This is a genomic window from Enterococcus sp. DIV1067f (assembly GCF_050543505.1).
Classification (GTDB): Bacteria; Bacillota; Bacilli; order Lactobacillales; family Enterococcaceae; genus Enterococcus_D; species Enterococcus_D entomosocium.
The window spans coordinates 230686-461371 of the sequence record NZ_CP172940.1 but is presented as its reverse complement, the minus strand read 5'-3'; the positions used below and the strand labels follow the sequence as shown (position 1 = coordinate 461371).

General features: G+C 44.2%; 218 protein-coding genes, 2 pseudogenes, 1 riboswitch and 2 other annotated features (1 of these 223 cut by a window edge). Of the genes and pseudogenes, 44 read left to right on the top strand and 176 right to left on the bottom strand.

Annotated features, from left to right (window positions below; all coding sequences use genetic code 11):
• The 8 genes from IGJ42_RS02175 to IGJ42_RS02140 form a co-directional block, all read right to left on the bottom strand.
• Positions 1-558 carry the 5' portion of an HAD family hydrolase gene (locus IGJ42_RS02175; protein WP_005232216.1) on the bottom strand. The gene continues 117 nt to the left of window position 1, outside the view, so the window shows 558 of its 675 coding nt (coding positions 1-558); the start codon lies at positions 556-558; its stop codon lies off the left edge, out of view.
• A 46-nt stretch (positions 559-604) separates the two neighbouring features.
• A complete protein-coding gene (proC, locus tag IGJ42_RS02170; protein ID WP_008376116.1) occupies positions 605-1405 on the bottom strand; it encodes a pyrroline-5-carboxylate reductase in 801 nt (266 codons plus the stop codon).
• Between the two features lie 61 nt (positions 1406-1466).
• Positions 1467-2168 carry a GntR family transcriptional regulator gene (locus tag IGJ42_RS02165; RefSeq protein ID WP_005232219.1) on the bottom strand — a complete coding sequence of 234 codons (702 nt, stop codon included), beginning with the start codon at positions 2166-2168 and terminating at the stop codon, positions 1467-1469.
• A 43-nt stretch (positions 2169-2211) separates the two neighbouring features.
• The gene (locus IGJ42_RS02160; RefSeq protein ID WP_429947009.1) at positions 2212-4650 is read right to left on the bottom strand and encodes a DNA translocase FtsK; all 2439 of its coding nucleotides are present in this window, start codon (positions 4648-4650) and stop codon (positions 2212-2214) included.
• Between the two features lie 163 nt (positions 4651-4813).
• Positions 4814-5617: an amino acid ABC transporter substrate-binding protein gene (locus IGJ42_RS02155; protein ID WP_005227273.1), complete on the bottom strand. Its 804-nt coding sequence runs from the start codon at positions 5615-5617 to the stop codon at positions 4814-4816.
• 13 nt (positions 5618-5630) lie between these two features.
• The gene (locus IGJ42_RS02150; protein WP_429947008.1) at positions 5631-6263 is read right to left on the bottom strand and encodes an amino acid ABC transporter ATP-binding protein; all 633 of its coding nucleotides are present in this window, start codon (positions 6261-6263) and stop codon (positions 5631-5633) included.
• Positions 6264-6275: 12 nt separating this feature from the next.
• Positions 6276-6920: an amino acid ABC transporter permease gene (locus IGJ42_RS02145; RefSeq protein ID WP_005232226.1), complete on the bottom strand. Its 645-nt coding sequence runs from the start codon at positions 6918-6920 to the stop codon at positions 6276-6278.
• 308 nt (positions 6921-7228) lie between these two features.
• Positions 7229-7463, bottom strand: a binding site (T-box leader).
• 126 nt (positions 7464-7589) lie between these two features.
• On the bottom strand, positions 7590-8744 hold the full coding sequence (locus IGJ42_RS02140; RefSeq protein WP_016619666.1) for a cobalamin-independent methionine synthase II family protein: 1155 nt from the start codon (positions 8742-8744) through the stop codon (positions 7590-7592).
• Positions 8745-8870: 126 nt separating this feature from the next.
• Here IGJ42_RS02140 and IGJ42_RS02135 point away from each other — a divergent pair, with 126 nt between their 5' ends.
• Entirely contained in the window at positions 8871-9791 is a 921-nt protein-coding gene (locus IGJ42_RS02135) for a LysR family transcriptional regulator (protein WP_005227268.1), read from the top strand.
• Positions 9792-9919: 128 nt separating this feature from the next.
• Here IGJ42_RS02135 and IGJ42_RS02130 read toward each other — a convergent pair whose 3' ends face one another.
• The 5 genes from IGJ42_RS02130 to IGJ42_RS02110 form a co-directional block, all read right to left on the bottom strand.
• A complete protein-coding gene (locus IGJ42_RS02130) occupies positions 9920-12286 on the bottom strand; it encodes a phosphoketolase family protein (protein ID WP_429947006.1) in 2367 nt (788 codons plus the stop codon).
• Positions 12287-12482: 196 nt separating this feature from the next.
• Positions 12483-13907, bottom strand: a complete 1425-nt coding sequence (gene araA / locus IGJ42_RS02125) for an L-arabinose isomerase (RefSeq protein ID WP_034878099.1) — start codon at positions 13905-13907, stop codon at positions 12483-12485.
• A gap of 19 nt (positions 13908-13926) precedes the next feature.
• On the bottom strand, positions 13927-14622 hold the full coding sequence (locus IGJ42_RS02120; protein WP_008376133.1) for an L-ribulose-5-phosphate 4-epimerase: 696 nt from the start codon (positions 14620-14622) through the stop codon (positions 13927-13929).
• A gap of 19 nt (positions 14623-14641) precedes the next feature.
• The gene (locus tag IGJ42_RS02115; RefSeq protein WP_429947005.1) at positions 14642-16237 is read right to left on the bottom strand and encodes a xylulokinase; all 1596 of its coding nucleotides are present in this window, start codon (positions 16235-16237) and stop codon (positions 14642-14644) included.
• Between the two features lie 4 nt (positions 16238-16241).
• A complete protein-coding gene (locus IGJ42_RS02110; RefSeq protein ID WP_429947004.1) occupies positions 16242-17348 on the bottom strand; it encodes a GntR family transcriptional regulator in 1107 nt (368 codons plus the stop codon).
• A 182-nt stretch (positions 17349-17530) separates the two neighbouring features.
• Here IGJ42_RS02110 and IGJ42_RS02105 point away from each other — a divergent pair, with 182 nt between their 5' ends.
• The 3 genes from IGJ42_RS02105 to IGJ42_RS02095 all read left to right on the top strand — a co-directional run bounded on the left by IGJ42_RS02105 (position 17531) and on the right by IGJ42_RS02095 (position 20603).
• Entirely contained in the window at positions 17531-18352 is an 822-nt protein-coding gene (locus IGJ42_RS02105; protein WP_430615880.1) for an SHOCT domain-containing protein, read from the top strand.
• Between the two features lie 329 nt (positions 18353-18681).
• Complete coding sequence (locus tag IGJ42_RS02100; RefSeq protein WP_430615879.1) at positions 18682-19386, top strand: helix-turn-helix domain-containing protein; 705 nt, start codon at positions 18682-18684, stop codon at positions 19384-19386.
• Between the two features lie 107 nt (positions 19387-19493).
• The gene (locus IGJ42_RS02095; protein WP_008376142.1) at positions 19494-20603 is read left to right on the top strand and encodes an ABC transporter ATP-binding protein; all 1110 of its coding nucleotides are present in this window, start codon (positions 19494-19496) and stop codon (positions 20601-20603) included.
• 129 nt (positions 20604-20732) lie between these two features.
• Here the strand turns inward: IGJ42_RS02095 and IGJ42_RS02090 are convergent, their stop codons facing one another.
• The 5 genes from IGJ42_RS02090 to chvE all read right to left on the bottom strand — a co-directional run bounded on the left by IGJ42_RS02090 (position 20733) and on the right by chvE (position 26796).
• Entirely contained in the window at positions 20733-22253 is a 1521-nt protein-coding gene (locus IGJ42_RS02090; RefSeq protein WP_430615878.1) for an alpha-L-fucosidase, read from the bottom strand.
• A gap of 220 nt (positions 22254-22473) precedes the next feature.
• On the bottom strand, positions 22474-22809 hold the full coding sequence (locus tag IGJ42_RS02085) for a PTS sugar transporter subunit IIB (RefSeq protein ID WP_008376144.1): 336 nt from the start codon (positions 22807-22809) through the stop codon (positions 22474-22476).
• A gap of 12 nt (positions 22810-22821) precedes the next feature.
• Positions 22822-24018, bottom strand: a complete 1197-nt coding sequence (gene mmsB / locus IGJ42_RS02080) for a multiple monosaccharide ABC transporter permease (RefSeq protein WP_005227258.1) — start codon at positions 24016-24018, stop codon at positions 22822-22824.
• A gap of 1 nt (position 24019) precedes the next feature.
• The gene (mmsA, locus tag IGJ42_RS02075) at positions 24020-25549 is read right to left on the bottom strand and encodes a multiple monosaccharide ABC transporter ATP-binding protein (protein ID WP_430615876.1); all 1530 of its coding nucleotides are present in this window, start codon (positions 25547-25549) and stop codon (positions 24020-24022) included.
• Between the two features lie 146 nt (positions 25550-25695).
• Positions 25696-26796 carry a multiple monosaccharide ABC transporter substrate-binding protein gene (gene chvE, locus IGJ42_RS02070; protein WP_086372573.1) on the bottom strand — a complete coding sequence of 367 codons (1101 nt, stop codon included), beginning with the start codon at positions 26794-26796 and terminating at the stop codon, positions 25696-25698.
• Between the two features lie 232 nt (positions 26797-27028).
• Here chvE and IGJ42_RS02065 point away from each other — a divergent pair, with 232 nt between their 5' ends.
• From IGJ42_RS02065 to IGJ42_RS02055, 3 genes and pseudogenes are all read left to right on the top strand, one after another.
• Positions 27029-28033 (top strand): ABC transporter substrate-binding protein, encoded by a 1005-nt coding sequence (locus tag IGJ42_RS02065; protein WP_194199303.1) that lies wholly within the window; start codon positions 27029-27031, stop codon positions 28031-28033.
• A gap of 10 nt (positions 28034-28043) precedes the next feature.
• Positions 28044-29492 (top strand): annotated as a pseudogene (locus IGJ42_RS02060) (sensor histidine kinase).
• Positions 29470-31023, top strand: coding sequence for a response regulator (locus IGJ42_RS02055; protein WP_005232247.1), 1554 nt, complete (start codon positions 29470-29472; stop codon positions 31021-31023). The pseudogene IGJ42_RS02060 and the gene IGJ42_RS02055 overlap by 23 nt, the downstream one beginning before the upstream one ends.
• A gap of 77 nt (positions 31024-31100) precedes the next feature.
• Here IGJ42_RS02055 and IGJ42_RS02050 read toward each other — a convergent pair whose 3' ends face one another.
• Both IGJ42_RS02050 and IGJ42_RS02045 read right to left on the bottom strand, forming a co-directional pair.
• On the bottom strand, positions 31101-33173 hold the full coding sequence (locus IGJ42_RS02050; RefSeq protein WP_005232250.1) for a DNA topoisomerase III: 2073 nt from the start codon (positions 33171-33173) through the stop codon (positions 31101-31103).
• Positions 33106-33483 (bottom strand): DUF1033 family protein, encoded by a 378-nt coding sequence (locus IGJ42_RS02045; protein ID WP_005227251.1) that lies wholly within the window; start codon positions 33481-33483, stop codon positions 33106-33108. Before IGJ42_RS02045 ends, IGJ42_RS02050 begins: the two co-directional genes overlap by 68 nt.
• Before the next feature lie 312 nt (positions 33484-33795).
• Between IGJ42_RS02045 and IGJ42_RS02040 the strand changes: the two genes are divergently transcribed.
• Positions 33796-34656 carry an AAA family ATPase gene (locus tag IGJ42_RS02040; protein WP_429947001.1) on the top strand — a complete coding sequence of 287 codons (861 nt, stop codon included), beginning with the start codon at positions 33796-33798 and terminating at the stop codon, positions 34654-34656.
• 496 nt (positions 34657-35152) lie between these two features.
• On the opposite strand, the gene IGJ42_RS02035 is transcribed toward IGJ42_RS02040, so the two are convergent.
• The 5 genes from IGJ42_RS02035 to IGJ42_RS02015 are packed head-to-tail and all read right to left on the bottom strand — an operon-like array spanning position 35153 to position 38412.
• On the bottom strand, positions 35153-35905 hold the full coding sequence (locus IGJ42_RS02035) for a class II aldolase/adducin family protein (protein ID WP_008376153.1): 753 nt from the start codon (positions 35903-35905) through the stop codon (positions 35153-35155).
• Positions 35906-35922: 17 nt separating this feature from the next.
• The gene (locus IGJ42_RS02030; protein ID WP_008376154.1) at positions 35923-36174 is read right to left on the bottom strand and encodes a hypothetical protein; all 252 of its coding nucleotides are present in this window, start codon (positions 36172-36174) and stop codon (positions 35923-35925) included.
• Positions 36175-36202: 28 nt separating this feature from the next.
• The gene (locus IGJ42_RS02025) at positions 36203-37594 is read right to left on the bottom strand and encodes a PTS galactitol transporter subunit IIC (RefSeq protein ID WP_087664823.1); all 1392 of its coding nucleotides are present in this window, start codon (positions 37592-37594) and stop codon (positions 36203-36205) included.
• 36 nt (positions 37595-37630) lie between these two features.
• Complete coding sequence (locus IGJ42_RS02020; protein ID WP_005227245.1) at positions 37631-37930, bottom strand: PTS sugar transporter subunit IIB; 300 nt, start codon at positions 37928-37930, stop codon at positions 37631-37633.
• A 20-nt stretch (positions 37931-37950) separates the two neighbouring features.
• Positions 37951-38412, bottom strand: a complete 462-nt coding sequence (locus IGJ42_RS02015) for a PTS sugar transporter subunit IIA (protein WP_087664821.1) — start codon at positions 38410-38412, stop codon at positions 37951-37953.
• A gap of 281 nt (positions 38413-38693) precedes the next feature.
• Between IGJ42_RS02015 and IGJ42_RS02010 the strand changes: the two genes are divergently transcribed.
• Positions 38694-39455, top strand: a complete 762-nt coding sequence (locus IGJ42_RS02010; protein ID WP_008376158.1) for a DeoR/GlpR family DNA-binding transcription regulator — start codon at positions 38694-38696, stop codon at positions 39453-39455.
• The gene (locus IGJ42_RS02005) at positions 39452-40408 is read left to right on the top strand and encodes a 1-phosphofructokinase family hexose kinase (protein WP_429947000.1); all 957 of its coding nucleotides are present in this window, start codon (positions 39452-39454) and stop codon (positions 40406-40408) included. Before IGJ42_RS02010 ends, IGJ42_RS02005 begins: the two co-directional genes overlap by 4 nt.
• A gap of 122 nt (positions 40409-40530) precedes the next feature.
• Here IGJ42_RS02005 and mnmA read toward each other — a convergent pair whose 3' ends face one another.
• Positions 40531-41649, bottom strand: coding sequence for a tRNA 2-thiouridine(34) synthase MnmA (gene mnmA, locus IGJ42_RS02000; protein ID WP_026008140.1), 1119 nt, complete (start codon positions 41647-41649; stop codon positions 40531-40533).
• A 368-nt stretch (positions 41650-42017) separates the two neighbouring features.
• Between mnmA and IGJ42_RS01995 the strand changes: the two genes are divergently transcribed.
• Positions 42018-42731 carry a C39 family peptidase gene (locus IGJ42_RS01995; RefSeq protein ID WP_061053675.1) on the top strand — a complete coding sequence of 238 codons (714 nt, stop codon included), beginning with the start codon at positions 42018-42020 and terminating at the stop codon, positions 42729-42731.
• Positions 42732-42817: 86 nt separating this feature from the next.
• Here the strand turns inward: IGJ42_RS01995 and IGJ42_RS01990 are convergent, their stop codons facing one another.
• The 21 genes from IGJ42_RS01990 to IGJ42_RS01890 all read right to left on the bottom strand — a co-directional run bounded on the left by IGJ42_RS01990 (position 42818) and on the right by IGJ42_RS01890 (position 65252).
• Entirely contained in the window at positions 42818-43336 is a 519-nt protein-coding gene (locus IGJ42_RS01990; protein ID WP_005232258.1) for an Asp23/Gls24 family envelope stress response protein, read from the bottom strand.
• Positions 43337-43392: 56 nt separating this feature from the next.
• A complete protein-coding gene (locus tag IGJ42_RS01985; RefSeq protein WP_005232259.1) occupies positions 43393-43587 on the bottom strand; it encodes a DUF2273 domain-containing protein in 195 nt (64 codons plus the stop codon).
• A gap of 11 nt (positions 43588-43598) precedes the next feature.
• On the bottom strand, positions 43599-44162 hold the full coding sequence (gene amaP, locus IGJ42_RS01980; RefSeq protein WP_005232260.1) for an alkaline shock response membrane anchor protein AmaP: 564 nt from the start codon (positions 44160-44162) through the stop codon (positions 43599-43601).
• A gap of 205 nt (positions 44163-44367) precedes the next feature.
• Positions 44368-44973 carry a metallophosphoesterase gene (locus IGJ42_RS01975; protein ID WP_087664819.1) on the bottom strand — a complete coding sequence of 202 codons (606 nt, stop codon included), beginning with the start codon at positions 44971-44973 and terminating at the stop codon, positions 44368-44370.
• A 42-nt stretch (positions 44974-45015) separates the two neighbouring features.
• Positions 45016-45861, bottom strand: a complete 846-nt coding sequence (locus tag IGJ42_RS01970; RefSeq protein WP_016611429.1) for an aldo/keto reductase — start codon at positions 45859-45861, stop codon at positions 45016-45018.
• 177 nt (positions 45862-46038) lie between these two features.
• Entirely contained in the window at positions 46039-46380 is a 342-nt protein-coding gene (locus IGJ42_RS01965; protein ID WP_005232263.1) for a DUF1831 domain-containing protein, read from the bottom strand.
• A 68-nt stretch (positions 46381-46448) separates the two neighbouring features.
• Positions 46449-47588: a cysteine desulfurase family protein gene (locus tag IGJ42_RS01960; RefSeq protein ID WP_087664818.1), complete on the bottom strand. Its 1140-nt coding sequence runs from the start codon at positions 47586-47588 to the stop codon at positions 46449-46451.
• 199 nt (positions 47589-47787) lie between these two features.
• The gene (gene manA, locus IGJ42_RS01955) at positions 47788-48741 is read right to left on the bottom strand and encodes a mannose-6-phosphate isomerase, class I (protein ID WP_176257035.1); all 954 of its coding nucleotides are present in this window, start codon (positions 48739-48741) and stop codon (positions 47788-47790) included.
• Between the two features lie 45 nt (positions 48742-48786).
• Complete coding sequence (locus IGJ42_RS01950; protein WP_429961623.1) at positions 48787-49803, bottom strand: serine hydrolase domain-containing protein; 1017 nt, start codon at positions 49801-49803, stop codon at positions 48787-48789.
• 198 nt (positions 49804-50001) lie between these two features.
• The gene (locus tag IGJ42_RS01945) at positions 50002-50823 is read right to left on the bottom strand and encodes a VOC family protein (protein ID WP_086372563.1); all 822 of its coding nucleotides are present in this window, start codon (positions 50821-50823) and stop codon (positions 50002-50004) included.
• 175 nt (positions 50824-50998) lie between these two features.
• Positions 50999-51760: an acetylglutamate kinase gene (gene argB, locus IGJ42_RS01940; protein ID WP_005232286.1), complete on the bottom strand. Its 762-nt coding sequence runs from the start codon at positions 51758-51760 to the stop codon at positions 50999-51001.
• 35 nt (positions 51761-51795) lie between these two features.
• Positions 51796-52986 carry a bifunctional glutamate N-acetyltransferase/amino-acid acetyltransferase ArgJ gene (argJ, locus tag IGJ42_RS01935; RefSeq protein WP_034878112.1) on the bottom strand — a complete coding sequence of 397 codons (1191 nt, stop codon included), beginning with the start codon at positions 52984-52986 and terminating at the stop codon, positions 51796-51798.
• A 78-nt stretch (positions 52987-53064) separates the two neighbouring features.
• Complete coding sequence (argC, locus tag IGJ42_RS01930) at positions 53065-54087, bottom strand: N-acetyl-gamma-glutamyl-phosphate reductase (protein ID WP_429946998.1); 1023 nt, start codon at positions 54085-54087, stop codon at positions 53065-53067.
• A gap of 146 nt (positions 54088-54233) precedes the next feature.
• Complete coding sequence (locus tag IGJ42_RS01925; protein WP_429946997.1) at positions 54234-55379, bottom strand: acetylornithine transaminase; 1146 nt, start codon at positions 55377-55379, stop codon at positions 54234-54236.
• 203 nt (positions 55380-55582) lie between these two features.
• Positions 55583-57463 (bottom strand): ABC transporter ATP-binding protein, encoded by a 1881-nt coding sequence (locus IGJ42_RS01920; protein WP_061053672.1) that lies wholly within the window; start codon positions 57461-57463, stop codon positions 55583-55585.
• On the bottom strand, positions 57460-59187 hold the full coding sequence (locus tag IGJ42_RS01915) for an ABC transporter ATP-binding protein (RefSeq protein WP_008376197.1): 1728 nt from the start codon (positions 59185-59187) through the stop codon (positions 57460-57462). Before IGJ42_RS01915 ends, IGJ42_RS01920 begins: the two co-directional genes overlap by 4 nt.
• The gene (locus IGJ42_RS01910; RefSeq protein WP_005232294.1) at positions 59180-59848 is read right to left on the bottom strand and encodes a TetR/AcrR family transcriptional regulator; all 669 of its coding nucleotides are present in this window, start codon (positions 59846-59848) and stop codon (positions 59180-59182) included. Before IGJ42_RS01910 ends, IGJ42_RS01915 begins: the two co-directional genes overlap by 8 nt.
• A gap of 266 nt (positions 59849-60114) precedes the next feature.
• Positions 60115-61146 (bottom strand): LPXTG cell wall anchor domain-containing protein, encoded by a 1032-nt coding sequence (locus IGJ42_RS01905; protein WP_101698787.1) that lies wholly within the window; start codon positions 61144-61146, stop codon positions 60115-60117.
• A gap of 128 nt (positions 61147-61274) precedes the next feature.
• A complete protein-coding gene (locus IGJ42_RS01900; protein ID WP_101698786.1) occupies positions 61275-63287 on the bottom strand; it encodes a glucose PTS transporter subunit IIA in 2013 nt (670 codons plus the stop codon).
• A complete protein-coding gene (gene murQ / locus IGJ42_RS01895; protein ID WP_008376205.1) occupies positions 63287-64195 on the bottom strand; it encodes an N-acetylmuramic acid 6-phosphate etherase in 909 nt (302 codons plus the stop codon). Before murQ ends, IGJ42_RS01900 begins: the two co-directional genes overlap by 1 nt.
• On the bottom strand, positions 64188-65252 hold the full coding sequence (locus tag IGJ42_RS01890) for a DUF871 domain-containing protein (protein WP_429946994.1): 1065 nt from the start codon (positions 65250-65252) through the stop codon (positions 64188-64190). The genes murQ and IGJ42_RS01890 overlap by 8 nt, the downstream gene beginning before the upstream one ends.
• A 246-nt stretch (positions 65253-65498) precedes the next feature.
• Here IGJ42_RS01890 and def point away from each other — a divergent pair, with 246 nt between their 5' ends.
• Positions 65499-66062 carry a peptide deformylase gene (def, locus tag IGJ42_RS01885; protein ID WP_008376209.1) on the top strand — a complete coding sequence of 188 codons (564 nt, stop codon included), beginning with the start codon at positions 65499-65501 and terminating at the stop codon, positions 66060-66062.
• A gap of 93 nt (positions 66063-66155) precedes the next feature.
• Here def and IGJ42_RS01880 read toward each other — a convergent pair whose 3' ends face one another.
• From IGJ42_RS01880 to IGJ42_RS01850, 7 genes are all read right to left on the bottom strand, one after another.
• Entirely contained in the window at positions 66156-67364 is a 1209-nt protein-coding gene (locus IGJ42_RS01880) for a M20 family metallopeptidase (RefSeq protein ID WP_005232314.1), read from the bottom strand.
• A gap of 61 nt (positions 67365-67425) precedes the next feature.
• Positions 67426-68265: a MetQ/NlpA family ABC transporter substrate-binding protein gene (locus IGJ42_RS01875; protein WP_008376213.1), complete on the bottom strand. Its 840-nt coding sequence runs from the start codon at positions 68263-68265 to the stop codon at positions 67426-67428.
• Positions 68266-68317: 52 nt separating this feature from the next.
• On the bottom strand, positions 68318-68998 hold the full coding sequence (locus IGJ42_RS01870; protein WP_005232318.1) for a methionine ABC transporter permease: 681 nt from the start codon (positions 68996-68998) through the stop codon (positions 68318-68320).
• A complete protein-coding gene (locus IGJ42_RS01865) occupies positions 68999-70075 on the bottom strand; it encodes a methionine ABC transporter ATP-binding protein (protein WP_008376218.1) in 1077 nt (358 codons plus the stop codon). It lies immediately after the preceding gene.
• A 361-nt stretch (positions 70076-70436) separates the two neighbouring features.
• Positions 70437-70675, bottom strand: a binding site (T-box leader).
• A 120-nt stretch (positions 70676-70795) separates the two neighbouring features.
• Positions 70796-71320, bottom strand: a complete 525-nt coding sequence (locus IGJ42_RS01860) for a transcription repressor NadR (protein WP_016611442.1) — start codon at positions 71318-71320, stop codon at positions 70796-70798.
• A complete protein-coding gene (locus IGJ42_RS01855; RefSeq protein WP_008376222.1) occupies positions 71317-72165 on the bottom strand; it encodes a chorismate mutase in 849 nt (282 codons plus the stop codon). The genes IGJ42_RS01860 and IGJ42_RS01855 overlap by 4 nt, the downstream gene beginning before the upstream one ends.
• Before the next feature lie 13 nt (positions 72166-72178).
• Positions 72179-72871 (bottom strand): NAD-dependent protein deacylase, encoded by a 693-nt coding sequence (locus tag IGJ42_RS01850; protein ID WP_005232325.1) that lies wholly within the window; start codon positions 72869-72871, stop codon positions 72179-72181.
• 157 nt (positions 72872-73028) lie between these two features.
• Between IGJ42_RS01850 and IGJ42_RS01845 the strand changes: the two genes are divergently transcribed.
• A complete protein-coding gene (locus IGJ42_RS01845; protein WP_005232327.1) occupies positions 73029-73697 on the top strand; it encodes a response regulator transcription factor in 669 nt (222 codons plus the stop codon).
• 14 nt (positions 73698-73711) lie between these two features.
• On the top strand, positions 73712-74617 hold the full coding sequence (locus IGJ42_RS01840; RefSeq protein WP_005232328.1) for a sensor histidine kinase: 906 nt from the start codon (positions 73712-73714) through the stop codon (positions 74615-74617).
• Positions 74618-74690: 73 nt separating this feature from the next.
• Here IGJ42_RS01840 and IGJ42_RS01835 read toward each other — a convergent pair whose 3' ends face one another.
• A complete protein-coding gene (locus IGJ42_RS01835) occupies positions 74691-75452 on the bottom strand; it encodes an ABC transporter permease (protein WP_429946993.1) in 762 nt (253 codons plus the stop codon).
• 1 nt (position 75453) lies between these two features.
• Positions 75454-76370 (bottom strand): annotated as a pseudogene (locus tag IGJ42_RS01830) (ABC transporter ATP-binding protein).
• 315 nt (positions 76371-76685) lie between these two features.
• Here IGJ42_RS01830 and IGJ42_RS01825 point away from each other — a divergent pair.
• From IGJ42_RS01825 to IGJ42_RS01795, 7 genes are all read left to right on the top strand, one after another.
• On the top strand, positions 76686-76988 hold the full coding sequence (locus tag IGJ42_RS01825) for a hypothetical protein (protein ID WP_429946992.1): 303 nt from the start codon (positions 76686-76688) through the stop codon (positions 76986-76988).
• 147 nt (positions 76989-77135) lie between these two features.
• Positions 77136-77309, top strand: a riboswitch (Lysine riboswitch).
• A 115-nt stretch (positions 77310-77424) separates the two neighbouring features.
• Positions 77425-79014, top strand: a complete 1590-nt coding sequence (locus IGJ42_RS01820) for an ABC transporter permease subunit (RefSeq protein WP_005232337.1) — start codon at positions 77425-77427, stop codon at positions 79012-79014.
• Positions 79015-79025: 11 nt separating this feature from the next.
• On the top strand, positions 79026-79760 hold the full coding sequence (locus IGJ42_RS01815; RefSeq protein WP_005227196.1) for an amino acid ABC transporter ATP-binding protein: 735 nt from the start codon (positions 79026-79028) through the stop codon (positions 79758-79760).
• A 204-nt stretch (positions 79761-79964) separates the two neighbouring features.
• Positions 79965-81317 carry a branched-chain amino acid transport system II carrier protein gene (gene brnQ, locus IGJ42_RS01810; RefSeq protein WP_429946990.1) on the top strand — a complete coding sequence of 451 codons (1353 nt, stop codon included), beginning with the start codon at positions 79965-79967 and terminating at the stop codon, positions 81315-81317.
• 118 nt (positions 81318-81435) lie between these two features.
• The gene (locus IGJ42_RS01805; protein WP_005232342.1) at positions 81436-82941 is read left to right on the top strand and encodes a helix-turn-helix domain-containing protein; all 1506 of its coding nucleotides are present in this window, start codon (positions 81436-81438) and stop codon (positions 82939-82941) included.
• A gap of 360 nt (positions 82942-83301) precedes the next feature.
• A complete protein-coding gene (locus IGJ42_RS01800; protein ID WP_005232344.1) occupies positions 83302-83661 on the top strand; it encodes an iron chaperone in 360 nt (119 codons plus the stop codon).
• Positions 83662-83842: 181 nt separating this feature from the next.
• Complete coding sequence (locus IGJ42_RS01795) at positions 83843-85138, top strand: ISL3 family transposase (protein ID WP_429946989.1); 1296 nt, start codon at positions 83843-83845, stop codon at positions 85136-85138.
• 108 nt (positions 85139-85246) lie between these two features.
• Here IGJ42_RS01795 and IGJ42_RS01790 read toward each other — a convergent pair whose 3' ends face one another.
• The 35 genes from IGJ42_RS01790 to IGJ42_RS01620 all read right to left on the bottom strand — a co-directional run bounded on the left by IGJ42_RS01790 (position 85247) and on the right by IGJ42_RS01620 (position 124921).
• Complete coding sequence (locus IGJ42_RS01790) at positions 85247-85600, bottom strand: hypothetical protein (RefSeq protein WP_005232346.1); 354 nt, start codon at positions 85598-85600, stop codon at positions 85247-85249.
• Positions 85601-85707: 107 nt separating this feature from the next.
• Positions 85708-86166 carry a low molecular weight protein-tyrosine-phosphatase gene (locus tag IGJ42_RS01785; protein ID WP_005232347.1) on the bottom strand — a complete coding sequence of 153 codons (459 nt, stop codon included), beginning with the start codon at positions 86164-86166 and terminating at the stop codon, positions 85708-85710.
• 3 nt (positions 86167-86169) lie between these two features.
• Complete coding sequence (locus IGJ42_RS01780; protein WP_005227190.1) at positions 86170-86739, bottom strand: TetR/AcrR family transcriptional regulator; 570 nt, start codon at positions 86737-86739, stop codon at positions 86170-86172.
• 208 nt (positions 86740-86947) lie between these two features.
• On the bottom strand, positions 86948-88408 hold the full coding sequence (locus tag IGJ42_RS01775; RefSeq protein ID WP_016619638.1) for a helix-turn-helix domain-containing protein: 1461 nt from the start codon (positions 88406-88408) through the stop codon (positions 86948-86950).
• Positions 88386-88877 carry a hypothetical protein gene (locus tag IGJ42_RS01770; protein ID WP_008376250.1) on the bottom strand — a complete coding sequence of 164 codons (492 nt, stop codon included), beginning with the start codon at positions 88875-88877 and terminating at the stop codon, positions 88386-88388. The genes IGJ42_RS01775 and IGJ42_RS01770 overlap by 23 nt, the downstream gene beginning before the upstream one ends.
• A gap of 44 nt (positions 88878-88921) precedes the next feature.
• Positions 88922-89722 carry a class A sortase gene (locus IGJ42_RS01765; RefSeq protein ID WP_008376252.1) on the bottom strand — a complete coding sequence of 267 codons (801 nt, stop codon included), beginning with the start codon at positions 89720-89722 and terminating at the stop codon, positions 88922-88924.
• A complete protein-coding gene (locus IGJ42_RS01760; RefSeq protein WP_008376254.1) occupies positions 89712-90794 on the bottom strand; it encodes a DUF916 and DUF3324 domain-containing protein in 1083 nt (360 codons plus the stop codon). The genes IGJ42_RS01765 and IGJ42_RS01760 overlap by 11 nt, the downstream gene beginning before the upstream one ends.
• 67 nt (positions 90795-90861) lie before the next feature.
• Entirely contained in the window at positions 90862-91602 is a 741-nt protein-coding gene (locus IGJ42_RS01755; protein WP_429946988.1) for a WxL domain-containing protein, read from the bottom strand.
• 11 nt (positions 91603-91613) lie between these two features.
• Positions 91614-92414 (bottom strand): WxL domain-containing protein, encoded by an 801-nt coding sequence (locus IGJ42_RS01750; RefSeq protein ID WP_005232359.1) that lies wholly within the window; start codon positions 92412-92414, stop codon positions 91614-91616.
• A 45-nt stretch (positions 92415-92459) separates the two neighbouring features.
• The gene (locus tag IGJ42_RS01745; RefSeq protein ID WP_429946987.1) at positions 92460-93173 is read right to left on the bottom strand and encodes a WxL domain-containing protein; all 714 of its coding nucleotides are present in this window, start codon (positions 93171-93173) and stop codon (positions 92460-92462) included.
• The gene (locus IGJ42_RS01740; protein WP_086316816.1) at positions 93106-93474 is read right to left on the bottom strand and encodes an LPXTG cell wall anchor domain-containing protein; all 369 of its coding nucleotides are present in this window, start codon (positions 93472-93474) and stop codon (positions 93106-93108) included. The genes IGJ42_RS01745 and IGJ42_RS01740 overlap by 68 nt, the downstream gene beginning before the upstream one ends.
• A gap of 14 nt (positions 93475-93488) precedes the next feature.
• Positions 93489-98396: a hypothetical protein gene (locus IGJ42_RS01735; RefSeq protein ID WP_430615873.1), complete on the bottom strand. Its 4908-nt coding sequence runs from the start codon at positions 98394-98396 to the stop codon at positions 93489-93491.
• Between the two features lie 636 nt (positions 98397-99032).
• Complete coding sequence (locus tag IGJ42_RS01730; protein ID WP_005227180.1) at positions 99033-99992, bottom strand: LacI family DNA-binding transcriptional regulator; 960 nt, start codon at positions 99990-99992, stop codon at positions 99033-99035.
• A gap of 13 nt (positions 99993-100005) precedes the next feature.
• The gene (locus tag IGJ42_RS01725; protein WP_429946984.1) at positions 100006-103296 is read right to left on the bottom strand and encodes a GH36-type glycosyl hydrolase domain-containing protein; all 3291 of its coding nucleotides are present in this window, start codon (positions 103294-103296) and stop codon (positions 100006-100008) included.
• A gap of 15 nt (positions 103297-103311) precedes the next feature.
• Entirely contained in the window at positions 103312-105462 is a 2151-nt protein-coding gene (locus tag IGJ42_RS01720) for a glycoside hydrolase family 3 N-terminal domain-containing protein (protein WP_086316814.1), read from the bottom strand.
• Positions 105463-105468: 6 nt separating this feature from the next.
• Positions 105469-106248: an endonuclease/exonuclease/phosphatase family protein gene (locus tag IGJ42_RS01715; protein WP_005232373.1), complete on the bottom strand. Its 780-nt coding sequence runs from the start codon at positions 106246-106248 to the stop codon at positions 105469-105471.
• On the bottom strand, positions 106245-107159 hold the full coding sequence (locus IGJ42_RS01710) for an acetylxylan esterase (RefSeq protein WP_429946983.1): 915 nt from the start codon (positions 107157-107159) through the stop codon (positions 106245-106247). The genes IGJ42_RS01715 and IGJ42_RS01710 overlap by 4 nt, the downstream gene beginning before the upstream one ends.
• Positions 107152-107754, bottom strand: coding sequence for a DUF624 domain-containing protein (locus IGJ42_RS01705; protein WP_005232377.1), 603 nt, complete (start codon positions 107752-107754; stop codon positions 107152-107154). Before IGJ42_RS01705 ends, IGJ42_RS01710 begins: the two co-directional genes overlap by 8 nt.
• 13 nt (positions 107755-107767) lie before the next feature.
• Positions 107768-107911 (bottom strand): hypothetical protein, encoded by a 144-nt coding sequence (locus IGJ42_RS01700; protein WP_016619626.1) that lies wholly within the window; start codon positions 107909-107911, stop codon positions 107768-107770.
• A 359-nt stretch (positions 107912-108270) separates the two neighbouring features.
• Positions 108271-109872: a sugar ABC transporter substrate-binding protein gene (locus IGJ42_RS01695; RefSeq protein ID WP_008376282.1), complete on the bottom strand. Its 1602-nt coding sequence runs from the start codon at positions 109870-109872 to the stop codon at positions 108271-108273.
• Positions 109873-109886: 14 nt separating this feature from the next.
• Entirely contained in the window at positions 109887-110768 is an 882-nt protein-coding gene (locus IGJ42_RS01690) for a carbohydrate ABC transporter permease (RefSeq protein ID WP_005227173.1), read from the bottom strand.
• 11 nt (positions 110769-110779) lie between these two features.
• Complete coding sequence (locus tag IGJ42_RS01685; RefSeq protein WP_005232388.1) at positions 110780-111691, bottom strand: ABC transporter permease; 912 nt, start codon at positions 111689-111691, stop codon at positions 110780-110782.
• 352 nt (positions 111692-112043) lie between these two features.
• Positions 112044-113045, bottom strand: coding sequence for a Holliday junction branch migration DNA helicase RuvB (gene ruvB, locus IGJ42_RS01680; RefSeq protein ID WP_005227171.1), 1002 nt, complete (start codon positions 113043-113045; stop codon positions 112044-112046).
• Positions 113046-113059: 14 nt separating this feature from the next.
• Entirely contained in the window at positions 113060-113650 is a 591-nt protein-coding gene (gene ruvA / locus IGJ42_RS01675) for a Holliday junction branch migration protein RuvA (RefSeq protein WP_005232405.1), read from the bottom strand.
• A 182-nt stretch (positions 113651-113832) separates the two neighbouring features.
• The gene (gene msrB / locus IGJ42_RS01670; protein ID WP_061053658.1) at positions 113833-114264 is read right to left on the bottom strand and encodes a peptide-methionine (R)-S-oxide reductase MsrB; all 432 of its coding nucleotides are present in this window, start codon (positions 114262-114264) and stop codon (positions 113833-113835) included.
• A gap of 88 nt (positions 114265-114352) precedes the next feature.
• The gene (locus tag IGJ42_RS01665; RefSeq protein WP_005232409.1) at positions 114353-114751 is read right to left on the bottom strand and encodes a GFA family protein; all 399 of its coding nucleotides are present in this window, start codon (positions 114749-114751) and stop codon (positions 114353-114355) included.
• A 2-nt stretch (positions 114752-114753) separates the two neighbouring features.
• Positions 114754-115314 (bottom strand): Maf family protein, encoded by a 561-nt coding sequence (locus tag IGJ42_RS01660; protein WP_429946982.1) that lies wholly within the window; start codon positions 115312-115314, stop codon positions 114754-114756.
• On the bottom strand, positions 115311-117419 hold the full coding sequence (gene mutL, locus IGJ42_RS01655) for a DNA mismatch repair endonuclease MutL (RefSeq protein ID WP_429946981.1): 2109 nt from the start codon (positions 117417-117419) through the stop codon (positions 115311-115313). The genes IGJ42_RS01660 and mutL overlap by 4 nt, the downstream gene beginning before the upstream one ends.
• Positions 117420-117434: 15 nt before the next feature.
• Entirely contained in the window at positions 117435-119987 is a 2553-nt protein-coding gene (mutS, locus tag IGJ42_RS01650; RefSeq protein ID WP_429946980.1) for a DNA mismatch repair protein MutS, read from the bottom strand.
• A complete protein-coding gene (locus tag IGJ42_RS01645) occupies positions 119971-120360 on the bottom strand; it encodes a YlbF family regulator (RefSeq protein ID WP_008376299.1) in 390 nt (129 codons plus the stop codon). Before IGJ42_RS01645 ends, mutS begins: the two co-directional genes overlap by 17 nt.
• A 7-nt stretch (positions 120361-120367) precedes the next feature.
• Complete coding sequence (locus IGJ42_RS01640; RefSeq protein WP_010748642.1) at positions 120368-121165, bottom strand: TIGR00282 family metallophosphoesterase; 798 nt, start codon at positions 121163-121165, stop codon at positions 120368-120370.
• Between the two features lie 149 nt (positions 121166-121314).
• Positions 121315-122550 carry a peptidase T gene (gene pepT, locus IGJ42_RS01635; protein ID WP_008376304.1) on the bottom strand — a complete coding sequence of 412 codons (1236 nt, stop codon included), beginning with the start codon at positions 122548-122550 and terminating at the stop codon, positions 121315-121317.
• Between the two features lie 37 nt (positions 122551-122587).
• Entirely contained in the window at positions 122588-123010 is a 423-nt protein-coding gene (locus IGJ42_RS01630) for a methylglyoxal synthase (RefSeq protein WP_008376307.1), read from the bottom strand.
• Between the two features lie 118 nt (positions 123011-123128).
• On the bottom strand, positions 123129-123905 hold the full coding sequence (locus IGJ42_RS01625) for a Cof-type HAD-IIB family hydrolase (RefSeq protein WP_005227160.1): 777 nt from the start codon (positions 123903-123905) through the stop codon (positions 123129-123131).
• A 218-nt stretch (positions 123906-124123) separates the two neighbouring features.
• Positions 124124-124921, bottom strand: a complete 798-nt coding sequence (locus IGJ42_RS01620; RefSeq protein ID WP_005227159.1) for a formate/nitrite transporter family protein — start codon at positions 124919-124921, stop codon at positions 124124-124126.
• Between the two features lie 367 nt (positions 124922-125288).
• Here IGJ42_RS01620 and rpsD point away from each other — a divergent pair, with 367 nt between their 5' ends.
• Together rpsD and IGJ42_RS01610 are read left to right on the top strand one after the other, a co-directional pair.
• Positions 125289-125900 (top strand): 30S ribosomal protein S4, encoded by a 612-nt coding sequence (gene rpsD / locus IGJ42_RS01615; RefSeq protein WP_005227158.1) that lies wholly within the window; start codon positions 125289-125291, stop codon positions 125898-125900.
• Between the two features lie 286 nt (positions 125901-126186).
• Positions 126187-127482 carry an ISL3 family transposase gene (locus tag IGJ42_RS01610; RefSeq protein ID WP_430615870.1) on the top strand — a complete coding sequence of 432 codons (1296 nt, stop codon included), beginning with the start codon at positions 126187-126189 and terminating at the stop codon, positions 127480-127482.
• 89 nt (positions 127483-127571) lie between these two features.
• Here the strand turns inward: IGJ42_RS01610 and spx are convergent, their stop codons facing one another.
• From spx to IGJ42_RS01590, 4 genes are all read right to left on the bottom strand, one after another.
• Entirely contained in the window at positions 127572-128021 is a 450-nt protein-coding gene (spx, locus tag IGJ42_RS01605; RefSeq protein WP_430615869.1) for a transcriptional regulator Spx, read from the bottom strand.
• A gap of 50 nt (positions 128022-128071) precedes the next feature.
• The gene (locus IGJ42_RS01600; RefSeq protein WP_005227156.1) at positions 128072-128473 is read right to left on the bottom strand and encodes an Asp23/Gls24 family envelope stress response protein; all 402 of its coding nucleotides are present in this window, start codon (positions 128471-128473) and stop codon (positions 128072-128074) included.
• Between the two features lie 286 nt (positions 128474-128759).
• Positions 128760-130205, bottom strand: a complete 1446-nt coding sequence (locus IGJ42_RS01595) for a peptidoglycan DD-metalloendopeptidase family protein (protein WP_430615868.1) — start codon at positions 130203-130205, stop codon at positions 128760-128762.
• A gap of 232 nt (positions 130206-130437) precedes the next feature.
• Positions 130438-131799 carry a citrate/2-methylcitrate synthase gene (locus tag IGJ42_RS01590; protein ID WP_016619617.1) on the bottom strand — a complete coding sequence of 454 codons (1362 nt, stop codon included), beginning with the start codon at positions 131797-131799 and terminating at the stop codon, positions 130438-130440.
• A gap of 235 nt (positions 131800-132034) precedes the next feature.
• Here IGJ42_RS01590 and acnA point away from each other — a divergent pair, with 235 nt between their 5' ends.
• The 4 genes from acnA to IGJ42_RS01570 all read left to right on the top strand — a co-directional run bounded on the left by acnA (position 132035) and on the right by IGJ42_RS01570 (position 137578).
• The gene (acnA, locus tag IGJ42_RS01585) at positions 132035-134731 is read left to right on the top strand and encodes an aconitate hydratase AcnA (RefSeq protein ID WP_429946977.1); all 2697 of its coding nucleotides are present in this window, start codon (positions 132035-132037) and stop codon (positions 134729-134731) included.
• Positions 134724-135974 (top strand): NADP-dependent isocitrate dehydrogenase, encoded by a 1251-nt coding sequence (gene icd / locus IGJ42_RS01580; RefSeq protein ID WP_429946976.1) that lies wholly within the window; start codon positions 134724-134726, stop codon positions 135972-135974. The genes acnA and icd overlap by 8 nt, the downstream gene beginning before the upstream one ends.
• A gap of 104 nt (positions 135975-136078) precedes the next feature.
• Positions 136079-136933, top strand: coding sequence for a helix-turn-helix domain-containing protein (locus IGJ42_RS01575; protein ID WP_429946975.1), 855 nt, complete (start codon positions 136079-136081; stop codon positions 136931-136933).
• Positions 136934-137038: 105 nt separating this feature from the next.
• Complete coding sequence (locus IGJ42_RS01570; RefSeq protein ID WP_061053646.1) at positions 137039-137578, top strand: biotin transporter BioY; 540 nt, start codon at positions 137039-137041, stop codon at positions 137576-137578.
• Between the two features lie 91 nt (positions 137579-137669).
• On the opposite strand, the gene IGJ42_RS01565 is transcribed toward IGJ42_RS01570, so the two are convergent.
• From IGJ42_RS01565 to IGJ42_RS01540, 6 genes are all read right to left on the bottom strand, one after another.
• Positions 137670-138236 (bottom strand): nucleotidyltransferase family protein, encoded by a 567-nt coding sequence (locus IGJ42_RS01565; RefSeq protein ID WP_086316800.1) that lies wholly within the window; start codon positions 138234-138236, stop codon positions 137670-137672.
• 30 nt (positions 138237-138266) lie between these two features.
• Positions 138267-139016: a 3-oxoacyl-ACP reductase gene (locus IGJ42_RS01560; protein ID WP_005232459.1), complete on the bottom strand. Its 750-nt coding sequence runs from the start codon at positions 139014-139016 to the stop codon at positions 138267-138269.
• Positions 139013-139234 (bottom strand): DUF2829 domain-containing protein, encoded by a 222-nt coding sequence (locus IGJ42_RS01555; RefSeq protein ID WP_005227147.1) that lies wholly within the window; start codon positions 139232-139234, stop codon positions 139013-139015. The genes IGJ42_RS01560 and IGJ42_RS01555 overlap by 4 nt, the downstream gene beginning before the upstream one ends.
• Before the next feature lie 85 nt (positions 139235-139319).
• Positions 139320-140213, bottom strand: a complete 894-nt coding sequence (locus tag IGJ42_RS01550; RefSeq protein WP_086316798.1) for a metallophosphoesterase — start codon at positions 140211-140213, stop codon at positions 139320-139322.
• Between the two features lies 1 nt (position 140214).
• Positions 140215-140592, bottom strand: a complete 378-nt coding sequence (locus IGJ42_RS01545) for an iron-sulfur cluster biosynthesis family protein (protein WP_429946974.1) — start codon at positions 140590-140592, stop codon at positions 140215-140217.
• Between the two features lie 15 nt (positions 140593-140607).
• A complete protein-coding gene (locus IGJ42_RS01540; protein ID WP_422705458.1) occupies positions 140608-141177 on the bottom strand; it encodes a GNAT family N-acetyltransferase in 570 nt (189 codons plus the stop codon).
• Between the two features lie 107 nt (positions 141178-141284).
• Between IGJ42_RS01540 and IGJ42_RS01535 the strand changes: the two genes are divergently transcribed.
• Both IGJ42_RS01535 and IGJ42_RS01530 read left to right on the top strand, forming a co-directional pair.
• Positions 141285-141737 carry a YueI family protein gene (locus IGJ42_RS01535; protein WP_429946973.1) on the top strand — a complete coding sequence of 151 codons (453 nt, stop codon included), beginning with the start codon at positions 141285-141287 and terminating at the stop codon, positions 141735-141737.
• A gap of 14 nt (positions 141738-141751) precedes the next feature.
• A complete protein-coding gene (locus IGJ42_RS01530; RefSeq protein WP_086316795.1) occupies positions 141752-142171 on the top strand; it encodes a hypothetical protein in 420 nt (139 codons plus the stop codon).
• Between the two features lie 70 nt (positions 142172-142241).
• Here the strand turns inward: IGJ42_RS01530 and gshAB are convergent, their stop codons facing one another.
• Positions 142242-144506, bottom strand: coding sequence for a bifunctional glutamate--cysteine ligase GshA/glutathione synthetase GshB (gshAB, locus tag IGJ42_RS01525; protein WP_086316794.1), 2265 nt, complete (start codon positions 144504-144506; stop codon positions 142242-142244).
• A 245-nt stretch (positions 144507-144751) separates the two neighbouring features.
• Here gshAB and IGJ42_RS01520 point away from each other — a divergent pair, with 245 nt between their 5' ends.
• Positions 144752-145120 carry a BlaI/MecI/CopY family transcriptional regulator gene (locus IGJ42_RS01520; protein ID WP_005227140.1) on the top strand — a complete coding sequence of 123 codons (369 nt, stop codon included), beginning with the start codon at positions 144752-144754 and terminating at the stop codon, positions 145118-145120.
• 282 nt (positions 145121-145402) lie between these two features.
• Here the strand turns inward: IGJ42_RS01520 and ftsY are convergent, their stop codons facing one another.
• The 14 genes from ftsY to IGJ42_RS01450 all read right to left on the bottom strand — a co-directional run bounded on the left by ftsY (position 145403) and on the right by IGJ42_RS01450 (position 163646).
• Positions 145403-146695, bottom strand: coding sequence for a signal recognition particle-docking protein FtsY (gene ftsY / locus IGJ42_RS01515; protein WP_086316792.1), 1293 nt, complete (start codon positions 146693-146695; stop codon positions 145403-145405).
• 1 nt (position 146696) lies between these two features.
• Positions 146697-147515, bottom strand: a complete 819-nt coding sequence (locus IGJ42_RS01510; RefSeq protein WP_016619609.1) for a Cof-type HAD-IIB family hydrolase — start codon at positions 147513-147515, stop codon at positions 146697-146699.
• 12 nt (positions 147516-147527) lie between these two features.
• On the bottom strand, positions 147528-151106 hold the full coding sequence (smc, locus tag IGJ42_RS01505; RefSeq protein ID WP_429946971.1) for a chromosome segregation protein SMC: 3579 nt from the start codon (positions 151104-151106) through the stop codon (positions 147528-147530).
• A gap of 15 nt (positions 151107-151121) precedes the next feature.
• A complete protein-coding gene (rnc, locus tag IGJ42_RS01500; protein ID WP_005227136.1) occupies positions 151122-151814 on the bottom strand; it encodes a ribonuclease III in 693 nt (230 codons plus the stop codon).
• 213 nt (positions 151815-152027) lie between these two features.
• Positions 152028-153812 carry an oligopeptide ABC transporter substrate-binding protein gene (locus IGJ42_RS01495; RefSeq protein WP_429946970.1) on the bottom strand — a complete coding sequence of 595 codons (1785 nt, stop codon included), beginning with the start codon at positions 153810-153812 and terminating at the stop codon, positions 152028-152030.
• A 16-nt stretch (positions 153813-153828) separates the two neighbouring features.
• On the bottom strand, positions 153829-154698 hold the full coding sequence (locus IGJ42_RS01490; RefSeq protein ID WP_153883525.1) for an ABC transporter permease: 870 nt from the start codon (positions 154696-154698) through the stop codon (positions 153829-153831).
• A gap of 63 nt (positions 154699-154761) precedes the next feature.
• Positions 154762-155718 carry an oligopeptide ABC transporter permease gene (gene opp4B / locus IGJ42_RS01485; protein ID WP_005227132.1) on the bottom strand — a complete coding sequence of 319 codons (957 nt, stop codon included), beginning with the start codon at positions 155716-155718 and terminating at the stop codon, positions 154762-154764.
• A complete protein-coding gene (locus IGJ42_RS01480; protein ID WP_005232492.1) occupies positions 155718-156662 on the bottom strand; it encodes an ABC transporter ATP-binding protein in 945 nt (314 codons plus the stop codon). The genes opp4B and IGJ42_RS01480 overlap by 1 nt, the downstream gene beginning before the upstream one ends.
• Positions 156663-157670 (bottom strand): ABC transporter ATP-binding protein, encoded by a 1008-nt coding sequence (locus IGJ42_RS01475; protein WP_005232494.1) that lies wholly within the window; start codon positions 157668-157670, stop codon positions 156663-156665.
• Positions 157671-157992: 322 nt separating this feature from the next.
• Entirely contained in the window at positions 157993-158235 is a 243-nt protein-coding gene (gene acpP, locus IGJ42_RS01470; protein WP_005227129.1) for an acyl carrier protein, read from the bottom strand.
• 110 nt (positions 158236-158345) lie between these two features.
• Complete coding sequence (plsX, locus tag IGJ42_RS01465; protein ID WP_430615866.1) at positions 158346-159365, bottom strand: phosphate acyltransferase PlsX; 1020 nt, start codon at positions 159363-159365, stop codon at positions 158346-158348.
• Between the two features lie 45 nt (positions 159366-159410).
• Entirely contained in the window at positions 159411-161477 is a 2067-nt protein-coding gene (recG, locus tag IGJ42_RS01460; protein WP_430615864.1) for an ATP-dependent DNA helicase RecG, read from the bottom strand.
• 77 nt (positions 161478-161554) lie between these two features.
• Positions 161555-163237: a DAK2 domain-containing protein gene (locus IGJ42_RS01455; protein WP_422705462.1), complete on the bottom strand. Its 1683-nt coding sequence runs from the start codon at positions 163235-163237 to the stop codon at positions 161555-161557.
• A gap of 46 nt (positions 163238-163283) precedes the next feature.
• Positions 163284-163646 (bottom strand): Asp23/Gls24 family envelope stress response protein, encoded by a 363-nt coding sequence (locus IGJ42_RS01450; protein ID WP_005227125.1) that lies wholly within the window; start codon positions 163644-163646, stop codon positions 163284-163286.
• Positions 163647-163912: 266 nt separating this feature from the next.
• Here IGJ42_RS01450 and rpmB point away from each other — a divergent pair, with 266 nt between their 5' ends.
• The gene (rpmB, locus tag IGJ42_RS01445; RefSeq protein WP_003128045.1) at positions 163913-164101 is read left to right on the top strand and encodes a 50S ribosomal protein L28; all 189 of its coding nucleotides are present in this window, start codon (positions 163913-163915) and stop codon (positions 164099-164101) included.
• Between the two features lie 162 nt (positions 164102-164263).
• Positions 164264-166912: a YfhO family protein gene (locus tag IGJ42_RS01440; protein ID WP_429946969.1), complete on the top strand. Its 2649-nt coding sequence runs from the start codon at positions 164264-164266 to the stop codon at positions 166910-166912.
• Between the two features lie 208 nt (positions 166913-167120).
• On the opposite strand, the gene IGJ42_RS01435 is transcribed toward IGJ42_RS01440, so the two are convergent.
• Positions 167121-168107, bottom strand: coding sequence for an Rgg/GadR/MutR family transcriptional regulator (locus tag IGJ42_RS01435; protein WP_034872077.1), 987 nt, complete (start codon positions 168105-168107; stop codon positions 167121-167123).
• A gap of 302 nt (positions 168108-168409) precedes the next feature.
• Between IGJ42_RS01435 and IGJ42_RS01430 the strand changes: the two genes are divergently transcribed.
• Positions 168410-169723 (top strand): MFS transporter, encoded by a 1314-nt coding sequence (locus tag IGJ42_RS01430; protein WP_429946968.1) that lies wholly within the window; start codon positions 168410-168412, stop codon positions 169721-169723.
• A gap of 57 nt (positions 169724-169780) precedes the next feature.
• Here the strand turns inward: IGJ42_RS01430 and truA are convergent, their stop codons facing one another.
• The 34 genes from truA to thiD form a co-directional block, all read right to left on the bottom strand.
• The gene (truA, locus tag IGJ42_RS01425) at positions 169781-170527 is read right to left on the bottom strand and encodes a tRNA pseudouridine(38-40) synthase TruA (RefSeq protein WP_244732896.1); all 747 of its coding nucleotides are present in this window, start codon (positions 170525-170527) and stop codon (positions 169781-169783) included.
• Between the two features lie 156 nt (positions 170528-170683).
• A complete protein-coding gene (locus tag IGJ42_RS01420) occupies positions 170684-171481 on the bottom strand; it encodes an energy-coupling factor transporter transmembrane component T family protein (RefSeq protein ID WP_005227113.1) in 798 nt (265 codons plus the stop codon).
• Entirely contained in the window at positions 171471-172337 is an 867-nt protein-coding gene (locus tag IGJ42_RS01415) for an energy-coupling factor ABC transporter ATP-binding protein (protein WP_008376364.1), read from the bottom strand. Before IGJ42_RS01415 ends, IGJ42_RS01420 begins: the two co-directional genes overlap by 11 nt.
• Positions 172313-173149: an energy-coupling factor ABC transporter ATP-binding protein gene (locus IGJ42_RS01410; protein ID WP_005227109.1), complete on the bottom strand. Its 837-nt coding sequence runs from the start codon at positions 173147-173149 to the stop codon at positions 172313-172315. Before IGJ42_RS01410 ends, IGJ42_RS01415 begins: the two co-directional genes overlap by 25 nt.
• 271 nt (positions 173150-173420) lie before the next feature.
• Positions 173421-173801 carry a 50S ribosomal protein L17 gene (gene rplQ / locus IGJ42_RS01405; protein ID WP_003128038.1) on the bottom strand — a complete coding sequence of 127 codons (381 nt, stop codon included), beginning with the start codon at positions 173799-173801 and terminating at the stop codon, positions 173421-173423.
• Positions 173802-173871: 70 nt separating this feature from the next.
• Positions 173872-174810, bottom strand: coding sequence for a DNA-directed RNA polymerase subunit alpha (locus IGJ42_RS01400; protein WP_008376367.1), 939 nt, complete (start codon positions 174808-174810; stop codon positions 173872-173874).
• Between the two features lie 79 nt (positions 174811-174889).
• Positions 174890-175279 (bottom strand): 30S ribosomal protein S11, encoded by a 390-nt coding sequence (gene rpsK, locus IGJ42_RS01395; protein ID WP_005227104.1) that lies wholly within the window; start codon positions 175277-175279, stop codon positions 174890-174892.
• Between the two features lie 27 nt (positions 175280-175306).
• Positions 175307-175672, bottom strand: coding sequence for a 30S ribosomal protein S13 (gene rpsM, locus IGJ42_RS01390; protein ID WP_005227102.1), 366 nt, complete (start codon positions 175670-175672; stop codon positions 175307-175309).
• A 17-nt stretch (positions 175673-175689) separates the two neighbouring features.
• A complete protein-coding gene (rpmJ, locus tag IGJ42_RS01385) occupies positions 175690-175806 on the bottom strand; it encodes a 50S ribosomal protein L36 (RefSeq protein ID WP_002288710.1) in 117 nt (38 codons plus the stop codon).
• 32 nt (positions 175807-175838) lie between these two features.
• Complete coding sequence (infA, locus tag IGJ42_RS01380; RefSeq protein ID WP_002288695.1) at positions 175839-176057, bottom strand: translation initiation factor IF-1; 219 nt, start codon at positions 176055-176057, stop codon at positions 175839-175841.
• A gap of 188 nt (positions 176058-176245) precedes the next feature.
• Entirely contained in the window at positions 176246-176890 is a 645-nt protein-coding gene (locus IGJ42_RS01375) for an adenylate kinase (protein WP_005227100.1), read from the bottom strand.
• 60 nt (positions 176891-176950) lie between these two features.
• Complete coding sequence (gene secY, locus IGJ42_RS01370; protein WP_005227099.1) at positions 176951-178246, bottom strand: preprotein translocase subunit SecY; 1296 nt, start codon at positions 178244-178246, stop codon at positions 176951-176953.
• Positions 178246-178686, bottom strand: coding sequence for a 50S ribosomal protein L15 (rplO, locus tag IGJ42_RS01365; RefSeq protein WP_003128016.1), 441 nt, complete (start codon positions 178684-178686; stop codon positions 178246-178248). The genes secY and rplO overlap by 1 nt, the downstream gene beginning before the upstream one ends.
• A 40-nt stretch (positions 178687-178726) precedes the next feature.
• Complete coding sequence (rpmD, locus tag IGJ42_RS01360; RefSeq protein WP_003128015.1) at positions 178727-178906, bottom strand: 50S ribosomal protein L30; 180 nt, start codon at positions 178904-178906, stop codon at positions 178727-178729.
• A gap of 13 nt (positions 178907-178919) precedes the next feature.
• A complete protein-coding gene (gene rpsE, locus IGJ42_RS01355) occupies positions 178920-179420 on the bottom strand; it encodes a 30S ribosomal protein S5 (protein WP_003128014.1) in 501 nt (166 codons plus the stop codon).
• A gap of 20 nt (positions 179421-179440) precedes the next feature.
• Complete coding sequence (gene rplR, locus IGJ42_RS01350; protein ID WP_005227097.1) at positions 179441-179797, bottom strand: 50S ribosomal protein L18; 357 nt, start codon at positions 179795-179797, stop codon at positions 179441-179443.
• 57 nt (positions 179798-179854) lie between these two features.
• Entirely contained in the window at positions 179855-180391 is a 537-nt protein-coding gene (rplF, locus tag IGJ42_RS01345) for a 50S ribosomal protein L6 (protein WP_005227095.1), read from the bottom strand.
• A gap of 31 nt (positions 180392-180422) precedes the next feature.
• Positions 180423-180821, bottom strand: a complete 399-nt coding sequence (rpsH, locus tag IGJ42_RS01340; RefSeq protein ID WP_005227093.1) for a 30S ribosomal protein S8 — start codon at positions 180819-180821, stop codon at positions 180423-180425.
• Positions 180822-180853: 32 nt separating this feature from the next.
• Positions 180854-181039: a type Z 30S ribosomal protein S14 gene (locus IGJ42_RS01335; RefSeq protein WP_003128010.1), complete on the bottom strand. Its 186-nt coding sequence runs from the start codon at positions 181037-181039 to the stop codon at positions 180854-180856.
• 18 nt (positions 181040-181057) lie between these two features.
• The gene (rplE, locus tag IGJ42_RS01330; protein ID WP_005227088.1) at positions 181058-181597 is read right to left on the bottom strand and encodes a 50S ribosomal protein L5; all 540 of its coding nucleotides are present in this window, start codon (positions 181595-181597) and stop codon (positions 181058-181060) included.
• Between the two features lie 27 nt (positions 181598-181624).
• The gene (gene rplX / locus IGJ42_RS01325) at positions 181625-181936 is read right to left on the bottom strand and encodes a 50S ribosomal protein L24 (RefSeq protein ID WP_005232526.1); all 312 of its coding nucleotides are present in this window, start codon (positions 181934-181936) and stop codon (positions 181625-181627) included.
• Positions 181937-181971: 35 nt separating this feature from the next.
• Complete coding sequence (rplN, locus tag IGJ42_RS01320; protein WP_003128006.1) at positions 181972-182340, bottom strand: 50S ribosomal protein L14; 369 nt, start codon at positions 182338-182340, stop codon at positions 181972-181974.
• Positions 182341-182400: 60 nt separating this feature from the next.
• Positions 182401-182667 (bottom strand): 30S ribosomal protein S17, encoded by a 267-nt coding sequence (rpsQ, locus tag IGJ42_RS01315; RefSeq protein WP_005232528.1) that lies wholly within the window; start codon positions 182665-182667, stop codon positions 182401-182403.
• A 24-nt stretch (positions 182668-182691) separates the two neighbouring features.
• Positions 182692-182880 (bottom strand): 50S ribosomal protein L29, encoded by a 189-nt coding sequence (gene rpmC, locus IGJ42_RS01310; RefSeq protein WP_005232529.1) that lies wholly within the window; start codon positions 182878-182880, stop codon positions 182692-182694.
• Positions 182870-183304, bottom strand: a complete 435-nt coding sequence (gene rplP / locus IGJ42_RS01305; protein WP_005226918.1) for a 50S ribosomal protein L16 — start codon at positions 183302-183304, stop codon at positions 182870-182872. Before rplP ends, rpmC begins: the two co-directional genes overlap by 11 nt.
• 2 nt (positions 183305-183306) lie before the next feature.
• Positions 183307-183963, bottom strand: a complete 657-nt coding sequence (gene rpsC, locus IGJ42_RS01300; protein WP_005226916.1) for a 30S ribosomal protein S3 — start codon at positions 183961-183963, stop codon at positions 183307-183309.
• A gap of 13 nt (positions 183964-183976) precedes the next feature.
• Positions 183977-184324, bottom strand: coding sequence for a 50S ribosomal protein L22 (rplV, locus tag IGJ42_RS01295; RefSeq protein ID WP_003127973.1), 348 nt, complete (start codon positions 184322-184324; stop codon positions 183977-183979).
• 23 nt (positions 184325-184347) lie between these two features.
• Positions 184348-184626, bottom strand: a complete 279-nt coding sequence (rpsS, locus tag IGJ42_RS01290; protein ID WP_005226914.1) for a 30S ribosomal protein S19 — start codon at positions 184624-184626, stop codon at positions 184348-184350.
• Between the two features lie 42 nt (positions 184627-184668).
• Complete coding sequence (gene rplB / locus IGJ42_RS01285) at positions 184669-185502, bottom strand: 50S ribosomal protein L2 (protein ID WP_005226912.1); 834 nt, start codon at positions 185500-185502, stop codon at positions 184669-184671.
• A gap of 39 nt (positions 185503-185541) precedes the next feature.
• Positions 185542-185835: a 50S ribosomal protein L23 gene (locus IGJ42_RS01280; RefSeq protein ID WP_005226911.1), complete on the bottom strand. Its 294-nt coding sequence runs from the start codon at positions 185833-185835 to the stop codon at positions 185542-185544.
• Positions 185835-186458, bottom strand: coding sequence for a 50S ribosomal protein L4 (gene rplD, locus IGJ42_RS01275; RefSeq protein ID WP_005226910.1), 624 nt, complete (start codon positions 186456-186458; stop codon positions 185835-185837). Before rplD ends, IGJ42_RS01280 begins: the two co-directional genes overlap by 1 nt.
• A 29-nt stretch (positions 186459-186487) precedes the next feature.
• Entirely contained in the window at positions 186488-187117 is a 630-nt protein-coding gene (gene rplC, locus IGJ42_RS01270) for a 50S ribosomal protein L3 (protein ID WP_003127967.1), read from the bottom strand.
• A 22-nt stretch (positions 187118-187139) separates the two neighbouring features.
• Positions 187140-187448, bottom strand: coding sequence for a 30S ribosomal protein S10 (rpsJ, locus tag IGJ42_RS01265; RefSeq protein WP_003127966.1), 309 nt, complete (start codon positions 187446-187448; stop codon positions 187140-187142).
• Positions 187449-187788: 340 nt separating this feature from the next.
• Positions 187789-188619, bottom strand: a complete 831-nt coding sequence (gene thiD, locus IGJ42_RS01260; protein WP_086372535.1) for a bifunctional hydroxymethylpyrimidine kinase/phosphomethylpyrimidine kinase — start codon at positions 188617-188619, stop codon at positions 187789-187791.
• A 108-nt stretch (positions 188620-188727) separates the two neighbouring features.
• Between thiD and IGJ42_RS01255 the strand changes: the two genes are divergently transcribed.
• Both IGJ42_RS01255 and IGJ42_RS01250 read left to right on the top strand, forming a co-directional pair.
• The gene (locus IGJ42_RS01255; protein ID WP_429961042.1) at positions 188728-190173 is read left to right on the top strand and encodes a PLP-dependent aminotransferase family protein; all 1446 of its coding nucleotides are present in this window, start codon (positions 188728-188730) and stop codon (positions 190171-190173) included.
• Positions 190157-190882 carry a nitroreductase family protein gene (locus tag IGJ42_RS01250; protein ID WP_061053631.1) on the top strand — a complete coding sequence of 242 codons (726 nt, stop codon included), beginning with the start codon at positions 190157-190159 and terminating at the stop codon, positions 190880-190882. The genes IGJ42_RS01255 and IGJ42_RS01250 overlap by 17 nt, the downstream gene beginning before the upstream one ends.
• Positions 190883-191015: 133 nt before the next feature.
• Here the strand turns inward: IGJ42_RS01250 and tuf are convergent, their stop codons facing one another.
• From tuf to rpsL, 4 genes are all read right to left on the bottom strand, one after another.
• Positions 191016-192203, bottom strand: a complete 1188-nt coding sequence (gene tuf / locus IGJ42_RS01245) for an elongation factor Tu (protein ID WP_005226902.1) — start codon at positions 192201-192203, stop codon at positions 191016-191018.
• Between the two features lie 148 nt (positions 192204-192351).
• The gene (gene fusA, locus IGJ42_RS01240; protein ID WP_005226900.1) at positions 192352-194436 is read right to left on the bottom strand and encodes an elongation factor G; all 2085 of its coding nucleotides are present in this window, start codon (positions 194434-194436) and stop codon (positions 192352-192354) included.
• 80 nt (positions 194437-194516) lie between these two features.
• Positions 194517-194987 carry a 30S ribosomal protein S7 gene (gene rpsG, locus IGJ42_RS01235; protein WP_003127957.1) on the bottom strand — a complete coding sequence of 157 codons (471 nt, stop codon included), beginning with the start codon at positions 194985-194987 and terminating at the stop codon, positions 194517-194519.
• Positions 194988-195057: 70 nt separating this feature from the next.
• On the bottom strand, positions 195058-195471 hold the full coding sequence (rpsL, locus tag IGJ42_RS01230; protein WP_003127956.1) for a 30S ribosomal protein S12: 414 nt from the start codon (positions 195469-195471) through the stop codon (positions 195058-195060).
• A gap of 304 nt (positions 195472-195775) precedes the next feature.
• On the opposite strand from rpsL, the gene rpiA reads away from it, so the two are divergent.
• From rpiA to IGJ42_RS01210, 4 genes are all read left to right on the top strand, one after another.
• On the top strand, positions 195776-196450 hold the full coding sequence (rpiA, locus tag IGJ42_RS01225; RefSeq protein ID WP_005226875.1) for a ribose-5-phosphate isomerase RpiA: 675 nt from the start codon (positions 195776-195778) through the stop codon (positions 196448-196450).
• Between the two features lie 151 nt (positions 196451-196601).
• The gene (locus IGJ42_RS01220; protein ID WP_005226873.1) at positions 196602-197183 is read left to right on the top strand and encodes a recombinase family protein; all 582 of its coding nucleotides are present in this window, start codon (positions 196602-196604) and stop codon (positions 197181-197183) included.
• Positions 197184-197377: 194 nt separating this feature from the next.
• Positions 197378-198064, top strand: coding sequence for a 2,3-diphosphoglycerate-dependent phosphoglycerate mutase (gpmA, locus tag IGJ42_RS01215; protein WP_005226871.1), 687 nt, complete (start codon positions 197378-197380; stop codon positions 198062-198064).
• A 101-nt stretch (positions 198065-198165) separates the two neighbouring features.
• Positions 198166-198813 (top strand): SGNH/GDSL hydrolase family protein, encoded by a 648-nt coding sequence (locus IGJ42_RS01210; protein WP_429946964.1) that lies wholly within the window; start codon positions 198166-198168, stop codon positions 198811-198813.
• Between the two features lie 52 nt (positions 198814-198865).
• Here the strand turns inward: IGJ42_RS01210 and IGJ42_RS01205 are convergent, their stop codons facing one another.
• The 13 genes from IGJ42_RS01205 to IGJ42_RS01145 all read right to left on the bottom strand — a co-directional run bounded on the left by IGJ42_RS01205 (position 198866) and on the right by IGJ42_RS01145 (position 212628).
• Positions 198866-200053, bottom strand: a complete 1188-nt coding sequence (locus IGJ42_RS01205) for an iron-containing alcohol dehydrogenase (protein WP_005232552.1) — start codon at positions 200051-200053, stop codon at positions 198866-198868.
• Between the two features lie 198 nt (positions 200054-200251).
• On the bottom strand, positions 200252-200956 hold the full coding sequence (gene deoD / locus IGJ42_RS01200; RefSeq protein WP_005226852.1) for a purine-nucleoside phosphorylase: 705 nt from the start codon (positions 200954-200956) through the stop codon (positions 200252-200254).
• A 25-nt stretch (positions 200957-200981) separates the two neighbouring features.
• Positions 200982-201800, bottom strand: a complete 819-nt coding sequence (locus IGJ42_RS01195) for a purine-nucleoside phosphorylase (protein ID WP_008376402.1) — start codon at positions 201798-201800, stop codon at positions 200982-200984.
• A 10-nt stretch (positions 201801-201810) separates the two neighbouring features.
• Positions 201811-202977 (bottom strand): phosphopentomutase, encoded by a 1167-nt coding sequence (gene deoB / locus IGJ42_RS01190; protein WP_429946963.1) that lies wholly within the window; start codon positions 202975-202977, stop codon positions 201811-201813.
• A gap of 194 nt (positions 202978-203171) precedes the next feature.
• Positions 203172-204125 (bottom strand): ABC transporter permease, encoded by a 954-nt coding sequence (locus IGJ42_RS01185; RefSeq protein WP_005232556.1) that lies wholly within the window; start codon positions 204123-204125, stop codon positions 203172-203174.
• The gene (locus IGJ42_RS01180; protein WP_429947046.1) at positions 204125-205276 is read right to left on the bottom strand and encodes an ABC transporter permease; all 1152 of its coding nucleotides are present in this window, start codon (positions 205274-205276) and stop codon (positions 204125-204127) included. Before IGJ42_RS01180 ends, IGJ42_RS01185 begins: the two co-directional genes overlap by 1 nt.
• The gene (locus IGJ42_RS01175; protein WP_005232559.1) at positions 205269-206879 is read right to left on the bottom strand and encodes an ABC transporter ATP-binding protein; all 1611 of its coding nucleotides are present in this window, start codon (positions 206877-206879) and stop codon (positions 205269-205271) included. The genes IGJ42_RS01180 and IGJ42_RS01175 overlap by 8 nt, the downstream gene beginning before the upstream one ends.
• Before the next feature lie 137 nt (positions 206880-207016).
• Entirely contained in the window at positions 207017-208135 is a 1119-nt protein-coding gene (locus tag IGJ42_RS01170) for a BMP family lipoprotein (RefSeq protein ID WP_015508805.1), read from the bottom strand.
• Between the two features lie 63 nt (positions 208136-208198).
• On the bottom strand, positions 208199-208597 hold the full coding sequence (locus IGJ42_RS01165) for a cytidine deaminase (protein ID WP_008376409.1): 399 nt from the start codon (positions 208595-208597) through the stop codon (positions 208199-208201).
• A gap of 54 nt (positions 208598-208651) precedes the next feature.
• Positions 208652-209314, bottom strand: a complete 663-nt coding sequence (gene deoC / locus IGJ42_RS01160) for a deoxyribose-phosphate aldolase (protein WP_429946962.1) — start codon at positions 209312-209314, stop codon at positions 208652-208654.
• Positions 209315-209327: 13 nt separating this feature from the next.
• Positions 209328-210629 (bottom strand): pyrimidine-nucleoside phosphorylase, encoded by a 1302-nt coding sequence (locus IGJ42_RS01155; RefSeq protein WP_429946960.1) that lies wholly within the window; start codon positions 210627-210629, stop codon positions 209328-209330.
• A gap of 123 nt (positions 210630-210752) precedes the next feature.
• Positions 210753-211772 carry a LacI family DNA-binding transcriptional regulator gene (locus IGJ42_RS01150; protein ID WP_005226832.1) on the bottom strand — a complete coding sequence of 340 codons (1020 nt, stop codon included), beginning with the start codon at positions 211770-211772 and terminating at the stop codon, positions 210753-210755.
• A gap of 250 nt (positions 211773-212022) precedes the next feature.
• A complete protein-coding gene (locus tag IGJ42_RS01145; RefSeq protein ID WP_016611508.1) occupies positions 212023-212628 on the bottom strand; it encodes a class I SAM-dependent methyltransferase in 606 nt (201 codons plus the stop codon).
• A gap of 337 nt (positions 212629-212965) precedes the next feature.
• Here IGJ42_RS01145 and coaA point away from each other — a divergent pair, with 337 nt between their 5' ends.
• The 4 genes from coaA to IGJ42_RS01125 all read left to right on the top strand — a co-directional run bounded on the left by coaA (position 212966) and on the right by IGJ42_RS01125 (position 217786).
• Entirely contained in the window at positions 212966-213889 is a 924-nt protein-coding gene (gene coaA, locus IGJ42_RS01140) for a type I pantothenate kinase (RefSeq protein ID WP_005226828.1), read from the top strand.
• Positions 213890-213969: 80 nt separating this feature from the next.
• On the top strand, positions 213970-215535 hold the full coding sequence (gene guaA, locus IGJ42_RS01135) for a glutamine-hydrolyzing GMP synthase (RefSeq protein WP_016619593.1): 1566 nt from the start codon (positions 213970-213972) through the stop codon (positions 215533-215535).
• A 334-nt stretch (positions 215536-215869) separates the two neighbouring features.
• Positions 215870-216745 carry a glycosyltransferase gene (locus IGJ42_RS01130; RefSeq protein ID WP_430615861.1) on the top strand — a complete coding sequence of 292 codons (876 nt, stop codon included), beginning with the start codon at positions 215870-215872 and terminating at the stop codon, positions 216743-216745.
• Between the two features lie 132 nt (positions 216746-216877).
• Positions 216878-217786 carry a matrixin family metalloprotease gene (locus tag IGJ42_RS01125; protein WP_429946953.1) on the top strand — a complete coding sequence of 303 codons (909 nt, stop codon included), beginning with the start codon at positions 216878-216880 and terminating at the stop codon, positions 217784-217786.
• Positions 217787-218044: 258 nt separating this feature from the next.
• On the opposite strand, the gene IGJ42_RS01120 is transcribed toward IGJ42_RS01125, so the two are convergent.
• The 4 genes from IGJ42_RS01120 to IGJ42_RS01105 form a co-directional block, all read right to left on the bottom strand.
• Positions 218045-221062 carry a polysaccharide lyase 8 family protein gene (locus IGJ42_RS01120; RefSeq protein WP_429946952.1) on the bottom strand — a complete coding sequence of 1006 codons (3018 nt, stop codon included), beginning with the start codon at positions 221060-221062 and terminating at the stop codon, positions 218045-218047.
• 204 nt (positions 221063-221266) lie between these two features.
• Positions 221267-222076, bottom strand: coding sequence for a PTS system mannose/fructose/sorbose family transporter subunit IID (locus IGJ42_RS01115; protein WP_005226799.1), 810 nt, complete (start codon positions 222074-222076; stop codon positions 221267-221269).
• Positions 222060-222848: a PTS mannose/fructose/sorbose/N-acetylgalactosamine transporter subunit IIC gene (locus IGJ42_RS01110; protein ID WP_005226797.1), complete on the bottom strand. Its 789-nt coding sequence runs from the start codon at positions 222846-222848 to the stop codon at positions 222060-222062. The genes IGJ42_RS01115 and IGJ42_RS01110 overlap by 17 nt, the downstream gene beginning before the upstream one ends.
• Before the next feature lie 140 nt (positions 222849-222988).
• Positions 222989-223951, bottom strand: a complete 963-nt coding sequence (locus tag IGJ42_RS01105; protein WP_176374310.1) for a PTS mannose/fructose/sorbose transporter subunit IIAB — start codon at positions 223949-223951, stop codon at positions 222989-222991.
• 190 nt (positions 223952-224141) lie between these two features.
• Here IGJ42_RS01105 and IGJ42_RS01100 point away from each other — a divergent pair, with 190 nt between their 5' ends.
• A complete protein-coding gene (locus IGJ42_RS01100; protein ID WP_008376433.1) occupies positions 224142-224849 on the top strand; it encodes a GntR family transcriptional regulator in 708 nt (235 codons plus the stop codon).
• A gap of 24 nt (positions 224850-224873) precedes the next feature.
• Here IGJ42_RS01100 and IGJ42_RS01095 read toward each other — a convergent pair whose 3' ends face one another.
• The 4 genes from IGJ42_RS01095 to IGJ42_RS01080 form a co-directional block, all read right to left on the bottom strand.
• Entirely contained in the window at positions 224874-226649 is a 1776-nt protein-coding gene (locus tag IGJ42_RS01095; RefSeq protein ID WP_429968985.1) for a glycoside hydrolase family 35 protein, read from the bottom strand.
• A gap of 13 nt (positions 226650-226662) precedes the next feature.
• On the bottom strand, positions 226663-227826 hold the full coding sequence (locus IGJ42_RS01090) for a glycoside hydrolase family 88 protein (protein ID WP_005232613.1): 1164 nt from the start codon (positions 227824-227826) through the stop codon (positions 226663-226665).
• Positions 227827-227975: 149 nt separating this feature from the next.
• Positions 227976-228803, bottom strand: coding sequence for a DUF7402 domain-containing protein (locus IGJ42_RS01085; protein ID WP_086316775.1), 828 nt, complete (start codon positions 228801-228803; stop codon positions 227976-227978).
• Positions 228778-230544, bottom strand: a complete 1767-nt coding sequence (locus tag IGJ42_RS01080) for a DUF2264 domain-containing protein (protein ID WP_086316774.1) — start codon at positions 230542-230544, stop codon at positions 228778-228780. Before IGJ42_RS01080 ends, IGJ42_RS01085 begins: the two co-directional genes overlap by 26 nt.
• Positions 230545-230686 lie beyond the last annotated feature (142 nt).

Genomic DNA, 230686 nt, shown 5'->3' with positions numbered 1-230686 from the left:
GGGAATCAGCACAACATCGATCTCCGCACGTGTCGCAGCTGTTGCTCCCACAAGAGAATCTTCCATGACTAATGCTTTTTCTGCTGCGACTTGCGCTTTTTCTAAAGTCAGCAAGTAAGGTGCGGGATCAGGTTTATGGGCGGAGACATCATCGCCAAAGGTCTGATAGTCAAAGGCCTGCAACAAATCGAAATGCGCCAACAATTCAGAGGCTCTTTTTTTCATCGTCGAGGTGGCTAGTGCCGTTTGGAAGCCTTTCTCCCTAGCCAATGCGATGGTTTCTTTCGCATAGGGTTTAGTTTTGAAGGTGCCATCAGTTATTTGCTGGGCAATATAGACTTCCCGTTCTGCTCGTAATTCCTGCACCCGCTGCTGACCGCCTACGAGGTCGGCTAATTTACTAGCCGTCTGTTGCCAACTTTGACCACGCCAACCAAAAATATCAGCGGCTGTAATCGGAAGCTGATACTTTTTAAATAGAGCCAACCACCCATCAAAATAGACTTTTTCAGTATCGACTAACAATCCATCAAAATCAAAAATCAAAAGTTCTTTCATAAACGCTCCTTCGTTTTGCTAAGATTTCCCCCTCACTCACTGGGTATCAAGACATTTCCCGACTTTTGTCAGCAGCTGCTTGCACTGCTTTGATGACAGCCGCACGAAAGCCATTTTCCTCTAAGGTTTTGACTGCTTGGATCGTTGTGCCCCCAGGCGAGCTGACACGATCCTTTAAGACACCTGGGTGTTCCTTCGTCTCTAGTACCATCTTCGCTGCGCCTAATACCGCTTGAGCAGCAAATTCATACGCCATCGGCCGCGGCATACCTTCTGCCACTGCTCCATCTGCCAAAGCTTCAATGAATAAATACGTGTAGGCTGGCGAAGAACCACTGACACCAATGACTGCATCGATCATGCTTTCTGGTACTTGCTCGGCTTTCCCAAGGCTTTCAAAAAGTTGTTTGACTTCGTTGGCTTCGGCTTCCGTTACTTGACCGTTGGGGCTGATAGAAGACATCCCTTCGCCGACAAGTGCGGGGGTATTTGGCATGACCCGCACGATTTTGTGCGCACCGATGATTTCTTCCATTTGCGCGATCGTCACACCCGCGGCAATAGATACTAGCAAATGTTCCTCAGTCAATCCTGCTTTTAAATCAGCAAGCAAGCGGGGAAAGACAAAAGGTTTGACTGCTAAGACGAAGATCTCTGCTTTTTCTGTGACATCCGCCAGCTTAGTTGTCCCAGTGATTCCGGTTTCTTTTTCTAATTGTGCCAAAGTCGGCTCGTAGCGATGGTTATAAACCAAGATCTCTGCTGGTTCATACAGCTTTGCTGCAATCAAGCCATTAATGATAGCTTTTGCCATGTTACCGGCTCCTAAAAAGGCGATTTTTCTCATGTATTTCACGCTCCACTTCTGATTTTGATACCACTTTTTGCTAAAAAAGCCTAATCAATGACTAGGCTTCAAATTCGATCATATACGGATGCAAGGCAGTGTTATAGATCCCTTCTGTATATTCTACCACTTCTCCTTGTAGATCATACGAATAACGGGTTCGTTTCAAGGCAGCGACCTCCGGCGTGATCATAAACTTCTGTTGCTCTTCAGTCAACGTCGTTGCCACAAACGCATCTTGAAAGCGATCGATGATCATTCGATGTTCATCCAACAGGCGATACAATGATTTTTCTTCAAAGACCTCGATGGAGGTTCCCTTTAGTTGCTTTGGCAAATGGTACTCATAGTAAATAAAAGGTTGGTGGTCAAAATAGTACATGCGACGTAAACGCATGACTTCTTTGCCCATCAAAGAATACGCAGGGTGTTCAGGCGCAAGTTCGACTAATTCATAGCTGAGGTTTTTCTTTGTGTATTCCTTGCCGGTCTTTTCAAGCAATTGGCTAAACGTCGTGCCTTTTGACAGCTTGTTGTAGGGGCGATTGCTTAAAACCGTCGTCCCACGTCCGCTGCGTTTTTCCACATACTCATCTGCCGCTAACAATTCGATGGCTTTGCGGACAGTGATCTTGCTGACATTGAAGGTAGCTTCCAATTCTGTTTCCGTCGGTAAAAATGAACCAATCGGGTAGCGACCCGACATGATGTCTTCTTTGAGCTTATCGGCAACATCACGGTAAAGAATGTGTTTGCGTTTCATTGCTATCTCGCCTTTCTCTCATTGGATTGGTCTGGTGTTCTCCTTATTCATCAAAGGTAGGAATGTCTTCTGGTTGCGGCTCGATCAAGACTTTCCGTGGCTTGCTGCCTTCAGAAGGGCCAACGACGCCTTGATCTTCTAATTCATCCACTAACCGAGCCGCTCGGTTATAGCCGATGCGAAAACGTCGCTGCAAGAGAGAAACGCTGGCGGTCTGCATTTCCACCACAAGGGCTTTGGCGTCTTCGAACAGCTCATCTTGCGGTTGTCCGCTGCTGCCGGCACTCGTTTCTTCCTCAGTGACCATCATTTTTTCTTCATAATTGGCTTCTTGCTGATCTGTCACGAATTCAACCACTCGTTCGACTTCTTGGTCGGAAATAAAGGCCCCTTGGACCCGAATCGGTTTGTTCTCACCCATCGGCAGATACAGCATGTCGCCGCGGCCCAGCAGTTTTTCGGCCCCGTTCCCATCAATGATGGTCCGAGAATCGACACCGCTGGAAACAGCAAACGCCATCCGTGATGGAACATTGGCTTTGATGATCCCTGTAATGACATCCACACTTGGTCGTTGCGTTGCTAAGATCATATGGATACCAGCTGCCCGCGCCATTTGTGCCAAACGAATGATGGCATCTTCGACTTCGTTGCTAGCAACCATCATCAAGTCAGCTAACTCATCAACGATCACCACAATGAATGGCAAGATCGGACGATTTTCGCCATCTTCTAAATTCTTATTGATTACTAAATCGTTGTAGCCAGTAATATTTCGGACCCCAGTTGCCGCAAATTTTTCGTAGCGTTCTTCCATTTCCTTGACCACTTTTTGCAACGCTTGCGCCGCTTTGCGAGGATTGGTCACAACGGGTGTCAAGAGATGGGGAATCCCATTGTAAACATTTAATTCAACCATTTTCGGGTCGATCATCATCAGTTTGACTTCATGGGGTTTTGCCCGCATCAAAATACTGGTGATGATGCCGTTGATGGCTACGGACTTCCCGCTCCCGGTCGATCCGGCAATCAAGAGATGGGGCATTTTCGTTAAGTCTGCCGTTTGGACACGGCCAGAAATATCGCGTCCTAAAGGTACTTCTAATAGTTTATCTGGATGATCTGGTTGGGCTTCGATCACTTCTCGGAATGAAACCATGCTGACTGCGCTGTTTGGAACTTCGATCCCAATCAATGATTTCCCTGGGATCGGCGCTTCCATCCGCACATCTTTGGCGGCCAAGGCTAAGGCGATATCATCGGTCAACCCGACGATTTTGCTGACTTTGACCCCTACTGCTGGTTGAACTTCGAATTTGGTTACTGCTGGTCCTAAGCTAGCTTTGACGACTTTTGCGTCAACACCGAAGCTTTGGAAGGTGGTTTCTAACACACCAATATTTTGTTCGATCTTTTTGTACTCGCTGCTTTGATCCGTTGAAGGGATCGAATCGAGTAATTGCGCTGAAGGCAATTCATAATCACGATTTTCAGCTTCTTCCGAAATCTCAAATTCCAATACTTCACCATCGTCATCGAGGATCTCCCCGTCTTCGTTGACCTTTTTGCTTGGTCCCGGTTTGTTTCCTGCTGGATGCGGTGCTTGAGCGGCCTCTGGTGCCGCCGCTTGCGGCAATTCTTGGAAGTGGTCGATGGGTACAAAGCTCAGCTGCTCTGGTTCAAAATCAGCTGGCGCTTGCATCTGCTGTTCTTTTGCTGATTTTTCGTCTTCTGTCATTGGTCGGACTTGATTCTTTTCTTTGATCTCCGCCATGACTGCTGCTCGCTCGGCTTCTTTTTTGGCTTCTTTCGCCGCTTGTTTCTCTGATGCTCGTTCCGCTTTGCGGGCTTCTCGTTCGGCTTGCTTTTCTGGAGAGCCTTCTAACAACCGCTGCAGCTTGTCACCAGCTACTTGCAGGTGCTCCACTAACTCGTGGCTGCTCATTTGGCTGAACAAGAACGCCCCGATCAGCATGAGTAAAACAGCGATGATGTAGCTGCCGATCTGGGAAACAAGAAAATAGGTCGCCCCATAAAGCATGGCGCCAATCATTCCGCCCCCGACATTTTGGGTCACTTGGCTGCGCCGGATATCGCCTAACAGCGTCATCCACGTCGTTTGGAAGATATTGGCTTGTTCTCCCACCACATTACTAAAGATTTGCGCATGGAGGATGATCAGTAAACCAAAATACACCAATACACAGCCGATCACTCGCCGAATGCTCTTAAACCGAGCATCGGTCGTTTTGATCGCTAACCAGACACCATAAGCAGCTAGGGCAACACTCAAAAATTGGTACGTGTTTCCGCCAACGATCCGAAACCCGTTGGCAATCAAGGTTCCTAAAAAACCTAAATGGAAAAAGCCAAATATCGAAAACAAGACAAAGAGCAGGCCGACGCCGACCAGCATTAATTTCTCTTGCTGTTTTTGTTGTTTTTTTGTTTTGCGTTTCTTTGCGCGTTTTTTTTGCGCCATTTCTATCCCTCTTTTCATCTTTCCCTATTATAACGAAAAAAGAAGGCGAACAAAAGTTTTCCTGTGAGAAATTTTGGTTAGGTGCTAGAATTTACGCGAAAATTTCTTAAATGATGAAAAAAACACCAGCTGCTAAGCAGCCAGTGCCTCTTGTTGACTTGTTTTAGTTTGGTGTGACGTCTTCGCCAAACCACTTTTCAGAGATTTCAGCAAAGGTACCATTGTCTTGCAATTCTTTCAAACCATCATTGATTTTATCTGCCATGGCTTGATCGTCTTTACGCACACCTACAGCAAAATCTTCTGCTTCAAAAGGGCTTTCGATTTCGTTGAAGTCATCGGTTTTGCCTGTTTGAGTCAAATAATATTCTGCGTAGACGCGGTCGATCAAAAGACCGTCGATCCGACCGTTTTCTAGATCGATAAAGGCTTCATTAAAACTGGCATACAAGGTTGCGTCATTGCCGTCTACAAGATCCTTCAAAACTTCCGGTTGGTTATTGAAGGTCTCATAACCAGAAGAACCTTCTTGGGCACCTAAGACTTTGCCCTCCATATCATCGAAGCTAGTAATGCCGCTGGCTTTTGCTGTGACCAAGACTTGTTTGTTTTCCATATAAGTATCTGTAAACAATACTTTTTCTTCACGAGCTGCGGTTTTGGTATACCCGTTCCAGATCATATCGATGGTGCCATTGCTTAGTTCGGTTTCTTTCATGGACCAATCGATTGGTTGAAATTTGACTTTGGTTCCTGTTAGATCCAAAATCGCTGTGGCTAAATCCACATCAAACCCAACGATGTTGCCTTGGTCGTCTTTAAAGCCCATCGGTACGAAGGTATCGTCTAGGCCGACGATCACTTCTTCTTTGTCAGCGGCACTGGTTGTGGTGTCATTGCTGCTGCCGCACGCCCCTAATAAAAATACACTTGCTGCTGCGATTCCCGTTAATAGTAATTTTTTCATTTTGTTCTCCCCCTTATTCTCCTGCTACTTTTAATAATTGATCGCCGATATTTTCGGCAAAAACCAAATCATGGGTCACCACGATCTGGGTCACTCCTTCTTTTTTCAGATCCAAGATCAGCTGTTCGACTTGCTGTCTCAAGCCTGGATCTAAGGCGCTGGTAGGCTCGTCATAGGCCAACACTTTGGGATTCATCGCCATCGCTCGTGCGATAGCCACCCGTTGCCGCTGCCCCCCAGACAATTGGAAGGGATATTGGGCTAATAGGTCACTTAACCCTAGTTTTTCTGCCAACTGTTCGGCTTTTGCTGTATACGCGGCTTTGTCTTGTTTTAGCACCATTTTTGGTGCCAAAGTGATGTTTTCATAAACCGACAAGTGGGGAAACAATTGGAAGTCTTGGAAGACGACACCGACGACTTGTTCTTGTTCTTTTGTGTCGGTGGGATCAAAGGCTTTGCCATCCAGTAAAAAGCTTCCAGAATCGATCGTTTCTAACCCAGCCAGTGTCCGAAGCAAGGTGGTTTTCCCGCCACCGGAAGGACCGACCACCGCTAAGATACTGCCGTCTTCGATCGTCAGGTCTAGCTGATCGATGACTTTTTTGGCGCCAAATGATTTTGATACTTGTTTTAGTTCTAACATATGTGGTTCCTCCTAACGGTAATAGTCCAGTTTGGTCTCGATTTGTTTTAACAATAACGTGAAGACGCCCGTCATCACCAAGTAAATCAAGCCGACCCCAACTAACGGAAGCAAGGTACTGTCTCGCTCCATGGCGATTTTTCCGATTCGCATCACGTCTGACAAGCCCAAGATGTAGACGAGGGATGTGTCTTTGACAAGATTGATGACTTCATTGCCGACAGATGGCAGGGTGATCTTGACAACTTGTGGGATGATGATTTTTTGGATCGTTTGGATTGGGGATAAACGCAAGACTTTCGCAGCTTCGTATTGTCCGGCTGGAATCGATTGGATCCCCCCACGGAAAATCTCAGCAAAATAAGCAGCGTAATTGATGATAAAGGCGATCAAGGCTGCTTCAAAGCGATCAAAGACGATCCCTAAAATCGGCAGACCGTAGAAAACAAAGATCAACTGCAGCAATAAAGGCGTTCCTCGCATCAACCAAACGTAGACTTGCACGATCAATTTCAAAATACGCAGGCGACTGGCTAAAACAAAGGCAAACAAGATGCCTAAGGGAATGGACCCGATTAAGGTCAGTGCGAACAATTTAACGGTGATTCCGGTTCCTGAAATTAGTTGGGGCATAACATTGACTAAATACTCAAACATGGTGACTTCCTCCTTGATAGGTTTCAATTTCGCTTGGCAGAAAAACAGCTTAGCGACGGCTTACTCCGACGCTTATGTGGCGCTGTGCGTTGGCTGGTGAGGGCAACTGGCAAGTTTCATTTTTCTAAAAAAGAAAAACAAAAAAAGCGCACACTGGCATTTGCCAGAGGACGCTAGATACGTGGTTCCACCTCAATTTGCCTTTCCTTCACAGGAAAAGGCCTCGTGCAGTCTTTGTGATCCTTCCACTTTCGGTTTTCGGTGAGCCGCAAAAAAAGAGAAAAAAAAACGTCCCCTAGCCATTACAGCTAAAGGACGTTATCAACGCGGTTCCACCTTTGTTTATCAGTGCTTCACAGCAACTGAACTCAGAAAGTCATCAATCAATGACTGCTGCTGTAACGGGCAAACCCGGTCTCTCCTACTTTTCTTTCGGAAAAACGACTCCAAGATGTGTTTCACAACCATGCGTTATCTCTTTGCACCAACCAGAGACTCTCTTCAAACAGCAAGCCTTGCTACTCTTCTTTTCGATGTCTGTTTCATTAAGTTGTGTCTTACTTTACTCGCTCTTAAAGAAAATGTCAAACATTTTTTCTGAAATTTTCGAAACTTTGTGGAATGCACCGATTTCGAGGGGAAGATTCAGGGTAAAGAACACGCAACTGCTTAACCGAAGTATGCTTCAGCTAAGGCTTGCCCTTGCTTGATTTTTGCCCATTGCTGCTCAGTCGAAAGCTCATTGCCGCAGTCACAAGAGGCAAAGCCGCATTGATGAGAAAGATAAAGCCGATCCTTAGGAATGATTTGACTAGCTTTGTCTAATAAGGCGATCACTCGCTCTTCATCGTCTAATGTGGCGGTTTTGCTGGATAATAAGCCTAAGACAACTTCCACTTCTGAACGATCTTTCAGCGCTTCTAAAGCCGAGATATCACCGGCACGGTCATCATCCCACTCTAGGAAAAAGCGGTCATAATGCTGATCACGTAAGAATTTTTCGGCGATCGCTTTGTAGGTACCACTGGCTGCCGCGCGGCTTTGGTAATTGCCGCGACAATTGTGGGTCCAGACTTTTAATCCTAATTCGTGGGCGTAATCAGCGACTTCGTTGTTGATCGCCACGAATTCATCGGCTAACGCTTCTAAGCCGTCATTGCCTTGGGTGAAGAAGCTCTTGTCATTGTCTTCAGCAAATAGTTCCCATAAACAATCATCGAACTGAACGATCTCACCACCGGCTTCTCGGTATTCCTGCAAGAATTCCTTGTAGGCGTTAAGCAGCCCTTCCCGCAAGGCTTCTTTCGTTGGATACACCTGACCTTCATCAACGAGGTCGTTAAAGACAGTCAGCTCGGTAAACGCGTGGGCAGCCCCCCAGACGGTGATTTTGACTGGCAGGTCGCCAGCTTGGCGTTTGGTTTCTTTAAACAATGTCAAGTAATGATGGTTTTTGCCAGATAATGGTTCTGTGATTCGGATGCCGATGTCTTTACGCGTCTCAAAATGTCCACCGTCCAAATCTTCAAAGGCATATCCATGATCGGAGATATAGCGCTCAACGCCTTTTAATCCCCAGAGAAAATCCAGATGCCACATCGAGCGACCATGTTCGCCATCTGTGATGACTGTAATGCCGTGTTCTTTTTGCGCTGCAATGATGTCAGCGATCGCTTTTGCTTCCGTTTCTTGGTAGCCAGGAAACGCATCATAAAACGGGTAGCGGATGTCCTCCCGATGCTCGATTTGATTTTTGTAGTCCAATAAATCTTGTGGTCGTAACAATGACCCCACAAGCTGAAATTTGTCTGTTGCCATATCCATTCCTCCTATACAAAGTTTTCAAAATTGTTAGATTTATTCTAGCAAACATCTTATACTATAGATAATACTTATAAACTTATATATTCCATAGGCAATACCTATAACACAAAAAGGAGGTTGCTTCCCATGCGTATCCAGCAGCTTGAATATTTGGAAAAAATCGTAGAGACCGGCTCTTTCAATGAAGCCGCCAAACAGCTTTTCATCAGTCAGCCATCCCTCTCCCAAGCCATGAAAGAGTTGGAAAAAGAGTATGATCTGCAGCTGTTTTACCGCAGTAAATTAGGGGTGACCTTGACCGATGATGGCCGTTCCTTTCTCAACTATGCTCGAAATGTTTTAGACCAAGTCAATCTCTTGGACGAACGCTTTCGCAAAGACAGCCATCGCAAGCATGTTTTCAGTGTTTCCGCACAACACTATGCCTTCGTCGTCCACGCCTTCGTGGAACTGGTCAAACAGTTAGGGGAAGATGAATTTCAATTCACCTTGCGGGAGACCCAGACACAAAATGTATTGGATGATATCCAGACGTTTAAGAGCGAATTGGGGGTCATTTATCTGAATGATTTCAACACGACGGTCCTCACCCGTTTGATCCACGAAAAAGACCTGCAATTCATTCCTTTATTTGAAGCCAAACCCCACGTCTTCATCGGCCGAGAAAATCCACTGACTCAGAAAAAAAGCATCACATTAGCTGATTTGGAACCTTATACCTATTTGTCGTACGAACAAGGGGAAACCAATTCCTTCTACTTTTCTGAAGAGATCTTAAGCACTTTACAACGCAAAAAACACATTCGCATCAGCGATCGTGCCACGATTTTCAATTTGATGGTGGGTCTCAACGGCTATACCATCAGCTCTGGGATCATCAGCAGTGAGCTGAATGATGAAAAAATCGTTGCGATTCCTTTGGAAGTCGATGATGCGATGACACTAGGTTACCTCAAACACAAGAAAATGGAACTGAGTGAGATGGCTTTGGACTATCTCGCCTTGTTGAAACAGCATATCAAAAATTACGGTTTCGACGTCTTTTAAAAAAACGATCCGCAGACAGTCGGTCGGGCTTCCTTGGTAAGGCGTCCCGACCCTGTTGCGGATCGTTTTGTACTGTTTGTTCTTCTTCTGTTCTTAAATTATCTTTCGCTGATGTAGTGGAGAAAAAATCAACGCAATGGTTTCCATTCCCACTCTTCGACTTCGGCGATATCATAGCCGTTTTCTCGAATAAAGTCATGGTGATACGCAACGGTGTCTGCCATTTTTTTGGCAAAGTCCGTTGCTTTTTCTCCATAGACCCATTCGGCGGCGTCTTTGGCTAAGTGGAAGCGATCCAATTCAGAAAGGATCCGCATATCAAACGGTGTCGTGATGTCGCCATTTTCTCGGTACCCATGAATATGAAGCTGTTGGTTGCGACGGCCAAAGAAGATGTCGCGAATCAGTCCTTCATACCCGTGGAAAGCAAACACGATCGGTTTGTCTTTCGTAAAGTAGGCTTCGAATGCTTCATCGCTCAACCCACGAGGATCGACTTCTGGACGACGCAATTTCAATAGATCGACCACATTGATGAAGCGGACTTTCAACTCTGGGAAGGCTTCAATCAGCAAGGAAACAGCAGCTAATGCTTCCAAATTCGGTTCCGTCCCGGCAGCTGCGATCACAATGTCCGGTTCTTGTCCTTCATCCGTCGATGCCCAGTCGATGATTTTCAAGCCATCTTTGACAAGCACTTTCGCTTCATCCGCCGAATAAAACTGCGGACGTGGGTGTTTCGAAGAGACCACTAGATTGATCTTTTCTTCAGAAGCGAGTGTTTCAGCCATGACAGCCATCAAGCTATTGGCATCGGCTGGCAAGTAGACCCGCACAAAGTCGGCTTTTTTCTCTGCAATATGGGTCATGATCCCTGGATCTTGGTGGGTGTACCCATTATGGTCTTGTTGGAAGACCGTTGATGAAGCGATCAAATTCAATGAGGGGTACGGGTTGCGCCAGTCCAGATCATGGGCTTTTCGTAACCATTTGAAGTGCTGCGTGATCATAGAATCAACGACTCTTAGGAACGACTCGTAGCTGGCAAAGAAGCCATGACGCCCCGTCAGCACATAGCCTTCCAAGAAGCCTTCTGCTTGATGTTCTGATAATTGTGAATCAATCACACGGCCCACTGAAGACAGCCACTCATCATAATCAGGATGTTTTGGCTCCAACCATTGGCGGTCCGTGACTTCGAACACATGGTTCAACCGATTGGATTTGGCTTCATCTGGGCCAAAAATGCGGAAGTTGTCAGGATTTTCTTTGATGATGTCACGGGCAAATTTCCCAAAGACCATCATATCTTGGGCAGTCGTTTCCCCTGGTGTCTCAATCGCAATGGCATGTGCTTGCCAATCTGGCAAGCGTAGCGGTTGCGGATCGATCCCCCCGTTGGTGATTGGGTTGACAGCCATCCGTTGCTCCCCTTTTGGCGCCAATTCTTGAATCTCAGCGTTGATGCGGCCGTTTTCGTCAAAAAGCTCTTCTGGACGATAAGACTGCAGCCAATCCGTCAAAGCATCCACGTGTTCCATATGTTTCGCATTGACAGGGATCGGCACTTGGTGGGCACGGAAGCCCCCTTCAATCGGCTCGCCATCCCAGACTTTCGGTCCAGTCCACCCTTTTGGTGTGCGAACGATTAAAACAGGCCAATGAGGCATAGCGGCTTCTTCCGCAGAACCTTTGCGGGCTTCTGCTTGGATCGCGTGGATCTGTTCGATGGCTTGATCCATCTTCTGTGCCAATTGCGGATGAACCGCTTCTGGATCGTCCCCTTCTACGAAATAAGGGGTCCAACCCATGCCTTCAAAATATTTCGTGAGATCTTGGTCGCTTTTACGAGCCAAAATCGTTGGATTGGCAATTTTGGCGCCATTCAAATGCAAGATAGGCAAAATTGCGCCATCATTGACTGGGTTGATAAAGGTATTTGAAAACCAGCTGCCCGCTAACGGTCCGGTTTCGGCTTCACCATCACCGACCACTACTGCTGCAATGACATCGGGATTGTCTAAAATAGCTCCGGTAGCGTGGGCGATGGAATAGCCTAGCTCGCCGCCTTCATGGATCGAACCTGGCGTTTCAGGTGCCGCATGAGAAGCGATCCCACCTGGGAAAGAGAAAGTTTTGAATAAATGTTTCATCCCTGCTTCGTCTTGGGTGGCTTTTGGATAGATCTCGCTGTAGCTGCCGTCTAAATAAGCATTCGCAACCATGACTTGTCCGCCATGGCCCGGTCCTTCGATATAAAACATGTTTAAGTCGTACTTATTGATGACGCGATTGAGATGGGTGTAAATAAAATTTTGTCCGGCGATCGTTCCCCAGTGACCAATTGGATTCACTTTCAAGTCTTTTTCTTCGATGGGGCGGCGCAATAAGGGATTGTCTTTCAAATAGATCTGACCAACGGAAAGGTAGTTGGCTGCTCGCCACCAAGCGTTCATTTTCTGATAATACTCTGGTGTATCGTAGGTTGTCTTCATTGTGCTCCTCCTTTTAGTCCATTGTTCCACTCTTACATAAAAGTCTATGCCCCCTATATTTAAAAGTCAATTTTGCTGATTGCTGGTGCTTTCAAGGGTTTGCTTGCCCGCACTTTACAGCCAGAAGGCAAGAAAGCTTAAGAAAAACGCAAAGAAACCGCCGGCATAGCCAACGGTTCCTTTTGTGATTGTGTACTTATTTGATCGTTACGTATTCTAATCCTACAAGTTTCGCCCATGTTTCGATCTGATCAGAATTTAAGACAAGTGAGACAACGGTGTGATGGCCACCGCCTGTTTCGATCCACTGTTTGACGCCATCGTGGAAGTTTGGTTTTGGCGTCCACATTACTCGTGCAACCGGTAGTTTTGGTGCTTCTTCAGTTGGCTCAAAGGCATCGACTTCATTGATCAATAATTTGTAGTGAGTGCCAAAGTCGGCCATCGAAACCACGACACCTTCGCCGCCTTGGCCGTCAAAGACGAGCCGGGCTGGGTCTTCACGATCCCCCATCGACAATGGCGAAACCACGATTTTTGGTTTGCTGGCTGCTAATACCGGATCGACTTCCATCATGTGGGATTGCAAGATGGCTTCTTTTCCTGGTGTCAGCTCATAGGTGTAGTCTTCCATAAAGCCAGTCGCTTTATTGTGAGCCATGATTTTCATCAAGCGGTCAATAGCGGCTGTTTTCCAGTCCCCTTCACCGGCAAACCCATAGCCTTCTGCCATCAAGCGTTGTACAGCTAAACCAGGCAACTGCTGCATACCATACAAGTCTTCAAAGTTCGTGGTGAATGCCGTATAGCCGCCTGCCTCAAGGAAGCGGCGCAGACCGATTTCTTGTTTGGCTTGTGCTTTGACATGACGTGCCCACTCTTCTTTGTCGTAATCGCCATAATCGAAATCATACAGCTGGCTGTATTCTTCAAAGAGTGCATCGATTTCTTCGTCAGTCACCGCATCGACAACTTGTACCAAATCGCCGATCCCAAAATAATCAACGGTCCAACCAAATTGGATCTGTGCTTCGACTTTGTCGCCTTCCGTCACCCCAACGTTACGCATGTTGTCGCCAAAACGAGCGACTTTAATTTGGAAGCTTTCATTGTAGCCGACTGCCACGTCCATCCAAGCAGCAATTTCTTTTTGGATGGCTTCATTTTTCCAATAACCGACAACGATTTTGTTTTGCTTTTTCAAACGGGCATTGATAAATCCGTATTCTCGGTCACCATGAGCCGCTTGGTTCAAGTTCATAAAGTCCATATCGATGGTTTCCCATGGAATTTGTTCATTGTATTGAGTGGCAAGGTGCAGCAATGGTTTTTGTAATAATTTCGTGCCGCGAATCCACATTTTTGCTGGTGAGAAGGTGTGCATCCAGGTGATCACCCCAGCGACTTCATCCCGATAGTTGACTTCTTTCATGATTTTCGTAATCGTATCGGCAGTAACAGCGAGTTCTTGTAAAACGACTGGATAAGGCAGCTTTGAGCTGTCATTTAAGCTTTTGACCATTTCTTCTGCATGGTCCCGTACTTCTTGTAATGCTTCTTCTCCATATAAGTGCTGTGATCCTACGACGAACCAAAATTCTTTTTTCCCGATTTCTAACATTCTACTTGCTCCTTTTTCGTTATTTTTGCCCGTAATAGGCATTTTCTCCATGTTTGCGTAAATAATGTTTGTCTAAGACCCGCTGCGGCAATTCGGGTGCGTAACTGTTGAGCTGGCGCGTGATAAAATTCATCTTAGCGACTTCTTCTAAGACCACTGCGTTCATCACCGCCGCATCCGCCGTTTTGCCCCAGGTAAACGGTCCATGACCGTGAAGCAAGACACCAGGAATTTCTTCTGGCGTGATGCCGCGTTCCTTAAAGGTTTCGACGATCACCTGTCCTGTTTGTGCTTCATAGCCTTCATCGATCTCGGCTTGCGTCAAAAAGCGGGCACAGGGGACTGCTCCATAAAACGTATCGGCATGGGTCGTGCCCATCGCTGGCAGATCGAGTCCTGCCTGAGCCCAGCTCGTCGCCCAAGTAGAATGGGTATGGACGATCCCACCAATTTCTGGAAATGCTTTGTATAAAACGGCATGCGTCGGCGTATCGGAGGAAGGATTTTTTGCTCCTTCCACTACGTTGCCCTCAAAATCACAAACCACCATATCACTGGCTTGCATGGTTTCATAGTCAACACCGCTAGGTTTGATGACAAACAACTGCTGTTGGCGATCCACAGCTGACACATTGCCCCAGGTGTATTTGATCAATCCTTGCTTCGGCAATGCCAAATTGGCTTGAAAGACTTCTTCTTTTAATCCTTCTAACACAAAATTCCCTTCTTTCTTTTTAAATCAACGCATCGATTGCCGCTTGCTCGATCGGCAACCCTGCTTGGTAACGTTGGGTAAAGACGGTGAATCCCTGAATGTCCGCTTCCGTTGGGACTAACGTCACGCCGTGATCATTTTTAAACACTTGATCTGCTAAAAATGCGGCCAAGGATTGTTCTGGCTTGTGGCGGCGTAGGTATGCTGCTAAAAGGGCGATCCCCCAGGCGCCGCCTTCACCAGCCGTTTCCAGGACCGTAACTGGCGCTTCCATGACAGCTGCCAAGACACGCTGGGCAACTTCTGGCGTCTTGAAGATCCCACCGTGACCAACGATTCGATCGAGGGCAACGTCTTCGGCTTCCAGAATCTTCATCCCGATCTTCATCGCACCAAAGGCACTAAACAGATGTAAGCGCATGAAATTTGCTAAAGTAAAAGAACTCTCTGGCGATCGGACGAAAAGCGGTCGTCCTTCAGGGATCTTGGTGATATTTTCACCAGAATAATAGCCATAAGAGAGCATCCCACCACAGTCTGAATCCCCTTTCAATGCTTCGTTGAACAAGGTCGCAAACAATTCTTCCGTGGAGAGTTTCATTCCAGCTGCGTCGGCAAATTCGCGGAAAAGTTTGACCCAGGCATTGATCTCCGAGGTACAGTTATTCGTATGGACCATCCCCACCAAATCACCAGAAGGCGTCGTGACCAAATCGATCTCTGGATACACTTGCGTTAAGGGTTCTTCTAAAACGATCATGGCAAAAGCCGACGTCCCGGCTGAAACATTCCCGCTTCGCTGTGCCACACTATTCGTGGCAACCATGCCAGTGCCCGCATCGCCTTCTGGCGGACATAACGGGATGCCGGCTTGCAAGGTACCGGTTGGGTCGAGTTTTTTTGCGCCTTCTGCCGTCAATGTGCCGGCTGGTTCGCCTGCTGTCAACACTTGTGGCAAAAGGTCTTTGATCTGCCAAGGATACCCCTGAATGCTGATTTGCGCATCAAATTGCTGCAGCATATTCGCATCATAGTTTTTTGTCGTACTATCGATTGGGAACATCCCAGATGCATCACCGATTCCGATAACTTTTTCTCCTGTCAGCTGCCAATGGACATAGCCGGCTAAGGTAGTGAAAAAAGCGACCTCTGGTACGTGAGCTTCTTGATTCAAAATCGCTTGATACAAGTGCGCGATACTCCAACGCTGCGGGATGTTGTATTGGAACAATGCCGTCAAAGTTTTTTCTGCTTCTTCCGTGATCGCATTGCGCCATGTCCGAAAAGGGACCAACAGCGTGCCTTGCTGATCAAAGGCCATATAGCCGTGCATCATTGCAGAAAAACCGATACTGCCGATCGTCGTCAAAGGTACCTCGAATTGCTGCTGGATATTGTGCGCCAACTCTTGGTAGCTGGCTTGCAGTCCTTGCCAAATCGCTTCTAGCGAGTAGGTCCAAATCCCTTGCTCCAATTGATTTTCCCATTCAAAGCTGCCAGAAGCGATCGTCTGAAACCGCTCATCGATCAAGACAGCTTTGATCCGTGTCGAGCCTAGCTCGATCCCAAGAGACGTGCGCCCGTCAATAATTGCTTGCCTTACTTGTTGCGTCATCTTCTTACTCTCCTTTTTGGTTATTGACTGAACCGCGAACGATCAGCTCTGGTTCAAAATAAAAGTGTTGTGCTTCTGTTGCCTTACCTGTAGTGATCCATTGTGCTGCCAATTCCCCCATCGCTTCTTTCGGGTGAGTCAGTGTGGTGATCGTCGGTGTGGACAAGGTGCTAAGGGGCGAGTCATCGTTTCCTACGATCGAAAAATCAGTAGGAACGTTCTTCCCAGCAGCCGTCAATGCTTGAATCAAACGATGCGCGATCTCATCGTTGTAACAAACGATGCCTGTGACTTGATTATCGGCAGCCGTCAAGCGCTGGATCGCTTGTTCAATAACGGCTTCTTTCGTCTCCGTCGTATACGTCAAGACGTCTTCTGCTGCAAACGTCCGCTTGGCTTGGGTCAACGCTTTGACAAACCCTTTCATCCGATATTTCCCTTGTAAGTCATCGATTTTCGTGATCATCATCAACTGCTGATGCTGTTGTTCTAATAGATAATTGGTTGCTAAAAAAACAGAACGTGTATCGTTGACACAAATATGCGGCAAGTCTAGTTCTTCGTAATAGGCATTGATCATGACGAGAGGAATCCCAGCTTCTTGGAGTGCGACATAATAGGCAAGATTCGGGTTGTACTGGCTGCTCTTAGTTGGTTCAACGATCAACCCGTCTACCCCTTGATCCATCATTTGCTGCAAGCACGCTCTTTCTTGCTCATGGTCATTGTTGGTTGAGCCTAAAAGCAGTGAGTAGCCTTGCTCCCGCAATGTCTGCTCCACGCCACGCATGATCGATGGGAAAATATAATCAGACAAATAGGTCATGATGATCCCAATCGTTTTGCGGTTTTTACGATTGACAGTCTCAGGTTTTGAAACGTAGGTACCTGAGCCCCGTTCTTTTCTTAAATAACCTTCATTGACCAAAACAGCGATCGCTTGGCGCACCGTGTGGCGGCTATAATGAAATTCTTCCTGTAAGGTTGCTTCTGAAGGGATCGCATCGCCTTCTTGATAGGTGCCTAAGCGGATCTTTTCTCTTAAGATATCCGCTAGTTGTTCGTACTTATTCGCCATTTTCATCCCATCTTTCAAAAGTTGTCCGTACATCTAAGATACCAAGAAACCGCTTCCTTGTCAATTGCTGCTAGGGATTTTTTTCTAAAAAACCATAACGAAAAGAAGGAAAACGACAAAATACCCTTATTTTCATCAGAATAAAACGAATAAAAACGCTATTTGTTGTATAATTGAATAAAATATTACTTATTACGTTTAAGGAGGTAAGTATTTTGACGAGAACACCTAATGAAACCTACGAGGAACCCATTATTCTGTATTCAAAAAAATATCGAGAGAATCGCAGACATGATGCCAGCTGTCGTTGGTTCATTACGAAAAAAGGCGTCTGGATAAACAACACCCATCCAAAAATCCCGGATGAAAAGATTCCCATGGCAAAAATTGCCGATGTGGAATTACATATAGGCAAAGGTCTCTTAGTGGACTACCTCCGACTGCAGGTACCAGGTAATTCTCATCTGCTTTATTTCACCAATCGAATCGATGCCCAAAAAGCCTATGAATTTTTAACGGATCATTTGGCAGCACTTGGCGGACAATCAGCCAAAAGTTACGTGGATGAAGAGGCTGGTAAAATCAAATTACTGTCTTATCATTATCGTGATGCTTGGATCATCGCAGAAGATACCCTCACGATCATCGACTACAAAAAGAAAGAAAAGCAGGTTTTGCAGATTCCCCAGATCACCAGTGTCAGTCTGAAAGAAGTTGCCGAATCTGGTCTTTGGAAAGGCAATGGCTTCTTGGAACTGTATATTGGCGGCGGGGCAATCAGAGAAACCCATTCTCGCAGAAGGACGGAACCAAACCACTCCCTTTGCTTTGCCGAAAAAGACCTGCTGATTGCTCGGATCATACAGCGCTATCTCACTAACTTCCCCCGTGAGCATGCAATACTGCCCCCGCGACCAACTGTAACCCCGACGGAACAGGTCATTGCTGATCTTCGCGAACTGAAAATGTTGGTCGATGAAGGAATTTTGACTGAAGAAGAATTTGCCTTAAAGAAAAAACAACTGTTAGGATTATAGAAGCCATCGCTTCGGGAAAAAAGCAATCCTCCTGCCATGCAAAGGCAGAGATTTCGGTGAAGGGCTGTGCTTTTTTCTGGGAAAATTTTGAACGTTTTTTTTAGAACATGCTATACTAAATGAAGAATACGTAGAGTATCTCAAAGGAGGTCTTTCTCATTTTTTCTTTTAATGACATCAAAGCGCGTTTCCCCCAGGCAACGCTGCATGACAAAGTATCCACAACGAAGGACATCGAATCCATCGCTTTCGGCAAAAAATATATTTGGCTGCCAACTGACCAATTAAGTGACAGTGAAAAACTGCTGATCCAACTGGGAAACGGCTCTTTGCAACCAGAAATCGATAACCGAAACCATCCATGGTATCCGATTTTATTTGAACATCAGCCCGTTCAAGACCAAACGTGGGTCCGAATGCTGCAAGTTCATTTCACCCGAACCATTGACTCCTTGCAATCCGAATGGCTCGCAGAGATCCAGCAAATGCTCCCTAGCGTGGTGGATCTTTTTTTCCTCACCGAAGACCATGCGGTGATCGTAGAAAAACAAGACGACACTAATTTACCCATCGAAGATCTCGACGGCTTATTCGTGGCTTTGGATATGGATTTCGACTGCTATTCCCAGCTGTTCGTTGGCCCCTTCCATCACCCACGCCACGACTTCACTACCTTATGGACGAGTGAATCTACCCTGTTTAAAAATGAGTTAAAAACGAAAACTACCAGTAAAAGTATGGATCTGCCCAAAGTGGTCTTTTCTCTTTTTCGCAATGGCTTTTCCGAGTATATTTCCTTGTTTCGTACCTTATATCTAGATTGGTTTGAAGAAGAGACCGAAACGATCATTCAATCCCTGTGGCGCAATCAAGGCAATGCAAGCTCCACAGCCAAAGAACTGTTCATGCATCGGAATTCTCTCCTATATAAGATCGATAAGTTTCAAACACTGACGCGCTTAAATTTAAAAAATATGGATGATCTGCTGCTTTGCTATTTACTGATCGACCAATTCACCCATCAGAGCAATTAAACAACCTGCACAAGAAAACGTTTTTTTCTTGTGCAGGTTTCCGTTGCGCATTCGAAGCGTTTTCATTTATGCTATTCATGTAAACTAAATGGAAAGAGGTAATCCCAATGGTAGAAATGGCCTTAAAAAATATCCACAAAAAATATGACAATAATGATGCGTATTCGGTAACTGATTTTAATTTAGATATCGCGGATCGCGAATTTATTGTTTTCGTTGGACCTTCTGGTTGCGGAAAATCAACAACCCTTCGAATGATCGCTGGTTTAGAAGATATTTCTGAAGGCGAATTGAGCATCGGTGGAAAAGTAATGAACGATGTAGCACCAAAAGACCGCGACATCGCGATGGTTTTCCAGAACTACGCATTGTATCCCCATATGACTGTTTTCAACAACATGGCATTTGGTTTGAAATTGCGTAAATACGACAAAGAAGAAATCAAAAAACGCGTAGAAAATGCCGCTGAGATCTTAGGTTTGACAGAATACTTAGATCGTAAACCTGCTGCCCTTTCAGGTGGTCAGCGTCAACGGGTTGCCTTAGGCCGTGCCATCGTTCGTGATGCCAAAGTCTTCTTGATGGATGAGCCATTGTCAAACTTAGATGCGAAATTGCGGGTTGCCATGCGTGCGGAAATCGCAAAATTACACCAACGTTTAGAAACAACGACGATCTATGTAACCCATGACCAAACAGAAGCGATGACCATGGCTGACCGGATCGTTATCATGAAAGATGGTTTCATTCAACAAATCGGTTCACCAAAAGAAGTCTACAATACACCGAAAAACATTTTCGTTGCCGGCTTTATCGGTTCACCAGCAATGAACTTCTTCAATGTTACGTTGAATAACGGTATGATCTCTGATGGTCAAAGTTTGAATTTACGTATTCCTGAAGGCAAGAATAAGATTCTTGTTGAAAAAGGCTACGAAGGCAAACAATTAGTCTTTGGTATTCGTCCAGAAGATATCCACAGTGAACAAATCGCATTGGAAGCTTCTCCTGAAGCAACTGTACGTGCTGAAGTGGTCGTATCTGAACTATTAGGTGCAGAAACAATGCTTTATACACGTGTAGGTGCGACTGAATTTATCTCGAAAGTTGATGCCCGCGACTTCCACCGTCCAGGTGAAACAGTTGATTTAGCTTTCAACATCAACAAAGCGCATTTCTTCGACAAAGATTCAGAAAATGTCATCACACTTCCTTAATTTGTAGTTACCATGCACTGTTCTCGGATTTGCCCCCTAGGCAGTCGCATTTAACTAATATCCACTTTTATTCCTTATTTGTATCCCTCAAAAACAGACAGTCAGCCGACTGTCTGTTTTTGGGTTACTTTATTCTTCCTGAGGCACATAGCGCGCGGCCATGGTTTGAATGATCGGTGTTTGCCGAACTTGAGTAAAAACGATTTTGACAGCAGACACGCCGACCGCTTCAAAGCTGATGATTTTTTGATAGCCGATCGTCACTATTTCGGTCAGTAACTGTGGTCCTGCTACAGTTTGCAGAAAAATTTTTGCTTTTTCTACCCGTTGCCAATATTGAATCGCTTCCTTCAATACAAGTGAATTGATGACGACCGGTTCTGCAAAATGTAGGGTCAGCCATGGCCGTTTGTCTTCCAAGTCCGGTTTCCAATACTGGCCAAACGCTTGAGATAGTTGGAGCTTATCCATTCTGCTGGACACACTGGTTGAATAACTCGCAAACGTGCCGTTCCTTTCAGTCGTCACCTCTTTCAATTGTTTAATCGAGTGACCTAATTGCTGCAATGCCTTTTGATCCGTTGGATGGATCATACCATCCGGCATCGGCGGCACATTAAGTAGAAAAGAACTATTGCCCCCAACGATCTGCTTGTAAAAAGACCAGAGCTCAGCGCCGCTTTTTACTTGTTGGTCTTCTGATGGATGATAAAACCAGCCGGGGCGAATCGATAAGTTGACCTCAGCAGGGTACCAAGCCAATTCGGCAGCTTCTTTAATGCCGTACTTTTTCAGCGCTTGTTGGCTTCCTAAATCCATTTCCATACTGGAAATCGATTGCCGAAACGCTGTGCTATCGGCTTTTTGCGAATGACTCGCTGTTTTTTCAGCATCCTTTAATGCTGCTGGCACCACACTCCATTCTTGAAGTCTGGTTTGCCCCGCTTCGTTTCCTACCCAACGGACATCCGGTCCGCAAACCGCAATCACTGCATTGGGTTGCAGCTCTCGAATCACTTGATAATACCGTTCCCAATCATAGTTTTGGCGTTTTCCATTGGGTCCTTCACCATTGGCCCCATCTAACCATATTTCGAATATATCACCATAATTGGTTAAAAGTTCTGTCAACTGCGCCGTATAAAAATCATCATAGGCTTGCCCCATTCCATAACAAGCTTCATGCTGATCCCAAGGCGATAAATAAATGCCGAATTTCAGGTCTGCTTGACGGCAAGCATCAGAAAGTTCTTTCACTAAATCACCTTGACCATTGCGCCAGGGCGTTGAAGCGACTGTGTAAGCAGTGTGCTGGCTTGGCCATAAGCAAAAGCCGTCATGGTGTTTACAGGTCAAAATGATTCCCTGCATACCGCTTTGCTTCATTGCAGAAACCCATTGATGACAGTCTAGCTTTTGCGGGTCAAATACCGTTGGCGACTCATTGCCGAGCCCCCATTCACGATTGGTCATCGTATTGAGACCAAAGTGGATAAAGCCATAAAATTCCAGCTGCTGCCACTGCAGTTGTCGTTTACTGGGGCGAATCTGGGTAAGTTCAGCTGGTTCGATAATCTGTTCCTCCATTCTATGAGTTGTTTGCTGCTTTAAAGAAACAGATACAAGATCGATTCTTGACTGTTTCCTCATTGGAAAAGATCCGCCGCCTTTACTGTACTTCCGTCATCTGTCCACTCACTGGCAAACAAAGCTCAAGAACTGACCGAAGCAGCATTCAATCGACGGTTCTTCCCTATCAGGTGATCAAACTACTTTACGATAAAAAGAGTAGTGCTTGCTTGGGGGATTCGCAAGGCACTACTCTAAACAACATATTCAAACGCTAAAAGACACATCTTTTTACGCGAGCCTAGCGATCGTTTTGTAAAAGGGTCAGGCTGTCTGTAAGGACAGCTTCGCCATCTAACAGCTCGTAATCTGTTTCTTTGATTAATTTATATGGCACCGCTTTGACCATGAGAAAGTCTTTTAATCGATTGACTTCGTACTTCGACTGCGGACCGATCAACAAAGCATCGACTGTTTGCTGCTGCAGGATCTGTTCAGCAATGATGGCTGGTGCCGAATAGATATGCACAGCTAGCCCTTTTTCATCTGCGGCCCGCTGCATGTTTTTCACTAAGAGACCCGTAGTGATGCCGGCGGTACAAATCAATAAAATCGTCTTTTGTGCTTGGTCCTCCATAAACAGGCCCTCCTACGAAATTTTCTTTTTCTTATTGTAGATATCCAGCACGACAGCCAGCAGCAAAATCAACCCTTTGATGGCTTGCTGCCAATCGACACCGACCCCTAAGATCGACATCCCATTGTTTAAGACACCCATCACGAGACCACCAACGATCGCCCCCATCACAGTACCAATACCGCCTGAGGTAGAAGCACCGCCGAAATACACTGCGGCCATTGCATCTAATTCCATTGACGTTCCCGCTTGCGGTGTGGCTGCATTCAACCGAGCCGCTAAAACCAAGCCCGCCAAAGCTGCCATCATCCCCATGTTCACGAAGACCCAGAAGGTGATTTTCTTCGTCTTGATTCCCGAAAGTTCGGCTGCTTTTTTGTTGCCGCCGGTTGCATAGATTTGCCGACCAGCGACGGTTTTGTTAGTCAAAAATCCATAGGCAGCCACGATCACCCCTAAGACGATCAAAATGATCGGATACCCTTGATAAGAGGCAAAGATGTAGGTAGCACCGAGAAAAACAACCGCAGTAAAGACGGCTTTAAAGGCAAAGGCTGCCATTGATTCCACTTCAAAAAGATTTTTTTTGCGGCGCTCACGGGTCCGCCATTGGCCTAAAATCAGGATGCCCGTGATCACTACACCTAAAATCATGGAAAGTAAATGGATCTGACCGCCTGCAATATCTGGCAAATAGCCGGTGGAAATTTGTTGGAATGCCTTGGGAAACGGTGCCAATGATTGACCGCCTAAGACGACTTGGGTCAATCCTCGAAACATTAGTAAACCAGACAAGGTCACGATAAATGCTGGGATACCGACATACGCGACCCAGAAGCCTTGCCAGGCACCGATCACTGCGCCCATCAGTAAGCAAAGAGGCACTGCCAACCAAGGACTGATGCCGTTATTGACCATCAAGACGCCTGCAATCGCACCGACAAACGCCATCACGGAGCCTACGGATAGATCGACATGTCCTAACAAGACGACCAAAAGCATACCGGCTGCTAAAACGAGAATATGACTGTTTTGCAACACGAGGTTGGTGATATTCAGCGGCCGCCAGAAAATTCCGTCGGTCATGAGCTGAAAGGCCACCAATAATACTGCTAAGATAATGATCATACTGTATTTGCTAAAGATTTCCAGTGCCTTTTCTTTCAGCGAATGGCTGCGTTCTTTTTTTAATTTATTGGTTGTTTCCATCTCAAACCCCACTCTCTTCTAGTGTCATTAGATTCATCAATCGTTCTTGGTCTGCCTCTTCCCGTAACACTTCGCCCGTGAAGCGGCCTTCGTTCATCGTGTAGATCCGGTCGCACATGCCTAATAGTTCTGGTAACTCCGAGGAGATGATACAGATGGCTTTGCCAGCTGCTGCCATCTCTTCGATGATCGTATAGATTTCGTACTTCGCCCCGACATCGATCCCGCGGGTCGGTTCATCTAAAAATAAGATATCTGGTGTGGTCATCAGCCACTTTGCCAAAACGACTTTTTGCTGATTCCCACCACTCAAACTGCCAACGTTTTGATAGATTGAATTGGTTTTCGTCCGCTTTTTTTTGCGAAATTCTTCTGCCATCGTGACTTCTTTTTCTTTATCGATGACCCCTTGGCGGCTGATTTTGGCAAGACTAGCGATGGTGGTGTTCTCGCGAATATCCATCAGCAGATTCAAGCCCAACGCTTTTCTGTCTTCCGACACATAGGCTAACCCATTTTTGATGGCGGTTGGCACGTTTTTGACAGAAATCGGTTGGCCGTCTTTATAGACTTCCCCCGAAATCGAACTGCCATAGGAATGACCGAAGACACTCATGGCAAACTCTGTCCGTCCCGCACCCATCAAACCGGCGATGCCGATGATCTCTCCTTTGCGGATCATCAAGTTCAAATTTTCATTCACCACACGGGTATGGTCGATTGGATGATGGACCGTCCAATTTTTGACTTCAAAAAACGGTTCACCAATAGCGGGTTTCCGCTCTGGGTAACGATTGGTCAAATCTCGCCCAACCATACCGCGAATGATACGCTCTTCAGAGATTTCGGCCCCGCTCAGCGTCTCGATCGTTTGCCCGTCTCGTAAAATCGTGATGCGATCCGCCACATTGACGATTTCATTCAGCTTGTGGGAGATAATGATCGAGGTGATCCCTTGGTTGCGAAACTCTTTGATCAGCTCTAACAGATTGGCACTTTCTTCTTCATTCAACGCCGCGGTTGGTTCATCTAAAATCAACAATCGGACGGATTTTGAAAATGCTTTGGCAATTTCCACCAGCTGTTGATGCCCGACACCGATTTGTGAAACCAGCGTATTCGGGTCTAATTTCAAGCCAACGATCTTTAAGAGGTTATCTGTTTTCTTTTCGGTCAGATCCCAATCAATAATGCCGTGTTTGGCTTGTTCATTTCCTAGAAAGATATTTTCTTTGATCGACAGGTAAGGACTTAAGGCTAACTCTTGATGAATAATAACAATTCCTTTGTCCTCACTGTCCCGCAAATCTTTGAACTTGCATAACTCCCCTTCATAATAGATCTCTCCATCATAGCTGCCGTAAGGATAGAGTCCGCTTAAGACATTCATCAGCGTGGACTTGCCAGCGCCATTTTCTCCACACAGTGCGTGGATCTCTCCTCGCTCGATCGAGAGGTTGACGTTATCAAGGGCGCGAACCCCTGAAAACTCTTTGACGATGCCTTTCATCATCAAAATATTATCTGCCATGTTCTTTCACCCTTTTCCTTTTTATGTAAAAGTGATGCGCTCCCTTTGTAAGAAAAGCGGAAAGAACGAATACTGGGGATGATTCGTTCTTCCCTGCTGCTTTAGGGGAAACTAGCATCTTTTCTCGCTGGATCTGCACTCCTTGCTTAAATGCCCAGCTCTTCTTCTGTATAGTAATCGGTATCGATCAATTCTTCTTTGTAGTTGTCGCTATCCACAGAAACAGGATTTGACAAGTAGGTTGGTACGACTTTGACGCCATTATCATAGGTTTCAGTATCGTTGACCGGCACTTCCTCGCCATTGGTGATGGCTTCGATCATTTCGATCGTGTTTTTCGCTAACACCCGTGTATCTTTAAAAATCGTTTGGGTTTGTTCGCCCGCGATGATTGATTTCACTCCTGCCACCGTCGCATCTTGACCGGTGATCACAGGCAGTGGTTTATCAGAGGAACCATAGCCCACACCTTTAAGCGATGAGATGATTCCTAGGCTGATTGGATCATAAGGTGAAAGAACAGCATCCAATGTTTGATCCGTATAGTTGGCACTCAACAAATTGTCCATCCGAGCTTGCGCGGTTGAACCATCCCAACGCAAGGTAGCGATTTGGTTGAAGTTGGTTTGACCGGAAGGAACGACTAGCTGTCCGCTGTCAAAGTATTGTTGGAAAACCGAAAGGACCCCATTATAATTGATCAGTGCATTGTTATCATCTGGAGAACCGCCGAATAATTCAATGTTAAATGGTCCTTCACCATCTTTGAGGCCTAATTTGTCTTCAATATAAGACGCTTGCAGCACGCCGACTCCAAAATTATCAAAGGTGGCATAATAATCGACGTATTCCGAGTTCATCAGTAAACGGTCATAGGCGATGACTGTGATGTCTTCGTTATGGGCTTTTTCCAACACGTCCGTCAGTGCCGAACCATCGATCGAGGCGATCACTAAAGTATCAACGCCTTTGGTGATCATGTTCTCAATTTGTGCCACTTGGTTTTCTACTTTGTCTTCTCCATATTGCAGGTCAGTTTTATAGCCAAGCTTCTCTAATTCCTCTACCATATTGTTGCCATCTGCGATCCATCGTTCTGCCGATTTGGTCGGCATCGCGATCCCAACAAATCCTTTGTCTCCGTCACCGTTTGCCCCGCTATCTGATCCATTCCCACAAGCTGCTAACAATCCACCAACCAATAAGGTGGATGCTAGGACGACCAATTTACCAAAAGTACCTTTCATTGTGATCCCTCCATGTCTTTTTCTTACATATTCAGTATAGCTAGTTAAGGAATCGCTTACATTTAGATTTTTTCGAGGTTTCTTGGATTTCTTGAGAAAAAACGGCCCAGTTACCCCCTTTTCTCTTCGGAATCTTGGATTTTTTAAGATTCCCTTGGTTTTTATTTGATTTGATATTTTGTGTAAAGCGCTTCCGTATTTTTTAGTAGAATAGACCATAGAGGTGAAAAAAATGAGGAATATAAAAATTGGGTTGTTCGTCTGTTTGTTTCTAGCTTGCTTGGCTGGTTGCCAAGCAAACAAAGAAACAACCACTGAAACAGCGGAAGAAAGTATTGTGATCGGTTTTTCCCAGTCGGGAACGGAAAGCAGCTGGCGTAAACGCCATACGGAATCGATCCGCACTGAATTAGAGAAGGAAGGCTATGAAGTCCTTTATCGTAACGGTTATATGAATCAAGAGCGACAGATCCAAGATATCCGTAATTTTATCGTGTATCAAGTCGATGCCATCGTCTTTACCCCCATTCAGGAAAACAATTGGGAACCGATTTTGGAAGAAGCGGCCCAAGCTGGGATTCCCGTTTTCGTGGTAGATCGACATGTCAATGTCAGCGATCCCTCTTTATTTTTGACCCATATCGGGCCAAGCTTCAAAGCCGAGGGCAATCGTGCAGGTCTCTACGTTAGTAATTATTATAAAGAGCATGAGAACAAAACAGTCAATGTTTTAGAATTGACGGGACTGGATGCTACGTCCCCGACGTATTTGCGCTCAGAAGGGTTCCGAGAAACCATCAAGCGTGATTATGCCCATAACAATGTGACGATCCAAGTCGTAGACGAATTAAACGGCGATTTCATCCGCCGTAAAGGCAAAGAAGTCATCGAACAATACATCGAAGCAGGCAAAATGGAACAGATTGATGTCTTGTTCAGCCACAATGATGAGATGACGTTGGGTGCCCTAGAAGCCTTAGAAAAAACCGATATTGAGCCGGGGAAGGATTTAGTGATCGTATCGATCGATGCTCAAAAAGAAATGATCGATAAATTGAAGCAAGGAGTGGTCAATTGTGTCGTTGAGTGCAACCCAGATGCCGGGGTGTTCGTCAAAAATGCCATCTCTCGCTACTTGGCTCGCGGCGCCGATGCCATTCCTCGTGAAATCTATGTCCATGAAACAGTTTTTTCCAGTGACATGGATTTCGATCAGATTCCACCGAGAAATTATTGAGGAGATGAAGATGAAAACAAAAAGTATCAAGGGCATCTTTCAACAGACGAATAAACTGATGATCCTCGTCGCCTTTATTCCCCTCGTACTAAGCAGTGTGTTTTACTCGCGGCAGATTTTCATTTAGCAAAATACCATCAACAATATTGAAGAAGCCAATCAACTATCGGAAAAAGTCGATGCCATTGTCTTGGAGGAGATGTGGGACTTAGTCTTTGGCCAAAAAACCGTCGAACAAGTCCAAGAAACCAATGTAATTGAGGAATTGAGAAGCGACCTGCAACACATCCAAGAAAATACCAGCACTGCGAAAGAGCTCAATATTTTAGCGGTCGCCTTTCGGACGCTCGATTCTTTAGAAACCTATCAGCAACAGTTGATCGACAATATTCTCAAGGATGAGCCGGTGGAAAAAAACCAATACGTCATGATCCAAGTGGATTCGGTGATCGATTTGCTATCCGATATTTTGCAGCAATTCGTCGGGGTAGAGATCAGCTTAGCCAGCCAAACCAATCACGAACTAGTCCAATCGGTATTGTTACTGATCCTTTTTCAAGTCGTGTTGCTTTTGATCATCTTTGCGATCATCAATAAAAACCGGCGCTTTGTTCGGGACAATCTGCAAGACCCATTGGATCGGTTATTAGATCTTTCCAACGAACTATCCCAAGGACATTTGAGCTACCGAGCAGAACTGCCAGAAACCCCAGAACTGCGGACCTTGACGAGTAGCTTGAATCGAATGGCAGATGACTTGACCCGGCTCTTGGAAGAAAATGCCTTGAAGCAGTATCACTTAGCCCAAAGTGAGGTGCGGGTCTTACAAGCCCAGATTACCCCACATTTCATCTATAATAGTTTAGATGCGATCGTTTCTTTGATTGAAGCTGCCCGTTACGAGCAAGCAACGGAAATGACCTATGCGTTATCAGATTTTTTCCGTATCTCCTTAAGCAAAGGGCAAGACTGGATTCCTTTGGAAAAAGAATTGCGGCATGTGGGCGATTACTTGAAGATTTTGCAGATTCGCTATGGTAGGATGCTGTCTTACACCATCGAAGATCAAACCGTCAGTCCAGAACTGCAGGTTTTGAAAATGGTCCTGCAGCCCCTAGTTGAAAACGCCGTTTATCATGGCACCAAGTTTGTCCGTCGCGTCGGCATGATTCGAATTACAGTGTCAGAATTGCCTCACCAGATTCAAATGACCATCAGTGACAACGGCATTGGGATCGACCCTGACCGTTTGGAGGAGATTCGTCGTAACCTTAAAGAAACCACTGATCCCGCCTCTGAGAGCGGCTATGGCCTATATAACGTCTATCGCCGTCTCCAGCTGAACTACGGCAGCGAAGCGCAACTGACGATCCACAGTCAATACCAAGAAGGCACCACGATTAACGTCACAGTACCAAAAAGGGAGGAACCCAACCATGTACAAAGTGTTCATAGTTGAAGATGAACATCTGATTCGCGATAGTTTACGCCACCAAATCATGACTCTCGCCAAACAATACCCGATCGTTTATAGCGATGAAGCCGCCGATGGCGAATTGGCGCTAGCTTCGATCCTTGATCTGCGTCCGGATATTATTATCAGCGATATCAAAATGCCGTTTATGGATGGCTTGGTCTTTGCGAAAGAAGCCAAAAAATTATTGCCGCAAGTTCGCATTATTTTTGTTAGCGGCTTTGATGATTTTGACTATGCAAAAACGGCACTGCAGCTGCAAGCAGACGATTACTTACTCAAGCCCATCAAAAACGAAGAATTAGAACAAGCCATCAAAACCGTCGTTCAACACTTAGATGAACAACAAACCACCCATCAGCAATTATCCAAAGAAGACGATTTATTCGAAATGGAAATCAAAAAAAATCACTTTCTGAATCATCTCTTTAAACAAAAGATCACGATCTCAGAAGCTTTTTTGCAAGCAGAAGAACTGGGACGGCGCTTTTCAGGCAAACAGTTTTGTGTGCTGTTAGCAAAAACCCCCTTCAATCAAAGTTTTTCTGACTACACTCGCTTTAGCCAGCAGCTGACCAAAGCCTATGAGCAAGATGATGCCGTCTTGTTCTCCAGTGTCTCTAGCCGCTTCATCAAGTTTTTACTTTTTGACCATGACCGAGAACAAGTTTTAGAAAAAGCCTATCAGATCGCTCAAAGCCTCGTTCATGGTTCTGGGGAAGAAGTGGCAGTGGCGATCGGACCTATAGCAGATCGTTTCTCGGGCATCCCTCTTTCTTATCAGAAAGCTCGTGACATGCTAAAAACCTATGGCAGCATCCGCAAGGAAAAAATCATCAGCTATGAAGATGACATTCGGGAAGGGGAACTGTCCCCCACCAATCCTTTCAAAACCGATCTTGCTTCAAGACTGGCAAATGCTGGGAAACAGACGATCCCTGAGCTGACCGATGAATTGATGGCGCCTCAAGGGACCGTTGAGCGAACGCAAATGTACCGTTTGTTCGTCTTGGTCGAATTGCTGGCATTATTGAAGAAAAAAGACAGTCATTCGCTGCCCCAGATCGTTCAGCACGCCCATGACTTAGACTATCTAGCGGCATTGACCCATGAGCCAGAGAACTATCAAACGACTCTGGCAGAACTGTTGCCGCTATTGACCAAACAACCCATCAATCCTGCAATGGCGAAATATCAAAGCGTCATCAATCAAGCCAAAGCCTTTATCAGTGAGCACTTTTCTGATCCCAATATTTCCTTAAATGTAGTTGCTGAAAAAGTTCATTTGAGTCCGGCGCACTTCAGCACCATCTTCTCGCAAGCCACTGATTCTACGTTTATCGAATACTTGACCGAGCAACGATTGACCTTAGCTAAGGAACTGCTGTTAACGACAAATCTACGGCTATCTGAGATCGCCTTTGATGTTGGCTATAATGACCCAAATTATTTTTCCTTTTTGTTCAAGAAGAAAGAAAGTATCTCACCGAAAGAATACCGTCAAAAAAATGCCTAGTTGAATGAATGGATACAAAAAAAGAGTGAGGGACAGCAAAATCGTCCTCACTCTTTTTTATTTTCTACCTCATTCAGTTATTTCTTCTCCATAGCAGCTTTTAAAGCAGCTGCTAATGGGCTTTCTTGCGGTTCTTCTTGATTGATTTTATTCATCAAGCGGCGTTCTTCGTGTTTCGACAGCTTTTTGCTGCGCTCTTTTTTATCCGCCATTTTTTCGGTGGTCCCATCGAATTTACAGCGGAAATAGGCGCCATTTTTGCCCTCAATGATCTCCATCTTTCGGTGACATTGCGGGCAACGTCGGTTTGAAACTTTCGGGTCTTTCCGACGACGGTACTTGCAGGTGCCACTAGAACAAACATAGATCTTGCCATCACGGGTATTTTTCTCCCGCAATGGTTCGCCGCATTCTGGACACCGTTTTTGGGTCAATGAGAAATCTTGGTACTTGCTTTCGCTTTGCTTGATTTCTTTGACCAGTTGTTTGGTGTCTGCTTCGATTTGTGCGAGGAAGGTTTGGGCAGAATAGGTGCCTTTCGCAATGGCTTCCAGTTCCTTCTCCCATTTTTCCGTCAACTCTGGTGTCACCAAGGAAGGATTGACTAAGACTAACAACTGCTTGCCTTTTGGCGATACTTGCAAGCCGCTTGGGGTCCGCTCCATCAGCTCAGATTTGATCAGCTTTTCAATGATCTCCGCACGGGTTGCCGGCGTACCGAGACTATGTTTTTCCATTTTACCTAAAAGAGTTCCTTCATTCAACGGTTTCGGTGGTGTGGTCAACTCTTTCTGGATGGTGAACTCAGGCTTGACGGTACTGCCTTTTTGCCAAGCTATGTCACTGGTTTCTTCTTCAGAAGTCGTTTTCCATCCCGCTTCTAACACGGTATTGCGGTTGAATACAAAGGTTTCTGAACCAAAGGTCACGGTCACTTTCTGCTGCTGCTTTTTATGGGGTTTCGCAAAGAGCATTAAGAAACGACTAACGATCATTTGATAGATCCGTTGTTCATCGGTAGTTAATTTTTCATAACGTGCCCGCTGTTCCGTTGGCAATAGGGCATGGTGATCGGTAACTTTTTTATCATTGAAGACAGCTTGCTGCACCACTTGTCCGCCATTTTTCAAGTATCCTTTGACTTCTGGGGCAAAATCCGCAACTGCCTGCAGGCGTTCCTTCATGGTTGCCTTCATATCATTAGTCAAATACTTGGAATCCGTCCTTGGGTAAGTGACGATTTTATGGGTTTCATACAAGCTTTGAACAAGCGACAAGGTCTTCTTGGCTGAAAATCCATAACGCTGATTGGCTTCTCGTTGGATCTCGGTCAAATCGTAGGGCAATGGTGCACTTTCTGTTTTGACCTTTTCTTCGATCGCTGTCACGCGACCATTTTGTTGACTCATTTGCTTGACCAATGCTTCGGCGTCGCTGCGTTCTTTTAGTTGATAGGGATTTTTTTGCTGCAGGCGGGCCTTGGCATCGCCTACGTTTAGGGTAATCACATGATAGGTTTGCGGACGGAAACTCTCTATTTGCATTTCCTGACTGCGCACCAAAGCTAAGGTAGGGGTTTGGACCCGACCCGCACTAAGATTGTCTTGATATTTGACCGTCAATGCCCGCGTGACATTCAACCCTACCAGCCAGTCGGCTTTTGCCCGCGCAAGGGCGGAGTAGTAAAGATTGTCGTAGTGCTTGGCTGACTGCAATTTTGCAAAGCCTTCTTTGATGGCTTTAGGGGTTTGCGAAGAAATCCACAAACGTTTGACTGGTTTGTCAAAACGAACCCACTCCAAAATCCAGCGAGCGACTAGCTCCCCTTCTCTTCCCGCATCGGTAGCGATCACGACTTCCCCGACATCTTTTCTTTGAGCCAATTGTTTGATGGCTTTTAGTTGATGACCGGTTTTTGGCAACGGCTTGATCCCGATGGACTTAGGGATCATCGGTAACGTTTCCATCTGCCATGATGCCCACTCTTTGTTTAAATCTTCAGGCATTTTCAAGCCCAATAAATGACCAAGGGCCCAAGTAACGATCGCCTTGGGTCCTTCGTAATAATTTTTATGTTTTTGCTCACAGCCCAAAACTTTGCTGAGGTCTTTGGCAACGCTTGGCTTTTCCGCTAGAATTAGTTGTTTCATAAAAATCTTTCCTGCTTTCGTCGACGACTTGCTGATATTCTTTGAGCAATGCCAGTCCAATATATTGTTGGAGGTAATCGTCGCATTCTTCGCACCAGCGTTCGTCTTCTTCATTCCAAAAAGCCGTCATAAAGTTTGATTTTGCATTTATGTACGAATACTCTTCTCTGATTTCTTGCCATTTTTGTTCATAAAATGACTGCGCCTCGCTGAAAGTTGCAAATGTGAACGCCTCTTGAATATCTGACTGCCATCCCTCAAAAAACCACCACGGTTCATTGTCCCCATACATGACTACTACTTGATACATTCCATTGCTCCTTTCACGATTCCTTCCCCATATTAGTCACTTTTACTTAAACTTGCAAGGAATAAGTTTCAGCATTTAAACATCGCTTAAAGAATTCATTAAACCTTCGTTTTTTTGTACGTTTTATCGGTTGCTTAAGATTACATCATTTCTATGCCCTTATAGTCTAGCACAGAAGTTTCCTGTTGTGAATATAACAGGAAAAGATTAAAAAAATATCAAACAAGATTTATTTTAACCTCGCAAAAAAAAATTTATCTGTGATGGATATGCTACAATAATGGCAACCATGAAACTGCCAGGAGGTGCCCCATGTATCTCGAACAAATCACTTTTCCCGATCAAGAAACCGAGTTTGATTTTTTCCTTTCTATCCAACGGACTGTCTATGATTCTTACTACCCTTTTCAGATTCTCAGTGCCCGCCGTTTTCAGCAGATCGATTTTGAACCAATCACGATTTTATATGGCGGCAATGGTTCTGGCAAAACCACTGCATTGAACGTGATTGCCGAAAAGATCCACGCGCAGCGCTTTGCTGCGTATAATCGGTCGAATTTTTTCGAGGACTATCTATCCTACTGTTCTGCTCGTAGCAACGACGAACCGCAAGAAAAAGTGCTATTGACCAGCGATGACGTCTTTGACTTCATGCTTGATATTCGAAACTTAAATCAAGGGATCGATCATCGCCGAGAAGAAGTGTTTCAAGAATACTACCAAGCAAAGTATGCGGACTTTCGTTTCACAGGTTTTGACGATTACCATGAATTGAAGAAAATCAATCTCGCACGATCCAACACACAGTCCAAATTCACCCGCAAGCACTTGATCGACAACGTCCGAGAATATTCCAATGGTGAAAGTGCCTTTCGCTTCTTTCAAGAAAAAATTCGTCCCAACAGTCTTTACTTATTAGATGAACCAGAAAATTCCCTTTCTGCTGATCGCCAGCTGGAACTAGTGCAGTTACTGGAAGATTTTGTCCGCTATGAACAGTGCCAATTCATTATTGCTACCCATAGTCCTTTCGTTTTATCTTTAAAGGAAGCCAAAATCTATGATTTGGATCAAACACCTGTCGATGTTCGGAAGTGGACGCAGTTAGCTAGTGTCCAGCAGTATTACCGCTTTTTTCAAGCACATCAAGCCGAGTTTGATGATCGATCATGACCAAAGCAAACCATTTTCCGTCAAAGATTTCTTTTGGCATTTTTTTCCGCTACACTCACACAAAGACCAAAATCAAATTGATCAGAGCAATATAGAAGGCGACAACTCCCGCAATTTTGCCTCACTTGACTTCTGCTTGGTTATACTGATCGGAATGCTCCGCAATCTGAGCGGACAAAAAGTAGAACTTTTTAAAACAATCAAATACCCTACTAAACCAAATAGTACGGCTAAGGCAAGTTCGTTGATTTGGCTTGAAATGACCTGATTCTGATGAAGCATTACCACCCCTACGGCACTAACGTCCCCTCATTTCATGAGGTTGGCTCTTGTACGATTCATGCCCCTCCCCCTTTCTTTTAAAAATGCCAATGCATCAAAAACATTAATTTTCTGACTAAATTATAGCATATTTTGAATAAAAAAATAAAATCCAAGAACTCGTAAACGAATGTTCTTGGATTTTTATCAATCGAAAAAGATGATTACTTGCTGGCTAATCACCACCAGCAAAAATTTCTTCTTTATTATAAATCGGTGCATGTTTTTTCAAGTCTTCAAGTGTTCCTACTTGTCTCCCTTTGGAGTAAAAACCATCTAACAAGCCTAAAGATTGAAAAATCGTTTGCTTATAGGCAATTTCCGCATTCCATTCCGTGGTATCTAGTATTTGCAAAGCTTTATGGATTGCTTCGATGCCAGATGCTCCTGGCGCACTGATCAGTACCCCATGACTGTTGAGGAGCAACATATTCGGTAAGGCGAGTTGTTCTTTTTTCATGTAATCAGAAACTAATTCTGCTAATTCTGGTGAGCAATTAGGTTCAAAGTCTAGTACAGGAATATAGCCAATTTTTTGGGTCGCTTCTGTTAAGTTAGGCATATCCAATCCGGCGGTTGCCCAAAACATCGAGTGAGGAGAATGGGCATGTAAGACTGCTTTTATCGCTGGATTCGTATCATAAACCGCTTCGTGTAAGTTGATTTCTCGTGTCAGCTGACCAACCCCATCAATCACTGTTCTCGTATGAGGCTCAACGACTAAAATCTGGGCTGGTGAGACCTCTCCTAAATAGGCTTCTGACATCATAGTTGGTGTCATAATAATGTATTCTTTTCCAGTTTCATCGGTTGTTTTAAAAGAAAAATTACCGCCTGCAACATTTGTATTCTTCCGGGTAAAAATCAATTTTACGATTCGTGCTAAATCTTCCCGTTCTCTTTCAAAAATCATCCGTCCATCTGACATATTCAAGACCACCTTTTTTATTTTTCAAACGTTTTGTTGCGTAAGATTGTTTGTACAGCTTCCCTTACTTTAGCTGCTTCTTCCTCTTTTTTCTTTTTTCGTTCATCGTATTCTTTAAAAAGTACTGGACTGCCATATTTGTATACACAGACTGCTAGACCAATCGCTACGACATTAAATAGGTACTGTTGTGTCACCAAAGCTAAGAGATAGCAGCCAATTGCTAGAAAAAGAAGCAATTGCCATTTTATTTTTTCGCTCTTTCCCATTCCTGTCGTCCTTTCCTTTTTGAAAATATTAGCCATTCGTCGCACGTACTTGCGTCGATGGGGTCCCTTGTTCTTCATATCTTTGACTTGGTACCTTTACCTTATTCATATATTTATACAACCAGACAAACATTGCGATAAACACAACGGAACCGACGATACCCAAGATATTTCCTTTAAACGCTTCTGCAAATAAAATTCGAAATTCCGGTCCTTCGATCGAAGACCAAGTGATTTGCTGCCCTTTTTGTATTCCTTCTACTGCGCCGGTTCGATCTGCTAAGCCCGTTAGGATCGGCGTCAAATACGTAGCTGCATATAGATAGATTGGCATCGAAATAACCCCCATGATCAGCATACGAACCAAGTTTCCGCCGGTGAGCAATAATCCACCTACTGCGATCGAATAGTTAATGATTCCTGCTAAAGGCAACACAGCATTTCCCGGCAAGATGATAGCATAGCCAATAAAGACAGGTACCAACAAGATAGCAGTGACCCAAATCTCAGAGCGACCAGCTAATACGGGCCAATCTAACCCAATGTAAACTTCCCGATCTTTAAAGCGTTTTTTCATCATTTCCGACATTGCATCAGCCAGTGGTGAAAGAGACTGCATAAACATTTTTGAGATCATTGGGAACAAAGCCATTGCAGTCGCGATTTGAATAGCTAAGTTCAATGAGCCTGACACGCCATAAGCTGCAGCTAATCCCAAGCCCAAACCAATGAGAAAGCCCATCACCGAATTTTCAGAGAAGATACCGATTTTCTTTTTTAAGGCTTTGGTATCGGCCCGTCGATTAAAGAAAGGAATTTTATCCATAATCACATTGATCGGTAATAAAAGCACTGCTGAAATATTCATCAAGTGGGTCACTGTTACTAAAGGAATACCAGTCAAATCCTCAATGTGGCGTTGGAACATATCCCCCATTTTAAGTTCCAAGATAACCTGTACGATGGCGGTGATAAACCCAGCAAGTAAACTTCCACTGATAAAGTAGACCAGATAGGCAGTCAGCGCTTTGCCCCATACATTCCACATATCGACATTCAACGTCTTGGTCCAGTTCAAAATCAACATGACAAAATTCACGCTAAGAACGACGGCAAAGAAAACAAATGCATAGGACCATGACCAGGTGATACTTGCCGCTCCTGTCCACCCTAAATCTAGCGCAGGCAAGTTCAAGCCAGTATTTTTTGCCAATGCTTCGGAAGCTGGACTAACTGCATTTGACATAAAGCCAATGACCATAGACATCCCAGTAAAAGCAATACCTAACGTGATTGCAGACATAAAGGCTTTTTTGAATTTCATCCCTGCAACCAAGCCTAGGATTAAAATGATTAGCGGCACAAAAATAGCGGAACCTAAACCTAAGATATAATTGATAATGTCTTGAAATACTTGCATTTTTTTCACTTCTTTCTTTTGATAGGATGTTTTGTACTAGCCAATCAATTCTTTGATTTCTTCATAAATCGTATCCATACCCATACCGGTAAGAAACGGAATCCCAGCAAAAACGTGTACACCTAGCTCAGCGGCTTTTTCCAATACTTCATCATCTGGCTGAGCAACATACACATAAATTCCTGTCGACGGCAATTCATTTTGGATCGACTTGTAATCAACTGCTTCAACGGGGAAATCGATTCCGTCATCTTCAAGCATTCCAGCAATTTTACTTGCGATCGTTTGACTTGTTGCAACCCCACTTCCACATGCTACGATCAATCTTCTTTTCATCTTAAATTCCTCCAAAAATTTTATTTTGTATACTGTGTAACTAGCTGATAAATTGCCTGCACTTCTTGTGTTTCAATGAATGCCTTTACAAATCCTTCATCCATAAATAATGCCATTAACGATTGCAGTAAGCCGACTTGCTCTTTTGGTTCTTTGATTCCTAGAAAAAAGAGATCCTTGACCTGCATTTCTTGACTGTCGCCCATTTGCTTCATCTTCACCTCGTTTTTCATACGCACGATCGCAATAAAAGGCTTTTCGACATACGCTGGTTCTGAATGAGGCAAGCCAATATTCAAATACTGTGTAATCAGTCCAGTTGGAAAAGCTTGTTCTCTTGCTAGTAATCCTTCTACATACTGTTCATTCACAAAACCTTGTTGCTGTAATCGTTTTGCTATTTCTTCAAATAGTTCTTTCAACTCCTCTCCTTCCACATCGAGAAAAATTAGCCTTTCATCAAACATGCTCGTATAGCCCACCTATTCTTCCTCCTTGTTCAACTCAAATGATAAATATTGTTAAAGTTTGTTACAATATGTTTTACAATGTAAATATACAATAGTTAATTTTTCTTGTCAACGCTTTCTTTTGGTATTTTTTTCAAACTGATTCCTTTCACCAATACACGAAACTATCAAACTTTAACAAAGATGAACATTTTCCCTTGCTTTTTCCAAAAGTAAATGCTATTAATTAATGTATAAAGAACATCGATAAAAAAGAAACTTAAAAAAATCGTTAATCAACCAGAGGTGAAACTATGTTAAAGAAAGAACGGCAAGAAAAAATTCTAGCGCTAGTGAATCAGCACGATTACTTATCCATTGCAGAAATAGCCAAAACATTAGACGTTTCCGATATGACCATTCGTAGAGATATTACAGAGTTAGCGAATCAATCTTTATTGGTAAAAATCTATGGTGGCGCCCAAAAACTCGAAAAAATCGAACACGAGCTTTCTACTCAAGAAAAAATCGATACGAACGTTGCCGAAAAGAAATTCATCGGAAAAGTAATGAACAGTATCATATCAGACAACGATACTATCTATATCGGTGCGGGAACTACGATGCTCCACGCTTTACCTGAACTAAAAAAAGCAAACTTATTCGTGATCACAAATAGTTTACTTGCTTTTAATTATTTGATTTACAACACAGACTATCGTGTCTTATTGACCGGTGGAGAATTTTCCCGCACGACGGAAGAATTTTATGGGGAAACAGCAGAGAAGAGTTTTGAAAATTTAAATATCGATATCGCTTTTGCTGCTACAAATGGGATCTTTGAAAATAATATCACCACTGCAAATCTTGTTGAAGGTTCGATTCAACGAGTCGCATTCAAACATTCCCGCAAAAAATGCATCGTTGCAGATAGTTCCAAGTTTAATCGCTCTGACGTTTATACCTTCTACTCGCTTTCAGATATCGACTATTTGATCACTGATGATAAACTTTCTGAGACTACTTTTGACTATTATCGTTCCTTTACAGAGATCCTCAAGGAGGAACAAAAATGATTTTAACCATCACAATGAACCCTTCCATGGACTACAACTATCTTGTTCCTTCGCTAAAATTGGATCAAGTAAATCGGGTAGATAACCCACATACATCAATTGGAGGAAAAGGCATCAATGCTGGCAGAGTCATCGCACAATCTGGGGAAGCCGTTTTATTGACAGGTATTTTAGGTGGACCTGTAGGCAAAACGATCCTTGATTCTTTACTAGCTGAAGAACGTTATGTATTGGATTTCCTCACCATCGACGGCAATTCTCGCAATGCGATCACGATCATGCATGACGGTAACACTCATACTGAGCTAGTAGAAAAAGGACTTTATCTGTCGGAGGAAAACGAACAACTTTTTTACCAACACCTTGCAGCAATAATTAAACAACACCCCATCACGGTCGTCTGTATTTCTGGATCAGTAAATTCTGATAATGGACACTTTCACGATCAGTTGCTTCAATTCATCCGTCAATCATTAGGTGAACAAGTCCCGATCCTCATGGATATAGCTGGGGAACAACTAAAAAATTGTTTGACTCAAACGAATGCTCGTCCGAATTTTATTAAACCAAATCAACAGGAATTAGAAGAACTAATGGGTCAAAAATTGCATTCATCGCAAGACATTTTCTCTGTCTTAGAGAGCACTCTTTTCGAAGGGATCGACACCGTCATGGTTTCTCAAGGCGGCGATGGGGCAATCGTTAAACACCAGTCGACTTTTTTTAAGATCGAGATCCCTAAAATCGCCATCGTTAATACGACTGGCTGTGGCGATTCAACCGTTGGTGGTATGGCTGTTGCAATGAATAAACAGTATCCAATAGAACAAGCATTGACCTATTCTATGGCTTGTGGCATGTCTAATGCGCTTTCGAAAACAAACGGTACGATCGATCCTGCACAAGTCGCTGCATTTAGCGAACAGATCCACCTTTTCAAGATCAAAGAATAATCGGCTACCTATTTTTGGTTCTCTTGATTACGCAAAACATTCGTTGGTACAAATAAAAAAAGCCCTAGCTAAGTGCAACTGATTGGTTCAGTGTTCTTAGCTAGGGCAGATTGTGTTAGTGGTTAAACATATTGTAATTCTTTGGCTTCTTTGTAGGCTGCATCGATCAAACCGCCGCCCAAGCATTCCATCCCGTCATAAAAAACGACTGCTTGTCCAGGAGTGATGGCGCGTACTGGTTCGTCAAAAATCACTTCTGCTCGATCTCCATCTAATAGACGCACCGTTACCGGTACATCTTGTTGACGGTAGCGGAATTTTGCTGTGCATGAAAATTCCGTGCCGCGGTCTTGTTCTGTAGTAAAGTGGATTTGGCTTGCTTCCAAGCGATCTGCATACAAAGCGGGGTGATGGAATCCTTGTCCCACATACAAAGTGTTGGTCGCTAAGTCTTTTCCTACGACAAACCATGGTTCTTGAGTGGCACCGCCGCCGCCAATGCCTAAGCCTTGACGTTGTCCGATGGTGTAGTACATCAAGCCATCGTGTTGTCCTTTGACTTCGCCATCTAATGTAACCATATTGCCTTTTTTCGCTGGCAAGTAATTACTCAAAAATTGTTTGAAATTCTTTTCTCCGATAAAGCAGACACCCGTGGAATCTTTTTTCTTGGCTGTTGCTAGACCTGCCCGTTCAGCGATCGCTCGTACTTCTGATTTTTCCATGCCGCCTAGTGGGAACATGGTTTTGCTCAATTGTTCTTGTGACAATTGGCTTAAGAAATACGTTTGATCTTTGTTGTTATCCACGCCTCGCAACATATGAGTTACGCCGTTTTCATCAACGGTCACTTGCGCATAATGGCCAGTTGCTACATAGTCGGCACCAAGATCCATCGCATAATCCAAAAAGGCTTTGAACTTGATTTCCTTGTTACACATGACATCTGGATTTGGCGTCCGTCCGGCACGGTATTCTGCAAGAAAATATTCAAATACACGGTCCCAATATTCTTTTTCGAAATTCACTGAATAATAAGGAATCCCGATTTGCGCAGCCACTTTGGCTACGTCTTTGTAGTCTTCTGTTGCGGTACAAACACCGTTTTCATCGGTATCATCCCAATTTTTCATAAAGATCCCGACAACATCATACCCTTGTTCTTTCAGCAAAAGTGCTGTTACTGACGAGTCTACCCCGCCACTCATTCCAACCACCACACGGGTGTTTTCGTTAGACATGATCGTTTCACCATCATTTCAATTATAGATTCTGAAATCATCTACGATTTGAAGGTCGCAACTTTTCAGTAATTTGCATTATACAACAAAACACAAAAAACTTCACTGTTTGCTGTCTTTTCTTAAAAATTCCTTTTTTAGAAAAGACATCTGGAGAGAAGTTGCTGTTCGTTATTCCACCCACTCAGCCAAATAGAGGAAGCGCTGCTTTTGTGTCTGTCATCGACAGCTGTCCAAACAGTAACAACTTACTTTTCAAATGGTGGTTGTCATAAAATCGTATGAAATTCTTCAGGAAATGCAGAAATGCTCTTATTAGAAAAAGACTATACTTCTCTTAGATACTACTTTACGAGGAGGGGCATTTCATGCGATCGCACACAAGGATATCGAAAACGAGGAGAAACGATGGGAAGAAAGAAAAGAGCCTTGCACTGCTGCTTTTTCTCATCGGTGGTGTTTTTGTCATTCATTACGTGATTGATCAGGTCAGGGATGCTGCGTTTGATCAGACAGCGCTTGTCTCAAAACAGTTCACTCGCCAAGCCAATCAAGCGATTCAACAAGCGATGGCAGATACGCAGCAACTGCCGTTGATTGTACAAACCGATCAACGCTGGGGCAATAACACGTATGGATATGGAGAAGAGCAAAATACGTTTGCGGCAAACGGGTGCGCTATTGCTTCTTTAGCCATGATCGATTCTTTTTGGACGGATCGTCCGCCGAATCCTGACAAACTATTGGAGTGGGCTGGCGATCAATTTTATCTTCCCAAACAAGGAACGAGTTGGCAAATCTTTCCTCAGTTTGCCGAAGCTTTTGGTTACCAATTTGCCGATTTAGGGGATTCATTTGAGGCTGCCTATGAGAAAATGACACAAGGCATCCCCGTTGTGGTCTCGGTTCAAGCAGGAACCTTTACGACATCCGGACATATTATGGTATTGGCTTTGAACAAAGAAGGAACGATTCAAGTATTCGATCCTAATGATTCCCCCGAAAAAGCCCATTATGAGAAAAGCTATCCTAACGATGTCTTTCAAGCAGAAGGAATCCATTATTGGAGCTTTTGGCTTTGATGTTCTGATCGGCTGAAGCTGCAAAAATACACCTTTTGTGGGACAAAAAAAGACTAGCCGCAGCTAGTCTTTTGCTTATCTTGCTATTATTGAACGCGTGGTTCGTTGTTTTCTTGAATACGCGTCGTTGTCCGGTTGAAGGCACCTTTGGCTTTACGTGTTTGTTTTGACGCAAAGTCGCCAGTTGTTTCTGCCGCACTGCTTACTTTGTCTTGAACTGTTTCAGAGTCTTTTTCGAATTGTTCACGTGTTTTGACATCTGCTACATTCACGTTTACTTCGATGACTTCTAAATTCGTCATTTTGTTGACTTGTGTTGAAACAACCTCTTTGATTTGGTCGTAGATCGTGGTCATGTCGCTGCCATATTCTGCAACGATATCAAGATCGACTGCCACTTGTTTTTTCCCAACTTCAACATTGATCCCTGAAGTCACATCATCGGTGTTGACTAATTTACCTGCAATATTTGAGAAGAAACCGCCATCGACTGTTAAGAGTCCGTCTACAGATTCTAATGCAATGCCTACGATTTTTTGAATCACTTTATCTTCGTAAGTTAATTCTCCTTTAACACCTGTTGTTGGTTTTGTTTGGTTTTCCATCGTACATTCCTCCTACTATAATCTTGATATAAATTAAACTAATAATGTTACCAAAGTTAACGGCGCGGTCTTTGAAATTGTTCAAAGAATCCGACTTCTTTGAGATAAAATCCCAGATACGTACCTAGTGCCGTAAATAGCACCAGCAGTATGGTTTTCAAAAAGCCGATCGTTAGAAACAGGATCGCTAGGATCAAACCGAAACCTGCAAAGATAAGCGGGATCTTATAGTGGTAGAACCATTCACTCATACCTGTTCCTCCTAAACTACACGCGGTTGGTCATGGGCTGCTGGCGTTTCTTGCGTATCTTTTAAAACAACTTCCGTTTGGATATTGCTTTCGATACCGAAAAGCTGCTGCAGACTGCTGCTGATCTCACCAACCAAAGCTTCTTGTTTTTGCGGGATGGCTGCTGTTTGTTTCATTTCTCCATCGATTTTTACCGCTACTTTATTCTTGACGATTTTGATTTTTACCGATGGCTGATGGATGAAATCTGCTTGTTTCACCCGCTCGAGCACAAAATGCTCTAACGCCTTCTTCTGAATCACTAAATCGCCTGTCTTATGGGGAATGATCAAGCGGTCTGAGCGTTTTGGATAAAACAAAACGACAAAGAGTGCGATCACTGTAAAAATAGCAAAGCCAACAGATAACCAAAAGAGCAGCATACTCATGGAAGATCCGACCCAAGGATATTCATCCAAAGGAATCAAGTAAACAGGCAATGAAGCCGCTTGCTGATTGGCGATGATCCCAAAATAAAAGACAAGTAAGAGTAAAAGTAATCCGATGATAAAAATCACTTTAGAAATCTTACGCATTGGCAACCTCCTTTACTGCTTTCTACTTAAAGCATACACATTTCTTAAATATCCATCAAATAATAACTCTTGGAATCGATTATTTTTTACATATAAAGTTTATTTTTATCAAAAAAATTTCCTTAATCAAAGCTTGCTGTCAAAGTCATCACAAAAAAAGCAAGCCGTCCGACGTTGTCTTGACGCTTGCTTTTCTTGTTATCTGTTAACGAGCTAGCTTGGCAAGTTCTTGTTGTTTTGCATGATACAGCACCGCCAGTTCATTTTCGGAAACTGGTCGACCGAAGGGACGCGGCTGCGGCAGAAACGCCAATTCCGGCGCATCGACTCCTACGTTGAGATTCTCAGCGATTGGAACACTGTGATGATGGATATGCCCATGCAGATTGCGGCTGTTTTTGGTGATCCCCAGCAGCATAGGATAATGGGTCAATATAAATTGCTGGTGAGCAAACTTCAGCAAAACACCAACATCTTCAAACGCATACTTTTGGGCTCCCAAACAACCAGGATCATGCTTGCGCAAGTACGCAAAGAAAGCCCGGGTATCATGATTGCCTTTGATAAAAACGATTTTGCCCTGCAGCTGTGCTAACAGCGCAGCAATTTCTGGAAAGCCTGCTTCATAAGCAGGGTGCATCGCGACATCCCCTAAATGATAAACGACATCTTTATCCGCAACCACCTCATTCCAGCTAGCGATCATCGTTTCATGCATTTGCGTCACTGTCTCAAAGGGGCGTGGGGCAAAGTCATTGTCCCCGAGCAAGGCTGCATGAAAATAATGGGTATCAGACGTAAAAAATTTCATAGTCGCTCCTTACTTTACTGCTTTTTTCTGTGATTAGGGTCTTCAAATCATCGCTAGCGGCTGCTTTTTCGTTGGCTCCGGAAAGCGTGCATCGATTGTCGCCAATTCGCTTTTGGAAAAAACGATTTTGGCAGCTTCAATGTTCTGCAGCATATGCAGCGAGTCACTGGTTTGTGGGATCGCTAAGACGTGGGGTTGTCGGAGGGTCCATGCCAAAAGCAGCTGAAAAATCGTGCAGCCTTTGGCTTCTGCTAGCTCTTTCAAGACTTCATCATTTTTAAAGTGGTGCCCTAACCGATCGCCTTGAGCAATTGGTGAGTAGGCAATCACCGGAATCTCCGTCTCTGCCTGCCAAGGCAAAAGATCGTATTCGATCCCGCGGGCGCCTAAATTATAGAGTACTTGGTTGGCGGCACATTGATCGCCGTTTTCTAACCGCAACAGCTCCTCCATATCTGCCACGTCAAAATTAGAGACGCCCCATGCGCGAATTTTTCCAGAGTCTTTGGCAGCTTCTAGTGCGTCAACTGTTTCTGCTAACGGTACATCCCCTCGCCAGTGTAACAGATACAGATCAAGATAGTCGGTGCCTAAACGCGCTAAGCTGCGGTCTAAAGCTTTTGGCAATTCATCGGTGGAGGCATTCCAGGGATAGACTTTTGAAATCAAATAAAGATCTGCTCGTGTAAAGGGCTGGATCGCCTTGCCAACTAGCGTTTCTGCGTTTCCCTCGCCGTACATTTCTGCGGTATCGATGACAGCCGCTCCGGCTTTGATGCCCGCTTGCAGCGCATCGATCTCGGCTTTTTCCTTAGCTGGGTCATCCCCCATATGCCAAGTCCCCATTCCAACGGCTAACACGGATTGCTTGTTTAAGGTTCGTTTCATCTGGATTCCTTCTTTCTCGTCTCAACGTATCCACTTTCTGAGAACGGCTTAGGTTTGTTTTCTTTAGTATAAAAAGAAACCGGCAAAGATACAAAAGAAGTGTATCAATCCCTTGCCTGCTTGGCGGAGTGACACACTTCTTGCCCTTTGAACGGTATAGCTGCTTTTGACAAAAGCTTACGCTTTGACAAACAACCCGCGGCTGATAAAACCATCCATTAAAAAGTAAAATTTTTCTTGCAGCATTTTGTGCTGTTCATCTTTGAAAATATTGACTGCTTTTAATCCATTGGCTGTCGTGATGGACATCTTGAAGGTTTGCAGATCTTTTGCAACAGTGATTTTTAATTTAAAGCCTTCTTTGCTTTGGGGTGTTGCTTCAAGGCCACGAATCAATTGGAAGTTGCCGCCGTTCGTTTCTGTAAAGCCATTATCCCGCAACGTATATTTTTTTGCTTCAGGAGCAATGCGGTATTGGGTTGCTGCGCCTAAAACGGTTGCTGTTGTTTCAAATGCCATGTTCTTCACCTCTTTAACATCATTTCTTTCATTATAAATAGTTTTCAGCGAGATTGCTAGCTGTTCTCCTACTTTTTCGTTGCTAAGACAGTTTCTGCTAATAGCTGAGCAAATGCTTCGATTTCCGCCAATGTGTTGCCATAGCCAAAGCTGACTCTGACCGATTCCCGGATAGCTGGATGCTCTTTGCCCACCATCGCTTCTAGCACATGGGAGGGTTCCACATTGCCCGCCGTACAAGCGCTGCCTGTCGAGATGGCGGCCCCTTTTAAGTCCAATTTCATCAGTAACAAGTCACTGCTGACCCCTGGGAAACGCAGATTCAAAATATGCGGCAATTTGTGTGCTGGGTCACCATTCAACTGAACATCGATGCCTTGTGCTGCTAAGGTCTCCATCAGTACATCGGCAAACGTTTGATATTGTTCTGCCGCTGCTTGCTGTGCTTCGGGGGTATGCAAAGAAGCTGCTTTGGCCATCCCCGTGATGGCTGCCAAGTTTTCCGTCCCTGCTCGCCGTTTTTCTTCTTGTTCGCCACCATGGAGTAGCGAAGGTAGCGACAAGCCATCTCGTTTATACAAAAAACCGATCCCTTTTGGTCCATTGATTTTGTGAGCGGAAATGCTTAAGAGATCAATGCTATTTTCATTGATTTCAAGCGGGATCTTGCCATAAGCTTGCACGGCATCGGTATGAAAAACGGCGGGATGCTCCCGTAAAAGGGCGCCAATTTCTGCAATCGGTAGCAAATTGCCCGTTTCATTGTTTGCCGTCATTATGGATACTAAAATCGTATCGGGACGTAAGGCAGCCTCAACTTCACTGACGGCCAATTGCCCCTTTTGATCTACGGGCAAATAGGTCACCTCAAAGCCTGAGCCTTCTAAATAGCGCATACTCTCAATGACCGCCGGATGTTCGATCTGGGTCGTAATGATATGTTTGCCTTGTGCTTGTTTGCTAAGGGCTGTACCGATGATCGCTGTATTATCGCTTTCGGTACCTCCACTGTTAAAAATGATCTCATGTTCCTTGACCCCTAGCTGCTGAGCGATCGCTTGACGAGCCAATTCTAATTGGGTGTGGGCGTCTCGACCATAATGATGAATGCTTGATGGATTGCCAAAAAATGTCTGCATCGTTTCACTCATCACTTTGATCACTTCTGGGTGCAGCGGTGTCGTTGCTGCATGATCTAAGTAAACCATTCTTTTCACCTATCCTTCATTACTGCCATTATAACAAATCTTCCTCAGACGTCTATCGTGAGTGTCCATACGAAAAAACCTGTCAGTCAAAAGCGGAAAAATCGCCAATGATGACAGGCAGCTGAACGCGTTCAGCCTTACGAAAAATCAGGAACGTGTGCTGTTTTGCTTGTGCGAATCACGTCACTTACTGATCGTTTTATTTTTTTCCAGGTTCAGAGGCAATGACAGTCAATTCACCAACCAATTCCCATTTCTTGATCGGGTTTGGCAAAATGCAGCTCGTGCCCATTTTTAGTTCATAGGAATGACCGTCGATCATCAACTGCCCATACCCATCGATCACAGTCATCAAGGTATAATCGGCCTTTTGTGCCAACGATAATTTTCCACGTACTTCCCATTCATACACATTGAAAAATGGCGTTTCAAGATAGGTAACGACTGCTGATTGTCCTTGTTTGACTTCACGGATCGATAATTCTGGCGTCCGTGCAGGAATCGTCGTCACATCGATTGATTGTTGGATATGCAGCTCCCGTGTTTGTCCTTGATCATCAGTACGATCATAGTCGTACACCCGATAAGTCGTATCCGAGCTTTGTTGGGTTTCTAAGATCATGATCCCTTTCCCAATGGCGTGGATCGTTCCACTTGGCACATAGAAGAAATCCCCTTTTTTCACAGGGACTTTTGTTAACAAATCATCCCAACGACCCGCTTCGATCATTTCCGCAAGTTCTTCTTTGGTTTGTGCGTGGTGGCCATAAATGATTTCCGCACCTGGTTCGGCATCAATAATGTACCAGCATTCCGTTTTCCCTAATTCCCCTTCATGGGCTAGCCCATACGTGTCATCAGGATGGACCTGAACGGATAGATCATCTTCCGCGTCTAGAATTTTAATTAATAATGGAAAGACTGGTTCGTCTGAATGTCCAAACAGTTCTTGATGGTCTTGCCAAAGATCCGCCAATGTTTTGCCTTTAAACGGACCATTTTCAATGACGCTCACCCCATGAGGATGCGCACTGATCGCCCAATCTTCACCGATTTTGTCACTCGGTAAATCAAAACCAAAAACAGAATGCAGGCGACTGCCGCCCCAAATTTTTTCTTGAAAAACAGGTTTCATAAACAATGGTTCCATAATTGTTCCCCTCTCTAGTTGTTCGTGCATATTATAGCATGAATCCGCTTATTCGGCAGATTCTTTTAAGTAACATTGCAGGATTTCGTCACGATGACCCAAGTAGCTTTCTCGATGATCCACTGGATGGACCCGATTCGATAAGAAAATAAACGCTTTTTTGTTAGGGATATCTACTGCGAGAAACGTGCCTGTATAGCCTGTATGAAATAATTGGTACGACGCACCCAATAAGTCCCAGCCATAGGTGCGGGGCTTTGTGCTTTCAGGCGTCTGTCTCTGAGCCAGCGCCTGCATGACTTTTTCTGAGAAAAACGGCGCCCCTTGCTGCTGACCATTTGCCAGTAACAGTTGAACGAACAGCGTCAAATCATCCACGGTAGAAAACAACCCGGCGTTGCCGGCATGGTTTCCCAGCACTCGTGCTTTTGGGTCATGGGTGATTCCTCTAAGGATACTGCCGTCTGGCTGCTGCTGGGTAGGCACGATCAATGGCAGCTGTGAAGGAGGAAAAGGCGGAAAGCCGCTGTTCTTCATGCCTAAAGGCGTCAAGACTTCTTCTTGAAAAATCTCGGTCACTGATTTTTGATACAGCTCCTCCAATAAAAAGCCCAGCAAAATCGTACCAGTATCCGTATAGTTGACCGTTTGACCGATCGTATCACTGCTTTCAAGCTGCAAATACGCCTTGCGCAAAGCAGCAGCACCCAACTGGTCTCGATGAGGAATCCACGTGTTGATGGCTGCCGTATGCGTCAGCAAGTGCTTGATCGTTACCCGATCGTCTTTAAACGCTGGCAACCAACGAGTAAGCGGTGCCTCCATCTCGATTTTCCCTTGATCCCACAATTTTAACAGGACGGTGGTTGTACAAATGACTTTCGTCAATGAGGCTAAATCAAACAAATGATCTTTCGTCATGGGTTCGGTTTTCGGAAGAAGCGCTGCCTGTCCGAATACCTGTGTCTCTTGGGTTTCACCGGCGATAAAACGCAGCACCGCTCCTGGGAAAACGGTCGGCATTTTTTCTTGAATGAGCTGTACTGTTTCTGGGTACATTGTCATCATTCCATACTCGCTCCTTTCAGGCTTGTCTTGCTTCTAACTTTAGCACTTTTTAGCAGCAAACAAAACTCGTTATGCCCTTTTTTTCTCCAGCTATTCGCCTCGATCAGCTAATCGATTCGCTTGCTTGGTTTCTTAGACATCAAAAAACATCGACCACTCAAAAGAGTTTCCGATGTTTTTCTTATCTATTTGGATTTATTTTTTTACGATAAACCACCATTCGATACCGATCGCATCGTAGGTCGTCAACAATTGCCGTTTTTTGTCGATGAAAAACTCTTGCTTCTTCTCAGACAAGTGTTTTTCTAATGTATCGATATCTTCTTGACTGATGGAGATTTTCAAGAAGTCTAAGCCAAGCACCTCATGGGTCGGTAAATCGATCGTACCACCTTGTGCTTCCGTCAAGCCAACTTGGAAGTCACCATCATTGAGGATAAATTCCTTCGTTTCGGCTTCTTTTGTTTTCAACCCTAAGCTTTCTTCTAAGAAAAGCTGCTCTTTGGCTAGATTACTGACGTTTAAATACAGCTTGCCAAAATGAGCTTCTTTTGATAAGCCAGCCGCTTTTGCAGGTGCCGCTTTGATCAATTCTGCTTCGTCTTTTGGTACCGCAGTTCCTGCGGGTGCTGTAAATAAGACTTCGATTTTGTTTCCTTCTGGATCCGCTATAATAAAGCCTAATTGATTCGCTTCATAACGAGCTTCTTCGAAAGCAATCGCTTTTTGTTGGGCATTGCTCGCGATAGTTGCCGCTTCTTCTAGCGAGGATACGGCTAAAACGATGCGCTGCATCTTTTTGATCTCACCGAAATGGTCGTTGGCACGCGGGCTTTCTTCCAACCATAAAACTTCTCTATCTAATCCTTTTAGACCAAAGATGGCCAACTCATTTTCTTCTCTTTTCAGCTCAAAGCCAAGTACATCGCGATAAAAGGCAATCGCTTGATCGCGGTCTTTTACCCGAATTGCAACAGTCAGCAACTTCGTACTGCTCCCCAATAAGAAATCTGTCATTGTTTCTCCCCCTACTTACATATGTACTCATTGTACTGATAAAACGAAATTCTAGCAAATGAAATCCCTATCTCTTTTATTCTTTTTTTAGAGAAAATAAGAAGAAACGCACAGAAAAGTCAGAATTTTGCATTTTTATGAGTAGAGAGGAGGCGCTTGGGTGTCGCTAATGGCTTCAACTACAGCCAGCTGCTGCTGGACTTGCCGCGAGGATCTGGGTTCCTAAACGATCGATCCGATCGGTGATACAAACGGCAGCTACCCCTGCTTTTAAGGCTTTCTGAGCACTTTTTAGTTTTGGCAGCATGCCGCCCGTGACTACTTCTTCGGTGATCAAGCGGGGGATCTCTTCAAAAGAAACAGCGGATAACCACTTGCTTTCTTGCTTGATCCCAGGGACATCCGTCAGCAAATACAGTTTTTCGGCTTGTAAGCTGGCTGCGACCTGACAAGCCACTTCATCCGCGTTGATGTTCAACCATTGCCCCTCTGGCGTAATTCCTAGTGGGGCCAAGATCGGGACATGTTTTTTCTCTGTCAAGAGCTGCAAGAAGGCGGCGTTGATTCGCTGAACTTTCCCTACTTGCCCTAATTTCTCCTCATCGATAACTTCTCCTTGGATCAGCTGATCACAGCCAGCATTCAGTCCCACGGCATGGAAGCCAGCTTGCTGGAAAGCAGTCGTAATCAGCGGTTGAACTTGTCCCAAAAGGACCATTCTAGTCACTTCAAGCGTCTGGGGATCGGTCACCCGCAAGCCGTCTTTGATTTTGACTGTCAACGCCATTTTCTCCATCATTTCTGAGATGTAGTGACCACCGCCATGGACGATGACCACTTTTTTGCCCGCAGCTTGCCAATCTGCTATCGTCTCAAAGAATGACGGGGTTAAATTTTCTGAGGCGACACCGCCGATTTTTACTACGATCGTTTCCATCTACTCGCTCCTTTTTGTCTAGTACCTGATTTGTTTCAGGTATGATATAGTGCGTTGATTTTCACATAGTCATACGTCAGATCACAGCCCCAAGCGGTGCCAACACCTGCCCCTTCTTTCAGCTCAACAGCGACTTTGACTTCATTTTCCGCCAACTGTTCTTGCATGATGGTTTCGTCAAAAGCTACCGGCGTCCCTTGGACAAAGACGGGAATGTCGGCTAATGCGATCGATACCGTTGCTGGATCGATGGGTTGCCCACTATAACCCACTGCACATAAGATACGCCCCCAGTTTGGGTCTTTGCCAAAGAGGGCTGTTTTGACCAGCGGCGAACCGACGATGGTTTTGCTGATCATGCGGGCTGCTTCATCGGTCACAGCTCCACTCGTGTGAGCTTCGATCAATTTGCTGGCGCCTTCTCCGTCCTTCGCAATTGCTTTGGCTAAGGCGGTCAGAACTGCTTTAAGCATCCCTTTAAACTCATGGTAAGCTGGCGTATCGGCTTCGATCGTTGGATTTTTGGCTAACCCGTTGGCTAAAACTAACACCATATCATTGGTAGATGTATCGCCATCGACCGTGATTTGATTGAAAGTAACGTCGGTTAATTCTTTCAGCAGTGCTTGCAAGAGTGCTGGAGCGATCGCCGCATCTGTCGTAACAAAGGCCAGCATCGTGGCCATATTGGGATGGATCATACCAGACCCTTTGGCACAGCCCGCAACAGTCACCGTTTTGTCAGCGATTGTTGATTGGATGACACTGCTTTTTTCAGTCAGATCCGTCGTCAAAATCGCTCTTTGGAATTGGTGGGCATCCCCTTGCCTGTTTAGTTGCTGAATCCCTGCAGTGATTTTTTCCATCGGTAAGCTCTTGCCAATGATTCCGGTGGAGGCTACCGCAAAGGCTTCGGGACTCGTATGCAGCTGGTCTGCTGCCAATTCTGCCATCTCTTGTGCATCTTTTAAACCTTGCTCCCCGGTACAAGCATTGGCATTGCCCGCATTGACGATCACGCCTTGCAAGGTGCCTGCTTGCATTTTTTCCTTTGTAACGAGAATGGGTGCCGCTTGTACTTGATTGGTGGTAAAGACTGCCGCAGCACTGGCTGGCACTTCAGAGACGATCCAACCAAGATCGACTTTCTCTTTCTTCAGACCGCAATGCAGACCGTCGGCAAAAAAACCTTTTGGGGTTGCGATCGTTCCTTCGATTTCTTTCATTTTCTTTCCTCCTACTGCCACCTTTTTGCGGATTGTCCACTGGCTGACACGAGTATCCTCACGTGTCTGTTGGCTATTTTATGGGTATAACGGAGCTTGCATAAGACCGGTCGTTTCTGGTATCCCTGCCCATCGATTGAAGTTTTGGATCGCTTGGCCAGCAGCCCCTTTGCCTAAATTATCGATCACTGCGACAACGGTCAACACTTGGGTCAGCGGATTGAAACATAGGCCAATGTCACAAAAATTCGTTCCCGTCACTTGCCGCAGCTCGGGCAGCTTTCCTAACGGTTGCACTCGGACAAACGGATGGTCTTGATACGTTTTTACGTACTGCTCATAAATGTCCTCTTGCGAAATCGCGGCTTTGGTAGGGGCATAAAGCGTCATAAAGATCCCTCTTTTGACAGGCAGTAAGCTGGTAGAAAATTGGATCGGCGGCATTGCCTGATCCCATTGTTGAAACTGTTGCATGATCTCGGGAATATGCTGATGCTGATTTGGCTTATACATCGTCATGTTATCCGCAGCGGTTGCAAAGTGACTGCTGTCAGTCAATTTCTTTCCAGCACCCGATAAGCCCGACTTGCCATCAAAAATCAACGTGCCGCTGAATAGTTTTTGCTGAACCAACGGCGCAGCCGCTAAAATGGCAGCAGTCGCATAACAGCCTGGATTGGCGATCAAATTGCCAGAAGTCGTTGCAAACTCAGGCAGCGAATAGGTCGCTTGTGCCAACAACTCGGCAGGTGCAGCTTCTTGGTGATACCATTTTTGATAGCTATCCCGATCCTTCAATCGCAGATCACCAGAAAGGTCAATCACTGGAAAGTCATTTGCGACAAAAGTCGCTGCGAGTTCTTTGCTGATTCCAGCAGGAGTCGCAAAAAACACGAGTTGATTTTCCTTTTGGATTTTTTCTGCATCAAAAGGTTCGATCAACCGCTCTGTCAGTCCAATTAAATGAGGATACAAAACTGATGAATTTTCATGCATAGAATGACTATGCAAGGTGCCCACCTCCAATTGGGGATGCTGCTGGATCAAACGAATCAATTCAATTCCGGTATACCCTGTTACACCAACGATTGCTGCCTTCAAACACGTCACTCCTCAAAAGAATTTACTTAAGATTATAAGAAACTCCCATCGCTCTGTCAATGATTATTTATAAAACTATTCAAAATAAACTCGCTGTTATTCGGTTTTTATAAGAAAAAATGCCCAAAAAATCTATTTTTATACAATTATGCTAAGATCGCTTGTAAAATCGCCAAGGCTGCTTGCGTTTCCTCTTGCGAGATCGTTAAGGGTGGCAGCAAGCGCAAAACCTTGGTACCCGCCTTTAATGCGAGGAGGCCTTGGTTCCGCAGTTGAGTCAACACGGATTGCAAGCTTTCCGAATCTGCTAATTCGATACCAATCATCAATCCTTTCCCACGAATCGCATGCACCTTAGATAGTCCTTGCAATCCGTCGAAAAACTGCTGCTGACGCAATTGAACATTGACTTGAATGTCCTCTTCTTGCAACACACTGCAGACGGCACTAGCAGCGGCCATCGCTAATTTATTGCCACCAAAGGTCGAACCGTGACTACCGGGTCCAAAAGCCGTTTGCAAATGACTTTTGCCTAGCATTGCTCCGACAGGGATCCCGTTACCAAGCCCTTTTGCTACGGTAAAAAGATCAGGTTCAATGCCATATCCTTCAAAAGCAAACAGTGTTCCTGTCCGTCCCATCCCGGTTTGGATCTCATCCACCACCAGCAGTGCTCCCTGCTCCTGACAAAGGGCTGCCACCCCTTGGACCCACGCCACCTCGGCAGGGATCACGCCGCCTTCGCCTTGGATCAATTCTAAAAACACGGCTGCCGTCTGCTCATCTAAAACGGCTTGCAATGCCTCAAGGTCATTAAACGGTACATAAACCATCTCTGGTACCAGCGGACCAAACCCATCGTGAATACTGCTTTGCCCAGTCAAAGACATCGCGCCAAAGGTCCGACCGTGGAAAGATTGTTCAAAACTGATGACTTTGCTACGGCCAGTCGCTTTGCGAGCCAGCTTTAAAGCAGCTTCGTTCGCCTCAGCGCCACTATTGCAAAAATAAGCCAGATACGGCTCGTCTGAGGCGCTCGTTTGATTTTGGGTCAGCTTTTGGGCAACTTCTTCTTGCAGCTGGCTGTCATACAAATTCGGCACATGCCAAATTTGCTCTGCTTGGGTCATCAACGCGGCTTGCACTTTGGGATGCCCATAACCGAGATTAACGACCCCGATGCCGCTTGTTAAATCTAAATATTGGTTGCCTTGCGAATCTACGACATAGCTGCCGTTGCCTTGCTGGATATCGATGGGTAAACGACTGTAATTAGGAAAAAGATGGCTCATTGATTTCACTCCTTGTCTTGGATCATTCGAAATTATGTATTAATATACATTTTTATCTAGATAATTGCAATAAATATTTAAAATAAAGCCATATAAATTCATAAAAAAAGAAAGCAGTGACAATCACTGCTTTCTTTCAGTCAACCTTTGGCGGTCTGTTTATCATCATTTGGGGAAGAATTTCTTTCATTACAAACAGTGGATCACGCCACTTCTTCTGAAAATTGACTGTTATAAAGGTCTGCATAGAAACCGTTTTGCGCCATCAATTCCTCATGGTTTCCAGTCTCAACAATAGATCCGTGATTCATCACGATGATATTGTCAGCATCACGAATCGTAGAGAGACGGTGAGCAACCACAAAGCTGGTCCGATTTTCTAACAAACGCCCCATTGCTTTCTGGATCAAGATCTCAGTCCGCGTATCGACACTAGAAGTTGCTTCATCCAAAATCAAGACGTCCGGATCCGCTAAGAAGGCGCGGGCGATCGTGATCAGCTGACGTTGACCTTGGGAGATGTTGCTGGCTTCTTCATTCAAGACCGTATCATAGCCTTCTGGCAATTTGCGAACAAAATCATCCACATGGGCAGCCTTCGCCGCAGCAATCACTTGTTCTTTGGTCGCTTTTTCATTTCCATAATGAATGTTGTCATAGATGGAGCCGGTAAACAACCACGTATCTTGCAGCACCATCGAGATATTACTACGCAATTCATCACGAGTCAAGTCTCGGGTATCTCTGCCATCATAACGAATGCTACCGCCAGAAACATCATAAAAACGTTCCAAGAGATTGATCAGCGTGGTTTTCCCAGCGCCGGTTGGTCCTACGATAGCCACCATCTCACCAGCTTTGACATCCAGATTAAAATCGGTCATCAATAATTTGTCTGGGGCATAACCAAATTGAACATGATCGAAACGAACTTTGTATTCACTGTCTTCCACTGGTAAACCAGAAGGCTCATCATTCATTTCTTCTTCATCCAAGACTTCAAAGACCCGTTCGGCAGATGCAACGGTTGATTGGATGGTGTTTAGCAAACTAGCGATTTGAGTGATCGGTTGAGAGAATTGATTGGTGTATTGCAAGAATGCTTGCACATCCCCTAACGTCATGTTCCCATTCGCTACCTTGATTCCACCAAGGACAGCCACGAAGACATAGCCTAAGTTTTTAATGAAGTTCATCAAGGGCATAATGATCGCTGAAATAAATTGGGCTTTCCAACCAGCAGAATACAGACGGTCATTTTCTTCTTCAAAAACGACTTGATCGGCAGCCTCATGGTTGAAGGTTTTGACTACTGTATGACCGCCGTAAGTTTCTTCGACTTGGTCATTGAGCAATCCTAAACTTTTTTGTTGGGCCGCAAAGAATTTTTGCGATTTTGGTGCGACGATCATCACGACGATCAAGCTTAAAGGAACCGTTGCTAAAGCAATCAAAGTCAGTTGCCAACTGATCGTCAGCATCATCCACAAAACCCCGATAAAGGTCACGACACTCGTAATAAATTGGGTCAAGTTTTGTTGCAGGGTACTTGCGATATTATCCATATCATTGATTGCCCGTGACATGATATCCCCATTTGAGTGAGTATCATAGTAAGAGATCGGCAAGCGGTTCATTTTTTCATCTAAGTCTCGACGCAGCTCATAAACCGTTCGTTGAGAGACACGGGTCATAATAAACTGTTGTAGAAAGTTGAAGACGGCTGAAATCACATACATGCCGATCGCGATCAAAATGATTTGACCAACTTTCTCAAAATCGATAGGAAATTCTGTCACCTGTTGGCCGGCTTGCATCTGCTGCGTACCGATCATGACCCCTTTAAAAATTTCAGTGGTCGCTTCCCCTAAAATTTTCGGTGTTTGGATTTGGAAGATCACGGCTGCGATCGCTAAAACGAAGACGGCAATGATAGCGATGGAGCGTTTCGACATGTACCCGAAAAGCCGTTTGACCGTCCCCCAAAAGTTTTTTGGTTTTGGTCCTTTGGCACCGATGTTACGGCCCGGGCCGCCACCCATTGGTCCGCCACGGTGTTGTGTTGTTGTTTTCTTTTCACTCATGCAAGATCCTCCTCTCTCAATTGTGAAGAAACGATTTCTTGATAGGTTTCATTGTCTGCCATTAATGATTCATGGGTCCCTTTCCCTACGAGTTGTCCTTCATCTAATACTAAGATCGTATCGGCATCCATGACTGTGCTGACCCGTTGGGCAACCACGACCATGATGCTGTCTTGCATGTCGCGTTTCAGCGCTGCTCGTAAGTTTGCATCGGTTTTGAAGTCCAATGCGGAGAAGGAATCATCAAAGACATAGACATCTGCTTGTTTCACTAACGCACGAGCAATCGCTAAACGTTGACGTTGTCCACCAGAGAAGTTGCCGCCGCCTTGTTCTACACGGCTATCTAAGCCATCTGCCAGTTCGGAGACAAAATCTTTGGCTTGGGCGATCTCTAATGCTTGCCAGATTTCTTCGTCTGTCGCATCAGGTTTTCCGTATTTCATATTTTCACGAATGGTACCGGAAAACAGTACCGCTTTTTGCGGAACAAAGCCCACGACTTCTCGTAGATTGTGCTGGGTGATTTCTGCAATATTGACCCCATTGATTTTGATTGCACCAGACTCCACATCGTACAAACGAGGCAAGAGATTGACTAGTGTCGTTTTCCCTGAGCCCGTCCCACCGATGATGGCAACAAAATCACCAGATTTTGCTTGGAAGTCGATATCTTCCAACGCCAATTTCTCAGCGCCTTGGTAGCGATACGCCACATGGTCAAAAGTCAAGGTTGCTTGATCCCCTTGTAAGCTCAATGTCGCTGGTGTTTTTGGATCGAGAATTTCATCTTCTTCATTTAAGACTTCGTTGATCCGGTCAGCTGATGCTTGGGCTCTTGGCACCATCACGAAGATCATGGACAGCATCATAAAGCTGATCAAAATTTGCATCGCATAAGTCATAAACGCAATCAGGTTCCCGACTTCTAAGGTCATTTCGGCAATATAATGACCACCAAACCATGTGATGGCAATGTTCGTTCCACTCATGATCAACGTCATCAAAGGCATCATCAAGGCCACGATGGTATTTACTTTGATCGCGGTGTGGGTGTAATCTTTGTTGGCTTGATCAAAGCGATTCGCTTCATAATCCGTCTTGTCAAATGCCCGAATAACGCGGACCCCCGTCAAGCCTTCACGAAAGACTAAGTTCAAACGGTCAGTTTTCTTTTGCATACTTTTGAATAAAGGAACGGCAAAATACATAATACCGCCAACTAATACTAGCATGATAGGAATAACGACTAAAAAGATTCGTGTTAATTGGGCATCTTTTTGATAGGCCAAGAAGCTCGCCCCAATCAGTGTGATCGGTGCATTGATCATCATACGTAAAAACATTTGCGTCACCATTTGAATTTGGTTGACGTCGTTAGTGGTTCGTGTGATCAATGATGCGGTCCCAAATTTATCGAAAGAACGAGAAGAAAAATTCTCAACTTTTTGGTAAATGTCCGAACGTAGTTTTTGTCCTAATTTTTGTGATTCTCTTGTTGCGAAATACGTATTTCCTAAAGCGGCGATGATACTGATCAATGAAAAGCCGATCATGTAAAAGCCGGTTTTCCAAATGTAATCAATGTCCCCTGTCGCCACCCCATTGTTGATAATATTGGAAGTCAATGTCGGTAGATACAAATCAGAAACGACTTGGATCACCATAAACACCACTGCCATGATTATGGAAATGACGGATACGCGTTTTATCAGCTTAATCATAGGTTTCCCCTCTTTCTTTTTTTGCGCCCTCTCTTAACCAGCGGACTTTACTGTTGAAATCAGCGATCGCTTCGGCAGGATCATAGTCTGGATCAAATGCTGATTGGCGATAGGCTTCGGCAATCGTCGAAAAGACGGTATGCATCAGCAGCTGGATCAGCATTTTCAACTCATGGTCGTCTTTGACTTTCAATAAATCTTTGTCGACCTCTGACAAAAAGATGGCTTGCTGCTTCTGCCGATCGGCTTTGTGTTCTTGATGCATCTTGTGCTGCATCTCTGGCACGACTTTATGGAAGGAACGATAATCCATACTCATAAATAAATTGCGGTAAAAGTTTGCGTTTTTGCCTTTGAAAACCTCGGCGATCATCCGTGAAAAGTACCATTCGAACCCCGCAAACAGATCCCCGTTTTCATGTTGGATCGATTTCAGCAGATCTCGCTGACTATTTTTTTTCAACGTATGGAAATAATAGTAATAAAGATCTTCTTTGTTTTCGAAGTATTGGTAAAAACTCCCGCGAGGAATCTCGGCATCTTTGATGATGTTGGCGATCGAGGCGTCTTTCAGCGGCAGTCTTGAGAATTCTTTTTTCGCCGCATTTAAGATGCGCTTTTGTTTTTCTGGCGGCAAGTGAAAAAATGTATCGGTCGGCATCACAAGCAACTCCTTTCTAATTTAAAATAAATCACAGCTCTCGATATGACACGTTGTCATATGACACTGTGTCATTATACACCCCTCACCAGAGAATGCAAGAATTTAAATTTGACTTTTTTATGAAGGAATCGATTCTGGTCTTTTTATAAAGGGCGTTATTTGAAAAGAAATAACCAATGAAATTTCTGAAAACAAAAAACCTTCGTTTCCCTGATGGAAAACGAAGGTTGCTATTTTTTCATTCTGCCGATTATAAATAACGATCATTTTTTCTTTCGGCGCCATAAAATCAAGAAAACGATCAGCAGCAGGATAACACCGGCGATCAGTAAGGTATAGCTTGGCGCTTCATTGGTTTTAGGTAATGTTTTTTCACCATCGGCAGTAGCGTTGGCCTCTTTCGAAGAAGTCGTTGTCGCTGTTTCTTGAGCAGTCGTCGATGTTGCCGTCGCTTCTTCAGTCGTACTCGTTTGCGTGCCTGTAGGCAGATACATGGAATCATTTGCCGCTTGAATGATATAAGAGATCCTTCCTGGGACAAAGGCACCTGGATCGACTTGCATCTCTTGTTCCATCTGATTCAAATTGGTCAAAATTGAAATCATCCATTCTTTGGAAACGGCTTGATTCAAATGTAAAAAGACTCCGTCTGCTGGATAGACGACCCGTAAATATTCCTGCAACTGATCCACGACAGGAATCAAGTCAGCAAAACTGGCGTAGCTATTCGCATCAAAAGCCAGTTGCGGCTCAATGGCTTCCCAGGATAACGTCTGATCGACAAACAAGGCGCCGATGATTTTTGCCAAGTAAGCAATATCAAAGCCCATCGCATCACTAGAATAACGTATCGCTAGGCGATTGCCATTGGTCAATTCTTCATCTGTCAACTGGTCCAACTGTTCTTGGGTAAATGCGGTCACACTGCCTTCAGTGATCCCTTGGGTTAAGGCGCTACGCAGCGAACTAGGTTCATCGGCTAACGTGTTGATCTCATTGACGTTTTGCGTCCCTGTCTCTGCTTGGATCGAGGCAATAACGGCTTCGGAATCGACTGGCTCTTGATTCTCGTCAGCTGTAGTTTCTGAAGTAGCGGATTGATCCGTTTCTTGGTTTTCATCTGTACTTTCTTGGGCAGAATTTTGAATCTGCTCACTGTCTGTTTGCCCTTCTGATGAAAGCGTCTCGCTAACGGCAACCGGATTGTCACTTCCACTCGTAGCCGTTTCATCTGCATGAACCATCATTGGTGAAAATGCCAGCGTCATTAGTCCGAACCAAATTATTTTTTTCATCGTCATTGCCTCCTCGTATGGGATTTCTCCCTTTGTAACGAAACTGTAACATAAAGGCCTCGTTTCCGCAATCAATTTAGTAACTTCTTAAAAAAAACCTCCATCTTTATCAGATAGAGGTTTTATCATTATTTTATCGTTGCCACGTGCATCACTGCTTGACCTGCGTTTGTTTCCGCGATCGGTAACAGTTCAACGTTGGCTGCTTGGTCCATATTGGTGATAATAACGAGCATCTCAGAGGCTTTGCCTTTGGCTGTCAGCTGCGCCAAATCGACTTGGGCAACTTGGGTGGCTGGTGTCACCGCTTGGCCTTCCTCCACCAGGATCTCAAAAGGTGCTCCTTGCAATTCGACGGTGTCGACACCCATGTGCAGCAGAATCTCTAGCCCGCTAGCAGTCTTGATCCCCAATGCATGTTTCGTTGGGAAAATCGTCGTGACGGTTCCTGCTGCTGGTGCAAAGATCGCCCCATTGTCTGGCAAGACGAAATACCCGTCGCCCATCATTTTTTGCGAAAATACCGGATCACTTGACGCGCTGATCGATTTTGTCGTACCTGTTGCTACTGCGTATAAGGGTGTATCGATCGTTGTTGCTGATGAATTTGCTGCCGTTTCCTTTGCAGCCGTTTCACTCGTTTCTTTTGGTTGCGGTTGCACAGTGACGGTTGCAGCTGGTTTTGCCTCCTCTGCCTCAATCCCTTTGACTGCTTCTAAGCGATCTTTAGGAATCCCAAAGAAGTAGGTGACAACGAAGCCGCCAGCATAGCCTGCTAACAAGCCGAAAATATAGCCCATCCAACGGCCGTTGGCAATCAATGGAATCAAAGCTAGCCCTGATGGTCCAATCGCCGTTGCGCCGATATTTGTCAAAGCGCCAATGACCGCACCACCGATCCCACCACCAATACAAGCAGTGATAAATGGTCGACCTAATGGCAATGTCACTCCGTAGATCAATGGTTCGCCGATACCTAAGATCCCAACTGGCAATGCACCTTTGATCATTTCAGAAAGCTCTTTGTCTTTACGTAGTCGTACCCATAAGGCGAAAGCTGCTCCGACTTGACCGGCACCAGCCATGGCTAAAATCGGTAATAATTGCGTGCTGCCTGTTGCTTCGATCATTTGGATGTGGATCGGGGTCAAAATTTGATGCAAACCAAACATGACCATTGGTAGGAAGGCCGCCCCTAAGACAAACCCAGAAAACGCACCGCCCACATTCAAGACCCAAGTGATTGAACCGACTAAGCTGTCAGAGATCAGACCTGCCAATGGCATGATCAAGAAAATCTCCGTCAAACCGATGATCAACAAACACAACGTCGGGGTCACGATAATATCGATCGCTTCAGGAATCACTCGATGCAGCACTGCCTCTAATTTCGCCAAAAGCCATACAGCGAAGATCACACCGATGATCCCTCCTTGGTTGGCAGCTAAAGCTTCGCCGGTGAACAAGTTTTGGATCGGGGCTTCTGGGTTCATACCGGTCAGCAAGATGATCGAACCGATCACTCCACCAAGGGTTGGATTGGCTTTAAAGACCTGCGCAGCATTGACCCCAGTAAAGATTGCTAAATAGGTGAACATCCCATTTCTTAGGACGTTTAAAATCATGACATAATAATTCCAAGTGTCTCCATCTAAATTTCCAGCAGTGATCATGTTGGTCAGAACGGAGGCGATCCCTGCAACGAGTCCTGCACCAACGAAGGCTGGAATCATTGGAACAAAGATATTTGAAATGTCTTTCAGCAGCGACTTCAATGGTGATGATTTTTGTTTGGCTTTTTGGGCTGCTTTCATCTCTGCCGTTTTTTCTGATAACGCCTCTTTGCCTGATTTTTGCTGCGGGATCTCTTGCCCTAAATCAACACCGGCTTTTGCCACCATTGCGTTGGCTACTTTGTTGACTTTCCCTGGTCCGATAATGACTTGCAGCTGCTCGTCATTGACGACACCCATCACGCCGGGAATCTCTTTTAACCCTTGTTGATCGACCTTGTCGTGGTCGCGGACGGTCATTCGTACGCGAGTCATACAGTGATTGACTGTTTCTACGTTGTCCATTCCGCCGGCTTCTTGAAAAATCTTCTCCGCTAACTCTTCTACCGTCAGTGTTTCTTTTGCCATTACTTTTCTCCTCCTAACGCCGTTTTGACAAACCCTTGTGCCGTGGCAAGTTTTGCTTGTGCTTCGTCTTTCGTGCTATCCGTCAACAGCATCACGATCGCCAATTTGACATTCTGATCTGCTTCTTCAAATGCTGCAGCGGCTGTTTCATAATCAGCTTCAGTTGCCTGCATGATGATCCGTTTTGAGCGTTCCACCAATTTTTCGTTAGTCGCTTTCACGTCGACCATCAAATTATTGTAGACTTTACCGATCCCTACCATCGATAACGTCGAGATCATATTCAAAATCAATTTTTGGGCAGTTCCTGATTTCAAACGAGTCGAACCCGTCAGAAACTCTGGGCCACAATCGACTTCAATTGGAAAGCTGGCATGTTGAGAGATCTCCGCATCTTTGTTACAAGCGATCGTAGCCGTTGTGGCACCAAGCTCATTGGCGTAATCAAGAGCCCCAATCACGTAAGGCGTTCTACCACTGGCAGCGATCCCGATCACCATGTCATTTGGGTTCAACTTCAGATCGACAAGGTCTTGTTTCCCTAGCGTTAAGGAGTCTTCTGCTCCTTCGACAGCGACCGTCATCGCTTCTTCACCACCGGCGATCAGACCAACCACCATCTCAGGTGATACCCCAAAGGTTGGGACACATTCGGCCGCATCCAAGACGCCTAATCGACCACTTGTCCCAGCGCCAAGATAAATCAAGCGTCCGCCTTTTTTAAAAGCAGCGATAGTTTGTTCAATCACTTTTTCAATACTAGGAATTTCTTTTTCCACTGCATAGGCAACTTTTTGATCTTCTTGGTTCATTTTTTGGCACGCTTCTAAAATCGTCATTTCATCTAAATTGCTCGTTTCGCTATTGCGTCGTTCAGTCGTTAATTTGTCTAAATTGATTTTATTCATTGGAATCATCTCTTTCTAATTTAAATCGCATCCCTGCTTTGATTTGTTGGATCAAAGGCAGATCGGCTGGTATCACCTGAGCGGCGAGGTTGACTTTGGGGTCTGCAGGCAATGGTCGTTTGCACACTTGAATCTCTCCCATATAACGCAAGTACTCTTGGTTATCGATCGTCACAGCACCCATTGGCCGCTCTTGACTAAGTTCAGGTTTGACTTCTGGAATGGCATTGAAACGGGCATCGGCGCTACGCAAGACATCTCGAGCTTCATCGTAACGATTCTGGTGATCCCCTAGTACGTGTTCAAAGTAAGTAGAACCAAGATCTTTGACCCGCAAAACGATCCGCGCTTCTTGCAGATACGTCGCAAACTGCTGCGTACTTTTTGCAGAAACCATGCCATCGCCAATGTAAACAGCATCAACTGAGCCAGTAGCCAACAAGTCGATTGCTGCGGCAAAAGGCGACCAGTTGCGGTGTCTTTCCAGTGTGGGTAATCCTTGAAATAACGGTCCGCGTTTCTTGGCATCTCCTGGAACAAAGGCTTGGACGAAAAAGCCTTGTGCTTTCAACCAGCGGTTCTTCTCCTGAAACCAGTCAGCATCTAGTCCTGTTTCTGGCCGGGGGTAATAATTGTGCCAAGCTTCCAAACGAGTAAAATCGGCTCCATACGCCTGCAGCTCTCGAATGTCTTTTTCCGTTAATGTACTGGCATTCAAACTGATGGTCATTTCTTTTGAAAAAGCAGCGATTTGTTGATTGTCGATGGCATAGTCCATTCGTAAACCAGTGACACCGATCTCCCTTAGTTCCCCCAGATTGTCGATGGAAAAGCCCGCTTCTGCTAAGGCGTTTCCAGAAATATCTACCATTAAAGACAGCTGATGGTCTTTTGCGAAACCTCCCAAGTCCGTCAGACGCTGCCGATAGGTACTGCGATCGTCTTCTGGTATGTGCATGGAGGTGAAAATCCCTTTAAAGCCTGATGCCATCGCAGTCATCTGCTCAAGTTCTGCTGCCGTCAAGTCTTCGTTCATAAATACAGAAAAGCCGAACATCTCTTTGCCTCCTTGGCGAGTCACTTTCGTGATACCGTTTTCTATAAAAGCATTATAACTGATTCTCTTCCTGTTCGCAACTATATTTCATAATTAAATCTTATATATAGAAATATCGTTTCATTTAATAAGAAAGCTTTACCCTTTAAACTTTCTTATGCCCTTCTTTCTGCACTTGTGGTACACTTTATTAGGAACGAAACTTGCTTTCGTCATTTTTACATAGTAGGAGGAATCACATCATCAATGATTACAATGGATGATATTATTCGCGAAGGCAATCCAACCTTGCGTGAAGTAGCAAAAGAAGTACCTTTTCCTTTGAGCGAAGAAGATATCGCACTAGGAAAAGAAATGATGACCTTTTTAGAAAACAGCCAAGACCCAGTCAAGGCAGAAGAACTCGAATTAAGAGGTGGTGTTGGTCTAGCAGCTCCTCAATTAGATATTTCAAAACGAATCACAGCGGTCCTCGTCCCTAGCAGCGACCCAGAAAAAGCAGAACCTGATTTTAAAGATGTTCTTTACAATCCTAAAATTCTAAGTCATTCCGTGCAAGAAGCTTGTTTGGGTGAAGGCGAGGGCTGCCTGTCCGTGGACCGTGAAGTCCCTGGCTACGTGGTACGCCATGCCCGGATCACGATCAGCTATTACGACATCAACGGCAAAAAGAAAAAAGTTCGTTTAAAGAACTATCCTGCGATCGTCGTTCAGCATGAGATCGATCATTTGAACGGGGTCATGTTCTACGATCATATCAATCAACAAAATCCTTTTTCATTGAAAGAAGGCATTTTAGTCATCGACTAACTAAAAAGTCTCTACCGACATTTTGCGGCAGAGACTTTTTTTTCTTCTATATTATTGAGTATCCTCTGGATATCTTCCTTCAAGGTTTTGGCGTTAATTGCCTTTTGCTAGGCTTTCTTGATGATCGGCTTTGATTTTTTCTAATAACGCCGGTTGTTCAAAAAGATCTAACGCGGTCAGCGCTAAAAGTTCAGCCGCGATAGCGATCGACTGCAAGCCTTTTTCACTCTTGGCAGCGGCTTTGAATTCTTCCGAATGACCCGCAATGTAGTCATCTGAAATCGAAACGGTGGGTTGGATCGTCGGGATCACTTGACTGACATTGCCGACATCAGAAGAACCAAGACTTGTTTTGGCTTCCGTATCGATCTCATCGGCAGGTACGCCCGCTTCTTGGGCATGGGCAAAGAAGATCTCATCAAAACTTGGTGTCACGATCACATCGTCGACGGAGTTTTGGAACAAACCGAATTCATAGGTCGCTCCCGTGGCTAAAGCGGCTCCTTTGACGATGTTTTCGACTTTCTCGTAGACATCGTTCAAGGTCGCTCGATTGGCTGCTCGTAAATAAAAACGACCGGCTGCATATTCTGGCACGACATTGGCTGCCACGCCACCATCGGTGATCACACCATGAATATTGACGTCTTTTGGTAAGTGCAGACGCAATCCATTGATCCCGTTAAAGACTTGTAGCAATGCTTCTAACGCGTTGATGCCTTTTTCTGGTGCAGCTGCCGCATGGGAAGCTCGACCATAGAACTTGATATCCACTGGATCATTGGCTAATGACGCTGTCGTTTTGCCATAGCGATGGGCTGGATGGACACAAAGAGCGGCATCGACATCATTGAAGAACCCTTCACGGACAAAACTGCCTTTAGCGGAACCATTTTCCCCACCTTCTTCTCCTGGCGTCCCATAGACTCGAATCTCCCCGCCTAGCTCATCGATGAAAGGTTGCAGGGCACTGGCTGCTAAGACGGAATAAGTCCCGAAGAGATTGTGCCCACAAGCATGACCGATCCCTGGTAACGCATCGTACTCAGCTAAAAAGGCAATCGTTGGGCCCGGTTTTCCACTGACATAGCGGGCATCAAAGCCGGTACGATGTCCTGCGACATCCTTTTTAACAGCAAAGCCTTCTTTTTCTAATTGGGCGATCAGGGCATCGGCTGAGTAAAACTCATAGTTGCTGACTTCTGGGTGATTATGGATATCTAATGCCAAGGCTTGATAAGCGGCTAAACGCTCTTGGATAAATGGTTTAATCGTTGCTTTTGTAATAGTTGCTGTTGTCATAATCAAATCTCTCCTTTTCTTACATGGTTTTTTTCAGTGTTTTTATCAAATTACATAGCACTTATTTTGCTCCAAAGGTTTCCCAAGCAGGAACACTTGATCCTTTTGACGTTTCCTCGATGACTTTTTTCGTATCCTCTGTTTGGTAAGCAGCAACCACTTTTTGGTAAACTTCATTGTCTTCATCTTCTTTACGGGCGGCAATGATGTTGACGTAAGGACGGGCCGTTTCATCAACAGGCTCTAAAAAGATTGCATCTTCGGTAGGCACAAATCCTGCATCTACCGCCATGCCGCTATTGATAACAGAAACATCGACATCGGAAAGTGCCCGGGCTGTTTGCGCTGCATCAAGTTCCGAAATTTCTAAATTCAAACGGTTTTCAGTAATATCCGCGACCGTTGGTGTTTGTCCGGCTGCTTCATCCACTTTGATCAATCCAGCTGATTGTAACAAGAGCAATGCCCGACCACCATTGGTCACATCATTCGGGATCGCAACTTTAGCTCCTTCAGCCAAGTCGTTGACATCCGTCACTTTGTCGGAATAAATGCCTAATGGCGCGTTGACTGTATTGCCGATCGATACGAGATCGGTACCAAATTCTTTATTATAATTGTCCAAGAAAAATTGGTGTTGGAATGAATTGAGGTCAATGGAACCATCAGCTAATGCTGCGTTGGGTTGATTGTAATCAGAGAATTGGACATATTCTAAATTGATGCCTTCGTCTTTTAAACGATCTTTGACATCATCCCAGACATCGGTGTCCGCGCCAATCACTCCTAATTTCACAGTGACTTCTTCTTGATCAGTGGCTGCGGCACTGCCATTGTTTCCGCATCCGGTAATAAATAATAATGCTGCCCCTAAAACGATTGATTGTACGATTTTTTTCATTTTTTCTTCCTCCATAGACTTGCTTGTTTTTTTATTTGTACGTAAGTGGTGGTCAGTGTGATACTCGTTTAATGAGTAGGTTGCTGACAAATTGACTGATAAAAACGAATACTAAGATGATCAAGGTCGCCATGATCGTGACATCGGTCTGGAATCGGTTGTACCCGCGGGTGATGGCTAAGTTACCTAAACCGCCAGCGCCAACTGCTCCTGCCATGGCGGTCAATCCGATCACATTGATCACGGTCAATGCAGAGACCCGAATGATTCCCGCCACGCCTTCTGGCAAATAGACCCGAAAAATGATGCCGAAAGGACTGGTGCCCATCGCTTCGGCTGCTTCCACGACACCGGGGTCAACTTCTAGCAAGGCAATCTCGATCTGCCGAGCAAAGAAAGGAATGATCCCAGCAATCAGAGGAACCAATGCTGCTGTTTCGCCGATCGTCGTTCCCACAAGAAATCGGGTAAAGGTTCCTAGCAACGTCAATAAGATAATAAAAGGGATCGAGCGGACCACATTGATGACCTTATCGAGAAATTCAAAGAGTGGTCGATTTTCTAAAATTCCACTCGGTCGAGTCACTACCAGGACGATCCCTAACAAGATGCCTAAGATGCCCGCGATCAAGGAGGTCCAAAAAACCATATACAAGGTTTGGATCGTTGCTGCGACAAATTCATCTTGGATCGCAACAACATTGGGAAAATATCTTTCTAATAAGGCAGCCATCTAAAATCCTCCTTTAATCACATTGTTTAATGGTTCTGCATGATTTTCTTTTAAAATATTGGTGTACACTCCTTGAGACTTCAAATATTCTAAGGCATGTTTGCGCTGTTGGTACTCTCCGGATAAGCTAACGACCAAGCTGCCGATCGGCACTTCTTGCAAGATCTCCACGTTACCGTAAAGAATATTGGTGGTCACTTTGTAGCGACTGTACAATTGGGCGATCAGTGGCTCATTGGTTTGATCCCCCACGTAGGACAGCTCCACCAGCCATTCATTCGGTGCCAAGGAAGAAAACTTCGAACTGCCGAGGATCGTTTCTAAGGCTTGGTCGATGTGCGTCGCCGTTCGGATGAAATCTTTGGTCAATGGTTTTTCTGGTTGGCTAAAAATCTGAACGCTCGAACCTTGCTCAATAACTTCACCGTCTTCCATCACTGCCACTTTGTTGCAGATTTCTTTGACAACTTGCATTTCATGGGTAATGATCACGATGGTCAAACCGAGAGTCCGATTTAATTTTTTCAACAAAGCCAATATCTGTAAGGTCGTTTTCGGATCAAGGGCGCTAGTTGCCTCATCGCACAGCAAGATCTCTGGATCATTTGCCAAAGCTCTGGCAATGGCGACCCGCTGCTTTTGCCCTCCAGATAGTTGGCTAGGAAACGCTTGGGCTTTTTCTTCCAATCCAACAAGCGCCAGCAGCTCGGTTACTTTTTGATGACGTTCCTGTTTGGACCGTCCCCCATATTTCAAGGAAAAATCCACGTTATCAAAAACATTGCGGCTGTCCATCAAGTTGAAGTGCTGAAAGATCATTCCGATCGTTTTCCGTTTTTCTCGCAGGTCTTTCGCAGAAAGTGTGGTCAGCTCCGTGCCGTTGACGACGACGCTGCCGCTGCTTGGGCGCTGCAATAAGTTGATCACACGGACGAGTGTACTTTTCCCGGCGCCTGAGTAACCCACGATGCCGTACACGTCCCCTTTGTCGATCTCGATCGATACGTTTTTGACCGCTTGGATCGCGGGTTTCTTTGATTGATTGAATGTTACTGATATATCTTTTAATGAAATCATCGTTTTCCCCCTAGTTCTTGTCTTTTTCAATAAAAAAAAGGCATCCTCAAACAAGTCACCTGTGACTTGTTTGAGGACGCCTTTTTGCGTGTTACCACCTCAGTTTAAGCTGTACTCGCATACAGCTCCTTTTCGAGTACGATCATACTCTAGCCAGATAACGGTCGCTACCGTCGTCGCCTTGCAAACTACTGCTCGGAACGAATCACTCCTTGGCCATTTTCTAAAAGTCGTTTGATGCTTCTTTTCAGCTACCGAAGCTCTCTGTTGAAAAAACGTGCTTTTGTACTTACCAATTCTTCGTGTGTGGTGCTATTTGATTTTTGTGTATAAAAAAAGTCCTTTTACCAGCGTTTGCTAGTAAAAGGACGAATACTCGTGTTACCACCTTTTGTTTAGAAGGTTTCCCTTCCCTCAACCCAACGTCTAGCCGTGCTAGAGATTGGTGCACTTTGTAACGGTAGTGCGCATCCGTGATTGCCTACTTATCGACAATCAATCCTCCAAGGCCATTTTTCATCGCTTCTGACTTGACTCTTTCCACCAACCAGAGTCTCTCTTTAAAGTATCCGCGGTTACTTTCCTTCTCAACAGATTCATTATTCTTGTTGAGTTGTACTTTACTGGAAAATGAACGTCTTGTCAACAAAAAATCACAATTTTTTCATCTAAGTGTTCCCCAAGACTGCCGATAGCGTCCTTGCCAGAATGGTTTACGCCTCAATTTTGATAGAGCATGCCTTTTTCTGCTAACTGTTGTTTGGCTTTTTCCAGAGCCGCAGGATCGGTGTAACGCAACGTATGCAAGTGTACCCCATTGGTTAAATCTGAGAGCAAGCGGGCTTCTGCATGTTTGGTTTTGTTGATGAAATCAGTCACGTCTTGGTCTGTTTGAATCTGCAAATTGCCAGTGATCTCTCCATAGATTTCATGTTCAACGATGACATCGACCACTTCCACGCCACAAGCGACAAAAATCCGCAATTCTTCTTCGGTTTGTTCAGGCCGATGCTGCACCGCTAGCTTGCTGACATGCCCCGCCTCATTCAACAGTGCTTGCAGTCGATAGCCGCGAGCAGTGGCCGCGATCGCTTCACCGGCTGCTCGCAGCAAGGCAATGTCCCCAACGATGATTTGGCGACTGACTCCTAGTGATTCTGCCAGTTTGCTGGCACTGATCGCTTTGTCCGCTTGCTTCAATGCCGCTAAAATCGTTTCTCGACGTGTTGCTCCATCCATACTCATTCCTCCAATTGATTCTCTTGATAGGTTTTTGAGTGTTTCATAATTGATTGAAACATGGCTAAAATCGTTTCCTCATAGGCTTGATTTGAAATCGCCTGCCGAATATTTTCCAGCACTTTCTCTTCACGATTTTCATCTAAAACCGGCAACTGACTACTTTTCTTCAATTGCACGATTTCATTAACTGTACTCATGCGTTTTTCTAAAAGATGCGTGAGCTGCCAATCAATGTCATCGATTGCCGCTCGCTGAACAGCCAAAGGATCTTGCTGGTTGTTTTCTTCTTCCAAGTCGATCGTCTTGATGACCCGTGCCGGATTTCCCGCCAGCACAACATTGTCTGGGAATGATTTTGTGACCACACTGCCAGCCCCCACCACGACATTGTTACCTAAGCGCACCCCCGGCAAAATCGTGGCCGCGCCACCGATCCACGCGTTATCGCCAATCACGATCGGTGCCCCTAATTCTAAGCCGCTATTTCGTTTGACCGGATGCAATGGATGAGTCGCCGTAAACAACCGAACATTGGGTGCCAGCATACAGTTGTCACCAAAGGTAATTGGACAAACATCTAATAGCACACAGTCGTAGTTAGCATAGAAGTTTTTGCCGACAGAAATATTGTAGCCATAATCAAAGCGGACATTCGGTTCGATATAGATTCGACCAGTCACAGAGCCGAAAGTTTCTTTTAGTAACTGCTCTTTGATTTTTGTATCAGTTTCTTGGTTGATCAGGTTCATTTGTTCACGGGCATATTTCCGGTCTGCCACCAATTCTGGATCTGGGGAAAAGTACAATTCGCCAGCAATCATTTTCTCTTTTTCGGTACGTTGTGTCATATCATAAACTCCTTCATTCAATTTTCTGGAAAAACGTTTCGGCTGCTGCGGTCAACATGCCATATTCATTCGGGATCGCCAATGGTTCCTTATTGATGACCAACACCTGCTGGCTGTAATCGACTAGCCCTGCAAAAGGATAGACTTGCAGCGAAGTCCCCACGACCACCGTCAGGTCGGCTTGAGCAACGGCTTGAATGGCTCCCTCAATGGTTTCATCCGTAAATCCTTCCCCATAAAGCACGATCGCCGGCCGAATCTGACCGTCACATCCTGCATGGTGCCAATCCTGCAAATACGCTTGCCAAGGTACCGGATTACCGCATTTTCGGCAATAACAGTTGTACAAGGAGCCGTGAAAATCGATTCTTTGGTGACTCCCCGCTTTTTCATGCAGTCCATCGATGTTTTGTGAAACGACCCAAACTGTTTTTTTCGTTTGCAGCGCAGCCATTTTTTGATGAATGATGTTCGGCTGGGCCTGAGGATGGTAGAGGTGCTTGACGAACTGATAAAATGTTTCCGGTTCGTTTTCTAAACAGTCATGGCTTAACAAATACTCTGGCTGGGCCAGTCCTTGATAGACCCCTTTTAAGGAACGGTAATCAGGAATGCCCGATGGGGTTGAAACACCGGCACCCGTCAAAAAGGTCACGGATGATGCGGCGGTGACCGTTGCGATTGCTTGCTCAATAGATACCTTCATCGTTCTAACTTCCTTTATGGCTTTTCTCTTATTCTAACCGAAAAAGAACCGTTTTTGCGAAAAATCAGCCATTTTCTTTTTTAAAAGCAACTAATGCTTTTTCTTGCGGAATTGCTTATAATAAATGCAATAAATACAAGAAGAATGGGAAAACCAAATGAAAATTTTGATTATCGAAGACAACAATGAGATCAGCGAAATGTTGGCTACTATTTTAGCAGCTGACTATACCGTCCAGCAAGCCTATTCAGGCACGGAAGGTCTGCTGCTTTTTCAGCAAGATGCTTTCGACTTGATTTTGCTAGATCGAATGCTCCCCGGTAAAGATGGGACACAAGTCTTGCAAGAGATTCGCCAAACCTCCACGGTCCCCGTCATTATCTTGACTGCCTTAGATGAACCAGCCGATGTTTCCACCCTTTTGCTGGCGGGGGCCAATGATTACTTGACCAAACCCTTCAATGTCGAAGAATTAAAGGCACGTATCATTGTTCAATTGCGAACAAATAAACAACCCCCTCCAGTTGCCAGCAGCCACTCGTATAAAAACATTCAACTGTTGCCTGACTCGTTTCAGCTGCAACGAGGAGAGGCAACGGTTCAGTTAAAGAAAAAGGAGTTTGAGATTTTTTCCCTGCTCTTAGCGAACCCCAAAAAAGTTTATACCAAAGAAATGCTCTATGAAGCTGTTTGGCAAGAACCTTACTACGGTGAAGAAAACACGATCAATGTCCATATCAGCCATTTACGCAGCAAAATCAAAACACTCGATCCAGATGAAGCGTATATCGATACTGTCTGGGGCATCGGCGTCAAGCTAGCTTAAAAAGGAGGAACCTCATGCATATACTTCAGTTTTTCGCCGCTCTGATCGTTGTGTTATTGTTTGGCTATTGGTTTTTCTTACTATATGATCTAAAAAAGTACCACCAGCAATTAACAAGAATCAGCGAAATCGAAACAAATCAAGAGATCCATTTACAGACCCGCGTCCCCGCTTTAAAAGCGATCGCCTTGTTAAACAATCAGATACTTAGAAAAAATAAGCAGCAACACTATCAAATGCTGCAAGAAAACCAGCAGTTGGAACAAGCCATTCAAAATATCTCTCACGACTTACGCACACCTTTGACGGTCGCCAGCGGCTACACACAACTGCTGCAAGCCGATGCGACCCTCACCCCGCAACAACTACAGCTGCTGGATAAAGTCAGCAGCAACCTAGAAAAAGTCGAAAATCATCTGGAACAGTTGTTGACCTATCAGCGTCTCAAAGACAATCAGCTCGCTTTGACTTTGGAAGAATTCAATCTTTCTCGTTTATTGGAAGAAGAACTGCTCCAGCTTTATCCTTCTTTTGAGGAAAACCATTTATCACTGACGGTTGCGATCCAACCCAACATCATGATCATTTCAGATAAAAAAAGCTGGCAACGAATTTTCCAAAATGTCCTTGGTAACCTGCTGGAACATGGCAGTGAAACGGGGACGATCCGCTTGAATCAGCAAGGAGATCGCATCGTTTTCCAACAGGAAAATCAGCTGAGATCACCGATCCAGCACCCAGAAAAATTGACCCACCGCTTTTATACCGAAGACCTTTCACGGCATAAACAGCAAGCCGGACTTGGTCTGTATATCATCGCGGCATTGACTAATGCATTAGACGGCAAGATCCAATTGGATACAACCGAAGAGACGTTTCGTTTGACCCTTTTTTGGCAGCAGTCCGTTGAATCCCACTAACTCATGGCTATACACAAAAAACACCCAATCGCTCGACCTTCACTAGTCGATACGGTTGGGCGTTTTTCTGCTCTTACAATTCTTGTCTCTTAAACACCAGATGCGCAGCCAAGAGGCAAAGCAATAAACTGATCAGGCTCCCAAGAAAAATGGGTTGGACTGTTTCCCATGTTTGGAAAGTAGTCATGGTCACCATCTCTAAACCGCCTTGAAAGTCCAAGTATTCTAAAAACTTCCAGTTGGGTAAAGAGATTCGGGCAATCGCAAAGGCCATCGGAATAAAAATCGTCGCCAACACGCTGACCGCTGTATTTTTGGTCAAATACAAAACTAGCACTGCAAAAGAGGAAGTCGCTAATAAAATCAGTACAAAACTAACGAAATAATACAACAACTTTTCTATCTGTGAAAGGTCATTATAACCAATCCCCCCAATAACCGTTCCCGCTACAAAGCTCACCAAACAAATCGCGACGATCTGTAAGACCAGCACCAATGTATAAACCAAGAATTTCCCAAAAAGATAAGCGGGTTTGGAGACACCAACGGTAATGATATTCTTCATGGTCCCTTTCGTGTACTCACTGCCTAAGACCTGCATCACCAATGGCAAGGAGTAATACAGCAACATGGAAGACAAACTGGTCTGGATCGCCAGAAAGCCAGTCATTTCCGTAAGGCTGCCTGCTGTTTGCGTACTATCCCCAAGAGTGACCCCTACACTACCATTGGAAACAACGGATAAAATCACCAACAATAAAATAATTCCTTCTGTGATCCAAAAACTTTTACTTCTTGATAAACGATACAAATCGGCTCGAATAAAATTCAACATCTTAATTTCCCCCTTCACTTGTTACTAACTCTTTGAAATACGACTCTAGATTTTCCCCTTCAAAAGAAATCCGGTCGATAGCGATCCCTTCATAAACCAGCTGACGGACCAAGTCACGAATCAACACATTCTCTTGATAAATATGAATTTTGTGGTCACTGACGACTTTATATTCGGAAATCAGCTGACTCTCTAGCAAGCGGCTAGCTGTGGCTACATCATCCACTTCTAATTGAATAAACCGTTTCGCCATCAGATCGAATTCGTGTTTGGTCATCTCTTTGATCAGACGCCCCTCACTAATGACCCCAAAACGTGTAGCCACTAGGTACAGCTCTTCTAAAATATGGCTGGAGATCAAAATCGTCATGCCACGTTCTTGATTCAATCGTAAAAGCAGCTCCCGAAATTCAACGATCGCTACAGGATCCAAGCCATTGATCGGCTCATCTAAAATTAGAAAATCCGGCTGATTCAATAAAGCAATCGCTAAGCCCAGTTTTTGTTTCATCCCTAAAGAAAAATCACGGTATTTCTTGTGGCCAACATTGGTCAATCCGACAAACGCCAATGCTTTACTGACCGCCTCAGGTTCCACCACCCCGCTGATTTTGCAATAATAGTTCAAATTTTGTTCAGCGGTCAATTGGTCGTAAGCGACTGGGGTCTCAATCACATTACCGACCCGTTTCAGCATCTGAGTGTACGCTTTGCCGCCTTCAACATCAAACAACTGCAGACTGCCACTAGTTGGTTGGATCAACTAACGATCGCTTTTAATAGGGTCGTCTTCCCAGCACCATTTCTCCCCACCAATCCATAAATATCTCCCTTAGCGATCGTTAGATCGACATCATGTAGCGCCTGCTGTTTGCCGTAACGTTTGTTTAATCCTTTGATTTTAAGAACATTTTCCATTTTTACTTCCTCCTTGCTTGCTTCTGTGCTCATTCTAGCAAGCAGATCTAAATCAGCTATTAACTAATTATTAATTGATTCTTAACTCGTAGTTTTCTGCAAAAAACAGTTTATTTCTATTATACACAGCTGAAAATGAACCGATCTAGAAAAATCGTCTCTTTTCAGTAAACCCTCCAATAGCAAATGTAGCAGATGATCTTTTCATTACTGCTTTTGCTCTTTGTTTTTTGCCTCACAAAGAAAGAGATTCCTTCATGACAAGGAACAAAAAACGTGGTAAACTAGTCACGAATCAAAGTGAGGTGAAATACATTGGTAGCAGCTATTATTTATTGGGCAATGATCATTATCAGTTTCGGTTGGTTGGCAGTCAGCTTATATTTCTCTATCTTCTATTTAGCACGTAAAGAAAATGGCAATTTATGGGCATTCGGCTTTTTAAATGTCATCACAGCAATCATTCAAGCCAGCGTCCTTGTGGTTTACCGTACCTTCGGACAAGATTGGGGCGTTACACAATACTCAAGCCTCATCTATCTAGCACTTGGCTTATTGCTTGCTTTGACAGTCATCCAAGCTGTTTTAGGCCGTGAACCAAAAGCGAAAGTCGCTTAAGGGTTCCAATAGACACTCGTAAAAACGATCCGCTTTCTCTTTGATAAAAATAGGGAAATGGTCGTTTTTTTGTTAAAAAGAATTGACATTTGGGTGCTTTTCTTCTAAACTCTGAGAAGAATCAAATTAAATACGAGTACCCTTTAACATTTAGGTAGAGGTCGCGAGGTTCATTAATCCTGCTGAGTGAAGCAACACGTTTACAGCAGAGCTAGGGAACATCGCCGAAACAAGGTCGGTTTTGCTTGCATCGATTTTGTTGGGCCGCAAATGAACAATTTGCGGACTGTCTTAGCTTGTCTAAGTTGCGCTATGTTTTGTGAAAGGTTTGTCGACGATGACCTGTCAACAGCCGTTTTCCAATCATGGAGTACGGCTGTTTTTTTGCTTTTTCATCCTTACCTGCTTGTCCAACTCGTGAAAGGAAAGAGAAAAAATGAAAAAAAATAATTGGATCTGGGCAGTCTTCGCCCTCTGTCTAACCCTCATTCAGCTGCCCCTAACCGTGCAAGCGGATGACCAAACGCCTGCGGAACAATTCCGTGTCGGTATGGAGGCAGGCTATGCCCCATTTAACTGGACGCAAACGACGGACGCCAATGGTGCCGTGCCGATTTCTGGGGAAGAAGGCTCGGCGTTTGCCGGCGGTTACGATGTCCAGATCGCCAAACGAATCGCTGAAGGCTTAGGCAAAGAATTAGTGATCGTCAAAACCCAATGGGACGGTCTGCCGCCAGCTTTACAAGCGGGGACTATCGATGCTGTGATCGCTGGTATGTCACCAACTGCCGAACGTCGCGAGCAAATTGATTTTACCGATCCTTACTATGAATCAGATTTGGTGGTAGTGGTTCGTAAAGATGGCGAGTTCGCCGATGCCAAAAGCCTCGCTGATCTTTCGGGGGCAAAAATCACTGCCCAGCTGAATACTTTCCATTATACGGTCATAGATCAAATCCCTGAGGTCCAAAAAGAACAAGCCATGCGGGACTTCTCCTCCATGCGCGTTGCTTTAGCTTCGGGCATCATTGACGGCTACGTCAGCGAACGTCCAGAAGGCGTCACTGCCGTCGGGGCAAATCCTGATTTGAAGATGGTCGAGTTCGATGAAGGCGCCGGTTTTGAAACCAATCCAGAAGACGTCCAAGTAGCAGTCGGAATGCGCAAAGGCGATCCCGATGTTGAAAAAGTCAATGAGATTCTTGCAGGAATTTCTGAAGAAGAACGGGTTTCCCTGATGGATCAAGCAGTCTTAGATCAACCTGCAGATGCCAGCGGAGAAACGGCAGATCAAGGTCTGATCGCTGATTTTAAAAAAATCATTGATGATTACGGCATGCTCTTTTTACGAGGCGCTGGCTTGACCTTATTCATCGCGATCCTTTCAACGATCATCGGATTGATTATCGGTCTTTTAGTCGGTATCTTCCGGACATTGCCGCTTTCAGAAAATCCAGTAGGACGTTTCTTCCAACGCATCGTCAATGGTTTACTGACCATCTATATAGAAGTTTTCCGCGGCACCCCAATGATGGTTCAAGCAATGGTTATTTTCTACGGAACTGCTCTAGCCTTTGGTGTCTCCATGAATCGCACGCTGGCAGCCGTGCTGATCGTTTCTATCAATACGGGTGCCTACATGTCTGAAATCGTTCGTGGGGGGATTTTTGCTGTAGATGACGGCCAATTTGAAGCAGCTCAAGCCATCGGAATGACTCATTGGCAAACCATGATCAAAGTCGTGTTGCCGCAAGTAATGCGCAATATTTTACCAGCTACCGGAAATGAGATCATTATCAATATCAAAGATACTGCCGTCTTAAGTGTTATCAGTGTTGCAGACCTCTTCTTCCAAGGTACATCAGCCGCTGGAACGAACTTCCAATACTTCCAAACATTTGCGATCATCGGTGTGATCTACTTAGTCTTGACCATCAGTGCCACCCAGATCTTACGCTTTGTTGAACGCAAAATGGATGGTCCCAGTGCGTATGTCAAATTAGAAGACATCAACCCGAACGAATAAGGAGGAAGAACATGTCAGCAATCATTGAAATTGACCATTTAAAAAAGAGTTTTGGCGACAACGAAGTCTTAAAAGACATCAGTTTGTCTGTTAATAAAGGAGAAGTTGTCACGATCATCGGTTCTTCTGGTTCAGGAAAATCTACACTTCTTCGCTGCATCAACTTATTAGAAAAACCAACCAGTGGGCAAATCATCTACTTAGGTGAAAATGTGCTGGAAAAAGGCTATGACTTGCCGAAATACCGTACGCATCTAGGAATGGTTTTCCAATCCTTTAACCTATTCAACAATATGAATGTATTAGAAAACTGCGTGACGGGCCAAGTCACTGTTTTGAAACGTGATCGCAAAGAAGCAGAAGCGACTGCCAAAGAAAATCTGGAGCAAGTCGGTATGGCTCAATATGCCAATGCCAAGCCTTCCCAGCTTTCAGGTGGACAAAAACAACGGGTAGCCATTGCCCGTGCCTTATCGATGAATCCAGATGTCATGTTGTTTGATGAGCCGACTTCTGCGCTAGATCCAGAAATGGTCGGTGAAGTGTTGAAGACCATGAATACGTTAGCTCATACTGGCTTGACGATGGTGATCGTTACCCACGAAATGGGCTTTGCCAAAGAAGTGTCTGATCGGGTCATCTTTATGGATCAAGGTGTCATTGCCGAACAAGGGACGCCTGAAGATATCTTTATTCATCCAAAAGAGCAACGCACCAAAGAATTCCTTTCCCGTGTGTTGAATTAATTTTCTGTCTTGAAACACTTAGCGGTCTTCTTCCGAGCTTTTTCGTCCTTTTTCAGTAAGCTTGGAAGAATTCAATGCTAAGTGTTTTTTTATTGCAGGAGGAGTAATTGTCAGAATTTATCAAAAAATCACAAAAAACCATTGCTATTTGTTAGAAACTTTGTTATTTTTTTTAAAACTAAGGAATTATAGGAGCTTTCATTTATGGAAAAAAAGTTACAGTTTAAGGATTACATGTATGTTGGATCAATGCTTTTCGGTCTTTTCTTTGGTGCCGGAAATCTGATTTTCCCCGTTCACATGGGACAAGAAGCTGGCGCGAATGTCGGCTTAGCCAACCTTGGCTTTTTAGTTACAGGGATCGGCTTGCCATTTTTAGGGGTCATTGCTATTGGCGTTTCCCAAAGCAACGGTGTTTTTGAATTAGCTTCTCGGATCAATCGCCGCTATGCAATGATATTTACGATTTTGCTTTATTTAGTGATTGGGCCATTCTTTGCTCTGCCTCGTTTGGCTACTACTTCTTATGAGATCGGGATCGCTCCCCATGTTTCATCAGACATGCAAACTTGGTTATTGGCGTTGTTCTCTGCCCTATTTTTTGGAGCTGCCTGGTGGTTTTCACGCAAACCTAGCAAAATCTTAGATTATGTAGGGAAGTTTCTAAATCCCTTGTTTCTGGTCTTACTAGGAGTTTTGCTCTTTTTTGCCTTTTGGCAACCACTAGGAACCATCAGCGATGCGCCGATCTATCCTAGCTATCAAAGCGATGCTTTCTTTACTGGTTTCACAAACGGCTACAATACTCTCGATGCGCTGGCATCTTTAGCCTTCGGGATCATCATCGTCTCAACGATTCGCAATATGGGGGTTGAGAAACCTGCGACGGTCGCAAAAGACACGATCCTTTCCGGCTCTGTCAGCATCGTGTTGATGGGGATCATCTATACCTTACTTTCTTATATGGGAACCAAAAGTTTAGGCCAGTTTCCCATCAGCGAAAACGGTGGGATCGCTTTGGCACAAATCGCCAACCATTACCTTGGCACTGTCGGCAGTCTGCTATTGGCATTGATCGTCATCTCTGCCTGTTTAAAAACCGCCATTGGTTTGATCACGGCCTTTTCCGAAACCTTTGCTGGATTGTTTCCAAAGCAAAGCTACGGATTCTTTATCGCTTTGACAAGTATCTTACCAGCGATCTTCGCTAATGTCGGCTTGACCAATATCATCGAGTTTTCTATTCCAGTCTTGATGTTTATCTATCCACTGGCGATCACTTTGATTTTGTTGGCGATCATCAGTCCATTATTTAACCATCGTGCCAGTGTCTATCGAATGACGACATACTTCACGTTGATCGCTGCAATCATCGACGGCTTAAATGCGAGTCCTGCAGTGATTACCAACAACGCTTTCGTGCAAGGAATCTTGTCTTTTGCGTCAGATTATCTGCCCTTTTTCCAAATCGGGATGGGGTGGGTCGTACCAGCTGCGATCGGATTTTTGATCGGTTTGCTATGGTCGTGGTTCAAAAAAGACCCTGTTTCAGCCTAAATTAGTTAAAAAGATGAAAATAACCTACCTTTTTTTAAAGGGTAGGCTATTTTTTTGATTAAAAAGACTGACAGTTTCGTAAAAAAAAGATACAATAGAGCCACAAAGGAGGATACCTATGTTTTATGAAGAACTTATGATGGACCCGCAAACATTAATTAAATTTAAAATATTCCGGCGTATGCTGACTCTGCAAAACCCTAGCCACCCAATCGCACAATTGGCAAAGGAAATGGAGTTAAGCTACCAACAAGCTTTTATAGAGTTGACTGAGATCGACCAAGATCTAACTGAGTTAACTCCGGATCATATGTCGATACTCGGTCGTGGCGGTAAATTACAGCCTCAGAATATCGCGGTAACGATCGATGAATACCGCTTCTATTTATTGAATAAAAGCGTTCCGTTCTTATATGTTCTTTACATGCTGAATGAAGACAATCCTACGATCACGGATTTTTGTGCAAAATACGATGTCAGTCGTTCAACGGTGTCTCGCAAATTTGAACATCTAAAAAAACATTTGAAGCAATTTCAGCTTCGCTTTACGTACACTGAATCAAACTTAGTGGGCGATGAGCGTCTTGTGCGGCTCTCCCTATTCAATATCATTTGGTTAGGTACTCGTGGAATAGAATGGCCATTTGCGATCGCTGAGAGTGAGACAGAAAAAATGGTGGATCGATTCACGGAGTATTTCCCAATGACTCATTCTTATCTTGGCCGATTAGAGTTGAAGTATTTCGCCGCCTTGATTCTTTTACGAATCAAAAAAGGGAATTTTGCCAAATACGACAAGCGGTACAATTTCCTGATGAAAAATAATCCATATTTCGATTTTGAGCGTTTGACACAAGTCGTTGATCCTGAAGTTTCAATGACAGACAAACAATTAAAAGGCGAATCAGGGTTTATTTATTTGATGGCGCAAATCTTCCCATTCTACTTGAGTCCTGAAGAAGAAGCTTTGCAACAAACCTTGCAATTCTTTTCAAGCAAACAAAACCCAGTTTATCCGTTAGTCGCAGACTTGTTAGCAGAGATGAAAGCAACCTTCTTTGCTTCACAACCTGGCCTGTTAGACGAGCCATTGGTCGTGGGTAATTTAATCAATGTGACTTTCGGCAACTACGTTTTCCGTCAGCCGTTTCCAAATATCTATCGCTTGCTGACACCCTCGATCAATCGCGGGTCTGCTGAAGAGCAGCTGCAGCAAAAAATCGATGAATTCTTAACGAACTATCGCGAAGAATCAGCGGTGGACTATATCAATGATGAAAACCAAGAGCAGATGGCAACGATGTATACCCACGCCCTGCTGCCGTTTTATGATCAAATCCGTTATTCGAATCGTTTACGGGTAGGGGTTGCGTTAGAAGATAATTTCTTAGTCGTTCAAGGATTGAATCAATTCCTACATGACTTGACCTTCGTAGCAGCAGAACCTTATGATCTAAACCAGCAAGAAAATTATGATGTCATCGTTAGTTCCAATCAGTTGATGAAAAAACTCAAACCAGAAAAAATGAGTTATATTTGGGATTATGCGGCAGACGATCGGCAATACATTGATTTGTATCGTACGTTGAAAAACCGTTTTGATGAAAAGAACCTTTCTCTGTAACCAAACCGTTACGGTTTCTTAAGAACTTCCGAAAAGATTTGTCACAGAATATTCATATTTATCTCGTATACTCTATGTATACCAACAAACAACCCTAACTAACACTTTTTCATTTTTAACTCCTTCCCGTCGGCCACCCACCGACGGGTCTTTTTTTACTTATTTTCGCAGCCAGCAAACTTAAACACTTTCCAATCTTTTCTCCACAAAAAATTCATATTTGGACAGTATAGTATACATAACCCAACAAACAACCCTAACTAACACTTTTCATTTTTACTCCTTGCCTGTCAGCTACCCACTGACAGGCTCCTTTTTTTCTTACGGGGTTTGCCGTATACTAAAGGCAGGAGGTGGCCTATGACAACAGCCATTACGACAGTTGACCAATACATTGCAGCAGCTCCAGCAGAACGACAAGCGATTTTAAGAAAGGTCCGTCAAACCATCAAAGCCGTTTTACCTGAAGCGGTTGAAAAGATCAGTTATCAAATGCCTACTTATCATCAGGGAGAAAATATCGTACATTTTGCCTGCGCCAAACAGCATCTAGGCTTTTATCCCACGCCTTCTGCGATCACGGCCTTCCAAGAGGACTTACAACCATACAAGACCAGTAAAGGGGCGGTCCAGTTTTCTTTTGCACAGCCGATCCCTTACGAACTGATCGCTGTGATGACCGCTTGGCGACTCGCAGAAGTCAAAAACAAGCACGCGTAACTAGCAATTAAAAAACCGCTATGTCTAATGACGCAGCGGTTTTTTGGCTCTATAATTTATGGGACTGATGAATCAGAATTGATTCTTCAGTCCCATTTTCATTTTAGGTATTAAAAAACATATCGTTCTCTAGTATGATTAAATCACCACAAAATAAACAACTGAGAGGACGATATGCTATATGAATGATTCTATCAAAAAAATGCTGAGAATAATAGAGAAAGATTTGATGATTATAGAGGTCTCTTACGAGACCCTTCAGAAGAAAAAGACGTTGGTCGTCGATGCTGTTCTCTCGCCTACTCCTCGTGCTTGTAGAAGTTGTGGTTCTACTGTGGTAGATGGAAACGGGAAAACAATTATAGTGAAAAATGGGAAGAAGGAAACGATTGTCCGTTTTGAACAATACAATCAGATGCCTTTGGTTATGCGCCTAAAAAAGCAGCGCTATACCTGTAAAAACTGCCGAACCCATTGGACTGCTCAAAGTTATTTTGTCCAACCCAGACATTCAATCGCAAATCATGTTAGATATAAAATTGCTTCTTTACTGACTGAAAAAGTATCTTTATCTTTTATTGCGAAAAGCTGTCAGGTATCTTTGACCACCGTTATTCGTACATTGAAAGAGTTTAAAAGCTATTTACCAAAGCAATCTAAGAAGATTCTCCCCAGAGTATTGATGGTTGATGAATTTCGTTCGCATGCTTCCATAGAAGATAAAATGAGCTTTATTTGCGCAGATGGCGAAACAGGAAAATTAATAGATGTTTTGCCTACGCGTAAATTACCTCGATTAACAAGCTATTTCTTAGGTTGTACCAATCCAGAAGAAGTAGAATTCTTGGTGACAGACATGAACGCCGCCTACTTCCAGCTCACCAAACGTGTTCTGCCAAATGCGAAAGTAGTGATTGATCGGTTTCATATTGTCAAACACATGAATCAAGCGTTCAATGAGTTGCGTATCCGTGAAATGAATGAACTTCGTAAAGCCGGACAGAAAAGCCAGGCAGAAAAACTGAAAAAGAACTGGCGCTTTTTGCTAAAAAATCGTGCAAACATCAACCATTATGAATACAAAACATGGAAAAGTTTCCGAGCACCAAAATACCCATTTCTTACTGAAGCAATGATGATTGATCGATTGCTTGAGTTTTCTACGCCCCTGAAGGAGGCGTATCCCTTTTTTCATGAATTAGTTGAAGCCTTTCGAGACAAAGACCCTGACTTGTTTTTCTCCTTATTGACAGAACTTCCCAAAACGTTAGATGACAGCTTTCGGGAGAAGCTTCAAAACCTTCTGACCTATGAAGAAGGCATCACCAACGCAATGATCTATCCTTATTCCAATGGAAAAATAGAAGCGAAGAATACCCACATAAAGACAATGAAACGAGTATCCTACGGATTTAAATCATTCGAGAACATGAGAATTAGAATCTTTTTGATCAATCAATTAATCAAAGTAAGATAACAAAAAATCTGAGCCAGAATGTGGTTCATTCTGACCCAGATTTGATTTTACGCAACTCATCAGTCCTTATTGACAAAGAGCCGGTTTTTTTGCTATGCACAGGCTTGTTTACAAGCCGGGTTTTGTATTCAAGGTGCTAACTTTCAGCACATGATGCAGGGGAATAATCCGCAGCTGCTGACGGTCGCTTTGTAATTTCAAGACAACTTGTTCTTTTGCTACCGTTTTGCCGACGATCCAGCCGGTAACGGTTTCAAAACCACCCAATTTCTCTGTTTTTACTTGCAGCACGACCAGATGCTTGGCAGCGGCTGCCTCTTGCAGCGTTCGCCGGATTTCTTTGACTTTCTCAGACTGATTCTTCTTGTCAGCATCATCACTGAAAAAGGTATCCAGCAACGTTGTGGATGTCATCACAATGAGTTTGCCCAATTGTTTGATGGGCGATGGTTTCTTTTCCATTGGACATTCCTTTCTGCGCGTTGCAGCAGTTTCTAAAACCACACATACGTTCGCATTTCCATGGTTCTATTTTAGCAAATTTTTGATAAAATACAAGCGAACACGCCTTATTTTTCAGAAGAAATAACCTCTAGCCAATAAGGAATCCCCTCTTGCAGCAGTTGATAGGTCTCTTCGAAATCTCCTGTATAATAAGGATCTGGTACTTCCTCAGCCTCTTTGCCAGGAACAACACTCAAATACGAACGGATCTTTGCGGTCGTATCGGCAGGTGCTAGCGCTTGAAGTGTTTCAACATTGTTCGCATCCATGCCGATGATCCAATCAAATGTGGCAAAATCCGCTTCAGTGATCTGCCTTGAAATAAGACCGTCACTAGAGATCCCTGCTTGACGCAGTCTTTTTTTGGTTCCGGGATGAGCAGAATGTCCGACTTCCCATGAGCTGGTCGCTGCCGAATCGATCTGCCAATCCAACTTGTGTTTTGCTATTTCTGCTTTATAAATAGCTTCTGCCATGGGGGAACGGCAAATATTACCTAAACAAACAAATAAAACTTTCGTCATCGCTTACTGCTCCTCTTTTTCATAGATTTGGTGGCCAAAAAATTCCACATCCTTCGCCAAACGAAACAATTGCGTCGCAATCTCTAATGGGGTCTCTGGAAAGTCGTTGTGAATCCAATTTTCCAAAATGCCTCCGCAGCCGTAGGAAAAGAATCGGCTATAAAATAGAATGTCTTGTTTCGTCAATTGCTGCTCTTGATCGACCTCCAAGAACAAGCGCTGAAAAAGCGGTTCTGTGATCTGTAAAAAACCGTTCATTAAGATCTCGCGGTCATAAGCCAGTGATTTGCGGTAAAAGGCCGGCGCTTGTTTCATTGCTTTCAGCATGCGCAAGGCGGCTTCTTCCCAGTTATCAAGGGAGACATCTTCTGTCGTCAAAAAAATCAGGGCATCTTGCCGATAGATCCATTGGATCAAAGCTTTTTTATCAGGAAAATGGTAGTAAAACGTCTGCCGATTGACTTGCGCCTTTTCGGCGATCTCCTGTACGCTGATTTTATTCACTTCTTTGGTCTCACAAAGGGTGATCAATGTCTGGCCAATCACAGCCTTCGTTTGTTTCCCATCCATCATAGGGCACCTCTTTTTCTTCTCTTTCTATCATACCAAATTTTCTAGCAAAAAAAAATCCTATCAAATGGTCCTTTTTCACAGACCTTATCCGAACACTTCGTCAGGGCAATAGATCCCTGTGTGCTTTTTGCATATGGCAGATTTCTGCAAAAAACGCCTGCCTTCATTTGAGGCAGACGCTGCTTTTGATAGTTAAACGGCAGGATGCTCACTGTGCCATTTTGGTTTGAAATTGTTCTCTGCGAATCACGCTGATTTTTTCAGTAAAATTGGCCCAATCGATGGGTCTAGGTGGTGCTAGCCATAAAATATGGTCGATCCCCAACGCACCATAAAATGGCAGGTTTGAAAGAATCAGGTGCGTGTGATCATCTGGGTAACTCTGGAATTGCACATTCAAATCGAGAATTTTTTCAATATTCTTTTTGATCATCTGGTTGTAGGAATCACCAAATGAAAAATCAACACAGACATATAAAGGAACCAAAATCTCTTTTAATGGAATCGTAGAAACTAATAAAATAAGGTATCTAAAAAACAAAAACTCTTTATTGTTCCATAAGATCGGTCGATTACGACTTTCTTCCAGATAGTTGCGGCAAAAGGCAGCATATTCAGGATACGTCTCAAGAAAATACGTGACATCCATGTATTGGTACTCATAGCGAGAACTAAAAGAAAACGACAGGAGCTGGTAATGAATCGTAGTCGTTTCGGCATGAAGCAGTGCCAACGTGTCCGTGGCTAGCGAAAACTGCTGTTGGACTGCCTGAATAAACTGCTCGTTTAATTGTTGGATATAGGTTTGTTCTTGGTCGATGTAGCTATTGTTGTCGATCAACCAGCCTTCAACGATCAAGAAGCGCAAAATATCTCGTGCCTCACGTTCTAGGACTTCTTGATCGGTGATCGTCAAGATCTCTTGTAACCAGCGCTTCAATTCTTCAATAATCACTAAATGTTTGGGTAAGACTAAATCATTTTCCACATTGTTTTGCATGTAATGTCCTTTAGACATCCGCGCTAAAACAATGCCTAGATAATGTTTCTTGCGAATCCGCATGCGGGCAGACTGTTCTGGATTCAGCCAAGTACTTTCATTGAATCGATCAAACGTCTTTTCTTTGTCCAAGATACCTTTTGGGAAAGGGGAATGGTTCAAATAATATTCCTTCATAAAAAAGAGAAAAATAAACTCCCGAATCTCACTTTCTTCACCAACCAGCTGAAACTCTTTCGTCACTTCAATGTCGTATTCTTTCAAGATCAGTTTGAATTGTTTAAATTCTTTATAGACGGGATTATGACTTAGATAGTGATTGGTAGCAAATTCGTATAAAGAAGACAATTGCTCAAAAAAGCATTCTTTCAACATAGAAAATTTTAACGCTTGATCTAGATAATAGGTCAGTAGTGTGTCAGAAGTTGCCAGCCCGGAGGCATTCAATTTAATGACCGTCCCATCGGTCACGATCTCAAATTCCTCATTCAATCCTAGTTCATAAAAATCAAGATTCAATTCTTGAACGGTTTTGTTGATCAGAAATTCCGACATGGTCAATTGATCCATCAATGTTTCCTTCGTTTCAGAAAGAGCGACTGCGTTTTCCAAATATTGTAGCATCATCAATTTTCGTTTGTCCGCCTTATTCAAAAATGTCACAAACATGCGTTTTCAAGCCTCCGTTATTTTTTTGGCCATAAAGAACGTTTCCTGAAAATAAATAGCATAAGCTGGCAAGATACGAAGGTTTGTCATCCCCGTCACCATCCGTATTATTTCCCGGCAGTGCTAAATCGACAGCCAAACGATCCGACGCAAAAACATCTTCCAACATGACTCGTTGTGCTAAGTGCTTCTGTTTTTCCAAAAAACTGCTTTCTGGAAATGCGGATTGTTCCTGTTCTTTTTTCGGAACAGGTTCCGGTTCAGGAGCCGGTGATTCTTTGGATTCTTCCTTTTCTGCAGGCGGTTCATCTGCTTTCTCCGTAATTTCTTCTGGCGGATCCTTTGGGACGATTTCTTCTGAGGGGTCTAGCGGATTATAGATAGTCGCAAAAACAACTTGTTCTGTGACAAGATCGATCATTCCAATAATCATGCAGGCACCAATGACAAAACCAAATCTGCGTTTCATTTCTTCACCCTCCTTATCAACAGAGCTTCTTTTTGATGCTCTTTCTACGGCGCTGAACGTTTCAACAGTTTGTGAACGCCAAGCAGACATCCACTAATTATAAATAAAATAACAAATAAAAGAAACCAATTTTTTTTAGATTGTTGTCTCCATAACATTTCTTGTTTTTTAGCCATCACTCTCGCGCCTTGTGACGTACTGCCCATGGTCGCTGTGTTTTGCGACTGTCCGGCAGTTGCTTGCTCAACAGGAATCGCTGTCAGCACGTAGCGTTCTTCTGTTCGAGTAGGTGTGGGACAAGTAATCAATGTCAACTTTGGTGTCTGGTCATCTGTTAGAACCGACAAGTCGGATTCATCTACGACTTTTTTATCGATAATAATATACTGCTGGCGTTCCTCGAGGTAGGTTACGGACACTTCCATCCCCACCTGTGCTTCTAGCAATTGACCAAATAACAAACTTTGTCTACCGAGATGATGCCCTAAAACGACAAAATTGTTATTTTTTAACAAACGTTCCGGAAACATCACGACACCGCCTTTCAGCAGCTGCTGATTGGTTAGCCCCACCAATAGTGGCTGCTGGAACTCGATCGCTTCAATTGCAACAAAGCCGTACCCGGTGATCGTTGCCGACTGCGGAGCCAATACATCCCCTAGAGCCGGCATTTGAATCGTTTCTTCTTCTGGAATCGTTGTCGGCAGCTGGGTCGCTATCGTCAATTCGCTTGTGCGTAATTGCCAACTGACGATGCTTTCTTTTAAAAAAGGAAGTGCCAACAAGAGGATACCTGCGATGATCAAGCCATCGATCAAGTATTTCTCAAGGTGCTCACGCTTCATCCGTTTCATTTTTTTTCTTTCGTCGGTACCATAAAAGCAGCAGTAAGGCGAGCAGCAGCAACAGCCCGCCGATCAAGAAGTAAAGCCACGTGTAATCTGTTTCGATCGTCACATCTTTCTTATTAAGATCACGAGCGACATCTCCCGTCACTGTGAATTCTTTTTCGAAGCTCCATTTATAGAGATAGCTTTCTTCCTCGCCTTCTTCATTCTCCACTTTGTATTGTCCTTCATCGCTTTTCCCACCGTAGGCCACGGAAGTCAACACATAGGTCCCTGCTTCTAAACGTTGTCCTTCCAAGGAAATTGGGTACGAGAAGTTTGAATTAGGTGCCATTTGCATTCGTGAGGTATCTGAAGCATACAAGACGTCACTATCACCTTTCTTCCTCACTTCATTGATCAACCGCAAGGAATTTAAGTAAGCTGCTTCAGGATTTTGCAACGTAACATTGATGGTATTGCGGGCGTTGACTTGTCCCGGTCCAACATCCAGCAGTTTTAGATCCGGCGTGACTTCTGTTGTATTTTGACGGAGTAAAATCGCAACGACATAGGCATACTCATTCTTGATGGCTAACCCTTGGTCTTCTTCACTGTCAGCAGTATCGGTTTCCGCTGTCGTTTCTTTCAAGGTCAAACCACCGGCAATAACCCCTTCAAACGGTTCTGAGGGCATACTGATCTTTAAGGGTAAGGTGATTTGGGATTGTTTCGGGATCGTGATCTCTTCCTCCACTTCAATCAAATCAGCCATATCATAAGGCAAGGTTTCGTCCGCTTCGATGTCGTTTTCGCCATATTCCACGACCCCGTTTAGATTCGTGGTAGCTGAAGCGATCACTGGCGCGATGACGACCTCTTGATCGGTGTCATTGCGCAATTGGACTTCTACAGTTTGAACCGCTCCCGGCTCCATTTTTAAGTCAAAATAAGTCTTTTCTTTATCGATTTGATTCTCTGGAATCACTGGATTGACGGCAAAGTTAAATTCAGAAGCGGTTCCTATGGTTGGTACAAAAAAGAAAATACTTGCGAATAGGAGCGCCAAAAGCTGTTTGATTTTTTTCATGATGGATGTCCCTTCTTTCTATGTATTCTCCTTGAACCTCGAAAAGGTTCAAGGAGAAAGCTGGTACTTATGGGTTGGTTGGTGTGTCTGTTAGTAACCAAGTAAACGTGGTGTTGTATTGGCTGGCATATTTCGTCGTTGAGCCTGGAACTTCCAACTCAATGCTATCCATGGCTGCAGCTAAACTATCGCCCCAGCTCATTAAATAGGTCCCTGCCCCTTCGCCATCTTGGGCACTCATCACTAAGGATTGGGCACCGTTTGGATTCAATGTGATCGTTGCGCTCACATTTGATGGTTTTGGTGACAATGAAGGAGTTACTACAGTTCCCTTCGTCAAACGAATTTGTGCAGCAGTCAATTCTTGATCTTCCGCTGTTTTGAACTGACCATTTTGGCGAACATTCAATGTCCAACCGCTCTCTGTTCCCCGATTGTCTGTCACTTGGACAAAATTCGGTCCTTCTTGATTATCACCAACTGAATCCACATATTTTTGAGTTTCCGCATGGTAGATCTCTGTTTTTGAGGTGATTTTTTGTGTGCCAAAGTAAAGGCTTGAAGCAAAATCAATCGATAGCGGTCCGTTCGTTCCTGGATTTGGTCCATCTGGGTCCGTTGGATCCACTGGTTTGATCGGATTTTCTGGATCTGGATCCGTTGGGCTGATTGGATTAGTTGGATCCGTATTTGGTTCAAAGGTGATTTGTCCATTTGAGTTGTATTCTGCACTGTCCGCTGCTTGTGCCAGCACTGGTGCTACTAGGCTTAAGCCTAATACTGAGAGAAATGCTAGTGTTTTTTTCATGTCTATACTCCTTATCCTTCCGTTCCTGGTGTATCTGATAATACCCAAGTCAATGTAGTCGTGTAGCTAACGGCATCTTTTGGGGTGCTGCCTGGTACAGAAAGTGCGACTGCTTTGGTAATATCGGCTTGTACTTCTTGATCATCTTTGTCTATTTCAGTGATCGACTCAACACTTCCCCAAGCGTTGACCCATGTTCCAGCACCTGTTTGCTTTGCTGCAGTCATCACCACTGATTCAGCACCGGCTGCATCCAACGTGATCGTTGCTTCTGCCACGGGAGCTGTGACGCCAACCGCATTTGATTTAACGTCAGGACTTGTTAGGGTGATGACAGAACCTGTCAATTCTTTATTCAAGGTCGTCTCATTTTTAAATTGACCATTTTGCTTCACAGACAACCGCCAACCGGCATTACTACCGCGATTATCAGTTACTTGGACATAATTGGCAGTTTTTAATGTAGAAGCTGTGCCATCATCGTTCAAGTACCCTTGTGCTCGTGCATAATAGACTTCGTTTTTATTAGAGATTTTATTGACACCAAAATCTAAGCTAGAGGCATAATCGATCGATAATGGGCCATTCGTTCCAGGATTTGGTCCATCGGGATCGGTTGGATCCACAGGATTGACCGGGTTTTCTGGATCTGGATTTTCTGGATTGACTGGGTTCGTCGGATCAGTATTCGGAATAAAATCAACCGCCCCATTTGAGGTGTAAGAAGCCGCTTCGGCTGCTGAAACCTCGGTTGCTGCACTCGCTGCTGCCAAGACGGCAAGACTTACAAAGACCCATGCTGTTTTTTTCATTTCTATTTGACACTCCTTTATCTGTTTTACTGAAAATCAGTGATTTTAATTGCTTTCAGGGACATTCTTTAAATTCCAAGTCAATGTCGTCCGATACTCTTTGGCTAATTTTACAGAACTGCCTGGTACGTTTAATTTTACTGCCGTTGACCCTTCCGTTGCATCGTTCCCAAACTTGTAAATCCAAGTGCCCATTCCTTTTCCGACAGGTGCATTGACCAAGGTGATTTCACTACCGGGTACAAAGGTATGACTTGCAGTAACTGTTGGTGCATACTGCATATCGGTGACTGAAGTTGCTGCACCTGAGGCGATCGATAATGAAGCGCCGACTAGCTCTTCGTCATCAGCCGTTTTGAATTGTCCGTTTTGCACAACACTCAATGACCAACCTTCTTGCGTTCCTCGTTTATCTGTTACTTGCACATAGTTTGGTCCAGCAGCGCCAGCTGTGAACTCTTGCAGCTGTGCGTAATAATCTTTTGTTTCAGAAGTAATCAGTTGGTTGCCAAATTGAAAACTTGAAGCAAAATCAATCGATAATGGTCCAGCTGTTCCAGGATTTGGTCCATCTGGATCGGTTGGATCGACGGGATCCACTGGTTTTTCTGGATCGGTCGGATCAACTGGATTGGTTGGATTCGGGTCCGCTTCAAAAGTGATTGCTCCATTTGAAGTGTATTCAGCGGCATTAACGGTTGTTGGTAACAGAGCAGTGCTCATCAATAGAATGCCTGCCGTCAAGAAAAGTTTTTTCATTTTTTGTTCTCCTTTTGATTAAAATGATTCCTGCTGCCAACAAAACGACAAGACCACTGCTTTGATAGCTATTGAAGTGATCTGATCCTGTTGCCGGCAGAATATTGTTGCCTTTTTGATTAATTTGTTTATTCCCTGGCTGTTCTTTTACGGGCTCTTCTGGCTCCTCAACTGGTTCTTCATAGACGCCGAAAAAGGAAGTAATGCCATTGCTGTCATAAGCACCTGCTTCGGCTGCTGAAACGAGCTGAGGAAATATTAATAGACAGCCAGCAATAATACCGATCATGATTTTTTTCATTTGTTTTCCTGCCTTTATGGGTTGCCAGGTGCCGAAACCAGCTGCCAGCTCAAGGTTCCTTGATAGTCCCCAACTTTTTGCTGTTCGACTGGAACGGTAAGCTTGATTCCTTCATTCTGACTTTCGCCCCAGTGCTGATTCACGACGTATGTGCCATTTTCTGTCAATTCCGTTTCCTCGATAATCATTTCCCCACTGGTTATCATCTGTTCTTGACCGTTTGTCACAAAGCGGAAGACATCGGTTAATTGATCTGTCCCATCCGTTAATGGCTGTTGCTCTTTGACCGTCAAGCGCCATGGACTCCGTTCGGACCCTCTCGTATCTTTCACCGCTAGCTCGCCTGTGATCGTTGGCCAATAATCTTGTGTTTCTGTGGCAACTTTCTGCTGCCCAAAATCAAAGTCTGTTGGCACACTGCTTAAAATAAGCTCGCCGGCAACTGCGACATTGACGACTTTTTCTGCCCGTTGACTGCCTGCTTCATAATGGTAGGCCGTTGATACATTTTTCAACAGCTCATCTTCCGTTGCTTGCTGGATCGCGGCAAAAGCTTGCGGATCGACAGTCGGTGGTATATTTGCCCGATTATCTGCAAAAATCGTGGTTGCTTGGGTATAGTCTGCCAAAGCGGCTTCATCTGTCAGCGCCGTTGCTTCTGGTAAGGTCAAACGGACATCTTTTGCATAGACGGCAAATTGCCGATCAGCAGAAATGACACTTTCATTTTTGACCACCACCAGATTAACGGTGGTTTCCGCCTGATTCTGATCGTTTTCCCCTACTGAAAAAGTGATCGCTTGTTTGCGGTAGACCGCTGTTTCTAACGGTTCTTGAATCGCAGCTAAGACCTCATCTGTCAGCGTATCCTTAAAGAAAGGACGCCCGCTGGCTTCGAGATAAGTCACGGCTTGTTCTTTGCTCAGCGATTGTGCCTCTTGTTCTGTAATGATCACATTGCGGGCTTGGACTTCCGCCTTATTTGAGTAGCGGACACTGATATCGTAACTATACTCCCCATCAGGACTCGTCCAATCAACTGGTTCTGAATCTGGTTGTTCTGTCAACTGCTGATCCGTGCTATCCAGCTTGCTGGATTTGATTTGACCGGCATAGACCCATGAACCGGACGTTTGGGTTTCTGGTGTAAACGTCAATGTTGGCAATTCCGTTACCGTGTAGGGAATCAATAAACGCCCTTTTTGCACCTGTGTCCCCGCCTGCTCAGTTCCCCATGCTTGCAAGGTCAGCGGCGTATTGTTCTCTTTGACTGCCGTTACATTGTGACTAATGGCGCCAATCCCGTTAGCGACTCCCGGTGTTTCGACTTCGTAGTTAATGATCGAACCTGGTATCGCAATACCGTACCCGTTGGCTGCATTGGTCACATCGTTGTCCCCGATGAAGGTTTTCCCAGTCGCTTTTTCGATCCCGCTGAAGTTGATTGGCGTGATCGCTGCAGCATTAGCAGCAGTTGGATTTATAGTCAGTACTTGATAGGCACTAACCGCTCCAAACCACGTCCCTTGACTGTTGACTCGAGAACCTGCATCATTGGTCGTCGTTTTCAGCCACGTTAAATGATCTTTGTCCGTATCTGGTGTTGCGAAATCTGAAAGATTGATTCGCCCCGTTCCCGGCGGTGACTCAATCGTCCCTTTGTCTTCCACCGTTAACTTCGCGCCTGAAATCAAATTCGTTGCAGAAGAAATACCGATACCGGCATCCTTGGAAAGATGGATGTCACCGAACTGATGATAGGTCGTTGCGTGATTCGCAGCAGTGGCTGAACGGCCATTTTTGATGTCTCCCCCATTGGCCATTAGCTTGATGCCGTTTGTCACATTCAATTCGGTAAAGTTGACGATTCCCAGACCCGTCACAGCGATTGGATCAGTTTGATAAGAAGCTGTCCCATCGACATTTTCACCAAAGCTCATCTTCACTTGATTGCTGCTGTTGGCTACGATCGTGTTCGTAAAGTTGTCTGACGCATTTCCGCCTGAAATCCCATTGATACTTTTGGCTCCTTGAACCCGCATCTCGACATCTCTTAAAATTCGATTTGAAGAAATGTTTGAATAATTTGTTGTATACAAGTTACCGATACTTGATCCTTCAGCTTGTATATTAATATTGATTTTACCGCTTCTTGTGTTGGCGGCCGTTGAACCACCATCGCCATAGATCGTTGCACCATTCAGTGCATCTGACCCCGGCTTTGTGTATATGTTCAATGTAATCGTATTGGTACTATCAGTCCCAACGATGTTGGTACTGTTAAACGGATTTCCACCTGAGATATTCGTTCCTGAAGGAAGCTTAAATTCCCCTTCATAATCCCTTAGGTCGATTGTTAATTGTGCATCCCCTAGCAGCGAACCTGCATTCGTGATTCCCCCAGAAAAAGCACTTGGACCTGTCCGAGGTGTTCCAGAAAAATCTCCGCCGTAAATTCGATTATCAGAATTTCCATTGATCGTGTGTCCCGAAAAATATCCATATGATGCACCCATTGAGGCATTGATGATACCATCATGAACAGTGACTGAAACGTCCCCTGTAATTTTGGCATCCCCCCAACCGCCGCCACTAAGAAACCAGTCGACTTGACCGTAATTTACTTCAGCATGTGAATTACCGAATACACGTTTACCGGTATATCCTGCACCTTCCAAAGTATCAACGATCCCGCCATTCAAGATGTTTGCCGTGTTTCCCTCGATGATTCCTGAAAAACCACCACCATAGGTCCAACGAGCGACTACATTGTTTAAGACTGTTTTTGTATCCCCATAAATATAAAGGTTGGTTGCTTGCACACCATTGGTACCGCCTCCGCCTACGATATCAAACGTTCCGACACCATTTGCTCGTGAATTCAAGCTATTTGAATAGGCGATACCATCTTTATAAGATCGTCCCCCATAACTGTAGACGAATCCAGGTCCGCCGACCGTGCGAGAATCATTTAATACGCCGACTTCGACAGTTGTGCTGCCGTCAATAAAGCCACCATACCCAGCTGCCCGCGTATACGATAAGTTGTCTCCTCCATAGCTGACACAGCCTTCTAGGATTTTCGTCGTAATATCACCGTATACTTTAAAGCGAGCAGTGGTTTCAGCGTAAGCCCGGCGATCAGTTGGTGTCATCGCGTCATACACACTATCGGATCCAGTTTGCAGACTGGTAACACTTACGTCCATTCCTGCTCCGCCATCGACACGATTGAACGACCCTTGATTGTAGTCACCTGCTTTAATCGTATTTTCAATACTCCCAGTAATCGTTCCATTGGTTCGATTGGCACCAATAAAATAGGCTGCTCCTGTAGAATAGGCGCTAGTGTCTACTTGGTTCGTAATCGCTGTTTGCTCTCGTGTCTGTCCAATATTTCCTTCTCTGGAACCACCATAATAATTCAATCCTGTACCGGTCCAACCACCCACTCCTGTGAGAGTATTGTGGACTGTTCCACCAATGTTCCCGTATTGAACACCGCCATAATAGGTTCCTAAACGGAAATTGGTGTTCGTTGTTTGAAAGACTGTTGCGACATTACCGGTAACATTGGCTGTATTTGAAGTAGTGGTTCCGACACCGCCCCCATAATAATTGGTCAGTGTGCCATTTAGTCGATTGATCGTGACACTGGTATTCCCATCAATCGTACCGATATTGGCACCTCCTGCAATCGTACTGATGCCGCCCACCGTATTATTTACGACAACCGCTGTATTCCCAGTCAATGTACCACCGCTTTGATTCCCACCATAGATGTTCCAAGTTCCAGAGCCTGTCGCATTTACAGTGATCGTCGGATTTCCAGTAAGGTCGCCATTGTTGCTTCCTCCATAAATAGAAAGGCCATTGCCGGTGGAACCACCGTTCAAGGAAAGACTATGCCCATTCATGTACATTCTCGTCCCCGTATAGTTGAGGTTTCGAATCACTACATCAGAACCGAAGTAGATGTCCGTACCAAAAGGAACGGTTCGACTACCCGAAGTCAACGTTGTTGCATCTGTGATGGGATCATCACTATGCCCTGTGATGGGATCATCACTATGCCCTGTGATGATTAAGCGGCTTATTTTTCCTTGTAGTGCATAAAAAGTCATATTTGTATTATCCACTGTATCTGGAATCGTTTTTGAAGTCAGATTTGTTGGCAAAGACGGTAAAGCTGAGCCAGAGCCAACATACAAAGCAAATTCTTGGCCATTGCCGTTTTGATACATATCGAACAACGCTTGACGAATCCCTTCAGCACTATTGGTGTATTCTGCATATGCTGAATCATCTCCAGCTGGACTTGGTACAGCGATCACTTTCGTTTTATCGGCTTCTGCAATGATCTCTTTAATCGATTGTTCTGCCAACGAGATGTCCGCCGCTCTTGCCTTAACAGTCGGTTTAAAAACAGCAGTCAAGGTTTGATTCTCCGTGAGAATCAATTCGGTCAGCGCTTGACTTGTATAGACCGTACCGTCTAACGCCCATCCTTCAAAATTCCTATCATCTTCAAAAGCCGGCAGTTCACTTTCTTTTAATGCTTCCCCTTTATTTTTGCTGATCTGGATGCGAGTTTTTCCGGTAGCAAATACATGCTCCTTGTCTGTCAGAAAGGTCACCTGTACTTCTTCTACAGCTTCCGATGAAACTTCTGTTTCAGCTGAAGCTGTGTCAGTGGCTCCTGTAGACGAATCTGTCGAAGCAGGTTCGCTAGATGCTTGCACGTCAGTTTCGTTCGTCTCTTCCAGACTGTCGATCGATGAAACGACAGGGTCAGAAGAAGACATACTTTGTTCTTCACTTGTTTTTGTAACACTTTCGGCTTGTGCCACTACCATTGCATATGAAAAACACGGACCTGATGTTAGTAGAAAAACAAGTAAAGTTGTTAAAAACCGTTTCACTTTATCCCTCCTATCTTAAAAAAATAAACGTATCGCGCAGTGCACGCCCTGTGTTACAACTCTTAGTTTAGCGAGTTGACGAAAGAGAATTATAATTCTTTTTTTCTTCCATTCAAAATTATGATTATAATTGTTTTTTCATAATTCCAATTTTTGTAACTTCCACATCTTACAGCTATTAACTACTCATCAATTAAAAAAAAGCTCAAATTATCAAGATGAATTACCGACTCTTTTCAAAAAAATGCTTTTCTCTTTCATAAATCATACAAAAAACGAGGGATAAATCAACACCATAAATTAAATTAAGATGAGAAAAATAAATAGAAAGTTAAAATATTTGACAAAAACTAATGTTCCAAAGGTCTTTTATATAAGCCAAAAATAGTAAGTTAAAAGAACGCTTCCCGTCTTCTCTCCGTAGTTAATAATAATGTTATAATCAAAAAATGAATAAAAAACGTTATTTAAAAATTCCAGCACACATAAAATAACAAAATAAAAAATATTATTTTTTTTATAAATCACTGATTTAGATAAAAAAAGGAGTGTTATCGTTTGAAATAACGCAAAAAAAGCCTCAAACAGCGTACCTTGTTCGAGGCTTTTTCAACTATTTTTCCTTTAATTGATCAATTAAATAAATGATCCACCATCCACAAAAGTGGTATAAATATGCTCGTCCGCCACTGGTTCCCCTTGGATCGATTGTACGATTTTCTCAGCTGCCACCATGCCCCATCGATGTTTCGAATAGGAGATCGTCGCTAAGCGCGGCTGCACAAAAGCGCCTAATTCCGTGTTATCAAACCCGATGATGCGGATCTCTTTTCCGATGCGATAGTCGGTCTCGCGGACATATTTGTAGACACCGATCGCCATTTCATCATTGAAGGCAAAGATATCAATGGGAAACTGGGGATCATTTGCTAAGAGCTGTTTTGCCGCTCGATAACCAGAAGGTTCCGTGAAGTCACCAGGAATGACTTCATAAGGAATACCAAAGCGCGTCAATTCTTTCGTACTGGCTTCCAAGCGCTCCCGACTGTCGTAGCCTTTTTCTGGCCCTGCTAAGAGGAAGACTTTTTGGCTTTGTCCAGCGATCAAGCGATCGATCGCCAGCGCCGCCCCTCCTTTATTGTCTAACAAGACTTGATGGATATTTTCATGAGACAAGACACGGTCTAACACGACGATTTGATGTCCTCGTTGGGCGTATTGCTCGATTTCCTTTGCTGGAAACGTCCAATCCAAAATGATGGCACCGTCCACCATCCGCTCAGGAATAAACAAGTGTGATTTCTTGCCGCTGCAGACGATCATTTCATAGCCGAAAAGTTCCAACCCTTTCTTGATGCCATCTAGCAATTCCCCATAAAAACTTCCGGCATAATCGGCGAGATAAACACCGATGATGTTGGTTTGTCTGCGTTTCAGTGTGCGAGCAGCCATGTTCGGAACATAGTTCAATTCGTTTGCGATCGCTTGAATCCGCGCACGGGTTTCCTCGGTCACTTTTGGACTGCCATTCAATGCATACGAAACGGTGGATATGGAGACACCCGCTTTTTGGGCAATATCTTTGATTCCTACCATGGCTTCTCCTTTCTTAACGATAAATATCGATCGTATTGGTTTGGTTTTCGCTTAATTTGGCGCAAAGCGCTGCTTTCTTCAGGACAAACGCACCTTGGCGGTAGCGATTTTCCGCAAACTCAGTGGACATTTCTTCGCCGTTGATCAATATTTTCGGCGTACTTGACGAATGATAGACGATTTCGACCGGCCGATCATAGAGTCGATACGTCAGTGTCAATCCTGCTAATTCCGCTGGCAAGACGGGATCAAGTTCAACGTGATCAACAAAGGTCCGAATGCCTAACACATTGCTGATCAACTGATTCATATAGATCCCCGGTCCACTAGAATAGATGCGCCAGCCGCCTTTGACGCCGACTGTTGCCTCCTTAAGTTTACCAAAATTTTCTTGGGCTTCAACCCTTGTTTTGAAATCGCCATCAGAACTACTGAAATACGCATTTGCTTGACGGATTTCCGCATTTTCGACCCGTTGAGCGATTTGGATCGGATTGATGACCCCAAGTGCTTGCCAAGTCTCTTCTTCTCGACCTAATTTCGCCATGGCCTCTGTAAAGCGGATGTGGGCGTGAACGTACTGTAAACCGATTTCTCGTCCAAAATTGGCTGCTTGTTCTGCCCGCTTGAAGTTGGTGCTGACACCACCCGCATAAGTCGCTGGACGATTCATCAAGCGCACCCCATCTGGAAATTGCAAATGCTCCTTGATGATCGCCACATGATGATCGGCTTGTTCGGGAGATAACAGCTCGCCGATCATGCTTTGCTGCATCGGCAGCAAGCGGTATTGGATACCGGTTTTCTTGTCAGTCGGATGGACCATCAGTTCCACGTGCTCGCTATCTTCCATATAGACAAATCCTGGCAAAGTCCCATCAGCTAACATGTATTTTTCAAAGTCATGTTTGATTCCCGCAGACAGTTCCGTTAAATGTTTGGCATACTCTGGGTCAACTGACTGCAACTGGTTGGCTAATTTTTTCAATACTTCATAGGTCAAGGCAACGGTCCAGCTGCTGGCCATTTGTTTCTTCAACTTACTGTTATTTGGCTGCAAGGTGTCATCCCAATCGCCATCACCATAACAAGACAGGTACGTTCCTTCCAAAAAGTTCGCTTCGATATACGCCACTTCTTTTTTCAAATGATCAAACAAAGAAGCATTGGTTCTGGTTTTCAAGAAGGTTGTGCGATCCGTATAAGGCAGTTCTTTTTCCAAAATCGCAAAATCTTTGGTTTTTTCGAGATAGTCACTAACGACTTTCATTGGCCAGACAATCACATCTCCGTGGCTCTCATCAGCTTTTTGTTTCTCATAGCGATCAAACATAAACCATTGTGGCCAGTTGCCGTCATCTGCAAATTGATTTTCAAACAAATGCTCGATGATGGATGCCACCATCTCAGGACGATTAAGTGCTAAGAAATACTCAGTCGGTCCTTGGGAAACGTCTCGAGTCCCCCAAGCAGCACCACCGTACTGTTCAAGGCCATGAGGAGACAAGTAATGAACAAGCATATTATGGGTGTACCAACGTGCCAAGTGATTGAAGGATGCGACGTCCGCCTGCGAATGTTTCAATTCAAACTGATTCAACAAATCATCGACAAAGGCCGTATAGGCAGTGTCTTCTTGCTGGCGATCTAATGTTTCGGAAACAAAGGGTTCACCAGTCAGTGTGCCTTGGATCACGAAGGAAACCGTCGCCTGTTCTGCAAAGGTCAATACGGTCGTGCTATCGTCGGCTGCCACATTGAAAATCGTTTCATCGGTCAGTTCAAAAGGTTGAGCCGCATGGAGATAATACGTCAATTCTGGATAAGTTTCCGCAATCGGTGAATCCGCTGTTCCTTTGATGGTGAGCAATTGTTGATCTTGCGAAATGGTAGCAGTCGGTACAGCTTCATCGATCCCCATCACAAATTGATTAGTGATGGCCCAGGTGTAGGCACGACCTTGTTCACTAGTGATGGTCGTTGCAATCGTGCGTCCATTTGCTTTCGTGAAAGTCGTTACTTGAATGACATCATCTGCTGTTTTGTAGTACCACGTCGCCGAATTCAAGCCCATTTCAAAGACAGATGGCATCGTTAAAATCCGCCATTGATCGCCGTCTTTCAAATAGATCCGCTGACCGGAACGTTTGAAAAGATTCAATGAGTTGCGGCTATTGCTCAACAATTTGTTCATGTTCGTATTGCCTAATACGATTTGGGAGTTAAACATCCCCGTCATGTAAACGGTCGTGCTCAAAATGGGTTGATCGACGATCAGATCTTGTCCGCTCATCAAAATATGTCCATGGGAGCGTTCCATCTGTCCTTCCTTTTCCTTCAACACGACATGGTGATAGTCAGGGGTAAAAAAGGAATACAGCTGTTCGTCAACGATTTCCACTGCTTCTTGCTGAGGAAATCGCTCGTTGATTTCTTCTGTGGTAAATGTCAGCCCTGTGAGCGGTTGATCAAAGTTTTTTCGTGGCTGCGCCGTTGCTTGCAACGAGTCGAAGGACAAGGCTTGATACGTTTCTTTCAACGTTTCAAGTGCAAACTGCGGTTCATTGACTGCCGTCGCTTGATTGGCTTTGACCGCTGCGTAAAAAACGATTTCCGTCGGTGTCTCACTTACCGACAACCATTGCGTTTGCAGTGCCGTATAAGCAAATTCGTATTGATATACTTCATTGGCTAATGTTTCTTGGCTAAGTGCAGCTGGTTGATTCGTTGCTTTATAGCTGCGACCGAAAAATTGATAGCCATCCGTCGAGAAGCCTTTTAAGGCTTGGAAGCTGCCTTGTTCCACCAGTGGAAATTGACCATTTTGTGGTTGATTTTGACGCGAAGAAAGCACGATGTGATCCTTATCATGGCTAACATGATGGTCGATATATTGCGAAACATAGGCTTCATTGGATTGAACAGCCCCTTTGGCGGCATTGCCAAGATCTTGTCCGTAAACCAGTTCCGCTTCCCCAGAACCACTCAATTGAACCCGCCAGAACCAGCAATCTTGGGCCAATTGGAAATCAACTTGGTAATCGATGGACTGGTACGTCCCAGTCCAAGTCAGCTGTTTGTCTGAGTAAGCAAAGGCACTGTCAGCATTTGAGCCGATCAAGGGAATAAAGTGCCATCCCCCCGCCTCACGCAGTCGTAGATAGATTTGATTCAAACTACCATCTAGCGCATTTCCGTTCAACTGATTGATCATCACACCGTGACTTTGAATCTCATATAAATCACCGTTTGGTAAAAACGTCACGGTCGTATTTTCATTATTCATCACTATTTTTTTCGTCATAGAAACCTTCCTATCTTACCTAACTAATTGCAGGGTTGTTTGTTGGGTGTCTCGGCTGTTCCCACCAATCATGATGTGGAATTTCCCTGGATCACTGCTTGCTTGTTGGTTGCTGTGAACATAGCGCAGCAGTTCTTCCGTGATCTCAAATTGAACGGTGGCTGATTCGCCAGCTTCTAGCCAAATTTTCTTAAAGCCTTTCAGTTCTTTCACTGGGCGAACCACTTCACCGACTAAATCGCGAATGTAGCATTGGACCGTTTCCCAGACCGCTGCTGTTCCTTGGTTCGTAACAGTGATGGATGCCGTGACTGTTTGATCTTTGGTCATGGTCGGCTGATCCAACGTCACCGTAGAATACGCAACTGGGCTATAGCTCAAGCCGAAGCCAAATGGATATTTGGCATAATTGGAGACATCCAAATATTTTGAGACATATTTTTCATCCGGTGCACTTTCATATGGACGACCGGTATTGTCAACGTTGTAATACACAGGGACTTGTCCAACGGTTTCCGGGAATGACATACTCAAGCGGCCGCTTGGATTGTATTCTCCCCACAAGATCTGAGCAAGTGCGTTTCCGCCTTCGGTTCCAGGGAACCAAGCCTCGACGATCGCTTTGGCTGCATCAACCCCTTGCAAGTCAAGAGGACGACCGTTATAAAGGGTTACGATCAATTGCTCGTTGTATTCTTTCAAGGTTTCAACCAAGGACAATTGGGCTTGCGGCAAGCGAATGTCGCTGCGACTGGCAGCTTCACCGCTCATCCATTCTTGCTCTCCTAGCGCTAAGACAACTTTATCCGCTTCTTTCACTAATTCGATCGCTTCTTGGATCGCTGCTTCAGACGGCGCAAAATAATCAAAGGGCTCTTGACCGATCAACAGATCCGCACCCAAGGATTGAGCCCCCGCCACTAACGTCACCACTTCTTCTTGTTTCCCTTGCCAAGACCAAGCACCTAATAGATCACGGGAGTGAGCACCCGGGCCCACAATCGCCACTTTTTCGGTTTTCTGCAACGGCAGGACACCTTCATTTTTCAACAACACCATTGATTTCTTTGCGATATCTCTGGCGATCTCTCGGTGTTCTTGAGACAGAACAGTGGCTGCTTCAGCGGCTTCATCAGCACCGCGGTATGGATTTTCAAATAGACCTAGTTCATTTTTCAAGGTCAAGATTCTTAGCACGGCTTCATCGACTAAGGCTTCCTCAACAGTGCCTTCTGCGATCAGCTCTTTCAAGTTATCAGTGTAGCAAGTCGTCATCATCTCGATATCGACCCCAGCTTTGATGGCTAATTCAGCGGCGTGTTTTTCATCTTCCGCTGCGCCATGGGCGATCACTTCTTTGATTGCTGCCCAGTCAGAGATCACAACGCCTTCAAACCCGAATTCTTCTCGCAAAACATCGCGGAAAAGCCAGCGATTGGCTGTTGCTGGAATACCGTCCACCGTATTGAAGGAGGTCATCACCAGTTTGGCACCGGCATCAAGGGCCGCTTTATAGCCCGGTAAATAACTTTCTCGCAGTTGGCGTTCTGACATATTGACCGTGTTGTAATCGCGACCGCCGATAGCCGCACCGTAAGCCGCAAAATGTTTGACACACGCAGCCACGCGGTTGAAATCTGTTCGCAGATCATCCCCTTGATAGCCTTTGACAAAGGCTTCAGCGAAGCGACTGTTCAAGTAAGGATCTTCCCCCGTCGATTCCATGACACGGCCCCAACGTGGGTCTCTTACTAAGTCCACCATCGGTGAAAAGGTCACATGCAAGCCAGAAACAGCTGCTTCTTTGGCAGATACTTCCGCCATCTTCTCCGCTGCTGCCAAATCCCATGAACTACCTAATCCTAATGGAATCGGAAAAATCGTCCGAAAGCCGTGAATGATGTCCGCCATCAATATCGTTGGGATATTCAAGCGGTTATTTTCGATATACTCTTTTTGGACGCGGATCGCTTCTTTTGCACCAGAAACACCTAGCGTTGTTCCCGCATTGTTGATGTTCTCTTGTGTCAGTCCTAAGTCGCCCATTGGGCCGGTTTTCTCTTCTGCTTTATCTGAATAAAAAGCCGCTGCCAGTTGCAGCAACTGATCGATTTTTTCATCTAAGGTCATTTCTGAAAGTAGTTCGGTTAATTTCTGCTGTTCCATTTTTATTCATCCTTTGCTTTCTTCAAATTGGACTTCTGCTTCTAAAGGAAAATGATCGGAGGGAAAACGACGATCACAAGAATCCGTTAGACAGGCGGTTTTGACCACCGTGAAGCCTTTCGTATAGATATAATCAATTTCTTCTAGTTCTTGCCATGGTAACGTATAAATAAAATTTTGATAGGAGCCTTTTGGCCCGTGATGGGGCTTCTGTCCATGTTCTTTGGCATTTTGAAAATGTTGCTCTAAGTACCGATGCACCCGCTCGGTTGGCTCCGCATTCAAGTCGCCCATCAGCAATACAGGATAGCGTTCGATTTGATCTGCCAGCTGCTCAAAGATCACTTTCATCCCTTCAAAACGAGCCATTTCTGAAATATTATCTAAATGGGTCGTGATGACAAGAAACGGCGGATTCTTTTTTTCCTGTAAGACTGCCCAAACACATAAGCGTGAATACGCAGCTTCTGGATGAATACTTGGTTCAGTCGGTGTCAATGACAACCAAAACGAACCTGAAGCTAATAACTCGAAAGCCTCTTTTTGATAATACAGTCCAATGCCTTCGCCTAAGCCATCACCATCTCGTTCAGCCGTGACGGAAGCATACTGCGCTAACTTTGCTAAATCTGCAAATTGGCTGGGACGAGCTTCTTGGATCGCCAGAACATCCCAGTCGTAGTAATCGATCAAGGAGCAAACCGCCTCCGATCGATAGTGCCATTGCCATTCTTGGTCATAGTCGGTATCGACTCGTAGATTGTAGGTTGCTACTTTCATCTTCATTCATTTCCTTTGAGTAATTTTTTGATTTGCTGCATTTCACGACGGATTTGTTTCGCTTCGCCGCCGCCATGCCCTTTATTTAAGTAAATACGCAATTCTTTCGGTCCAGGAATCTTTTTATAGGAAACGAAGAAATCTTCCATGGGACAGATTGGATCAGCACTGCCGACCGATGTATAAACAGGACCAGTTATCTGATGAGCAAAATACTTCAAATCAAAATAACTCATGACTTGATAGATCGTTTCCCGCATTTCTGGAAATTGTTCGATATACTCTTGAATCACATGGTAACTTCCTGTTTTTTGTTCGATCCGATGGACAAGATTGGAGTGGCTTGGCACATCGGCAAACGTCGCAAAAATCGGGACGTTCGTTAATGCGTTGACCAATAAGGCGATGCCGCCGCCTTGTGAGCCGCCTCTTAAAATAATGCGCTGCGGATCGATTTCCGGTATCTGTTGAAGGACTTCTAGTGTGCGCAAACTATCTGCGACCAATCGCTTCATATAAAAATCTTCTTTTTTCAAGATGCCGCGTCCAAAAGGTGCTTCATGCTGCGTGGTTTCATAAGGAACTTGATCTTGCGTGCGTCCCCCTTGTCCACGATTGTCGATGACAAGACAGCCGCAGCCGATCAGTAACCAATGAGCGAATTGGAACGGTTCTTGCATATGATTCATATAGCCTAAAAAATCAATCACGATTGGACAATCTGCCGCTTGTTCTGGCAGCAGCAGATGCCCATAGATCGTTTCATTACCAAGACTTTGAAAAGAAATCGTAAAACAATCGATCCCTTTCAGCAAAGGCGCTTGTTTGGTTCTTTCAAAGGCTAGCGGAAGGGCGTCAAGTTCTTGTTGGACCGAAGCCCAAAAGCAGGATCGATCAATTGCGGTCGATTCAGTCATTTGTCTCTTCCCCCTTCGCTAATACTTTATTGAAAAACAACACCTGTACAAAGGCTGATCCTGAAATGCCTAAACAAACAAATAAGAATAGGTTTACTTTGCTGCACAATACAAAAACAATGATTGGGATCACCAGTAAAATGATCGCATTCGCCGTACTGCTAAGAACCGCATACGCCGTTTCTTTCGCTGTTTCTTGCAATGATTGCGCAAACAAGCTGTACAAGAGAACGAACACGACGAGATACAGCGCAGCCAAGCTGACGAGGATCACGGCTAAAACGCCAAAGTAAGGTGTAAGCATCATCAAGGAATAGATCAAACCGGCAAAGACTGCGACATACGCAATAACAAGACCTTCTAAGAAGAGACCACGTTTGAGGTTGCTTAAGAATGCTTGCTTGTATCGTTGCCAAATCGGGACATCTCGTTCCTTGTACAATTGATCGATCGTCTGATACAGCGCGATCAATGCTGGCCCTGCGAGAATCAGCGTCATTGCTGGAATCATAAAGAGAAAACTAACAATGATCATATCTGCTAGAAAAGCAAAGACCCGATAGTACCATCCTTCATAAGAAAATAGTCGATTCATTATGATCCTCCAATCAAAACTTGCTGATTTGTGCTGCGGGTGCTGCGTAAACCTGTTTCTTGCCTTCTTGTGATTTTGGGTCGTTTCTCAACGTACGGGTTTCTGGGTTGCAGGTCTCACTACGTGAGCCAATCGCAGTGATTCTTTGTACGGACACTACGCTCCCTGCAGTCGCCTAGTACTTTGAAACATCAAATTTTGCGCAAAGTGCGCGCAAAACCTGTGTTTCTTTGGTTGGTCACTACGCTCCTTACAGTCGCCTAGTACTTTTCATCATCTGCTCGTCTCCGCTTTCGCTTCGCCTACAGTTGCACTAAGTAAAACACACTAAGTGCAGCTTGCATGTCTCACTACGCGAGCCAATCGCAGTGCTTCTTTGTATGGACACTACGCTCCCTGCGGTCGCCTAGTACTTTTCATCATCTGCTCTGTCTCACTACGTGAGCCAATCGCAGTGATTCAAAGTAAAGGGAGAGGAAAGGTCTTTTTTTGGCTTCCTTTCCTCTCCTATGGGGGTTATTCTAGTCGTTCGCGGTTTTCGGCCATTTTTTCAGTTTTAATGTCTTTGATTGCGTCCCAGTTGTTTGAATCTAAGAAGCTTTCAAAGTCGGTTAGTGTGCTGTCAAATGTTCCTTCATCTTTTGAACGAATCAATGAGATGATCGTGCTGTTGATTTTGGTTTTGATGGCTGTGTTTGAACGTGCTTCTGCAGTTCCGGCATCTGGATCCGTATTTTCGATCACAAAGTGTGGATACAATTTGCCTTCGCCCCATTCTTGCATTTGAGTCAACGCATTTTCAGTTTTGACTTTCAGTGCATTGACACGGTCATTGTTAAAGTAGTTGAAGCGGCTGATACCATATTTTTTGTTGTAGCCTTCGTTGTCGGTTTGTTCCATTTCTTTGATTTCTGGCAAGTAATCGATTTTGCCTTCATCGTTGTATTCATACGTCACGCCTTCAACACCGAATTTTGTCAAAATTTGTCCTGGTTCATCGATCAAGTACGTGAAGAGTTGGGTTACTTTTGCTGGATCCGCCGCATCTTTTGTGATGTAGTTGATCAACCAGCCAGAGATTCCTGTTTGGTTCAAGGTTGCTTCACGACCAGAAGTGCTGGCAGGTCCGTCGATTGCGATGTACCGCGTGTCAGAGTTTTTCATGAATTCAGTGAAGTTCCCACCTTGTCCGCTCGTTCCTGCGACTAAGATCGTTGCATAGTCCCCTTGTTTTACTTTTTCATCATAGGTTGGACCGTCATCGGTAAAGCTGTCATCACTGATGTTGCCGTCACGATACACTTGATTAAAGGTTTTCAACCATGAGATATATTCTTCATCTAAGTTACGATCGTAGAAAGCACCATCTTCATCTTCTAACGGAACACCTAAGAAGTCTTGCAATTTATCTAAGAATGGTCCTGCTGTTTCGCCGATCGTTGTGAAGCCCATTGGTGTCAAATCAGGGAATTTCTCGCTGATTTCTTTCATGACTTTCACATAGTTTTCTGGAGTCGAAACATCTGGTTTGCCCAATGCTTCATAGACATCTTCACGGATCACAAAGTTATCGTTGACGGGAATATTGCCGCTTTCGTAGTCCGCTGCTGTGTTGGAATAGTTTGGATAGCCATAAGTTTTGCCATCATCTAAAGCAAACCATTTGAAGGTATCTTCGGTCACGACATTCATCAAATACGGATCGTATTGTTCCGCTAAATCGTTTAATGAGTATGCCCAGCTATCAGCTTTTGTGGCTGCTTGACTGGTTTTATCCATCAACGTCACGATATCAGGCATATCACCACTTGAAATCAAAGCATTTAATTTCGAATCATCACCTGAAATAAATTCAATATCAATGTTCAAATCTTTTTTGATTTGGGCTGTCGTCACATCTTCACCAAATGGCAAAGCTGTCCAGTCTGAATTGATGTACCATGTGATCTTGGTTGGTTCTTCTTTGGTATCGAGTTTCCATGCTGGTGTCTTTTCATCTAACTCATACCGATCTTTGATAGAAAAATCCGAACTGCTGGCATTGTCTGAGCTGCCGCCACATGCTGCTAAGCTAAGTAATGCTGATGCTGCCAATAAACCGCCTACTACTTTTTTCATGTCTATCCCTCTTTCTATTCTTTTACTGCACCGGCCATCATACCGCCGATAAAGTGTTTTTGAAGCAATGGATATATAATTAAAATTGGCACTGTCGTGATGACGATCGTAGCCAACTGAACCCCACGGGTCGTTGCTTGGACGATAAAGTCGGTACTACCGCTTTCAGTCATCGTACTCAAGTTGGATTGGACGATGATTTCATAAATCTTCATTTGCAGCGGATAGAGATACTCTTTTGTGATATACAGTTTTGTTGTCATAAAATCGTTCCATTGGCCAACCCCGTTGAACAAGATGATGGTTGCCAGTGCCGGTTTCGTTAATGGTAAGAAGATTTTATAAAAGATTTGGAATTCACTTGCACCGTCGATCTTCGCCGATTCTTCGAGTGAAGGCGGAATCTCACGGAAAAAGTTCATTAAAATCACGACATCATAATAGCTGAACAAAGCTGGAATAATGTAGACCCAGAAAGAATCCAGTAATCCTAGCGAGCGAATCAGCAAGTACGTTGGAATCATCCCACCACTGAAGTACATGGTGATGACCCCCATCGTTGTATAAATGTTGCGGCCAACCAAGCGTGATTTACTCAATCCGTAAGCCACGATCGCACAAAACAAGGTATGGGTCGCAGCCCCAAGAACCGTTTTTAACACTGAGATCAAGAAGGCACGGGGGATACTTGCGTCGGAAAAAACTTTCCGATAGTTTTCCCAGGTAAAGCCTTTGGGCCATAACACGAGGCCGTTGCCCGCTAATCCAGAACTAGAAGACACGGAGGAAACCAAGATATTCCAAATCGGTACAATGATCATTAACGAGAATAAAATCAAGATCACGGTATTGAAGAAGTAAAACCACGTGTTTTCTTTTGCTTTTCTTTTGATCATGTTTTTTCCTCCTATAAGATAACTGAATTGCCGTTGTTCAACTTGCGGGTCACTCGATCCGTGATCACCAATAAGATGACGGAAATGACCGCGATCCCCAAGCCGACAGCAGTTGCATAAGAGAAATCACCTTGCGTCAACCCCATTTTATAAACAAAGGAGTTGATAACTTCTGAACGGTTTTGGTTCTGTGAATTCATCAAAACTAATGTTTGATCTAGGTTTGACCCTAAGATACCGCTCACATTCAGAATCAAGTTTAAGGAGATGATCGGTGTCAGTAATGGCAATGTGATCGAACGAATCTGTCTTAGCTTGCTGGCACCATCGATTCGTGCGGCTTCATAAAACGTTGGATCGATCCGCGACATACCTGCCAAGTAAAGAATCGTTCCCCAGCCGACTTCTTTCCATAGATCAGAAAGGACCGCGATCCACCAATATTTGCTTGGATCCAATAGATGATTGACCCCTTTGTCCATCAATCCTACGGACATCAACACTTGGTTGATAAAGCCGTTCGTTGACAGCCAAGAGATCATCATCCCACCTAGCACGATCCATGAGAAAAAATGGGGAATGTATGAAACCGTTTGAATAAATTTCTTCAAGCGGCCATCTTGCATTTCAAAAATCATAATGGCTAACACAATCGGGATCGCAAAACCTAATCCTAATTTCAATAAGCTGATGGCTAACGTATTTCTAACTGCTTCCCAGAAAAAACTGTCATTCATAATGATACGGAAATTCTCTAACCCAACCCATGGTGCTGATGAAATCGTGTCAATCACCGTATAGTTTTTGAAAGCGATTATAATTCCGTAGATCGGAATATAATTAAATACGATCATAAATGCCACGCCGGGAAAAACCATCCAGTGAAGCTGCCGTTGACTATAAAACTTTTGCAGTTTACTCATACACAAAATCTCCTTCTTTCTATCCTCGCAACACTACGTATATCTCCACACTTCGGTGAAACGTTTCTACAAAAAGATTATATCCGCTGCCATTCGAAAATGCAAGCCTTTCCAATTATTTTTTTCAGGTTTTCTTTTTTCACAAATTTCGTTGAGTTCCTCACAAACATAAAAGCTATTATATCAACATTTTTATAAGAAATAATTTCTCCAAACACTTCCTTTTAATCAAATTTCACAAATGATGTATTTTTTCAACATCTATTGATCCTCAGGAATCATTAAAAAATAAAAAGAAACGTTTCACCAAAAGCGCAAAAAAGCAGCAATCATCGCTGATTGCTGCTTCCTTCTATTCACTTCTTTGGGGATAGCCAAAATGGTCATAGGCTAACGGTGTTGCGATCCGCCCACGCGAGGTGCGTTTCAAAAATCCTTTTTGGATCAAAAACGGTTCGTACATATCTTCCACTGTTTCGGTTTCTTCCCCGATATTGACAGCGATCGTACTTAATCCCACCGGGCCGCCTTGGTACAATTCGATCATCGTGCGGATCAATTTCTGATCGATATAATCCAAGCCAGCATGATCGACTGCCAAAAGCGCCAATGCCTGATCGGCAACGGTGCGATCGATCAACCCATCTGCTTGCACTTGCGCATAATCGCGAACTCGTTTAAGCAAACGGTTGGCGATCCGCGGGGTGCCTCGTGACCGACGGGCGATTTCGATCGCCCCTTCTTCCACGATATCCGTTTCAAAGATGGACGCAGTCCGCTGCACGATCTCTTTTAAATCATGGTCTTCATAATATTGCATATGAGAAATGATCCCGAAACGATCCCGTAGTGGCGCCGAGAGCATCCCCGCCCGCGTCGTTGCGCCGACTAAGGTAAATGGCGGGAGCGGAAAATGAACTGGGTGAGCCGTTGTCCCTTGCCCCACCATGATATCCACATAAAAATCTTCCATTGCCGAATAAAGCATTTCTTCGGCGACACGAGGCAAGCGATGGATCTCATCGATAAACAGAACATCCCCCGGCTGCAGCTCATTCAAGATCGCAATCAAATCCCCTGGTTTTTCGATCGCAGGACCGCTGGTCGTCTTGATTTGGACCTGCATCTCGTTGGCGATCACCATTGCCATCGTTGTTTTCCCTAAGCCTGGCGGACCATATAAGAGGACATGATCCAACGCTTCTTCTCGATTTTTCGCCGCTTGGATATAAATCGAAAGCTCCTGCTTGACTTTGTCTTGTCCGATATATTGGGCAAGGGTTTGCGGACGCAAGGATTTTTCGATGATCTCTTCTTGTTCTGTGCTTTCTGGCGAAACAATTCGTTCATCCATCGTCTACTTGCTCCTTACTTTTTCATCATCAATCGGAGAGCTTCCCGCAAGTACTCATCCGTCGATTTTGTCGTATTCGCCGCTAATTGTTTTTCGGCTTTCTTGACTTCTTTTTCGCTATAACCCAATGCTTTCAAGGCTTCCATTGCTTCATCTAAAGCAGTCGTTGCTACGCTTAGAGGAACGATCGCTTCTTCTCCAACCAGTTCAGCCACTTTGCCTTTCAAGTCTAGGATCATTTGCTGCGCCGTCTTTTTACCGACACCTGGGAACTTAGTCAAATAATTGACGTCCCCATTTTCGACTGCCGTGATCAACCCTGTATGGTCTTCATTGGCCATGATTGCTAACGCACTCTTGGGTCCAATACCTGAGACACTGATCAATTTTAAAAACAACTGCTTGCCTTCGATCGTGGCAAAGCCGTAGAGACTATGAGCATCTTCACGAATCACTTGGTGCAGATAGATTTTTACTTCTTGGTTTAACTTGCCGCTAAATGAATACGGATTGCCAAAAGCGATCTGATAGCCGATGCCATGGGTCTCAACGACGATATACGCCGGAAAGATATCCGTTACTTTCCCTATGATATATTCGTACATGTGCTTTCCTTTCTGTACATATGTTCCCTTTATTGTAGCACAGACGAGAGGGCAAAAAAAGGACTGTGAACGAAGGAAAAGGTTTAGCAGGAAACAAACGGAGGAAAAACCGTTGTTTCAGTCGCATTTTTTCAAACGAGACATGCTGCTGAATCTTTTTTTTCGCACACAGTTCCTAATACTTACTCAACGAGTGATTTGAATTCGCCATAGCCTTTTTCATCCATTTCTGCTAAAGGGATGAACTTCAATGCTGCCGAGTTGATACAATAGCGCAAACCGCCTTTGTCTTGAGGACCGTCTGAAAAAACATGTCCTAAATGAGAGTCAGCTTCTTTGCTGCGGACTTCTACCCGATGCATACCGTGAGAAAAATCGGCTTTTTCTTGAATATCTTGGCGACTGATCGGCTTCGAAAAGGAAGGCCAGCCACAACCGGCGTCATATTTATCAGTAGAAGCAAACAATGGTTCTCCGTTGACGATATCAACATAGATCCCTTTTTCATAAAAATCATCATACTCGCCAGTAAAGGGGCGTTCGGTTGCATTTTCTTGGGTCACCGCATATTCGATCGATGACAATTTTTCTTTTAATTCTTTTTTATCTGTCATTTTTTCACCTGCTTTTCCTCTAGACTCATCCTGTATGCTCTATCATGCCTTTTTTCTTAGCGAATGTAAAATGACTTGCTCAAATTGTTTAAGGGTTTTGCAGCTTTTGCCAACGAGTCGTTGGTTCCGCAAAATGGTAAAACTGCGGTTGGTCTTTTGTATAGATTTCTTCGGTTAAGACAGCTTCTGGCATGTTACCAAATAATCCAGCCGCAAAAAAATAGGTGTGTGCTTCTTTGAGGTAAAAGAACAGACTCGAGCCACATTGACTGCAAAATCCTCGTTGTGCCCACTTAGAAGAATCATAACGTCGCAGCCACTTCGCTCCTTGAAGAGCCATCTGGTTCTCAGAACATGGTGCAAGAGCAAACATCGGTCCGCCGTGAAATTTCTGGCAGAGACTACAATGACAAACCGTGATTTCTTTCGAAACTCCAGTCAAGTCAATCGTGACTTTGCCGCAAAGACAACTACCAGAAACATCCATCCTTATTCCTCCTCCATAAACTCTTGCAACAACTGATAGACCGTAGTGACAGGAAACCCTACAATTGTATAAAAATCGCCGTTTATCGATGAGACAAATACTTTGGCCGCCCCTTGGATCCCATAGGCGCCCGCTTTGTCTTGGTACTCATCTAAGGCAAGATACTTGTCGATCTCTTGATCGGTCAAGGAACGAAACACAACTTCCGCCGAAACCACTGCTTGGCGCAGCTGTTCGCCTTTTTGCAAAACGACGGCGGTATGCACCCAATGGGCACGTCCGCTCATTTTTCGCAACATCGAACGAGCATCTTCACGGTCGGCTGGCTTTCCTAAGATTTCTTCATCCACCACGACCGTGGTATCGCTCGCGATCACCAGATCTTCAGGATATGCTTGCGTAATAGCCGCCGCTTTTTCTGCTGCCATCCGTTGGACATAAGGGATCGCCGCTTCGTTTGGTCGGACCGACTCGTCGATATCCGCTGGTATGACCGCAAATTCCGGGACTAACTCCGCTAATAATTCTTTGCGTCGCGGCGACTGTGAAGCCAAAATAATCATTCCATGCCACTCCTTGCTCGATGAGGATCTTGAATCCGTTTGAACATCCGCTCCATGTCGCTGTTGGTGAAATGGATCAGCACCGGGCGACCATGGGGACAGTTGAAGGGATTCTCGCATTTCGCTAAATCTTGCAACAAGATCCGGGCTTGTGCTTCATTCAAATAATGATTGGCTTTGATGGATCGTTTGCAGCTCATCATGATCGCGGTTGCTTCACGAAACTTTTTGACACTGACACTTCCTGTCGTCAATAACATATCGATCATTTCGCGGATGATGGCTTCTTCTTCACCGCTAGGGTACCACGTCGGGTGCGCTCGGACGATGAAACTATTGGTCCCAAAAGATTCCAGATGGATCCCGACTTCTACCAGCTTGTCACTTTGTTCTTGTAATTGCAGTGCATCGCTGTTGGGATAATCCAAAACGATCGGCACTAACAACTCTTGCAGGTCATTGGTCACTTCGCCGATTTTTTCGCGGTAATACTCATATTTGATTCGTTCTTGTGCCGCATGCTGGTCGACGATATATAGCCCCGCCTCGCTTTGGGCAAACAAATAGGTCCCATGCATCTGCCCAAAATAATCCAGTTGGGGAAAACGCTCCTTCGCTGGTTCTTCTTCCAGCAACCGTTCGACCGTTTTCAGGTAGTTGCGGTCATCCCCATGTATTTCCGGGTGAAGAGTCGCTTGATTTTGCAGATCTTGCGCCGTAAGCTCTGGCGTCTCTTCCGAGAGAAAGGCTGGCGCTTCTAGCAGCGGCGCTTTTGTTTCCATCTGATCTTCCACAAATGGTTTTCGGACAGGCTTATTTGGCAGCGTCTCTTCCAAACTGCGAAAGGTTTCCTCGGTTTCTTCCAACAGGTTTTCGCTAGATTCCTGTGGCATTTCTGGAAGTTTTCCACCTTCCTCCACAGGTTTTTCCACAGAGTTATCCACAGTCTGTTGATAAGTACTGCCCTGAACCTCAAATTTCCCGGTTTCCCGATTATAAGACAACCCAGAAGTCGAATTTCCTGCTGACTCCAGTTCCAAGCCAAGCTGCTGGGCTTTTGGCTGATCGGCAACTTTTTTCTTAAACCGCAGATTGTCAGCCGCGTTAGGAATCAAATTGATTTCCCGCAGCGCCTCATTGATGGCTTTACTGATTAGTTTCGTTAGCTCTTCTTCTTTTGACAAACGAACTTCTTGCTTAGTCGGATGGACATTGACATCGACTAGCAAGGGGTCCATTTTGATTTCAAGGACAGCTAATGGAAAACGACCGACCATCAATTTTGACCCGTAACCGGCTACGATCGCTTTATTCAAAGCAAAGTTGCGAATATAACGACCATTGATGATCGTGGATAAATAGTTGCGGCTGGCTCGGGTGACTTCTGGCAGTGACACAAAGCCAGTGACTTTAAAGTCGAGGTCCTCAGTATCGATCGCAATCATTTTTTTGGCCGTTTCCACTCCGTAGATCCCGGCGATGGTTTGTTTTAACTGCCCACTTCCAGTGGTGCTCAACATCTTATTGCCTTCATGAACGAGGCGAAAAGCCACTTCTGGATGGCTCAGGGCGATCCGATTGACGATATCGCCGATGTTCGCAAGTTCCGTTTGCAGCGTCTTGACATATTTCAAACGTGCCGGTGTATTGTAAAAGAGGTTTTCGACAGTGATCTTGGTTCCTTGTCGCAAGTTGGCAGGCAGATGCTCTTCAACAGCGCCGCCTTTTAAGCGCACAAAGGAGCCTTGTTGGGCACCTTTGACTGCCGTTTCAATCGAGAGGATCGAAACCGAAGCGATACTAGGCAAAGCTTCCCCGCGAAACCCGAGGGTACGTATTCGAAACAAGTCATCTCGATTGTGGATTTTACTGGTGGCGTGGCGTTTAAAGGCAGTCAAGACATCCTCTTCTGCAATTCCTTCGCCATTATCGATGACTTGGATTTTACGCAAGCCTGCTTCTTCAATAAAAATATCGATTTGGGTACTGCCGGCATCCACGGCATTTTCAACTAATTCTTTGACGACAGAAGCCGGCCTCTCAACAACTTCTCCTGCCGCGATTTGGTTCGCCAGACGTTCGGATAGCTCTTGGATCTTTCCCATCTGCTGACCTTCTTTCTAAATTCGTTTTTGCAGCTCGTACAATGTATTCAGAGCATCCATCGGGGTCATTTCCAACAGATTCAATTTCTTCAATTGATCGATGACGCCGATTTCTTCCGTAGATACTTCACTAAACAACGACAACTGCTGACTTTCTTCGACGACTGGTTTTGGCTGTACCGTCGGTTCATGTTCTTCCAGCGCTTTTAGGATCGTCGCTGCGCGCTGTAAGAGTGCACTTGGCAGTCCAGCGATTTTGGCTACATGGATCCCATAGCTTTTATCTGCGGGTCCTTCCATCATCTTATGCAAGAAGACAACTTCGCCTTCTTTTTCAACGGCACCGACATGGACATTGCGTAAGTGTGCCAATTCCTCATCTAAAACCGTCAGCTCATGATAATGGGTGGAGAAAAGTGTTTTGGCATGAACTTCTTTGTGGATATATTCAATGATGGCTTGTGCCAATGCCATCCCATCATAGGTCGCAGTCCCACGCCCTAACTCATCAAACAAAATCAAGCTGTTAGGTGTTGCATGACGCAGCGCTTGGTTGGCTTCCATCATCTCTACCATAAACGTACTTTGACCGGCGATCAGGTCATCGCTGGCACCGATGCGAGTAAAGATCCGATCAAAAATCGGCATCTCTGCAGATTTTGCCGGTACGAAACAGCCGATCTGCGCCATAATGACTAGCAAGGCAAACTGCCGCATGTACGTACTTTTCCCAGACATATTTGGTCCTGTGATCAACAGGATCTCTGTTTCTTCATCCATCACGATACTATTTGGAATGTACTCTTGGTGACCAAGGACTTTTTCCACTACAGGATGACGGCCATCGATGATCGATACTGCTCGTTTTTTCGCTACTGTCGGCCGCACGTATTGGTAGCGTTCCGAAACCGTGGCGAAACTTTGTAAGACATCGACCGCACTGACGGCTTTGGCTAACTTTTGTAGACGTGTGATACTCTTTTTCACTTCTTCACGAACGTCAAGAAAGAGGCGATATTCCAAATCCACCGATTTTTCTTCGGCTTCTAAAATCAAAGTCTCCAGTTTTTTCAACTCGGGTGAAATAAAGCGTTCCGCATTGGCTAAGGTTTGCTTGCGCTCGTAGCGAGAGGTATCTAAATTCACTAGATTGGCTTTCGTGATCTCAATGTAATAGCCAAAGACGCGGTTGAACCCAACTTTCAGGTTTTTGACCCCCGTCGCTTGACGTTCGTTGGCTTCTAATTCCGCCAACCATTGCTTGCCATTACGCATCGCCGTACGGTATTCATCTAATTGTTGATGGAACCCGTCTTTGATGATGTTGCCTTCTGTGATCTGCAACGGGGCATCTTCATCGATCGCCGCTTCGATCAGTGCAACCAAATCATCTAAAGGCGTTAATTCCAGCAGCAAGTCATTCCACTCGCCACGGTTGATCCCCTGCAGCAATTGCGCGATCAAAGGCACTTGCTCCAAAGAAGATTTCAACTGCAGCAAATCGCGGCCATTGACATTTCCGAAGGCGACCCGTCCGACTAGGCGTTCCATGTCATAGACTTTCGTCAACGCTTCTTGCAGATCCGCTCGCTCAAAGAAACTGTCCAGTAACGATTGGACCATTTCTTGGCGGGCAGTGATTTTCTTTGGCTGGATCAAGGGACGATCCAACCATTGCTTTAACAAACGTCCCCCCATTGCGGTCTTTGTCTCGTCCAGCAACCACAAAAGAGTCCCTTGTTTTTTTCCGGTTCGAATCGACTGCGTCAATTCTAAGTTGAATTTGGAATAATGATCCATTTTCAAGGCATGATCCGGCTGATATTCCACGGCTTGCTGAATGTGGGCTAAACTGCGTTTTTGGGTAATCGCCAAATAACTTAGCAATTTCCCTGTGACTACTTTTTCTAACCCTTGGGAGAGAGGTTCCGTTAAAAATTGAAATTCGGCATTTTCTTCCAACGTTTCTTGCTTAGAAAACACGACATTCAAGCGATTGGTCAGCATCGTTTGCAATGATTCAGGAATCTCGCTGCACAAAACGACTTCTTTCGTTTGCAGAGCGGCGGCCTCATTGACGACGGCTTCTTCATCTTCCAATTGCGCTGCTTTTAATTCACCGGTACTTAGATCGACATAGGCAAAGCCAAAACGCTCCCCTTGCTGCAAAACAGCTGTTAAAAAGTTGTTTTCTTTGGCGGATAGGCCTTTACTGTCCATCACCGTTCCCGGCGTGATCAGTTGAACGACTTCGCGTTTGACCATTCCTTTGGTGGTTTTTGGGTCTTCCACTTGCTCACAAATCGCTACTTTGTAGCCTTGCTCGATCAAGGTGTCGATGTAATTGCTGGCGGCGTGGTAAGGCACCCCACACATAGGGATCGGTTCCTCCGCATTTTTGTTGCGGCTGGTTAACGTCAGTTCTAAAATTTGTGCTGCCTTGACAGCATCCTCATTAAATAATTCATAGAAATCTCCTAAACGATAGAATAAAAAAGCATCTTGGTACTGAGCCTTGATGCTTAAATACTGTTCCATCATCGGGGTATTTTTAGTTTTTTGAGGCATTGGTTTCATCCTCCTCGATGGCTTTATTCATTTTCTTTTGGATCTCCGTCGTGACATATTGCAGCAATTCATCTGCTTGCAGTAACGCTTGGCGATAAGCAACCACTAAGGGGTGCTGCTCGTATTCGTTTGTCAATGACGCATAACGCTGCTCCGCAGCTTTTTTTGCTTCGGGTTTCTCATAATGCTCAAATTGAACGATTTCTTTTTGCGCTTGCTTCAGCGCTTCTTCCAACTCCAGTAGCCCTTGGTTTTGCAAGGCTCGTACTTGAATTTCTTGAAATTCTTGAACGATCGGATGATTAGACAAAAGCTTTTGCAAAGCAGCCAACTCTTGGGCAACGTTTGATTCTTTGGTTAATTGCTCTTCCATGCTTCTCCTATTCTGTAAACGGGCGATCTTCACTGATTTGGATCGGACGGATCGATTTTGCTTTACCAGTGGCTTCATCAATCTCAAGCAAGCAAGCCGACAAAATACTGCGGCCTTTTTCAATCACTTCAAACCGTTGCGGCAACGCCGTCAAAAATTTTTCAATGACTGGTTCGCGTTTCATTCCCAAAATCCCATCATAAGGACCAGTCATGCCGACATCTGACAAATAAGCCGTTCCTTGGGGCAAAATCCGCGCATCGTTGGTCTGTACGTGGGTATGCGTGCCGACGACTGCCGAAACTCGGCCATCCAAATACCAGCCCATCGCTTGTTTTTCGCTAGTAGTCTCCCCATGAAAATCCACAAAGATAAACGGTGTACGTTTGCGGGCAATCGCAACCAATTCATCCATTTTGCGAAACGGATCATCAAGGTCGACCATGAACGAGCGAGCTTGCATGTTGATCACCGCCAACTCAATGGTGTTGACTTTCACAAACACCATGCCGACCCCCGGTGTTCCCTCTGGAAAATTGGCTGGACGAATCATTTTCTTCGCATCGCCAATAAATTCAAAAATGTCACGGTTGTCCCATGTATGATTGCCTAATGTCACGACATCGACACCATCTTGCAAAAATTTCTTATAAATTTTACCAGTGATCCCACGACCCGCCGCCGCATTCTCGCCGTTCGCGATCGTCACCTGTGGTCGATACGCCTTCTTTAATTTGGGAAGGTACTCCGTGATTGTTTCTCTTCCTAATGAACCAACTACATCTCCAATGAATAATACCCGCACACATTTTTCCTCTTCTCTTTTAGCTTCTTTTCTATTATAAGGGTTTTGGTCCAGAAAAAAAAGGTTCTTTCACTTGCTGTTCTTCCTTGCAGCAAAACAAAAAAACACGCTAGACTTTTTCGCTTTAGTCTAGCGTGTTGCCGCGTTCTCTAGGAAACGGTAGTGTCTTCTTTCCCGACATGTTCCACGATCGCCACGATCAAATCACGGGCTTTTTCCATCGCTTCCACGGTAATAAATTCATACTGGCCATGGAAGTTTTCACCGCCAACAAATAAGTTCGGTGTTGGAATGCCTTTATAGGTGATTTTCGAGCCATCGGTCCCGCCACGAAACGGCGCTTCGATCGGTGTCACACCAATCGCTTGCATCCCTGCTCGGGCAGCTTCGATACTGCGGGGATCTTTCTTGATCAAATCCCCCATATTGTAATATTGGTCATACAGCGTATAGGTGATGCGTTCTTGCCCATAGGCTGTGTTCAATTCGTCAATGATCCCCACGATGTTAGCTTTTCGCTGTTCAAAAAGCATATGATCGTGATCACGAATGATATAAGAAACTTCTGCTCGACCAATATGTCCCGTCAAATTGTGCAGTAGGTAAAAACCTTCATACCCGCGGGTGCGTTCAGGAACTTCCTCTGCTGGTAAGGCATCGTCGATTTGATGCGCGATTTTCAAGGCGTTGACCAAACGACCGTAAGCAGTTCCAGGATGCACACTCGTACCATCAATCGTTATATCAATACGAGCAGCATTAAAGGTTTCATATTCCATATGCCCCACACGACCACTGTCCATCGTGTAAGCAAATGCCACTGGAAAATCCGCCGCATCAAAGCGATCAGCGCCAGTCCCGATCTCTTCGTCAGGCCCAAAAGCGACCCAGACATCGCCACGTTTATGCGCATCCATCGTTTGTAAGATTCGCAGCGCGTCAATGATCTCTGCGATACCAGCTTTATCATCTGCACCCAGCAGGGTCGTTCCATCCGTTGTGATCAGCGTTTCGCCGACATAGTCTTTGAGATTAGGAAATTCAGCAGTTGTCATATAAATGGCTTTTTCTTTATTTAAACAAACATCCTTGCCATCGTAATTTTCATGGATCTGCGGCTGAATATTTTCAGCTTCGAAATCTGCCGTGTCTACATGGGCAATAAAGCCAATCGCCGTTTTTTCAGGATTACCAGGTAGACGTCCGATCACAAAACTATTCTTTTCATAGTAAGCAACATCCGCTACCCCCATCTCGATCAACTGATCTTTCAATAAAAGAGCCAACTCAACTTGTCCCGGCGTCGTTGGGATGGTCTGACTCGTCGCATCTGAGCGAGTATTCATTTTTGCATAGGTCAAAAAATCCTTTAAGATTGCTTTCAATTCTGCACGTCCTTTTTCTTCAATTCTTCTACTATCTTTATAACGACAAGGGACGATTGTCCGTTTCGTGGATCACTTGTCGAAAATCAGCAAAGCCAGCTGCTAACCCCCGCAACAAGATTTCTGCCGTTCCCATATTGGTAGCTAAAGGAATCTCGTACACGTCTGACAAGCGAATCAATGCCGTTACATCTGGTTCATGGGGTTGCGCGGCTAAAGGATCGCGCAAAAAGATCACCATGTCCAAGTCATCTTGCGAAATCATGGCGCCAATTTGCTGATCTCCTCCCAGCGGCCCTGATTTGTAGCGGTGGACAGGCAACTGGGTTGCTTCTTCGATCCTCTTCCCCGTAGTTCCTGTTGCGAAAAGTTCATGCTGCGCTAAAATTTCTCGATAGGCAGTCACTAATTTTACCATTACATCTTTTTTTCGATCATGAGCAATCAATGCGATTTTCATTTGCTGCATTCCCCCTTTTTTCTATTGTACCAATTTATTTTCTTTGCGACCGAGAAAAAACAAAAAAACATAGCACAGATGCCGTAAACCGACTGTGCTATGTCTAAAGGATTCCTTTTTAAATCAGTTGTAATTCTTTCAAGGCTAACCAGATGCCATCTTCATCATTGCTAGCGGTCACCATATCTGCGACTTGTTGGATCTCAGGGACCGCATTGCCCATTGCCACACCGACACCTGCGGCAGTCAGCATTTCACGATCATTTTGGCCATCACCAAAACAGATCACATCTTCTTGCGCTATCCCTAATTGTTCCGCGACGCACAGGATCGTTGCTGCTTTGGAGCCTTCTTTTGGAACGACATCCACACTGTTTTCATGCCAACGCACAAAACGCAGTTTGCTGTATTTCTCGTCAAAGAAATGCTCATACTCTTTTCCGTAAAAAGCCAATGCTTGATAGACTTCTTTTTCTTCGGGAAAATCCATGTCCAACTCAGGAAGTTGGGCACCAAAAGAATGCATCGCTGCTTCCATTTTAGCAATATCCAAAGAAGACGCTCGTTTCGCTGTATCCATCCCGACAAATGCCGTGTCGATCCCAAGCTCTTGGGCTTCTGCCACGAAAGCAGCCAATTGCGTTTCATCGAGTAAGTTTTTATACACCTGCTGATGCGAAAGAAAAGCAGCTGCGCCATTACATAAAATGTAATTATCAAAGGACAACGAACGAATAATATCTTGAGCGTGGAAACGACTGCGTCCAGTGGCAACGGTCACGAAATGGCCAGCATCTCGTAAAAGATCAAGGGCTTTTAGCGTACTGTCTAGTGGCTGTTTGTTCGAGTCAAGCAAGGTTCCATCAATATCAAAGGCAAAGAATTTCCGATTCATAAAAGGTTAAGGCTCGCTTTCTATTAAGAAGTAACTAAGATTTTGGTCTTGGTTGCGGTCATTTTTACAAAAAACAGCAAGAAAAACCGTACATACTTATTCTTAACATAAATAGGCGCTGATTTCAACGCTCCGTTAAGGGATGATGGCTTCTTCCTGGAGAAATGTTAGAGAAAAGAAAAAAAAGAAGCATCGCTGCTTCTTTTGGTAGGTTCTAATTAGTCGACATAGGTCGATTTTGAGTTGTTCAACCATGCATAGCCCAGCCCCATGACCAAGCCACCGCCGATATAGTTACCGATAAAGGCAAAAACTAAATTATGGATCACACTGCCGACAGTCATACCTGCCAAGTGTCCGCCTGAAGCCCAGAAAGCTAAGGTAAACGCTGGGAAGTTAGCAATAACGTGTTCGAATCCTAAGAAAGCAAAGATGAAGATGATGAAAATGATTGCTGCAACTTTTCCGGCATCGTCTTTCATTCGCATGCTTACTAGAACAGCTGTGTTTACAACGATATTGGCGAACATCGCTTCTACTAAAATTTGGATGGTCGATTTTTCTAATTTCGCAGTGATCGAGGTCAGCATAAAGTTGTCTGCGGTCAGCCCTTGAAAAGGACCTGTCAGTGCAACGATTGAGCCGAAGATCACCCCGCCGATCAAGTTGAACAAGACACACGTAAGCAAAATTTTCAATGCCAAAGGAATACTTAGACGTTTACGGTAAACCCCAACAGTCATATACAACATATTCGATGTTCCTAATTCTGCGTTCATATAAAGAATCATGACTAAAGACCAGCTAAACATAAATGCATACAAAATTTTTCCTAACCCGTGAACCATTGATTCACCTTTCATAGCGATCGCAAAAGCAATAGCTGTTCCGAGGGTCAAGAATAAACAAGCCATCATCGCACGTACAGCGTAACGCAAATAACTACTCTTGATCAAATCGATTTTCTTTTCTATGGATGAATCGATCTTCTCAAATAATGGGGATACTGGATTCATTTTTCTACTCCTTTTATGAAAAATTTTACTTCGTTATAATTTGCACAATACTTCCATATTCTAATGACGAAATGCTGATTTGTAAAGAGATATTTGAAAATATAAGTAATTAATGAAAAATTTCAAGCTTTGTTTTCATCAAATCCAAAGCCAGCTCCATCTTGACTTTTGCCCCTAGTTTGTCGTATACTATTCCTTGTGTAAAATAATGCAGCAGGAAAATAACAGCTCGTCACCAGTTCGTTGCCCCTCGGGTGCAATTGCGTAACCGCGGCTGCAAAGGTGAAGATTGAAGAACGAACTGCACGAATGTGAGTTTTTCAACGGATTATTTTACTCCAAACTATTTTATTGGAGGAACTAAATTATGTCTCGTTATACAGGACCATCATGGAAAATTTCTCGTCGTTTAGGAATTTCTTTATCAGAAACTGGAAAAGAATTGGCACGTCGCCCTTACGCTCCAGGACAACACGGACCAAACAGCCGTGGCAAAAAATCAGAATACGGCATGCAATTAACTGAAAAACAAAAATTGCGTCATATGTATGGCATGAACGAACGTCAATTCCGTACATTGTTTATCAAAGCAAGCAAAATCAAAGAAGGTAAACACGGTGTTAACTTCATGATCTTGCTAGAACAACGTTTAGATAACGTTGTTTACCGTCTAGGTTTAGCAACTACTCGTCGTCAAGCACGTCAATTAGTAAACCACGGTCACGTTTTAGTTGATGGCAAACGCGTTGATATCCCTTCATACCACGTTGAAGTTGGACAAGTCATCAGCGTTCGTGAAAAATCACAAAACATCTCAACAATCAAAGAAGCAGTTGAAGCAACAGCTGGCCGCGCGTCATTTGTAAGCTTTGATAGCGAAAAATTAGAAGGTTCATTAACTCGTTTACCTGAGCGTGATGAATTGTCTGCAGAAGTTGACGAAGCACTAGTCGTTGAATTCTACAACCAAAAACTTTAAGATTTCAACCGACACGATTCCTTTTTGGAATCGTGTTTTTTTGTGGAATCAACGGATTTACTGATCCTCTTAAGAAGACCCTTGAAAAAATACCAAAAAAACCGACAATGATACATCGCTGTATTCATTTGCCGGTTTTGTTCCTATTATGGCTCTATAATTTATGGGACTGATGAATCAGAATTGATTCTTCAGCCCCATTTTCATTTTAGGTATTAAAAAACATATCGTTCTCTAGTATGATTAAATCACCACAAAATAAACAACTGAGAGGACGATATGCTATATGAATGATTCTATCAAAAAAATGCTGAGAATAATAGAGAAAGATTTGATGATTACAGAGGTCTCTTACGAGACCCTTCAGAAGAAAAAGACGTTGGTCGTCGATGCTGTTCTCTCGCCTACTCCTCGTGCTTGTAGAAGTTGTGGTTCTACTGTGGTAGATGGAAGCGGGAAAGCAATTATAGTGAAAAATGGAAAAAAGGAAACGATTGTCCGTTTTGAACAATACAATCAGATGCCTTTGGTTATGCGCCTAAAAAAGCAACGCTATACCTGTAAAAACTGTCGCACCCATTGGACGGCTCAAAGTTATTTTGTCCAACCCAGACATTCAATCGCAAATCATGTTAGATATAAAATTGCTTCTTTACTGACTGAAAAAGTATCTTTATCTTTTATTGCGAAAAGCTGTCAGATATCTTTGACCACCGTTATTCGTACGTTGAAAGAGTTTAAAAGCTATTTGCCAAAGCAATCTAAGAAGATTCTCCCCAGAGTATTGATGGTTGATGAATTTCGTTCGCACGCTTCCATAGAAGATAAAATGAGCTTTATTTGTGCAGATGGCGAAACAGGAAAATTAATTGATGTTTTGCCTACGCGTAAATTACCCCGATTAACAAGCTATTTCTTAGGGTGTACCAATCCAGAAGAAGTAGAATTCTTGGTTACAGACATGAACGCTGCCTACTTCCAGCTCACCAAACGTGTTCTGCCAAATGCGAAAATAGTGATTGATCGGTTTCATATTGTCAAACACATGAATCAAGCGTTCAATGAGTTGCGTATCCGTGAAATGAATGAACTTCGTAAAGCAGGACAGAAAAGCCAGGCAGAAAAACTGAAAAAGAACTGGCGCTTTTTGCTAAAAAATCGTGCAAGCATCAACCATTATGAGTACAAAACATGGAAAAGTTTCCGAGCACCAAAATACCCATTTCTCACTGAAGCAATGATGATTGATCGATTGCTTGAGTTTTCTGCGCCCCTAAAGGAGGCGTATCCCTTTTTTCATGAATTAGTCGAAGCCTTTCGAGACAAAGACCCTGACTTATTTTTCTCCTTATTGGCAGAACTTCCTGAAACGTTAGATGACGGCTTTCGGGAGAAGCTTCAAAACCTTCTCACCTATGAAGAAGGTATCACCAACGCAATGATCTATCCTTATTCCAATGGAAAAATTGAAGCGAAGAATACCCACATAAAGACAATGAAACGAGTATCCTACGGATTTAAATCATTCGAGAACATGAGAATTAGAATCTTTTTGATCAATCAATTAATCAATGTAAGATAACAAAAAATCTGAGCCAGAATGTGGTTCATTCTGACCCAGATTTGATTTTACGCAACTCATCAGTCCTTATTGACAAAGAGCCCCTATTATTAGATAAAGTTCGCAACAAATTCGCCTTCTTCTTGCTTTTGGCGATAATTAAACATGAGCAGCTCTGTTTGGCGTCGTTTGAAAATGATCTTTCGTAAGTTTCGTGGCACGAATTTACGAATGTCTTCTTCATTGTACCCCACTTGGAGCTTGTTCTCATCTAAGATAATTGGCCGTTTCAATAAGTTCGGGTATTGTTCGATCAATGAAAGTAGCTCTTCTAGCTTCAACTCTTCTAAATCGATGTCTAACTTTTGGTACACTTTCGAACGAGTAGATATAATGTCTTCCGTTCCATTTTTTGTTAAAGAAAGAATCTCCATTAGTTCATCACTATTTAATGGATCGCTAAAAATGTTTCTCTCTTTAAATGGCAGTTCATTTTCGGTCAACCATGCACGGGCTTTACGACATGACGTACAGCTGGGTGTTGTATATAGTGATATCATTTGTTTATTCTTCCTTTCTCTTTGATGTACTTCGATTTTTTGCGTGGTGCTCAACCTTCGATTTGATCGATCGTTTCCTGTTTGACGATATCGGCGATTCGAATATTGATCTCTTTAACTTTTAAAGAAGTCAAGCGACTGATTTCTTCTAAAACCACTTCTTGGACTTGCGCAAAGAGTTTAGGGATATCTTTGCCGTAAGCCACGATTACTTCCAAATCAACTGCAACCTCTTCTTTGCCAACTTCCACATCGATGCCAGAAGCGACTTGCGGCTGTTCTTCAAGGTTTTCGGTCATATCTGAAAGAAATCTGCCATTTACACTAATCAAGCCATCAATTGACTGCAAAGCGACACCAACAATTGTTTCAATGACTTTTTCTTCAAAGGACAGTGGACTTGCTTGCGCTGCTTCATTAGACACATTCGTTGTTTGCTGATCGTCAGTCATTTTTCACACTCCTTGGTTAAATAAGAAAGGATACTAGAGACATCGCAAAGTCGCATACACGACCTTGTCTAAAGTGGACATTCCTCTTGGGAATTTTTTTCCCTACCTTTCTAGCATAAATTCTTTTTGTTTTTTTTACAAAGAAAAACACTTGTTTTCGGAATAAATTTATCGTGCAAGATAAAATGAATGCGCTAAAAAAATCTCGAAGCATAATTTTCTTGAAATGATTCGTTTTTCTTGACAAAAAAAAGAAAGCAGCTACACTGCTCTCTTTTATTCTTTGTTATTTTGACAAGGCATCTAATGGATCAATCAGTTGATGCCGGGTTAAACTAGGTGAAAGACTAACTTCAAAATGCAAGTGAGGACCTGTACTGTTCCCCGTACTTCCCATGGAAGCAATCACTTCGCCTTGTTCGACCGTTTGACCGACTTCCACTAAATTGCGATGATTGTGCGCATACAATGTCGTCAGCCCATCTTTGTGCTCGATAGCAACATAATTCCCCCATGAAGAATGATACTCTGAGCGGATCACCGTTCCTGAAAGACTAGCCATGATCGGCGTTCCTTGCGGGGCGGCGAAGTCCACTCCACGATGAAACCCATTGCCTCGTGGACCAAAGACAGAAGAGACAACTGGATTGCTGACAGGATAGATCATCTGTTCGCTGCCTGTCGGTAATTCTGGTTTCTCTTTGTCATAACTCGTCAGAGCATATGCTTCGATCAGCGCATTTAGCTTCTCATTGTATTGTGTATCTGATGCATAACGCCCGGTCAGATATTCCGTGGCATCTTCATAAGACTCCGTTTCTGATTTCCAAACACCTTTATAAAAATTCGGATTGTGGTCCAATCCTTCTTTCAACAATTTCGCATAATCTTTCAAAGAAGATTCGATACTGTCATATTGGCGAAACGTGGCATGAACTGTGTATAAATTACCGGAACCATCGTCTTCTTGCGTTTGGAAGGAAATCCCATTCCCTTCATAAAGTCCCTTAATACCAAATAGGTTATAAAAAGGCTCCTGGCTCAGACGACTTCTTCCGCTACCAGACTCTAAAATCGCTTGTGCAATCATGACCGATGCGTAAAGATCTTCTTCTTGTCCAACTTTACGAGCATCTTCTCCAATCTCCATAATAAAGTCCCACGTTTCTTTGACTGGAGTGACTTCAAATTTTGCTGGCTCATCTTCTTGCGGCGGCGTTACCGTCAACTCTGGTACGTTCGGTACTTCTTTGATGTCAGGCGAAGGCTGGCTTGGTGTTGATTCTGGCTCTGGATTTGGTGTTGTCTCTGGTTCTGGGTTTGGTGCTGGTTCTTCTGGTTCTGGCGCCGGCTCAGGTGTTGGTTCTGGCTCTGGATTCGGCTCTGGATTCGGCTCTGGATTCGGCTCTGGATCAGGATTTGGTACCGGTTCTTCTGGTGTTGGTTCTGGCGTCGGGGTTGGTTCCGGTTCTGGCAATGGTTCTGGTGTTGGCTGTTCAGGAACAGGTGTTGACTCTCCTGGAACTACTTCGCCGTTTTCTCCTGGTACCGTTGCGGCATCTTCAGGGACCAAGCCCATTGTTGGCCCGTTCACTCCCGGAACCGTTGACTCAGCTGTATTTTGACCAGCAGTAGACTCGCTCGTTAAAACAGCCGCAGCCGCTGATACTGGCAGCAATGTTGAAAATTGACTGGTAATAATGGCAATTGCCATCCATTTCTTTATTTTCATTCGTGAACTTTCCTCCTTTATTCCTCCCTCTATCATACAAAAAATGCAAGAAACTTTGTAATCAATTTTTGCATTCCTATATGAAAAAGGAGAAATACTTGATTTTTCTAACGAATGAATGATCCAAGCCATTCATTTGCTCTCTAGTAAAAATACGCAAAAACAGCTCAATACCATCTTTTCAAATGTCCAAAACAAAAACAGCAGCGAGCGTCCTCCCTGCTGTTTTGATCTATCTTGACTCTATATCGATATATTCGCGATCATTTGACACTTCTTTATAGGCGGGGCGCATGATTTTTTGTGCGTTGACCAGCTCTTCGATCCGATGGGCGGACCAACCAACGATCCGTGCAATAGCAAACATTGGTGTATACAGTTCTTCTGGTAGATCCAACATGTTATAAACAAACCCGCTGAAAAAGTCGATATTGGCACTGACTCCTTTGTAGATTTTGCGCTTTTCATTGATGACTTGAGGAGCAATGCGTTCGACCATCGTATACAATTGATATTCTTGCCAAGCTTCTGATCCTTTTTCTTGTGCCAGTTTGGCTACATAATTTTTAAAGATCGCCGCACGAGGGTCGTTGTCGCTGTAAACCGCGTGGCCCATGCCATAAATCAATCCTTTACGGTCAAATGCTTCTTTATCTAGGACTGCTTCCAAATAAGTGCGGATGGCCTGTTCATCGGTAATATCAGCAACGTTGCGCTTCAAATCTCCCATCATTTCCGTCACTTTGATATTGGCGCCACCGTGTTTAGGTCCTTTCAAAGAACCTAGCGCTGCAGCAATCGTTGAATAGGTATCCGTCCCACTGGAGGTAACGACTCGTGTCGTAAAGGTCGAATTATTCCCGCCGCCATGTTCCATATGCAAAACCAGTGCCATATCCAATGTTTGGGCTTCTTGGAAGCTATATTCTTTCGTTGGACGCAGCATAGTCAAAATCGTTTCAGCTGTACTCAACTCTTCGGTCGGGCGGTGGATGTACATGCTCTCCCCTTGATTGTAATGATTGTAGGCATGATAGCCGTAGATTGCCAAGAGTGGAAAGACACTGATCAGCATCAGACTTTGTTCCAACACATTTTCAATACTGATGTCATCTGCTTGCGGATCATAACTTGCCAGTGTCAAGATACTGCGCGATAAACTATTCATGATATCAGAAGAAGGTGCTTTCATAATGACGTCACGAACAAAATTGGTCGGCAAAGTACGTTTTTCTGCTAATAGGCAATGAAATGCCGCAAGTTCTGTTTTGTTTGGCAGTTCGCCGAAAAGTAATAAATATGCAATTTCTTCAAAGCCAAAACGTTTCTCATTGACGAACCCTGCTACTAACTCATTGATGTCAATTCCGCGATAACGCAGCTCGCCACAAGCTTCAACTGGCTTGCCAGCAATGATTTTTTCTGGATAAATGGTGGAGATCGTCGTAAGACCTGCTAAGACCCCCGTGCCATTTAAATCCCTCAGTCCACGCTTTACATCATATTCTGAATAAAGATTCATATCTATCAAATTGTATTTCTGACATTGCGATGCAAGATAGGACAATTTCTCTTTCTTTTCTAATCTTTCCACGGTGATGTTACCTCCAATCTTTCTACAAACTATCGAATACAATGTTATTTAACCGTATACAAACATCGTTAAAATAGTCATCCTATAAAATCGTTGCTTTTTAACAAACTTTCACACATTATAGCACGATGTTTAGAAAATGAAATATTTTTCATAAATTTAATTGATTTTTTAAATTATCAACGTATAATTATTCCTAATAAGTACGATTATCTTCGTAAAAAGGAGGATTCTTATGAAGTGGCAAACTCAACTCACCGTCAATGACACCCAATACACGTATATTGACTTAGCGAAAATCACCCAAGACTTAGGGGCTGATTTATCTCGCTTGCCCTACTCCATTCGAGTTTTATTGGAAAGTGTTGCTCGTCATCAAGACGAGGAAATTACAGAGGATTATTTACCATTTTTAGCGAATTGGCAGGCAGAAAGCCCTACCGGTGTCGTGCCATTCAAACCAGAGCGGGTCGTCTTGCAAGACTTTACTGGGGTGCCTGCAGTCGTTGATCTGGCTGCCATGCGGGATGCGATGGTCGCTTTAGGCGGTGCCGCAGAAGACATCAATCCTGAGATCCCCGTCACACTCGTCGTCGACCACTCTGTGCAAGTCGATCAAGCCGGTACGCCCGGGGCGATCGCTTTTAATACGGAGCGGGAATTTGAACGCAACGCAGAACGCTATCAATTCTTGAAATGGGCACAAGGTTCTTTCGACAATTTCGAAGTCGTTCCGCCTGAAACAGGGATCATTCATCAAGTCAACATCGAATCATTGTCTGATGTGATCTTGCAAAAAACACACGAAGAACAACGTCTGCTGTTTCCTGATACATTGCAAGGAACCGATTCTCACACCACGATGATCAACGGTTTGGGGGTCCTCGGTTGGGGGGTTGGCGGTATTGAAGCGGAAGCTGCGATTCTTGGCGAACCTTCTTTCTTTCCTACACCTGAAGTCATCGGGGTGAAATTTATCAACGAGATGCCTGCAGGTACCACAGCTACCGATTTAGCACTAAAAGTAACCGAAGTGCTGCGGATCGAAAAAGTGGTTGGAAAATTTGTCGAATACTTTGGCCCGGGCTATGGTCATTTGAGCTTAGCCGATCGGGCGACATTAGCGAACATGGCCCCTGAATATGGTGCCACTTGCGGTTTTTGTCCGATCGATCAAGAGACCTTGAACTACTTGGCAACGACCGGGCGCTCCAGCGAGCTGATCGAACTCGTTACCGCTTATGCCAAAGCCAACCATTTCTTTTATGATGAAACGACCGTGCCGACCTATACTAAGGCGATCACCATTGATCTAGCAGAAGTTCAGCCGGCATTAGCGGGCCCCAAACGCCCGCAAGATCGGATTTTGCTTCCAGCAGTCCGTCAGGATTTTGAACAATCAGTCACGGCAGCCGTTGGTCCCAAGGGCTTTGGACTTTCGGAGGATGAATGGCAAAAAGAAGCCAGCGTTACTTGGCCAGATGCTGCAGCAGACAAATTAGAGACCGGCGATATCGTTTTGGCGGCGATCACTAGCTGTACGAATACTAGCAATCCTTTCGTCATGCTCTCTGCAGGCTTATTGGCCAAAAAAGCCATTGAAAAAGGTTTGACCGTCCCTCGTACGGTCAAAACCTCCCTTGCACCTGGCTCCCAGATCGTGACCACCTATTTGCAAAACAGTGGTTTGCTGCCGTATTTAGAGCAACTCGGCTTTTATTTAGTGGGCTACGGTTGTACCACCTGTATCGGAAATTCCGGTCCTTTAGAAGCGCCGGTCGCTGAAGCAATTGAGGCGGAAAATCTACTGGTGGCGTCGGTTCTGTCAGGCAATCGGAATTTTGAAGGAAGAATCCATCCACAGATCAAAGCCAACTATTTGGCTTCGCCGCCGTTAGTTGTTGCCTATGCGATCGCTGGCAGCATTCGCAAAGATCTTACAAAAGAACCATTAGCTATCGTCAATGACGAGCCGGTGTATTTGTCTGATATTTGGCCTAGCAATGAAGAAGTCAATGCTTACGTTCAAGAATACGTCGGACCAGAAGCATTTCGCGCTGCCTATGAGCATCTTTTTGATGCCAATGAACGCTGGAATGCGATCGAAACCACCACGAGCGCATGTTATGAATGGGAGGAACAATCTACTTACATTGCTCATCCACCCTACTTTGAAACATTGACCAAAGAATTGCCTAAACCAGATGTCTTAGCCGATCTGAAAGTCTTGGCAAAATTGGGCGATTCCGTCACCACTGACCATATTTCTCCTGCCGGCAGCATCAGTATGGATTCAGCAGCCGGAAAATTTTTACAAGAAAAAGAAGTTCCATATCGTGAATTCAATTCCTTTGGTTCGCGGCGCGGCAATCATCAGATTATGATGCGGGGGACTTTCGGCAACATCCGTCTGCAAAACCAGCTGGTTCCTGGCAGTACTGGCAGTGTCACGCATTATTTTCCAACTGGGGAAACCTTGTCGATATTTGACGCCGCTACGAATTACCAAAAAGCCGGCCAAAGCTGTATCATTTTAGCTGGTAAAGATTATGGCATGGGTTCTTCTCGCGACTGGGCCGCCAAAGGGACACAATTGTTAGGCGTTAAAGTCGTCTTAGCAGAAAGCTTCGAAAGGATCCATCGCAGCAACTTGGTCATGATGGGGATCATTCCTCTTGAATATCTGGCTGGTGAAAGTGCCACCTCTTTTGCTTTAGATGGCAGCGAAACATTCTCGATCGCTTTGCCAGAAGAGCCAGCGGTCAAGCAGCTGGTCGAAGTCACTGCGCAACGGACCGACGGAGGGACTGTCTCCTTTATGACCCGTCTACGCTTTGATGCCCCTGCAGATATTCGCTATTGGAAGCATCAAGGAATTTTGCCAATGGTCATTCGAAAAAAAGCGGAATTAGGAGGAGCTGCCCATGTCTAACCAAACAACCCATGAAGCAACGACGATCACCATTCCTTACATTGCAGGAGACGGCATCGGTGCCGAGATTTGGCAGGCTGCGCAACCTGTGATTGATGCAGCCGTGAATAAAGCTTATGACAATCAGCGCCACATCGAGTGGCTGGAAGTTTTAGCTGGAGAAGCCGCCTTTGAACAGACAGGGGAATGGCTGCCGCAAGCAACCATCGATACGATCAAGGCCCAGCAATACGCCTTGAAAGGACCGTTGACTACCCCGATTGGCGAGGGCTTTCGCTCCTTGAATGTCACCTTACGGCAGACCCTGGATCTTTATGCCTGTGTCAGACCTGTTCGCTATTTTACAGGGGTCCCTTCGCCTTTAACACAGCCAGAAAAAACCGATATGGTGATCTTTCGAGAAAATACTGAAGATGTTTATTCTGGCATCGAATTTGCCAAAGACGACGATGCAACACAGCGTTTGATCCAGACACTGCAAGCAGACTTTGCCGTCAAGGCGATTCGTTTTCCTAAAACTTCCGCTATTGGCATCAAGCCGATCTCTTTAGAAGGCAGTCAACGCTTGATCGCTGCTGCCATTGAGTATGCGATTACTCAAAAGCGACCCACGGTGACACTGGTGCATAAAGGCAATATCATGAAATTTACAGAAGGCGGATTTAAAAACTGGGGCTATCAGCTTGCAGAAACCACGTACGCCGACCAGTGTTTTACAATGAATCAATACAACAAAATCAAAGCAGAAAATGGTTCAAAGGCAGCCGAAGCCGCCCTTGCCTCGGCCAAAGCGGCTGGAAAGATCGTTGTTAACGATGTGATCGCCGACAACTTTTTACAGCAGATCCTTTTGTATCCAGAAAAATTCGATGTCATTGCCACTTGTAATTTGAACGGCGACTACATTTCTGATGCACTCGCTGCACAAGTTGGCGGCATCGGGATCGCCCCCGGCGCCAATATCAACTACGATACTGGGGCAGCCATCTTTGAAGCTACCCACGGAACGGCACCGGATATCGCAGGACTTGGCAAAGCCAATCCCTGTTCACTGCTGCTATCGGCGTGCATGCTATTAGAACATTTGAACTGGCCGGAAGCTGCTGCAATACTGACGCAAGCCATTGAACAAGCCTTGCAAAGTCAGCACGTCACTGCCGACTTCGCACAGTTGATGCCCGAAGCCGTCTGTTTAACGACACAAGCGTTTGGTGAACACCTCCTTCAGCTGATCCATTCGTAAACTCAAGCTGTGATTGAGCAGGCAAATGCCGACTCAATCACAGCTTGATTGCGTTTTCACCTTTTGAGAAACTATACTTAGAGCATGAAAGGGGGAATTCATTTATGAGTGAATTCAACATGAGAAAAATTGGTCAGCAGATCGCTACCAAACGCAAAGAAAAAAATCTGACCCAAAGCAACTTGGCAGACCAATTACTTGTCAGCTATCAAGCGGTCAGTAATTGGGAGCGGGGCAACTCACTGCCGGACATTGAAAAATTGCCGCAGCTAGCGGCGATTTTAGGCCTATCGATCGATGAGATGTTAGGGAAGCCAGCAGCTGCGGTTCAACATTATCAAGCAGGAACCGCGCAGCCAAAAGAAATCGCCGAACTAGCTCCGCTGATCAAACCGCAAGAACTATCGGCACTGATTCAAGAAGAACCGTTTCAAGAATCTTCTTTAGACCTAGACTTATTGCCTAGACTAGCACCTCATTTGAATAGTGCTGACTTGCAGCACTTGCTTAATGGCGTCGAAAATATCCCAGAAGATGTCATGGAAGAACTCTTGCCGTTTTTGAAAAAGCCCCAAATAGAAGAGATCCTTAAAGGCAACCACTATTCCATGGCTTTTTGGGAAGAGGCGGCGCCCTTTTTAACCCCCAACTTTTTGGCGGAAGAAATCAAAGGCTGGCTTGAAACCCCTGACTTTCGCTTTTCTGAGATTGAAGAACTGCTTCCCTTTTTACCTGCACCGTATCTGGATGAACTCCTGCTGACGGCCCTGGAACAGCCAAACGTTACCGCATCAGAACGCTTGTCTTATGATGAAATCGAAGAACTGCTGCCGTTTCTGACAGAAGCAACGATCTGCCATCTCGTTCAAGCACTGCCCTTCTCAACAGATGAATTGGAAGAAATCGCCCCTTTCCTCTCCTCAAAGAACTTACTTGTCCTATTAAAAAAAGGACACTAAAAAAACAAGATTCTTCTTTACTTTTGGTAAACCACCGCTTATAATTTCGTTAACCAAATAAATCTTTTTTAGGTTAACGAAATTATTACTAGAGAGAAGGATTCGATGAAATTATCATTACGTGAACAAATCCATGCCGCATTATTTGCGATCATTATTGCTGGTCTTTCCCAATTGACGATTCCGTTCGGTTTGATCCCATTGACAGGACAAACCTTTGCGATTGGACTGGCGGTGACTTTCCTCGGCACGCGAACAGGAACGATGGCGATCATCATCTACTTGCTGTTAGGATTGATCGGTTTGCCCGTTTTCGCTGGTTTTTCCAGCGGTATCGGTGTTTTGTTAGGACCAACCGGAGGCTATTTAGTCGGCTTCCTCTTTAACGGATTGCTTACTGGATTGGTCGTAGAAAAAACGGCGTTTCGCTACACAGGAGCAGTGATTGGCAATATTGTCGGTGCGCTGGCAACTTTGTTGTTTGGTACATTATGGCTGAAATGGAGCACTGGCATGGCATGGCCGGCTGCTTTTAACGGTGGTTTTGTTTTGTTTATTATCCCCGGGATCATCAAAGCCGTTGCCGCAGCTTATCTAGGTATCTTTTTAAGAAACCGCTTGGCGCAACGACTGGCTTTGCGTTAATAAAAAACACTCGCGTCATATGCAGCGATTCCCATCAGTTAGCTTTTTCGTCTAACTTTTGGAAATCGCCACATCACGCGAGTGTTCTTTTTTAGTTGTCGATCTCTTCAATCAACAACTGCGGCCAAACTTTCTGCCACTGCTTCATCGCTTGGCGTTGTCGGTAAACCGCAAGGTACTGGTCATTTTGGGCGAAATGCGGTGTTGGACGCACCCGAAAACTGCAAACATCCTGCCAACCGAAAGGCGCCATCAATTCAATCTCGCCTTGTTTCATTCGTGCCGCCACCGCTGTACAACGCTCTGGAAACTTCGTTAAAGCATCGAAGGTACTTGTATAAGTGGGTTCCTCGGCAAAGTTGTGCTGGTGCATCAATGCTTGATTTCGAACCTCCCAAGGAAATTCGGGAAACGAACGGCGCAGTTGCGCTTCGATCGCTGCTGTTTCTTCTACGCTTACAGTCGGATCATAAAACACGACATCAATATCGGTTATCGGCACCTCCGCTATTTTTCCGCTGAGAAAACCCCATAAATAATTCCGCAGGTACCCGGCACACAGCCAGCAATCCGGCAGCTGTAACGCTTCAATGATCGTAAGCAGTTGTCGACATTCACGATTTTTTGCAAACAAGTTCTGGATCGCTTGTTCCTTCATTGGCGTCCTCCTCTAATGGGCTCAGGCTAGTTATTTCAAGGTCCAACCACCGTCGATGGGCACGATCGCCCCCTGCAAGTAACTAGCTTGCGGGCTGGCAAGAAAAAGGGTCAGCGCTGCAACTTCTTCTGGTTGCGCCCAACGCTTGACCGGCGTCTCCTCTGCCACCCATTGCGCCATTTTTCCGTCACCGGCAAAATCAGCCGCATTCATCGGCGTTTGAATCGCACCTGGCGCGATGCCCTTCACCGAGATCCCTTGATCTGCAACATCCAACGCCAACTGTTTGGTAAACCCGACGATCGCGTGTTTTGCGGTTGTATAAGCGATCCCACCTCCACCTGCGACCATTCCAGCGATCGACGCCATATTAATGATCGTTCCGCCACCATTGGCTTGCATCAGCGGCAAAATTTCTTTCGTTAAATAAAACATGCTGGAGACATTGGTTTGAAATATCTCCTCCCACTCCATTGATGTCGTCTCAGCGATCGTATGATAGCCATCTAGTTTCCCGGCTGTATTCAACAAGATCGTCATGCCACCAAAGTGTGTAACACAAGCTTGGACCGCTGCAAGACAATTTTCTTCCACCGCTAAATCGCAACACGTGCCGAAAAAGCGGGGCTGGGCTAAAAGCGTATCAGGAAACGATTGGCAGTCAACCCCAAATACTTGAGCGCCTTCTGCAAGAAACGCCTCTGCTTGCGCTCTGCCGATGCCTGAAGCAGCTCCTGTGACAAACACAATCGTTTTGTCATCGATCCACGATGCTGTCATTCCACGATTTTCCAATCTTCCGCAAGAATGTCGCAAACAGTCGGTGCGAAACTCGAGAATCCCTCATCTGCTGTTTTGATCAAAAAGTAAGGGGTGACTGGGGCATTGTCGTACACTTCGCCTTCAACGAATGTCACATAAAGTTCAAAACCGCCCCAACCTTCACGGATGATTTTTTTTCCGGCTTTTAATTCTGGTAAGATTTCTTCAAATGTCATAATTTTTCTCCTTTGTGTTTTTCTTCTAATGGTTTAAATTGCTTGGAAATTCAATTACGAAAACAAGCAGGACTCGGTTGCTGCGCTAATACGGCAGTAGTGTGATCGCTTGCGCCAATTCTTCTAAAAGATGCGTCGTTTTATAGTCCTCAAATGCCTCATGATGGTTTCGCAGCAGCGTCCGAACTTTCGTTGGCGAATATGCTTCTGCTAAGTGATTTTCCATAACGAACCGGCGGGTCAACTGCCATTCATAATAGTAGCCGAAGGGGCGGCAATAGTAGCTGGTTCCCGCAAGTTCTTTTTTCTCAAAGCGTCGATGGGTATGCCCAAAGACAACTGCCCGAACATTGGCGTAGCGGTCGATCACTGCGCCAAAATCGGGCGACCCTAAAAACGCATTTAGGTGGTTCCAGCGGGCATACTTGCCGGTCTGACGAACAATAAACGCTTCTTGGGGCACAAAATGGGTAGAAAGAAGAATTTCTTGGTCTTGCGGCAAACGGGCCAATGTTTCCGCTAAACGCTCATTGATGGCTTGACTGATTTCCTTATCCGATCCCTTTCGCTGAATCATGCGGTCATACCAAAACAAATTTTTCAGCCGCAAGATCTCAGATTCACTGGTCAGATCAGAATATTGGTAGTCATACCAGCCATTGATTCCCAACAGCAGTGTTTTTTCTGATAAGCGATACGTCTGAAAATTAAGAAAGGCGGGATCATCGAAAGCCTCGATCTCTTGTTCCGTCAAGTCCACCATTTCATGATTGCCCCAGTGAAAGGTCGTTGGCACCTGTCGACTTTGAAAAAATGCGACCACGTCTAATAGCCGTTGCTTTTTATTCGCCACATCTCCTGCCAGATGCAGATGGGTCACCTGATTTTGCTGCAAATAATCAGCGATCAGCTTCAGATGGGGGTCGAATAATTGGTTGATATCGACGTGCAAGTCGCTAATAACCGCCAGCGTGCCCATATCAGTGGCCTGCCGTCTGCTTTTCGATCCGTAACAATTGGACATCGTTAGCTAAGATCCCGCTATTTCCAATCAATTGCAACCGTTGATAGGTCGGTTCCACCTGCAACCGGGTCTGTTCTTCTAAATACACCTGTGCCCCTTGCTTCAACCAAATCGTGCCTAATGGTGTCGTTAAAGGGATGTCGTAGATCGCCAATCCTTCTTCTGGATAGCTTTGCGGCACGATAATCAGGCGAAAATGGATGTCCAAACGGCAGGTGATCTCCGTTGCGGGAAACGGACCGACGCCGTCTTCAAAATCCAAATAGAGACGATCGTCTGGCTGCACATAAGGGGTTATTTTTTCAATTGCTGCTGGCTCAATGTTCAGTTCCATGACGAGAGCCCTCCTTTACATAATACGTTTTTTCCATTCCTCAAGGGTGATGCCGCGCGTGACTTCATCGATGATTTCTTCACCCGATTTGCGGGCAGCTGGGATCGTTGCTTCCAATTTCATCCCAATTTTCTCCATGACCCGTCCAGACTTGGGATTTCGGGCATCATGTCGAGCAAAAATCCGAATCAATTCGAGTGTTTCAAAACCAAAATGCAGCAGTGTCATTGCCGCTTCTGGCATGATCCCTTGCCCCCAGTAATCGCGACTTAATGTATAACCAAGCTCAGCGATCTCTTTTTCAGATTCCACCCGTAAATCGATGGTCCCGATCATTTTGCCTGAGTCTTTTTCTTCGATCGCAAATTTTCCTAAGGGTGCAGCAACAAAATACTCGGCGATGCGCAGTTTTGTTTCTTCAACCGACCCATGTCTAGCAAAGACGAAGGCTGTCGTTTCTTCATCATTTGCATAGGCAAACATGTCCGCTGCATCCGCCAAGGAAACGGGGCGCAAGAGCAGCCTCGGTGTCTCCAACCGCTGATTTTCTGCTAATAATAGCAAATGTCGTTCTTTTGTTGTCATAGGATCCCTACTTTCTATCAAAACTCTCTCACGATCGCACCCCTCTTTTGCTATTTACTGGATATGCTATAATAAACATAAGTAAACGCTTTGAGGAGGATACTTCAATGTCAGACGAATTAGAAAAACGCCTTGATACAGGAATGTATGGGACGCCTCGCGTCAACCCAGATGAACAGCGCAAGTATTTAGGCACGTTTCGTGAACGGTGTTATCTTAGTATGACAGTAACAGAAATGAAGAAGAAGGACAACCAGAAAACGCTCTTAAACGCCTTACCAGATTATCAAGGAGCACTCGTGCTGCTCAACGGAAAATTGCCAGAATCGATCCAGACCGATTACATCACTTTACTGACCAAACAACAGATGGAATTTCGGATCGTCTCCGATGCCCAAGATGCCGATCCAGACAGTATTGGCTTGCTGATTGCCGGGAAAGAAGCCGTCAATCAAGACGTCATCGATATCGAAAAAAAATTCCCTGCAGCTGCCGCTCCATCGGATAAAGAGCAGGAACAACCAGAGAAAATGTCATTTTGGAAACGACTTTTCCATTAAAAGGAGGAACTATCATGGAACAATCAACACCGCCCTACCTTTCATTAAAGAAAGAACTGCTTGATGCTTTGGATCTGCATATCGATTTGTTGAAAACGGCCCCTACGATCGAATCCAGCCATCTAGATGGCGTATTGTTCATGATGCGCAGCTTGGGTTTTATGCTGGATCGCGCTCCGAAAGTGCTCCTGCTGGAGGATAAGAATGAAATGAACTTTATGATGTTTCAATATTATAGCCTCCTGTCAGAACTGAAGTACAATCTGGTTTTAAACTTTCCCTATGCCTCGATTCAAGGCGTACCGTTATTGACCTTGATCCAACGTTTTCCTACCACGTATGAAAAAGAAATGAAACAATGGTGGGAAGCCCGAACGGGTCTCAAGGTGGAAGAAACAAAACAAACGATTGAGATTGCTGCTTTTGAAGCCTAATAAAAAGACTGCACACTTTCGAAGGGAATCACCTTCCAAAGTGTGCAGTTCTTTGCTCTCTATGCTTCCATCAGCTCTCGAAGACTTCAGGGAACAACAGGCGTAAAACAGACATAGTTAAGCGTCGGCCTTTCCCGCTGTATGGATAAACGTGCATATGCATCGCTGGGTTGAAATTGGCTTCAATGATTCCATAAGCCCCCGGTTCATTGGCTGGCTTGGTTTTATCTGGAATAATCAGATCGATTCCGCTGATAGACGCTTGTAATGCGGCGACCGCATCGACTGCTACTTGTTTGTAGTCATCGTTGAAGTCATCCGTTACATCGATAGAATCACCGCCAGTACTGATATTCGAGTTTTCTCGCAAATAAACGATCTGCCCCTCTTCTGGCACTGAATCCACTTGATACCCTTGCTCTTTTAACATCAGTTGTTCCAGTTCCCCTAATTGGATCAACTCTAATGGAGTCCGATGATGGGTGCCGCGCAATGGATCGAGATTTTTCTCTGCGACGAGTTCCGTGATCGTGCGCTTGCCGTCACCCACGACATTGGCTGGGATACGTAATAAAATCGCATCGACTCGCCCATCGATCACGAAGAACCGATATTCCGTCCCTGATAAAAAGGTCTCAACGAGGATCGAATCATCTTCCGCAAAGGCAATGGCGACCGCCGCTTGATAATCCTCTAAAGAGGCACCTTCTTTGAAAATCGAGATACCGATCCCATAGTTGGTGGTTTTCGGTTTTACCACAAACCCGTTGTGGGCGATCTGCGGATAAAACGCGATTGCTTCTTCTGCCGAAGCGAATTCAGCGCCACCTGGTACATGAAAGCCATTTTCGGCTAAGATTTTTTTAGTGACCGTTTTATTCGCCATGATCAATGGGACGATGTACTGATCCTTACTGGTCATATTGGCATTTTTAATATATTCGATGTGGTCTTTCACGGCTAATTTCAAGAACTGATCCGTTTCATCCAGTACCGTCACTTCGATACCTTTTTGGATCGCATCGAACAAGAGAATCTGGGTCGACAATTCCATTGCTCGAAAACCAGCCAATTGATACGGTTTTTCCCAAGCAGCATGATGATACTTTTGTCCCAGCAATGTTGCTGTCTGCGCTTGGCTGGTTGCTTGACTCGCTGAGAAAAGACGTCCAGCGAAGGTTCTTTCTGGTTCAGCCAGCATCTCAGAAAGCTGATCCAAAAATGGCGGATGCGGCAGCTCAAGGGCTTGGGCAAAGTCCATCATTTCAGCAATCAGTGCTTGCGCTTCTTGCTGATAAGTCAATCGTGCAAGTGGGTGTTCTAATGCGACCTGATCATTTTTCTGATTGCCTTCTTCGATCCACGTATCGGCATCGCTGCCTTCTTCTTTTGTACTTAAAAACAATAAGAAGAAATGTAAGAACGCGACTTGCTCTTTGGAAATGCCATAGCGGGCAAAGGGATCGATATCGATATTTCTTAACTCAATATAACGGATACCAGCTGAGGCTAGATCTGCGACCCGTTTTCCCCCACGTAAACGCACTGGCGCATAAAATTCTTTTTCTTCTGAAAGCTTTCCTGTCTCCACTAAGTTGGCAATATCCGCAAGATAGGTCTCTAACGAAGCATAAGATACCTTGACGTCTTCGTGATTCGTGTAGCCATAACGGCTATTGCGAATACTGCGGACTGGTTCTTGCGGTCCGTTTTCTGTCGTAAAATAATTGGCTTCTGATGCAGGGGTCGCCCCAAAGAAATACGTCAAAAACCAGCGATAATGCAAATAATTGCGAGTTACTTTCAAATAAAGCGCCGTTTTAAAGGCTTGATAGCTTTCCTTCGTTTCAGATAAAGCATACAGTTGCTGCAAAAAGTCTTCCGCAAATTCAAAATTGAAATGTATCCCACTGACCATTTGCTTACGGCGACCATAAGTTTTGGCCAAATAGCGGCGGTAGAGCACATCTTCAAATTGGTCTAATTTAGCAATGACGATGTCTTCTTCTTTTTCTGGTAAAGCCGGTGGCATACTCAAAGGCCAGAGCATTTCTTCTGCTGCCATTGAACGATATGCCACATCGTGGATGGCCCCTAAGAAACGGAACAATTCATCCACTGAATCCGCGACCGGCGTGATCAGTTCCAGTTGATTTTCCGCAAAATCCGTTTGGATATAGGGATGGAAGCGCCGATTGCCCAGCGCTTTCGGATGATCGGTTCCCGCGAACGTCCCATCGAGCCGCACCCGTTGCGCTTCACGCTCAATCCCATAGCGTCCTTTCAATAAATAGGGAAAAAGCTCTTTATGTGATAACAATGTTTTTATTTTCATTCGACTGCCCTCTATGTTCTTCTACTATTTTTTTCTTATATTCTGTTTCTTTCCATCTATTATAGTGAAAAATGGTGAAAAATGCAGAAATTTGCTCCTCACTTGTAATATCTCTTACTAAAATTACCAAGAATTTATAAAATACTTGAATAAATTTGATATTTACCTTCAAAATAAAGTATACTGCTTATAGAACAGTAAATTATTATGTCCATATTACTCTTTTTTGAAAGGAAGAATAGTGAATGAAGCCACTTAATCTTACCAAACGCGAACGTCAAATCATGAATATCTTCTGGAATTCAGACAAACCTCTTTCTGCAAATGACATTGCTGTCCAACAGCAAGATCTAAGCAAGAATACCATTCAAGCAGTCGTACGTAAACTAAAAAACCACGACTTATTGAAAGTAGCAGATATCGGCTACAGCGGTACTGTTTTGACTCGGTTGTATTCTCCGAATGTGACCCAAGAAGACTTCTTAGCAGCAGAATTGTCTGATCAATCTTTATTGAATTTGATTACGAACTTTATCGAAACCAATAAAGATATCGATACGTTGAACAACTTGGAAAAAATGATCACTGAGCGCCAAGGGGAACTTAAGAAATAATCTTTCCCCCTCGTTCAACTCGTTGTATTCTGCCTGATACTTCCCAAAGTTTTTAGACAGCGCAGAAGAAAACGAATCGTTCAAACTGCTTTTCCTGATTTTTGGCAAAGTCGTGCATCGCTGTACCCACATTTGCCACGCCAAGTGTTCTCAGCTTTCCGTCACAAGTCAAGCTCATGGAAAGAGACGACGACCCGTTTTCTCTTCCCTTTGATCTCACAAAAGCAACAATAAAGGAGAGCCATGTGCAGGTATTTGACCTGACACAGGGCTCTTCTTTTTTTATTCTTTGATCAAGCCTTTGAATAAGCCGACGACAAATTCATTTGGATCAAATGGTTCTAAATCGTTGATGCCTTCTCCAAGTCCCACTAATTTGACTGGCAGCCGCAGCTCGTTACGGATCGCCAAGACGATCCCTCCTTTAGCTGTGCCATCAAGTTTGGTTAAGACGAGGCCAGAAACATCCGTCGTCTCTTTAAACTGTTTTGCTTGATTCATGGCATTTTGCCCCGTTGTTGCATCCAACACGAGCAAGACTTCATGAGGGGCCGTTGGGTCCACTCGCTGAATGATCCGTTTGATTTTTTCTAATTCGTTCATCAAATTGACTTTGTTTTGCAAACGACCAGCTGTATCTACTAATAAAACGTCAGCATTTTCTCGTTTTGCGCGCTCCATCGCATCAAACACAACCGCTGCTGGATCGCCTCCTGCATTGCCACGAACGACTTCAACCCCAGCCCGTTCACCCCAGACCACTAATTGATCGATGGCACCGGCACGGAAAGTATCCGCTGCAGCCAATAAGACTTTCTTGCCTTCGGCTTTGAATTGATGGGCTAATTTCCCGATGCTGGTGGTTTTCCCAACACCGTTCACGCCAACAAATAAAATGACGGTCAACCCCGGTTGCATGTTCAACTCGTTGACTTCACCGACACCCGCTTCCCCATATAGGTCAACCAGTTTTTCGATGATGACATTTTGGACATCTGCCGTTTTCTTCACATTACGCAATTTGACTTCTTGTCTCAATGCATCCGCGATCTTCATCGCCGCATCAAAGCCGACGTCTGCGCCGATCAGCGTTTCTTCCACTTCTTCGAAGAAGTCTTCGTCCACCGTACGGAAGTTGGCAAACAATTCGTTCATCCGTTGCCCAAAGGTTTTCCGTGATTTCGTCAATCCTTTGGTGTATTTGTCCTGCACACTTTCCGTCTCTGGCGCTGCTTGAAGGATTGGTTCAGAAGCTGGTACTTCCTCTGATGGTGTATCCTTAGCCACTTCAACTGGAACACTTGGTGCTTCTTCTACTTTATTCGCTACCGTTGCTTCTTGCTGTGGAAAAGTTTCCGCAGTTTCTTGCTCTGCCTCCAAATCACTGGAGTCGGCGGCGTCTGCAGGTGCCACTGGTTCTGAAGCTTCATGTTCAGCAGGAGTTTGTGCTGGCTGTCTTTCTTCTGAACGCTGTGCCTCTGGTGAGTCAGCATCGACTATCGGTTTGTCGATTTCTTGCTCTGCTTCTTTGGTTTCTCCAATCAGCGCTTTTTTGATTTTGTCAAAAAATCCCATCTTACGCACCTCCTTTTAAGACATATTCTTCAATCACTGCTGCCACACCGTCTTCTTGGTTTGAAAGGGTGACAACGTCAGCCGCTTCTTTAATGATTGGCACGGCATTGGCCATCGCTACGCCAATCCCTGCATAGCGAATCATCGGCAAGTCATTTTCTTCATCACCGATCGCCATCACTTCTTCTTGCTTGATCCCTAAATCTTGCGCCAATAGGCTGATACCATAGGCTTTGGTGATTCCTTTAGGCATAAATTCCAACAGGTTATTCCGGCTTTTGATGATTTCATATTTCTCGCGGATCTCTGAGGAAATCTCAGGGATCTTAGGATCCAAAACTTCCTGATGGTAGGCGATCACCGCTTTATTATAGAGCATCGATTCATCCAGATCAGCTACGGCAAAAGGACGACAATCCAATAAAGGATTCAAGGAGCCATAAATCGATGGATGCGCTGCTGAAGTCGGCAAACTCAAGACGATCTCTTCTGATACCACGTCTAGAGGCAAATTTAAGTCTTCCGCCACTGAAACCAATTCATGGATATCTGCCAGCTGCATCGCTGCTTTTTCAATGATCTCGCCAGTCTCATTTTTTTGAACCAAACCGCCGTTAAAGGTGATACTGTAGTCGCCGGGTTCTTTCAGCGATAATTCTTCTAAATAGGGACGGATCGCCCGCAACGGACGTCCGGTACAAATAACGATTTTCACGCCTTGTGCTTTAGCACGAGCAAGTACCTCTTTGTTGCGAGGAGTCACTTCTTTTTTGTCATTCAATAACGTTCCGTCTAAATCGATCGCAATCAGTTTAATCATACCATTCCTCCTCTATGCTTGATCTGCTGCAAAACTACCGCCTTCACGCACTTCTTCTAAGCGCACGGACACGGTCTTCGACACTCCGGACTCTTGCATGGTCACACCATACAACACATCTGCGGCTTCCATCGTTCCTTTGCGGTGGGTCACGACGATAAACTGCGTATCATTTTGGAAAGCACTCAAGTAATGACCGAAACGAGAGACATTGGCCTCATCCAATGCTGCTTCCACTTCGTCAAGCACACAAAACGGTACTGGACGAACTTGAATAATGGAAAACAATAACGCAATCGCAGTCAGCGCCCGTTCGCCCCCTGATAGCAAGCTGAGGTTTTGCAATTTCTTGCCCGGTGGTTGGGCTTCAATCTCGATCCCAGTGTTCAATAAATCTTTCGGATCTGTTAAGACTAATTCCGCATGACCGCCGCCAAACATATTAGGAAATACTTGTTTGAATTGCAGACGGATCGCATCGAAGACTTCGCCGAAACGGGTTTTGACTTCTTCATCCATTTCAGACATCGTATCAAACAGCTGTGCTTTAGCCGACAGCAGATCATCTCGCTGACTCGTTAAGAACAAATGCCGTTGATTGACTTGTTCATATTGTTCGATCGCATTTAAATTGACTGGACCAATTTGCTCGATCGCATGTTTTAGTTCCTGAATGTCGATTTTGGCTTGTTCTGCATCCTCGATTTCAGGGAAATCTTGCGCGGCCTTTTCAAAGGTGAGATTGTATTCTTCTTGTAAATACAACAAACGATTGTCCATCACCAATTCTGCGCGATTTTTTTCGATCTCAACTTCAGTTTTTTCTGACAGCTTTTCTTTTTGCGTTAAGTTTTCAGCACTCAGGGATTCGTCTAATGCGCCGATTTCTTGTTGAACCACTTGCCGTTGTTCACGAATCACCGTCAATTCCGCTGTTACCTGCTGCTTGGTTTTTGTGAATGCTTCAATTCGCTGAAGAATGTTTTCTTCTGAAAACTCATGATCGCTGACGTTACTTGTCAAGGCAGCTAACTGCCGTTCTAAGGAGTGCTGACGCGCTTCGTTTTCTTCCAATGCTTGATTCGTAGCGGCAATTTTTTGCTGCAAATGCGCCACTTGTTCTTTTTGAACGGCGAAAGCTGCCTGCAAGCGCGCACTTTCTTGTGCTAAGGTTTGGCGTTTTTCCTCGATCAAGTCTTCTTCGGCATTCATTTGATGAATATCTTGATCGATTTTCGCCAATTGCGCCGCAATATTCTTTTGCTGTTCTTCCAAACTCGTCTTCTTCTCATCATATTCTTCAAAGAAGGCTTGCACTTCGCGATGTTCAAAATCAAACACTTGCTGCTCTTGCTTCAAGCGGCTCAGGTCATTCTCAAGATTTTGTAAGCGGCTTTGCAGCTCATGCTCCGTCATACGAGCCTGTTCCCCTTGCGTCCGCAATTCTTCTAGTGCTGCTTGTGCTTCTTTGGTCGCTGCTTCAAAATGCTGGACTTGCTTTTCCGTTTTTAAAAGCCGCTCATCCAGTTGCGCCGCTTGTGCCGTCAATTGTTGCAGCTCATTGCTTTGGCTAAACAAACTACCGGCATTTTTCTTCGTTGCGCCACCCGTCATGGAACCGCCAGCATTCATGACATCCCCTTCTAAAGAAACGACCCGATAGCTATAGTTCAATGCCCGTGCTAACGCATTGGCACTTTGCAAGTCTTCGGCAATCAAGATACTACCTAACAAGTTATCCGTAATGGTTTGAACGTGTTCAGACGACTGTACCAATTCGCTGGCAACACCGATAAAGCCAGACACTTGCTTGGCTTGATTGCGGGCATAATCTGGCAAATGACGGGCTTTGATGGTCGTCAACGGTAAGAAAGTGGCACGACCGCCGCGATTTTCTTTCAAATACGTGATGGCTGACCGTGCATCTCGTTCATTTTTAACGACGACATGCTGTGCAGCGGCGCCTAGTGCGGTCTCGATCGCCACGGTATAGTCTTGTGGCACATCGATCAACTCCGCTACTGCGCCAACGATGCCGCTGATTTGCTGTTTGTTTTTCAAAATCAAGCGAACGCCTTGATAGAAGCCGCTATAATTTTCTTGAATGTCTTGCAGACTGCGCTGTTTCGCTCGTACCTGCTGCACTTGACTCATTAACTGATACATTTTCTTTTGTTCTTCATCAAAGCGTTTTTTGTTGGTCTGAGCTTTTTCTTGAAGATGGATGTATTGCTTGCGTTGTTCTTCTAAAATCACCTTAGCCTGCGTTAGCTGTTCTTCCACGATTTGCGCTTCCGTCGTCTTTTCTTTCAACGACGTATTCATTTGCGTCTGCTTGCTCAACGCCGTTTGATTTTTCGCGGCTTCTTGCTGGTATTGACGCTCCAAGTATTTCAATTCGTTTCCGATCGTTGCCTGCTCTTGCATGGCTTCGACATATTGGCTACGCAATTCTTCAATGATTTCTTTTGCTGAACGTTGGTACTTTTCCCGCTCTTGCTGACACGCCAGCATCGCTGCTTCAACTTCCTGCACACTCCGATTCTTTTGTGAAAGCAAGCCAATCAGTTCCGCTTTTTCTTCATTTAAAAGCGTGACCCGTTCCGTTACTTCCTCTAAGGTTTCTTGGTATTCCGCAGAGCTTTTTTGCGTATGTTTTGATCGTTCATCCAAGACTTCTTTTTGTCCTTCAGCTTGCTTCAGTCCTTCGGTGACCTCTAAAAGCTGCTGATTCAAACGCTCCAACGTTTCATCAAAGGCGGTACGTTGTTGCCGCAAAGAATGTAGCGACAGTTCCCCTTGGTTGATCTTTTCGGAAATCTGCGCCAGTTCTTGGTTAAAGGTACTCAGTTGAGCTTTGGCTGTCTCCCACGCTTCTTTTGCTTTCGTGATCTCTAAGACCGCATAGGCCACATCAACCGTCGTCAATTTTTCTTTTAACGCTAAAAAGCGATTGGCTGCGTCACTTTGGGCTGCCAAAGGCACCAACTGATCTTCTAGTTCATAAATGATATCTTGTAGACGGCTTAAATTGTCTTCCGTTTCAAACAACTTTTGCTCGGCTTTCTTTTTCCGCTGTTTGTACTTCAATACCCCCGCCGCTTCTTCAAAAATCCCACGACGGTCTTCTGGTTTGCTGCTGAAAATTGCTTCTACCTTGCCTTGGGAAATGATCGAAAATGATTCTTTCCCCAACCCAGAATCCATGAATAACTCTTGGATGTCCTTTAAGCGGCAAGCTTGTTTATTTAAGAAAAAGTCGCTTTCGCCGGTTCTTCTCAAGCGGCGAGTCACGCTGATCTCACTGTAATCCATCGGTAAGTAATGATCGCTATTGTCTAAAACGATCGTCACTTCCGCTATATTTAGCGCTCTGCGGGTGTCAGAACCTGCAAAAATAACATCAGGCATTTTGCCACCACGTAGATTTTTGGCAGATTGTTCTCCTAAAACCCAACGAATCGCTTCGGTAATATTGCTCTTGCCGCTGCCATTTGGTCCGACGACTGCAGTCACACGATGTTCGAAATCAATGACTGTGCGGTCGGCAAAGGATTTAAAGCCGGCAATCTCTATTCGTTTTAAATACACTCCGCCAGTCCTCTCTTACTGTTCAAGATCCGCCAAGGCATTCGCCGCGGCGTCCTGTTCTGATAATTTCTTCGATTTTCCTTGTCCTTTTCCGATCAAGGTATCATCGCAATAGACTTCCGTCCAAAAAATCCGTTCATGGGCGGGGCCTGCTTCTTTGATCAAACGATAGTTGATGGAAACATCGCCGCCACGTTGCAAGACTTCTTGCAAGCGGGTCTTGTGATCCATCTCATGGGAAAAAGCACCTGCTTTTACTTTTGGAAAAACAACTTTCGTCAAAAAGCCGCTGACACTTTCCAGTCCTTGGTCCAAGTATAACGCACCTAAAAAGGCTTCAAATAGATCACAAAGCAAAGAAGGTCGTTTACGACCGCCAGAGTTTTCTTCCCCTTTGCCTAGACGAATGTATTCATCGAATCGGCAATCTTTGGCAAACATGGATAAACTGTCTTCGCGAACGATTGCCGCCCGTAGCTTCGTCAGCTTACCTTCGGGCAGATCTGGCAATTCACGATACAAATACCGTGAAACGATCAACTCTAAGACAGCATCGCCCAAAAACTCTAAACGTTCGTTATCTGACAAGTGCAAGTTGCGGTGCTCATTCACATAAGATGAATGCGTAAACGCTTGTTCAAGCAGATCTACATCATGGAACACAATATCAAACTTTTCTTTTAGTTCTTTCGTTAATTGTGTATTCATTTGTCACATTCCTTCATTAGTTTATCGACACTTCCCTATTATACTGGTTTTTGCCGAATTATGAAATGTTTCCTCCAAATTCTTGGAAAGACCGTAATAAAATTTTATCTACTTATTCTTCTCCTGTATAAAAAAAGCCTGTTTTCCTCAGATACCTGCAAAAAAACAAGAAAAAAGACGTCCCAGAAAGGACGCCTTTTCAACGATCATTGATTAACGAGATTCAGCTGTAACTGAAACTGTTGCCCATGTGTTATGGTCTGCATCATATGCCCATGTAAAGTCTTTCACGCGATTTGAAATTGGTAAAACTTCATTACGATAAAGTGTTGGGATTACGAATGCTTCATCTGCAGCATATTCTTGCCATGCATCAAATGCTTCTTTACGTTTTGTTTCGTCAAATGAATCTTTTGAATCGATTGCTTCTAATAGCTTCGTGTTTTCTTCAGATTCAAAACGAGTGTAGTTGAATGCTGAGTTTGGTCCATAAAGGCCAGTTGGAGAAGGATCTGATCCAGTTCCCCATGCACCTTGGTAAACATCAACTTCAGGATCATCATTTTTCAGCTTGTCATAGAATGCTTGGAAGTCAATCAAACGACCAGTTGTGTACTGTACATCAAGGCCGATTTCATTCCATTGTTGAATGTAGTAATCTGCTAATGGTTGTGCTGTTTCGCCACCTGACATTGAAGCAAAGTTGATGGTTAATTTCTCACCATTTTTGTCTTCACGCATGCCATCACCATCGACATCTTTATAACCAGCATCATCAAGTAATTGATTTGCTTTGTCGATGTTTAATGTGTAGCCTTCTACTTCGGTGTTGTGCAATGTGCCGAATACTGGTGGGATCAATGTCGTTGCATTTGTACGCAAGCCATTATAGAAACGACTTCCGACAGCATCATTATCTAATGCATAGCCCATTGCTTGACGCAATGATTTATCCGCCATTTTTGAATCAGGATCGTAATTAACTTTTCCTTCTTCATCATTCCAAGTCCCCAATTTAAAGCCGATATAAGTATAGGCTTGTTCAGGACGACCTAAGATTTGGTAACCATCAGTATCTTTGTAGGTTGGGTACGTATCTGTTGGCATTGACAATGCAATATCATATTGTTTCGCATTCAAAGCTTCTACGATTGAAGAAGTTGGAACAGCTTTAAATGATAATTTATCCATTTTAGGAGCGCCGCCATAGTAGTACTCATTTGGTACATACTCAACAGATTCTCCTGCAACAATATTTGACATTACATATGGACCAAAGACGATTGGTGTTTTACGAACAGGATCGCTTGATTCCATGTCTTTGACTTCAATTCCTTCAAAGGCGTGTTTTGGTAATGCTGAAGACCAAATACCGCCACCTGCTTGCATCATACCAGGATGAACTTCTTTGTATTGAATTTTAACAACTTTGTCACTTTCTTTGGTGATACCAGAAATTGTATCAGATTTGCCATCATGATAATCTTCCATACCAACAATGTTAGTAAAGTTATTATCGTAACGGATACCTGTATAATCTTTATGACCGATTACTTCATAAGAGAAGATCACGTCATCTGCCGTTACATCTTCACCGTCAGACCATTTCAAGTTGTCCCGCAATGTGATTGTTGCTGTGTTGTTCTCTTCGTCTAATTCAAGATTAGCCGCACCACCATCAACGATTCGGAAATCGGCGTCTGTTAAGAACAAACTTTCATTACTTGGTTGCATAAATTGGAAATCATAGTTATCTTGATAAAATTCTGTTTGGAACAACCCTTGGAACTGCGTATCCATCACTACTGCAACGTCCAATGTTCCGCCTTCGATTGCATCCTCGTCATTGTTGACTTCTGTTGGCATTGAGCTGATATCTTCTGTTTCTGTCGCTGCATTGCCGCCACCAGAAGAATCGGTTCCGCCGCCGTTGCTGCCACAAGCTGCCAATGCTAACACTGACAAAAGAGTGACCATACCAAAAATATTTTTCTTCATCCTGTATCCTCCTTGTTTATCCTAGTCGTTGACGCGCATCCGCTGAACGCTTAAATGCTTGACCAACGTAATTGATACTCAACATCAAGACTAAAATTAGAATTGATGCGGGTAACCAGATCCACTGTCTGTTGACCAGCACATCACCGCTGCTGGCATATCCGATCAGTGTTCCCAAACTTGGAACATTGGTCGGCAGACCAAAACCTAAGAATGTTAGTGTCGTTTCAATACCGATATTCGCTGCAAAGTTCATTGTTAAGTTGGTGATGATCAATGAGCTAAGGTTCGGCATGATTTCGCGGAACATGATGACAAAGTCATTGGTTCCGAGGGTTTTCGATGCACTAACATAGTCGCGACGGCCTTCTGAAAGGGTCTTACTTCGGAAGAGCCTTGCTTTTCCGACCCAGTAAAAGGCACTCATGACCCATATAAAGGTCCAAACGTTATAACGAGGTACGATCGATACGATAACGATAATGATCAACATGATCGGCAAAATCATAACGAAGTCAACGATACGCATCAAAATGTTATCAATGATGCCGCCGTAGTAACCTGAGATGATCCCTAATCCGACCCCAACGATCGACGTAATGATCGTGATTGAAAAACCAATCAAGATTGAGTTACGCGCACCGATGATCAATTGTCCCCAAACATCACGGCCACCTTCATCCGCCCCTAAAAGGTAGGTGCCGCCGTTTGGCGAAATCGCGCCAGGTACAGCATATTTATCAAGGATGCTGACACGCATCACTTGTGATTGATCGATAACTGCCGAGCCGATAAACACGAATAATAAAACTGCGACTAACAAAACTAATGAAAAAATCGCCATTTTATCTTTTAAGAATTCGCGAAAAATCATTTTCAATCCCATAGGCGGGATGCTCTCTTGTTTTAGTACTTTTTCTTTCTTTTCAGACACATTTATCCCCTCCTATTACTGGATTCTGATTCTTGGATCGACAATACTCATGATGATATCTGACAGCAGCGTACCGATCAAGGTCGCTAGTCCTAAGATCAATGTCAGTGAAGTGATCACGGCATAGTCCCGTTGGACGATACTATCGATAAACAGTTTTCCGACACCTGGGTAGGCGAAGATTTTCTCAATGACCACAGAACCTGCGATCAATGACGTGATCTCGTAGCCCATTTGTGATGCGATCGGCAACGATGCATTCCGGAAAACGTGACGTGAGAAGACTTTGTTCGTTGGTACCCCTTTTGAACGAGCGGTACGAACGAAATCCAATGATTTCGAATCAATGACTTCACTTCGCAAGTATTGGATCGTCACTGCTGTTCCTAATAATGCAGAAGTGATTGCCGGTAATAGTAGGTGATACAAGCGACTCCAAAACTCAGCCATGCCGCTGACCCCCGGTGCAACGGAACCACCCGTTGGGAACCAAGCCAATCGGTAACCGAAGATGAACAATGCGATCAACGCAAAGATAAACAACGGTACGGCGAAACTGAAGAAGTTGTAAACAACGACGACTTTATCAAGCAATGAATTTTGGTAACGTCCTGCCCACATCCCTAAAGGAATGGCAATCACGTAAGTCAAAATGACCGTCAATAAGGATAACCACAATGTATTGCTGATACGTCCTGCTAATAATGTTGAAACAGGCAATTTAAAGATGAAGCTTTGTCCAAAGTCCCCTTTTAAGGCATTTCCGATCCAGCGGAAATACTGGGTATACCATGGGTCATTCAAACCAGCGGCTTCACGCATCCGCTCAATAACAGCTGGATCTTGGTTTGGATTGATCAAACCAGTAAATGGATCCCCAGGCATTGCTTGTGCGATCAAGAAAATCAAGATACTCAAAATAATGACTTGTGGGATCATCAACAACAAACGACGTAGAATTGTTTTCCACATTATTCAGCACCCCCGTTTTTCAATGCGACTTGGTGCGACTCGGTGATTTTACGCAAGTCATACACTCTGCCAGATTCGTCGTAGTAATCTTTTTGATGGGTCACATATTCCAACTCGACCTTGCGGCGGTTTTCTTTGTGAGCATCGCGATTTTTTACGTCGATTTGAGGAATCGCTGATAATAAACGTTTTGTATAGATGTGACGCGGGTCTTGGTAGATATCTTCCCGTGTCCCGATCTCAACGAAGCGGCCTTTGTACATGATGGCGATATTGTCGCACATATGTTTTACGACCCCTAAGTCATGAGAGATAAATAAGAAACTTAAGCCGAATTCTTGCTGGATCCGTTTCATAAAGTTCAGTACCTGTGCTTGCACGGATAAGTCAAGAGCTGAAACCGGCTCATCGGCGACGATCAGTTTTGGATTGGAAGCTACCGCACGGGCAACCCCTAACCGTTGACGTTGTCCGCCAGAGAATTCATGAGGATATTTGTATAGGGCATCTTCTGGCATCCCAACGATATCCAACAAACTTTTCACACGTGTTTTCTCTTCTTGATCGCTTAAGCGTTCAAAGTTGCGCAATGGTTCTGCGATAATGTCCACCACACGTTTTTTAGGATTCAAGCTAGACATTGAATCTTGGAAAATCATTTGGACATCTTTGTTGTAGTTCATTTTCTTGCGGACAGAACGTTTAGTCACGTCTTGCCCATCATAAATGATTTCGCCGCTAGTGATTTTTTCTAACCCAACGATAGCTTTCCCAGTTGTGGATTTACCAGAACCAGACTCTCCAACCAATCCGTAGGTTTTTCCTTTTTCAATGACGAAGTCCACACCATCAACGGCGTACACGTGATCCGTGACGCGGTTGAAGAATCCGCTGCGAATAGGATAGTGGACTTTCAGATCTTTGATTGTAATTAATTCTGTCATCTACACTTCTCCTTCTTCGTCTCTAAAATGAAAATGCTTGTAGCATGTGCAACGGACCAAATGATCAGGTGCTACTTCATGCAAGACTGGGTTTGCTTCGTGGTCGCTTTCAGGGATCCAAGGAATCCGTGCAGCAAACCGACAACCAGTCCGAGGCATATTTTTCAAGGAAGGAACCACCCCTTCGATCACATGCAGTTCACTGTCTTGAGAATTTTCTTGAGGGATCGAGTTAAGCAATGAGCGGGTGTATGGATGTTTCGGATTGGCAAACAACTCTTCGGCTGATGCGACTTCCACAAACTGTCCCCCATACATTACGGCTACTCGGTCGGCCATCTCTGCTACGACACCTAAATCGTGGGTGATCAAAATGATCCCCGTTTGCGTTTCTTCTTGCAAATCTTTTAGTAGATCAAGGATCTGTGCTTGGATCGTCACGTCCAACGCTGTCGTTGGCTCATCCGCAATGATGATTGGCGGTTTACAAGCAATCGCGATCGCGATGATGACCCGCTGACGCATCCCACCAGACAATTCATGAGGGTATTGACGTCCTACACGTGGCGGATTTGGAATCCCAACTTGTTCTAATAATTCTAATGCTCGTGCTTGGCGCTGTTCGGCATTCATATCTGTATGATAAGACAAACCTTCTTTGATTTGGTCTTCGATCCGCATCAACGGATTCAGTGCAGACAACGGATCTTGGAAAATCATCCCAATATCATTTCCGCGAATTTTGTTGTATAACGTTTCATTTAAGTTTGACAAGTTTAAATCTTTATATAAGATTTCCCCAGTGATTTTCGTGTTGTTTGGGTCATGTAGCCCCATGATCGTTGTAGCCAACGTACTTTTTCCGCAACCAGATTCTCCTACGATTGCTAAGATCTCATTACGATCCAGTGTAAAAGAAATACCATCTACTGCGTCATAGTAATCGTCTTTGATACGAAAACCTGTGTGAAGGTTTTGAACATCTAGTAATTGATTATCTCTGGACAATCGAATACCCCTCTCTACTTTCTAAGATGTCTTGCGTTTTAATGTAAAAAAGAAGGAACATGCATTTCATTTCCAAAAGCTTTCTTAACATTGTATAATATATTCTTAATAATTATATAGAAATGCTAACAATAATGCAAGTCCCAGAAAACTTAATACACTGAATTTTCAGAAAATTTACATTACGCTTCCAACGCCGTCATGTCAGGTTTAACGATCGTTTTTTTGATTTCGATTCTAAAGAAAAGCCGCCCAAATCACAGCGGATCAATTATGAGAAAGAAAGAGCTAAGTCATCTAGGACTTAGCTCTTATGTCTGTCTTAAGCAAGATGGCTTGAAATATAATCAACCGCTCCACCGACTGTTTCGATCTGCTCGGCATCTTCATCAGAAATCTCGGTACCAAATTCATCTTCTAGTTCAAGGACGAATTCCATCACACTGATCGAATCAGCGTTCAAGTCGTCTTTAATGCTCATCGTATCCGTTACGTTCTCTGCGTCAATTTCAAAATGATTGGCGATCACGACCGCAACTTTCTTGAATACTTCATCTCGTGTCAACTGGCTTCACCTCCACGCGTTTGCACAAAACATAGAATGGCTAACAAACATTGTACTGCTTTCTATGCTTTTTGTCTAGATTTTTTTGCAATTTCATTACAATGATTGCATTATGATTGCGTTTCGTCTTTTGCAGCCGGCATTTCTTCAAAGTGGGCGACCAATTGTGCCACGACATCTGTTGCTAGCATCGTATGGATCTGCTTGATGGTGTACGCTACCGCTTCTGGTCCTGTCGCACCATGGGTTTTGATGACTGGTGCTTTCAAACCAAACAATACGGCCCCGCCATGTTTCGCATAATCCATTTCATTTTTCACTTTCCGCAATGCATCTTTCAGTAACAATGCGCCTAATTTTCCTTTGGTACCTGAATCAAGAATCGATTGTTTCAACAACGCCATCAAGTTCAAGGCGGTTCCTTCGATCGATTTCAAAACAGCGTTCCCAGTAAAGCCATCTGTCACGACGACGTCAGCTGCACCATCCAGTAATTCCCGGGCTTCGACATTGCCGATAAAGTTGATCGTAGGATCCGCTGACAGCAGTTCAAAGGCTTTTTTCGTTAATTCACTACCTTTGGTTTCTTCCGTTCCGTTATTTAACAAGCCGACCCGTGGTCGATTGATCCCACGAACTTTTTGGGCGTAAAAGGATCCTAAGACGGCATAGTTTGCCAAATGTTCTGGTTTATTGTCGGCATTGGCACCTAGATCCAGCATATCAAAGCCAGCATCTTTGCCGATCACTGGCATTGTGGACATCAATCCTGGACGATCGATTCCTTTGATCCGACCGACGATAAACAAACCAGCCGCTAACAAGGCACCGGTATTTCCAGCTGAAAAAATCGCATCTGCTTCGCCATTTTTCACTGCTTGTGCCGCTAAGACCATTGAAGCGGTTTTTTTCCGTCTGATTGCTTTGACGGGTTCGTCATCACTATTGATTTTTTCATCTGTGTGGATGATTGTGACATTTTTATCATCCGTCATGTATTTTTTGATTTCATTTTCTTTTCCGTAAAGGAGGAATTCAATCTCTGGAAAGTCTTTTTTCGCCAGCATGACTCCTTCTACGATCGCTTTTGGGGCGTTGTCTCCGCCCATTGCATCAACAGCAATCCGCATCTCGCTGCCACTCCCTTCATTTTCCCAATCAGTATAGCATATTCTTTAATCAAAAAATTGTTTGTCTGCTTTTTTTGCTGCCAAATAGTTCGCCAATGCCGAAAATTCTGGCAACAGCTGCCAGCTGTTTTTTTGCCAAAGCTGGGTAGCTTCGACTTGTGCCACTTCTAGAATATGGGCATCCGCGACCAAATCGGCAGCCGCAAACTCTGGCAAGCCCGATTGTCGATTGCCGAAGACTTCTCCTGGCCCCCGCAACTGCAGGTCTTTTTCGCTGACTACAAAGCCGTTGGTGGTTTCTGTCATGATTTTCATTCGTTCGACCCCCGTCTCATTTTTCGGGTTCGCGATCAAAATACAGTAAGAAGCATCGGCGCCGCGTCCTACCCGTCCACGTAATTGGTGGAGCTGGGCTAATCCGAAACGATCAGCATCGATGATCAGCATCACTGTCGCATTGGGAACATTGACCCCTACTTCGATGACCGTCGTGGAAACCAAGATCTGCAGTTGATTTTCTTTGAATGCTTCCATAATAGTGTCTTTTTCTTGATTCTTCATTTTCCCGTGCAACATCCCTACTTGATAGGTTGGGGAAAAATAACTTTGCAGCTGCTCATAAATCTCCGTGGCATTCTTGACATCCAGCATTTCGGATTCTTCGATCAAAGGACAGATGACATACATCTGATGCCCCTGTGCCAATTCTTTTTGCGCCCACTCTAAGATCGATTCAAACTGCGGTGGCCGGACCCAGCGAGTCTCTACAGGAATCCGTCCTGCCGGCATTTCATCGATCACCGAAACATCCATTTCGCCATAGGCGGTGATCGCTAGTGTACGTGGGATCGGTGTGGCGGTCATAAAGAGCACATCAGGCAGATAGCCTTTTTCCCTTAATACTTTTCGCTGATTGACCCCAAAACGGTGTTGTTCATCGGTGATGACTAAGCCAAGATGTGCAAAGTCTACCCCTTCTTGAATCAGTGCATGGGTCCCAACGATGATGTCGATCTCCCCGGCTGCTAATTGTTCTAAGATGACCCGCCGTTCTTTTGGTTTGGTCGAGCCTGTCAAAAGAGCGGTGGTCACTTCTAAGGGGTCAAAGAGTTGATTCAAGCTTTCTAGGTGCTGGTGGGCCAAAATTTCAGTCGGCACCATCAGTGCGCCCTGAAAGCCAGCCGTCATCGTAGCATAGAGGGCGATCGCCGCAACGACTGTTTTCCCGCTCCCTACATCTCCTTGTAAGAGCCGCTGCATGTGCTGCGGACTTTTCAGGTCATGGCAGATTTCATTGGTCACGCGCTTTTGCGCATTCGTCAATTCAAAGGGCAGTTTACGAGTAAATTCTTTCAAGCGTTGCACATCATAATCGATCGCCAAGCCGTTTTTCTCGGCTTTTTCGCTTTTCTTCAGTCCTTGGATCTGCATTTGGAACAAAAAAAACTCTTCAAAAATCACCCGACGCTTCGCTTGATGGCTCTCTTGGGGATCTTTGGGAAAATGCATTGCAAACATCGCGGATTTTCGATCCAACAACCGATATTTTTCGATCAATGACAAAGGCAAGATCTCCGTGATCTGATCACCAAAATCAAGGAATGCCTGTTTGATCAGTTCGATCAACACACTTTGACGCACGGCTTTATTGACATGATAAATTGGGGCAAAGTCTTCTGCGCTCTTGCTGCCGAGAATTTTCATTCCCGTCAGTCCTTTGCGTTTGGCGTCCCATTTGCCATAGACGGCGATCTCTTCTGAGACCTCTACTTTGTCCTTCAAATAAGGCTGATTGAAAAAGGAGACATTAAAGACATCGTGGTCTTGCATCATGCGAAATTGCAACCGACTTTTCTTGTAACCAAAGCGATTGACGACCGGTGGGGAAACGACGATCCCCTTGATCGTTACTTTTTCTTGGTCTTGAATCTCCGCTAATTGTCGTTCTTGAATGTCTTCATAACGAAACGGGTAATACTTTAGCAGGTCTTCGATGGTTTCGATTCCTAAACTCGCCAAGTCTTGGGCGCGTTTTTCTCCGACACCCTTTAATACCGTAAGTGGCTGATTCAGCATAGGTACCCTCCTTTTCCAAAAGTGATTTTGATTCATTGCAGGGGTTCCTGCATTCATAGAAAAAGACGGAGCCAAAAATCATCTACGATTTTTGCCCCCGCCGCCTAATTTGTTTATTCTGCTGAGAAAAGATATGGATAAACCGGCTGATCTCCTTGATGGATCTCTACTTCGATCTCAGGATGCAGTTCAACGATCGCATCTTCGATTTTCGCTGCTTCTTTGGCTTTGCCTTCTTCACCGATAATGATGGTGACGATCTCAGTATCTTCTGTGATCATTTTTTCTAAGGTAGTCATAGAAGCAGAGAAACGATCAGGAACAGAAACAACGATTTTGCCGTCCACCATTCCTAAGAAGTCGCCTTCTGTGATTTCGATGCCATCAATTGATGTATTACGGATCGCATGGGTCACTGAGCCACTGACAACACTTGCTAAGACATCAGTCATCGCTTGCTGGTTTTCAGCTAGTGTGGATTGCTCGTGGAAGGCTAGCATCGCCGTCATCCCTTGAGAGATCGTCCGTGTTTCAACAACCGCTACTGGAATCTCGGAAACTTCCGCTGCTTGCTGCGCAGCCATAAAGATATTTTTGTTGTTCGGTAATACGATCACTTGATCAGCATTGACTTCATTGATTGCCACCAAAATGTCTTCTGTACTTGGGTTCATCGTTTGGCCACCACTGATGACATAAGAAGCGCCTAGGCTAGTAAACAATTCTTTCAAGCCTTCGCCAGCCGCGATCGCGATGATCGCAAATGGTGTCCGCGGACGTTTTACTGGTGCAGTTTTTGCTTCTTGCTGATCGTGTTCCAAGATCGTTTCATGCTGAAGACGCATGTTATCGACTTTGATTTTCACCAACGAACCGAATTTTTGACCATAATTCATAACTTCGCCGGGATGTTCCGTATGGACATGGACTTTGATGATCTCATCGTCATTGACCACTAATAAGGAATCCCCTAACTCGTTTAAGTAATTACGGAATGTTTCATAATCAAATTCACTATCTACAGTCGGACCTTCACCGATCTTCACCATGATTTCTGTACAGTAACCAAAGGTGATGTCTTCTGTCGCTAAGTGCCCTTGAACGCTGCGATGATGTTCGGCATTGACCATTTCGTCCATAGCCGCTGGGGAAGGTTCGAAGATTTCATCGGCTGGGTATTCCCCAGTCAATGCATTTAAGAAGCCTTCATAGATAAACAACAATCCTTGACCGCCGCTATCTACCACGCCGACTTCTTTTAAGACGGGCAATAGATCAGGGGTTTTCGCCAATGAACGTTTTGCGCCGTGAACCACGGCTTTCATCACTTCGATACAATCATCGGTAGTTTGTGCTTTTTTCTCGCCATATTCAGCTGAGATGCGTGCCACAGTCAAGATGGTTCCTTCCACAGGTTTCATGACTGCTTTATAGGCGGTTTCTACTCCATGAGTAAAGGCTTGAGCCAATTCTGGTGCAGTGAGTGTTTCTGCGGTCGGGATAGCTTTAGAAAAACCGCGGAATAATTGAGACAAAATGACGCCGGAATTCCCACGTGCGCCCATCAATAGTCCTTTTGAAAGTGTAGCGGCAAGATCGCCGACGTTTTCTGAAGTCGCATCTGCGACAGCTTTTGCTCCACTGGTCATGGATAGATTCATGTTTGTCCCGGTGTCTCCATCTGGAACAGGAAACACATTCAATGAGTTGACAAACTCTGCATTAACTTGTAGACGAGCCGCGCCTGCCTGCACCATTTCTTGAAACTGACTTGCGCTGATATTCGTTACCTTCACTTAGATAGTCCTCCTTAAAATCATCCGCCATGAACGGATCCCTTGCCTAATCTGGCAGTACACGTACGCCTTGAACAAATACATTTACCGAGTTCGCAGATACACCTAGCATCGTTTCTAAGTTGTATTTCACTTTTTCCTGCACGTTGCGGGAAACTTCGGAAATTTTTGTTCCATAGCTAACAATCGTGTATACATCCACTGCAATGCCGTTTTCTTCTTGGCGGACAACGACACCGCGAGAATAATTTTCTTTTCGTAAAATTTCATTGATGTTATCTTTGATTTGTTTCTTGCTAGCCATACCAACAATGCCGAACACATCTGTTGCTGCGCCTCCGACCACTGTTGCAATGACTTCATTGCTGATTTCAATAATACCTGATGAGGTTTGAATTTTTACAGCCATTTTATAGCCTCCTTCAATGGGCATGACCCATCTTTCTTCTTACATATTTTATCATAGCTGTACCGCAAATAAAAGGATGAGACATATGAAAAGGGGCTTTCTGACCAAACGTCTTGCATTTCGACCTTGTTTAATTTACAATGTTTACCGGGAAAAGTCAATGTTTCTTGAAAATTACTCTTGCTTTTTTCACCTTTCTGTGATAAATTCAGATGGTATGAGCTGAAATAGCGCTCCAACATCAAGGCAAAGGAGGAAATAACCACATGGCTAAAGTTTGTTACTTTACTGGACGTAAAACTACAAGTGGAAACAATCGTTCTCACGCAATGAATGCGACAAAACGTACTGTGAAACCTAACTTGCAAAAAGTTCGCGTTATGATTGACGGAAAACCTAAAAAAGTTTGGGTGTCAACTCGTGCTTTGAAATCTGGAAAAGTTGAGCGCGTATAATTAGACCTTTTCGGCCGTTCGTTTTGAACGGCTTTTTTTGTATCCTTTTTTCTTTGGTGCGCTTTCACTTAGGTTTTCATTAAAGAAAACAGGTCTTTGTTTTTTTAATCGATTCACCTGTGGTAAACTAAGAAAAAATTGATAAAGAACAGGTGACTTCTTGTGACGAAAATAAAAACATTTGCCAAACAACATTGGCCTTATATGCTTGCTAGTTTCTTCTTGCCGTTTCTTATCATGGCAGTGATCTATTTGACCATCGGCATCTACCCTGGCAGCAGCCGCAGTGTCTTAGCCAGTGATGCCTTTTCGCAATTCTCAAACTTTCATGCCAGCTTTCGCAATATGCTCTTAGGCAAGCAAAGTATCTTTTATACATGGAACGCCTCTTTAGGCTTGAATTATCTGGCACTGATCTCCTATTACTTAGGCGGGATCTTCACTCCTCTGGTCTTGTTTTTCCCAAATCAGCTGATGCCAGATGCGTTGTACTTCTTGACCTTGATCAAGATCGGCAGTGCGGGCTTGGCGTTTTGGTTTTATGCCAGCCAAACCTTTAAGATCCAACGTTGGCAGCATGTGACCTTAGCCGTCTGTTATGCCTTGATGTCCTTCATCACCGCCCATTCGGAACTGATCATGTGGCTTGATGCCATGATCTATCTACCGCTAGTGATTTTAGGTATTGACCGTTTAGTGAAAAAGAAAAAACCAGTCGTGTTATTTATCAGTTATCTGCTGTTATTTTTATCCAGTTTTTACATGGGCTTTATGATCGGTCTCTTTTCCGTAATGTATTTCTTGGTTCAGTTGGGGCGCAACTGGAAGCAAGCTCGGGGGGCGATCATTCCTTACGGCATCACCTCCTTGTTAGCTGGCGGCGCCTCAATGGTGATCATCTTACCTGCCTTATTGGATTTGCGCTCAAACGGGGAAGAATTAACAACGATTTCTTCCTTTAAAACCGAAGCCACCGATGTCTTTGACCTCGTGATGAAAAACATGATCGGTGTTTACGATACGACAAAATACGGCTCCATCCCCTTCATCTATATCGGTTTATTGCCGCTGCTGTTGTGTATTTTATATTTTGTTTCGAAGAAAATCCGCTTGAAGGATAAATTCTTATACGCTGGCATGTTTGCTGTTTTGATCGCCAGTTTTTATATCGTGCCGATGAATCTTTTTTGGCACGGGATGCATGCCCCAAATATGTTCCTTTTCCGTTATGCCTATTTGTTCTCCTTCTTAGTGATAATGCTGGCGGGATACGGGTGGGAGCAGCTGCAGCAAAAAGATCGCGGATTGTTTCTCATTATTGGTCTTTCTACGATCGTGGTGTTTGCCCTCTCCTACGCATTGAAAGGACCTGGAACCTATGAATATGTTTCCGCTACTTCTTTTGCGCTAACGATCGTATTCTTTGTTCTTTACTTGTTATGTATTGGGTTCGGGCAATTAGGTCTTTTAACACAAAAACGAGTGACGATCTTGATGCTGATCTTCGTCTGCGGAGAAATGGCCGTCAATACGAGCGGCATGGTTCGCGGAATTTTGAATGATTGGAACTATGCTTCTCGCAGTTTGTATACAGAACCTTATCCGGACATCAAAAAACTAGTCACTCAAGCCAACGAAGACAATGATACCTTTTTCCGATTAGAAAACCTTGATCCTGTTTCTTCCAACGACAGTATCAATTATGGCTACAGCGGTGTCAGCATGTTTTCTTCGATCCGTAACCGCAATTCCTCAAGCTACCTGGATAAGCTGGGCTTTCGGTCCCGCGGCACCAATTTAAATATCCGCTATCCGAACAATACCTTGCTGATGGATGCTTTTACAGGGATCAAATACAATATCTCCAAGCCAAATCTCACCAAATACGGCTTTCAACGTGTGGGGGAATCTGGTGAATACAAGCTTTATGAGAATCAAAATGCGTTACCGCTAGGTTTCTTGGCTGAACCGACCATCGAATCGATTGAACAGCCGCAAAACGACAACTTGACGAGCCAGAAAAATCTTTTCAATGGCTTGGCCGATTTAAATTTAGAGTATTTTGCCTTTCAGCCGATCACGGTGATCCATAGTAAAAATACAGATATCACCAATGACGGCATGTATATGAAATTTACTGAGCAAGAAAGCAATGTCGCAAAAGAAGTGACTTGGCAAGTGGAGGTTCCGGCGAACTCGCAAGCGTACTTGAGTCTCTTCCCTGCCAACTTCGGAGAATTGGAAAGCTCATCTGCCACCGTGACAGTCAACGGTCAGCAGCGAGAAACGCAAATCAGTATCAACGGTCAATACTACGACTTAGGACATTATGAGACCGATACGACGGTTCAATTCACCGTCAGCTTCTACGGAACGCCTGAAATCTCATTCCAAAACCCGCAAGTCGTGACCTTGGATACCAACGCCTACCAACAAGCAATTGATGCGATCCAAGAACGAGGGGTCGCTATGACTGTCGGCAAACGCAGTGCCAAAGCCGACATCACGACTGAAAAAGAGCAGCAGCTTGTAACAACCATCCCTTATGACAAGGGCTGGACTGCTACGCTTGACGGCAAAGAAGTCCCAATCACGGCCTTTCAAGATGGCTTTATCAGTGTGACGATCCCAAGTGGCACCCATCACTTGGAACTCTCCTTCTTACCGCAAGGCTTTGTTATCGGTGTTTACTTGTTCTTTGGCTGCATCGCATTGTTTATCTTGTTTGCTTGGTTTTACCAGAAACAAGTAGCCAAAAAGCAAGTCTTGGACAACCAACGCCAACTCATGGATCAACCACCAGAAACCTAATCGAAAAAGAACCAACTCGTCTTTTTGAGGCGATCCCCTTAAGTTAGAGCAAAAGCTGACTTATGGGTGTCGCTCAATGATCGGTGAGTTTGGTTCTTTTTTGTGCTCAGGTTCCGCAGTTGTTCGCTCTAGTGGTCTTAGCATCCATTACCCGCTAGATCCCCTTCGATTCGGGGAGCAATGCCTAGCCCGTTAGCCCTTAGAGCGTTTAGCGAAACATAAGATAACTGTTGGGTTCTTCCGCATTTTTCTTGATGGAGTGCAACGATCGCTCCCATAATTTAACCATTTTGGTTTGTTTTAAGACGCGAAAGATCGAAAGCCCTTGATCGATTTTCAACAGTCCTTTTTCTTGATCGCCATAAATATACCAGTACCATCCTTGATAGCAAAGAAGATGCGTACTGTTTAGCATGTCTCCGCGATCTGCCAATAATTCCTCTGCAATGGTCAACACCTCTTTTGCCCACTCCAGGCGGCGAAAATTGACAAACGTCGTAAAACAACTAAAAATCAAATCCATTTGAATTTCTCGCATCAAGGACAAACCTTGTTCTTTTTTTGTGCGAGAGATAGCGATCTGCAGTAAGTGATAGGAGGTTTCGACAGGAAACAAGAATTGAAAATAACGAAACAGCAAAATCTCATAAACGCCCCAGTTGTCTACTTTCGTAAGGTAGGAAATGACGGGGCGGGTTTTGGTGCGTAGCTTTTCCATATAGTCGCCAGAAGAGTGATCGGGTTTAGGACCTGAGAGATTGATTTCATGTATCTCCTTTGTGATCTCAAGGTACAGAAAAACAAAAGAATGCTGTTTGGAAGCGGCGATCAGTTCGCTACGCATTTCCTCCAGCCCTTCTTTGCTTCTCTGGGCGTGGGCGTTACTCAAATAAGCTTCTTTGTTGATCCCTAAAATTCGATCCAGTAAATCCATAAATTCGCTCGTCATATAGCTGGGAAAGCTCATCAGGTTGTCGTGACCTTTTACGCCCTTTTGTTGCGCACGCAAATAATAAAACTCCTCCACTGTGACATGGATATTTTCTAATAAGCGTTCCAATCGATGAATACTGATACTTGAAGCACCTTGCTCAAATTTACTGATAAACGAGCGACTGTTTTGTTCATCCGCCACTTGAGCGATCGTATAGCCGCGCTCTTTGCGCAATTGTCGGTACAGTTTTCCTTCTTCCATAACCATCCTCCTCACAACGATCGGTCTACAAACACCAAACCAATCCCACTTCACGAATGAAGCTCCGCAATTAAATTTTCCTGTTCTAGATTCAAATTTAGATTCAAACCTATAAAATGTTGAGGAACAAAATCTGCGGCACCTTATTTACATGCCACTCTTTTAGCTGTTAACCACTCGTGACAGTAACCTCTGGTACGCTCCTGGTACATTTAAAATCCACTATAGTGGATTATTTTCTCTTCTTAGTATAAAGCATCCTATACTGATTTTACAACGTAGAACGTGAAAGGATGATTTCGATGAAAGAATATCAACAAAACAACGGCTATCGTGCCTTAGTCAACGCCGCCTTACTCAGCGGCATCGGCATGAGTTTATTTAATATCGTCTTTGTAGTTTATGCCAGTACTTTACCCTTTAATGCCCTTGCTGTTTCCTTAGCCTCCATGGCACTGCTGATCCCTGATCTCTTACGGATCCTGACCGGCTATCTAGCCGATCGTACCAAAAACAAAGTGCAATGGATGATCAGCAGTCGACTATTACAAGGAGTCCTTTTCGTGGCACTCGCTTTTTTGATCCAACTGCCGCCTAGTTTATGGTCTTTCTTCCTTTTGCTAGGCATCAACATTGTATCTGATTGTTTGGGCGCTTATTGTTCTGGGTTACAGCTGCCCTATGTTCGCCGTCTTGTGCCTGCTGATACCTTAGACAGTGCCATGGGCTTTCAAATGGCGTGTCAAACCACCGTTCAAATCGTCTTTCAAGGCATCGGTGCTTGGGGGATCATTTTACTGAATAATAACTTTGCGGCTTTTGGTTTGATCAATGCCGTGACGTTTTTCTTAGCCGCGATCGTGATCTTCCTGAACCGCTCGCTCTTCTATGCGGTGCCAGGGAAAATCAATCAAGCAGCAACACCACTCTTTCAGAATTTCTCGGATACTTTTAAATTATTGACTGGTACGGCTTTTCTTAAAAAGATGATCCTCTTTGCCTTACTGATCAATACCTTAGCTGCTAGTACGAGCGGTCTACTAAATCTCCAGCTGTTGGATGACCTTGCGCTTTGGTTTGCCACATATGGCAACACCGTTGCGATGGCAGGCATCGCTACTTCGATCGGTATGGTCGCTGGCGCCTTGTTTGCTACCGACTGGTTCAAGAATACCGGTCTGGTTCGCTTGATTGCGTATACCTCTTTCGTTTTATGTCTGTTGACCTTGAATTTTCTCTTCCTGCATAACCGTTGGCTCATGATTGCGCTGCTCTTTGCTGAAGGCTATCTGATTGGAAAAATCAATCCTCGCTTTTCGGCACATCTGATTCGTGAGATTGATGAAGAACATCTCGCCATCAGCAGCGGGATCTTTTCCACCATTGTAATGCTAGGGGGACCTGTCGGACAAATGGTCTTTTTAGGCATCGGCAATCGCTATCACGTTGCTTGGAGTTGGCTGCTTTACTTGCTTTTCGCATTTTTGGTAGCCATCGCCGCCTTAGTCGCTGCCGGTACCTTGGAAAAAACACCCACCACTACTGCGCCTAAAAACGCGACGGCAAGGACTGAAGATTGGCAAGAAACCACCTCTGTTTTGCCTGAGAAAAAATAAAAACACAAGCTTTCGCTTTCTCTTGTTGTGTAAGAGCAGCGAAGCTTGTGTTTTTCCTTATTCATAAGCAACATGAACCAAATACAATCCTTCTGGATGAGCCGTGGGACCTGCCGCATTTCGGTCTTTTTGCGCAATGATTGCAGGAATGCTGTCAGGTGCGATCCGTCCATTGCCGATTTTCAGCAATGTGCCCACCATGATCCGGATCATCTTGTACAAAAATCCATCGCCGCGAAAGGTAAAAATCAACTCATCTCCAGCGTCATTGACCGCCATGGACGCCTCATGGATCGTCCGCGTCTTGTCATCGACTGAACTGCCCGTCGCACAAAAACTGGTAAAGTCATGGGTGCCTAAAAAATCTGGCAACGCCCGTTGGATTTTTTCCAAATCTAGCGGATACGGATAATAACTTGCATAATGACGGCGGAAAGGACTGCGGGGCTTCCCAATGTCTACCCGAAACTGGTAGGTTTTTTCAATGACTAAGTAGCGGGCATGGAAGGTATCGTCAACGATCTCCACCGATTTTACCGCAACATCTTCTGGCGTTTGGGTATCTAAACCAAAGCGCATTTTTTCCAGTGGGCGCTTTTGAGGGAAATCGAAGTGGATCACTTGCCCTTGCGCATGGACACCCGCATCGGTGCGGCCAGAGCCATGAATCTGAATCAGCTGACCATTGTTCATCTTCGTTAATGTCTTTTCAATCTCTTCTTGAACCGTTCGTCCATTGGGTTGACGTTGAAATCCTTGAAAATTCGTGCCATCATAAGCGATCGTCGCTTTATAGCGGACCATTGAATCACCTGTTTCTTTCTATTTTTTTCAAAAAAAGGCCTATGAGAAAAGTCTGATCGGTCGACAGGTCTTTTCGAACCAGCCGCTGGGATTGCCAGCAGCCTCGATGCTTCGTTAAGAACCTTTCGTGGGTTGACTTCAATCATAGGTCTTCGTTTATCCTCTTAAGAACACTAATGCTACTGTAAAGAGCGCAAAAACGATGACAACCAATGTGTCCCGTTGATGCCAGTGCAAAATACGATACTTGGTACGCCCTTCGCCGCCTTGATAGCCTCTGGCTTCCATAGCGGTAGCTAGATCTTCCGCACGGTTAAAGCTGCTGACAAATAAAGGAATCAATAAAGGAACGATCGCCTTCATCTTCTGCAACAGTCCCCCTTCGCCGAAATCGACCCCACGGGCACGCTGGGCGTTCATGATTTTTTCTGTTTCATCCATCAAGGTTGGCACAAAGCGCAACGCAATCGACAGCATCAGTGAGATTTCATGGACAGGGAAACGGATCGCTTTTAAAGGACGCAAAATGTATTCGATCGCATCTGAAAGCTCTAATGGGGGCGTCGTTAACGTCAAGAGCGTCGACATGAAAATGATCAAAACAAAACGACAAAAAATAAAGATCCCGTTTTGGACACCAAATTCTGTGATATTAAAGATCCACCAAGACCAATAGACATCACCGCCGGTAGTAAACAAAATCTGTAACGCCACGGTAAACAAAATCAGCCAAATCAACGGTCGAACGCCTCGAATAAAGAAGCCAAAATCGATTTTTGAAAAGGAGATACAAAAGAGCGTAAAAGCACCCGCTAATAAATAGCTTTGCCAATTATTCGCCAAAAAGATAATCGCAATAAAATAAAAACTAGCAATCAATTTGACTCGTGGATCTAAACGGTGGATCAAGGAGTCTCCGGGAATAAAACGACCGAAAATCAGTTTATTCATCATGGGCAGTCGCCCCCTTTGCTACTAAAACATCTGCCAGTTCATCAGCCGTTAGCGGCAACTGCTCAAATGCCAATCCTCTGGCTTGTAGTTGCTCCGCAAATGCGGTTGCTGTCGGTACCCCCAACTGCTTTTCTTGCAGCCAAGCAGTGTCTTGAAACACAACGGACGGCGTGCCGGCTTTGACGAGACGTCCCTTTTCTAACACATAGACATAATCAGCATAGTTCGCCACATCATCCATCAAGTGGGTCACTAAAATGATCGTCATGTTCTTTTCCCGATGCAGGCGATCAAACATTTCCATCATCTCTTTGCGTCCTTGTGGATCTAAGCCAGCTGTCGGCTCATCTAAGACCAAAACTTCTGGTTCCATAGCTAAGACTCCAGCAATCGCTACACGGCGCATTTGGCCCCCTGAAAGGTCAAATGGTGAACGTTCCAGAAAACTTTCATCTAAACCTACCAATTGAATGTATTCTTGGGCTAAACCTTTGGCTTCTTCTTCGGAGATGCCAAAGTTTTTCGGTCCAAAAGCGATATCTCTCGCAACGGTTTCTTCAAATAATTGGGATTCAGGAAATTGAAAAACGATCCCGACTTTTTTACGTAACGGTTTTAGATTTTTGTTGTCTGACTCGGGTTTGATGACTCGCTCACCGATCGTGACCGTTCCAGTCGTTGGTTTTAATAATGCATTCAAGTGCTGCAGCAACGTAGATTTTCCGCTACCCGTATGACCGACTAAGGCGGTATAAGAGCCTTCTTTGATCTCTAAATCGATATCGAACAAAACCCGTTGTTCAAACGGAGAATGCGGTTGGTAGGTGAATCCTACTTGTTCAAAACGGATGTCCATAGCCAATCCACCATCCCTTCTTCAGTTAAGTACGCTTGTGGTACCGTGACGCCCCGCTGTTTTAGTGCCGCCTTTAATTTTTCAGGAAACGGCAGATCTAAGCCTAGCTCAATCAGTTCCGGACCTGCAGAAAAAATCTCTGCTGGTGTCCCTTCGCGGACGAGCTCTCCTTGACGCATCACCAGCACCCGATTGGCGTTAGCTGCTTCATCAATATCATGGGTGATCGATAGCACGGTCAAATTGTTTTTCTCTTTGATTTTTTTGATCGTTGCGATCACTTCTTCACGGCCTTCTGGATCTAGCATACTAGTGGCTTCATCAAGAATGATGATATCCGGGCGCAGTGCAACGACACCGGCAATGGCTACCCGCTGTTTTTGACCACCAGAAAGGCGCGCGGGTTCCCGGGTCGCAAACTCGCTCATCCGTACTTGTTCCAGAGCGTCTTTGACACGAACCAGCATTTCTTCTCGCGGGATTCCTTGATTTTCTAAACCGAAAGCCACATCATCTTCCACCGTCGAACCAACGAATTGATTGTCAGGGTTTTGAAAGACCATACCGACCATTTTTCGAATATTCCAGATATTTTCTTCATTCAAAGGCAATTCGCCGACAGAAACACTGCCTTCTTGTGGCAAGATCAAGCCATTGATGGTTTTTGCTAAAGTTGATTTTCCAGAGCCGTTATGGCCGATCAACGCCACCCATTCCCCTTTGTTGATGGAAAAGGATACGTTATTTAACGCGGCACGCTCTTCTTCGCTATAACGCACAGTAATAGCATTCAATTCAATGATTGGCTTCATGATAGACTCCTTCATTTGCGATTAATTCTTTCTAACACTACCAAAAAAGCGCACGTTTTTCAATGATTCGCGCACGATTTGTCTCCAGATCTTTTTTTCACTTGCCATCACCTGTCTTGACAGGTAATCGAAAGTAAAAAAAAAGCACTTTATGATGAGTGCGTACACCTCGAAATACATCGAGGTGTAGGCGCTGAGCTAGACTCGGAAAGTTTCTTCCAACATCATAACACTCTTAGTAAACATCTATAAAGTGATGATAAGTGTGATTTTAAACAAGTTCTAGGATAACCATTGGTGCAGCATCTCCGCGTCTTGGTTCTGTTTTCAAGATACGAGTATATCCACCTTGGCGATCTGTGTAACGAGGAGCGATATCATTGAATAATTTTTGTAATGCTGATTCAATAACTACTTCTTCGTTTTCTTCACGTACACTTGCAACTTCATTACGAACGAATGCTGCTGCTTGACGACGTGCATGCAAATCACCACGTTTACCTAAAGTGATCATTTTTTCTGCAGTTGAACGAACTTCTTTCGCACGAGCTTCAGTCGTAACGATACGTTCGTTAATGAATAAATCAGTTGTCAAATCACGCAACATCGCTTTACGTTGGCTAGATGTGCGTCCTAGTTTACGATAACTCACGTGGTTTCCCTCCTTCACTTTCGAATGTTGTATCGGTCAGACGAACCGAACTAACGTAATCGAAAACGGTTTAATCGTCTTTACGTAGTCCTAAACCTAAATCATGTAATTTCACTTTGACCTCTTCAAGAGATTTACGGCCTAAGTTTCTTACTTTGATCATTTCTGGTTCAGATTTGTTTGTCAATTCTTGTACAGTATTGATTCCTGCACGTTTTAGACAGTTGTATGAACGAACAGATAAGTCTAATTCTTCGATCGTCATTTCCAACATTTTTTCTTTTTGTGTTTCTTCTTTTTCAACCATGATTTCAGCGTTTTTCGCTTCATCAGTTAGGTTAACAAAGATGTCTAAATGTTCAGTCATGATTTTCGCAGACAAACTCATTGCTTCCAATGGTTCGATTGAGCCATCAGTCCATATTTCCATCGTTAATTTGTCGAAATCATCTCGACGACCGACACGTGTGTTTTCTACTTGATAGTTGACACGACGTACTGGTGTATAGATTGAATCGACTGGAAGAACGCCGATTGGCATGTCTTCTTTTTTGTTTTCGTCCGCTTGAACGTAGCCGCGGCCAGGTTTCACTGTTAAGCGAGCATGGAACGTAGCACCTTCAGAAACGGTACAGATATACATATCTTTGTTAAGGATTTCTACATCACTATCAACGATGATATCGCCAGCAGTTACTGTAGCAGGTCCTGAAATATCAATTTCAAGGGTCTTTTCTTCATCCCCGTACATTTTCAATGCAAGACCTTTAATATTCAAGATGATTTGAGCAACGTCTTCCCGAACACCCTTAACAGTTGAGAATTCGTGTAAAACTCCATCGATTTGAATATTGGTGATTGCCGCACCAGGTAAAGAAGATAATAAAATACGACGTAGGGAATTTCCTAGTGTAGTTCCGTAGCCTCTTTCAAGAGGTTCCACGATGAACTTGCCATAATCTTTGTCTTCATCAATCTTTGCGATTCTTGGTTTTTCGAATTCAATCATTCTTATCTATTACCCCTTTCAAAACGAAAAGTGTCTTGTTCAATGACGTATTTGTTACACTCAAAATGAGCAGCACTCATTAAACACGACGGCGTTTTGGAGGGCGGCATCCATTATGAGGGACTGGAGTCACGTCACGGATCGCACTCACTTCCAAACCTGCTGCTTGTAATGAACGAATTGCTGCTTCACGTCCAGAACCAGGTCCTTTAACTGTTACTTCAACAGTTCTTAATCCGTGTTCCATTGCTGCTTTGGTAGCTGTTTCTGCTGCCATTTGAGCGGCAAAAGGAGTAGATTTTTTGCTTCCTTTGAAACCTAATGAACCAGCTGATGACCATGCTAATGCATTACCATGAGTATCAGTGATCATTACGATTGTATTATTGAATGTTGAGTGAATATGTGCAATACCCGCTTCAATATTCTTTTTCACACGGCGTTTACGACTCACTTTTTTTGCTGCCATGAAGTTTTAACCTCCTTCACTTAGGAATTATTTTTTCTTGCCTGCGACTGTTTTAGACGGGCCTTTACGAGTACGTGCATTGTTTTTCGTGTTTTGTCCACGAACTGGCAATCCACGGCGATGACGGATCCCACGGTAAGAACCGATTTCCATCAATCGTTTGATGTTTAAGTTCACTTCACGACGAAGGTCACCTTCAACTTTTAATTTATCAACTTCTGCACGGATAGCATCTGTTTGTTCATTCGTTAAATCACGAACACGAACTTCTTCAGACACGCCAGCGTCAGCTAAAATTTGTTTTGCAGTCGTGTTACCAATACCATAGATATAAGTAAGTGAAACGACCACACGTTTATCACGAGGAATATCTACTCCTGCAATACGAGCCATATTTGTTACACCTCCGATTATCCTTGACGTTGTTTATGTTTTGGATTTGCTGGGCAAATCACCATAACGCGTCCTTTACGACGAATTACTTTACAATGTTCGCACATTGGTTTTACTGATGGTCTTACTTTCATGATAATACCTCCTGTGGTTTTACGGAGTACAATTATTTAAAGCGATAAGTAATGCGGCCACGGTTCAGATCATACGGGGATAATTCCACCGTTACTTTGTCTCCAGGTAAAATACGAATGTAGTGCATCCGGATCTTACCAGAAACGGTCGCTAGAACTTGGTGTCCGTTTTCCAATTCTACTTTAAACATTGCATTCGGCAAAGTTTCGACGACTGTACCTTCGACTTCAATCATATCTTCTTTTGCCACGCACAGTACCTCCTTGTACTTGTGATTTTCACACGATAAAATGGCGGAAACTCGGTTCCCACCTGATATTCTCAAACTATGCTCCTACTTAATAAAAAGTAGAAGTCGGACTGACATATTCTATCATATCCTGTCAAAGATTTCAAGAGAAAGTTTTAAGCTGCAAGTTGGACTCGGGCAATCTATGATTAGTCAATGATCTTTTGAACATCTTCGAATACAGCGTCGATGTCGCGATCCCCATCAATCGATTGCAATAACCCTTTGTCTTTGTAATAAGTCAAAATTGGTTCACTGCTTTTGATATTGACAGCTAGACGATTTTTGACCGTCTCAGGCTTATCATCTTCACGCTGGTAGAAGTCATGACTTCCACAACGATCACATGTTCCTTCCTCTTTGGGAGGATTGAACAATTTATGATAAGTTGCCCCACAATTGCGGCACATGAAGCGGCCGGCTAAACGTTCTACAAGAACTTCTTCAGGAACATGAATATCAATAACGGCATCAAGTTTTTTGTTAAGGTCAGCTAGCATCTCATCTAACGCTTTTGCTTGATCCAAAGTACGAGGAAAACCATCTAATAAGAAACCTTTCTCGGTATCAGGTTCAGCTAAACGTTCTTTAACGATCCCATTTGTAACCTCATCAGGAACTAATGCGCCTTGATCCATGTATGATTTTGCTTTAAGGCCTAGTTCTGTTTCGTTCGCCATCGCAGCCCGAAACATATCGCCTGTTGAAATATGAGGAAGACCGTATTCAGCAACGATACGTTCTGCCTGAGTACCTTTTCCAGCACCAGGTAATCCCATTAAAATGAAGTTCATTCTAATTCCTCCTGTAAGTTTTTGAATAGTGTTGAGGAAATCCTCAACACTTCAATAACTTTAATTGATGAAACCAGTATATTTCCGTTTCAGCATAAGCCCTTCTAACTGCTTGGCAGTATCAAGTGCCACACCGATAATGATCAATAGACTCGTTCCACCTAGACCGATCGATTGCGGTAGATTCCAAGCCATCTGAGCGATGATTGGAAGTAAAGCAACCAATCCTAAAAAGATCGATCCAACCGTGCTTAATCGCATCAACAAACGCGATACATATTCTTCGGTTCCTTTACCAGGACGCACACTCGGAATGTAACTTCCTTGTTTTTGCAAGTTTTCCGCTAATTTCTCAGGGTTCACTTGAACAAATGCGTAGAAGAAGGTAAACGCAACGATCAAGACAGTATAGATGATCGCACCCGGTACAGTGTTGTAACTAAAGATCGTTTGCACCACTTCGTACCAAGTTTCGCCTCTATATGAACTACCTAATGCTTGAATGATCGCATTTGGTGTTGTAATAAAAGAACTGGCAAAGATAACTGGGATTACCCCGGCAGCATTTACTTTCAAAGGAAGGTAACTGCTGGTAGGCGCTCCTGCTACCCGTTTTGTATATTGGATCGGAATCTTGCGTTCTGCCTGTTGAACATACGTTACTAAAGTAATGACGATCAACACAGCGATCACAAGCAGCGCCATAAAGATAGCATTTAGCCAGATATCCGATTGATCCACGTTAATGAAGTAATCTTCAATCAATTCTTTGATGCTTGCTGGTAAGCGTGAAATGATCCCCGCAAAGATGATCATTGACACACCGTTTCCGATACCCCGCTCGGTGATCTGCTCTCCTAACCAAGTGACTAACATCGTTCCGGCTGTTAAAATCAGTCCAATCACGATATAGGTTGCCATATTAGGATTGTTTACAAACCCGAGTTGAGTGTAATAGTTAAATCCAGCCGTTAATGTCATGGATTGGACAAAGCCTAATACCAACGTCAAGTAACGTGTTGCCTGATTTAATTTCTTACGACCCACTTCACCTTGTTTCGACCATTCAACAAATTTAGGGACGATATCCATCTGCAACAACTGAATGACAATTGAGGCAGTGATGTAAGGCGAAACCCCCATCGAGAAAATCGAAAATTGTTGCATGGCGCCACCACTTACCAAGTTTAACATGTTTAAAAATGGTAGATCCGCGATGGTATTTAGGCGACTTGCGTCTACGCCTGGCACAGTAATATGTGTTCCCAGACGAAAGACAAACAAGATTAAGACGGTGAACAATATTCTGGATCTAATATCCTTAACCTTAAAGGCATCCTTCAATAGTCTGATCATTAGATCACCTCGATTGATCCACCAGCAGCAACGATTGCTTCTTCAGCTGCTTTTGAGAATTTAGCTGCTTTCACAGTCAATTTCTTCGTTAATTCTCCGTTAGCTAATACTTTGATTCCAGCTTTTTCGTCTTTGACGATTCCAGCTTCGTGTAAAGCAACAGGTGTTACTTCAGCACCGTCTTCAAAGCGGTTCAAGACATCAAGATTGATGACTGCATATTCTTTGCGGTTCACATTTGTAAAGCCACGTTTTGGTAAACGACGGAACAATGGTGTTTGTCCACCTTCGAATCCTAGACGTACTCCGCCGCCTGAACGAGCTTTTTGACCTTTTTGTCCACGTCCAGCTGTTTTACCGTTACCAGATGAAGTTCCTCGTCCGACACGGTTACGTACTTGGCGTGAGCCTTCTGATGGTTTTAATTCATGAAGTTTCATAGGTTTGGCACCTCCTTAATCAAACTAGATCTGCTGATCCTTAGACCTCTTCAACGTCCACTAAGTGAGAAACAGTGTTAACCATGCCTTTGATTGCATCATTAGCAGGTTTTACAACTGTTGAATTCAACTTTGTAAGACCTAACGCTTTTACAGTATCACGTTGGTTTTGGGGACGTCCGATAATACTGCGTTTTAAAGTAATTTTCAATTCAGCCATTATAGTGTCCTCCTTAACCGATTAATTCTTCTACTGATTTGCCGCGAAGTGCTGCCACTTCTTCAGCGCGTTTTAATTGTTTTAAACCTTCAACTGTTGCGCGAACAACGTTGATTGGTGTGTTAGAACCTAAAGATTTAGATGTGATATCAGCTACCCCAGCTAATTCCAATACGGCACGAACTGGTCCACCAGCAGCTACCCCAGAACCTTCTACAGCAGGTTTCATAAGGATGCGTCCGCCGCCGAATACACCGATAACTTCGTGAGGGATTGTAGAACCAACCATTGGTACTTCCACCAAGTTTTTCTTCGCGTCTTCGATTGCTTTACGGATTGCTTCTGGTACTTCTTGCGCTTTACCAGTACCGAAACCTACGTGTCCGTTTTTGTCACCGACAACAACTAATGCAGCAAAACGTAGACGACGTCCACCTTTAACAACTTTAGTTACACGGTTGATCGCAACAACGCGGTCTTCTAATTCCAAATGTTTTGGATCAATATAAACCATGAATGGTGTTCCTCCTTCTCTTAAAATTCCAGTCCATTTTCGCGAGCTGCTTCAGCTAAAGCTGCTACACGGCCATGGTAAAGGTATCCACCACGGTCAAAGACTACTACTTTAATACCTTTTGCTGCTGCACGTTCTGCGACTAATTTACCGACAGCTTGTGCTTGTTCAGTTTTTGTTGCACCTGAAACTTCTTTGTCTAAGGCAGAGGCACTTGCTAGCGTCACACCCGCTACGTCATCAATTACTTGTGCGTAGATGTTTTTGTTCGAACGGAACACGTTTAAGCGTGGGCACTCAGCAGTACCAGAGATTTTGTTACGTACACGACGATGTCTTTTCTGACGTGTCTTGTTTTTATCTGGTTTTGTAATCACAATTTGTCACCTCTTTTAATTTTGCTAGCCTAAGCTGCTAGTCGTAAAGAATTACGACTATTTACCAGTTTTACCTTCTTTACGGCGTACAAATTCGCCAACATAACGAATTCCTTTGCCTTTGTAAGGTTCTGGAGGACGAACGCCACGGATATTGGCAGCCAATTCGCCAACGACTTCTTTATCTGATCCTTTAACGATCACAGAAGTGTTTGAAGGAACTTCGATTTCGATTCCAGCTGGCGCTTCGATTTCAACTGGATGAGAGTAACCAACGTTCAATACAAGTTTTTTTCCTTGTAATTGAGCACGGTACCCAACCCCGATTAATTCTAACGCTTTTTGGAAACCTTCAGAAACACCAACAACCATGTTGTTGAAGTTTGCACGGGTAGTTCCGTGGATAGTTTTCATTTCTTTACTATCATTTGGACGAGTGAATGTTACTTCGTTTCCTTCGATATTCATTGTGATATCAGAAGAGAAAGTACGTGTTAATTCACCTTTAGGTCCTTTAACTGTAATGTCGTTTCCGTTTTGCTTGATTTCAACACCAGCAGGAAGAACGACGATCTTATTACCGATACGACTCACTTAGAGGCACCTCCTTGTGGAATATTTTAAATTACCATACATAAGCGACTACTTCGCCGCCAACATTTTTTGCTCTAGCTTCTTTGTCAGTGATTACACCGTCAGAAGTTGAGATAATCGCGATTCCTAGACCATTCAATACTTTTGGTACTTCGTCAGCTTTGACATAAGCACGCAAGCCTGGTTTAGAGATACGTTTTAAGTTTGTGATAACACGTTCACCGTTTTTACCGTATTTAAGAAATACGCGGATCACGCCTTGTTTGTCATCTTCAATGTATTCAACATCGCGGACGAAACCTTCACGTTTCAAGATTTCAGCGATATCACGTTTGATTTTTGAAGCAGGTACTTCTAGGCTTTCGTGTTTAACCATGTTTGCGTTACGCACGCGCGTTAGAAAATCTGCAATTGGATCTGTCATGACCATGGGATAATTTACCTCCTTTATGCGAGTATAGTTTACCAGCTAGCTTTCTTCACGCCGGGAATTTGTCCTTTATAGGCAAGTTCGCGGAAGCAAATACGGCAAAGATGAAATTTACGATAAACTGAATGTGGACGTCCGCAACGTTCACAACGAGTATATTCTTGCGTTGAGAATTTAGCAGGGCGTTTGTTTTTAGCAATCATTGATTTTTTAGCCACGTAGTTCGCCTCCTTTTTTTATTTTTGGAATGGCATGCCTAATTGTGTCAACAATTCACGAGATTCTTCATCTGTGTTTGCTGTTGTTACAATCACGATATCCATACCACGTACTTTGTCGATCAAATCATAATCTACTTCAGGGAAAATCAATTGTTCTTTGATACCTAAAGTGTAGTTTCCGCGTCCGTCGAACGCTTTTTTGCTCACACCGTGGAAGTCACGGACACGTGGCAATGACACACTTACTAGTTTATCTAAGAATTCATACATTCTTTCGCCGCGTAGAGTTACTTTCGCACCGATTGGCATTCCTTCACGTAAACGGAATCCTGCGATAGATTTTTTCGCTTTTGTGATCAATGGTTTTTGACCTGAGATCAATTGTAATTCTTCAACAGCTTTGTCTAAGTTTTTAGCATTAGAAACAGCGTCACCGACACCCATGTTGATAACGATTTTATCAACTTTTGGTGCTTCCATGATTGAGCTGTAGTTAAATTTGTCCATTAATGATGGGACAACTTCTTTTGAATATTTTTCTTTAAGGCGGTTCATCTGTTAGCCCCTCCTTCCTTCATCAGATTATTTATCAAGAACTTCTCCGGTTTTCTTAGAAACGCGGACTTTTTTGCCGTCAACTTCTTTGTAACCGACACGCGTAGCTTCACCGTTCGATGGATCAACCACCATCACGTTAGAAACATGAATTGGTGCTTCCATTTCAACGATTCCGCCTTGAGGAGCAGTTTGAGAAGGTTTTTGGTGTTTTTTGACAACATTGACACCTTCAACAACGACTTTGTCATTTTTAGGAAACGCTGCTAGCACAACGCCTTCTTTGTTTTTGTCTTTACCAGTGATAACTTTAACTTTATCGCCTTTTTTAACAAACATGTTTGTTTCGCACCTCCTTTAGATAAGAATCACTATTACAATACTTCTGGTGCTAGGGAAACGATCTTCATAAAGTTGCCTTCACGCAATTCGCGGGCAACTGGGCCAAAGATACGAGTTCCACGAGGGCTCTTATCGTCACGGATAATAACCGCAGCATTTTCATCGAATTTGATGTATGAACCGTCTGTACGACGAGCTCCTGATTTAGTACGAACGATAACGGCTTTAACGACGTCACCTTTTTTGACAACCCCACCTGGCGTTGCTTGTTTAACCGTAGCAACAATCACGTCACCAATATTGGCAGTTTTACGACCAGATCCGCCAAGGACTTTGATCGTTAGAATTTCACGGGCACCTGAGTTGTCCGCCACTCTTAATCGGCTTTCTGCTTGGATCACGATGTGTATCCTCCTTTCAGATTTTGCAATTCACAATCTATATAGGAAAATCTCGTGTGATTAGATAATCACTGCCTTTTCAACAATCTCTACTAGACGGAAACGTTTCGTAGCTGATAATGGACGAGTTTCCATAATTTTCACGATATCGCCAACTTTTGCTTCGTTGTTTTCATCGTGTGCTTTGTATTTCTTAGAATAGTTCAGACGTTTGCCGTAGATAGGGTGGTTTTTCTTTGTTTCAACGACAACAGAGATAGTTTTATCCATTTTGTCTGATACCACGCGACCTTGGTAAACTTTGCGTTGATTTCTTTCTTCAGTCATACGCTAAATGGCCTCCTTCCACTATTACTTAACTTGTTCACGCAATACTGTTTTAATGCGTGCAATCGATTTACGTACTTCTTTGATACGTGCAGTGTTTTCTAATTGACCTGTTGCTAATTGGAATCTAAGATTGAACAATTCTTCTTTCAATTGTTTTTCTTGATCTAGCATTTCGGCAGTGGTTAATTCTCTGATTTCTTTAACCTTCATTCGATTCACCACCCATTTCCTCACGTTTTACGATCTTCGTTTTCACTGGTAATTTGTGAGAAGCAAGACGTAGCGCTTCGCGCGCAACTTCTTCAGGTACACCGGCAATTTCAAACATGATTTTACCACGTTTAACTGGTGATACCCATCCTTCAGGAGCCCCTTTACCAGAACCCATACGTACCCCGATAGCTTTGGCAGTATAAGATTTGTGAGGGAAAATTTTGATCCATACTTTCCCGCCACGTTTCATATAACGAGTCATTGCGATACGGGCAGCTTCGATTTGACGGTTTGTGATCCAGTGTGATTCAACAGCTTGTAAGCCGTATTCACCGAATGCTACTTCTTTTCCGCCTTTCGCTTCGCCACGCATTTTTCCGCGGAACTCACGACGGTGTTTTACACGTTTAGGTACTAACATGTTTATTTCCCTCCTTTCTCAGTGTTCTTTTTAGTTGGAAGAACTTCTCCACGATAAATCCACACTTTAACTCCTAGTTTTCCGTATGTTGTATCTGCTTCTTCCCATGCGTAATCAATGTCCGCACGTAATGTATGAAGTGGAACTGTTCCTTCTGAGTAACCTTCTGAACGAGCGATATCCGCACCATTTAGACGGCCAGAAACTTGTGTTTTGATTCCTTTAGCGCCAGAACGCATTGTGCGTTGGATCGCTTGTTTTTGAGCACGACGGAAAGCAACACGGTTTTCTAATTGACGTGCGATTCCTTCGCCTACTAATTTAGCATCTAAATCTGGTTTTTTGATTTCAACGATGTTGATGTGAACTCGTTTGCCAGTTAGGCTATTTAATTCTTTTCTTAGGTTTTCGACTTCAGATCCGCCTTTACCGATAACCATACCTGGTTTAGCTGTGTGGATTGAAATATTCACGCGGTTTGCTGCACGCTCGATCTCAACTGTAGACACAGCGGCATCAGCAAGTTTAGATGCGATAAATTTACGGATTTTCAAATCTTCATGTAGAAATTCAGCATACTCTTTTTCAGCATACCATTTAGCATCCCAGTCACGGATGATGCCTACACGCATTCCAATTGGATGTACTTTTTGACCCACTGATTGTCCCTCCTTATTTTTCTGATACGACTACAGTAATATGACTTGTACGTTTGTTGATCGGTGAAGCTGAACCTTTCGCACGTGGACGGAAACGTTTCATCGTTGGTCCTTCGTTTACGAATGCTTCAGAAACAATCAAGTTTTCAACATCTAAGTCAAAATTATTTTCTGCATTGGCAATAGCTGACATCAAGACTTTCTCGATGATTCCAGCTGCTTTATTTGGTGTGAACTTTAAGATCGCGATTGCTTCAGCAACGCTTTTCCCTCTGATTAAGTCAATAACTAGACGAGATTTACGAGGAGAAACGCGGACTGTTTTAGCAGTTGCTTTCGCTGATGTGATTTGTTCTGCCATTTTTGGATATCCTCCCCTCAAAATTAGCGTCTTGTTTTCTTATCATCGGCAGCATGTCCGCGATAAGTTCTTGTTGGTGCAAATTCACCTAATTTGTGTCCTACCATGTCTTCTTGGATGTAAACTGGTACATGTTTCCGTCCATCATACACAGCAATTGTAAATCCGATAAAATTAGGGAAAATTGTAGAACGACGTGACCAAGTTTTGATCACTTTTTTCTTTTCAGCGCCTTCTTGTGCTTCGACCTTTTTCATCAAATGGTCATCGACAAAAGGTCCTTTTTTCAAACTACGACCCATGGTGTACCTCCTCTCAAAATGTGCGACACACGGTCAAGTATATTACTTAGTTTTACGACGACGAACGATAAGTTTGTCTGATTTTGCTTTTTTGTTACGTGTTTTGTAGCCAAGTGCTGGTTGTCCCCAAGGAGAAACTGGTGCTTTACGTCCGATTGGTGCTTTACCTTCACCACCACCGTGTGGGTGATCATTAGGGTTCATTACGCTACCACGTACAGTTGGGCGTTTGCGCATCCAACGAGAACGGCCGGCTTTACCGATGTTGATCAATTCGTGTTGTTCATTACCAACAGAACCGATTGTTGCACGACATGATGCTAAGATCATCCGTACTTCACCAGAGTTCAAGCGGATCAATACGTATTTGCCTTCTTTACCAAGTACTTGAGCACTTGTTCCAGCTGAACGAATCAATTGTCCACCTTTACCAGGTTTCATTTCGATGTTGTGGATAACAGTACCGACTGGAATGTTTTCTAGTGGTAATGCATTCCCTACTTTAATATCTGCATCTGGACCAGAAACGACAGTCATGCCAACTTCTAATCCTTTAGGTGCTAAGATGTATGCTTTTACTCCATCCTCGTAATGTACTAACGCAATGTTAGCAGAACGGTTTGGATCATATTCAATCGTTTTAACCGTAGCAACGACGTTGTCTTTGTTACGTTTGAAATCGATCAAACGGTATTGACGTTTGTGACCGCCACCTTGATGACGAACCGTGATACGTCCGTTGTTGTTACGACCAGCATTGTTTTTCAAAGGAGCTAACAATGTTTTTTCTGGTGTTGAAGTTGTGATTTCAGCGAAATCAGAACTTGTCATATTACGACGGCCGTTCGTGGTAGGTTTGTACTTTTTAATCGCCACGTCTTTTTCCCTCCCATGTAAAATTTATGCGTGAGTTGCTTATTCAGCAGCTTCGAAAATTTGGATTTCTTTAGAATCTTCAGTTAAAGTCACAACAGCTTTGCGACGTTTTTTTGTATATCCTGCATATTTACCCATGCGTTTGAATTTCGGACGAACGTTGATGATGTTCACGTTTGCCACTTTCACTCCGTCAAAGGCAGCTTCTACAGCTTGTTTTACTAAAGTTTTGTTAGCTTTTGTGTCCACTTCAAAAGTGTATTTCTTGTCATCCATGGCAAGCATTGATTTTTCAGTGATCACTGGGCGTTTAATAACGTCTAGTAAGTTCATTATGCAAGCACCTCCTCGATCTGAGTAAGAGCAGTTTGTGTCACTAACATTTTGTCGTTAGAAACGATGTCTAGCACACTAATGTTATCAGCAGTAACTACAGAAACTTTTGGCAAGTTGCGCGCAGATAAAGCGGCAAAGTCGTTTTCAGATTCTAAAACTACCAATACTTTAGAGTCAATTGTCAAGTTAGCTAAAACTTGTTTGAATTCTTTTGTTTTTGGAGCATCAAAGCTTAATCCTTCTACTGCTACCAAGTTATTTGAAGCAACTTTTTCTGACAATACAGATTTCATTGCTAAGCGACGAACTTTTTTAGGAAGTTTGTAGCTGTATGAACGTGGTGTTGGTCCGAAGACTACGCCACCTCCACGCCATTGTGGTGAACGGATTGAACCTTGACGGGCACGTCCAGTTCCTTTTTGGCGCCATGGTTTACGGCCACCGCCACGAACGGCACTGCGGTTTTTCACAGCGTGTGTTCCTTGTCTTAATGAAGCGCGTTGCATGATGATTGCATCATAGACAACTGATTCATTTGGTTCGATTCCGAAGATTTCTTCGTTCAATGTAATTTCGCCATTTTGGCTTCCATCTTGTTTGAATAATGCTACATTCGGCATTCCTTAGTTCCTCCTTTCTTCCTATCTACTTATTTAGCTTTCACAGCTGATTTGATTGTAATCAATGATTTTTTCGCGCCAGGTACATTACCTTTGATCAAGATAACGTTGCGTTCTGCGTCTACGCGTACGATTTCCAAGTTTTGGATCGTGATGCGATTTCCGCCCATACGTCCAGCAAGACGTTTGTTTTTAAATACACGGTTAGGTGCAACTGGACCCATTGATCCAGGACGACGGTGGTAACGAGAACCGTGAGCCATTGGTCCGCGGCTTTGTCCGTGACGTTTGATAACGCCTTGGAATCCTTTACCTTTCGAAGTGCCGGTTACATCGATGATGTCTCCTGCTTCAAAAATATCAACTTTGATTTCTGATCCTACTTCTAAGCCCTCTAGCTCTACATTCTTGAATTCGCGAATGAAGCGCTTAGGAGCCGTGTTTGCTTTTGCAACATGACCTTTCGCAGGTTTGTTAGACAAAACTTCACGCATATCTTGGTAGCCGACTTGAATTGCTTCGTAGCCGTCATTTTCGATTGTTTTCACTTGTAGCACTACGTTTGGTGTAGCTTCTACTACAGTTACTGGAATCAATTCGCCAGATTCAGTGAAGATTTGAGTCATTCCCACTTTTTTCCCTAAGATTCCTTTGGTCATGATTACACCTCCATCTTAATTATTATAGTTTGATTTCGATATTAACACCGCTTGGCAAGTCTAGCTTCATTAAAGCATCAACAGTTTTTGGTGTTGGATTCACAATGTCGATTAGACGTTTGTGTGTACGCATTTCGAATTGTTCGCGTGAATCTTTGTATTTGTGCGTCGCACGGATGATCGTGTACAAGCTGCGTTCAGTTGGTAATGGAATTGGACCAGATACGCCAGCTCCAGTTCTCTTTGCAGTTTCTACGATTTTATCCGCTGATTGATCTAAAATACGATGTTCATACGCTTTTAAACGGATACGAATTTTTTGTTTTGCCATTGTTTTCCCTCCTTCGCCTATTTTGAAAAGTAGACATAGCTCCACGAAAATTTTCCGTCACGCTCGTCCATGGCAAAGCGTCCGGGCGTGTCGCAACCTCTCGTTTCGTAGCCGGCAGAAAATTTCTTTGCTGCCAGTGTGACTTACGTATTTACGTAAACAGCACCTTTATGATTATATTACGGATAAACATTGATTGCAAGCTTTTTTTATGGAAAAACCGGGATTCTTTTGCATTTCTTTCAGAAAATTTTCTTTTGTTTTCGAAACACAAAAAAAGAAGCGTTGCCCGCTTCTTTTAAGCGCTTCTTCAATTCCTATTTATATAGAAGCAAACCTGCTATTGCGGCGCTTCCTCATTCATACGTCCTTGGGCGTGGGTATAGGCACCATGCCACACATGGCCCACATAGGGATTGATGACCACGCCTTCTTTGATTGCTGCTGTGACAAAGGCTTTTGCTAAGCGAATACTTTCCACGACGGGTTTGCCTTTTGCAAGACCAGCAGCGATCGCTGCTGAAAAGGTGCAGCCTGCTCCGTGATTAAAATCGGTAGCGATTTTGTCACTTTCCAACAGGAGGAAGGATTCTCCATCATAAACAAGGTCGATGGCTTTTGCTCCTGGCAAGCGATGACCGCCTTTGATCACGACGTATTTAGCACCTAATTGATGGATTTTTTCAGCAGCTTGCTTCATGGCTTCCACACTCGTCAAATCACCCAAACCTGAAAGAATCCCCGCTTCTACTAAATTAGGGGTGACAACATCTGCTAAAGGCAACAAATGCGTGATGATGGCATCGACACTTTTTGGCTGTAAGATTTCTGCGGTCCCTTTGCAAGCAATGACGGGATCGATCACCACATTTTTGACTTGCTGTTGTTGAATCATCTTCGCTGCTTGCACAATATTGTCTTCATTGCCTAACATCCCCGTTTTAAGGGCATCCATCGGATCACCTGCAAAGGCGGAGATCAATTGCTTTTCAACAAGCGCTGGTTCCATTGCTGTTACTTCATGGCTCCAACCCGCTTGTGGATCCATCGTGACGATCGAAGCAATCGTGGCAAAACCAAAGACACCATACTCCTGAAACGTTTTTAAATCCGCTTCGATACCGGCACCTCCGGTTGAATCAGACCCGGCAATTGATATTACTTTTTCCATCTTCCTCATCTCCTTGTGCTTTTTGCTAAGTATAGTCAATCTTCCCCTTGACGAAAAGAGCCATTTGGCTTATTTTTAAACCATCCAATTGAAAAAAGGTGGTGCAGGATGGCTTCATCAAGTATCGACAAACAAAAGAACCAACCGATTTACCAGCAGATCGTGACCCATTTTATCGAAGAGATCCAAGCGGGAACCTATGGGCCTGGGGATCGTTTACCACCAGAGCGCAGCCTTGCTCAGACTTTTGACGTCAACCGTTCCACCGTCGTCAAAGCGTTAGATGAATTGAAGAGCTTAGGATGGATCGAACGAAAACAAGGCAGCGGCTCTCACGTATTGGAAGGTCGTTGGGGGAACCGCCAAACACCGCTTTCTTATTTGCGCTCGTCTTTAAGCAGCCCTTACTTGCAGCAAGACCCTTACGTTCAACAGATTCAGCACTTGCGCACCGAGAAGGATGTGCTGGATCTGTACACAGGTGATCTACCTGCCGATCTGATTCCCGACTTCACGTTTCCCGCCTTTACATGGGAAGAGATCCGCAAAGAAAGCACCAAAGTATTACCGACTGGTTATGAGCCTTTGCAAGAAATCTTATTGCAGCACCTTGCTGATTCCTTCAATTTGCCCACCAGCGGTCAAAAACTAGTAATTACTGCCGGTTCGACGCAAGGAATCACTTTGCTGATGCAAGTCTTATTGCAGACGGGGGATTGTATCGCGACAGAGGACCCTTCTTTCTTGTTCTCTCTCCCCTTGTTTTCCACGATGAATGTCCAGTTGATTGGGATCAAACAAGATAGCGAAGGGATGCGACCCGCCGCATTGGAAAAAGTGTTGAAGGAAAAGAAGATCAAATTCGTCTATCTGAACCCCACCTTCCAAAACCCAACTGGCCACACCATGAGCGAGCATCGGCGCCAAGCGATCATCCGCCTTTGCCAGACCTACCAAGTACCGATCATTGAGGATGATGTTTTTAGCGAGTTGGCTTTTGATGAAGTACCGCCCAAGCTAAAATCCATGGCTCCCGAAACCGTCATTTATTTAGGCTCGCTTTCAAAATTACTTGGGTCATCAATCAAAATCGGCTGGCTTTTGGTGCCAGAAGCGTTAGCCGACCAATTTGCCCAAGCGAAAAAACGGATGGCGATTGATACCACGATCTTCCCGCAAGTCCTTGCCAACATCGCCTTACGCTCCTCTGATTACCACCAACAGCAGCGGACTCTGCTTGCAGAAATGGCCCAGCGCCAGCAAAACCTACTCCAACTCTTGCAGGCATTTCAGGAGGATTGGCAATGCCAGCCGACGAAAGGTGGTCTTTACCTGTGGTTGACTTGGCGTCACCGCACGTTGACCCGCAAAGATTGGTCGCGCTTTTTGACGAACGATTGCTTAGTAGCACCTGCTTTCCTTTTCAGTAACGATACGAATGGCTTGCGTTTGAACTATACCCGTTTAGCCAAAGATGATTTACCACGATTTCAAGAACGATTCACAAAAATCACCCAACAGTTAAAGGAGCAAACCTATGAACGAAACCATTGAGCTTTTGCACAATCATCGCACTTACCGACAATTTGACCCTGACTACCGCTTGAGCCAAGAACAAGTAACCGCGATTTTGACTGCCGCTCGTCAAGCACCAAGCTGGATGAATGGGCAAGCCTATTCGATCCTGGTGATCGACGACCCGCAGATCCGCCAACAAATGGTCGAATGGAATCCCGGCAATCCTCATATCGCAGCAAGTTCGCTCTTTCTGCTGTTTCTCGCAGATTTAAACCGAACCAAAAAAGTTGCTGAGAAAAAACAGACCCCCTATCCAATCGATGAGGGCTATCAGCCATTATTGATCGCCACCACTGATGCCAGCATTGCTTTACAATCTGGTGCGATCGCTGCTGAATCGCTGGGCTTAGGTACCGTCATTTCCGGCAGTGTCCGCAAAGACAGCGCCAAAATCGCTGAATTGTTGCACTTACCGGAATATGTCTACCCTGTGGCTGGCTTGAGCATCGGTAAACCAATCGTAGAAATGAAGGTCAAGCCTCGCTTGCCAGAAGAAGCGGTCATTCATTACAACCATTATCAGGACTATTCTTATGAGGCAATCGAAGCCTACGATCAAACAATGACTGATTTTGGAGAAGCTCGCGAGACCAAACCATGGTCAGAAAAATTTGCTGGGTTTTACAGCAATCGCCCTGACCAAGGATTTGACGCCTTCTTGAAGAAGCAAAAACTAATAAAATAAAAAGCACCGCTCTCTTTAGCTTCGATGAACCGCAGTGGATTCGTCAACGCTAGAGATGGCGGCTCTTTTTTGGTTCTACGAGTCAAAAAAAAAGAGCAAAAGCGCGTACGCTTTTGCTCTTCGATCAATCAAATTAAGCTTGGATTGAAGTTACAACGCCTGAACCAACAGTACGTCCGCCTTCACGAATTGAGAAACGAGTTCCGTCTTCGATAGCGATTGGGTGGATCAATTCAACGTCGATTGTTACGTTATCACCAGGCATAACCATTTCAGTTCCTTCTGGTAATTCAACAACACCAGTTACGTCAGTTGTACGGAAGTAGAACTGAGGACGGTAGTTAGTGAAGAATGGAGTGTGACGTCCACCTTCTTCTTTTGTTAAAACGTAAACTTCAGCTTTAAATTTTGTATGAGGTGTGATTGTACCAGCTTTAGCTAATACTTGTCCACGTTGGATGTCTTCACGAGCAACCCCACGTAGCAATGCACCAATGTTATCCCCTGCTTCAGCATAGTCTAACAATTTACGGAACATTTCAACACCAGTTACAGTTGTTTTAGCAGTTTCTTCAGCAATACCAACGATTTCAACTTCGTCACCAACGCGAACTTGTCCACGTTCAACACGGCCTGTAGCAACAGTACCACGTCCAGTGATTGAGAATACGTCTTCGACTGGCATCATGAATGGTTTGTCAGTGTCACGTTCTGGAGTTGGAACGTATTCGTCAACTGCAGCCATTAATTCCATGATTTTTTCTTCGTATGAAGCATCGCCTTCAAGAGCTTTCAAAGCAGAACCAGCGATTACAGGAACATCGTCGCCTGGGAAGTCATATTCTGACAATAAGTCACGAACTTCCATTTCAACTAATTCTAGTAATTCTTCGTCATCAACCATATCCATTTTGTTTAAGAAAACAACGATGTATGGTACACCAACGTTACGTGATAACAAGATGTGTTCACGTGTTTGAGGCATAGGACCATCAGCAGCAGATACTACTAAGATCGCGCCGTCCATTTGAGCAGCACCAGTGATCATGTTTTTAACGTAGTCCGCGTGTCCTGGGCAGTCAACGTGAGCATAGTGACGTGCTTCAGTTTCGTACTCAACGTGAGCAGTTGAGATAGTGATTCCGCGTTCGCGTTCTTCTGGAGCGCCATCGATTTGGTCGTAAGCTGAAGCTTGAGCCAAACCTTTTTTAGATAATACAGTTGTGATAGCAGCTGTAAGTGTAGTTTTACCATGGTCAACGTGTCCGATCGTACCAATGTTTACGTGGGGTTTAGAACGGTCAAATTTTTCTTTTGCCATTTTAAAATGTTCCTCCTAAAAATGCAGTTTATTTTTTATATTTGATAGGTAGGGAGCCGCAGCTCCCCATCCCTTATCATCGATAATATTGTACACGAAACTCAGAAAAAAATATAGCTTTTTACTTAATTTCCTATACTTCCATCAATTATTCAGCTTTGCCGCCGTTTTTCTTGATGATTTCTTCTTGAACAGATTTAGGTACATCTTCATAGTGATCAAATGTCATCATGAACGTACCGCGACCTTGTGTTGATGAACGAAGTGTTGTTGCGTAACCGAACATTTCAGCTAATGGCACGATTGCGTTCACGATTTGTGAGTTACCGTGTGCTTCCATTCCTTCTACGCGTCCACGACGAGCAGTTACGTGACCCATAACATCACCTAAGTAATCTTCTGGTACAGTGATAACTACTTTCATCATTGGTTCAAGAATTACTGGGTTTGCTTTCTTCGCTGCAGCACGTAAAGCCATAGAAGCTGCAACACGGAAGGCAGTTTCACTTGAATCGACATCATGGTATGAACCATCATAAAGTTTTGCTTTGATGTCTACTAATGGGTAACCGGCTAAGACACCGTTCGCCATTGAGTCTTCAAGTCCTTTTTCAACTGCTGGGATGTATTCACGAGGAACCACACCACCGACAATCGCGTTTTCGAATTCGAAGCCTTTACCTTCTTCGTTTGGTGTAAATTCGACCCATACGTGACCGTATTGACCTTTACCACCAGACTGACGTACAAATTTACCTTCCGCTTGTGTTGCTGCACGGAATGTTTCACGATAAGAAACTTGAGGCGCACCTACGTTTGCTTCAACTTTAAATTCGCGACGCATACGGTCAACTAAGACGTCCAAGTGAAGTTCTCCCATACCAGCGATAACAGTTTCGCCTGTTTCAGCGTTTGTTTCCACACGGAATGATGGATCTTCTTCAGCAAGTTTTTGTAAAGCAACCCCCATTTTATCTTGGTCAGCTTTTGATTTAGGCTCAACAGCGACTTCGATAACTGGTTCTGGGAATTCGATTGATTCAAGGATTACTGGTGATTTTTCATCACATAGTGTATCCCCAGTTGTTGTGTCTTTCAAACCAACAGCAGCGGCGATATCGCCTGAGTATACTGTTTGGATTTCAGCACGTGTGTTGGCGTGCATTTGTAGGATACGACCGATACGTTCGCGTTTGCCTTTTGAAGCATTCAATACGTATGATCCAGAGTTCAAGATACCTGAATACACACGGAAGAATGTCAAACGACCTACGAATGGGTCAGTCATTACTTTAAACGCTAATGAAGCAAATGGTGCTTCATCGTCAGCCGGACGATCAGTTTCTTCGTCTGTTTTAGGATTGATCCCTTTAATCGCAGGAACATCAAGTGGTGAAGGCAAGTAGTCGATGACTGCATCCAACATCAATTGAACCCCTTTGTTTTTAAAGGCAGATCCACAAAGAACAGGGAAAAAGTCAACAGTCAATGTTGCTTGACGAATACCAGCTTTCAATTCTTCTTCAGTGATTTCTTCACCTTCCAAGAATTTCATCATTAGTTCTTCATCAGTATCAGCAACAGCTTCGATTAATTTTTCGCGCCATTCTTCAGCTAATTCTACATATTCTTCAGGAATTTCAGTCTCTTGGATTTCAGTTCCTAAGTCATTTGTGTAGATTTCAGCTTTCATTTTTACTAAGTCGATAATACCAGTAAAGTCATCTTCCGCACCAATTGGTAATTGGATTGGGTGAGCATTTGCTTGTAAACGATCATGTAAAGTTGATACAGAGTATAAGAAGTCTGCACCAATTTTGTCCATTTTGTTACAGAATACAACACGTGGTACGCGGTAATCTGTCGCTTGACGCCAAACTGTTTCTGTTTGAGGTTCTACACCTGATTGTGAGTCCAACACAGTTACAGCACCATCAAGTACACGCAATGAACGTTGCACTTCGATTGTGAAGTCCACGTGTCCTGGTGTGTCGATGATATTTACGCGGTTTTCTTTCCATTGCGCAGTTGTCGCAGCAGAAGTGATTGTGATCCCACGTTCTTGTTCTTGTTCCATCCAGTCCATTTGAGAAGCACCTTCATGTGTTTCACCAATTTTATGGATTTTACCTGTGTAATAAAGGATACGTTCAGTTGTCGTTGTTTTACCAGCGTCAACGTGGGCCATGATCCCGATATTACGAGTTTTTTCTAGCGAAAATTCTCTTGCCATTCTAGGTTGTTCCCCTCTCATTCTTACTTAACTTAAGCTAAGGTTGTCTCAGTACCTTCCAATAAAAAGCAGTGAGGATCTTACCAACGATAGTGAGCAAATGCGCGGTTGGCTTCCGCCATTTTGTGTGTGTCTTCGCGTTTTTTCACAGAAGCACCAGTGTTGTTTGCTGCATCCATGATTTCTTTTGCAAGACGTTCTTCCATTGTGTGTTCGCCACGCAAACGAGCGTAGTTTACCACCCAACGAAGACCTAGAGTTGTACGACGTTCAGGACGTACTTCTACTGGTACTTGGTAGTTAGAACCACCGACACGGCGAGCTTTAACTTCCAATACAGGCATAATGTTTTTCATTGCTTGTTCGAAAACTTCCAATGGATCATTTCCTGTAGATTCTTTGATAATGCCAAAAGCATTGTAGATAATATTTGCAGCAACACCGCGTTTACCATCAACCATTACACGGTTGATCAAACGAGTTACTAATTTTGAGTTATAAATAGGATCTGGTAAAACATCACGTTTTGCAACAGGACCTTTACGAGGCATCCGTAACTCCTCCTTCCGAGATATCAGTTCTGATTTAAATAAGATTCATTTGATCTGTTTGTCTTAAAGATTAAGCTTTAGGACGTTTTGTACCATATTTAGAACGAGATTGTTTACGATCGTTAACACCGGCAGTATCCAATGCACCACGAACGATATGGTAACGTACCCCTGGTAAGTCTTTTACACGTCCACCACGTAACAAGACCACGCTGTGTTCTTGTAAGTTGTGTCCGATACCTGGAATATAAGCTGTCACTTCAATCAAGTTTGACAAACGAACACGCGCATATTTACGTAGAGCTGAGTTCGGTTTTTTCGGTGTCATAGTTCCCACACGAGTAGCTACCCCACGCTTTTGAGGTGAGTTAACATTCGTTTGAGCTTTCTTGAAACTGTTATATCCTTTGTTCAATGCTGGTGAATTTGATTTTTCAACCTTGGATTTACGAGGTTTACGTACTAATTGATTAATTGTAGGCATCCCTAGTTGTCCTCCTTCCTTGATTCGCTTTATAGTCCCACACATCCAGGTGGTTCTTTTTTTGCGATAAAAAATAATGCATTCTCTGCATTCATATCAACTATGCTTTGATAGACAGTCAGCACGTCTCCAACGAGAGACCTGTAGATAAAGCACCTTTGATAGAATATCATGCTTATTCTTACCTGTCAAGTATCCTCCCAAGCTTTTTTCAAAAGAAATCTGTTACGAAAAAATCCGCAAATTTTGCGCTTCTTCCTATATAATAGAGACAAAGCATTTATTTAAAAAAGGCGGGAAGAAAATGAACCTAAAAGAAATGGTCGGCATTGAAGCGGCTAGTTATGTAAAAGATGGCATGGTCGTTGGCTTGGGCACTGGCTCAACAGCCTACTACATGATTGAAGAACTGGGTCGACGTGTAAAAGAAGAAGGTCTATCGATCACTGGTGTCCCAACTTCTTGGGCATCGAAAAAACAAGCAGAAGGATTAGGTATCCCGATTCGCACCATCGATGAAGTGGACGCTGTGGATCTAACGATCGACGGTGCAGATGAGATCAGCAAGGATTATCATGGCATCAAAGGCGGCGGTGCAGCCCTTTTATTCGAAAAAATCGTGGCGTCTAACTCCAAAAAAGTTTTGTGGATCGTTGATGAATCGAAAATGGTCGAAACACTTGGTGCCTTCCCGTTGCCAGTGGAAGTGATCCCTTATGGCAGCCAACAGCTGTTGCGTCTGTTCGAGAAGAAAAACTACCATCCAAAACTGCGTCTGAATGAAGAAGGCGAACCTTTAAAAACCGATTGCAGCAATTACATCATCGATCTTCATCTAGAAACGATCACCGCTCCTACTGAGTTGGCACAGGAATTAGATGCTACAGTGGGCGTGGTTGAACACGGTCTGTTTTTGGATATGGTTCATACGATCATTGTCGGATTGCCTGAAGGACCGAGTACCAAGCACGTTAGATAAAGGAAACAAAAAAGGAGAAGCAAAAATGCTTCTCTTTTTTTCGTTATTTTTCTTCAATCGACTTAATTTTTATTATTTTTTGTGCAAATTACCCTATCATTTAAGAAATAATTATGATACATTCAATAAAAAGGGAAAGGTAGGAGGGTTTATGAAAATCATAGGCTATGCTCGTTCAACGATCACCGACAACTCAACAAGTGAACAATTAAACAAGCTCGAAGAATTTGGGTGTCATGAATTTTTCCATGAGACATTTAGCGTGGAAGAAAGTGAAGAAAATCATTCATTGGAGTCAGTGGTGGCACAAATGCAGCCCGGCGACACCTTAGTCGTTACGGAACTGCATCGTTTAGGGAAAACGACCAGACAGCTGACCGATCTCACTGATCTATTAAAACAGCGAGAGCTTCATCTGGTTTCACTGGCAGAACAAATCGATACCCGCGGTCCGATGGGACAGGTTTACTTCAATTTAATGGAAGGACTTGCGATCATGGAACGCTCACTCATCAAAGAGCGCACGCTGGTCGGCTTAAATAAAGCCCGCAAAAAAGGCAAAATTGGCGGTCGTCCAAAAATCGATCCAAAAACGATTAAAAAAATCCGTCAATTGTACTACGAAAAAAAAGAAACGATTCAATATATTTCTGAAAAATGCGGTGTTTCTGTAGGTACATGCTATAAATACATAAAATTATCCGAAGAAGAATGGAACAAGTTACGTTCATAGTTGTCGACTCCCCCTAGAACAGCATGAAACAAAAGCGGTCCTCTTTTTAATGATCCCCTTTTGTTTTTCCTTAAGAATGGCGTTTTCCCCCAGCTTTTCCTCCAAAACCATGGAAATTCTTTGAGAAAGAGTGTACAATAAATACGGAATTGAAAATTTCAGAAAAATATCGAATATCTAAAGGAGAGTTTTACATGCCAAAATTAGTATTTTCTCGTCATGGACTAAGCGAATGGAACAAATTAAACCAGTTTACCGGTTGGGCTGATGTTGATCTAGCGCCAGAAGGTGTCGAAGAAGCAATCGAAGGCGGACGTAAAATCAAAGAAGCAGGCATCGAATTTGACGTTGCTTACACATCTGTTTTAACTCGTGCCATCAAAACTTGTAATTACATTTTAGAATATTCTGATCAACTTTGGGTACCAACGATCAAATCATGGCGCTTAAACGAACGTCATTACGGTAAATTACAAGGTTTAAATAAAAAAGAAACTGCTGAAAAATACGGTGACGAACAAGTACACATCTGGCGTCGTTCTTACGATGTTTTACCTCCATTGATGGAAGCTTCAGATGAAGGTTCTGCTGCAAACGACCGTCGTTATGCAATGCTTGACCCTCGCGACGTACCTGGTGGAGAAAACTTAAAAGTTACTTTAGAACGTGCATTGCCTTTCTGGCAAGATGAAATCGCCCCAGCATTAAAAGACGACAAAACTGTCTTAGTTGCGGCTCACGGAAACTCTCTACGTGCATTAGCAAAACATATCGAAGGTATTTCTGACGAAGATATCATGGATCTTGAGATCCCAACTGGTCAACCACTTGTTTATGAATTGAACGATGATTTGACTGTTGCGAAAAAATACTACTTATAAGCCTCGCTTATCGCTGCCCTTTTTAACCAAAGGGCAGTTTTTTTATTGGCATTTTCTCCCCCCTCTTTTATAATTGAGGGCATACTCGAAAGGAGCTTATTATGAAACTAGTCAAAAATGATACCGTTTTATTTTTAGGTGACAGCATCACAGATTGCGATCGTGATCGCCAAGACCCCCACGATTTAGGACATGGGTTTGCCCGTCTCGTTGCCGATCAGCTGGCAGAGAAATTCCCCACTGCGGGCTTTACCTTTTATAACCGCGGGATCGGCGGCAATAAAGCTGCCAATGTCTTAGCCCGTCTCCAAGAAGATTGCCTCCAATTAGCGCCTGACGTCTTGGTCTTTATGATTGGGATCAACGACACGTGGCACAATGCCGGTGGTCCCGATTTTGGTTCAGAAGCTGCGGCAACGTCCTTTGAGGCAACCTACCGTCAAATTCTGGAACAAGTGACCCAACAGGGGATCACGCGTATTTTCTTGCTGGAACCTTTTGTATTGCCATATCCTGAAGATCGCCAAACCTGGCGGATCGATCTTGATCCGAAAATCCAAATCGTTCGTCGCTTAGCTGCCGCCTTTCATTGTCAACTGCTGCCGCTGGATGGCTTGTTTGCCGAAGCATCCGTCGCTAGCTCCCCACAGGCACTGACAGGCGATGACGGTGTGCACCCTACTCCTGCAGGACACGCCTTGATTGCGAATCAGCTAATGGCCCGTTTGGCTTTTTCTTCTGAAGGGTAAATAAACAGACCGCTCCGCGACAACCAAGTCGCAGGAACGGTCTTTTTAATGATTAAAGATAGGTTGAAGGAGTCAAGGAATCTTGGTAGATTGCGATCACGTCTTCTTCTTGTAGCGGTACATACGCATTTGTTGCAATAGAGCTGAATTGAACTGCTTGAGCCGCCATTTCAGCAAAATGAGTGTCATCGGCGATTCCCACTTCTGGCAAAGTCATCGGAATATCGCAAGAAGCAAAAAAGTCATACAGTTTTTGAATCCCCATTCGGGCAGCTAATTCTGGCACTGCTTCTTGGACACCAAAGACTTCTCTGGCAAAACGCGCAAATTTCGGCGCCGTTTCTTCATTCAATACATGAAGCATCCAGCGTGGGGTCAGGATCGCTAAGCCGATGCCATGGGTAATGTCATAAAACGCACTCAACTCATGCTCCATCGCATGACAAGACCATGCACCACCCTTGCCGCTTCCAGTCAAACCATTTAAGGCTAAGGTGCTCGCCCACATCAAATTCGCCCGTGCGTCATAGTCCGAGGGATCCTTTAATGCGATGGGCAGATTTTTAATGACTGCTTTTAGCAATCCTTCTGCTACACCGTCTTGGACATCTGTTCCTTCTGTTTTACTGAAATAATTTTCAATCAGATGGCTCATGATATCCGCTGAACCGGCAGCCGTTTGATAACGACTGACACTAAAGGTCGTTGTTGGATCTAAAAAGGATACTTTCGGTAAAAATTCGGGTCCGTGAACGCCAAGTTTTTGTTTCGTTTCTAGATTAGAGATCACTGCGCCGCGATTCATTTCACTGCCGGTAGCCGCAAGGGTCAAGATCGTTACTAATGGAATCGCTGGTCCTTGATAGCTTCTGGAAAGTACTAAGTCCCAAGGCTCTTGCTCACTGCAAGCCGCCCCAGCAATCACTTTGCTGCAATCAATTACAGAACCGCCGCCAACAGCTAAAATGACGTCGATCTTTTCTGAACGACAAAGAGCGGCTCCTTGACGAACGGTTTCGATTCGTGGATTTGGATCGACACCAGTCAATTCAGTGACTTGATTGCCGTTGGCAGTCAATTGCGCCATGACTGCATCGTACAAGCCGTTTTTCTTGATACTGCCGCCACCATAGACTAGCAAGACGTTTTTTCCAAATGTATTCAGTACTTCTGGCAATTCGTTCAGACGGTCTTTCCCAAAACGAATGTCCGTCGTTACATGAAACGTAAAATTATTCATTGTCTCGTCTCCTTTTTACACCTTTTCTTTTCATTAAACCATTTTCTGGCAAAAGTGCAACGCTTCTTCGTGGCTTTTTGCCAACAAAAAAAGATAACACATTCTCGGTTGCATGCAAACCAATACGATTTGGCTGCTTGCTCTCTCAAAAGCAAGCAGCCCTCGCATCGTTCATGCACCGATCCTGTGGTATCTTTTTTACGCGATCGCTGTTTCTAAGCCAACTTTGATCATGTCGTTAAACGTCGTTTGTCTTTCTTCTGGCGTTGTTTCTTCTCCAGTGATGATGTGGTCGCTGACGGTACAGATCGCTAAGGTTTGAACGTGGAATTTCGCCCCTAAATAGTATAAGGCTGCGGCTTCCATCTCAACACCCATCACTCCAAGGTCTGCCAACTGTAACGTTTCCGTCATGTCATCTTTGTAGAAGGTATCTTCAGATAAGATGTTGCCGACGTGGGTCGTAAATCCTGATTCAATCGCTGTATCATAGGCTTTACGCAGCAGTGCAAAGTCAGCGATTGGTGGGAAATGGAAACTTTGGAAGTTTTTTGCCACCATCGAGGAACTTGTTGCTGCCGCTTGGGCAATCACAAGATCACGCACATGGACATCTTTTGAGATGGCACCACACGTACCGACCCGAATCAATTTCTTCACGCCGTAAGAGTTGATCAATTCATGGGCATAGATGCTCGCTGAAGGCATGCCCATGCCGGTTCCTTGGACAGAGACCCGCTCGCCCTTATAAACGCCTGTATAGCCCAACATTCCCCGAACATTGTTGTAACAGATCGGGTCTTCTAAAAATGTTTCAGCAATATATTTTGCCCGCAGTGGATCACCTGGTAACAAGATTTTGTCTGCGATCTCGCCTGCTTTTGCTTCGATATGAACGCTCATTCGTTTTTCTCCTTTGGTCTGCTTTTTATAGTACTGCTAACGTTTCTTTGATCAACGCTTTAAATTCTGCCTTGACCCGTTCCGTCGTTTCCACGACTTCTTCGTGATTCAAGCTCGCTTGCATACCAGCAGCCAGGTTTGTGATGCAAGAAACACCTAAGACTTTCAAGCCACTGTGAACAGCAACGATCACTTCTGGGACAGTCGACATACCGACAGCATCGGCACCGATCGTCCGAGCAAAGCGGATCTCTGCTGGCGTTTCATACGTAGGACCTGAGAAGCCCATATAGACGCCTTCTTTTAAGTGCAATCCTTTTGATGCGCCAACTTTTTGTGCCGCTTCCCGATAAGGCAAATGGTAAGCTTGGCTCATATCTGGGAAACGTGGACCCATTTCTTCTTCGTTTTCACCAATCAGTGGGTTGTCCCCCATAAAGTTGATTTGATCGGTGATCAACATCAAGTCTCCAGGCTGGAAGCTTTCGTTCACACCGCCACAGGCATTGGTCACGACTAAGGAATGAGCTTTCAATGCCGCCATCACACGGACGGGGTAAGTGACCGTCTGCATCGAATGGCCTTCATAATAATGGAATCGTCCTTGCATCGCTAAGACTTTTTTCCCAGCTAATGTTCCATAGACCAATTGTCCAGCATGACCGACCACTGTCGAAACAGGAAAATGCGGGATATCGTTATAAGGCAACACGATTGGATTTTCGATCTCATCGGCTAATTCCCCTAAGCCAGAACCTAAAATCAAGCCAAATTCCACTTCACCGACGCCGCTTCCTTTGATAAATGCCGTTGTTTCTTGTAATTTCTCATGTAACGTTGTCATTTCATCACCTCTAGTTTAAATGTTTTAAAAAGCTAGTTCCGTTTTCTGTAGCTGAAACACCAAAGTTTTCAGCGATCGTTGCGGAAATATCCGCATAGTAGCCTTGTGGCAATTTTCCTTGGCCTTGTAATTTCTTGCTGTACGCTAGTAATGGCACATATTCTCTCGTGTGATCCGTTCCCGTAAAGGTTGGGTCATTGCCGTGGTCAGCTGTGATCAACAGCAGATCCTCGTCTCCCATTGCTTCTAAGAGTTCTGGAATACGCAAATCAAAATCTTCAATGGCGTGGGCATACCCTACGACATCGCGACGGTGACCATAAAGCGCATCGAAGTCGACTAAGTTCGTAAAGCTTAGACCCGTAAAGTCTTGTTTCATCACCTTCAATAATTGATCCACACCGTCCATATTGCTCTTCGTCCGTACAGAATCGGTGATTCCTTGCCCGTTGAAGATATCATTGATTTTCCCAACGGCGATCACGTCTTTTCCAGCTTCTTTCAATGAATCTAACACTGTATGGCCAAATGGATCGAGTGCGTAGTCATGACGATTGCTCGTACGAGTAAAGTTTCCAGGCTCACCGACGTAAGGACGCGCGATGATGCGGCCGATCATATACGGCTCATCTTTCGTGATATCCCGAACGTACTGACAAATACGATACAATTCTTCTAATGGAATGATTTCCTCATGAGCGGCGATCTGCAACACTGGGTCAGCCGAAGTGTAAACGATCAGATCCCCGGTCTTCATTTGATGTTCGCCAAAGTCATCAATGACTGCTGTCCCAGAATACGGCGCATTGCAGACGATTTTGCGTCCAGAGAACGCTTCGATCTGTTGCAATAATTCATCGGGAAACCCATCTGGAAATACGCGGAAAGGCTTTTGGATATTCAAGCCCATGATCTCCCAGTGACCCGTCATCGTATCTTTCCCAACAGAAACTTCTTCCAATTTGGTTGCATACCCATCATGGTCAGCTACCGCCTTTACGCCTTCTAAAGGACGAATCGTCCCTAGGCCTAATTGTTCCAAGTGAGGGATCGTTAAGCCTGCTTCTTTTGCAATATGGCCTAATGTATCTGAACCGACATCACCAAAAGCTGCCGCATCAGGTGCTTCACCAATTCCGACTGAATCCATCACGATCAAGTGTACACGTTTAAACATTCTATTCCCTACTTTCTTTATTTTATGCTTTTACAAGCGGATCTACTACCTCTATCATACTAAACTTAAGCAAAAATTGCGCTGGGTTGCTTTGGAAATTTCCTGACGCTTTCCTTTCACCCAGAGGATAGAAAAAGGGCAGGACACAGCAACACATTCATGTCCCATAGCCCCACCCTTTCATACTGAAAAAATTATTTAGATTTAATGTAGTTCTTCCCGTTAGCTTTCGGACCAGCAGCTTTTCCAAGGAAAAGAACGAGCACGATGATCGTCAAGGCATAAGGCGCAGCTTGTAAGTAAACTGCTGGAATGGAAGAGATGATTGGCAGCTGGCCACCTACGATACTGATGTTTTGCGCGAAACCGAAGAAAATCGCTGCGCCCATCGCACCAAGTGGATTCCATTTACCAAAGATCATCGCAGCCATCGAGATAAACCCTTGACCGGCGATTGTTGTCACAGCAAAGCGACCCGCGATCGATTGAGCAAACAAGGCACCGCCCATCCCACCAAGGAATCCAGAGATCAAGACGCCTGAGTAACGCATCACGTAAACATTGATCCCTAAGGTATCAGCTGCTTGAGGATGCTCACCGACAGAACGAAGACGCAACCCAAAGCGTGTTTTGAAAATCACGAACCACGCGATCACTGAGATCAAAATAGCGAAGTACGCCGGTAAGAACGTTTGATTAAAGAAAATCGGGCCAATGATAGGAATATCTTTAAGAATCGGGAAATTGAAATACCCCAATGTCCGTTGGATGTTATCGGTTTGCCCTTTGTTGTAGATCGCTTTAACTAAGAACACGGCCAAAGCTGGTGCCATCAAGTTCATCACCGTACCACTGATGATGTGGTCTGCACGGAAGTTGATGGTTGCCACCGCATGCAGCAAGGAGAAAACCACACCGACAAGTCCGCCGACGAGCATCCCTAACCACGGTGTCCACGCACCAAATTGTGACGCAAATTCAATATTGAAAACAATCGAGCTAAAAGCACCCATAACCATGATTCCTTCAAGACCCACGTTAACGATCCCGCTTCGCTCTGAGAACACGCCACCTAGCGCCGTCAAAATCAGAGGAGACGCATAAATCAATGTTTGAGTGACGATCGAAGAAATTAAACTAATATCCATTAGATGGTTCCTCCTTCCTGATCTTGATCGTTTGGTTGGGCTTCAATCTCCTGTACGACCAGCGCTTCTTTTTTGCCGTCAAAGATTTTTGCCAACAAGAAACGAATCACAAAACTGATCGCTACGAAGAAAATAATAATTGCGATATTAACATCAACTAATTCAGATGGAATACCTGCAAACTGCATGCCTTGTCCACCTAATTTCAAAATACTGAACAAGAGGGCTGAAAGCAAGATTCCGATCGATGAGCCGCTTCCTAACAAGGATACAGCCATACCGTCAAACCCGATGCTTAATGATGACCCTTGAACGAAGAAGTTTTCAAACGTTCCTAGTCCTTGAACGACTCCACCTAATCCGGCAAGTGTTCCAGAGATGATCATGGAGATAATGATCGTCTGTTTGCTACTCATCCCAGCATATTCAGAAGCGCTTGGGTTCAAGCCCACCGCGCGGATCTCATAACCAAGAGTGGTTTTTTTCATCAAGAACCAAACCAAAACTAAGAAGATCAAGGCTAAGAAGATCCCCAAGTTCAAGCGAGAGTTGCTCGTGATACTTGCTAGAAACGGGGTCTGCATGGAGGCATTTTCCCCCACCATTTTCGTGACCCCTTTTGTCGTGATCATGGATTCGCTCATCACATTATTGACTAAATGGTTCCCCGTATAAAGCAAGATATAGTTCATCATGATCGTCACGATGACTTCACTCGTACCAAAGAATGCCCGTAGGAACCCAGGAATCGCAGCTGCGATCGCCCCGCATAAAGCCCCTACGATCACGGCTAATGGCAAGACCACCAACCGAGGCGCATCCGGCATCGCTAGTGCGACCCAGATACTGGCAACCCAACCTGCTAGCGCTTGACCAGAAAGACCGATATTGAAGAATCCCGCTGAGTTTGCAATGGCAAATCCAAGAGCGGTAAAGATCAATGGTCCTGCTGTAACAAAAATCTCACCAATGTTGCGGGCATTTAACCCACCTGTTTGTCCGTTGATAAAAACGGTCCGGAACATTTGTGTATACCCTGTGATCGGGCTGTAGCCGAAGGCCGCCATAATGATTCCGCCAAGGACGAATCCCAACAAGACAGCGATGATCGGCACTAATATATTGCGGATCTTTTCTTTGCGGTTATTCAACCGAACCACCTACTTCCTCCATTTGCAGCTCTCGTCTTGCTTCCTCCAAGGAGTACCCTGCCATCAACAAGCCAAGCTCTTTCTCTGATGTTTCTTTCGGATCAACGACCCCAACGATCTCACCAGCATGAATAACAGCAATGCGGTCTGATACATTCAAAATTTCATCTAATTCAAAGCTGACTAATAAAACAGCTTTGAACTTATCCCGTTGTTCAATCAAGCGTTTGTGGATAAATTCGATCGCTCCGACATCCAACCCACGGGTCGGATTGGCAACGATCAATAGATCAGGATCGCGGCTGATTTCTCGTGCGATAATCGCTTTTTGTTGATTCCCGCCGGACAATGCCCGTGCCGGTACGATCTCATTGACTGTTCGTACGTCAAATTCTTGAATCAAGTCACGAGCAAACTCGTTGATCTCTCCATAGTCCAAGACACCTGCATTACTCAAAGGTTTTTTGTAGTAGGTTTGTAAGGCGATGTTTTCTGATAACATCATATCCAAGACAAGCCCGTATTTATGGCGGTCTTCTGGCACATGACCAACGCCGGCTTCGGTGACTTTCCGAGGCTTGAAGTTGGTGATGTCATCGCCATTCAGCAAGACCTTGCCACTTTCGACTTTCCGTAAACCAGTGATGGCTTGTAACAGCTCTGATTGCCCATTGCCATCGATACCAGCAATCCCCAATACTTCACCTGCACGTACTTCTAAGCTTAAGTTTTTGACTGCTTCTAAGCCGCGGTTTTCTTTTACGACTAAGTTTTCAACAGAAAGCACGACTTCTTTTGGTGACGCCTCTTTCTTCGGTGTCTTGAAGGACACAGAACGACCAACCATCATATCGGCCAACTGTTGGGAGCTGACGTCTTTGACATTGACAGTGCCGATCCCTTGCCCCCGACGGATAACTGTACAGCGGTCTGCCACCGCTTTGATCTCATCCAGTTTGTGGGTGATCAAGATGATCGATTTCCCTTCACGCACCAATCCGCGCATGATCTCGATCAGCTCTTCGATTTCTTGCGGTGTCAAAACTGCCGTTGGTTCATCAAAAATCAGTACATCTGCGCCGCGGTAAAGAGTTTTCAAGATCTCTACCCGTTGTTCCATCCCGACAGAGATGTCACGCACATAGGCATCTGGATCAACCGATAAACCATATTGTTCAGAAACTTTTTTGATTTCTTTGCGGGCTTTCTTGCGATCTAACACACCGAGATGATGGGGTTCGCTTCCCAAAATGATATTTTCTGTTACAGTAAAGGCGTCTACCAGCATGAAATGCTGATGCACCATACCGATCCCCAATTTGTTTGCTGCGGTCGGACTCGTGATATTCACTTTTTCACCATTCATCCAGATTTCACCAGATGTTGGTTCCAATAATCCTGACAACATATTCATCAAGGTCGACTTGCCCGCTCCATTTTCACCAAGCAATGCGTGGATTTCTCCTGGCCTTACTTGCAAGTTGACATCGTCATTGGCTTTGAACGTTCCAAACTCTTTGGTGATATGACGCATTTCTACAACATATTTTTCCTCAGCCAAATTACTCACATCCTTACTTTCTAATTCGCTTATACAAACCATTCGTCATGTCAAAAAAATAATTGCTATTGCTTAGGATGATTACTATCCTCATGAAAACCCGTAGCTTTCATCAACATAGTAATCCAACAACGATCATCTTGCCCTAGGCTAGGGCAAGATAACCGAAAAGAACCACTTTATTTTTCAGGTGTTTCTGGTACTTCTACTTTGCCGTCGATCACGTCTTGTTTCGCTGTTTCGATCGCTGCTTTGGCATCATCTGAAAGGAACCCTTCAGTAATGTCTACACCGCCATCTTTCAAGCCGTAAACAATGTGTTCGCCGCCAGGGAAGTTATCTTCTAACGCACGAGTTGAGATATCTTGTACCGCTGCGCCAACACCTTTCAATGTTGAAGCCAGTGTGAAGTTATCTTCTTTGCCGTCAGCAGTTGTGTATTTTCCTTCGTCTTGTTGATCGCTATCTACACCGATGACCCAAACTTTTTTGTCTTCTAGGTCTGCTTCGTTCAATTGTTCATTGATTGCTTTTGCTTCTTGGAAGACACCTGCACCAGTACCACCAGATGCGTGGAAGATTACGTCAACGCCACTTTGGTACATTGAAGCTGCCAATGCTTTCCCTTTAGCAGGATCACCAAATGATGCTGCATATTGAGGATCAACCGTGATTTCTTTGCCTAATTTTTCAGCTGCGTCTTGAACGCCCTTCATGAAACCAGCTTCGAAACGGTCGATAACGACGCCTTCTTCACCACCGATGAAGCCGACTTTGTTTGTTTTGGTTGTATACGCTGCGGCAAAACCAGCTAAGTAAGCTGCTTCGTTATCTTTAAATGTTGCTGAAACAACGTTGTCTTTGCCTTCGATCACATCATCGATGATTCCGAATTGTGTATCAGGGTTTTGGTCAGCTGCTGCTGCGATTGAATCTTTCAATAAGTAACCCACACCGAAAACTGTTTTGAAACCATTTTGAACGGCACCATTTACGTTGGTTGTGTATTCTGAAGCTTCATTTGATTGCACGTAGTCATAACCACCAGCACCGCGAGCGATCCCGTGTTCCTCACCCCATGCTTCTAAGCCTTCCCACGCTGATTGGTTGAATGAACGGTCATCCACCCCACCGATATCGGTAACGATTGCGACACTATGCGCTGCATCAGTCGTACCGTCTGCAGAACCTCCGCCAGTTGAATCAGTTGAACCTGAATTTCCTCCGCCACAAGCACCAAGTAAAGTCAACCCAGCTACTGCAACAATACCTAAACTAAATAATTTTGCTTTTTTCATTGCTGTAAAGCCCCCTAAAAATATAGTTTTTTTCAACAGCCGCATCGACTGAATGAACATGGTTTATAAATCTTTGTTCGTGAAGTAATAAGGCAATAGGCCTTCTACCGTGGTTTCTTTGATGACACCATCATCGCCGACTAAGGTCACCGGCATATCTGGCGCACAAAATTCCACCATGACCTGGCGGCAAGCACCGCAAGGAGAGATCGGTTCTGGCGTATGACCCGCCACAACCAAATGTTGAAACTCTTTTTCGCCTTCAGAAACGGCTTTGAAAAAAGCGGTTCGTTCTGCGCAATTTGTTAAGCCATATGAGGCATTTTCAATGTTGATCCCTTGATATATCGTACCATTTTTGGCAACGAGACAAGCACCGACCGGAAACTTAGAGTACGGCACATACGCTTTATCTAAGGCGGAAACGGCGGTGTCGATCCACTCTTTTTTCGCTGTTGTCATTGTCTTCCCCGCTCTTGTTTTTATTTTTTGCTACTTTACTTAATAATGCTAAGCTTAGTAGCCAGCACCTGTTGAGCCAGTCACGATAGCAACACTTGCGCTTGTTCCTAAGCGATTTGCCCCCGCTTCGACCATAACTGCAGCTTCTGCTTCGTTGTGGATACCACCAGAAGCTTTGACACCCATTTCTGGTCCTACTGTTTCACGCATCAAGCGAACATCTTCAACGACTGCCCCACCAGTTGAAAAGCCAGTTGAGGTTTTCACGAAATCTGCACCAGCTGCTTTGGCTAATTCACAGGCTTTGACGATTTCTTCGTTGTCTAATAACGCTGTTTCAATGATTACTTTGACAAGCGCTTTGTCTTTGGCTGCTTCAACGACTGCTTCGATGTCTGCTTGAACTTTTTTGTATTGTTTTGATTTCAAGGCACCTACGTTGATTACCATATCGACTTCATCTGCGCCGTTTTTGATCGCATCTGTTGTTTCATAAGCTTTGACCTCAGATGTGTTTGCCCCTAAAGGAAAACCGATCACGGTACAAACAGCCGTTGGTTCGCCTTGTAATTTTTCTGCTGCTAATGAAACCCACGTTGGATTGATGCAGACAGAATAGAAGTGATAGGTTTTTGCCTCTTCGATGATTCGTAAAACATCTTCCTCCGTTGCGTCTGCTTTCAAAATCGTGTGGTCGATCATGCGATTCAATTCCATTTTTATTCGCTCCTTATTCTGTAATAATGTCATGGATCAATGGCGGTTCTGCGCCATCTTCCCCAATTTCAATATTTTGGTCGATCAATGCTTTGACATCCTCGATTGCTTCGGTATTGCTATAGATCGTCAATAGCGATTCCCCTTTGCTTACGGATTCGCCAACTTTCTTATGCAATTTGATGCCCACGGCATGGTCGATGTCTTCGTCTTTGGTCTTACGACCTGCCCCTAACATCATCGCCGCGATCCCTAGCTCATTGGCAACTAATTTCGTCACCAAGCCGCTAGTTTTCGCTGGGACTTCCACTTCATATTTCGCTGTCAAAATCTTGCTCGGGTCATCGATCACTGAAGCGTCTCCGCCTTGGTCTGTGATCATCTGTCTGAATTTTTCTAACGCTTTGCCTGAATGCAAGGCTTCTTCCAACAGTTGGCGTGCTTCTTCCAATGAATCAGCTTTTTTCGCTAAAACGACCATTTGGCTGCCCAGTGCATAGCACATTTCTTCCAAGTCTTTCGGTCCTTTTCCTTGCAGTGTCTCAATGGCTTCCACCACTTCCAAACTGTTGCCGATCGCTTCCCCTAAAGGTTGTGACATATCAGAAATGACTGCCATCGTTTGGCGATTTGCCAATTTTCCGATACGGACCATCGTTTGGGCTAAGCGTTTGGCATCCTCCAAGTTTTTCATAAAGGCGCCATCGCCTGTGGTTACATCTAACACGATCGCATCGGCACCTGCCGCGATTTTTTTACTCATGATCGAACTGGCAATCAATGGGATCGAACTAACCGTTGCCGTCACATCTCGTAAGGCATACAGTTTTTTGTCCGCAGGAGCTAAATCTCCTGATTGACCGATCACGGCCACTTTACTTTCGTTGACTAATCGGATAAAGTCGGCTTCAGAAAGCTCGATTTTAAATCCAGGGATCGCTTCAAGCTTGTCTAACGTCCCTCCGGTATAGCCTAAGCCGCGGCCAGACATTTTCGCAACCGGTACGCCAACACTAGCCACTAATGGCGCTAGGATCAACGTGGTCGTATCACCAACACCACCAGTCGAATGCTTATCGACTTTGATTCCTTCAATTGAGGATAGGTCGATCACTTCACCAGAATTTGCCATTGCTAGCGTTAAGTTCGTGATCTCTTCATCTGTCATATCTACATAAAAAATAGCCATCAACAAGGCACTCATTTGATAATCTGGAATACTTCCTTCAGTATACGCAGTTACAATGTAGTCAATTTCTTCCTTCGTCAATGACTTGCCGTCACGTTTCTTTTCAATTAAATCCACCATTCGCATCGAAATGACCCTCGCTTCCTTTAACATTATACAATAATTTTTCGTAGGGTAAACCACTTTAGTAAAACAGTTTACTAAATATCGCAAAACTATGAAAACACTTACAAGAAGAAATATACCGCATTATTTCTCGCTTGTCAATGTCTTCACGCTCTCACGAATAATTAATTTTGTATCAAAAATCTTATTTGGAATTCGCCGTGTCGGAAACTCAATGGCGTCCACTAAAAACTTCGCTGCGGTAAAACCGATTTCAAAGGTCGGCTGCATGACCGTGGTAAGCGGTGGTGTGATATATTCCGATAATTTCAAGGCATCAAAGCCGATCACCGAGTAGTCTTCTGGTACTTTTTTGCCAGCCTCATAAATCGCTTGATAACAGCCGATCGCCATGGCGTCGTTGCCGCAGAAAAACGCTGTGATCTCTTTGTACTTCAATAATTCCTTCGTTGCTTCGTACCCGCCGGTAACCGTTAATTCAGCATTTTCTACATATCGGCCTTTAAAAGGGATCTGATGGTCCTTTAAGGCATGGCGATAGCCATTGAACCGTTCCTCTAATTGATAGTAGCCGGTGATTTCTTTGAGCATCGCAATGTTGCGGTGACCGTTTTTGATCAAATAACTGACGGCTTGGTAGGCACCTTCGTATTCTTTCACGATTAAACGACCATTGTCCCGCTGATTGATCCCGCGATCGACTAAAATAATTGGTCGGTCATCAAAGAACCCGCTCTTCAAGGAATAATCCTCCGGCAGTAAATGCGGCGTCGCTAATAAGATACCATCTACCGAACGATGAGACAGTTCATTCAAATATTGAACCTCTTTTTCTTGGCTGTGGCGCGAATTGCATAACACTAGCATGTAACCTAGTGGATTGAAATAACTTTCCGCCCCTTCAATGACTTTAGAGAAAAAGAAATCCGTCACATCAGGCACGATCATTCCGATCGTTTTTGAATGGCGGTTGATAAGATTCGAAGCAAAAAAATCCGGCTTATAGTGATATTTATTTACGATATCTAAGACCCGCTTCCGGGTTTCTTCACTAAAACGGCTGCCTTTATTGTTTAGGATCTGCGACACGGTCGTGACAGAGACGCCAGCCATTTCAGCAATCTGTTTAATCGTCAATTTCATCTGCTTCTCTCCTCTCTTGCCTAAAGTGTAGCAAATTTTTCTCAAAAAAAATAGCACACTTTCAACAAGTGTGCGACTTTCTTTTTCGTTGATCAAAAATAGCCCGATGATATAGACAGCTGATTAACCAACGCTGCAATTGCCTGAAAGGCTGCTGGCAATAGGCTTTTTGAGAAACCAACTGGTCCAGTTGCTGCTAACCAGCGCTTGCCTTGGCGATGCCTTTGATCTGCTGAGAATCAAAGAGCAGCTACGCTTCTTTTACGCTTTGAATGATGTAATAGCCTTTGTCTTTTTTGATGATTTCGGCATTGCCAAAGGTCTCTTGCATTTTCTTTTGAGCACTCGGCGCCCCTTGTTTCTTTTGGATCACGATCGTTAAAGTTCCCCCTGTTTTTAGTAGCGGAAACGCCCCTGTCAAAATCTCATGGACGACTTCTTTTCCTGCCCGAATCGGTGGGTTGCTGAGGATCGCCGCATAAGCAGGTTGATTTAATTGGGCATAGATATTGGATTGATGGATATCTACCTGTTCAATGCCGTTACGCTGGGCATTGCCTTTTGCCAAATCCACTGCCCGCTGATTGATATCGATCATCTCGACAGGTCGCTGACTTGCATAAGCCAACGATAAGCCAACAGGACCATAGCCACACCCAACGTCTAGCAGACTTCCTTCTGGCAGCTCCGCCCACTCAAACGCATCGATCAGCACCCGCGAGCCGTAGTCCACCGTGTCTCGGGAAAACACCCCGCTATCTGTCACAAAATGAAACTTCTTTCCTCTTAATTCAAACGACCACTGTTCAAAATCATGGGCCGTATCAGGATTTTCTGTATAGTAATGATTACTCATGTTTATGCTCCTTTCTTCTATTCCCTTTTCGCTTGTTTTTTCTACTGGCTTCTACTGGTTTTTTCCTTGTTTCTTCTATTAGAACGAGTGAACGTAGTGAAAACACCAGTAAAAAAGACGTGCAAGATTTGCCTGCTGCTTCTTTCTAATCATACCGAAAAACAGCCAGAAGTAAACGCCCAGCAAAAAAAACAACGAAAAAACAGTTTTTTGTTGTTTCTGCAAAGGAAATCATGTCTTTTTTCCAAGTTCTGTGGGTTTCTATGGTAAAATACTTTCGAACAGTGGCCTATCGCTTCTAATAGAAACCGATGATGCCGCAAAAAAGGAGCCTACTATGCAAGAAACCATGAATTTTTATCAAATTCCTCGTGAGCAATGGCAAGGGTTTTATACGAACGGCATGATGCCTTTCACTCAAGAAGAATTGGATAATATCAAAAGTTTGAACGACCGGATCTCGGTCCAAGATGTGGAAGATGTTTATGTGCCTTTATGCCATCTGATCCATCTTTATATGAAAGAGTTTGAATCATTGACCCTCAGCAAGGGACTCTTTTTACACCGCTATGTTAAAATGCCGCCTTTTATCATCGGCATCGCCGGAAGCGTCGCCGTCGGCAAAAGTACCACCGCACGGCTCGTCCAAAATTTATTGGCCCGTTTGTTTCCCCGCAGAACCGTCCAACTGATCACCACTGACGGCTTTTTGTACCCGAACGAAGTCTTGGAAGAACGCGGCAGCTTGAATCGCAAAGGATTTCCAGAAAGTTATGACATGGAAGCCTTGATCAACTTTTTGAATGCGGTCAAATCAGGAGAACCAGACATCCAGATCCCCGTCTACTCCCATGAAGTCTACAATATTATTCCTGATACGTATGAAACGATCAGTCAACCAGATATCTTGATCGTGGAAGGCATCAATACCTTGCAATTGCCTGCCAACCAACAAATCTATATCAGTGACTTTTTTGATTTTTCAATTTTCGTGGATGCCCAACCGGCACTGATTGAAAAATGGTATTTGGAACGATTTGAATCATTACTAGACACTGCCTTTCAAGACCCTAGCAATTATTATTACCAATATGCGATCGGGGATCGCAAGGAAGCGATTAAAATGGCAAAAGAAGTATGGAAAAATGTGAATTTAAAGAATTTACACGAGTATATCTTGCCTACACGCAGCAGAGCCGATATAATTCTTCATAAAACAAAGCACCATTTGATCGATGAAGTGTTCTTGCGCAAGTATTGACCGCTTCATTTTTATAATTATGCTGTTGAAAAGGCCCAGCCTTTTTTCAATAAAAACTAAAAGAATTGAGGTAATTTATTGTGACAAACGTTGACACTTTGCCAAACGTCGAAAAAATTATCGTACTTGATTACGGTAGTCAGTATAACCAGCTGATTACACGCCGTATTCGTGAGTTCGGTGTTTTCTCAGAATTATTGAGCCACCGCATTACCGCTGAAGAAGTAAAAGCGATGAATCCAAAAGGGATCATCTTATCTGGCGGACCAAACAGCGTCTACGACGAGAACTCTTTCGGCATCGACGAGAAAATTTTTGATTTAGGCATCCCAGTTTTAGGGATCTGTTACGGCATGCAGTTGATTACTTATAAATTAGGCGGAAAAGTTGAACCTGCCAAAAACCGTGAATACGGCAAAGCAGAATTGGAAGTCACTTCTGATGCAGCGGCCCTTTTCCAAAACACGCCCGCAACCCAAACCGTGTGGATGAGCCACGGGGACTTGGTCACTCAAGCACCTGCAGGCTTTGATGTTGTGGCGACGAGCAAAGATTGCCCGATTGCTTCTATCCAAGATGCAGAACGCAAAATGTACGGTATCCAATTCCACGCAGAAGTTCGCCATTCAGAATACGGCAACGACTTACTGCGTCACTTTGCCATTGACGTTTGTCAATGTACAGGTGATTGGACAATGGACAACTTCATCGATATGGAAATCGCAAAAATCCGCGAACAAGTGGGCGACAAAAAAGTCTTGCTTGGTCTTTCCGGCGGGGTCGATTCTTCTGTCGTTGGTGTTCTTTTACAAAAAGCGATTGGCGATCAACTGACTTGTATTTTTGTTGACCACGGCCTCTTGCGTAAAGGCGAAGCCGAGCAAGTAATGGAAAGCTTAGGTGGCAAATTCGGCTTGAACATCATCAAAGTTGATGCCAAAGAACGTTTCCTATCAAAACTTGCTGGGGTTTCTGATCCTGAAGAAAAACGCAAGATCATCGGGAATGAATTCGTGTATGTCTTCGATGATGAAGCAACGAAACTAGCTGGCGAAGAAGGCGTTTCTTTCCTTGCCCAAGGAACCCTTTATACCGACGTCATCGAATCAGGAACCGAAACTGCTCAAACCATCAAATCACACCACAATGTGGGTGGTTTACCTGAAGACATGCAATTCAAATTGATCGAACCATTGAACACCTTGTTCAAAGACGAAGTCCGTGAATTAGGGACTCAACTTGGCATGCCAGACAGCATCGTATGGCGCCAACCATTCCCTGGACCAGGTCTAGGTATTCGTGTCCTTGGCGAATTGACAGAAGAAAAACTAACGATCGTCCGCGACTCGGACGCAATCTTGCGGGAAGAAATCGCAAATGCCGGCTTAGACCGCGACATTTGGCAATACTTCACCGTCTTACCAGGCATCCGCTCCGTCGGTGTCATGGGTGATGGCCGGACCTACGATTATACCGTCGGCATTCGTGCAGTCACTTCAATCGATGGCATGACCGCTGACTTTGCCCGCATCCCATGGGAAGTCCTACAAAAAATCAGCGTCCGCATCGTCAACGAAGTCGCACACGTCAATCGAATCGTGTATGATATTACGAGCAAACCACCTGCTACTGTGGAGTGGGAATAAAGTAGCAACCTCACTTGGTTGCGAAATGTTGATTTAACAGTTTTTAGTTCACTTGGAATGGATAACAATGACCTGTTTTACCTAGGTTCACGACCAAAATCCCGTCAGATTTCTCTGACGGGATTTTTGATTTAGGCTTAATCTGACAACCCTTTTGGGAAAATACGATAAGAAATTGTTGATTCTCGTTAACTATGTTAATCCCAATAGTGGGACTAACGCTCATATTGGAAATCAGATACGATAAAATAAGCTTAAATGCTTTTATTGCCTAAGTTTCTATAGAAGGTTTTTATTAAAAAATAAAAAACACTAAAAAGGGTGGACCTGAACTATGAAGAAGAAAGCTGTCGTTTATTGTGTTACGGGGTCACATATTCAATTAGCTGCAGTATCCATTGCGTCAATAGTAAATACTTATGAAGGGAATGAACCTTTAGATATATTAGTAGTTGTAAATGAACTAGGGAACGAAGAAATACTGAAATTGAAAAGTATTTCTAGATTATATGGAGAAAAAAATGTAATTATTACTATTTGGTATCCACCTAAAATAATAAACGAAATAAAGAATTATAGTAATTCGCGTTTTCCTGAAGTCACTCTGTGGAGATTATTTCTACCTTCATATTTTAGCAATTATGATTACATTCTCTATTTAGATAATGACACTATTGTATACGATGACGTATCCAATTTCTTTGATTTGATCCCTGATCAAAAATCAATTGCTGCAGTTAGAGACTTCTACTTCTCAGTTATAAGTGATACAGAGGACAGCTTTAAATATTTTGGCGTAAAAACTATGAAGAATTACTTCAATTCTGGAGTTATTTTATTTAATGTAGTTGTGTTCAATGAACAGATACGACCAGAAGCCATAGTACGTATGATAAATAAGAATGAATACTTGTATTTAGATCAAACCATTTTAAACATTCTTTGTGAGAGAAGTGTTGAGTTGTTGCCTTATGAATACAATTACCAGAAAGATGATCATTGGTTATTTGATTGGGCAAAAAATGTGAATCCACTCAAATTTTTGAAAATTGAAAAAGCTAGAAAAAATATAAAGATTCGACATTTCATTGAATTTGAAAAAAATTCGATGCCCTGGGAGCATCTTTCCATACAAGATAAATGGGAAAAAGATTTTTGGAATTATCTGTATGAAATCAAGTCAACAAGTTTAAGGAGTGGAAAACAATGAAAAAAAATTTTTTCAAGAATTCGTTCGTTATTTTTAATTGCATTAATTTGCTCTATAGGAACAATTTCTGTAGATGCAAAGTCAGCCGACATAGCGAAGACGCCTATTGTTGATTATTACTATCCTGGAATATTGTATGGTACAGCTACTTGTGTTAACGAATACGGTACCATCATTTACGACTCAAGCTCACTAGGAGAAACCTGCCAAGAGGCTGTCAATGAAGCTGCGCAATCATGGAATCAGTCGATTGGGAGATCGGTAATTGTTGAAAAATCAAGTGTAAATGCAGCAGATAACCAAGTTGATTTAGTTTTGCAATCAACGGATGGCGATTCCTATGCAGATATGGGGTACTCCGGATTTGGTTGGGGGAATAGTACGAACAGAATATTTTTGAATAAAGCTGCTTTAAATGACGCATCATCTGGAAAAGGAACCTCCGGCTACGTACAGCTGGTTTCAACTATCCGACATGAAATGGGGCATACTTTAGGTCTCCAACATGACAATGGATCAGTGATGGCTGATTTATATGATGCCCAGGTTAGCAACAATCAAGAGATGCTGGATGCAGCGCAAAAAACGGCGGACTCAATTTCTAAGGGGATACTTCCTGCTGTCCCATTATTCAACAAATATGCGATACTAAATATCCTTAATAATAGGGATAAAATCTATTATTTGAATAATCATCGTTCTAATCAAATTGCCTCAATCTTTTTAGATTCTCCTGCTGGAAAAATTTCTGGCGTTACTTTCATCGATCAAACAGTTGAAATAACAGGTAACTATAATTTGTATAAACTGTCTCTGTCCCCAAGAGATCCATATGTAGGAACAATTTCTAGTAATAATCTTATGAATAGAACTGTTTCAGTTACTGAAGATATTGTTTCTATTTATGGTCAACACTTTATCTTTTTGAAATTGATGGAGAAGAGTATATTGTTAATCGCCGCGCCTTCGGATAAATTCGCTACCAATTCTTACTTGAAAAGTTGCCACTGCAATCTTGGAAAAGTGTGCTTGCAATCTTAGATACATTCTTTAGTGGCAAACATACGCCTTTTAAGTAAGAAGAAAATTAGCAAACGTTTCATGCTAATGCGCAAGTTTTCAGCATTTTCTGTGAGGATTTTTTTGACAAAACCTCGGCCCTTGAAAAGTAGTTAAAGGAATTAATAGTCAAAGAAAAATCTATGTTTAGCCTTTCATCGTATCATTTTCTAGCTGACAAAAAACAGCTAGAGATTGATCCCTAGCTGCTGATGATGAGACAGATAGCATTGAAACACCTTACTCGACTACAATCACTTTATTTCCACCGTCTTGCTCCGCAAAGTTCACCGTAAATAGATTCGTCGAAGCATCATAACTGATTCCATCGCTTTGAGAAACGATTTTTTGGTAGTCTTTTGGCAATTTTAAGGTCATGGTCGTCGTTGTTTGAGTTGGATCAGAAAAGGCATAGATGGTTTTGCCTTCTCTACTTGTTCTAATCAATGAAAGAGGTTTGTTAGTAGTAATATCGGCGACACTACCTCCATCATTCTGCCAAAAATTGATACCTAAATAGTCAGTTTGATCAAGTTTTACTGCTTGAACTTCCGAGGTATTGGCTAAAATCTCCAGCGGTTCTTCTTGGGCATAGGCAGTCAGTTCTGTTTCATTGATACCTGGCAACATGACATACGCATAATGATCCTCCATGGGATTTTTGCCATGATTGATCAAGAATTTTCGATATTCTCCGGTATAAACCGCATTACTTGGAAATGCCTCATTGATTTCTGTATAGCTGCCTGTTCGTGTTTCACTTACCACGTTTACTGTCGTTTCTTCTGGAAAATAGTAACCGATATTGGCCTGGGAATGATCGGAGTCTAACAACAACCACTGCTTGCTACTTGTTTCATTTAACTGATCAATACTTCCTTGATCAGAAAGGATTTGATAAGTATACGCATCGTTTAGTAAGCGATTATCCACGACCGTCTCAATAGAAGCTGTCGTATCACCAGTGATTCCCGCACCTAAAGCGACAATCTGCCCATCAATGATAAACCACGATTTTTTTGCCCGCACGTTCATAGGTAAAACATTCCCGTTATTTTTTGTACCCGTTTTGTCTAATGCCATTCCCACCGCAGCTGCACCATCATAAGCCACACCGCCTACCCAATTTTCTGGAGACGTTACCGTTGTAAAAGCTGAATTTTCATCCGCTAATTGTATGGTGTCCACGGTTGTTCCTGGCAAGCGATATGGATCGACGGTCGGCCAATAGCTAGAATTGAATTGAACTTGATCATCATTATAGAGGTAGAGCATCCCGTCTGCTGTATGCCACCCACGCTTGTTTTCCTTGTTGCCAGCTTCAAAGGAAGAAATGCGACTGGAATATAGTCCTAAACCCACCATATAATCAGTTGTTCGTTGAACAAAGCGATCCATTGAAGCGTACAGTTTTGTTCCCGTAAAAGGTAATGCATCCCCTGTAATCGATGGGTCTGCCAAGAGATTCATTGTCATTTGTAAATCATTGAAGTCTCTTGCATTCGTCAAATAATAGTCTGGATTTTCTTTGAGCCAATACTTGGCAGCTTCACGGAATTTTTGCTGGTATTGGGTTGGTGCGAATTGGGATACGATCAACAAATTATAGACTGTTGATGAGCCATAGCCGGCTTTGGTTTTGGCTGGAGCTCTTGAAATCGAACGACCATTGACCAACGGCAACATTTCTCCTTGATAGATCAACGGCAAGAATGCTTGATCAACATTTTTGACAAACGTTTGTACGAGATCGGCATCCATTTCAAAACTTGACCCTTGCGTGATAGCTAGAATTTGTCCCACACCCTTGATCAGTACATTTCCATAAGAACCAGTATAAGGGATCGTATTATGCTGAATAAAGGAGCCATCTTTATAAAAACCATCGCCTTTTGTGACTAACTGAAATACTTCTTCGATACTTGCTGAAGCTTGGGTGATTTTCCCAGCGTCCCTTTGCAAAATGCCCAAGCCTAATACAGTAAGCGCGAGATCTGTACGATTAGCACCAGAAGTCACAAAATTTGGAATAAAAGCAAGCTCAGTAAAACTGCCTTGTGTCTTCGTATACAATTGCTTGAAGGGATCTGGTACATAACTGCTGATAATGGCAGTGTATTGCTGTAATTTCTCGGACGGTAACTCAGCGCCTAAAATCATTAAAGTACTGATCAGTTTTTGCGGGACACCGATTTGCCAATCCCACCAGTTTCCATGGTACTTTTTCCCATCATACCCTTTTCGAGTGACCATGAAATCTATCCCATCAATAATCGTCGTCGCCACTGCATCATCTTGATACAAAGAACTACCTTTCGTGCCATAGGCTAAAGCCATTTTCTGTAATTTTGTAAATTGAGTCGTTACATCCGCTGAAGCAGTATTCCCTTGTTCGAGGGGCCATAGGCTCGTTCGATCAGATGCTTTATTTATGGTTTGATACAACGCCTCAGCTTCTGAGGTGACCATCTGCACGTAATCAGCCATAGTCGGATTATTTGGATCATAGCGATCGGAAACCAGTTGATTTTGCCATTTTTCTTGCAGCTGCATAAATTCTGCTGTATGATCTTCCACGGGCAAGCTGCCGATAGGACCGCTGCGCATCGATAATACCTTCAGCTTAGATAAATTGCCAAACAAACGGATACCCACATACCCGGACCAGTCCCCATCAATTGCCGTACCATTGGGATAGTTTACCTTTTGATTCTCATAAAATAGCTGATCATTTAAAAAGGCACGAAAACTCGAGCCCTCATACTGAAGCAAGAGTTTATATTTTTGTCCCGCAATCAAAGTAGGTCCAGAAATAGCTGTCAGCCATTTTCCACCTGGTTGACCAAGTTGCCACTGCCCATCACGATTATAAGCAAACGATTGCCACTGATCTGTCTTTTGTTCATCTGCGCGAAAGACCACCCCAATGTTCGCTTGGTCTTCATATAAGAAAGTAGTTTCAAAATCCCCTGAAGACCGCTTGGGAGCATCTTTGTTGAGCGTTACTGATTCCAGATTGGTGCCTTGCTTCGTATTACTGATCATTAAACCAGTAGCATTTTGTGCTACTTCGGCTTTCCCGACTAAATCTTGCCAAGACCCTTTCTGGTTAGAAAAATCCGAGTGATAGATCGATTCTGCTTCCGGCAATTCGGGTATTTGTTCCTCGGCATTTCCAGAAAGACGAGTGGCGCCAACTACCGAATACAGCAACAAGAAACACCCCATGATCAGCAGATATTTTTTCCCTTTTTCCATCCTTTACTCCTCCTATTTCCCCGCGCAAAAGATAGCGCTATCATTTCGTGGAATGGGAAAAGAGTGAAGAAATTCATTTCCGCACTCTTTTCCATTTAGTTCAACTATTCTAAAAAAGAAAACAGGTTGACTACCCTAACTGCTTATACGATTTACAAAACAATCACAGCAGCTGCCCATTTCCTTTTACACCATGATTCTTTCCTAACCCAAAATACCAAACGCACTCAAAACGATCGACAAGATCAAGATGATCCAAATCACTCGAGTGGAGTTTAGTTTCTTTTGGCCTAACATCCAGTAGGTCAGCAAGACGAGCAAGATAGGTACAAGAGATGGCAAGATGGCATCCAACGTGTCTTGGATCACTAATTCGACGCCGTCTTTTTTATAGACAAAAGGAACAGTTGCTTTGACGACAGAGGGAATCAAGGCACCAATCACTGTGACCCCTAAAACGGTTGCGGCATTGGTGAAGGCAGATAATTTGTCTTTCAAGGTCGTCACTAATTTGACCCCTTGTTTGTAACCTAGGGGAAGCAACGCTGCCCGACCGAAAAGTAACGCGATGTTGGCGATGATCCAGATGACACAACCAACGACGGAACCATTTTGCGCCAATGTGCCAGCAACAGAGCCAAAGATCGTTCCCCAAATCACGTGGAACAAGGAGTCACCGACACCGGCTAAGGAACCCATCAAGGCCGTTTTCAAGGCGATGATCGTTTCTTTGGCTTTGTGTCCGTCTTGTTCTTCGATAGCGACATCGATCCCCATGATCAAGTTCCCAAAGATCGCATTGGTATTGAAAAATTGATTGTGGGTCCGCAGCATATCTTGCAGCTGGGTTTCATCATGGCCATAGAATTTTTTCAAGACGGGCAGGATGCCGTAAAGGTAGCCCGAACTCATCATTCGCTCATAGTTCCAGTTTAATTGGCTTGCCAAAATATAACGCCAGCTAATGGTATTCAACTCTTTTTTTGTCAGTTTTTGATCACTCATCGCCATCATATCCTCCTTCAAAATCTCCGGCAGCTGCCGTTGCAACCGTGCCTTTTTCGCTATCACGTTTAAAGACTAACATTGCTGCTACAAGTCCGATGATGGAAACGCCGAGCATTGGTACTTGCAGATACGCAGCTAAAAAGAAGCCTAATAACAAATAAGGAATGTAGTGCTTTGTTGGCAAGTAGCGCAATAAGATCGCTACCCCGACGACTGGCAAGACGCCACCAGCGGTTTTTAGTCCGGTCATCAGCCATTCTGGCGTGTTATCGGTAATCGTCGTAACGACTGCATCTCCAGCTAAAAGCATCAATAAAATCGGAATCGCCCGTGACAATCCCCATAAGAAAGAACCCGATAAAACTAACCGTGGGATTCGTTTGACTTGCATGTTGTCGATGGCTCTATCGATCCGGTGTAGTAGAAATACGTTACAAAAACGAGCCACGACATCCAGTTGCAGCATCAGCAAGGACACTGGAACTGCTAAGCCGATGCCATATTCCGCGCCGTTTCCTGAGATCACGGCAAACGCTGTTCCCAGTACTGCGCCGGTAAAATAATCCGGGACGGATGCACCACCAAATGCGGCGATCCCCAAACGCATCAACTGTAAGGTCCCACCGACCATCAAACCGGTCTTTAAGTCCCCCATGATCATTCCAGAAATCATTCCGGCGATCGCTGGTTGGGTCAACGTATTGGAAATAAGTGAATCATTAATAGCAATAAAAGCATAAACAGTAATAAGAATGATTTGATACGCTGCTAAATGCATGAATTTTCCTCCTAATTGTATGAACGAGTCTTAACTGGCTAGTTATCGATCGTTATGTCGCCTCAGATAAATCGTGAAAAACACTCGTTTTTTGACAAATCTTCCGCTACATATTCTCCTCGATTCAATCCCTGCCTGGGTTATCCTCGTAATTTCTTCATAAAGTCGATCGATGGTTCATTGGGTACAAGCTGTGCCGTGACGGTGATGCCTTTTGCGGCGATCGCTTCAAAGATCGGCTCTTCTTCTGGCAGTACTTGAATGCTTTTGGTCACTTCCCGTGCGCCTTCTTTGTAGCTCATGTTGCCGACGTTGATCGCTTTGATCGGTCCATCTGCTTCAATATAACGCAAAACATCTTGGGGATTTTTGAAAAGCAAAAACAACCGTTGTTTTCCATAACGACCGGCGCGAATATTTTTGGCTGCCGTTGCCACCGGAAGGACCGAAAGTCGCATCGAAGTTGGCGCTGCCATTCGTAAAGAAGATTTTTGTAATGGGTCTACGGCGGCTTCATCATTGGCTACGATGATCCGTTGCGTGTTTAAACTGGTGGACCAGATACCGGCGACTTGTCCATGGATCAAGCGCTCATCGATTCGACTATTGACGATATTTTCTTGCCCAGCATACGCACTGTAATCCCCTAATTCCTCTTGCTTTTCTTCTAACATCTCTTGTTCTGCTTGGTTCATCCCTGCTTTGACATCAACGATGTTTTCTTTGGCTAAGCAAAGCAGCTCTTTGATCGTCGCTCGTTGATTGACGACTGCCTCGATCACTACGGACAATGTCATTCCAGCGAAGATCGCCACTTCGTCATCCTCTAAATAATTCTTGACTGCAACGTTGCACGGGGTTCCTCCTAATAAATCCGCAATAATCAATGTTGGACCGTTAAGGGCTTTCATTTTCTCGTTCAATTCTTTCTCAAATTGTAGATTGTCACTATCTGGTCGTAATGAAACGGTGTGAACGTTTGCTTGCTGGCCTACGATCATCTCCAGACTGCTTTTGACCCCTTCTGCCATGCCGCCATGACTGATCAATACAATGTTTTCCACTAATTTCCCTCCTACTCCGCAGGTCGCCCCACTTAACATGTTATGTTCCTTGTAAGCATACTATACCACATGGCAAGCCATTCGTAAACCTAATATCTTAACATATTGAATTTTATTTTTCAGACCTGTATAGACTGGAAAACAACGAATTTTCTACAATAATTAAGTGGCAGGAAAGGATTTAACATGTTATGCTTGATGTATTCATATGGAATGGAGGGAAACCACTGTGTTGCCAAAGTATGAGCAGATCAAGCAAGATCTTTTACAAGAAATCAAAGACCATAAATTCATTCCCGGTGATAAGTTTTATTCAGAGGCAGATATCAAGCGGATGTATTCTGTTAGTTCGATCACGGCAGTCAAAGCGTTGAATGAATTGACGAGTGCTGGCTATCTGTATCGCATCCAAGGCAAAGGGACCTTTGTTTCAAAAGCAAAAGTATCTCAGAGTGTGAAGTTTTCCGACATTGAGCTGCATTCACTGGACCAAGAAAAGGTCAAGGTCCTTGCGGTGGAAGAAGGAAATGCCCCCGAGATTTTGAAAGAATTAGGATTGGCTGCCAGTGCTTCCTACTACCGAATCAAACGAGTCCGCTATTTTGGCGACGTTCCTTTCTTGGTTCACATCACTCATTTGCCGAAGAAGCTGATGAAAGAACCGATCGCCAAAAACCTCAACCAATATGCTAGTGTTTATGAGCGGGTCCGAAAAGACTTTGCGATCGACCTTTTCTCATTGGCTTCTGTTGAAACCAACGAAATCGTCTTTCCTGATGACGCTGAATTGTTGAACTTATTGCAACTGAGCTTCCGAGAGCCTGCGGTCAAACAAGTCAAGCACTCCTATTTGGCAGATGGAAGTGTCGCTGAATACATCGTCAGCTACAAGCATTGGAAATATTTCAAAACAAAAATAGAAGTAGAGCCCGCGTAAATTTGGGTCTCTACTTCTATTTTTTTATTCTACGACAGGTTGATCACAGAAAACGAGTTCCTTGATCTCAACGCCATCGGTTTCAAATACCACGACTTCGTTGCTGCCTTTTTTCAAAAATTCTTTCGGACAGTATAAGGAATGCACGGGGCCACGTTGCCAATAGCGACCAAGATTGATGCCATTGACGATAACGACGCCTTTCCCATACCCACGGCAATCGATAAACGTATCTCCTACCTCTGTCAGCGTGAAGGTCGTTTGATAAAAGGAGGGGTGTGTCGGATTTTTTCCTGCTTGATAATCGATGGCTTGTAGCTGCTCTGCGGAAAGCGTCAATGGGTAATGACGATAGCCTTGATGGAAATGAATATCTTGCATGATGCCCCCACGGATGCCTTTGGCTTGTGTAGGCCCATTCAATTTAAACCCGTAGTTCACGCGCCCTAAGTTTTCTACTAAGACATCTAGCTCGATGGTTTCTTTATCTGGTGTCCCTTGGATCAACAGCTCCTCACCTAGCGTTTCTTGGTATTGGATCGCCTGTAATTGGCCGTCGGTAAAAATATGCAACCGATCGCTAGCTTCTACCACTTTTAATTTGTTTTCTCGATGATAGTTTTTTAACTGAACCGAATAGAGCAAATAGCCGTAGCCTGTGCTGGCAGCTTCCATTGTTAGAGGATACATGCTTTCTTGTGGTGCCATCAGCTGATCTTTGATAGCCAATAATGAGACACTGTTTTCGATGGGAAAGGTTCCTAATGCCGCTAATTGCTTGGTCCGTGGTTTGGCTTGCCACACTTCGGGACAGGCTTCTTTTATGGCTTTTTGTACCTGATAGTATTTGTCGGTAGGTTCTCCTGCTTCTGTCAGTAAAGCATCGTAATCATAGCTGGACACTTGTGGTAGATCCAGCGCTCCCCGAGCGGAACAGCCATTGTAAAAGCCAAAGTTCGTGCCTCCATGGAACATGTAGAGATTCAAGGAGCCGACCGCTAACATCTCTTTGACTTCATTAGCTAAGTCTTGACCGTCTCGCTTGATGATCGGCTCGCCCCAGCGGTTGAACCAGCCATCCCAATATTCCATGCACATGATGGGCCAATTTTTGCCATGTTTTGCCATAAACTCTTTCATCACAGCCGCATTTTCCTTGGAACGACTGCCGAAATTGCCTGTGACAAAGATGTCGTCTTCAATCAATGTCCCAGCGTCCAGTACTTCTTCCCATGCCCCATCTGAGGTAAACAAGGGTACATCGATGCCGTATTCTTCCATCAACTCCTTGGTCTGGCGCAAATACGCTTTTTCCATTCCATAAGAGCCGTACTCATTTTCCACCTGCATCATGATCACTGGTCCCCCATGGGTGATCTGCAACGGCACAAGCTTTGGCAACAAGACCTGGAAATAGTTGCGCACCTTTGCCATGAAGCGTGGGTCGGTTGAGCGCAACCGCATCGGTTCATTTAACAGCCAAGCTGGCAACCCGCCAAATTCCCATTCAGCACAGATGTAGACGGAAGGTCGTAAAATGACCATCAAGCCAAGCGTTTGGGCTTGCTTTACAAAAGCACAGATGTCTTTCATTCCTTCAAAGTCGTAGACTCCTTCACGAGGTTCGTGGAGATTCCAAGGAATGTAGGTCTCAACTGTGTTGGCTCCCAGTGCTTTTAGATTGTAGAGGCTATCTGTCCATTGCGCCGGTGTCATGCGGAAATAATGGATCGCTCCGCTGATCAATTTGATTGGTTTTCCATCTAACAAAAAATCTTCTTTTATCTCAAACGTTCGCATGTCGTCTTCCCCTTTACCAGTATCTTTGCCAATCAGGCAATGCCAATCGGATCAATCCTTCTAAATAGAAATAATCACCCCAAAGATTGGGCTCATCGATGCCTTTGCCTTCCGCATGAGCATACACACCATGCAGCAATAAGCCCTCATTTTCTGGCACTTGGTTCGCTGCATAATGTTCGCCTAATTGGTAAAGCATCCCTTTAGCGATTTTTTTAGCATCGGGATATGCCCCCATTTTCTCTGCTTCCAACAAGCCACAAACCGCAATCGCTAAAGCTGAGCTGTCTTTTTCAGCAGGATGTTGGTCGTTAAAATCAAAGTCCCAATACGGCACCAAATCTGCTGGCAAATGAGCCAAAAACACCTCCACGATCTGCGGATAATTTTCTGGAAAAGGCTGACTATGCAGGTAGCTTTCATTCAAAGGAAGCCCTAAAATCGCCCAGCTCTGCCCTCGTGCCCAAATCGATTGGTCGCTGTTTCCTTGATGCGTCGCACCGTGACTTGGCTGCCCCGTCTCTGGCTCGAAATAATACGTATGAAAGGTGGTGGCGTCATTCTTAATGACGGTCTTTCGGACTGTCTGATAATGCTTACTCGCAACCTCTGCGTAGCGAGGCTCTCCCGACAATTGAGTTGCTGCAAATAAAAGCGGCAAGTTCAGTAGCGAATCAATAATCAAGCGGTATTCTTGTGGGTCGCCATAAGCGCCCCAAGCTTGAATAAATTCCCCCTTTTCTTGAAACCGTGCCAACAAAACATCTGCTGCTTGAATGACTTCTTGCTTGCAGTGTTCATCGCCAGTGATCTTGTAGCCCGCACCGGCAGATAAGCTATATAAAAAACCAATATCATGATGATCTAATACAAAATGGTCGTCTAAACGCGTTTGAAAACTGTCGATATTTGCCATAGCTCGATCAAGAAAGTTCTTTTCCTTGGTCCACTCATAGGCGAGCCACAACATCCCGGTCCAAAAGCCATTGGTCCAATCATCGTTGCCTTTCAGCCGATATTTGCCATTGGTGGCACAGGCTGAAGGAAATTGTGTGCCAAAGCGCTGACTATTTTTTTCGATCTGTTGGATGCACGCGGTGATTTTATCCGCTACCCACACATCGGTCACTTTTTCTCCTAACAGGATCAAGCGTTGTTTGTTCTCTTGCAGACGCATGTTTACCCTCTCCTTAACTTGTTAACATATTAACTGAAATCATTATAACGTAAACGCACAAAAAAAGCGACCTCCCTTTGTTGATTCCCAAAAAAAGAGCATGACAACTGCACACAAATGCAGACCTGTCATACTCTCGTCCTCTTTTTTTAACAGTTCCAACCAAATACTTCGATTTGTGAAAGAGCTGGGAAGGGGGAATCATCCTCTGCTTTTTGCAGCTCTTTATAGGTCAGCTTAGTCGTTTCTTTTTTCGGAAAACGAACTTCTTGAAAAGACGCCGTATTTGTCGTTTCCACCACCAGCTCTTCTCCATCAGCAAAGACCAAGGTCCCTTTGGTCCAGTAGCTATCATGGGGATAATCTGCCCGCAATAGGAAGCGAACCCGATCAATCAAGACGGGACGACCAAACTCAATGGTCAACGCAGCATCGGCTTGCTGATTGATGCCCCAAGAAGCAAACGGATACGACCCGTGGGATCGGTTGCCATATTTTCCATCAATCGCATTCTTAGCAAAAAAGACGGAATCATCTCGCGTTTCCACATTCGCTGAAGCATGAGGATACGCCCCTGTCGCTGACTTTTGATCATGGGCATTGAAGGATAAATTTTGATAATTCGTGATCTCAAACGCATGGGCTTTGCGCACCATCAGGTGATGGCGCTGCGAGGTAAAGGCCGTTTCCACCGAGGACTTTCGAGCGGATTCCGTCCAAGGAATCTGATACTCCCAAGTGGATTGGGAAAGATAGATCAGTGATGGTGCTAAGGTTTCATCAAGCTGAAGGACATAATACGGATTTTCCCCCGTCACCTCAATAACGATCTTATCTCCTTCCTCATAGGGATAGTTTTTAATGGCTAATACGGCCAAATCATCATCAGAAACTTGAAATGGCGCGGGTTCTTTTTCATGGTCGATGCGACCGACGATCACCTGGTCCTGCTTATTTTTTATTGCTAGCGTAATCATTTGGATCGCTCCTTTCTTTTTCTACGATACCACCGACTAAACAAATCAAACGGTGCTTCCCTGGCAGGATATGTTGTGCTAAGTATGGAAAACTGGTTCTTGGAAAAAAGACGGAGGTATTGGCTTCTGGCTGAACAATACTGGCTTGTTGATAGCCTTCGATGTTGATGATTTGAGAACAAAAGCCCTCTTCACTGACTCGACTCCAGGTCGGTCCTGTTTGGGCCTGAGGCAACCGTCCAGTTAGCGGTACACTAAATCCGCCCTCACGAAGGTCCAACGAAATCGTCGTCGTCAACTCGTGCACGCGCACATGCCACTGACCAAATGGATAAATCTCAGTTTCAATCACTACCTCCTCAAAGGGAGCCCATTGGAAAAAGACGCCTTTTTCCGTCACTCGATAATCCATGACTGCGCCCTTCGTGCGAAAATAGCTGCCATCTCGAGCAATAGCTAATGTGCTATCGAAGGCGCCTTCGGCATACGTGACGCCGGCTTTCGGCACACTGAAGCCAAATTTGCTCGAATAGACGAATTTGCTGTATTTTGCTTGAGCATGCGCTTGCTGTTCAAGCATCAAACCTGCAGGATACCCCAACAAATGATGGTTTTTTTCATTGTGCACCAGCAACATATTGCCTTTTTCAATCCGTTTTTGCGGCTCTCTCTTGATTGGCTCAGGTTCAGCCCGCCAAAAAGGATGCGTTTCTGCGACCGCTAAAAGCAAAAAGGTCTTAAGCCCCCAGTAAGGCGAGCCTGGTGCATTGTACCCTTCTGCCATCACTTGATTTTCATAGTGGTATCCGATGGACAAGCGACCATCGAAAGTGAAAATCTCCTGCGCCATCCAATTGCGCAAGTGTTTCGCCAGTAGTCCTCGCACCTGTCCCCATGGGATCGCTTCGACATCTGCGAAAACCAGCGCCGAGAAAAAAGCACCTTGCGCAAACCGATAGGTCAGGCTGCGGCCATAGGGCAAGGCTTCGCCGTCTTCATCAAAATAATAGATGAAATCTTGGGCAAATCGGGTGGCTCGTTCTTTAAAACGCTGTGCCCATTCTGGGTCTTCGTCTTGCATAAATGTAGCGTAAATCAAGCCATAATAATGAAACGCAAAAGGAATATAGTAATCTCGCTGCGTCGTTTTCCCATCTACGTACCAACCATCGCCAATGTACATGGAATCGATCAATGCCAACTCTTGGGACAATGCTTCTTTTGCCAACGGTTCCCCACAGTGAAACAGGGCAACGCGAATCAACACTTTGAAGAATGTCCAGTTGTTCTTAGGAATCTTGCACTCAAGTGCTTGGGATAGCCAAGCCACTAGCTTTCGCTGGTTCTTCTGCGGCAACGCTGTCCAAAAAGCGTCCTTTTGCAATAAAAGAGTCAATGACAATGCGGCTGCTTCCACGATGTATTGATCATAATCCGTGATGCTTCCCCAGTAAAATGCGTGTTCAGGATCTGTCCCCGCGATCACTTTTTCCACATAAGCTGCTCGTAACGGATCATCTGAGCAAATCCTCCAATAAGGCGCCAGCCCCCACAAAGGACGCACAAGCGCTTCCATCTCAGCCCGTGTTCGGTCATACACGGCCCCACTGCTACCTAGATTCAATCCTGGATAGTCATCTGCCAAGATCGCTTCTCGCAAAGGAGCGATCATGTCTTCCACTGCCCGCTGATAATCCAGACGCGTCAAAAACGGATTCTCTTTGATTGCCATTTGCTTCATACGCCATCTCCTTCTGTCAATTTACAGAACAGAATAGCAAGCAACGGCTTTTTTATCAAGCGATTTTCTACTGGCAATACTGCTGAAAAATGAGAAAAGATTTCGAGGGATTTTTGACTTAACCTGTTAACAAAAAAAGAGG

Excerpts from the sequence above, each read along its gene's own strand:
- proC (WP_008376116.1), bottom strand. The coding sequence starts at position 1,405 with ATGAGAAAAATCGCCTTTTTAGGAGCCGGTAACATGGCAAAAGCTATC.
- IGJ42_RS02165 (WP_005232219.1), bottom strand. The coding sequence starts at position 2,168 with ATGAAACGCAAACACATTCTTTACCGTGATGTTGCCGATAAGCTCAAA.
- IGJ42_RS02160 (WP_429947009.1), bottom strand. The coding sequence starts at position 4,650 with ATGGCGCAAAAAAAACGCGCAAAGAAACGCAAAACAAAAAAACAACAA.
- IGJ42_RS02155 (WP_005227273.1), bottom strand. The coding sequence starts at position 5,617 with ATGAAAAAATTACTATTAACGGGAATCGCAGCAGCAAGTGTATTTTTA.
- IGJ42_RS02150 (WP_429947008.1), bottom strand. The coding sequence starts at position 6,263 with ATGTTAGAACTAAAACAAGTATCAAAATCATTTGGCGCCAAAAAAGTC.
- IGJ42_RS02145 (WP_005232226.1), bottom strand. The coding sequence starts at position 6,920 with ATGTTTGAGTATTTAGTCAATGTTATGCCCCAACTAATTTCAGGAACC.
- IGJ42_RS02140 (WP_016619666.1), bottom strand. The coding sequence starts at position 8,744 with ATGGATATGGCAACAGACAAATTTCAGCTTGTGGGGTCATTGTTACGA.
- IGJ42_RS02135 (WP_005227268.1), top strand. The coding sequence starts at position 8,871 with ATGCGTATCCAGCAGCTTGAATATTTGGAAAAAATCGTAGAGACCGGC.
- IGJ42_RS02130 (WP_429947006.1), bottom strand. The coding sequence starts at position 12,286 with ATGAAGACAACCTACGATACACCAGAGTATTATCAGAAAATGAACGCT.
- araA (WP_034878099.1), bottom strand. The coding sequence starts at position 13,907 with ATGTTAGAAATCGGGAAAAAAGAATTTTGGTTCGTCGTAGGATCACAG.
- IGJ42_RS02115 (WP_429947005.1), bottom strand. The coding sequence starts at position 16,237 with ATGACGCAACAAGTAAGGCAAGCAATTATTGACGGGCGCACGTCTCTT.
- IGJ42_RS02110 (WP_429947004.1), bottom strand. The coding sequence starts at position 17,348 with ATGTACGGACAACTTTTGAAAGATGGGATGAAAATGGCGAATAAGTAC.
- IGJ42_RS02095 (WP_008376142.1), top strand. The coding sequence starts at position 19,494 with ATGGTAGAAATGGCCTTAAAAAATATCCACAAAAAATATGACAATAAT.
- IGJ42_RS02090 (WP_430615878.1), bottom strand. The coding sequence starts at position 22,253 with ATGAGGAAACAGTCAAGAATCGATCTTGTATCTGTTTCTTTAAAGCAG.
- IGJ42_RS02085 (WP_008376144.1), bottom strand. The coding sequence starts at position 22,809 with ATGGAGGACCAAGCACAAAAGACGATTTTATTGATTTGTACCGCCGGC.
- mmsB (WP_005227258.1), bottom strand. The coding sequence starts at position 24,018 with ATGGAAACAACCAATAAATTAAAAAAAGAACGCAGCCATTCGCTGAAA.
- mmsA (WP_430615876.1), bottom strand. The coding sequence starts at position 25,549 with ATGGCAGATAATATTTTGATGATGAAAGGCATCGTCAAAGAGTTTTCA.
- chvE (WP_086372573.1), bottom strand. The coding sequence starts at position 26,796 with ATGAAAGGTACTTTTGGTAAATTGGTCGTCCTAGCATCCACCTTATTG.
- IGJ42_RS02065 (WP_194199303.1), top strand. The coding sequence starts at position 27,029 with ATGAGGAATATAAAAATTGGGTTGTTCGTCTGTTTGTTTCTAGCTTGC.
- IGJ42_RS02055 (WP_005232247.1), top strand. The coding sequence starts at position 29,470 with ATGTACAAAGTGTTCATAGTTGAAGATGAACATCTGATTCGCGATAGT.
- IGJ42_RS02050 (WP_005232250.1), bottom strand. The coding sequence starts at position 33,173 with ATGAAACAACTAATTCTAGCGGAAAAGCCAAGCGTTGCCAAAGACCTC.
- IGJ42_RS02045 (WP_005227251.1), bottom strand. The coding sequence starts at position 33,483 with ATGTATCAAGTAGTAGTCATGTATGGGGACAATGAACCGTGGTGGTTT.
- IGJ42_RS02040 (WP_429947001.1), top strand. The coding sequence starts at position 33,796 with ATGTATCTCGAACAAATCACTTTTCCCGATCAAGAAACCGAGTTTGAT.
- IGJ42_RS02035 (WP_008376153.1), bottom strand. The coding sequence starts at position 35,905 with ATGTCAGATGGACGGATGATTTTTGAAAGAGAACGGGAAGATTTAGCA.
- IGJ42_RS02030 (WP_008376154.1), bottom strand. The coding sequence starts at position 36,174 with ATGGGAAAGAGCGAAAAAATAAAATGGCAATTGCTTCTTTTTCTAGCA.
- IGJ42_RS02025 (WP_087664823.1), bottom strand. The coding sequence starts at position 37,594 with ATGCAAGTATTTCAAGACATTATCAATTATATCTTAGGTTTAGGTTCC.
- IGJ42_RS02020 (WP_005227245.1), bottom strand. The coding sequence starts at position 37,930 with ATGAAAAGAAGATTGATCGTAGCATGTGGAAGTGGGGTTGCAACAAGT.
- IGJ42_RS02010 (WP_008376158.1), top strand. The coding sequence starts at position 38,694 with ATGTTAAAGAAAGAACGGCAAGAAAAAATTCTAGCGCTAGTGAATCAG.
- IGJ42_RS02005 (WP_429947000.1), top strand. The coding sequence starts at position 39,452 with ATGATTTTAACCATCACAATGAACCCTTCCATGGACTACAACTATCTT.
- mnmA (WP_026008140.1), bottom strand. The coding sequence starts at position 41,649 with ATGTCTAACGAAAACACCCGTGTGGTGGTTGGAATGAGTGGCGGGGTA.
- IGJ42_RS01995 (WP_061053675.1), top strand. The coding sequence starts at position 42,018 with ATGCGATCGCACACAAGGATATCGAAAACGAGGAGAAACGATGGGAAG.
- IGJ42_RS01990 (WP_005232258.1), bottom strand. The coding sequence starts at position 43,336 with ATGGAAAACCAAACAAAACCAACAACAGGTGTTAAAGGAGAATTAACT.
- IGJ42_RS01985 (WP_005232259.1), bottom strand. The coding sequence starts at position 43,587 with ATGAGTGAATGGTTCTACCACTATAAGATCCCGCTTATCTTTGCAGGT.
- amaP (WP_005232260.1), bottom strand. The coding sequence starts at position 44,162 with ATGCGTAAGATTTCTAAAGTGATTTTTATCATCGGATTACTTTTACTC.
- IGJ42_RS01975 (WP_087664819.1), bottom strand. The coding sequence starts at position 44,973 with ATGAAATTTTTTACGTCTGATACCCATTATTTTCATGCAGCCTTGCTC.
- IGJ42_RS01970 (WP_016611429.1), bottom strand. The coding sequence starts at position 45,861 with ATGAAACGAACCTTAAACAAGCAATCCGTGTTAGCCGTTGGAATGGGG.
- IGJ42_RS01965 (WP_005232263.1), bottom strand. The coding sequence starts at position 46,380 with ATGGCATTTGAAACAACAGCAACCGTTTTAGGCGCAGCAACCCAATAC.
- IGJ42_RS01960 (WP_087664818.1), bottom strand. The coding sequence starts at position 47,588 with ATGGTTTACTTAGATCATGCAGCAACGACACCGCTGCACCCAGAAGTG.
- IGJ42_RS01950 (WP_429961623.1), bottom strand. The coding sequence starts at position 49,803 with ATGACAATGTACCCAGAAACAGTACAGCTCATTCAAGAAAAAATGCCG.
- IGJ42_RS01945 (WP_086372563.1), bottom strand. The coding sequence starts at position 50,823 with ATGACAGATTTCTTATTGGGGAGCAGTACGAAGTTGCTGACTGTTGCA.
- argB (WP_005232286.1), bottom strand. The coding sequence starts at position 51,760 with ATGGAAACGATCGTAGTAAAAATCGGCGGTGTCGCCTCAGAAAATTTA.
- argJ (WP_034878112.1), bottom strand. The coding sequence starts at position 52,986 with ATGAAAGAAATCGAAGGAACGATCGCAACCCCAAAAGGTTTTTTTGCC.
- IGJ42_RS01925 (WP_429946997.1), bottom strand. The coding sequence starts at position 55,379 with ATGAGCCATCTTTTTCCTAATTACAGTCGTTTACCCATCGATATCCAG.
- IGJ42_RS01920 (WP_061053672.1), bottom strand. The coding sequence starts at position 57,463 with ATGAGTGAAAAGAAAACAACAACACAACACCGTGGCGGACCAATGGGT.
- IGJ42_RS01915 (WP_008376197.1), bottom strand. The coding sequence starts at position 59,187 with ATGATTAAGCTGATAAAACGCGTATCCGTCATTTCCATAATCATGGCA.
- IGJ42_RS01910 (WP_005232294.1), bottom strand. The coding sequence starts at position 59,848 with ATGCCGACCGATACATTTTTTCACTTGCCGCCAGAAAAACAAAAGCGC.
- IGJ42_RS01905 (WP_101698787.1), bottom strand. The coding sequence starts at position 61,146 with ATGAAAAAAATAATTTGGTTCGGACTAATGACGCTGGCATTTTCACCA.
- IGJ42_RS01900 (WP_101698786.1), bottom strand. The coding sequence starts at position 63,287 with ATGGCAAAAGAAACACTGACGGTAGAAGAGTTAGCGGAGAAGATTTTT.
- murQ (WP_008376205.1), bottom strand. The coding sequence starts at position 64,195 with ATGAATAAAATCAATTTAGACAAATTAACGACTGAACGACGCAATAGC.
- IGJ42_RS01890 (WP_429946994.1), bottom strand. The coding sequence starts at position 65,252 with ATGTTCGGCTTTTCTGTATTTATGAACGAAGACTTGACGGCAGCAGAA.
- def (WP_008376209.1), top strand. The coding sequence starts at position 65,499 with ATGATTACAATGGATGATATTATTCGCGAAGGCAATCCAACCTTGCGT.
- IGJ42_RS01880 (WP_005232314.1), bottom strand. The coding sequence starts at position 67,364 with ATGACAACAGCAACTATTACAAAAGCAACGATTAAACCATTTATCCAA.
- IGJ42_RS01875 (WP_008376213.1), bottom strand. The coding sequence starts at position 68,265 with ATGAAAAAAATCGTACAATCAATCGTTTTAGGGGCAGCATTATTATTT.
- IGJ42_RS01870 (WP_005232318.1), bottom strand. The coding sequence starts at position 68,998 with ATGGCTGCCTTATTAGAAAGATATTTTCCCAATGTTGTTGCGATCCAA.
- IGJ42_RS01865 (WP_008376218.1), bottom strand. The coding sequence starts at position 70,075 with ATGATTTCATTAAAAGATATATCAGTAACATTCAATCAATCAAAGAAA.
- IGJ42_RS01860 (WP_016611442.1), bottom strand. The coding sequence starts at position 71,320 with ATGAGTATGGATGGAGCAACACGTCGAGAAACGATTTTAGCGGCATTG.
- IGJ42_RS01855 (WP_008376222.1), bottom strand. The coding sequence starts at position 72,165 with ATGACACAACGTACCGAAAAAGAGAAAATGATTGCTGGCGAATTGTAC.
- IGJ42_RS01850 (WP_005232325.1), bottom strand. The coding sequence starts at position 72,871 with ATGAAGGTATCTATTGAGCAAGCAATCGCAACGGTCACCGCCGCATCA.
- IGJ42_RS01845 (WP_005232327.1), top strand. The coding sequence starts at position 73,029 with ATGAAAATTTTGATTATCGAAGACAACAATGAGATCAGCGAAATGTTG.
- IGJ42_RS01840 (WP_005232328.1), top strand. The coding sequence starts at position 73,712 with ATGCATATACTTCAGTTTTTCGCCGCTCTGATCGTTGTGTTATTGTTT.
- IGJ42_RS01835 (WP_429946993.1), bottom strand. The coding sequence starts at position 75,452 with ATGTTGAATTTTATTCGAGCCGATTTGTATCGTTTATCAAGAAGTAAA.
- IGJ42_RS01820 (WP_005232337.1), top strand. The coding sequence starts at position 77,425 with ATGAAAAAAAATAATTGGATCTGGGCAGTCTTCGCCCTCTGTCTAACC.
- IGJ42_RS01815 (WP_005227196.1), top strand. The coding sequence starts at position 79,026 with ATGTCAGCAATCATTGAAATTGACCATTTAAAAAAGAGTTTTGGCGAC.
- brnQ (WP_429946990.1), top strand. The coding sequence starts at position 79,965 with ATGGAAAAAAAGTTACAGTTTAAGGATTACATGTATGTTGGATCAATG.
- IGJ42_RS01805 (WP_005232342.1), top strand. The coding sequence starts at position 81,436 with ATGTTTTATGAAGAACTTATGATGGACCCGCAAACATTAATTAAATTT.
- IGJ42_RS01800 (WP_005232344.1), top strand. The coding sequence starts at position 83,302 with ATGACAACAGCCATTACGACAGTTGACCAATACATTGCAGCAGCTCCA.
- IGJ42_RS01795 (WP_429946989.1), top strand. The coding sequence starts at position 83,843 with ATGAATGATTCTATCAAAAAAATGCTGAGAATAATAGAGAAAGATTTG.
- IGJ42_RS01790 (WP_005232346.1), bottom strand. The coding sequence starts at position 85,600 with ATGGAAAAGAAACCATCGCCCATCAAACAATTGGGCAAACTCATTGTG.
- IGJ42_RS01785 (WP_005232347.1), bottom strand. The coding sequence starts at position 86,166 with ATGACGAAAGTTTTATTTGTTTGTTTAGGTAATATTTGCCGTTCCCCC.
- IGJ42_RS01780 (WP_005227190.1), bottom strand. The coding sequence starts at position 86,739 with ATGATGGATGGGAAACAAACGAAGGCTGTGATTGGCCAGACATTGATC.
- IGJ42_RS01775 (WP_016619638.1), bottom strand. The coding sequence starts at position 88,408 with ATGTTTGTGACATTTTTGAATAAGGCGGACAAACGAAAATTGATGATG.
- IGJ42_RS01770 (WP_008376250.1), bottom strand. The coding sequence starts at position 88,877 with ATGAAACGCAGATTTGGTTTTGTCATTGGTGCCTGCATGATTATTGGA.
- IGJ42_RS01765 (WP_008376252.1), bottom strand. The coding sequence starts at position 89,722 with ATGAAGCGTGAGCACCTTGAGAAATACTTGATCGATGGCTTGATCATC.
- IGJ42_RS01760 (WP_008376254.1), bottom strand. The coding sequence starts at position 90,794 with ATGAAAAAAATCAAACAGCTTTTGGCGCTCCTATTCGCAAGTATTTTC.
- IGJ42_RS01755 (WP_429946988.1), bottom strand. The coding sequence starts at position 91,602 with ATGAAAAAAACACTAGCATTTCTCTCAGTATTAGGCTTAAGCCTAGTA.
- IGJ42_RS01750 (WP_005232359.1), bottom strand. The coding sequence starts at position 92,414 with ATGAAAAAAACAGCATGGGTCTTTGTAAGTCTTGCCGTCTTGGCAGCA.
- IGJ42_RS01745 (WP_429946987.1), bottom strand. The coding sequence starts at position 93,173 with ATGAAAAAACTTTTCTTGACGGCAGGCATTCTATTGATGAGCACTGCT.
- IGJ42_RS01740 (WP_086316816.1), bottom strand. The coding sequence starts at position 93,474 with ATGAAAAAAATCATGATCGGTATTATTGCTGGCTGTCTATTAATATTT.
- IGJ42_RS01730 (WP_005227180.1), bottom strand. The coding sequence starts at position 99,992 with ATGGTAGGAATCAAAGATATTGCCCAAAAAGCGGGTGTCTCCATATCC.
- IGJ42_RS01725 (WP_429946984.1), bottom strand. The coding sequence starts at position 103,296 with ATGACGAAAAAAATAGTGATGAATAATGAAAATACGACCGTGACGTTT.
- IGJ42_RS01720 (WP_086316814.1), bottom strand. The coding sequence starts at position 105,462 with ATGGAACAGCAGAAATTAACCGAACTACTTTCAGAAATGACCTTAGAT.
- IGJ42_RS01715 (WP_005232373.1), bottom strand. The coding sequence starts at position 106,248 with ATGAAGATGAAAGTAGCAACCTACAATCTACGAGTCGATACCGACTAT.
- IGJ42_RS01710 (WP_429946983.1), bottom strand. The coding sequence starts at position 107,159 with ATGACTGAATCGACCGCAATTGATCGATCCTGCTTTTGGGCTTCGGTC.
- IGJ42_RS01705 (WP_005232377.1), bottom strand. The coding sequence starts at position 107,754 with ATGAATCGACTATTTTCTTATGAAGGATGGTACTATCGGGTCTTTGCT.
- IGJ42_RS01695 (WP_008376282.1), bottom strand. The coding sequence starts at position 109,872 with ATGAAAAAAGTAGTAGGCGGTTTATTGGCAGCATCAGCATTACTTAGC.
- IGJ42_RS01690 (WP_005227173.1), bottom strand. The coding sequence starts at position 110,768 with ATGATCAAAAGAAAAGCAAAAGAAAACACGTGGTTTTACTTCTTCAAT.
- IGJ42_RS01685 (WP_005232388.1), bottom strand. The coding sequence starts at position 111,691 with ATGAGTAAACTGCAAAAGTTTTATAGTCAACGGCAGCTTCACTGGATG.
- ruvB (WP_005227171.1), bottom strand. The coding sequence starts at position 113,045 with ATGGATGAACGAATTGTTTCGCCAGAAAGCACAGAACAAGAAGAGATC.
- ruvA (WP_005232405.1), bottom strand. The coding sequence starts at position 113,650 with ATGTACGAATATATCATAGGGAAAGTAACGGATATCTTTCCGGCGTAT.
- msrB (WP_061053658.1), bottom strand. The coding sequence starts at position 114,264 with ATGACAGATAAAAAAGAATTAAAAGAAAAATTGTCATCGATCGAATAT.
- IGJ42_RS01665 (WP_005232409.1), bottom strand. The coding sequence starts at position 114,751 with ATGGATGTTTCTGGTAGTTGTCTTTGCGGCAAAGTCACGATTGACTTG.
- IGJ42_RS01660 (WP_429946982.1), bottom strand. The coding sequence starts at position 115,314 with ATGATTATTTTGGCTTCACAGTCGCCGCGACGCAAAGAATTATTAGCG.
- mutL (WP_429946981.1), bottom strand. The coding sequence starts at position 117,419 with ATGGGAAAGATCCAAGAGCTATCCGAACGTCTGGCGAACCAAATCGCG.
- mutS (WP_429946980.1), bottom strand. The coding sequence starts at position 119,987 with ATGCCTCAAAAAACTAAAAATACCCCGATGATGGAACAGTATTTAAGC.
- IGJ42_RS01645 (WP_008376299.1), bottom strand. The coding sequence starts at position 120,360 with ATGGAAGAGCAATTAACCAAAGAATCAAACGTTGCCCAAGAGTTGGCT.
- IGJ42_RS01630 (WP_008376307.1), bottom strand. The coding sequence starts at position 123,010 with ATGAAAATCGCATTGATTGCTCATGATCGAAAAAAAGATGTAATGGTA.
- IGJ42_RS01625 (WP_005227160.1), bottom strand. The coding sequence starts at position 123,905 with ATGAATCGGAAATTCTTTGCCTTTGATATTGATGGAACCTTGCTTGAC.
- IGJ42_RS01620 (WP_005227159.1), bottom strand. The coding sequence starts at position 124,921 with ATGAATCCAGTATCCCCATTATTTGAGAAGATCGATTCATCCATAGAA.
- rpsD (WP_005227158.1), top strand. The coding sequence starts at position 125,289 with ATGTCTCGTTATACAGGACCATCATGGAAAATTTCTCGTCGTTTAGGA.
- IGJ42_RS01610 (WP_430615870.1), top strand. The coding sequence starts at position 126,187 with ATGAATGATTCTATCAAAAAAATGCTGAGAATAATAGAGAAAGATTTG.
- spx (WP_430615869.1), bottom strand. The coding sequence starts at position 128,021 with ATGATATCACTATATACAACACCCAGCTGTACGTCATGTCGTAAAGCC.
- IGJ42_RS01600 (WP_005227156.1), bottom strand. The coding sequence starts at position 128,473 with ATGACTGACGATCAGCAAACAACGAATGTGTCTAATGAAGCAGCGCAA.
- IGJ42_RS01595 (WP_430615868.1), bottom strand. The coding sequence starts at position 130,205 with ATGAAAATAAAGAAATGGATGGCAATTGCCATTATTACCAGTCAATTT.
- acnA (WP_429946977.1), top strand. The coding sequence starts at position 132,035 with ATGAAGTGGCAAACTCAACTCACCGTCAATGACACCCAATACACGTAT.
- icd (WP_429946976.1), top strand. The coding sequence starts at position 134,724 with ATGTCTAACCAAACAACCCATGAAGCAACGACGATCACCATTCCTTAC.
- IGJ42_RS01575 (WP_429946975.1), top strand. The coding sequence starts at position 136,079 with ATGAGTGAATTCAACATGAGAAAAATTGGTCAGCAGATCGCTACCAAA.
- IGJ42_RS01570 (WP_061053646.1), top strand. The coding sequence starts at position 137,039 with ATGAAATTATCATTACGTGAACAAATCCATGCCGCATTATTTGCGATC.
- IGJ42_RS01565 (WP_086316800.1), bottom strand. The coding sequence starts at position 138,236 with ATGAAGGAACAAGCGATCCAGAACTTGTTTGCAAAAAATCGTGAATGT.
- IGJ42_RS01560 (WP_005232459.1), bottom strand. The coding sequence starts at position 139,016 with ATGACAGCATCGTGGATCGATGACAAAACGATTGTGTTTGTCACAGGA.
- IGJ42_RS01555 (WP_005227147.1), bottom strand. The coding sequence starts at position 139,234 with ATGACATTTGAAGAAATCTTACCAGAATTAAAAGCCGGAAAAAAAATC.
- IGJ42_RS01550 (WP_086316798.1), bottom strand. The coding sequence starts at position 140,213 with ATGGGCACGCTGGCGGTTATTAGCGACTTGCACGTCGATATCAACCAA.
- IGJ42_RS01545 (WP_429946974.1), bottom strand. The coding sequence starts at position 140,592 with ATGGAACTGAACATTGAGCCAGCAGCAATTGAAAAAATAACCCCTTAT.
- IGJ42_RS01540 (WP_422705458.1), bottom strand. The coding sequence starts at position 141,177 with ATGACAACAAAAGAACGACATTTGCTATTATTAGCAGAAAATCAGCGG.
- IGJ42_RS01535 (WP_429946973.1), top strand. The coding sequence starts at position 141,285 with ATGTCAGACGAATTAGAAAAACGCCTTGATACAGGAATGTATGGGACG.
- IGJ42_RS01530 (WP_086316795.1), top strand. The coding sequence starts at position 141,752 with ATGGAACAATCAACACCGCCCTACCTTTCATTAAAGAAAGAACTGCTT.
- gshAB (WP_086316794.1), bottom strand. The coding sequence starts at position 144,506 with ATGAAAATAAAAACATTGTTATCACATAAAGAGCTTTTTCCCTATTTA.
- IGJ42_RS01520 (WP_005227140.1), top strand. The coding sequence starts at position 144,752 with ATGAAGCCACTTAATCTTACCAAACGCGAACGTCAAATCATGAATATC.
- ftsY (WP_086316792.1), bottom strand. The coding sequence starts at position 146,695 with ATGGGATTTTTTGACAAAATCAAAAAAGCGCTGATTGGAGAAACCAAA.
- IGJ42_RS01510 (WP_016619609.1), bottom strand. The coding sequence starts at position 147,515 with ATGATTAAACTGATTGCGATCGATTTAGACGGAACGTTATTGAATGAC.
- rnc (WP_005227136.1), bottom strand. The coding sequence starts at position 151,814 with ATGAATACACAATTAACGAAAGAACTAAAAGAAAAGTTTGATATTGTG.
- IGJ42_RS01495 (WP_429946970.1), bottom strand. The coding sequence starts at position 153,812 with ATGAAGAAAAATATTTTTGGTATGGTCACTCTTTTGTCAGTGTTAGCA.
- IGJ42_RS01490 (WP_153883525.1), bottom strand. The coding sequence starts at position 154,698 with ATGGGATTGAAAATGATTTTTCGCGAATTCTTAAAAGATAAAATGGCG.
- opp4B (WP_005227132.1), bottom strand. The coding sequence starts at position 155,718 with ATGTGGAAAACAATTCTACGTCGTTTGTTGTTGATGATCCCACAAGTC.
- IGJ42_RS01480 (WP_005232492.1), bottom strand. The coding sequence starts at position 156,662 with ATGACAGAATTAATTACAATCAAAGATCTGAAAGTCCACTATCCTATT.
- plsX (WP_430615866.1), bottom strand. The coding sequence starts at position 159,365 with ATGCGGATTGCTGTTGATGCAATGGGCGGAGACAACGCCCCAAAAGCG.
- recG (WP_430615864.1), bottom strand. The coding sequence starts at position 161,477 with ATGAATCAAAATCACTTTTGGAAAAGGAGGGTACCTATGCTGAATCAG.
- IGJ42_RS01450 (WP_005227125.1), bottom strand. The coding sequence starts at position 163,646 with ATGGCTGTAAAAATTCAAACCTCATCAGGTATTATTGAAATCAGCAAT.
- rpmB (WP_003128045.1), top strand. The coding sequence starts at position 163,913 with ATGGCTAAAGTTTGTTACTTTACTGGACGTAAAACTACAAGTGGAAAC.
- IGJ42_RS01435 (WP_034872077.1), bottom strand. The coding sequence starts at position 168,107 with ATGGAAGAAGGAAAACTGTACCGACAATTGCGCAAAGAGCGCGGCTAT.
- IGJ42_RS01430 (WP_429946968.1), top strand. The coding sequence starts at position 168,410 with ATGAAAGAATATCAACAAAACAACGGCTATCGTGCCTTAGTCAACGCC.
- truA (WP_244732896.1), bottom strand. The coding sequence starts at position 170,527 with ATGGTCCGCTATAAAGCGACGATCGCTTATGATGGCACGAATTTTCAA.
- IGJ42_RS01420 (WP_005227113.1), bottom strand. The coding sequence starts at position 171,481 with ATGATGAATAAACTGATTTTCGGTCGTTTTATTCCCGGAGACTCCTTG.
- IGJ42_RS01415 (WP_008376364.1), bottom strand. The coding sequence starts at position 172,337 with ATGGACATCCGTTTTGAACAAGTAGGATTCACCTACCAACCGCATTCT.
- IGJ42_RS01410 (WP_005227109.1), bottom strand. The coding sequence starts at position 173,149 with ATGAAGCCAATCATTGAATTGAATGCTATTACTGTGCGTTATAGCGAA.
- IGJ42_RS01400 (WP_008376367.1), bottom strand. The coding sequence starts at position 174,810 with ATGATTGAATTCGAAAAACCAAGAATCGCAAAGATTGATGAAGACAAA.
- rpsK (WP_005227104.1), bottom strand. The coding sequence starts at position 175,279 with ATGGCAGCAAAAAAAGTGAGTCGTAAACGCCGTGTGAAAAAGAATATT.
- rpsM (WP_005227102.1), bottom strand. The coding sequence starts at position 175,672 with ATGGCTCGTATTGCAGGAGTAGATATTCCTCGTGATAAACGTGTGGTC.
- rpmJ (WP_002288710.1), bottom strand. The coding sequence starts at position 175,806 with ATGAAAGTAAGACCATCAGTAAAACCAATGTGCGAACATTGTAAAGTA.
- IGJ42_RS01375 (WP_005227100.1), bottom strand. The coding sequence starts at position 176,890 with ATGAACTTCATTTTAATGGGATTACCTGGTGCTGGAAAAGGTACTCAG.
- secY (WP_005227099.1), bottom strand. The coding sequence starts at position 178,246 with ATGATCAGACTATTGAAGGATGCCTTTAAGGTTAAGGATATTAGATCC.
- rplO (WP_003128016.1), bottom strand. The coding sequence starts at position 178,686 with ATGAAACTTCATGAATTAAAACCATCAGAAGGCTCACGCCAAGTACGT.
- rpmD (WP_003128015.1), bottom strand. The coding sequence starts at position 178,906 with ATGGCTGAATTGAAAATTACTTTAAAACGCAGTATTATCGGACGTCCC.
- rpsE (WP_003128014.1), bottom strand. The coding sequence starts at position 179,420 with ATGGTTTATATTGATCCAAAACATTTGGAATTAGAAGACCGCGTTGTT.
- rpsH (WP_005227093.1), bottom strand. The coding sequence starts at position 180,821 with ATGGTCATGACAGATCCAATTGCAGATTTTCTAACGCGCGTGCGTAAC.
- rplE (WP_005227088.1), bottom strand. The coding sequence starts at position 181,597 with ATGAACCGCCTTAAAGAAAAATATTCAAAAGAAGTTGTCCCATCATTA.
- rplX (WP_005232526.1), bottom strand. The coding sequence starts at position 181,936 with ATGTTTGTTAAAAAAGGCGATAAAGTTAAAGTTATCACTGGTAAAGAC.
- rpsQ (WP_005232528.1), bottom strand. The coding sequence starts at position 182,667 with ATGACTGAAGAAAGAAATCAACGCAAAGTTTACCAAGGTCGCGTGGTA.
- rpmC (WP_005232529.1), bottom strand. The coding sequence starts at position 182,880 with ATGAAGGTTAAAGAAATCAGAGAATTAACCACTGCCGAAATGCTAGAT.
- rplP (WP_005226918.1), bottom strand. The coding sequence starts at position 183,304 with ATGTTAGTACCTAAACGTGTAAAACACCGTCGTGAGTTCCGCGGAAAA.
- rplV (WP_003127973.1), bottom strand. The coding sequence starts at position 184,324 with ATGGCAGAACAAATCACATCAGCGAAAGCAACTGCTAAAACAGTCCGC.
- rpsS (WP_005226914.1), bottom strand. The coding sequence starts at position 184,626 with ATGGGTCGTAGTTTGAAAAAAGGACCTTTTGTCGATGACCATTTGATG.
- IGJ42_RS01280 (WP_005226911.1), bottom strand. The coding sequence starts at position 185,835 with ATGAACTTACTAGACGTTATTAAACGCCCAGTGATCACTGAAAAATCA.
- rplD (WP_005226910.1), bottom strand. The coding sequence starts at position 186,458 with ATGCCGAATGTAGCATTATTCAAACAAGATGGAAGCCAAAATGGCGAA.
- rplC (WP_003127967.1), bottom strand. The coding sequence starts at position 187,117 with ATGACCAAAGGAATCTTAGGGAAAAAAGTGGGAATGACTCAAATCTTC.
- rpsJ (WP_003127966.1), bottom strand. The coding sequence starts at position 187,448 with ATGGCAAAACAAAAAATTCGTATCCGTTTAAAAGCGTATGAACATCGT.
- thiD (WP_086372535.1), bottom strand. The coding sequence starts at position 188,619 with ATGGAAAAAGTAATATCAATTGCCGGGTCTGATTCAACCGGAGGTGCC.
- IGJ42_RS01255 (WP_429961042.1), top strand. The coding sequence starts at position 188,728 with ATGGCTTCATCAAGTATCGACAAACAAAAGAACCAACCGATTTACCAG.
- IGJ42_RS01250 (WP_061053631.1), top strand. The coding sequence starts at position 190,157 with ATGAACGAAACCATTGAGCTTTTGCACAATCATCGCACTTACCGACAA.
- tuf (WP_005226902.1), bottom strand. The coding sequence starts at position 192,203 with ATGGCAAAAGAAAAATTTGACCGTTCTAAACCCCACGTAAACATTGGT.
- fusA (WP_005226900.1), bottom strand. The coding sequence starts at position 194,436 with ATGGCAAGAGAATTTTCGCTAGAAAAAACTCGTAATATCGGGATCATG.
- rpsG (WP_003127957.1), bottom strand. The coding sequence starts at position 194,987 with ATGCCTCGTAAAGGTCCTGTTGCAAAACGTGATGTTTTACCAGATCCT.
- rpsL (WP_003127956.1), bottom strand. The coding sequence starts at position 195,471 with ATGCCTACAATTAATCAATTAGTACGTAAACCTCGTAAATCCAAGGTT.
- rpiA (WP_005226875.1), top strand. The coding sequence starts at position 195,776 with ATGAACCTAAAAGAAATGGTCGGCATTGAAGCGGCTAGTTATGTAAAA.
- IGJ42_RS01220 (WP_005226873.1), top strand. The coding sequence starts at position 196,602 with ATGAAAATCATAGGCTATGCTCGTTCAACGATCACCGACAACTCAACA.
- gpmA (WP_005226871.1), top strand. The coding sequence starts at position 197,378 with ATGCCAAAATTAGTATTTTCTCGTCATGGACTAAGCGAATGGAACAAA.
- IGJ42_RS01210 (WP_429946964.1), top strand. The coding sequence starts at position 198,166 with ATGAAACTAGTCAAAAATGATACCGTTTTATTTTTAGGTGACAGCATC.
- IGJ42_RS01205 (WP_005232552.1), bottom strand. The coding sequence starts at position 200,053 with ATGAATAATTTTACGTTTCATGTAACGACGGACATTCGTTTTGGGAAA.
- deoD (WP_005226852.1), bottom strand. The coding sequence starts at position 200,956 with ATGAGCGTTCATATCGAAGCAAAAGCAGGCGAGATCGCAGACAAAATC.
- IGJ42_RS01195 (WP_008376402.1), bottom strand. The coding sequence starts at position 201,800 with ATGACAACGTTACATGAGAAATTACAAGAAACAACGGCATTTATCAAA.
- deoB (WP_429946963.1), bottom strand. The coding sequence starts at position 202,977 with ATGTTTAAACGTGTACACTTGATCGTGATGGATTCAGTCGGAATTGGT.
- IGJ42_RS01185 (WP_005232556.1), bottom strand. The coding sequence starts at position 204,125 with ATGGATATTAGTTTAATTTCTTCGATCGTCACTCAAACATTGATTTAT.
- IGJ42_RS01175 (WP_005232559.1), bottom strand. The coding sequence starts at position 206,879 with ATGGTTTGTATAAGCGAATTAGAAAGTAAGGATGTGAGTAATTTGGCT.
- IGJ42_RS01170 (WP_015508805.1), bottom strand. The coding sequence starts at position 208,135 with ATGAAAAAAGCAAAATTATTTAGTTTAGGTATTGTTGCAGTAGCTGGG.
- IGJ42_RS01165 (WP_008376409.1), bottom strand. The coding sequence starts at position 208,597 with ATGACAACAGCGAAAAAAGAGTGGATCGACACCGCCGTTTCCGCCTTA.
- deoC (WP_429946962.1), bottom strand. The coding sequence starts at position 209,314 with ATGGAATTGAATCGCATGATCGACCACACGATTTTGAAAGCAGACGCA.
- IGJ42_RS01155 (WP_429946960.1), bottom strand. The coding sequence starts at position 210,629 with ATGCGAATGGTGGATTTAATTGAAAAGAAACGTGACGGCAAGTCATTG.
- IGJ42_RS01150 (WP_005226832.1), bottom strand. The coding sequence starts at position 211,772 with ATGAAATTGACGATTAAACAGATTGCTGAAATGGCTGGCGTCTCTGTC.
- IGJ42_RS01145 (WP_016611508.1), bottom strand. The coding sequence starts at position 212,628 with ATGAGTAATCATTACTATACAGAAAATCCTGATACGGCCCATGATTTT.
- coaA (WP_005226828.1), top strand. The coding sequence starts at position 212,966 with ATGCAAGAAACCATGAATTTTTATCAAATTCCTCGTGAGCAATGGCAA.
- IGJ42_RS01130 (WP_430615861.1), top strand. The coding sequence starts at position 215,870 with ATGAAGAAGAAAGCTGTCGTTTATTGTGTTACGGGGTCACATATTCAA.
- IGJ42_RS01120 (WP_429946952.1), bottom strand. The coding sequence starts at position 221,062 with ATGGAAAAAGGGAAAAAATATCTGCTGATCATGGGGTGTTTCTTGTTG.
- IGJ42_RS01115 (WP_005226799.1), bottom strand. The coding sequence starts at position 222,076 with ATGATGGCGATGAGTGATCAAAAACTGACAAAAAAAGAGTTGAATACC.
- IGJ42_RS01110 (WP_005226797.1), bottom strand. The coding sequence starts at position 222,848 with ATGCATTTAGCAGCGTATCAAATCATTCTTATTACTGTTTATGCTTTT.
- IGJ42_RS01105 (WP_176374310.1), bottom strand. The coding sequence starts at position 223,951 with ATGTTAAGTGGGGCGACCTGCGGAGTAGGAGGGAAATTAGTGGAAAAC.
- IGJ42_RS01095 (WP_429968985.1), bottom strand. The coding sequence starts at position 226,649 with ATGCGAACGTTTGAGATAAAAGAAGATTTTTTGTTAGATGGAAAACCA.
- IGJ42_RS01090 (WP_005232613.1), bottom strand. The coding sequence starts at position 227,826 with ATGCGTCTGCAAGAGAACAAACAACGCTTGATCCTGTTAGGAGAAAAA.
- IGJ42_RS01085 (WP_086316775.1), bottom strand. The coding sequence starts at position 228,803 with ATGATTACGCTAGCAATAAAAAATAAGCAGGACCAGGTGATCGTCGGT.
- IGJ42_RS01080 (WP_086316774.1), bottom strand. The coding sequence starts at position 230,544 with ATGAAGCAAATGGCAATCAAAGAGAATCCGTTTTTGACGCGTCTGGAT.